At 71.4% G+C, this 226,447-nt stretch carries 191 protein-coding genes, 3 tRNA genes, 10 pseudogenes and 1 riboswitch (2 of these 205 only partly in view); of the genes and pseudogenes, 102 read left to right on the forward strand and 102 right to left on the reverse strand.

Going from position 1 to position 226,447, the window contains the following annotated elements; genetic code table 11:
* Together ACWCO8_RS22295 and ACWCO8_RS22300 are read right to left on the reverse strand one after the other, a co-directional pair.
* A protein-coding gene (locus ACWCO8_RS22295) for a carbohydrate ABC transporter permease (RefSeq protein ID WP_451033961.1) crosses the window boundary here: on the reverse strand, nt 1–122 show its beginning. 811 nt of this gene lie to the left of the window's left edge; the window shows 122 of its 933 coding nt (coding positions 1–122); it begins with the start codon at nt 120–122; its stop codon lies beyond the left edge, outside the window.
* Nucleotides 123–124: 2 nt separating this feature from the next.
* Nucleotides 125–991 (reverse strand): ABC transporter permease, encoded by an 867-nt coding sequence (locus tag ACWCO8_RS22300; RefSeq protein WP_451033962.1) that lies wholly within the window; start codon nt 989–991, stop codon nt 125–127.
* 839 nt (nt 992–1,830) lie between these two features.
* On the opposite strand from ACWCO8_RS22300, the gene ACWCO8_RS22305 reads away from it, so the two are divergent.
* A complete protein-coding gene (locus ACWCO8_RS22305) occupies nt 1,831–2,979 on the forward strand; it encodes an ROK family protein (RefSeq protein WP_451033690.1) in 1,149 nt (382 codons plus the stop codon).
* A gap of 314 nt (nt 2,980–3,293) precedes the next feature.
* On the opposite strand, the gene ACWCO8_RS22310 is transcribed toward ACWCO8_RS22305, so the two are convergent.
* Both ACWCO8_RS22310 and ACWCO8_RS22315 read right to left on the reverse strand, forming a co-directional pair.
* Nucleotides 3,294–4,244, reverse strand: a complete 951-nt coding sequence (locus ACWCO8_RS22310; protein WP_451033691.1) for an RNA-binding protein — start codon at nt 4,242–4,244, stop codon at nt 3,294–3,296.
* A gap of 489 nt (nt 4,245–4,733) precedes the next feature.
* The gene (locus tag ACWCO8_RS22315; RefSeq protein ID WP_451033692.1) at nt 4,734–5,831 is read right to left on the reverse strand and encodes a barstar family protein; all 1,098 of its coding nucleotides are present in this window, start codon (nt 5,829–5,831) and stop codon (nt 4,734–4,736) included.
* A gap of 298 nt (nt 5,832–6,129) precedes the next feature.
* Here ACWCO8_RS22315 and ACWCO8_RS22320 point away from each other — a divergent pair, with 298 nt between their 5' ends.
* Nucleotides 6,130–6,540 carry a ribosomal protein L7/L12 gene (locus ACWCO8_RS22320; RefSeq protein ID WP_451033693.1) on the forward strand — a complete coding sequence of 137 codons (411 nt, stop codon included), beginning with the start codon at nt 6,130–6,132 and terminating at the stop codon, nt 6,538–6,540.
* Nucleotides 6,541–6,847: 307 nt separating this feature from the next.
* On the opposite strand, the gene ACWCO8_RS22325 is transcribed toward ACWCO8_RS22320, so the two are convergent.
* The 4 genes from ACWCO8_RS22325 to ACWCO8_RS22340 all read right to left on the reverse strand — a co-directional run bounded on the left by ACWCO8_RS22325 (nt 6,848) and on the right by ACWCO8_RS22340 (nt 10,236).
* A complete protein-coding gene (locus tag ACWCO8_RS22325) occupies nt 6,848–7,405 on the reverse strand; it encodes a DUF402 domain-containing protein (protein ID WP_451033694.1) in 558 nt (185 codons plus the stop codon).
* A 263-nt stretch (nt 7,406–7,668) separates the two neighbouring features.
* Nucleotides 7,669–8,250, reverse strand: a complete 582-nt coding sequence (locus ACWCO8_RS22330; RefSeq protein WP_451033695.1) for a restriction endonuclease — start codon at nt 8,248–8,250, stop codon at nt 7,669–7,671.
* Nucleotides 8,251–8,420: 170 nt separating this feature from the next.
* Nucleotides 8,421–8,780: a hypothetical protein gene (locus ACWCO8_RS22335; protein ID WP_451033696.1), complete on the reverse strand. Its 360-nt coding sequence runs from the start codon at nt 8,778–8,780 to the stop codon at nt 8,421–8,423.
* A gap of 793 nt (nt 8,781–9,573) precedes the next feature.
* The gene (locus tag ACWCO8_RS22340; protein WP_451033697.1) at nt 9,574–10,236 is read right to left on the reverse strand and encodes a class I SAM-dependent methyltransferase; all 663 of its coding nucleotides are present in this window, start codon (nt 10,234–10,236) and stop codon (nt 9,574–9,576) included.
* 153 nt (nt 10,237–10,389) lie between these two features.
* Here ACWCO8_RS22340 and ACWCO8_RS22345 point away from each other — a divergent pair, with 153 nt between their 5' ends.
* Nucleotides 10,390–11,298 (forward strand): squalene/phytoene synthase family protein, encoded by a 909-nt coding sequence (locus ACWCO8_RS22345; RefSeq protein WP_451033698.1) that lies wholly within the window; start codon nt 10,390–10,392, stop codon nt 11,296–11,298.
* Between the two features lie 622 nt (nt 11,299–11,920).
* Here the strand turns inward: ACWCO8_RS22345 and ACWCO8_RS22350 are convergent.
* Nucleotides 11,921–12,454 carry a kinase gene (locus ACWCO8_RS22350; protein ID WP_451033699.1) on the reverse strand — a complete coding sequence of 178 codons (534 nt, stop codon included), beginning with the start codon at nt 12,452–12,454 and terminating at the stop codon, nt 11,921–11,923.
* 196 nt (nt 12,455–12,650) lie between these two features.
* Nucleotides 12,651–13,085, reverse strand: coding sequence for a DUF6228 family protein (locus ACWCO8_RS22355; RefSeq protein WP_451033700.1), 435 nt, complete (start codon nt 13,083–13,085; stop codon nt 12,651–12,653).
* A gap of 343 nt (nt 13,086–13,428) precedes the next feature.
* Between ACWCO8_RS22355 and ACWCO8_RS22360 the strand changes: the two genes are divergently transcribed.
* From ACWCO8_RS22360 to ACWCO8_RS22370, 3 genes are all read left to right on the forward strand, one after another.
* A complete protein-coding gene (locus tag ACWCO8_RS22360) occupies nt 13,429–14,214 on the forward strand; it encodes an alpha/beta fold hydrolase (RefSeq protein WP_451033701.1) in 786 nt (261 codons plus the stop codon).
* 412 nt (nt 14,215–14,626) lie between these two features.
* A complete protein-coding gene (locus tag ACWCO8_RS22365; RefSeq protein ID WP_451033702.1) occupies nt 14,627–15,385 on the forward strand; it encodes a hypothetical protein in 759 nt (252 codons plus the stop codon).
* A complete protein-coding gene (locus tag ACWCO8_RS22370) occupies nt 15,382–15,771 on the forward strand; it encodes a GntR family transcriptional regulator (RefSeq protein WP_451033703.1) in 390 nt (129 codons plus the stop codon). The genes ACWCO8_RS22365 and ACWCO8_RS22370 overlap by 4 nt, the downstream gene beginning before the upstream one ends.
* A 74-nt stretch (nt 15,772–15,845) precedes the next feature.
* Here the strand turns inward: ACWCO8_RS22370 and ACWCO8_RS22375 are convergent, their stop codons facing one another.
* The 3 genes from ACWCO8_RS22375 to ACWCO8_RS22385 form a co-directional block, all read right to left on the reverse strand.
* Nucleotides 15,846–16,043 carry a hypothetical protein gene (locus tag ACWCO8_RS22375; RefSeq protein WP_451033704.1) on the reverse strand — a complete coding sequence of 66 codons (198 nt, stop codon included), beginning with the start codon at nt 16,041–16,043 and terminating at the stop codon, nt 15,846–15,848.
* A 466-nt stretch (nt 16,044–16,509) separates the two neighbouring features.
* Nucleotides 16,510–17,181, reverse strand: coding sequence for an NAD(P)H-binding protein (locus tag ACWCO8_RS22380; RefSeq protein ID WP_451033705.1), 672 nt, complete (start codon nt 17,179–17,181; stop codon nt 16,510–16,512).
* A 74-nt stretch (nt 17,182–17,255) separates the two neighbouring features.
* A complete protein-coding gene (locus ACWCO8_RS22385) occupies nt 17,256–18,188 on the reverse strand; it encodes an SDR family oxidoreductase (protein ID WP_451033706.1) in 933 nt (310 codons plus the stop codon).
* Between the two features lie 106 nt (nt 18,189–18,294).
* Here ACWCO8_RS22385 and ACWCO8_RS22390 point away from each other — a divergent pair, with 106 nt between their 5' ends.
* Nucleotides 18,295–18,972, forward strand: coding sequence for a TetR family transcriptional regulator (locus tag ACWCO8_RS22390; RefSeq protein ID WP_451033707.1), 678 nt, complete (start codon nt 18,295–18,297; stop codon nt 18,970–18,972).
* Between the two features lie 136 nt (nt 18,973–19,108).
* On the opposite strand, the pseudogene ACWCO8_RS22395 reads toward ACWCO8_RS22390, so the two are convergent.
* Nucleotides 19,109–19,701, reverse strand: a pseudogene (locus ACWCO8_RS22395) (DUF1349 domain-containing protein).
* A gap of 879 nt (nt 19,702–20,580) precedes the next feature.
* Here ACWCO8_RS22395 and ACWCO8_RS22400 point away from each other — a divergent pair.
* The 4 genes from ACWCO8_RS22400 (at nt 20,581) to ACWCO8_RS22415 (ending at nt 23,387) form a co-directional block, all read left to right on the forward strand.
* Nucleotides 20,581–21,027, forward strand: a complete 447-nt coding sequence (locus ACWCO8_RS22400; protein ID WP_451033708.1) for a hypothetical protein — start codon at nt 20,581–20,583, stop codon at nt 21,025–21,027.
* A 23-nt stretch (nt 21,028–21,050) separates the two neighbouring features.
* Entirely contained in the window at nt 21,051–21,614 is a 564-nt protein-coding gene (locus tag ACWCO8_RS22405; RefSeq protein WP_451033709.1) for a hypothetical protein, read from the forward strand.
* Between the two features lie 279 nt (nt 21,615–21,893).
* A complete protein-coding gene (locus tag ACWCO8_RS22410; RefSeq protein WP_451033710.1) occupies nt 21,894–22,541 on the forward strand; it encodes a hypothetical protein in 648 nt (215 codons plus the stop codon).
* Nucleotides 22,542–22,784: 243 nt separating this feature from the next.
* The gene (locus ACWCO8_RS22415; RefSeq protein ID WP_451033711.1) at nt 22,785–23,387 is read left to right on the forward strand and encodes a hypothetical protein; all 603 of its coding nucleotides are present in this window, start codon (nt 22,785–22,787) and stop codon (nt 23,385–23,387) included.
* Here ACWCO8_RS22415 and ACWCO8_RS22420 read toward each other — a convergent pair.
* On the reverse strand, nt 23,373–24,971 hold the full coding sequence (locus tag ACWCO8_RS22420; RefSeq protein ID WP_451033712.1) for an ISL3 family transposase: 1,599 nt from the start codon (nt 24,969–24,971) through the stop codon (nt 23,373–23,375). The two genes, ACWCO8_RS22415 and ACWCO8_RS22420, sit on opposite strands and share 15 nt — an antisense overlap.
* Nucleotides 24,972–25,361: 390 nt before the next feature.
* Here ACWCO8_RS22420 and ACWCO8_RS22425 point away from each other — a divergent pair, with 390 nt between their 5' ends.
* Entirely contained in the window at nt 25,362–25,826 is a 465-nt protein-coding gene (locus tag ACWCO8_RS22425; RefSeq protein ID WP_383522438.1) for a suppressor of fused domain protein, read from the forward strand.
* 25 nt (nt 25,827–25,851) lie between these two features.
* Here ACWCO8_RS22425 and ACWCO8_RS22430 read toward each other — a convergent pair.
* Nucleotides 25,852–27,439: pseudogene (locus ACWCO8_RS22430) on the reverse strand (ISL3 family transposase).
* Nucleotides 27,440–27,941: 502 nt separating this feature from the next.
* Here ACWCO8_RS22430 and ACWCO8_RS22435 point away from each other — a divergent pair.
* A pseudogene (locus tag ACWCO8_RS22435) lies at nt 27,942–28,370 on the forward strand (transposase); the annotation flags it as partial.
* On the opposite strand, the gene ACWCO8_RS22440 reads toward ACWCO8_RS22435, so the two are convergent.
* On the reverse strand, nt 28,340–28,501 hold the full coding sequence (locus ACWCO8_RS22440; RefSeq protein WP_451033985.1) for a hypothetical protein: 162 nt from the start codon (nt 28,499–28,501) through the stop codon (nt 28,340–28,342). The pseudogene ACWCO8_RS22435 and the gene ACWCO8_RS22440 sit on opposite strands and share 31 nt — an antisense overlap.
* 820 nt (nt 28,502–29,321) lie before the next feature.
* Here ACWCO8_RS22440 and ACWCO8_RS22445 point away from each other — a divergent pair.
* Nucleotides 29,322–29,807: a hypothetical protein gene (locus ACWCO8_RS22445; RefSeq protein WP_451033713.1), complete on the forward strand. Its 486-nt coding sequence runs from the start codon at nt 29,322–29,324 to the stop codon at nt 29,805–29,807.
* Here ACWCO8_RS22445 and ACWCO8_RS22450 read toward each other — a convergent pair.
* Nucleotides 29,799–30,004, reverse strand: a pseudogene (locus tag ACWCO8_RS22450) (hypothetical protein); the annotation flags it as partial. The gene ACWCO8_RS22445 and the pseudogene ACWCO8_RS22450 sit on opposite strands and share 9 nt — an antisense overlap.
* A gap of 290 nt (nt 30,005–30,294) precedes the next feature.
* Between ACWCO8_RS22450 and ACWCO8_RS22455 the strand changes: the two are divergent.
* Nucleotides 30,295–31,002, forward strand: coding sequence for an AAA family ATPase (locus ACWCO8_RS22455; RefSeq protein WP_451033714.1), 708 nt, complete (start codon nt 30,295–30,297; stop codon nt 31,000–31,002).
* A gap of 714 nt (nt 31,003–31,716) precedes the next feature.
* Here the strand turns inward: ACWCO8_RS22455 and ACWCO8_RS22460 are convergent.
* Together ACWCO8_RS22460 and ACWCO8_RS22465 are read right to left on the reverse strand one after the other, a co-directional pair.
* On the reverse strand, nt 31,717–32,220 hold the full coding sequence (locus ACWCO8_RS22460) for a hypothetical protein (protein ID WP_451033715.1): 504 nt from the start codon (nt 32,218–32,220) through the stop codon (nt 31,717–31,719).
* A gap of 265 nt (nt 32,221–32,485) precedes the next feature.
* Entirely contained in the window at nt 32,486–32,770 is a 285-nt protein-coding gene (locus tag ACWCO8_RS22465; protein WP_451033716.1) for a hypothetical protein, read from the reverse strand.
* 294 nt (nt 32,771–33,064) lie between these two features.
* Here ACWCO8_RS22465 and ACWCO8_RS22470 point away from each other — a divergent pair, with 294 nt between their 5' ends.
* From ACWCO8_RS22470 to ACWCO8_RS22490, 5 genes are all read left to right on the forward strand, one after another.
* Nucleotides 33,065–34,015: a hypothetical protein gene (locus ACWCO8_RS22470; protein ID WP_451033717.1), complete on the forward strand. Its 951-nt coding sequence runs from the start codon at nt 33,065–33,067 to the stop codon at nt 34,013–34,015.
* Between the two features lie 966 nt (nt 34,016–34,981).
* On the forward strand, nt 34,982–35,263 hold the full coding sequence (locus ACWCO8_RS22475; RefSeq protein WP_451033718.1) for a hypothetical protein: 282 nt from the start codon (nt 34,982–34,984) through the stop codon (nt 35,261–35,263).
* Between the two features lie 81 nt (nt 35,264–35,344).
* The gene (locus ACWCO8_RS22480; protein WP_451033719.1) at nt 35,345–36,496 is read left to right on the forward strand and encodes a PLP-dependent cysteine synthase family protein; all 1,152 of its coding nucleotides are present in this window, start codon (nt 35,345–35,347) and stop codon (nt 36,494–36,496) included.
* Complete coding sequence (locus ACWCO8_RS22485; RefSeq protein WP_451033720.1) at nt 36,496–37,791, forward strand: MDR family MFS transporter; 1,296 nt, start codon at nt 36,496–36,498, stop codon at nt 37,789–37,791. The genes ACWCO8_RS22480 and ACWCO8_RS22485 overlap by 1 nt, the downstream gene beginning before the upstream one ends.
* Before the next feature lie 196 nt (nt 37,792–37,987).
* A tRNA-OTHER gene (locus ACWCO8_RS22490) sits at nt 37,988–38,106 on the forward strand.
* 257 nt (nt 38,107–38,363) lie between these two features.
* Here the strand turns inward: ACWCO8_RS22490 and ACWCO8_RS22495 are convergent.
* From ACWCO8_RS22495 to ACWCO8_RS22510, 4 genes are all read right to left on the reverse strand, one after another.
* On the reverse strand, nt 38,364–39,332 hold the full coding sequence (locus ACWCO8_RS22495; RefSeq protein ID WP_451033721.1) for a competence protein CoiA family protein: 969 nt from the start codon (nt 39,330–39,332) through the stop codon (nt 38,364–38,366).
* A 602-nt stretch (nt 39,333–39,934) separates the two neighbouring features.
* Nucleotides 39,935–40,186, reverse strand: coding sequence for a hypothetical protein (locus ACWCO8_RS22500; RefSeq protein ID WP_451033722.1), 252 nt, complete (start codon nt 40,184–40,186; stop codon nt 39,935–39,937).
* A 14-nt stretch (nt 40,187–40,200) separates the two neighbouring features.
* On the reverse strand, nt 40,201–41,181 hold the full coding sequence (locus tag ACWCO8_RS22505; protein WP_451033723.1) for a hypothetical protein: 981 nt from the start codon (nt 41,179–41,181) through the stop codon (nt 40,201–40,203).
* A 364-nt stretch (nt 41,182–41,545) separates the two neighbouring features.
* Nucleotides 41,546–42,361, reverse strand: coding sequence for a hypothetical protein (locus tag ACWCO8_RS22510; protein WP_451033724.1), 816 nt, complete (start codon nt 42,359–42,361; stop codon nt 41,546–41,548).
* A 472-nt stretch (nt 42,362–42,833) separates the two neighbouring features.
* Here ACWCO8_RS22510 and ACWCO8_RS22515 point away from each other — a divergent pair, with 472 nt between their 5' ends.
* From ACWCO8_RS22515 to ACWCO8_RS22545, 7 genes and pseudogenes are all read left to right on the forward strand, one after another.
* Nucleotides 42,834–43,859: a hypothetical protein gene (locus ACWCO8_RS22515; RefSeq protein WP_451033725.1), complete on the forward strand. Its 1,026-nt coding sequence runs from the start codon at nt 42,834–42,836 to the stop codon at nt 43,857–43,859.
* 333 nt (nt 43,860–44,192) lie between these two features.
* Nucleotides 44,193–44,993, forward strand: coding sequence for a maleylpyruvate isomerase family mycothiol-dependent enzyme (locus tag ACWCO8_RS22520; protein WP_451033726.1), 801 nt, complete (start codon nt 44,193–44,195; stop codon nt 44,991–44,993).
* 149 nt (nt 44,994–45,142) lie between these two features.
* Complete coding sequence (locus tag ACWCO8_RS22525) at nt 45,143–45,295, forward strand: hypothetical protein (protein WP_451033727.1); 153 nt, start codon at nt 45,143–45,145, stop codon at nt 45,293–45,295.
* 7 nt (nt 45,296–45,302) lie between these two features.
* A pseudogene (locus ACWCO8_RS22530) lies at nt 45,303–45,420 on the forward strand (transposase); the annotation flags it as partial.
* A 43-nt stretch (nt 45,421–45,463) separates the two neighbouring features.
* The gene (locus tag ACWCO8_RS22535) at nt 45,464–45,745 is read left to right on the forward strand and encodes a transposase (protein ID WP_451033963.1); all 282 of its coding nucleotides are present in this window, start codon (nt 45,464–45,466) and stop codon (nt 45,743–45,745) included.
* Nucleotides 45,746–45,890: 145 nt separating this feature from the next.
* The gene (locus ACWCO8_RS22540; protein WP_451033964.1) at nt 45,891–46,265 is read left to right on the forward strand and encodes a transposase; all 375 of its coding nucleotides are present in this window, start codon (nt 45,891–45,893) and stop codon (nt 46,263–46,265) included.
* 363 nt (nt 46,266–46,628) lie between these two features.
* Nucleotides 46,629–47,156, forward strand: coding sequence for a transglycosylase SLT domain-containing protein (locus ACWCO8_RS22545; protein ID WP_451033728.1), 528 nt, complete (start codon nt 46,629–46,631; stop codon nt 47,154–47,156).
* Nucleotides 47,157–47,242: 86 nt separating this feature from the next.
* Here ACWCO8_RS22545 and ACWCO8_RS22550 read toward each other — a convergent pair.
* The 4 genes from ACWCO8_RS22550 to ACWCO8_RS22565 form a co-directional block, all read right to left on the reverse strand.
* A tRNA-Met gene (locus ACWCO8_RS22550) sits at nt 47,243–47,316 on the reverse strand.
* A gap of 61 nt (nt 47,317–47,377) precedes the next feature.
* Complete coding sequence (locus ACWCO8_RS22555) at nt 47,378–47,578, reverse strand: cold-shock protein (protein WP_362016238.1); 201 nt, start codon at nt 47,576–47,578, stop codon at nt 47,378–47,380.
* Nucleotides 47,579–47,942: 364 nt separating this feature from the next.
* Complete coding sequence (locus ACWCO8_RS22560) at nt 47,943–48,263, reverse strand: hypothetical protein (RefSeq protein ID WP_451033729.1); 321 nt, start codon at nt 48,261–48,263, stop codon at nt 47,943–47,945.
* A gap of 140 nt (nt 48,264–48,403) precedes the next feature.
* On the reverse strand, nt 48,404–49,087 hold the full coding sequence (locus tag ACWCO8_RS22565; protein ID WP_451033730.1) for a DUF4232 domain-containing protein: 684 nt from the start codon (nt 49,085–49,087) through the stop codon (nt 48,404–48,406).
* A gap of 624 nt (nt 49,088–49,711) precedes the next feature.
* Here ACWCO8_RS22565 and ACWCO8_RS22570 point away from each other — a divergent pair.
* Nucleotides 49,712–49,876: a hypothetical protein gene (locus ACWCO8_RS22570; RefSeq protein ID WP_451033731.1), complete on the forward strand. Its 165-nt coding sequence runs from the start codon at nt 49,712–49,714 to the stop codon at nt 49,874–49,876.
* A gap of 361 nt (nt 49,877–50,237) precedes the next feature.
* On the opposite strand, the pseudogene ACWCO8_RS22575 reads toward ACWCO8_RS22570, so the two are convergent.
* Nucleotides 50,238–50,351 (reverse strand): annotated as a pseudogene (locus ACWCO8_RS22575) (helix-turn-helix domain-containing protein); the annotation flags it as partial.
* A 332-nt stretch (nt 50,352–50,683) separates the two neighbouring features.
* Here ACWCO8_RS22575 and ACWCO8_RS22580 point away from each other — a divergent pair.
* Entirely contained in the window at nt 50,684–51,361 is a 678-nt protein-coding gene (locus ACWCO8_RS22580) for a hypothetical protein (protein ID WP_451033732.1), read from the forward strand.
* Between the two features lie 87 nt (nt 51,362–51,448).
* On the opposite strand, the pseudogene ACWCO8_RS22585 reads toward ACWCO8_RS22580, so the two are convergent.
* Nucleotides 51,449–51,892 (reverse strand): annotated as a pseudogene (locus tag ACWCO8_RS22585) (GNAT family N-acetyltransferase).
* Between the two features lie 135 nt (nt 51,893–52,027).
* Here ACWCO8_RS22585 and ACWCO8_RS22590 point away from each other — a divergent pair.
* Entirely contained in the window at nt 52,028–52,879 is an 852-nt protein-coding gene (locus tag ACWCO8_RS22590; RefSeq protein ID WP_451033733.1) for a PhzF family phenazine biosynthesis protein, read from the forward strand.
* A 282-nt stretch (nt 52,880–53,161) separates the two neighbouring features.
* Here the strand turns inward: ACWCO8_RS22590 and ACWCO8_RS22595 are convergent, their stop codons facing one another.
* Entirely contained in the window at nt 53,162–54,733 is a 1,572-nt protein-coding gene (locus tag ACWCO8_RS22595) for a carboxylesterase/lipase family protein (protein WP_451033734.1), read from the reverse strand.
* Nucleotides 54,734–55,407: 674 nt separating this feature from the next.
* Here ACWCO8_RS22595 and ACWCO8_RS22600 point away from each other — a divergent pair.
* From ACWCO8_RS22600 to ACWCO8_RS22615, 4 genes are all read left to right on the forward strand, one after another.
* Entirely contained in the window at nt 55,408–55,890 is a 483-nt protein-coding gene (locus ACWCO8_RS22600) for a DedA family protein (protein WP_451033735.1), read from the forward strand.
* A gap of 352 nt (nt 55,891–56,242) precedes the next feature.
* On the forward strand, nt 56,243–56,965 hold the full coding sequence (locus ACWCO8_RS22605; RefSeq protein ID WP_451033736.1) for a hypothetical protein: 723 nt from the start codon (nt 56,243–56,245) through the stop codon (nt 56,963–56,965).
* The gene (locus tag ACWCO8_RS22610; protein ID WP_451033737.1) at nt 56,955–57,590 is read left to right on the forward strand and encodes a Fic family protein; all 636 of its coding nucleotides are present in this window, start codon (nt 56,955–56,957) and stop codon (nt 57,588–57,590) included. The genes ACWCO8_RS22605 and ACWCO8_RS22610 overlap by 11 nt, the downstream gene beginning before the upstream one ends.
* 606 nt (nt 57,591–58,196) lie before the next feature.
* Entirely contained in the window at nt 58,197–59,111 is a 915-nt protein-coding gene (locus tag ACWCO8_RS22615) for a hypothetical protein (protein WP_451033738.1), read from the forward strand.
* A gap of 48 nt (nt 59,112–59,159) precedes the next feature.
* Here the strand turns inward: ACWCO8_RS22615 and ACWCO8_RS22620 are convergent, their stop codons facing one another.
* The 9 genes from ACWCO8_RS22620 to ACWCO8_RS22660 all read right to left on the reverse strand — a co-directional run bounded on the left by ACWCO8_RS22620 (nt 59,160) and on the right by ACWCO8_RS22660 (nt 67,230).
* Nucleotides 59,160–60,005, reverse strand: coding sequence for an amidohydrolase family protein (locus ACWCO8_RS22620; protein WP_451033965.1), 846 nt, complete (start codon nt 60,003–60,005; stop codon nt 59,160–59,162).
* A 5-nt stretch (nt 60,006–60,010) separates the two neighbouring features.
* The gene (locus tag ACWCO8_RS22625) at nt 60,011–60,322 is read right to left on the reverse strand and encodes an L-rhamnose mutarotase (protein ID WP_451033739.1); all 312 of its coding nucleotides are present in this window, start codon (nt 60,320–60,322) and stop codon (nt 60,011–60,013) included.
* Nucleotides 60,319–60,972, reverse strand: coding sequence for a LutC/YkgG family protein (locus ACWCO8_RS22630; protein WP_451033740.1), 654 nt, complete (start codon nt 60,970–60,972; stop codon nt 60,319–60,321). Before ACWCO8_RS22630 ends, ACWCO8_RS22625 begins: the two co-directional genes overlap by 4 nt.
* Nucleotides 60,969–62,435 (reverse strand): LutB/LldF family L-lactate oxidation iron-sulfur protein, encoded by a 1,467-nt coding sequence (locus ACWCO8_RS22635; protein WP_451033741.1) that lies wholly within the window; start codon nt 62,433–62,435, stop codon nt 60,969–60,971. Before ACWCO8_RS22635 ends, ACWCO8_RS22630 begins: the two co-directional genes overlap by 4 nt.
* Nucleotides 62,432–63,172 carry a (Fe-S)-binding protein gene (locus tag ACWCO8_RS22640; protein WP_451033742.1) on the reverse strand — a complete coding sequence of 247 codons (741 nt, stop codon included), beginning with the start codon at nt 63,170–63,172 and terminating at the stop codon, nt 62,432–62,434. Before ACWCO8_RS22640 ends, ACWCO8_RS22635 begins: the two co-directional genes overlap by 4 nt.
* A gap of 2 nt (nt 63,173–63,174) precedes the next feature.
* Nucleotides 63,175–64,161: an aldo/keto reductase gene (locus ACWCO8_RS22645; protein WP_451033743.1), complete on the reverse strand. Its 987-nt coding sequence runs from the start codon at nt 64,159–64,161 to the stop codon at nt 63,175–63,177.
* 14 nt (nt 64,162–64,175) lie between these two features.
* Nucleotides 64,176–64,931, reverse strand: coding sequence for an SDR family NAD(P)-dependent oxidoreductase (locus tag ACWCO8_RS22650; RefSeq protein ID WP_451033744.1), 756 nt, complete (start codon nt 64,929–64,931; stop codon nt 64,176–64,178).
* Nucleotides 64,928–66,283 (reverse strand): enolase C-terminal domain-like protein, encoded by a 1,356-nt coding sequence (locus ACWCO8_RS22655; protein WP_451033745.1) that lies wholly within the window; start codon nt 66,281–66,283, stop codon nt 64,928–64,930. Before ACWCO8_RS22655 ends, ACWCO8_RS22650 begins: the two co-directional genes overlap by 4 nt.
* Before the next feature lie 95 nt (nt 66,284–66,378).
* Nucleotides 66,379–67,230: a fumarylacetoacetate hydrolase family protein gene (locus tag ACWCO8_RS22660; RefSeq protein ID WP_451033746.1), complete on the reverse strand. Its 852-nt coding sequence runs from the start codon at nt 67,228–67,230 to the stop codon at nt 66,379–66,381.
* A gap of 307 nt (nt 67,231–67,537) precedes the next feature.
* On the opposite strand from ACWCO8_RS22660, the gene ACWCO8_RS22665 reads away from it, so the two are divergent.
* Entirely contained in the window at nt 67,538–68,239 is a 702-nt protein-coding gene (locus ACWCO8_RS22665; RefSeq protein ID WP_451033747.1) for a FadR/GntR family transcriptional regulator, read from the forward strand.
* 50 nt (nt 68,240–68,289) lie between these two features.
* Here ACWCO8_RS22665 and ACWCO8_RS22670 read toward each other — a convergent pair whose 3' ends face one another.
* The 5 genes from ACWCO8_RS22670 to ACWCO8_RS22690 form a co-directional block, all read right to left on the reverse strand.
* Nucleotides 68,290–69,003 carry a helix-turn-helix domain-containing protein gene (locus ACWCO8_RS22670; protein ID WP_451033748.1) on the reverse strand — a complete coding sequence of 238 codons (714 nt, stop codon included), beginning with the start codon at nt 69,001–69,003 and terminating at the stop codon, nt 68,290–68,292.
* 143 nt (nt 69,004–69,146) lie between these two features.
* Nucleotides 69,147–71,483, reverse strand: a complete 2,337-nt coding sequence (locus ACWCO8_RS22675) for a polysaccharide lyase 8 family protein (protein ID WP_451033749.1) — start codon at nt 71,481–71,483, stop codon at nt 69,147–69,149.
* Between the two features lie 121 nt (nt 71,484–71,604).
* Nucleotides 71,605–73,266, reverse strand: coding sequence for an extracellular solute-binding protein (locus tag ACWCO8_RS22680; RefSeq protein WP_451033750.1), 1,662 nt, complete (start codon nt 73,264–73,266; stop codon nt 71,605–71,607).
* A gap of 77 nt (nt 73,267–73,343) precedes the next feature.
* Entirely contained in the window at nt 73,344–74,228 is an 885-nt protein-coding gene (locus ACWCO8_RS22685) for a carbohydrate ABC transporter permease (protein ID WP_451033751.1), read from the reverse strand.
* Nucleotides 74,225–75,211, reverse strand: coding sequence for an ABC transporter permease (locus ACWCO8_RS22690; RefSeq protein ID WP_451033752.1), 987 nt, complete (start codon nt 75,209–75,211; stop codon nt 74,225–74,227). Before ACWCO8_RS22690 ends, ACWCO8_RS22685 begins: the two co-directional genes overlap by 4 nt.
* Before the next feature lie 390 nt (nt 75,212–75,601).
* Between ACWCO8_RS22690 and ACWCO8_RS22695 the strand changes: the two genes are divergently transcribed.
* Both ACWCO8_RS22695 and ACWCO8_RS22700 read left to right on the forward strand, forming a co-directional pair.
* Complete coding sequence (locus ACWCO8_RS22695) at nt 75,602–76,582, forward strand: hydroxyacid dehydrogenase (protein ID WP_451033966.1); 981 nt, start codon at nt 75,602–75,604, stop codon at nt 76,580–76,582.
* Nucleotides 76,579–77,850: an alpha-L-fucosidase gene (locus tag ACWCO8_RS22700; protein ID WP_451033753.1), complete on the forward strand. Its 1,272-nt coding sequence runs from the start codon at nt 76,579–76,581 to the stop codon at nt 77,848–77,850. The genes ACWCO8_RS22695 and ACWCO8_RS22700 overlap by 4 nt, the downstream gene beginning before the upstream one ends.
* 71 nt (nt 77,851–77,921) lie before the next feature.
* Here ACWCO8_RS22700 and ACWCO8_RS22705 read toward each other — a convergent pair whose 3' ends face one another.
* The 3 genes from ACWCO8_RS22705 to ACWCO8_RS22715 form a co-directional block, all read right to left on the reverse strand.
* Nucleotides 77,922–80,321 carry a polysaccharide lyase 8 family protein gene (locus tag ACWCO8_RS22705; RefSeq protein WP_451033754.1) on the reverse strand — a complete coding sequence of 800 codons (2,400 nt, stop codon included), beginning with the start codon at nt 80,319–80,321 and terminating at the stop codon, nt 77,922–77,924.
* Between the two features lie 48 nt (nt 80,322–80,369).
* Nucleotides 80,370–82,004, reverse strand: coding sequence for a glycoside hydrolase family 13 protein (locus ACWCO8_RS22710; protein ID WP_451033755.1), 1,635 nt, complete (start codon nt 82,002–82,004; stop codon nt 80,370–80,372).
* A gap of 65 nt (nt 82,005–82,069) precedes the next feature.
* Nucleotides 82,070–82,957, reverse strand: coding sequence for a glycoside hydrolase family 16 protein (locus ACWCO8_RS22715; protein ID WP_451033756.1), 888 nt, complete (start codon nt 82,955–82,957; stop codon nt 82,070–82,072).
* Nucleotides 82,958–83,261: 304 nt separating this feature from the next.
* Between ACWCO8_RS22715 and ACWCO8_RS22720 the strand changes: the two genes are divergently transcribed.
* Nucleotides 83,262–86,126: a hypothetical protein gene (locus ACWCO8_RS22720; RefSeq protein ID WP_451033757.1), complete on the forward strand. Its 2,865-nt coding sequence runs from the start codon at nt 83,262–83,264 to the stop codon at nt 86,124–86,126.
* A 48-nt stretch (nt 86,127–86,174) separates the two neighbouring features.
* Here the strand turns inward: ACWCO8_RS22720 and ACWCO8_RS22725 are convergent, their stop codons facing one another.
* Nucleotides 86,175–87,257, reverse strand: coding sequence for a LacI family DNA-binding transcriptional regulator (locus ACWCO8_RS22725; RefSeq protein ID WP_451033758.1), 1,083 nt, complete (start codon nt 87,255–87,257; stop codon nt 86,175–86,177).
* A 222-nt stretch (nt 87,258–87,479) separates the two neighbouring features.
* On the opposite strand from ACWCO8_RS22725, the gene ACWCO8_RS22730 reads away from it, so the two are divergent.
* A complete protein-coding gene (locus ACWCO8_RS22730; protein WP_451033759.1) occupies nt 87,480–88,772 on the forward strand; it encodes a Gfo/Idh/MocA family protein in 1,293 nt (430 codons plus the stop codon).
* Nucleotides 88,773–88,902: 130 nt separating this feature from the next.
* Here ACWCO8_RS22730 and ACWCO8_RS22735 read toward each other — a convergent pair whose 3' ends face one another.
* A complete protein-coding gene (locus ACWCO8_RS22735) occupies nt 88,903–89,718 on the reverse strand; it encodes a hypothetical protein (RefSeq protein ID WP_451033760.1) in 816 nt (271 codons plus the stop codon).
* 223 nt (nt 89,719–89,941) lie between these two features.
* On the opposite strand from ACWCO8_RS22735, the gene ACWCO8_RS22740 reads away from it, so the two are divergent.
* The gene (locus tag ACWCO8_RS22740; RefSeq protein ID WP_451033761.1) at nt 89,942–90,586 is read left to right on the forward strand and encodes a GNAT family N-acetyltransferase; all 645 of its coding nucleotides are present in this window, start codon (nt 89,942–89,944) and stop codon (nt 90,584–90,586) included.
* A 96-nt stretch (nt 90,587–90,682) separates the two neighbouring features.
* Here ACWCO8_RS22740 and ACWCO8_RS22745 read toward each other — a convergent pair whose 3' ends face one another.
* Nucleotides 90,683–91,264, reverse strand: a complete 582-nt coding sequence (locus tag ACWCO8_RS22745) for a TetR/AcrR family transcriptional regulator (RefSeq protein ID WP_451033967.1) — start codon at nt 91,262–91,264, stop codon at nt 90,683–90,685.
* A gap of 97 nt (nt 91,265–91,361) precedes the next feature.
* Between ACWCO8_RS22745 and ACWCO8_RS22750 the strand changes: the two genes are divergently transcribed.
* Nucleotides 91,362–91,847 (forward strand): VOC family protein, encoded by a 486-nt coding sequence (locus ACWCO8_RS22750; protein WP_451033762.1) that lies wholly within the window; start codon nt 91,362–91,364, stop codon nt 91,845–91,847.
* A 27-nt stretch (nt 91,848–91,874) separates the two neighbouring features.
* On the opposite strand, the gene ACWCO8_RS22755 is transcribed toward ACWCO8_RS22750, so the two are convergent.
* The 7 genes from ACWCO8_RS22755 to ACWCO8_RS22785 form a co-directional block, all read right to left on the reverse strand.
* On the reverse strand, nt 91,875–92,798 hold the full coding sequence (locus ACWCO8_RS22755) for an aminoglycoside phosphotransferase family protein (protein ID WP_451033763.1): 924 nt from the start codon (nt 92,796–92,798) through the stop codon (nt 91,875–91,877).
* Nucleotides 92,799–92,939: 141 nt separating this feature from the next.
* Entirely contained in the window at nt 92,940–94,292 is a 1,353-nt protein-coding gene (locus ACWCO8_RS22760; RefSeq protein ID WP_451033764.1) for a hypothetical protein, read from the reverse strand.
* Between the two features lie 125 nt (nt 94,293–94,417).
* Nucleotides 94,418–94,660 (reverse strand): methyltransferase domain-containing protein, encoded by a 243-nt coding sequence (locus tag ACWCO8_RS22765; protein WP_451033968.1) that lies wholly within the window; start codon nt 94,658–94,660, stop codon nt 94,418–94,420.
* Nucleotides 94,661–94,669: 9 nt separating this feature from the next.
* Nucleotides 94,670–95,611, reverse strand: coding sequence for a terpene synthase family protein (locus ACWCO8_RS22770; RefSeq protein ID WP_451033765.1), 942 nt, complete (start codon nt 95,609–95,611; stop codon nt 94,670–94,672).
* A complete protein-coding gene (locus ACWCO8_RS22775; protein ID WP_451033766.1) occupies nt 95,608–96,552 on the reverse strand; it encodes a hypothetical protein in 945 nt (314 codons plus the stop codon). Before ACWCO8_RS22775 ends, ACWCO8_RS22770 begins: the two co-directional genes overlap by 4 nt.
* A gap of 509 nt (nt 96,553–97,061) precedes the next feature.
* Nucleotides 97,062–99,032, reverse strand: a complete 1,971-nt coding sequence (locus ACWCO8_RS22780; RefSeq protein WP_451033767.1) for an FG-GAP-like repeat-containing protein — start codon at nt 99,030–99,032, stop codon at nt 97,062–97,064.
* A 412-nt stretch (nt 99,033–99,444) separates the two neighbouring features.
* Nucleotides 99,445–100,260 carry a GntR family transcriptional regulator gene (locus ACWCO8_RS22785; protein WP_451033768.1) on the reverse strand — a complete coding sequence of 272 codons (816 nt, stop codon included), beginning with the start codon at nt 100,258–100,260 and terminating at the stop codon, nt 99,445–99,447.
* Nucleotides 100,261–100,600: 340 nt separating this feature from the next.
* Between ACWCO8_RS22785 and ACWCO8_RS22790 the strand changes: the two genes are divergently transcribed.
* The 4 genes and pseudogenes from ACWCO8_RS22790 to ACWCO8_RS22805 form a co-directional block, all read left to right on the forward strand.
* Nucleotides 100,601–102,748 carry an alpha-galactosidase gene (locus tag ACWCO8_RS22790; protein WP_451033769.1) on the forward strand — a complete coding sequence of 716 codons (2,148 nt, stop codon included), beginning with the start codon at nt 100,601–100,603 and terminating at the stop codon, nt 102,746–102,748.
* Nucleotides 102,745–103,620 (forward strand): polysaccharide deacetylase family protein, encoded by an 876-nt coding sequence (locus ACWCO8_RS22795; RefSeq protein ID WP_451033770.1) that lies wholly within the window; start codon nt 102,745–102,747, stop codon nt 103,618–103,620. Before ACWCO8_RS22790 ends, ACWCO8_RS22795 begins: the two co-directional genes overlap by 4 nt.
* Before the next feature lie 119 nt (nt 103,621–103,739).
* Entirely contained in the window at nt 103,740–104,048 is a 309-nt protein-coding gene (locus tag ACWCO8_RS22800; RefSeq protein WP_451033771.1) for a hypothetical protein, read from the forward strand.
* 54 nt (nt 104,049–104,102) lie between these two features.
* Nucleotides 104,103–104,827, forward strand: a pseudogene (locus ACWCO8_RS22805) (IS5 family transposase); the annotation flags it as partial.
* Between the two features lie 124 nt (nt 104,828–104,951).
* Here the strand turns inward: ACWCO8_RS22805 and ACWCO8_RS22810 are convergent.
* Nucleotides 104,952–105,623, reverse strand: a pseudogene (locus ACWCO8_RS22810) (aminoglycoside phosphotransferase family protein); the annotation flags it as partial.
* Here ACWCO8_RS22810 and ACWCO8_RS22815 point away from each other — a divergent pair.
* From ACWCO8_RS22815 to ACWCO8_RS22845, 7 genes are all read left to right on the forward strand, one after another.
* Nucleotides 105,622–106,719: a substrate-binding domain-containing protein gene (locus ACWCO8_RS22815; protein WP_362016127.1), complete on the forward strand. Its 1,098-nt coding sequence runs from the start codon at nt 105,622–105,624 to the stop codon at nt 106,717–106,719. The pseudogene ACWCO8_RS22810 and the gene ACWCO8_RS22815 sit on opposite strands and share 2 nt — an antisense overlap.
* Nucleotides 106,720–106,847: 128 nt before the next feature.
* On the forward strand, nt 106,848–108,158 hold the full coding sequence (locus ACWCO8_RS22820) for an ABC transporter substrate-binding protein (RefSeq protein WP_451033772.1): 1,311 nt from the start codon (nt 106,848–106,850) through the stop codon (nt 108,156–108,158).
* Nucleotides 108,159–108,248: 90 nt separating this feature from the next.
* Nucleotides 108,249–109,235, forward strand: coding sequence for a carbohydrate ABC transporter permease (locus tag ACWCO8_RS22825; protein ID WP_362016121.1), 987 nt, complete (start codon nt 108,249–108,251; stop codon nt 109,233–109,235).
* Nucleotides 109,232–110,170 carry a carbohydrate ABC transporter permease gene (locus tag ACWCO8_RS22830; protein WP_451033773.1) on the forward strand — a complete coding sequence of 313 codons (939 nt, stop codon included), beginning with the start codon at nt 109,232–109,234 and terminating at the stop codon, nt 110,168–110,170. The genes ACWCO8_RS22825 and ACWCO8_RS22830 overlap by 4 nt, the downstream gene beginning before the upstream one ends.
* Before the next feature lie 86 nt (nt 110,171–110,256).
* A complete protein-coding gene (locus tag ACWCO8_RS22835; RefSeq protein ID WP_362016252.1) occupies nt 110,257–111,234 on the forward strand; it encodes a hydroxyacid dehydrogenase in 978 nt (325 codons plus the stop codon).
* Between the two features lie 81 nt (nt 111,235–111,315).
* Entirely contained in the window at nt 111,316–114,201 is a 2,886-nt protein-coding gene (locus tag ACWCO8_RS22840; protein ID WP_451033774.1) for a glycoside hydrolase family 2 TIM barrel-domain containing protein, read from the forward strand.
* A gap of 76 nt (nt 114,202–114,277) precedes the next feature.
* On the forward strand, nt 114,278–115,825 hold the full coding sequence (locus ACWCO8_RS22845; protein ID WP_451033775.1) for an HAD-IA family hydrolase: 1,548 nt from the start codon (nt 114,278–114,280) through the stop codon (nt 115,823–115,825).
* Here the strand turns inward: ACWCO8_RS22845 and ACWCO8_RS22850 are convergent.
* Both ACWCO8_RS22850 and ACWCO8_RS22855 read right to left on the reverse strand, forming a co-directional pair.
* The gene (locus tag ACWCO8_RS22850; RefSeq protein WP_451033776.1) at nt 115,788–116,594 is read right to left on the reverse strand and encodes a DUF3472 domain-containing protein; all 807 of its coding nucleotides are present in this window, start codon (nt 116,592–116,594) and stop codon (nt 115,788–115,790) included. The two genes, ACWCO8_RS22845 and ACWCO8_RS22850, sit on opposite strands and share 38 nt — an antisense overlap.
* A 21-nt stretch (nt 116,595–116,615) precedes the next feature.
* A complete protein-coding gene (locus tag ACWCO8_RS22855) occupies nt 116,616–119,045 on the reverse strand; it encodes a polysaccharide lyase 8 family protein (protein WP_451033777.1) in 2,430 nt (809 codons plus the stop codon).
* A 297-nt stretch (nt 119,046–119,342) separates the two neighbouring features.
* Between ACWCO8_RS22855 and ACWCO8_RS22860 the strand changes: the two genes are divergently transcribed.
* The 4 genes from ACWCO8_RS22860 (at nt 119,343) to ACWCO8_RS22875 (ending at nt 124,973) form a co-directional block, all read left to right on the forward strand.
* Nucleotides 119,343–121,403 (forward strand): phosphocholine-specific phospholipase C, encoded by a 2,061-nt coding sequence (locus tag ACWCO8_RS22860; RefSeq protein ID WP_451033778.1) that lies wholly within the window; start codon nt 119,343–119,345, stop codon nt 121,401–121,403.
* A 104-nt stretch (nt 121,404–121,507) separates the two neighbouring features.
* Nucleotides 121,508–122,374, forward strand: a complete 867-nt coding sequence (locus tag ACWCO8_RS22865) for a DUF817 domain-containing protein (RefSeq protein ID WP_451033779.1) — start codon at nt 121,508–121,510, stop codon at nt 122,372–122,374.
* 11 nt (nt 122,375–122,385) lie between these two features.
* Nucleotides 122,386–124,299, forward strand: a complete 1,914-nt coding sequence (locus tag ACWCO8_RS22870; RefSeq protein ID WP_451033780.1) for an APC family permease — start codon at nt 122,386–122,388, stop codon at nt 124,297–124,299.
* An 80-nt stretch (nt 124,300–124,379) separates the two neighbouring features.
* A complete protein-coding gene (locus tag ACWCO8_RS22875) occupies nt 124,380–124,973 on the forward strand; it encodes a DinB family protein (protein WP_451033781.1) in 594 nt (197 codons plus the stop codon).
* A 58-nt stretch (nt 124,974–125,031) separates the two neighbouring features.
* Here ACWCO8_RS22875 and ACWCO8_RS22880 read toward each other — a convergent pair whose 3' ends face one another.
* The gene (locus ACWCO8_RS22880) at nt 125,032–126,582 is read right to left on the reverse strand and encodes a right-handed parallel beta-helix repeat-containing protein (protein ID WP_451033782.1); all 1,551 of its coding nucleotides are present in this window, start codon (nt 126,580–126,582) and stop codon (nt 125,032–125,034) included.
* 203 nt (nt 126,583–126,785) lie between these two features.
* On the opposite strand from ACWCO8_RS22880, the gene ACWCO8_RS22885 reads away from it, so the two are divergent.
* A complete protein-coding gene (locus tag ACWCO8_RS22885; RefSeq protein WP_362016093.1) occupies nt 126,786–127,151 on the forward strand; it encodes a hypothetical protein in 366 nt (121 codons plus the stop codon).
* A gap of 22 nt (nt 127,152–127,173) precedes the next feature.
* On the opposite strand, the gene thpR is transcribed toward ACWCO8_RS22885, so the two are convergent.
* From thpR to ACWCO8_RS22900, 3 genes are read right to left on the reverse strand one after another with little or no spacing between them, the layout of a single operon-like run.
* Entirely contained in the window at nt 127,174–127,818 is a 645-nt protein-coding gene (gene thpR / locus ACWCO8_RS22890) for an RNA 2',3'-cyclic phosphodiesterase (protein ID WP_451033783.1), read from the reverse strand.
* A complete protein-coding gene (locus ACWCO8_RS22895; protein WP_451033784.1) occupies nt 127,815–130,298 on the reverse strand; it encodes a SpoIIE family protein phosphatase in 2,484 nt (827 codons plus the stop codon). Before ACWCO8_RS22895 ends, thpR begins: the two co-directional genes overlap by 4 nt.
* Nucleotides 130,295–132,403, reverse strand: a complete 2,109-nt coding sequence (locus ACWCO8_RS22900; RefSeq protein ID WP_451033785.1) for a SpoIIE family protein phosphatase — start codon at nt 132,401–132,403, stop codon at nt 130,295–130,297. Before ACWCO8_RS22900 ends, ACWCO8_RS22895 begins: the two co-directional genes overlap by 4 nt.
* Before the next feature lie 377 nt (nt 132,404–132,780).
* Here ACWCO8_RS22900 and ACWCO8_RS22905 point away from each other — a divergent pair, with 377 nt between their 5' ends.
* From ACWCO8_RS22905 to ACWCO8_RS22920, 4 genes are all read left to right on the forward strand, one after another.
* On the forward strand, nt 132,781–133,557 hold the full coding sequence (locus ACWCO8_RS22905; RefSeq protein ID WP_451033786.1) for a cysteine/serine endopeptidase inhibitor: 777 nt from the start codon (nt 132,781–132,783) through the stop codon (nt 133,555–133,557).
* Nucleotides 133,558–133,704: 147 nt separating this feature from the next.
* A complete protein-coding gene (locus ACWCO8_RS22910; RefSeq protein WP_451033787.1) occupies nt 133,705–135,411 on the forward strand; it encodes a beta-1,3-glucanase family protein in 1,707 nt (568 codons plus the stop codon).
* A 397-nt stretch (nt 135,412–135,808) separates the two neighbouring features.
* Nucleotides 135,809–135,882, forward strand: a tRNA-Ala gene (locus ACWCO8_RS22915).
* An 81-nt stretch (nt 135,883–135,963) separates the two neighbouring features.
* The gene (locus ACWCO8_RS22920) at nt 135,964–137,013 is read left to right on the forward strand and encodes a hypothetical protein (RefSeq protein ID WP_451033788.1); all 1,050 of its coding nucleotides are present in this window, start codon (nt 135,964–135,966) and stop codon (nt 137,011–137,013) included.
* A gap of 33 nt (nt 137,014–137,046) precedes the next feature.
* On the opposite strand, the gene ACWCO8_RS22925 is transcribed toward ACWCO8_RS22920, so the two are convergent.
* From ACWCO8_RS22925 to ACWCO8_RS22935, 3 genes are all read right to left on the reverse strand, one after another.
* A complete protein-coding gene (locus tag ACWCO8_RS22925) occupies nt 137,047–138,078 on the reverse strand; it encodes a hypothetical protein (RefSeq protein ID WP_451033789.1) in 1,032 nt (343 codons plus the stop codon).
* Nucleotides 138,079–138,189: 111 nt separating this feature from the next.
* Nucleotides 138,190–138,939 (reverse strand): hypothetical protein, encoded by a 750-nt coding sequence (locus ACWCO8_RS22930; protein WP_451033790.1) that lies wholly within the window; start codon nt 138,937–138,939, stop codon nt 138,190–138,192.
* Nucleotides 138,940–139,003: 64 nt separating this feature from the next.
* The gene (locus ACWCO8_RS22935; RefSeq protein ID WP_451033791.1) at nt 139,004–141,730 is read right to left on the reverse strand and encodes a hypothetical protein; all 2,727 of its coding nucleotides are present in this window, start codon (nt 141,728–141,730) and stop codon (nt 139,004–139,006) included.
* Between the two features lie 190 nt (nt 141,731–141,920).
* Here ACWCO8_RS22935 and bla point away from each other — a divergent pair, with 190 nt between their 5' ends.
* Entirely contained in the window at nt 141,921–142,838 is a 918-nt protein-coding gene (bla, locus tag ACWCO8_RS22940; protein ID WP_451033792.1) for a class A beta-lactamase, read from the forward strand.
* Here bla and ACWCO8_RS22945 read toward each other — a convergent pair whose 3' ends face one another.
* Nucleotides 142,839–144,521 carry an amidohydrolase gene (locus ACWCO8_RS22945; RefSeq protein WP_451033793.1) on the reverse strand — a complete coding sequence of 561 codons (1,683 nt, stop codon included), beginning with the start codon at nt 144,519–144,521 and terminating at the stop codon, nt 142,839–142,841.
* Nucleotides 144,522–144,613: 92 nt separating this feature from the next.
* Entirely contained in the window at nt 144,614–145,252 is a 639-nt protein-coding gene (locus ACWCO8_RS22950; protein WP_451033794.1) for a TetR/AcrR family transcriptional regulator, read from the reverse strand.
* A 69-nt stretch (nt 145,253–145,321) separates the two neighbouring features.
* On the opposite strand from ACWCO8_RS22950, the gene ACWCO8_RS22955 reads away from it, so the two are divergent.
* The 3 genes from ACWCO8_RS22955 to ACWCO8_RS22965 all read left to right on the forward strand — a co-directional run bounded on the left by ACWCO8_RS22955 (nt 145,322) and on the right by ACWCO8_RS22965 (nt 148,481).
* Nucleotides 145,322–146,764, forward strand: coding sequence for a purine-cytosine permease family protein (locus ACWCO8_RS22955; RefSeq protein ID WP_451033795.1), 1,443 nt, complete (start codon nt 145,322–145,324; stop codon nt 146,762–146,764).
* A 21-nt stretch (nt 146,765–146,785) separates the two neighbouring features.
* Nucleotides 146,786–147,904: a hypothetical protein gene (locus tag ACWCO8_RS22960; RefSeq protein ID WP_451033796.1), complete on the forward strand. Its 1,119-nt coding sequence runs from the start codon at nt 146,786–146,788 to the stop codon at nt 147,902–147,904.
* Between the two features lie 61 nt (nt 147,905–147,965).
* Nucleotides 147,966–148,481, forward strand: coding sequence for a putative immunity protein (locus tag ACWCO8_RS22965; protein ID WP_451033797.1), 516 nt, complete (start codon nt 147,966–147,968; stop codon nt 148,479–148,481).
* Nucleotides 148,482–148,581: 100 nt separating this feature from the next.
* Here ACWCO8_RS22965 and ACWCO8_RS22970 read toward each other — a convergent pair whose 3' ends face one another.
* Together ACWCO8_RS22970 and ACWCO8_RS22975 are read right to left on the reverse strand one after the other, a co-directional pair.
* Nucleotides 148,582–149,766, reverse strand: coding sequence for an amidohydrolase (locus ACWCO8_RS22970; protein WP_451033798.1), 1,185 nt, complete (start codon nt 149,764–149,766; stop codon nt 148,582–148,584).
* Nucleotides 149,763–151,235: an MFS transporter gene (locus ACWCO8_RS22975; protein WP_451033799.1), complete on the reverse strand. Its 1,473-nt coding sequence runs from the start codon at nt 151,233–151,235 to the stop codon at nt 149,763–149,765. The genes ACWCO8_RS22970 and ACWCO8_RS22975 overlap by 4 nt, the downstream gene beginning before the upstream one ends.
* A gap of 335 nt (nt 151,236–151,570) precedes the next feature.
* On the opposite strand from ACWCO8_RS22975, the gene ACWCO8_RS22980 reads away from it, so the two are divergent.
* Nucleotides 151,571–152,611, forward strand: coding sequence for an Lrp/AsnC family transcriptional regulator (locus ACWCO8_RS22980; RefSeq protein WP_451033800.1), 1,041 nt, complete (start codon nt 151,571–151,573; stop codon nt 152,609–152,611).
* 3 nt (nt 152,612–152,614) lie between these two features.
* Here ACWCO8_RS22980 and ACWCO8_RS22985 read toward each other — a convergent pair whose 3' ends face one another.
* The 4 genes and pseudogenes from ACWCO8_RS22985 to kdpF form a co-directional block, all read right to left on the reverse strand.
* Nucleotides 152,615–153,787 carry a potassium channel family protein gene (locus tag ACWCO8_RS22985; protein ID WP_451033801.1) on the reverse strand — a complete coding sequence of 391 codons (1,173 nt, stop codon included), beginning with the start codon at nt 153,785–153,787 and terminating at the stop codon, nt 152,615–152,617.
* A 418-nt stretch (nt 153,788–154,205) separates the two neighbouring features.
* Nucleotides 154,206–154,523: pseudogene (locus ACWCO8_RS22990) on the reverse strand (NAD-binding protein); the annotation flags it as partial.
* 194 nt (nt 154,524–154,717) lie between these two features.
* Entirely contained in the window at nt 154,718–157,264 is a 2,547-nt protein-coding gene (locus tag ACWCO8_RS22995) for an ATP-binding protein (protein WP_451033802.1), read from the reverse strand.
* Between the two features lie 293 nt (nt 157,265–157,557).
* A complete protein-coding gene (gene kdpF / locus ACWCO8_RS23000) occupies nt 157,558–157,647 on the reverse strand; it encodes a K(+)-transporting ATPase subunit F (protein WP_362014401.1) in 90 nt (29 codons plus the stop codon).
* A 199-nt stretch (nt 157,648–157,846) separates the two neighbouring features.
* Between kdpF and ACWCO8_RS23005 the strand changes: the two genes are divergently transcribed.
* On the forward strand, nt 157,847–158,329 hold the full coding sequence (locus tag ACWCO8_RS23005; protein WP_451033803.1) for an SRPBCC family protein: 483 nt from the start codon (nt 157,847–157,849) through the stop codon (nt 158,327–158,329).
* A 61-nt stretch (nt 158,330–158,390) separates the two neighbouring features.
* Here ACWCO8_RS23005 and ACWCO8_RS23010 read toward each other — a convergent pair whose 3' ends face one another.
* Together ACWCO8_RS23010 and ACWCO8_RS23015 are read right to left on the reverse strand one after the other, a co-directional pair.
* The gene (locus ACWCO8_RS23010; RefSeq protein WP_451033969.1) at nt 158,391–158,897 is read right to left on the reverse strand and encodes a DM13 domain-containing protein; all 507 of its coding nucleotides are present in this window, start codon (nt 158,895–158,897) and stop codon (nt 158,391–158,393) included.
* 51 nt (nt 158,898–158,948) lie between these two features.
* Nucleotides 158,949–160,382 carry a glycosyltransferase family 87 protein gene (locus tag ACWCO8_RS23015; protein WP_451033804.1) on the reverse strand — a complete coding sequence of 478 codons (1,434 nt, stop codon included), beginning with the start codon at nt 160,380–160,382 and terminating at the stop codon, nt 158,949–158,951.
* A 113-nt stretch (nt 160,383–160,495) separates the two neighbouring features.
* Here ACWCO8_RS23015 and ACWCO8_RS23020 point away from each other — a divergent pair, with 113 nt between their 5' ends.
* Together ACWCO8_RS23020 and ACWCO8_RS23025 are read left to right on the forward strand one after the other, a co-directional pair.
* Nucleotides 160,496–161,638 (forward strand): molybdopterin-dependent oxidoreductase, encoded by a 1,143-nt coding sequence (locus tag ACWCO8_RS23020; RefSeq protein WP_451033805.1) that lies wholly within the window; start codon nt 160,496–160,498, stop codon nt 161,636–161,638.
* Nucleotides 161,635–162,045: a hypothetical protein gene (locus tag ACWCO8_RS23025; protein WP_451033806.1), complete on the forward strand. Its 411-nt coding sequence runs from the start codon at nt 161,635–161,637 to the stop codon at nt 162,043–162,045. Before ACWCO8_RS23020 ends, ACWCO8_RS23025 begins: the two co-directional genes overlap by 4 nt.
* Here ACWCO8_RS23025 and ACWCO8_RS23030 read toward each other — a convergent pair.
* Genes ACWCO8_RS23030 through ACWCO8_RS23040 form a run of 3 tightly spaced genes read right to left on the reverse strand, consistent with a single transcriptional unit; the run spans nt 162,027 to nt 164,100 of the window.
* Nucleotides 162,027–162,710: a methyltransferase domain-containing protein gene (locus ACWCO8_RS23030; RefSeq protein ID WP_451033807.1), complete on the reverse strand. Its 684-nt coding sequence runs from the start codon at nt 162,708–162,710 to the stop codon at nt 162,027–162,029. The genes ACWCO8_RS23025 and ACWCO8_RS23030 overlap by 19 nt on opposite strands.
* A complete protein-coding gene (locus tag ACWCO8_RS23035; RefSeq protein WP_451033808.1) occupies nt 162,707–163,363 on the reverse strand; it encodes a TIGR04282 family arsenosugar biosynthesis glycosyltransferase in 657 nt (218 codons plus the stop codon). Before ACWCO8_RS23035 ends, ACWCO8_RS23030 begins: the two co-directional genes overlap by 4 nt.
* A complete protein-coding gene (locus ACWCO8_RS23040; RefSeq protein ID WP_451033809.1) occupies nt 163,360–164,100 on the reverse strand; it encodes a glycosyltransferase family 2 protein in 741 nt (246 codons plus the stop codon). Before ACWCO8_RS23040 ends, ACWCO8_RS23035 begins: the two co-directional genes overlap by 4 nt.
* 116 nt (nt 164,101–164,216) lie before the next feature.
* Here ACWCO8_RS23040 and ACWCO8_RS23045 point away from each other — a divergent pair, with 116 nt between their 5' ends.
* Nucleotides 164,217–164,993 (forward strand): response regulator transcription factor, encoded by a 777-nt coding sequence (locus ACWCO8_RS23045; RefSeq protein WP_451033810.1) that lies wholly within the window; start codon nt 164,217–164,219, stop codon nt 164,991–164,993.
* Nucleotides 164,994–164,996: 3 nt separating this feature from the next.
* The gene (locus ACWCO8_RS23050) at nt 164,997–166,109 is read left to right on the forward strand and encodes a sensor histidine kinase (RefSeq protein ID WP_362014368.1); all 1,113 of its coding nucleotides are present in this window, start codon (nt 164,997–164,999) and stop codon (nt 166,107–166,109) included.
* Here ACWCO8_RS23050 and ACWCO8_RS23055 read toward each other — a convergent pair.
* From ACWCO8_RS23055 to ACWCO8_RS23070, 4 genes are all read right to left on the reverse strand, one after another.
* Nucleotides 166,084–167,139, reverse strand: a complete 1,056-nt coding sequence (locus ACWCO8_RS23055) for an NAD-dependent epimerase/dehydratase family protein (protein WP_451033811.1) — start codon at nt 167,137–167,139, stop codon at nt 166,084–166,086. The genes ACWCO8_RS23050 and ACWCO8_RS23055 overlap by 26 nt on opposite strands.
* A 92-nt stretch (nt 167,140–167,231) precedes the next feature.
* Nucleotides 167,232–167,954, reverse strand: a complete 723-nt coding sequence (locus tag ACWCO8_RS23060; protein WP_451033812.1) for a VOC family protein — start codon at nt 167,952–167,954, stop codon at nt 167,232–167,234.
* Nucleotides 167,955–168,108: 154 nt separating this feature from the next.
* Nucleotides 168,109–168,726: a TOPRIM nucleotidyl transferase/hydrolase domain-containing protein gene (locus ACWCO8_RS23065; protein ID WP_451033813.1), complete on the reverse strand. Its 618-nt coding sequence runs from the start codon at nt 168,724–168,726 to the stop codon at nt 168,109–168,111.
* A gap of 53 nt (nt 168,727–168,779) precedes the next feature.
* Nucleotides 168,780–170,003 (reverse strand): cytochrome P450 family protein, encoded by a 1,224-nt coding sequence (locus ACWCO8_RS23070; RefSeq protein ID WP_451033970.1) that lies wholly within the window; start codon nt 170,001–170,003, stop codon nt 168,780–168,782.
* Between the two features lie 337 nt (nt 170,004–170,340).
* On the opposite strand from ACWCO8_RS23070, the gene ACWCO8_RS23075 reads away from it, so the two are divergent.
* The 3 genes from ACWCO8_RS23075 to ACWCO8_RS23085 all read left to right on the forward strand — a co-directional run bounded on the left by ACWCO8_RS23075 (nt 170,341) and on the right by ACWCO8_RS23085 (nt 173,311).
* Entirely contained in the window at nt 170,341–172,332 is a 1,992-nt protein-coding gene (locus ACWCO8_RS23075) for a galactose-binding domain-containing protein (RefSeq protein WP_451033971.1), read from the forward strand.
* 112 nt (nt 172,333–172,444) lie between these two features.
* Entirely contained in the window at nt 172,445–173,056 is a 612-nt protein-coding gene (locus tag ACWCO8_RS23080; protein ID WP_362014359.1) for a TetR/AcrR family transcriptional regulator, read from the forward strand.
* A 36-nt stretch (nt 173,057–173,092) separates the two neighbouring features.
* Nucleotides 173,093–173,311: a DUF6296 family protein gene (locus tag ACWCO8_RS23085; protein ID WP_451033814.1), complete on the forward strand. Its 219-nt coding sequence runs from the start codon at nt 173,093–173,095 to the stop codon at nt 173,309–173,311.
* Nucleotides 173,312–173,367: 56 nt separating this feature from the next.
* Here the strand turns inward: ACWCO8_RS23085 and ACWCO8_RS23090 are convergent, their stop codons facing one another.
* Both ACWCO8_RS23090 and ACWCO8_RS23095 read right to left on the reverse strand, forming a co-directional pair.
* On the reverse strand, nt 173,368–174,135 hold the full coding sequence (locus ACWCO8_RS23090; RefSeq protein ID WP_451033815.1) for an NPP1 family protein: 768 nt from the start codon (nt 174,133–174,135) through the stop codon (nt 173,368–173,370).
* Between the two features lie 164 nt (nt 174,136–174,299).
* Nucleotides 174,300–175,757 carry an MFS transporter gene (locus tag ACWCO8_RS23095; protein WP_451033816.1) on the reverse strand — a complete coding sequence of 486 codons (1,458 nt, stop codon included), beginning with the start codon at nt 175,755–175,757 and terminating at the stop codon, nt 174,300–174,302.
* 163 nt (nt 175,758–175,920) lie between these two features.
* Here ACWCO8_RS23095 and ACWCO8_RS23100 point away from each other — a divergent pair, with 163 nt between their 5' ends.
* The 3 genes from ACWCO8_RS23100 (at nt 175,921) to ACWCO8_RS23110 (ending at nt 177,425) form a co-directional block, all read left to right on the forward strand.
* Nucleotides 175,921–176,403 (forward strand): MarR family winged helix-turn-helix transcriptional regulator, encoded by a 483-nt coding sequence (locus tag ACWCO8_RS23100; protein WP_451033817.1) that lies wholly within the window; start codon nt 175,921–175,923, stop codon nt 176,401–176,403.
* A gap of 10 nt (nt 176,404–176,413) precedes the next feature.
* Nucleotides 176,414–177,136, forward strand: coding sequence for a transporter substrate-binding domain-containing protein (locus tag ACWCO8_RS23105; protein WP_451033818.1), 723 nt, complete (start codon nt 176,414–176,416; stop codon nt 177,134–177,136).
* A gap of 103 nt (nt 177,137–177,239) precedes the next feature.
* On the forward strand, nt 177,240–177,425 hold the full coding sequence (locus ACWCO8_RS23110; RefSeq protein WP_451033819.1) for a DUF1272 domain-containing protein: 186 nt from the start codon (nt 177,240–177,242) through the stop codon (nt 177,423–177,425).
* Between the two features lie 4 nt (nt 177,426–177,429).
* Here the strand turns inward: ACWCO8_RS23110 and yidD are convergent, their stop codons facing one another.
* The 3 genes from yidD to ACWCO8_RS23125 form a co-directional block, all read right to left on the reverse strand.
* Nucleotides 177,430–177,858, reverse strand: coding sequence for a membrane protein insertion efficiency factor YidD (gene yidD, locus ACWCO8_RS23115; protein ID WP_451033820.1), 429 nt, complete (start codon nt 177,856–177,858; stop codon nt 177,430–177,432).
* A gap of 81 nt (nt 177,859–177,939) precedes the next feature.
* Nucleotides 177,940–180,024 carry an elongation factor G gene (gene fusA / locus ACWCO8_RS23120; RefSeq protein WP_451033821.1) on the reverse strand — a complete coding sequence of 695 codons (2,085 nt, stop codon included), beginning with the start codon at nt 180,022–180,024 and terminating at the stop codon, nt 177,940–177,942.
* 361 nt (nt 180,025–180,385) lie between these two features.
* The gene (locus tag ACWCO8_RS23125; RefSeq protein ID WP_451033822.1) at nt 180,386–181,438 is read right to left on the reverse strand and encodes an enoyl-CoA hydratase/isomerase family protein; all 1,053 of its coding nucleotides are present in this window, start codon (nt 181,436–181,438) and stop codon (nt 180,386–180,388) included.
* 203 nt (nt 181,439–181,641) lie between these two features.
* Between ACWCO8_RS23125 and ACWCO8_RS23130 the strand changes: the two genes are divergently transcribed.
* The 7 genes from ACWCO8_RS23130 to ACWCO8_RS23160 all read left to right on the forward strand — a co-directional run bounded on the left by ACWCO8_RS23130 (nt 181,642) and on the right by ACWCO8_RS23160 (nt 189,712).
* Complete coding sequence (locus ACWCO8_RS23130; RefSeq protein ID WP_451033823.1) at nt 181,642–182,670, forward strand: 3-oxoacyl-ACP synthase III family protein; 1,029 nt, start codon at nt 181,642–181,644, stop codon at nt 182,668–182,670.
* Entirely contained in the window at nt 182,667–183,410 is a 744-nt protein-coding gene (locus ACWCO8_RS23135; RefSeq protein WP_451033824.1) for a glycosyltransferase family A protein, read from the forward strand. Before ACWCO8_RS23130 ends, ACWCO8_RS23135 begins: the two co-directional genes overlap by 4 nt.
* Nucleotides 183,410–184,891, forward strand: coding sequence for a class I adenylate-forming enzyme family protein (locus tag ACWCO8_RS23140; protein ID WP_451033825.1), 1,482 nt, complete (start codon nt 183,410–183,412; stop codon nt 184,889–184,891). The genes ACWCO8_RS23135 and ACWCO8_RS23140 overlap by 1 nt, the downstream gene beginning before the upstream one ends.
* A gap of 44 nt (nt 184,892–184,935) precedes the next feature.
* Complete coding sequence (locus ACWCO8_RS23145) at nt 184,936–186,066, forward strand: cytochrome P450 (protein ID WP_451033826.1); 1,131 nt, start codon at nt 184,936–184,938, stop codon at nt 186,064–186,066.
* Nucleotides 186,063–187,043, forward strand: a complete 981-nt coding sequence (locus tag ACWCO8_RS23150) for an NAD-dependent epimerase/dehydratase family protein (RefSeq protein ID WP_451033827.1) — start codon at nt 186,063–186,065, stop codon at nt 187,041–187,043. The genes ACWCO8_RS23145 and ACWCO8_RS23150 overlap by 4 nt, the downstream gene beginning before the upstream one ends.
* Nucleotides 187,044–187,057: 14 nt before the next feature.
* Nucleotides 187,058–188,200, forward strand: coding sequence for a PP2C family protein-serine/threonine phosphatase (locus ACWCO8_RS23155; RefSeq protein ID WP_451033828.1), 1,143 nt, complete (start codon nt 187,058–187,060; stop codon nt 188,198–188,200).
* 99 nt (nt 188,201–188,299) lie between these two features.
* Nucleotides 188,300–189,712: an FAD-dependent oxidoreductase gene (locus tag ACWCO8_RS23160; RefSeq protein ID WP_451033829.1), complete on the forward strand. Its 1,413-nt coding sequence runs from the start codon at nt 188,300–188,302 to the stop codon at nt 189,710–189,712.
* 6 nt (nt 189,713–189,718) lie between these two features.
* Here ACWCO8_RS23160 and ACWCO8_RS23165 read toward each other — a convergent pair whose 3' ends face one another.
* Nucleotides 189,719–192,088 (reverse strand): collagenase, encoded by a 2,370-nt coding sequence (locus ACWCO8_RS23165; RefSeq protein ID WP_451033830.1) that lies wholly within the window; start codon nt 192,086–192,088, stop codon nt 189,719–189,721.
* 251 nt (nt 192,089–192,339) lie between these two features.
* Between ACWCO8_RS23165 and ACWCO8_RS23170 the strand changes: the two genes are divergently transcribed.
* The 6 genes from ACWCO8_RS23170 (at nt 192,340) to ACWCO8_RS23195 (ending at nt 198,414) form a co-directional block, all read left to right on the forward strand.
* On the forward strand, nt 192,340–193,515 hold the full coding sequence (locus tag ACWCO8_RS23170; protein ID WP_451033831.1) for an NAD(P)/FAD-dependent oxidoreductase: 1,176 nt from the start codon (nt 192,340–192,342) through the stop codon (nt 193,513–193,515).
* A gap of 170 nt (nt 193,516–193,685) precedes the next feature.
* Nucleotides 193,686–194,036 (forward strand): (2Fe-2S)-binding protein, encoded by a 351-nt coding sequence (locus ACWCO8_RS23175; protein WP_451033972.1) that lies wholly within the window; start codon nt 193,686–193,688, stop codon nt 194,034–194,036.
* Nucleotides 194,014–195,573 carry an FAD/NAD(P)-dependent oxidoreductase gene (locus tag ACWCO8_RS23180; protein ID WP_451033832.1) on the forward strand — a complete coding sequence of 520 codons (1,560 nt, stop codon included), beginning with the start codon at nt 194,014–194,016 and terminating at the stop codon, nt 195,571–195,573. The genes ACWCO8_RS23175 and ACWCO8_RS23180 overlap by 23 nt, the downstream gene beginning before the upstream one ends.
* A gap of 164 nt (nt 195,574–195,737) precedes the next feature.
* A complete protein-coding gene (locus ACWCO8_RS23185; protein ID WP_451033973.1) occupies nt 195,738–196,604 on the forward strand; it encodes a dihydrodipicolinate synthase family protein in 867 nt (288 codons plus the stop codon).
* 11 nt (nt 196,605–196,615) lie between these two features.
* Nucleotides 196,616–197,617, forward strand: a complete 1,002-nt coding sequence (locus ACWCO8_RS23190) for a proline racemase family protein (RefSeq protein ID WP_451033833.1) — start codon at nt 196,616–196,618, stop codon at nt 197,615–197,617.
* 71 nt (nt 197,618–197,688) lie between these two features.
* On the forward strand, nt 197,689–198,414 hold the full coding sequence (locus ACWCO8_RS23195; protein ID WP_451033834.1) for a GntR family transcriptional regulator: 726 nt from the start codon (nt 197,689–197,691) through the stop codon (nt 198,412–198,414).
* Nucleotides 198,415–198,472: 58 nt separating this feature from the next.
* Here ACWCO8_RS23195 and ACWCO8_RS23200 read toward each other — a convergent pair whose 3' ends face one another.
* Complete coding sequence (locus ACWCO8_RS23200; protein ID WP_451033835.1) at nt 198,473–200,695, reverse strand: PAS domain-containing protein; 2,223 nt, start codon at nt 200,693–200,695, stop codon at nt 198,473–198,475.
* A gap of 136 nt (nt 200,696–200,831) precedes the next feature.
* Here ACWCO8_RS23200 and ACWCO8_RS23205 point away from each other — a divergent pair, with 136 nt between their 5' ends.
* From ACWCO8_RS23205 to ACWCO8_RS23220, 4 genes are all read left to right on the forward strand, one after another.
* The gene (locus ACWCO8_RS23205) at nt 200,832–201,086 is read left to right on the forward strand and encodes a LapA family protein (RefSeq protein WP_362014319.1); all 255 of its coding nucleotides are present in this window, start codon (nt 200,832–200,834) and stop codon (nt 201,084–201,086) included.
* A gap of 11 nt (nt 201,087–201,097) precedes the next feature.
* Entirely contained in the window at nt 201,098–202,768 is a 1,671-nt protein-coding gene (locus ACWCO8_RS23210) for a SpoIIE family protein phosphatase (RefSeq protein ID WP_451033836.1), read from the forward strand.
* 163 nt (nt 202,769–202,931) lie between these two features.
* On the forward strand, nt 202,932–204,956 hold the full coding sequence (locus ACWCO8_RS23215) for a phosphocholine-specific phospholipase C (RefSeq protein WP_451033837.1): 2,025 nt from the start codon (nt 202,932–202,934) through the stop codon (nt 204,954–204,956).
* A gap of 305 nt (nt 204,957–205,261) precedes the next feature.
* A riboswitch (cyclic di-AMP (ydaO/yuaA leader) is annotated at nt 205,262–205,420 on the forward strand.
* A gap of 2 nt (nt 205,421–205,422) precedes the next feature.
* Nucleotides 205,423–206,286, forward strand: a complete 864-nt coding sequence (locus tag ACWCO8_RS23220) for a transglycosylase SLT domain-containing protein (RefSeq protein WP_451033838.1) — start codon at nt 205,423–205,425, stop codon at nt 206,284–206,286.
* 62 nt (nt 206,287–206,348) lie between these two features.
* Here the strand turns inward: ACWCO8_RS23220 and ACWCO8_RS23225 are convergent, their stop codons facing one another.
* The 5 genes from ACWCO8_RS23225 to ACWCO8_RS23245 all read right to left on the reverse strand — a co-directional run bounded on the left by ACWCO8_RS23225 (nt 206,349) and on the right by ACWCO8_RS23245 (nt 212,389).
* The gene (locus ACWCO8_RS23225; RefSeq protein WP_451033839.1) at nt 206,349–207,626 is read right to left on the reverse strand and encodes a phosphoribosyltransferase family protein; all 1,278 of its coding nucleotides are present in this window, start codon (nt 207,624–207,626) and stop codon (nt 206,349–206,351) included.
* A gap of 59 nt (nt 207,627–207,685) precedes the next feature.
* Nucleotides 207,686–208,798 carry a CapA family protein gene (locus tag ACWCO8_RS23230; protein ID WP_451033840.1) on the reverse strand — a complete coding sequence of 371 codons (1,113 nt, stop codon included), beginning with the start codon at nt 208,796–208,798 and terminating at the stop codon, nt 207,686–207,688.
* 42 nt (nt 208,799–208,840) lie between these two features.
* Complete coding sequence (locus ACWCO8_RS23235) at nt 208,841–210,046, reverse strand: serine hydrolase domain-containing protein (RefSeq protein WP_451033974.1); 1,206 nt, start codon at nt 210,044–210,046, stop codon at nt 208,841–208,843.
* 201 nt (nt 210,047–210,247) lie between these two features.
* A complete protein-coding gene (locus ACWCO8_RS23240; protein WP_451033841.1) occupies nt 210,248–211,165 on the reverse strand; it encodes a phosphatase domain-containing protein in 918 nt (305 codons plus the stop codon).
* A gap of 3 nt (nt 211,166–211,168) precedes the next feature.
* Nucleotides 211,169–212,389, reverse strand: coding sequence for an RNA ligase (locus ACWCO8_RS23245; protein ID WP_451033842.1), 1,221 nt, complete (start codon nt 212,387–212,389; stop codon nt 211,169–211,171).
* 304 nt (nt 212,390–212,693) lie between these two features.
* Here ACWCO8_RS23245 and ACWCO8_RS23250 point away from each other — a divergent pair, with 304 nt between their 5' ends.
* The 7 genes from ACWCO8_RS23250 (at nt 212,694) to ACWCO8_RS23280 (ending at nt 219,899) form a co-directional block, all read left to right on the forward strand.
* Complete coding sequence (locus tag ACWCO8_RS23250) at nt 212,694–213,317, forward strand: ankyrin repeat domain-containing protein (protein WP_451033843.1); 624 nt, start codon at nt 212,694–212,696, stop codon at nt 213,315–213,317.
* Nucleotides 213,314–214,480: a hypothetical protein gene (locus ACWCO8_RS23255; protein WP_451033844.1), complete on the forward strand. Its 1,167-nt coding sequence runs from the start codon at nt 213,314–213,316 to the stop codon at nt 214,478–214,480. Before ACWCO8_RS23250 ends, ACWCO8_RS23255 begins: the two co-directional genes overlap by 4 nt.
* Before the next feature lie 116 nt (nt 214,481–214,596).
* Nucleotides 214,597–215,811, forward strand: coding sequence for an amidohydrolase (locus tag ACWCO8_RS23260; protein WP_451033845.1), 1,215 nt, complete (start codon nt 214,597–214,599; stop codon nt 215,809–215,811).
* A 63-nt stretch (nt 215,812–215,874) separates the two neighbouring features.
* Nucleotides 215,875–216,813 carry an endonuclease/exonuclease/phosphatase family protein gene (locus ACWCO8_RS23265; protein WP_451033846.1) on the forward strand — a complete coding sequence of 313 codons (939 nt, stop codon included), beginning with the start codon at nt 215,875–215,877 and terminating at the stop codon, nt 216,811–216,813.
* A gap of 183 nt (nt 216,814–216,996) precedes the next feature.
* Nucleotides 216,997–217,713 (forward strand): flavodoxin family protein, encoded by a 717-nt coding sequence (locus tag ACWCO8_RS23270; protein ID WP_451033847.1) that lies wholly within the window; start codon nt 216,997–216,999, stop codon nt 217,711–217,713.
* An 84-nt stretch (nt 217,714–217,797) separates the two neighbouring features.
* The gene (locus tag ACWCO8_RS23275) at nt 217,798–219,072 is read left to right on the forward strand and encodes a VWA domain-containing protein (RefSeq protein WP_362014296.1); all 1,275 of its coding nucleotides are present in this window, start codon (nt 217,798–217,800) and stop codon (nt 219,070–219,072) included.
* Entirely contained in the window at nt 219,072–219,899 is an 828-nt protein-coding gene (locus ACWCO8_RS23280; RefSeq protein WP_451033848.1) for a hypothetical protein, read from the forward strand. Before ACWCO8_RS23275 ends, ACWCO8_RS23280 begins: the two co-directional genes overlap by 1 nt.
* Before the next feature lie 118 nt (nt 219,900–220,017).
* On the opposite strand, the gene lanKC is transcribed toward ACWCO8_RS23280, so the two are convergent.
* Nucleotides 220,018–222,528 (reverse strand): class III lanthionine synthetase LanKC, encoded by a 2,511-nt coding sequence (gene lanKC, locus ACWCO8_RS23285; protein WP_451033849.1) that lies wholly within the window; start codon nt 222,526–222,528, stop codon nt 220,018–220,020.
* A 110-nt stretch (nt 222,529–222,638) separates the two neighbouring features.
* Complete coding sequence (locus ACWCO8_RS23290; RefSeq protein ID WP_362014290.1) at nt 222,639–222,833, reverse strand: hypothetical protein; 195 nt, start codon at nt 222,831–222,833, stop codon at nt 222,639–222,641.
* 229 nt (nt 222,834–223,062) lie between these two features.
* Here ACWCO8_RS23290 and ACWCO8_RS23295 point away from each other — a divergent pair, with 229 nt between their 5' ends.
* Nucleotides 223,063–224,202, forward strand: coding sequence for a DUF6183 family protein (locus tag ACWCO8_RS23295; RefSeq protein WP_451033850.1), 1,140 nt, complete (start codon nt 223,063–223,065; stop codon nt 224,200–224,202).
* 18 nt (nt 224,203–224,220) lie between these two features.
* Here ACWCO8_RS23295 and ACWCO8_RS23300 read toward each other — a convergent pair whose 3' ends face one another.
* The 3 genes from ACWCO8_RS23300 to ACWCO8_RS23310 form a co-directional block, all read right to left on the reverse strand.
* Nucleotides 224,221–224,898 (reverse strand): response regulator, encoded by a 678-nt coding sequence (locus ACWCO8_RS23300; RefSeq protein ID WP_451033851.1) that lies wholly within the window; start codon nt 224,896–224,898, stop codon nt 224,221–224,223.
* Nucleotides 224,895–226,190 carry a sensor histidine kinase gene (locus ACWCO8_RS23305; protein ID WP_451033975.1) on the reverse strand — a complete coding sequence of 432 codons (1,296 nt, stop codon included), beginning with the start codon at nt 226,188–226,190 and terminating at the stop codon, nt 224,895–224,897. The genes ACWCO8_RS23300 and ACWCO8_RS23305 overlap by 4 nt, the downstream gene beginning before the upstream one ends.
* Nucleotides 226,191–226,251: 61 nt before the next feature.
* Nucleotides 226,252–226,447: the 3' end of an acyltransferase family protein gene (locus ACWCO8_RS23310; RefSeq protein ID WP_451033852.1), read on the reverse strand. It continues 977 nt past the right edge of the window; the window shows 196 of its 1,173 coding nt (coding positions 978–1,173); its start codon lies beyond the right edge, outside the window; the stop codon is at nt 226,252–226,254.

Raw genomic sequence — 226,447 nt, forward strand, 5'->3', positions numbered from 1 at the left:
GCGACGATGACCAGCAGCTTGAGCCCCTGGCCCCATGTGGTGGGCCGTTCCATCCACACGGGGCGCTCGGCGGGGCGGCGGCCGCGTCGCCTCCTGTCGAGGATCGTCGAGATCGACAGCATGCTCATCGGTAGACCCCCTGTTCGCCGAGGCGGTGGGCGAGCTTGTTCGCGAGGACGATCAGGATGAATCCGATGACGCCCTTCATCAGGCCGGCGGCGGTGGACATGCCCCAGTCACCGTCCACGACGCCGTGGAAGTAGACGTAGGTGTCGAGCACCTCCGCCGCCTCGGCGCCGACCGCGTCACGCTGGAGGAGCATCTGCTCGAAGCCGACGGAGAGGATGTCGCCGAGCCGCAGGATCAGCAGCATGATCATCACAGGGCGAATGCCTGGCAGGGTGATGTGCCACATGCGGCGCAGTCGGCCGGCGCCGTCCATGGCGGCCGACTCGTAGAGCGAGTTGTCGATGGAGGCCATCGCCGCGAGGAAGATGATGGCGCCCCACCCGGCGTCCTTCCAGACGGCCTGGGAGGTGAGCAGCAGGATGAACGTATCGGGGTTGTTCATGATGTTGCCGACGGGGATGCCGTTGTCGTTGAGCAGGCTGGTCACCGTGCCCGCGCCGCCGAAGACCTGCTGGAACATTCCCACGACCACGACCCAGGACAGGAAGTGCGGCAGGTAGACCACGGTCTGCATGAGCCGGCGGGTCCTGGTGCTGATCAGGGAATTGAGGAAGAGCGCGAGGGCGATCGGCGCCGGGAAGTAGAGGAACAGCTGGACGAAGCTGATCTCCAGGGTGTTCCACACGGCGGACCAGAACTCGGGCTGTTCCAGGAGCGCGATGAAGTTGGCCCAGCCGACGAAGGGGCTCTGCCGGTAGCCCAGGTAGGTCTGATAGTCCTGGAAGGCGATGACGTTGCCCGCCAGCGGCAGGTAGAAGAACACCGCGAAGTAGAGGATGCCGGGCACGCACAGAAGCAGCAGCATACGGTCGCGCCTGAGGCGGTCGCGGAGGCGCCGTCGGGCTACGGGCCGACGGTCGGCCTCTCGGGCCTCGTCGCGTGAACGTGCCTGGCGGTCTGGTGGTGGAGCGGGGTGCGGCGTGGCCGGACGGGGCGAAGCCGATGGGGCGGCCGACACATTCACCTCCTGCGGCGAGTGGGAGCGGGGAGAACTCCGGTGGGTGGCCGGAGTGTCGTGGCGTGGGCGAGGAGAGAGACGCCCGGGGCCGGCGGCGCTTGCGTCGGCCCTCGGGATCCCGGCGGGACGCACGGGCCGACCGGGTTGCGCGGACCGACCGGGTCGCGCGGGCTGAACGGGTCGCGCGGGCTGAACGGCCCGCCCGTCGCCGCCGCCCGGCCTGTGGCGGGCCGACACTCCGGCGGCTCCGTCGGCTCCGGCGGGAGGAGCCTTGTCGTGCCTGGGCCGTGCCGGGTCGCGGACGCGTTCGTCGTTCTCATCACAGGTATCGCCGCCTCAGCCAATCCGGGAGCGGGTTGCCGCCGATCGCCTCGCCGGTGACCAGCGGGCCGCCGCCTGGAACACGGCGTCGGCTCGACACGTTCGGGCTCCGTGCCGATGCGGCAGGAGTCAACAGGGCGGGCCGCGCCATGGTCAAGACCTATACGCAAACACTTTGGCTAAGTCGCCTCGAACTTCGCCGGGCGAACCTCCTCCATGGTCACGGCTCTGCCCTTTACGGCGTCCAACACCCGTGCGCGTCCTGCCCTCTGGGGGCTCGCAGGCTTCGACTCGGGTAGGCGATCACGAATTTCACAGCGTAAGCCGTTTCCCTGCGAACTTTCGTAAGTAGGATGCCTGGCATGAACCAGCACGGCGGTGACGCCTCCCTGTTGCGACGGTTGAACTCCGCCGCCGTCCTCCGCGTTCTGCGGCACGGCATGAAGGCCGCGACCCTGACCGAGCTGGCCCAGCAGGTACAGGTCTCGAGGCCGACGGTCGAGACGATCATGGACGAGCTGCTGGAGCAGGGGTGGGCCGAGGAGTGCGGCCAGGAGCGCGGTCAACGCGGCCGGCCCGCGAAGCTCTACCGGTTCCGCGCGTCTGCCGGAAGCGTGCTCGGAGTGAGCGTGGGCGCCTACCGGCTGCAGGCCGTCGGGGTTGACCTGGGCGGGCAAGTCAACCAGTCCCGCAAGGCGGCGATCTTCCCCGACATGACCGTGGACGAGCGCCTGGACGCGATCGAGCGCTTCATCGCCGAGTGCTCGCAGGAGCTGGGGCGCCGCCCCATGGCTGTCGGGGTGGGCACCACCGGTGTGGTCGACGGCACCGGGCGCGTGGTGAAGAGCTCCGTCCTGCCGGGATGGTCGGGCCTCCCCCTGCAGGACGAGCTGTCGGGCAGGATCTCGGCGCCCGTCGTCGTCGAGAACGACGTCCGGCTCGCCGTCCTGGCCGAGCAGTGGCGCGGTGCGGCCGTCGACCGCATGGATGTGCTGTACCTCTTCGCGGGCAACCGGATGTCGCTGGGCATGCTGATCGGCGGCAAGCCGTACCGCGGGGCCCACTCGGCTTCCGGCGAGATCGGGGAGCACGCCACCGGTCTGTGGCAGGTCTTCGGTTCCGTCATGGACTTCGCCACGGCGGTCGAGCCGGGAGAGCTGCGCTCGCCGGCACAGGCCGCGGAGTTCGCCTTCGGACAGGCCACCGCGGGCGACGCACGGGCCGCGGAGGCCGTGACCGCGCTCGCCGTCGGCCTGGCGGAGGGCCTGGCAACGGTCGTGGGCCCGTTCGACCCGGAGATGGTCATCATCGGAGGCTCGCTGGCGAGCGGCGGAGCCCTGCTGGTCGACCCGATCCAGGAACACCTGAACCGCGCCTGCCTCTACCCGCCCCAGGTCGTGGCGTCCGGCCTGGGCAACGACTCGGTGGCTATCGGAGCGGCAAGACTGGCGCTCGAACACTCCGAATCCGACATCGCCTTGGCCAACAGACCGGACGTCACGACCGCATAGCGGCGCCACCGCGGCATTAACTCTGACGGATTTCATAAAGTGCGGCCCGCACCTATCGGGGCGAGTACCGGCGGACTGCAGGGTCGATAGGCCCGGACGGGTGGACGGAGCTGCCCTTACGACCGCAGCACCTCGGCGCGGACTCCGCATTCCCGGGGCCAGGGGGACCCGGTGGTTGGGGGGCGGGCCAGCTTGGCCGCGTAGGTCGCGACCGTCATGCGCCCCGCCGCTGTCGCCTGTTAGACCGAGCGCCGGCCCACAGGCCGCGCGCGGCGGCATCCGGCACGGACTGTGGCTACCCGGCGTGAACGGGGTCACCACCGGGTGCGCAGCACGCCGTCGCTGTCGGGCAGGGCGGCGCAGAAAAGTGGGTGGCGTTCGTCGAGGTATATGGGCAGGGCGCAGGCCGCCCGGGCGCCGGCCACCAGGGTGGCGAGCTCTTGGTACTCGGTGTCGTCGACGACCGCATGTCTGATCGTCCCGTCCCGCGTCTCCCAGACGAACTCCGCGGATCCGTCCTCTGGCAGGGTGGCGAGGACCGCGTCGACATCGGGGTTCAGGTCCGGCCAGACGGTCAGCAGGGCGCGCGGGCTGAGACCGGTACGCACCGCGTCGAGGTTCTCCGGCGTCAGACGGTGGAAGCGTGCAGCGTTGCGGACGTAGCCCTCCTCCAGGAGCACTGCCTTCCGTGAGGCCAGCGCCGTGCGCACGCGCGCCCAGAACCCCTCGTCGGCCACCTCCATCACATCCGGCTCCTCCAGCTCCGCGGCGTAGGGGGAGGTCGCCGTCGGTTCCGGGAAGAGGCCGAGTTCGCGTGTGCGGGCCACGGCGTCCGCGTGGGGCCGGTCGCTGCCCACATACACGTACTGGTCCCACCCGACATGCACGGTGAACACGTCCCCCGCCTCCAGCCGGCACCAGGCACCTTGGTCTCGGAGCATGACCCGGACCAGTTCCAGAGCGACCGGAAGGGAGACCTCGGCCCCGTCGTGGTAGCCGGAGAGGTCGGGCGGGAAGAGCCCGTCGAGGCCATGTCTCCCATCCGACGGCTCCACGCCGATGGGGACGAACCCGGTGACTGCAGGCTCGCGGATCTCCAGCCGATCGGTGCCTGAGGCTTCCGCGAAGGCGGCGATCGCCGCGAGGTACGCGGCTTCGACCTGCCCATGGTCACTGACCGGCTCCTCGGCGCCGGTGTAGTGGCCGCGTTCGTCACGGTCGGCGGGGTCGTACTTGGTGATCCGGTGGACGAAGGACGGCGGCACGTTGCTCCCTGCGCGGCCAGGCGGGGTGCCAGCGCAATTCCCCGGCATGAACGGATGGTCGACGATCGGGTGGAAGGGGCTTTCCAGTGCTGGGTATCAGCTGCTGAGGTCGAACACACCCCAGGTGGTGAACGGCTCGGCCTGCACGTAGATCCTGCTTCCTCGGCCGACAAGGCGCCGACAGCCGGGGCAGAGCCATCGGGCAGGCTGAGCAGCGGCCGGCACTCGATCACTCCGCTGGCATCGGTTGGCATGCCCGCGATCCTGCCCCGGGCCCCACAGTCGCCGCATGCGCATTTCGCTTCGGCATGCCGCGCGACTACGCCTGATCCGTAGTTCCAGGCAGTCGGAGATGAGCTCCGTGCCAACTGAGCTGCCATCTGGGCTCAGGTGGGATCACGGAGCCTGTGAGCCGGCAGCTTGCGCGGAACAAGCGCCAGAGGGAGGAGAGGGACGGGCAGGGGCCGGAGGCACCGATCGGACAGCGGCTCATGCCAACGTGACGTCCATGCCACCCTCGGCCAGAGATTCAAGGACTGCCGTGAAGAGGTCGTAGGGCTGGCCGTCCGGTGTGAGGGCGTGGGACAGGTGCTCGCGCGCGGTCGCGGCATCTCGCCAGAGCAAGGCGGCGGGGGCGGTGTAGCCGAAGGTGCCGCGCAGGCAATCGTCGAGGGCGGCGAGGCAGCCACCGAAGTAGCCGCCGGGGCCGTTGACCGCCTCGCCGAGCGCCAGATAGAGAGCTGGTTCGTCGGTGATGTACCGGCCGTCGAGTTCGTAGGCGTGGCCGGCCGGCCGGTCACGGTGGGATCGTCGACAGGCCCGCTCGCGCACAAGGTCATGCCAGGCCCCGCGGCGGCGGGTGTCGAGGCCGGCCCAGGCGTTCATGGCGGCCGGAGGTCCAGCGAGCCACCGCTCCCAGATCGGCCGAGCGTATTCGGGGACCGGTGTGAAGCGGCGTCCGTCGAGCTCGAGGTCGATCAGGTCCGGTCCGCAGGAGGATGGCCGCCAGGCGCTGATCGTGGCCCACAGCAGCCGATCGGTGAGCAGCTCGCCTCGGCCGTCCCGTATTTCCAGCGCAGTCTCCTCCAGATCCAGCGCCGGCCGGGTGCCCTTCGTCAATGCCGCCCTGAGCTGATCACTCTGGGCGAGCCCTCGCAGGACGATTGGTGCAGGCATCTGGTCGGGCGACAGGATGCGGGTGAATTCCCGGCAGGAGCCCAGCCAGCGATGCCCGTCGTGCACGCGAACGCGGCCCCTGTACCCCTCGGGCGGACCTTCGTAGTCGTCCAGGCCGGTGAGCACCAGACTGTCCGCTCCGGGGGCCGGCTCCAGGCTCTCCGCGTCCTCCAGCAGCCAGGCATCGAATGCCTCGTCCTCCGGCACCAGCCACACCCGGCTGCCGGCCCAAGCGGGCATGCCGGATGCCTCCGGAACCCAGCCGAACAGCTCGTACGTCTCGCGCTGGGATTCTCCGAACAGCCCCTCCACCTCGGCGCAGACGCCCCAGACATGGCCGTGCTCCGTATCGGTCAGCGCGTAGCGCGCGCTTCCACGCGCCTTCTCGTCTTCATGCACGGCGGAAATCATGCCGCGACCACGTTCGGACGACGAGGCCAGGGCCGCAGGTGCCTTTCCTGACTGACGGCGCACGTGTCGGTGCCAGTCGGAACGACTTGAGCTGTGTCAGTCCCACCAGAGGGAGCTCCTGCTGTCGTACCGGTCCAGTCCCTCCCAGAGTGGTCTCGTACCCCGTTTCACACTGACCAGGACCGCCTCGACGTGGACGCCGATGGGCTCGGGTGCGCTCTCCAGATGTGCACGGTGCGCTATATCGCTTGCGGCAGCTGGTCGGCGTCGCCCCGGAGCCGCTACCCGGACGCTTCCGGTGCTGGCGGGGAGCCTGCGGCTGGCGGACGCGGTGGTCACGTTCCTCGATACGATCGCGGTGACGAACACCCGCCTGCGGCCTGCGGTCCCGCTGGACCGGATGGTGCGCGGTTTCGGCGCGGACGCCATCGGCAGACTGTTGGGGGGACCGGACACGGTGAGCGAATCGTTCTTGCTCGTCTGCGACGACCTGCCGCACACAGTAGTTCTGACAGACTCTGGCCCCCGGGCCATTGAGGTCGTGAAGCTCCTTCACAGGCGGACCGGGCTGAGTCTGTGGCACTGCAAGTCCTTCGTCAGCCAGCTGCCCGCAGCCATCCTCGAGAACGTGCCAGAGGACGTCGCCACCGCCATGGTGGACGAACTCCGCGGAGCCGGTGCCGACGCTCACGCCCAAGTGAGTGAGTAGGCGCTCGGCACCCCCAGGCCGTTCATTCGGCTCAACCAGAGTCATGGTCTTTCAGCGCGTCGTCGCATGCTGATCGATGCGGTCGTCGTGGTCGCAGCGCCTGCCCCGGATCAAAGTGGCTTGGCTGGACACATACGACGTGCCGCCGGGTGAGATCGCCGTGGGCTTTGATGACGCCTTCTCCGCCTCTCGGCGCCTGGTCAATAGGGTCGGCTCAGTCGTGATGTGTGGCCCTCGCCGCAGCTGATCGACGACGTTTGAGGGGGAAGTCCCTGGACACCGTTCGCGCAAGAGCGCCAGCAACGGTTCAACCTCCCTCCGGCGCAGCCCTCTCGGCAGCCGTCGTGGGCCGGGGAAGACGCGGCGCGGGCCAGGCCGGCTCCCACGCCCAGGCCGCCCACCGCTGCGCCTGCGCGAACAGGCCGGTGCGGTCGGCGATCATCGCCAACACCTGGGCGCGGGCGGCGTCCACGGCCCGGTGCTCGGTGTCGGAGACGATGCCGAGCCGGCGCACATGGGCGTACTCGTCTTCGTCCTTCCACTCCCAGCGGGTGAGGTCGGGCGTGACCACCAGGTCCACGGTGAGGTCGAAGGTGTCGAACTCGGCCTCGGTGCGGCGGGCGGGGTGCTCGAAGTTGGCGTACCAGTTCCGCAGTCGGCGCCCGTCGCCTTCGGGGACGAAGGACGCGTTGACGCTGAACCTGGCAGCCGGAGGCTTCCACCGCAGCAGGTCGGTCTCCTGCCACACCGCTGCCGCGAGCTCCCACTCCCTCGCCGCCATCGCTTCGAACGCGTCGGTACGCACCGAACGGTCCCCGTCGTCGCGGGCCTTCGCGTACAGGGCGAGCCTCCGCGCCGGGCGCACAGGCGGTCACCAGCGCCTCGCTCGTGTCGGCGACGACCTGCAACGCCTGTTCGCTCCACACCCTTCCGGAACGATGCACGTCGCGCCGTACGACCGTCTGGCCCGTCTCGAAACCGCGCACCGCGTCCTCCTGCACCGGCCACGGCCGGGATGTCCGGACGGACTTGCCCACCTCAGCGCGCCCCGGCCGGGTGGGAAGGCCACCGTCCGGCACCCACTCCTGCTTCACCGCCCCTGGGGCGCGAGGCGGGGCGTCGAACGGTTCAGCCGTCCGGGCTCAGCCTCCGGTTGGTTCCGGACCGGCCGATGTCCAGGTCGAGGAGCGCGGCCAGTGGCGTGCCGCTGTTCCAGAAGCCGAGAAGGTCCACGTCTACGAGGACCAGGTCGTGGCGGGCGGCGAAGGCCCTGGCCTGCTTGGTGTACTTGCACGAGGCGACGAAGAGCGGGATGTCCGCTCCGTGTTCGCTGCGGGCGGTGCCGTTGAACTTCTGGAGGTCCGGGCTGCCGACGGTACGGTGCTTCGCGTAGCGCTTGCACTGCACCACGATTTTCCGGCCGTCCGGAAGCCGTCCCATCACGTCCGCTCCCAGGTCGTTCGCGCCGCCGACCCGGCGGACCTCTGTGCAGCCGTCTCGGCGGCACAGGTCCGCGACGTACTCCTCGAACTCGCGGTCGCCCATCCCCCAGACCGCTTCCATCGACCGTACGGCCTGGACCCGTGCCTGCTCCGCCAGCCGGACCTTCTCAGCCTCGGCCTCACGCCGCCCGGCACGCACCAGGACCCCGACCACGCCCCCTGCCCCCAGGACGGCTAACACCACCAGCACCACAGTGCCCGTTCCCATGCTCCGGCCCTCCCCCACGTCGCTGTCAGCCAGCAAACTCCCCAGCCACGCAGCGCTCTATCCCCGGGTCGGGGTATCGGGCAGTCAGATCGGCGGAACGGCGCCGTGATCGCACAAGCCACGCCGGGAGAATCGCTCCGTAGCGTGCCCCGTCAGCGAGCTTCCCCGCCTCAGCGGAACTCGTGGACCACCTGGATTTCGCCGACCATGTGGGCGTTGAACCCGTCCAGCTCCTCAGCCGGAACCCAGAGCTCGAGGATCGTCCGGCCACCCGCCTGCTGGATGGGATACCGGCTCAGGAACTCCGACTCGACCTCGAATCGGGTGACGAAGCCGACGCCATCGTGCTTCACGTTCCAGTCCCGCGCGATTCTGATCGCGTAGTCCTCGTTGAGGACCGGGTAGAAGATCGGCTGCTCGGGCAGCCGAGGCGGCCACGCACGCCAGTTCAGCTCCCGAACCAGATCCAGCTCCTTGGGGCCGGTGGGGCGCCACAGGGTCGTCGTCGCTTGCTGGCTGGTCATGTGCATCGCTCTCTGAACGTACGCCGCCGGCAGGGCGGGTCGGGTCGGGTCGGGTCGGGTCGGGTCGGGAGACCGGACGATACCGGCAGCACGAACTCAGCAGCTACGGAGATTCCCCACCTGGCCACCTCCTTGACCAGCAGTTACGGGACACCCTCACCGTGTCCCGAGTCAGCAGGCGGGTGCCGAGGTCCCGCCTCGCGGCTTCGGTGGCCGAATGGGCGTCGTCGAAGCCCGTCCAGTCGGTCTCGTGGACGGGGCTTCTCGAACACGGCGAGGTTCAGCGGCTCGTTCGGGTGGCCCGGCCACTCGTACGCTTATCGGACCACCGTCTCCAGGAGGGCGAGCGGCAGGGTGCAGTTCTCGGCGGGGAGGACTGCGTCGTACAAGTCCTTGGCCTGCAGGTACATGGCGCGCTCAGCCGCATGAGCTTCCAGGCCAAGGACAGCCCGATCGGGTGGGAATCGCGTAGTGGAGTACCTCTCCTGCATCTGGCTGCGGGAACCTCCAAACGCCTGAGGCGACTGCAGGAAATCGCGCTCGCCTTCGACGAGCGCCAGCGGAGCGAACTACGGGACGAGGACGCTCGAACCAGGATCGTGAAGCAGCAGCCCAAGTGGGCAGTGTGTCCCCGCCTGATGGCCCCGTCCGGGGCAGGTGCGATTCGCTGACGGTTCCGTTTCCGGGGCGTGCTGCTGGAAGTCGTGGCACTCCTGCTCGGGCTCGCGGCACTCCCCCCTGTGACCGGTCGGCGCGGTGCCGGCAGGACGGAGCGGCTGAGATGTCCGGTCGGCAGCAGTCAGGGTCGGCGGCGAGCGCGGAGGACCACGTCGTCGGCGTGGTGTGCGCCGGCGCCGCCGTCGGGGATGACTCGGGGGCGCACATCGTCGGTCTCGATCTCCCAGTCGTCGCCGAGGAGCGCGGCGACCATCGAGGGCCAGACGTAGTCGGCCGGGTCGAAGCCGCTGTCGTCCGGCTGCTGGCTGTCCATGCCGGCGTGGTGGACCAGGAGAAGTACGCCGCCGGGCGCGACAGCCTCGATGAGGGCTCGTTCGGCTGTCGCTTCGGGGGTGCGGAGCAGCGCCGGGTACTGGGCGGAGACCAGGTCGAAGGAGTTCGGGGGGAGGGCCGCCTGCGTCAATTCCGCGTGGATCCAGTGGACGTCGACGCCGGCGTCACGGGCGTGGCCGGCCGCCCGTTGCAGTGCCACGCCCGAGACCTCGAGCGCGGTCACCTCCCAGCCTGCCCGTGCGAGCCAGACGGCGTCCGCCCCCTCGCCGCAGCCGACGTCGAGGACCCGGCCGGGTGTGAGTCCGGCGGTCTCGGTCACCAGCGCGCCGTTGGGCCGACCGCTCCAGAGCTGTTGGCGTTCGGCGTAGCGGCTGTCCCACTCGGCACGTACGGCCGGGTCTCCCGCATAGGCGTCGTCGGTGGGCGATCCTGTCGCGCTGCTGTTCGTCATGCGCCCACCCTCGTCGAAGGCGAGTAGGCAGGGCCAGCATCTTTGCCGGTTCGGCAAGTGGGTGGTCTCCCCCGGCGTGAACGCGACCGCCGGCTCCAGGCTTCCGGGCCGGGTGCCCGTAGGCTCGCAACCGGCGACGACGGGAGAAACAGCATGTGGACATGGGCCCTGGACCGGGCCGGGGTCAGGGAGCCCCGCTTGCGGCGGGACTACACGGAACAGCGGCGGGCGGTGCGGAGGTTCGCGACGGCCGAGTACGCGGCCGCGCGACTCCTGCTCCCCGCCGCCCTGTTGCCGCACGTCGTGGCCGCCGTCGCGTTCATGCACGACACCGACGACCGGATCGACCGCGGGGCGGTCGATGAGCGGGCGGCCGCGCTCGTGGAGTGGGACGGCCTCGTACGGAAGGCTTTCGCCGAGGGTGACTCCGCCTTGCCCGTGCTGCGGTGTCTGGTGCGCACCGCCGAGCGCCACCCGGACGTGCGGGTCTACGTGGAGGGGTTCCTGCAGGGCTGCGAGCGTGAGGTCGCGTGGCGGGCCATCGCGGACGAGGAGGAGTTGGAGGAGTACGTACGGGAGTACTCGCTGCCCGCGCTGATGCTCACGGCCTGTCTCCTCGCGCCCGCAGACGCGTCGGCGCGGGCGGTGTTCACGGACGGCTGCCACCGGCTCATCCGCGCCATGCAGCGCATCGACTTCCTGGAAGACCTCGCCGAGGACGTGGCCGCGGGCAGGCCGGGCGTGCCCGCCGATGCGGTGGCACGCCACGGCGCGGACCTGAGCCGGCCCGGCGTGGCGCTGGACCGGCTTGTCAGCGAGCAGGCGGACCGGGCGGCCGCCGATCTGGCGGCGGCCGGCCCCCTCATGGGCGTGGTGGACGCTACGTACCGGCCCTTCGTGCGGGCCCTCGTGGGCGTTCAACGCCTCCGGCTCGACGCGGTACGGCGCGCAGGCGCGTCGCTGGCGGCGCGGGGCTCCGGTCCGTCGGCTCGGGCGGCCGTCGTCTTGCTGTTGCGGGAGGCGGTGGCGCGGGCGCGGCGGGTTCCGCGGGTTGGGTCCTGAGGGGGTGTCTCGTCGATCAGGGTGAGGGCGGAGGGCGGTGGTGTCTGGTGTCGTGGGGCGCGGGGCGGAGGGGGTGATCGCCTCTGGTGGGATTCCCTGTGCTTGCAGTCGGGAGAGGAGTTCTGTCTCCTGTTTCCGCGTGTGGGCCATGAATAGTGAGGTCCCCGAGTCCCCGGCGCTGAAGGCCAGTTGGTTTTCTCGTCAGGCTTCAGCGTGGGTTGTGTGAGGAGCCACATCCAGTAGCAGCTCGGACTGTGCGTCGTCGCGGACGGTCGGCGCGCCGGGAACGAGTGCCCTCTGCCACCGCCTCATGGGCCAGGGACAGTCGGTGTTCGTACCCACTGAGCACGGTGGGTGGCCAGGGATCGTCACCGTAGGCGTAGAGGTGGGCCGTGTCGATGCCGGGACGCAGTACGCGAATTGCCTCGCGGTGAAGGTGCGTGACGTGCGTGGGGGCTCAATCCACCTGTGAGTGTGAGTTCGCGGCTCAGGCCGCGATGGTAATTGATCAGATGGTTGGCCTGCCCACTTGCGGTTCTGCCGCTTCCGCGGTGGGTGGCTGGCGCCGCGAGCGGGAACCGCGGGCGGCGCACCCCGCCACCCGCCGCGACGGCCTGTCCGGTCAGCGGTCGAGTGCGGGCAGGTGGGCCAGGCCGGTTTCGAGCATGATGTGGCCGACTGTCTCCTCCAGGGAGCTGTCGGCGCCGATGACGGTCTCGAACCCGCCGGCCAGGAGATCGCGTGGCCGGTACCAGTCACGCAGTTGCGTCTCGTCCACGTCGTCGGCGATCGGCTTGGTCGCGTGCCGGCTCAGGGTTTCGTCGAACGGCACGTCCAAGTAGTACCCGTGGGTCACGCCCCTGTGGTCGGCACGGAGCCGGGCGAGCATCTCTCCGTAGTGGTCGGCGTAGAGAATGCCTTCCACCACGACATGGAACCCGGCACCCAAGGCGTACCGGGCCGTCAGATCGATCAGGCCGATGTTCGCCGCGCCGGGCCGGTCCCACTCGCGGAGCACGACACGGCGAAGGTTGTCCTGCCCCGCCAGCGCCAGACCACGCCCGAAGCTCCCCCGCAGACCGGCCGCGACTGACGACTTCCCCGACGCGCTGTTGCCACGCAACACCACCAGCCGCGACTCCTCGCTGCCCGCCATCACGGCTGCACCCTACCCACGACCCACGGCACGAACCGGAGCGCTCCCCGCCTCTGGACGGCCGTCCGCCCTACATTCGGCGGCAACATCATCACGACGGACATAGCCTCATACCGGCTGACCACCAGTCGAGCCCGCGCAGGACAGCAAACTGTCGGTCGAGAATCCCGATCGCGACGGGCCGACAGCCGATGGCCTACTCTTCGCGCAGGAATTCCCGCAGGTCAGCCGCTACAGCGGCCATTCCTTCACCGGCCTCGATCACGGTCGTCACGGTGCAGTTCCAGTCGCCGGGGAAGAAGCCGGATCGCAGAGTCCAGCCCAGATACACATGACCACCCGAGCCGAACGTCGCCGTCACGACCAGGCGGTTGTTGCCCCACACCCGCTCGCCCTCCCAACCACGAAAGTCGCGCGCGAGGCCATCGAAGAACTCGCTCATGTTGTCCCAGACCGTCACGGTCACGGTCTCAAGCCGTGCACGCACACCGTCGTCGATGGCCTCCACCGCGAAGGCGAACTCGTACTCATCCGCCCGCGACCTTTCAAACAACCGGACCGAGGGCGCCTGCGCCCCCGACCCACGAACGACGAGCTCGACCTGCCCTGAATCCACCTCGATCAGACTCACCCAGCGCAGCATACGGACGCTGCCAAGTCGACGTCACCACCGTCCCCGGGCGCCCGAGCCGCTGCTACCTCTCATCAACATTTCGAGGCTCCCATGGCCGCCTGGTGCGGCCGGCTCTCACCAACAAGCGCTCTTCGTTGCCACCTACGCAGCCATGCAGGAACAGCGCAATGCGGCCTCGACGACGCCTGACCCCCATCGCAGGCGATCCCGACATCCGGTCGTTGCCCCCTCGACGCCCCCTGACCAGTCGTCAGCAGGATGGGCCCGCCTCGGGTGTTTGACGCCGACATGGCCGGGCTCGGGCTGGCACGGGACCCGGCCGCCCGCCCAGACTGACCCCATGGAAACCACGGTGCCGGTAGACGGCGGCGAACTCTGGGCGGACGACACCGGAGGGGACGGGCTGCCGATGGTCCTGGTCCACCCCGGCGTCGGCGACTCCACGATCTGGGACCCGGTCCTGCCCGCGCTCGACCCACGGCGCCGGATCATCCGCTACGACGCCCGCGGCTACGGACGTTCACCCGCCCCCGACGTCGAATACTCGCCGACCGCAGACCTCAGGGCGGTGCTCGACCACTTCGGGCTCGCGCGGGCGGTCCTCGTCGCGTCCAGCATGGGCGGAGCCGCCTCCATCGCGCTGGCCCTGAACACCCCCGAGCGGGTGGCGGGCCTCGCGCTCCTCGTCCCCAGTGTCACCGGCTACGACAGTCCCGCCGACAGGCAGCTCTACCAGGACATCGGGGAGCTCGCGAAGACCGGCGACATGGAGGGCATCGTCCGGCTCGGTCTCAGCCGGTGGGGCCAGGCCGCAGGCGGCAGCCCCGAGACCGACCCTGTCGCGGCCGCCCACTTCAGAGCTGTGCTGCCCGCCTGGTTCGCCAACGTCGCCCACCAACAGACCGATCCCCCCGCCTTCGACCGCCTCGGCGAGATCACCACGCCCACAGTGCTCGCGCTGGGCGAACTGGACCGGCCCGAGGTCGTCCACTACAACGAGGAGATGGCCGAGCGGATCCCCCACTGCCGCCTGGTCCGCCTCGCCGACTCCGACCATTACCCCACACTGCGGGAGCCGGAGAACTGCGCCCGGCTGATCGAGGAGCTGTACACCGAAACACACTGACAGGCGTTGCGGGACCGCGAAGAAGGTGACGGGGACCGTACCCCGACGGGCGCGAGTACTCGCCAGCGGTACGGGGTACGGCGCGGGGTGTAGTGGGCGATGGGGGTCCCGCACGTCTGCGTGTACACACATACACACGGACGCGTCGGGCTCCGCCTTGTCCATGCTCACGCCCCAGCGGAGACTGATGGCGGTCCGCTCACCGACGTACAGGCAGCACACGTCAGCCAGCGGCGACCTCTCGCTCATCACCCTGACGGCCCGGCGCCTGACCCGAACCCCCAACATCCCAGAAAGGCTGCCGGACGGCGGTGACCTGCCGGCCAACTGTGTCAACCACTTGACACAGTTCAAACCTTTGGGCAATTGTGTCAGGTAGTTAATACACCTTGTGGGAGGGAAGGGGATCGGCATGCCTGCTGCCGCACAAATGGAAGGCACTTGGCGGGCGGGGCTGGATACCCCCGTTCGATGGGCCGGCGCGGCGACCGGACTGGCTGTCAACGCGGTGGTCACCTTCAGTCCTGAGCCTGATGTGGACCTGCTCTACGGATTTCCCGTGTTCGGTCTGTGTGTCATGGCCGGCGTTTTCGCGGCAGACGTCATCGCACGACCCAGACCTCGCTGGCAACGAGCGGCCGACGTGACTCCGCGTCGGATCCGGGACTACGCGCCCCGAGCCCTGACGGCCGCACTGGCCGCGCAGGCCGTCACCTTGCTCGTCCTGCTGATCGTCGCAGCCACGACGGCCTCGGCGGACTCCGACGGTCGTCCGGGGCGTGCTCTGTCCGTCACTTGTCCGGCGGGCACCTACCTGCTCTCACCCTGGCCCGGCCCCTACTACACCTGGCCGGTTCTCGGCGGTCTCGCCCTCGGAACCATCGCCTGCGCACTGCTCCTGCGCCGTGTCACCGTACGCTCCGGGGACGACGATCAACGCCGCGTCAACGCCCGGGCGGCTGTCGGTGGATGGGGAGTGCTGGTGAGCGCCCCTCTCTTCGCCGTTTCCCTGACGATGGGTGTCGGGATGCTGGGCGCGCCCTGCGGGGTCGCGGCGAACGGCGCGGTCCTCTTGGGACTGGCTGTCGCGGCGCTCGTCTCCGCGATGACCGCGGGTCACTGTCTTTGCGTCCTGTTGCTGCCGCAGGTCTACGTCCAGGCTCGGCCATGACGACCAAGGGCATCAACATCAGCGTCAACCACGCCTCCCCTGTCCCTCCGTACGAGCAACTCCGCGCACAGCTGGCTGATCTCATCTCGGTCGGCCGGCTGGGTCAGGGGGCCAGACTGCCGTCCGTACGCCAACTGGCCTCCGACCTCGGGCTGGCCAACAACACCGTGGTACGGGCCTACCGCGAACTCGAGGCCGCAGGCCTTGTCAGGAGCCGCCGAGGCTCCGGTACCCAGGTCATCGCTCCGTCGGCCACCACCGACATCAAGGCGAAGCTGGCGGAACACGCGAGCACCTACGCGGCTGCCGCCAGACAGCTCAACGCCACCCACGAGGAAGCCCTCGCCGCGATCCGGCACGCCCTCGCCAGTCTCGAGGGGCCGTGACGCGACAGCGACCGCCTTGTCCAACGTCCGCCGGTGAACGACGTCTGTCTCGGCTGCCAAGCGCCGCCATACCCTCAGCCGACGGAGTCAGGGAGATTGGCGTCGCCGGTGTCCGCCACCAGCTCCGCGAGCTGGAACAGGCACTCGAACTGCGAGAGCCGTCCGTGGACGCGAACGACGTAGGTCCGCTCTGAGCACTTGAAGATCTCCCGTCGCTTGACCTTCCACGCGTCACCCTCGTAGGTGTCCAGGATTCTCAGGAACGCAGCCATCGCGTCCTCCGGACTACCCGTCAGCTCTTCACGAATGGCAACGCGGTGCGACTCCGCAGGCGACCTGCCGACCGGGCTGACCAGGACTATCCACCGGGACGTAGGGCTCTCAAATCGCTATGGAGTGATCAGGACCTCGCTGGACTGATCGTTTCAGCCAGCAGTGGCGGCGATCAAACACATGGCGGGCGTTCGACGGCGGACGACAAACGACAAGCTCAGTCGTAGGAGAACACCTCAAGGTCCTCGATGGGCATGGTCCCGTGAGCCCCCGGTGCCGGTCGCACGCTGACGAGAGCTCGATGTCGATCCGCTCCACGTCGGTGCATTCCGCATCGAGGCCATGCGTCCGGGTGTTGTCGGCGCGGAAGGACATACGGCGAGGCCTTCCGCAGCGATGCTGGAGCAGCTCTGGGCTTGTCTGTATGGGGCTCGGGCGACGGAATCCGGTCGGACAAGGTCGGGGTCAACTCCCCCGCATTGCCGTTTGGTTGATGTCGGGGCTGTGCAGGATGTGGGGGCCCGCGCCGGCCTGGGTGGTGACGGTGAGCATGGCGAGGCCGATGTTCTCGGTCGTCGTGACGTACCGCGGCGCGACGCGCCTCAGGAGCGGGTAGAGGAGGGACAGCAGGGGGTAGAGCCGGCGGTAGCCGGGGGTCCGGGACTGTTCGCCGTGGGAGGCGAGGATGAAGCCGGGCCGGAACATGTAGGCGTGGAACGGCATCGCGAGAAGTTCGTTCTCGGTGCGGCCCTTGACCCGGGCCCACATACTGCGGCCGCGCTCGGTGCTGTCGGTGCCCTCGCCGGAGACGTAGACGAAGGTCAGCCCGGGATCGGCGGGCAGTGCCCGGGCGGCGGCGAGGGTGTAGTCGTGGGTGATCGTGCGGTATTCGTCCTCGCGTTTGCCGGCGGAGGTGACGCCCAGGCAGAAGAAGCACGCGTCGATGTCCGCGAACTGGTCGGCCACGTCGGTGAAATCGGTGAAGTCCTTGTGGACGAGCGTACGCAGCTTGGGATGTTCGGTCTCGAGCGGTCCTCGGACCACGGCGGTCACGCTGGTCACCCGGTCGTCGAGCAGGCACGCGCGCAGGACGCCCTGACCGACCATGCCGGTCGCACCGAAAAGGAGCACGTTCATCGGGGGTCTCTCCATCGTGGGGGGCTGGGGTGGTGTTGCGGCGGGGGGATTCAGGTGGAACCGGGAGGTTGGTGTCAGGCCGCGAGGAGGGGGAGGCGGGCGCCGGTGAGGTGTTCGGCCTGGGTCCAGAGGCGGGTGTTGGTGGCGGTGTCGCGGGCGCGCTTGGTGGTCCTGGCCGGGCCGGTCGGTCCGACGAGGCCGAAGCGCTTGCTGGGGCCGTAGTAGCCGGCGGGTTCGGCGTCGGGGCTGGTCGCGGCGTAGAGGAGCGGCTCGGCTCCCTGTTCGACACCCTGGGAGGGCAGGAGGTACGCGGCCTCGAACAGTGATCGCCTCGGCTTGTCGCGGCCCAGGCTCGGACCGGAACTCTGGAGGTTGGTGCGGGTGAACCCGGGGTGCGCGGCGGTGCTGAGCAGATTCCAGCCCTGCTCGGCGGCGATCACGGCGAGCTGCCGGGTCAGGATGAGGTCGGCGAGCTTGGACTGCGCGTAGGACAGGTTCGGGCGGTAGCGGCGGCGCTCCCACTGCAGGTCGTCGAAGTCGATGCGCCCGTAGTTTGCGGTGCCGCTGCTCATGGTCGCGACCCGGGGCGCGTCGGCGGCGAGCAAAACGGGCAGCAGGCGGACGGTGAGCGCGAACGGGCCGAGGAAGTTGCTGCCGAACTGCAGCTCGAAGCCGTCGGCGGTGGTCATACGGGTGGGCGGCGCCATCACTCCCGCGTTGTTGACCAGCACGTCGAGCGGGGTGCCGTCGGCGATCATCCGGTCGGCGAAGTCCTGGACCGAGGACAGATCGGCCAGGTCGACCCGGCGGACCTCGAGGTTCGCGGCGGGGTGCCGGGCCAGGATCTCGGCGCGCGCCGCCTCGCCCTTGGCGGGGGTGCGGACGGCCATCACGACGCGGGCACCGGCGGCGGCGAGGCGCCGGGTCGCCTCCTTGCCGGTGCCGCTGTTGGCGCCGGTGACGACGACGAGCTTGCCCGTCTGGTCGGGAACGTCGTAGTCGTACATGAGGACTCCTCGGATCGAATTTAAGAGACTGTCGGTCTCTTGCAATTCCAAGCTAGCAGACCCCCGGTCTGTTAACAAGAGACCGGGGGTCTGTAGGATGTGTCGTATGACGAACTTCCAGCGCGCGCGCAGCGACGAGCAGCGGGAGATGCGCCGCCGGGCCATCCTGGACACCGCCGCGGCGATGCTGACCGAGATGCCGGTGAACCAGCTCAGCCTCAACGAGCTCAGCCGGCGCGTGGGCCTGGCCAAGTCGAACGTCCTGCGCTACTTCGAGTCACGCGAGGCGATCCTGCTCGTACTCCTCGACGTCGCCCTGCGCGCCTGGCTGGAGAAACTCGACACCGAACTCGACGCCGCGATCGACACCGGCGCGCCCGCGGACGCACGCGCCACCCAGGTGGCCGACACGATCGCCGGCTCGCTCGCGGAGCAGCCGGTACTGTGCGACCTCGTCAGCGCCCAGGCCGCCGTCCTGGAACGCAACGTCTCCCCACAGGTCGCCGCCCAGTACAAGCACGCCGCGCTCGCCGGCGTCGCCACCATGACCGCACTCGTACGCCGCCACCTCCCCGAACTCGACGAAACGGCCGCGTTCCGGTTCACGGCCGCCGCCGTCATGGTCACCGGCGCGGTCTGGACCCACGCCCGGCCCTCCGCCGCGATGCTCGCCGCCTACGCCGCCGACCCCCAACTCGCCGCCCTGCGCATGGACTTCGCCCCGACCCTGCGCGACCTGCTCGACGTACTCCTGGCCGGACTGCTCACCGGCGCCCCGCACTGACACGACAGGGCGCGGCCATCACTACTCGCGCTGTCGCCAGCCGCGCCGTCGCCACCGTCCGGCACGCGCCCCGCCGGGGCGGCTAAGGGGTCGCCGCTCAGCCTTGCCCTTACGGGACGTCGGGTGGCGGTCGGCGTCAGCGGCCGCCGAAGAGGTCGGGCAGCCGCGACGGCATCAGCGCCATTCGGTCGAAGCCGACGAAGCAGCCCTCCCCCACGGGCGACTGGACCCCGATCCCGACCCGGAAGCGGACGCCTGGCTCACCAGGGAAGGCGAACTGGCGCGCCAGACGCCAGGAATGACCGTCGAGCGACACGTGGAAGGCGAAGGCGCCGTCGACGCGGCTGACGCGCAGCCATACCGAACCGCGGTCAAGGGGCCACCCCACCGCGTCGTCCGCGTGACGACGGAGTACAGGGTGGGCTGGCCGTCGGGCGACAGTTCGAAGTTGAGTTTGGCCCACAGGTCAGGCCCCGCCCAGACGATCAGGGCGCCCGCGTCCCACGGCGCCCGGAAGTCCACCCGGACCCGGGCGGAGAACTGCCAGTCGCCCGGAGGCGGATCCAGCAGTGCACGAGCCGCGTCGTCACGGACCTCGCCGGTCAGGGGGTTGGTGAAGATGTCGGTGCCCGCACCCGCCTCCACGGTCAGGGCCTCGCCGTCGAGTGCGAGGGCGGCGGGGCGGACCGCCCAGGTCGACGTGTTCGCCAGGGTGGATTCCAAGGTCATGGCGTTCACCCTGCCGACGCCGGTCCGCCCGCTCAACACACTTCGACGAAGATCCAAGAGGCGGCTGCGGAAGTCCACGTACCGCCGACCGGGCACGGGCGCGCTGCACCGGGCCCGCCGGCCATCCACCGGGGCCCGAACCCGTCAGGGGGCATGGGGCCGGGGTCGTGGGGGCTGGTCGAGCGCAGCGCCCGAGGAGACACCCGTTGCCGAAGAGGGCCGGTCGGGGTGCCGTGCGTGTGACTGGCGGCGCGGGCGGATGCCCTGTTCGACTCCGCGTAACGCGGCCGCCGCACGGCGTCGGGCCGGTACGCGCCTCCTTGCGGGCCTTGGCTCGGGACGCCAGGCACACCGGCGTGGGTACGCGGCCTGGCGCTCCAGGACCACCCGGGGCCGGACCGGCATCGCCGGTCTTCGTCGCGCGCCGGCAGGCTTCCCTTTCCACCCGCGCGGCCGACGGCCGCCCGGCGCCCGGCCTGTCCCACCCGGGGCGCCCGCTGGGCGACCGCCGCTCCGGGTGAGTACCGCGTTCGGCGGGGCGGCAACCGGAAGCCCGCGGCGGCGCCAGGGGCAGGACCTGCGACTTCTGCCGCGACGACGACATCGCCTGCGCCGCCGCACCGCCAGGACGGCGACGCCGCTTGAAACGGGATGGCCCGAACCGGGGAGGTCCCTGTGCGGGCCCTCCGTGTGCGAGAGGACCGGGCGGGCGCCTCGCCCCCGCAGGCTCGGGTGAGAGTGCGCGGCGGCGGGGGTGGAATCGGGTCCGCCCCGGGGGTTGCACATATGAGGGAATCGTTCAACAATCCTTCACAGTATGCGAGTTACCGAGTGATGGTTCCACGTCTGCGGCAGTCGACCGGAGAAGAGGGGAATGTCATGGGGGATCTGCGAGAGGGCGCGCGCTTCGGTGTGTGGGCCGTTGGCGGGATCGTCGGTCTGGCGGTCGTCTACGTGATCGGTGTGTTCGTCTTCGGGGGTGCGGGCTGGATCACCGCGCCGTTCCGGGGCGAGGTGGAAGAGCGGGAGAACACCGTCGGGTCGGGCACGTTCCGGCTGACCACCTACGAGGAGTTCTTCGGCCTGTGCGAGGCCGTACAGAACGCCGAGGGAACGATCCGGGTGCTCCAGCAGGAACGCGGGGCGGCTACGCCCACGCGCAAGAGCCAGATCGACCAGTCGATCACCGCGCTGCGGGCCAGCCGGATCGAGTCGGTCAACGAGTACAACTCCAAGGCCGCCCAGGAACACCGAACGCCGTTCCTCGACAAGGGCCTGCCGCACCGGCTCGACGCCGACGCCGAGAAGACGACCTGCACCAACTGACACCGGGAAGGAGACAACCGACCATGCACACGATCACACGCGTCGTCGTAGCCGCCCTCTCGGCGCTCGCCCTCGGCACCGGACTCACTGCCTGCACCGCGTCCAGCCAGGACAAGGAGACCAAGGCCAAACAGGACAACTACGACCAGCTCGTGGCGCAGCAGCCGGCAGGCCGCATGGAGTACTCCCCCACCCGCGAGGCCATCAACCAGTGGCTCGAGACCTGGGGCAAGCGCGGCAAGCTCAGTTACGTGTACATCCAGAACGCCAAGGGCGAGTACGGGTACTTCGTCATGAAGGGCCTCCCGGTCCCCCGCTGCAAGATGCTCACACCGACCGAGAGACTCGAGGACACCTCCGACGGCAAGGCGGTCCTGCCGCAGCCCGGAATGGACGGCACGTACTCGACCGGCTCCACCTGCAACGCCTACTACGGATTCGACGCCACCACCGGCGCCTACATGGAGTTCACCGTGGGCACCAACCAATCCTTCTTCCTCTTCGACCAGCCCATGACGATGCCGGAGTACGCGAGCGCCACACAGCTGGGCCCGACCTCGGTGAAGGACGTCCCGAAGCAGCCCTGAGCCCGTGTGCCGCTCCGTATGTCCACGATCACGCCCCCACCCCACGTGGGACGGTGTCGGTCACGGACATGGTGTTCGCGTCGCCGCGTGCGGATGGCGACGCGAACGCTTCGTGGGGAGCCTGCCGGGGAGGAGACCGCCGCCTACGGCCACTGTCAGAACGCGGTCCGCATCATCAGCAGCCAGGCGCAAGCCCGTGGAGCAACTCCCCCGCTGTCCTGGGCACCAACCACGCAGGTGAATCGACCGTCGTCAGAGGCTGCGGTCAGGATGTAGGTCATGACAGACGGAACGACCTGGCTTGCCGCTCCCCAATCCATCGCCTTCGGGGGCTACCACGTGGTGCTCGCCCGCGGACTCTCCCCACAGGAACTCGCCGAACGCCTCGCAGCGACCCTGTTGTACGACACGGAGCACACCGTCGTCCCGGTCGGGGAGCACACCGGCCCCTCTCTGCTGGAACTCATGGACGACAACTACGGCGACGCCCTCGACGGCATCGGCCTACGCCTGGGCCACGCGGGGCACTGGACATACGCGGTCGCGTACGGCGGCTGGCAGGGCGAGTTCGGCCCACTGGCACCGGCCTCGCACGGCGACGCGCACCTCTGCCTCCTGGAGTACGAGGAGGAGAACGGCAAGCCGGTCCCTCCCCGGTTCGAGTATTTCCACGACGGCCGGCTGCTGAGCGGCTGCAACCTGCACCTGGACACCTCGTGGGGCTACCAGGGGATCGAAGGCGACCCCACAACAGCAGCCCGACTGCAGGAGCGGCTGCCCGCCGCCGGCCTCCCGGCCCCGGAGCGGGACCAACGAGAGGTCCACCGCGCCACGCTGGGCGTGGTCGAGGAGTTCTTCGGGCTCGCGTTGCCACAAGGTCCGATCGTGAGCGGGACGCTCCCGGCCGTCCTGCTGGAACCGGCCTGATCTACGCCCGTACCGACGCGAGGAGACCATGGCGTGTACGCCTTCTCGCAGCATCGACCGGGCGGCCGCCCTTCGCACGTGCCGGAACTCGCCGACAGCCGTTCCTGGATTTCAGGCTCTGGTCCACTTGTTGTGGTCCATAACAGAGCGTCACAGCCTTCGGTGAGTGGACGGCATGGAGCGTGACGTGAACGGGTGCCATGATCGTGCCTTGGCGAATGAAGTGGTAACGGGGGAGGGTGAGTGGAGCGCTACACAGCCGATCAGCTTCGGGTGATTGCGTTCGAGGAGCATGTGCGGGCCCGTCCGGCCATGTACTTCCGTGTCGAGCGGGACAGCGCGGAGCTGCCGACGGAGGTGCTTCAGCGCGTGGTGTGGGACGCGGTGCACCACCGTGACGGCACGCATGGGAAGATCAGCGTCGAGATCACGTCCGACCTCAGCTTCACGGTGGAGGACGAGCGACCGCACAGCGCCGACGAGCAGGGAAGGCCCCTGCCTGGGTTCTATGGATCGCTGCTCGACAAGGACCGGTGGGCTCCTGCAGCAGCCGCCGCACTCAGCGTCCGCACGGTCATCGAGGTCTGGCTAGACGGCCAGGGATACCGTCAGGAGTTGGCCGGGGCGGTTCCCGCCGGTCCCTGGGAGGAGTGCCCCGCGCCCAGGCGGCACGGAACGAGGACCACGTTCCACCTCGACCCCTCGTACATCGGTCCGGGCGAGGCCATCGCCTGGGTACTGCGGCCAGAGGAACTGCAGGAAGAGGGATGCGAGGCACACCCCTCACCTGCGACGTTCCCGATTCACGATCTGCGCCCAGGAGCCAACGGCTCAGCGGGCGAGTAGGACCCGTTTCCGTAGCAGGTCGAAGCCGGCGCGACCGTACATCTGCCGCTTCAGCATCTTGATCCGGTTGACGTGTCCTTCGACGACGCCTGAGCTCCATGGCAGGGTCAGGCCGGCGATGACCGCGTCGAGGTCGCGTTCGAGGTGCTGGGCGAATCGGCTGAGGCTTGGCAGGTTGGTGGTCGTTCGGGCTGATGCGATCCACTCCGGCAGTCGGTCGCCTTGCAGCTCGGGGACCATGTGGGCGAAAGAGCGCACGTGGTCGACAAGTGCGGTCAGTTCGCGGCAGTTGGCCAGGACGGCCTTGAGCTGGATCCGGTCGCCTTCGGGCAGGGCGTCGGGGTGGGTGAGGATCCAGCGGGTGACGGCGCGGGCCGAAGGCAGGCGACGGCCGATTGGTTGGGGTTTGCCACGAAGGTTCCTGCTGACGTAGTCGCGGACACCAGCGTAACCGCGGGGATAGCCCTGTTCCTTGATCTCCTCCCATAGTTTCCAGGCGTTGGTGCAGCCTTCCTGCCAGCGCTGATCGAGGTACGGCTTGTAGTCATCGAGTCTGGTCGCGCGGTTTTGCCACTGGCCGGTGAACATCTCCTCCGGGGTGGTGGCGCGGGAGAACCGCATGATCGTGTTGAGGGTCATCCCGAGCTGCCGAGCCACGGACCGCTTGCTGTGACCGGCGGCGAGGAGGGCGTGAATGGTGGAATGCTTGGCGCGGGTGCGCTCGGCGAACCGGTGCCCTGTCGGCCAGGGCGACGACGCAGCCGGCTCCGCCTCCTCCCGGGGCTCCTCCGGCTCTTCCGGCATGGGGCGCAAGCAGCCGCGGTGCCGGTAGACGCACCTCTCGGCGGCTTCGCCCAGGTTGTGCCAGAGATGCCACCGGTCGCCGACTTGCAGCGCCTGCGGGGCGCCGCGGGTGGCACCGTCGGCGAAGAAGGGTGCGCGATCACGGCAGACAATCTCGATGCCGGGCCGCTCGGCGAGCCAGGCCGCGAGCGTGTCCGCCTCCCGGTCGGGCAGGAGGTCGATCGGACGACGTGTTTCGACGTCGACGAGCACAGTTCCGTAGATCCGTTCCTTGCGCTGGGAGTATTCGTCCACACCGACCACACGGGGCGTGGCAGCGGGCGGATCCGGGAGCGAGGCGATCAGCCTCAGCAGGGTATTCCGGCTGACCGGCGCCCCGAGGACGTCCGTCATGCGAGCCCCGGCCCGGCCCGCGAGTGCGAGGCCTACCGAGATGAGCGTCGATCGCAGCCGTTCCGTCCGCCGGCCGAACCGGCGGGTGAGCCCCGGCACCTGCTCGGCGAAAGTCTTGCGCAAACAGGTGCCCTCCGCGCAGACGAACCGGCGCACCCTCAATTCCACCACGACGGACTTGCCCGCCGTCGGTAGATCGTGAGGAAACCGTAGATAGGAGCCGTGTATTCGCCCCGACAAATACCCGCAGCCAGGGCAGGTCGCCTGCCGAACAGTGCTCAGGGCCTCGATCCGGACGACCGTGTCAGTTGCCTCGACCGACTCCACCAACACGTCCTCCAGCGAGGAGAACAGCAACTCATCCAGTTCCGGCCGCACTTCGTTCACGGCGCAGCACTGTCGGCCACACCGCACATCGACCGGGCGATTTTCGGGCTATCTCAGCCAGCCTCACGAGGAGATCGACAGTCACGATGCGTACGCGACCACACGAAGTGGACCAGAGCCGCGGTAGCGACGTCGCTTGTCGATGGGTTTGGGAGGCGCCCTGTTCCACGGATGGGTGATGTCGACGAGTTTGGACTCTGACTCAACTTCTGTGGACCCGTTGCAGAGCGTTACTGGTGACGCCCCGGTGGCGTGCGCCCGTGGGTGATCGTGCAGGCTGGCTACATGGTCAGTCGCGTTGAGAAGTACCTCGCCCACCTTGATCGGCTCTCCGGGGGGTGTGAGCCGCGGTTCTTCCCTGTCGAGTCGACCAAACAGGGGCTGCGTGGTGTGACCGAGATCGTGTACGAGGGCCTGCCGGACGGGCTTCTCACGACGCTCACCTACGGCTTGTCGCTGGCAGAACATCCGGACTGGCAGCATGGCTCGCCGGAACTCTGCCTCAGCGTGAACTCGACCAACGTGATCTGGGCCCACGCGGTGGGCTACCTCGCCGAGCAGCTCCGTGGCACCTGCCCCTTCAGTTACGGCAGCACCATCAACTTCGGCGAGCGAATCGTGCCCGAGTCGGAGATGACGGCATTCTGCGTGTTCGCGCCGCTGGTCCTCGACAGAGACGACTACCTGGGCATCGACGTCGGCGTCCCGGGACATGAGGGCCACGACGTGATCAACATCCAAGGGATGTACCCCATCCACGAGGTCGAGCGGCAGTTCATCAACGAGCACGGCCTTGAAGCCTTCTGGAAGAGCGACTGGGAGCCCACTGACGTGCTGCGTCGCCCCGCAGTCTGACCGGGGAAGGCGGCAATTGACGACATCAGGCGAGCAGGACTCGCTTTCGCAGGAGTGCGAAGCCGGCTCGGCCGTACATCTGGCGCTTGATCATCTTGATGCGGTTGATGTGGCCCTCCACGACACCTGAGCTCCAGGGCAGGGTCAGGCCCGGGGCGACTGCCGCGAGGTCTCGTTCGAGGCCGCTGACAAAGGCGTGCAGGCTGGGTAGGTCGTCGGCTCGGACCGCCGCGATCCACTCGGGGAGCCGCTAGCCCTGGCGTTGGGTGAGCATCTGGCCGAAGGAGCGGACGTGTCGCGTGAGGGCGTCCAGTTCGGGGCAGCCGGCGAGGGCGGACTTGAGCTTCAGACCCTCGGTCTCCTGAAGGGCGTCGGGGTGCGTCAGGATCCACCCGGCAACGGTCCGGGGCGTCGGGGGCCGACCACCCGGCACGGCGTTGCGGAAGGGACAGAGGTAGGCGCGGACGGCCCCGTGTCCGCCTGCGTATCCATGGGTCTGGATTTCCTTCCAAAGGGTCCAGGCGTTCGTGCAGCCCTCGGCCCACCGCTCGTGCAAGTACGGCTTGAAGTCGTCGAGCTTCGTCCTGCGGTTCTGCCACTGCCCCTGAAAGAGGTCTTCCGGGGCGGCGGCGTCGGCCAGGCGCTGCACGGTTCGGTAGGTCCATCCGGAGTTCACGGGCGACCGCGCGACGACTCAGTCCTTCTCCGAGCATCGCGTGGACGATGGCGTGCTTCTCTCGGGTTCGGTCGGCAAACCGGTGCCCCTTCGGCCAGGGCGACACACCAGCTTCGGGAGGCGGCGGGGTGTTCCCGGAATCAGGCAGGGCGAATGGCACCCGCAGACAGGACCGATGGCGAGAAACGCATCGCTCTGCAGCCTCACCGAGGTTGCGCCAGAGATGGAAGCGGTCCGCGACCTGCACCGCGGTGGGCGCTCCGGTGCTGGTCCCTTCTGCGAAGAACGGAGCACGGTCGCGACAGACCACCTCGACCCCGGGGCGTTTGGCCAACCATGCGGCGACGGAGGCCGCCTCCCGGTCGGGCAGCAGATCCACGGGTCTGCGGGTTTCGACGTCGACCAGCACAGTCCCGTAGATGCGGCCTCTCCGCATGGCGTATTCGTCGATGCCCACCACCCGAGGGGCCTTCGGTTGAGGGTCGGGCATCGCATCGACCAGTCGCAGCACCGTGCTCCGGCTGACGGAGATGCCGAGGATGTCCGCAAGGCGGGCGCCGGCGCGGCCAGCCAAAGCGAGGCCCACCTCGGCCAAGGCTGAACGCAGGCGCTCGGTCAGCCTGCCATGGCGGCGGGTCAGTCCCGGGATCTGCTCAACGAAAGTCCGCCGTCGGCACGCGGGGTCAGCGCAGGTGAACCGGCGGACCTGCAAGCGCAGCACCACACGCCTCCCTGCGCTGGGTAGATCCGCCGGAAACCGCAGGTAGGACCCGTGAATCCGCTTCGACCATCTCCCACAGCCTGGGCACTCGGCACCGGCAGACCTACGCGTGACGCCGATCCAGATCGCCTCGCCGTCGTCCTCCGCAGACATCACCGCGACCTCGGGATCGGACAAGAACAGAAGCTCTTCCAACCGGAGCAGCACTTCGTTCACGGCCCCGAACTCTCGGGCACAACACAACAGCCCCCGGTCGTTTCAAGACGATCTAGCGAGAGGTGCGACGAAGATCAACAGTCACGCAGCTTGGATGGACCACAGAAGTTGAGCCAGAACCGGATTTCACCTACGCAGCCAGCCGTGCTGCCCCGGGGGTACCACTCCCTTGGGGCGCCGGGTCCGCGACGCACTCAGCTGCCGCGAGCCCCCCCCCCCCCCGTTACATTCTTCGTGGCTTCGCAATGGCGCCTCCGGCCTTCGGGTCCGGCATGACTTCCCCCCTTGTTGCGGTTGATGATCCGGGGGTGGTGTCACCGGGCCCGGCGGCATCGACGGACCGCTGGTGAGGGGCTTGAGCGCTGGCTTCACCCAGGCCGGAAGAGCTCTCCGTAACGTGGATGTGGCAGCTCGGTGCCGTGGCAAGGCCGGACAAAAGCGTGATGGAGGGGCCTGCACGTGATCGACACCGGCAACATCGACGTCTTCCTCGGCCTGGACGCTGGCCGGACGGATCGAGGAACTCCTGGAGACCCACCCTCTTTCCAAGGTCCTGACGTCCATGCCGGGAATCGGCCTCAGGACCGGAGCCAGGATCCTGATCGAGGTCGGCGACGGCAGCACCTTCCCGACCGCCAGCCACCTCGCCGCCTACGCCGGACTCGCCCCGGCCACCCGCAGTTCCGGGTCCTCGATCCGAGGCTAACAACCCTCCCGGAGAGGAAACAAGCAGCTCAAACGGGCCTTCTTCCTCCCCGCGTTCGCAGCCCTGGCCGACCCTGCATCGCGGACCTACTGCGACAAGAAGATCGCCCAGGGGAAGCATCACACCCAGGCGCTGCTCTGCCTCGCCAGACGACGAGCCGACGTCCTCTTCGCCATGCTCCGCGACGGAACCTTCTACGAATCCCGGCCCGCCACCTCAGGCTGATCCTCCTCGGGCACGCCGCACACCGGGCAGTCCCATTCGTCGAGACAGTCGATCACGACAGGGTGATTACAGAAGACGCACGGACGCATGCCCTCATCGGCCGATTCCTGCACACGCGCTTCATCACTCATGCCAGGCAGAGTGCCAGACGGCCTCCCGCCCGGCACCCACCACCTTGACCAAACACATAGGGGCACCCCCTGTATAGGGCATCCACCGCCACCGCGTCCCGGGTACGACGCCCGCCGGTGCGAACCTCTCCACGGACAATGCGGATGACGGTGGGAAGCATCATCTGGACGACCACGCGACCGGCCAGAGCAGCCGATCGGTCACAACCGGCGGCACGCCGATCGAAGAACCCACCTCTGGCAGTGGGGCGCAGAACGTCGTACACGGCACGCCCCCCTTTCGGATCTCGTGCCGCACACACTCCTCACACCGCCATGACCGAAGGCTTGCCCAACGCCCTAAAAGCACAGATAGGAAGCTTGCCCTGACCAGGGCAAGCCCTCATGCCCGAACGGACAAGCCTGGCAACGGGGTGGGCAAGCCCCCTCCCGACCAACCTCGCACAACCACGGGCAAGCCCCCCGGCAAGGGGCACACCCGTCGGGATCCGGCTACACAGGCTTGCCCACGCAAGAGGGGAAGAAGACCCGGCGAACCTGTGACCGACAGCCGCAGGCCGGCCGGGGGTGCGACAACTCTCGCACCCGGCCCGACCGCCTCGGTCGCGGCAAGACGTACTCGCCACGGGGCACCGTCGCCGCCTACGACGACGTCAGATCACGCCAGCCCCGCACGGAAGAACCAGCAGGCCAGCAGGCAGCTCGTAGCAGTATCGGCGGCCGACCCGTCGGCTTCAGCAAGACGATCAACAAGCGCAGGGACTGAGACGTCGATTCTCATGGCGGCTCCTGGGGCCACGCGCTATGCCGGGATACTGCTGTGGTGCTGTTGACGTGGATCGCCGAGGTGGCGGACGAGCCCCTGGTGATGGAGCCGGCTGACCGTCGGGTGGAGAGGGAGACCAACACCTGGTGGCTGAGTGCGGAGGACGAGGACACAAGGTCGTTGTCCGTTTCCGCCGTTGTGGCCGCCTTCGAGCGGATTCCCGCAGCCATCCAGGTCCGTTTCCGCGAGCTGGGCTTTCCCGGGGTGGCAACGTTCTACGTGTGGCATGACGAGCATGCCGGTCAGCTCCGGTGCTCGACGGGATCGGTGCCCCCGGAGGCATTGCCGTTCGGTGGCGCCTACGAACTTCTCGACTACCTCGAGCCAGTCATCGAGGAGTTCCTGGCCGACAGTGCGCCGGGAGTCACGGGCTGGTCGGACCTTGAATGCATGCAGAACAACAAGGAGCCGACCGCGGCCGAGCCAGAGGTGGCGCCCATCCGGGTCTGGGCTCGTCGCGTCGGAACAGCCTCAACCTGATCGGTTCTGCGCGTCCGCCCGTGCGAGGCGGCGATGGCAGATGCGAGTCGCGGATGTATCTGCCAAGCCGAGGAAGTGCTCGGCCTTGCGCTGGTATCGCCTTTGCAGGCGACGGCAGCCCCAAGCCAGGACATCGTGCGTTCGACGACCCAGCGACGGCTGCCCAAGCATTGGGAGCACTCGAAGCCGCGGCGCGCAGCCGGGCCGACACCGACCGGACCCGTCTGCCGCCGGAACGCGGCTGCACGACACGCTCATGCGCCGGGCCGGTGTGCAGCGGGATGGAGCACTTGGCCCCGCGAGCACCACCTCACCGTGACGGCCGGAATGAGCACCGTCGCATGGCGGTGGCTCGGCGGCAGACCCCTGATCGGTCCGGACGGCACCCCGGCTACGCCTTTGCCGACCTTGTCCGGGCGAGTGCGCGGGGAGGCGTTCCCGGTTGCTTGCGGGGATGGTCTAGATACCCCGTGAAAGACTCGCCGACATGATTGTCGAACGTGCATACGCGCATGTGGGCTCGCGCGACGACGACGCGTGGCCGTGGTCCGTCCCGTGTGTGCGCGATCTCATGGCCGACGGAGTGCGCTTCACCGCTCCGGTGACATTCCTCGTCGGGGAGAACGGCTCGGGTAAGTCGACTCTGGTCGAGGCCCTTGCCGAGGGCTTCGGCCTGGACTCCTGGGGAGGCTCGCACGACTGGCGCTATGCCAGCCACCGTCCCAAATCGTCGCTGGGTGAGAGGATCCGCTTCGACGCGGCGCCGCGCGGCCGGGCCATGCTGGGCAGCTGGGCCGCCCGGAAGGGGTTCTTCCTACGCGCCGAGACCGCCCTGGACGCGCTGGACCGAGAAGGGTTCTCCCCGGACTCGGTCAGCCATGGAGAAGGCTTCCTCGCCGCTTTCCGGGGCAAGTTCCTCCAGGCCGGGCTCTACGTGATGGACGAGCCCGAGGCGGCCCTGTCGTTCACGTCCTGCCTGGAGCTGCTCGGACACATCGACCAGCTGGTGAAGAACGGAGGGCAAGTGATCTGCGCTACCCACTCACCCCTGCTGACCGCGCTGCCCGGAGCGGACATCATCGAGGTCGGCGACCACGGGCTCCGCCGGACCACCTGGGACGAACTCGCGCTGGTCGACCACTGGCGGCGCTACCTCGCCGACCCGAGGTCCTACCTCCGGCACGTCCTCGACTGAGCATGCCGACACGCTGGGACCGCCAGCAGCCGAGCGCTAGGACGGGGCCGACGGCGAGGACAAGCGCGGGGCGGCGAAGGGGGCGGGGTGATCCGTCCCGATTCCGCACCGACGAGGGCCGCTGCGGTCAGGATGCCGAGCAGGCCGGGAAGCATCGCGGAGCCCAGGCCGACGGCGGTGGTCCGGAGTCCGGCGGCCAGGTCTGCCCGGACCCATGGAAGATCTCGCGGGCGAGCGCGTGACGGGCCTCCCGCAGGTTGGCCTGGGCCTGTCCTGCCGCCGGCAGGACGGCTCGTCGGCCAACCGCAAAATGTGCGGGGTCTTGGCGATCGCAGAACATGCACGTCCTGCTCTGGGCTGAACGACGCCTCCCCGGGCCCATCAGAGATCCTCAACCTCTCATTGCTTACGAATGAGAGGTGTCGCTTTCCGGAGGAGGCTTGCCCACGGACTCTGACCTGGGAAAATGAAAGATCACCAAAGCCGGGGGTTCACACTCCCGGGTGCACCTCCGGTCCCCCGCCGGAAGCAACCCTACAGACAACGGTTCAGCCCCCACCTGGAACAACCCCTCGAACCCTCCACCTCAGCGACCCCGGAGGCTGTCCCGCTCGGCGGACAGGTTCCCTTGCGATCTCCCCGGGTTGGGGACCACCCCGACCCACTTCGCCGGCCGCCCTCGCAGCACACCGAGCGCCCGGCCAGACATGCGACCTACTGCCAAAGGTCCGCGCCGTCGCGTCCACTGGGGTCCATCGTCAGCAGGTCCTCGTGAAGGCCCGAGAGGAGGCGACCGGTGGGAGAGCCGTCCTCACCGGACTCCACGACCGCCCAGCCGACATCAGTACCGGACACGTTCACGTCCCCGCCGCAATCGAGCTCGTCGACCACAGCGAAGACGGCTTCGTACGCAACGGCCCGAGCCAGGAGGACCAGGTCGTCCTTGTCCGCACCTGCATCCAGCAGGCGTCGAGCCGCCGCCACTTGTTCCAGAGCTCCGGGGTCTGCCCAGCCGTCGATCGCCCCACGCCAAAGGGAACGGAGCAGCACGAAGCGTGCCAGCTGCGGCTGGTTCTCATCGATCTCCGACCTGGCCCAATCCGGAGCATCAGCCGCACCGAGAGTCTCGAATCGCGTCCGAAGCGACTCCGCCGCGGCCCGCTTCGACGGGGCAAGTCCGGACAGCCACGACTGCCATGTCGCCTCGACATCATCCATCGCACCAGGATGCCCCACCAGCCACGCACGACCGACCAGGTCAACAACTCACGCAAGCGCGGTCAGAGCCATTCTCGCGGAGCGTCCTCCGCGTTCGGGCAGAACCTGAGACTGGAAGAGGAGTTCGGCCGCCCCGGCGGTCAAGTCCATGCAGCCGTGTTCGTCGATGCGGAGCAGCAGATCGACGCGCGGATGCGGACAACCAGCCGCCGCGGTCCGCCGAGGAGCGCCCCTACTTCAGCTGCCGGGGCGGCCGGAGCAGCCCCTACGCCCCTTCGAGTCGTGCCAGGACGAGGGCCAACGGAAGTGTGACCACGGCGAGCGCGACCCCCGCCGCGGCCAGCCCGCCGCGGATCTCGCGCTTACCACGAATCCCCAGGTAGGCCGCGATCAACGGAAGCACACCGCACAGAAGCAGGCTGAAGTGCCAGCCTTCCTCACCGAGGAAGAAGACCATCGCGCCCACACAGACCGGTACCGACGCAACCGTCAACACACGGCTGCGCGTAAGGAAGAGTTCGAGGTCCTCGACTCCACTGAAGAAACTCATGCCCCGACCCCTGCCACCGTCACGCCCGTCACCAGGTCATCGTAGCGACCGACCCGTCCTGACGAACTCTTGCGGCCCACCGGGTCGCCGTCCAGGTGGACGTCCCCGGCGTCAATCAAGAGTCAACAGGCCACGCTCACGCGGGCACGGAGGTCGCTGGGGTGGTACCAGGTGAACGGACGACGGTGACTAGTGCTGTGGCCGGTGGGGCGTGGGTGAACAGTCGCCCGACTGTCCGTCACTGCGTCGAACCGGCATTCAGGATACGGACGTTCCCGAATCCTGGAGGGGTCCATGCCACGCTGGAGAACCGTTCTCACGACTGTGTCCGCCGCCGCCCTCGCCGCTCTGTTCCTCGCGCCGACACCCGCCCAGGCCGCGCCTGGCGATCACGAACTCGCCTACCGCTGGGCCCCCATCCACTACCAGGACAGCTCGTCGTCCAACTACCGGGCGGACCATCTCGCCCCCGTCGACTTCGACGGCAACTGGAACACGCTCGACAACTGGGACAACCTCGGGGCCCATGCCGCCGGGTTGAAGGGAACGGTCTACTACTCGGTCGCCGAGACCAGCACCCACTGGTATCTGACGTACGCCTTCTTCCACCCCCGGGACTGGAAGGACTCCCCACTCAACTTGTTCTCGCACGAGAATGACATGGAGGGGCAGGTGGAGGTCGTACGCAAGGATGGCAGCGCGTACGGCAGGCTGGAGGCCGTCGTCACGCTCGCCCACGACAACTTCTACTCGTACACGCCGCCCGGCAGCCCCTTCACCGACGGGCAGGAGAACATCGACGCCGCCGTGGTCATGCAGGGCTTCGACGGCGCCGACCACCCGACGAGCTTCCAGGAGGCTCGCGGCCACGGCGCCTACGCCTGGGACGGGGCGGAGTTCCCCGGCGGGGACGGCATCGTCTACCGTCCGAGCCGCGGAGAGGGCTCCGTACCGGCCGGCGGCAACGACCGCGCCGCGACCTACGGGCTCGTCGACCTGACCGGCGCCGGAAGCCTGTGGGAACGGCGCGGCAACGCCGAGACCTATGCATCCTGGGGCACGTTCCGCGGCGACAACGGCAAGGACAACGCGGCACACGCGCCGTGGGCCTGGGACGACGGAAACGACGGCAGCGCGCTCCAGGCGGGGGCGATCGTCACCGATCCCGCACTGCTGGTCTCCACGTACTTCGACAACACCGGCGCGCTGGACCTGACCTACCTGCGCAACCCCTTCCGTTCCTGACGCCGCACCGAACCGAACCGAACCGAACCGAACGCCCGGCACCCGCCAGTGTCGAGCGGGGTTGCGTACAGCTCGCTCTACAGAGCGTCGAGTCCAGCCGCGGAGGGCGCGATGAAGGCGCCGGAGGAGCTCGCCACGGGGGCATTGTTGAAGCGCAGATCTTATTCCTAGGTACTTAGTGGAGAGCTTGTCCGACCCCTCCACATCAGACAATCGAACGGGCGTCTACACGAATTGTTCACGCCATGTTTCGGATGGGATCCCGAACCGCCCCGAGGAGATGGTTAAGATCACGGCGTGATTACAGCCCGGTCGCGCTCGCGTGCGCCGCACCACCGCTCGTCAGCGGGGTTGCGACGTCTACTCGGCCTGGCCGCGCTCCTGTTCGGCCTGATGGTCGGGCACGGAGTGGACGTGGACGGAGCCGCGGTTGTCGCGTCGCCCGCGACGACCAGCGCTTCCCACAGCGTTGAGGGAAATTCCGGTCACCATTGTCCGGCGCAGCCGGCACACGAATGCACGCCAAGGCCGCCGGCGGGAACACTGGCACCCCATACGCCGTGCTCCCCGCGACAGTCCGATGCGCCTTGCCTTGCCGCGCCCGCCATCCGGATCAACACCCATGCGGTCGAGGCGCGCACAGCGCCGTCGACCGCCCCGAGAGCCTCGACCATCCTTCAGGTGTAGAACGCCCCGCCGCCACTCCCCGCTGCCCCCGCGCGAACGCGCCCCCGGGCGGCGAGCCGAGCGGCGCGTTCGGCCCCATGCCCTGACTCTCGCGGGTACCGCTCCCTCCACCGTCATGGAGACCGAGACGGTACGGCCCCACCCGGAGGAACTGTGCCTCGCCATCCCCACACGCAGTTGCTCGCCACTGTGATCGGCGCTCTACTGCTGTCGGCATTCCTCTGCTTCACGCCGCTCGGGGAAGCCGGGCACCACCACTCCGTAGCCAGTGGTGGTGCCGTGGCCACCATGGCCCTCAGCCACGATGCCGAGCAGGCGGAAGACCGGCCCCGGCAGCAGCACCGGCACCACAACCACGGCGCCGATTGTTCTTCGCCGGGTGTCTCGTCCCTGACCCACCTCGGGACGCGGCACGTGCCCGACGTCATCACGCTCCCCGCGCCCTTCGGCGACACCCCGATCGCGCCGGCCACCCAGGGCCGGAACCCGCCCAACGACCGAGCGGCGGCGACCCAACCAGGCCGCTCGACGCAGATCCGCGTCTGCGTGTGGCGCATCTAGACCGTTCGGCTCCCGGCCGCGCACAACGCGGCCGTCTCCCGAACGAGTACTCGACGCGCACCACTGACATGAGAGCGGAACATGCACTCCTCGACCACCGACATCACACCGTCCACCCGCTCCGCCCTGTCCGGGCTGTCCGGGCTGGTCGGCAACACTCCCCTCCTTCACGTCTCGGAGCCGCTCGCCCCGGCGGGCCGCGGCTTCTGGGCCAAGCTGGAGGGCTTCAACCCCGGCGGCATCAAGGACCGCCCCGGTCTCCACATGGTCGAACGGGCCCGCGCCCGGGGCGACCTGCGCCCCGGCGCACGGATCATCGAGTCCACCAGCGGTACGCTCGGACTCGGCCTCGCCCTCGCCGGCATGGTCTACGGACACCCCGTCACCCTGGTCACCGACCCGGGCCTGGAGATGTCCATGACGCGACTGCTGACCGCGTACGGAGCCCAGGTCAACGTGGTCTCCGAGCCGCACCCCACCGGTGGCTGGCAGCAGGCCCGCCGGGACCGGGTCACCCAGCTCCTCGCGCAGCACCCCGACTCCTGGTGCCCGGACCAGTACAACAACCCGGACAACACCACCGCGTACACCCCGCTCGCCCTCGAACTCGCCACCGAGCTCGGCCACATCGATGTCCTGGTGTGCAGTGTGGGGACCGGCGGGCACTCGGCCGGAGTCTCCCGCGTCCTGCGTCAGCTCTACCCGGACCTGACCCTGGTCGGCGTCGACACCATCGGCTCCACGATCTTCGGCCAGCCGGCCCGCGCCCGGCTGATGCGCGGCCTCGGTTCGAGCATCTACCCGCGCAACGTCGCGTACGACCAGTTCAGCGAGGTGCACTGGGTGGCCCCGAGTGAGGCGGTGTGGAGCTGCCGGCAGCTCGCCACCTCCCACTACGCGACCGGCGGTTGGAGCGTCGGCGCGGTCGCCCTGGTCGCGGGCTGGCTCTCCCGCGCTCTGCCCAAGGAGACCCGGATCGCCGCGATCTTCCCCGACGGACCGCAGCGCTACCTCAGCACCGTGTACGACGACGACTACTGCGCCGCCCACGGCCTCCTCGACGGCCCGCCCGCGCCCGAGCCCGATGTCATCGGCAGCCTGGACGAGAAGGAGGTCACCCGTTGGACCCGGTGCACCACTGTCGTCGATCCCCTCACCCTCACCGCTGAGGACTCGGCCGCCGACGACGTGGCCGGCTCCGAGCCCACGGACGCCGCGGAGGAGCGGGCCTGATGAAGGGCACTCTCTCCGATTTCCGTTCGTACGAACGCAGTGTGCGTCTGCTGATGGTGAATCAGTTCACCATCAACCTCGGCTTCTACATGCTGATGCCGTATCTCGCTGCCCACCTCGCGGGCCCCCTCGGGCTGGCCGGCTGGCTGGTGGGACTCATCCTCGGTGTACGCAACTTCAGCCAGCAGGGCATGTTCCTGGTCGGTGGCACGCTCGCGGACCGGCTCGGCTACAAGCCGATGATCATCGCCGGTCTCGCCCTGCGCACCGCCGGCTTCGCGACCCTGGGACTGGTGGACTCCGTGCCCGCGCTGATCGCCGCCTCCGCGGCGACCGGCTTGGCCGGCGCGCTGTTCAACCCGGCCACCCGCGCCTACCTCGCCGCGGATTCGGGTGAGCGCAGAGTGGAGGCGTTCGCCCTGTTCAACGTCTTCTACCAGGCCGGCATCCTGCTCGGGCCCCTGGTGGGCATGGTGCTGACCGGGGTCGACTTCCGCGTCACGTGCCTGGTCGCGGCGGGCACTTTCGCCGTCCTGAGCGTGGTGCAGATCCGCGCCCTCCCGGCGCGCAGGGCCAAGGAGACGAAGGGGAGGGAGGGACCGAGCGTGCTGGCCGAGTGGCGCGGCATTCTCGCCAACCGCCCGTTCCTCCTCTTCTCCACGGCCATGATCGGCTCGTACGTCATGTCCTTCCAGGTCTACCTGGCGCTTCCCCTGGAGGTCCGACGTCTCGGCGGCGAGGGTACGTTCGGCACGGTGGCGGTGGCCGTCCTCTTCGCCGTGTCCGGGCTGAGCACGATCCTCCTCCAGACGAGGGTGACCGCCTGGTGCAAGGCCCGCATGGAACCGGGGCGGGCTCTCACCTGGGGTCTGCTCACGATGAGCGTCGGGTTCGTGCCCCTGCTCGTCGCCTCCGCGGTTCCCGTACCGGGCGAAGGCATCGCCCTGTGGCTGTTGGCCTCCGTACCGCCGACGCTCGCGGCGCTGCTCCTGGCCATGGGCACGATGATCGCGTACCCCTTCGAGATGGACACGATCGTCCGACTCTCGGGCGACCGCCTCGTGGCCACGCACTACGGCCTCTACAACACCATCTGCGGAGTCGGCATCACCGTGGGCAACCTGCTGACCGGAGCGGCTCTCGACGCCGCCCGGAAGGCCGGCCTGTCCGCGCTCCCCTGGCTGGCGCTCACCGCGCTCGGCCTTGTGTGCACCGCCGCCCTGTACGGGCTGCACCGCACCGGCCGACTGGCCGCGCCTCCGTCAGGGGCTCGCCCGGCGCCTCTGACCGTCTGACCTGACACCCGCGGCAGGGGGCGGGCGCCCACGAAGCGCCCGCCCCCGTATCGCCGGACACACATTCGGGCGTGAACCGCGACGACCGCCCCGGCGCGGAAGGCGCGCACCACCGTGCGACTCCTTAGCGCTCGTCCTGCCGGACAGGCTGTCTCTATTCTGAGCGGAGCGGGACTGCGCAGTACCCGCAGGTTGCGGAGCCGTGGCAGAGCGGCCCAATGCGATCGGCGTGAGCGATGCCCCACTCACGTCGACTGATGGGGTTCGGGCGGGCATGCCCCTCCTCGTCCGCGGGTTCGAATCCCGCCGGCGCCGCAGCCGAACGCACCTTGCGGTCCGCACGTCTCGGGCTGTGCATCGCGCCTGTTCCACGGCCGTTCCACATACCTGCGAAGAATCGCGGACCGGCCCGCACGGCACTCCATCCGCCAGGGTGCGGGTGACCGCCAGACGCCATGGCCAACGGCGAACGGGATGCTGAGCGCCTCGGGTGGCGGCACGAGTGGACCGAGACGTACGCGCACCCGTCCTCCGCGGCGACCAGGTACTCGGCCTGCTCGCCCAATGGTGTGTCAGCACAGGATGTGGCGGCGGGCCTTCGCCAGGAGCGGGTCGAGCGGCCGGCGGCACGCCTCGCACACGAGGGTGTCCGCAGAGACCCGGGGCGGGGGCACGGGGGCAGGCGCCCGGGACGCCCGCTCATGGGCCGCGCGGACGGCCTGAGCGTGCCGGACCACTGCGTCCCGGCGCTCCTGTGCCTGCCTTTGCACCTCATTCTGAGAGTCGAGAATCCGCTTGTGCACGTCCTCCGGCAGCACCGCACCGTGCGGCGCCAGGCCGAGAGAGTCGAGCGGCATCGTCACCTTTTCCAGCTCGTCCAGCGCGCACGGCGGATGGTGGAGCCCATACATCGACAGGTCAGGCGCCTTCCACCACTCACCCACCTGCCGGTGCGGGCGGCCCAGCGATGTCGCCGCCTGGCTCTGGGAGACGGAGTAGAACCACACCGGTAGGCCCTCGTCGAGCACGATGTGTGGAAAGTGCACCCGAGGCCGCCAGAACCAGACGTCGACCACGCCCTGGCGGACGTAGTCGCGGTGACGATGCCTCCAGCCGTCATCGGTCATCAGCTTGCGCTGCGCCTCCAGCGCGATCTTTGTACCGTCCTCCAGCAACACCTCGACGTCGGCCCGCCGGTCACGGTCCGGCGTCCACTGCTCCAGCCGTACCCGGGCAACCCCAGGCCTCGACCGTGCCCAAGCCGCCAGTGTGTGCTTGGTCGTGATGTGCCAGACGGTCTCCGGGCCGTGGCCACCCTCGGGAGCCTGGCCGGGCGGGTGCGCGAAGTGCCGGCGGACCTTCCCGCCCAGCCGCCCGCGCGTCACCAGCGGCACTCTGGTGCCTACCGGGACCTCGAACCCGTGGAAGCAGTAGAAGCACACCAACTGGCCCGTGCCGCCGTACCCGAGCCGCTTCCACAGCTCAGGCGGCCCCTCGGCGATGTGCACCTCTCGCCGGGTCTCCAGGTCGAAGCCGACCACAAGTAAGTCGTCCTGCACCGTGCCCTCCCCTGCATGGCGAGGCCGCCCCGACGGCCGCAGCCGGGGCGGCCCTGGTCCCCCGTATCGAGCCGCTACTTCATGAGTGCCACGACCAGGCTGTCGTCGATGCCGCCGAGACAAGACCGCGCTGATGGCCGCGGGTGTGCGCCTCCAGGGCCATGTGCGCGGAGTGCCGAGCGCCGAATGTTCGGCGCTCGAACATGATCGGCAAGTCCATGTCTTGGACGATACGGCAGCATGGCCGGCGAGCGGAAGGGATCTTCAGGCCGCTCGGCTCGGCCTGAGGGCAGCGTGTGATGACAAGCTGCCGCCACCGCCGAACGCCGGTGACCTGCCCCTATCCAACGGCGGCCGCTCGCTGCCATGTCACGAGTCCGGCGGGGTGAGATCGGTCTGCGCGCAGACTGGACCTGACTGATCATCACAGCGCACACCCAGCTCCGTCTCGCCCGCCCGCTCGCCGAGGGCTTCAGCCATCCCGGAATCGACCCACCGAACCCAAGTCCGCCTATGGCCCATCACGGGTCGCACGCCCCAGACCCCGAACTCGGGCCGGTGGGCTCAGCACACCCAAGAGCCGCTCACTCGGCTTCGATCATGTCGCCGACGACGCAGACGAATCCCTTCACGAGGGCATGCGCACGTCGGCCAGCTCGGACCGCGCCGGCCACGCTGCCATCGCGCGGGAAGATGACGACCTCGGCGACCTCGGCCCCATCGCGGAGGATCTTCACACGGTCCCCGGCCCTGAAGTCCCCCTCGATGGGGTCGATGTAAACGGCACTGTCCCCCTTCGTGAAGACAAAGACATCCGTGACCTCGGCCCGGTTCATCCGCCGACCTTCCATCAGTAGTACCCACGTTCCTTCATGGTGGCGATCTCAGCCTTCAGCTCACCGATCTCCTCCTCGGTGAGCGCATACTTATCAGGGTTTGCGAGCAGCCCTTCCCTCGCCTCTATCTCACATTCGAAGACATCCCCCCTGCCCTCCGTCTGCTGCTTCGAATGGATCATCTCTTCACCGATCGTCCGCGTATCGAATTTGTGAGAATCGCGAACCAGGATCGTATCTCCGAGGGTGACCGCATAATATGACTCAGGATCATCTTCCTCTTCCCGGCTGGCGACCCACTCGAAATACGAATCCGCCTCCTCGCCGGAAATGATGGCGATATCACTCTCTTCCGCCTCCGCGTAGAGGCCTTCGATCGCCACCCGCTTCTCAGGGGTCAGAGCTTCCGGCACATCTTGACCGTCGAAGACGCTTTTCCGGAACATGGCGACAGGCTCGGCATGTTCACCCGGATCCCCTTCGCGGTCCAGCACGGACGTCTCCGGGCCATCGGACTCTTCGGGTGCGTCAGGTTCCTCAGGCGTGCCCCGGTCCTGCCAGACTGGCTCATCCCGATCATCCGGCTCATCCGTCTCCTCCGCGCCATCGGGCTCATCGGCCTCCTCCGGCTCATCCGGCTCATCCCTGCCCTCCGGCCCGTCAGGCCCCTCCGCATAATCAGGCCCCTCCGCACCATCAGGCCCGTCGGGTTCCTCTGGACCGTCCGGCTCATCCGGCTCCTCCGCACCATCCGGCTCGTCCGGTCCCTCTGGACCCTCCGGCTCCTCCGGGCCATCCGAGTCATCCACCCCATCGGGCTCATCAGTCTCACCGGACCTTTTGGAGTCACCGCTGGCGCGACGCGGGCTCGCGTCGTCCACCGGCTCCGCCGGCTCGCCGAAGTCGTCTCCGTTCGCGAACTCCGACCCCCTGCCGGATTCCGGCGCCTCGCCCTTCGGGGTGTCCGTGCCCTCGCCGCCGTACAGCTCGCCCACCCTGCCGTTCCCCTCCACCAGTCGTCGCCCATGCCCTGCGTCTGGGGCGCGGCGCCTTTGCGAACCGCCCGAGCTGCTGGATCATCATATAAACGCAAGTGGCGGGCTGTTCAGGTGTGCAACCACTGCCCCAGCCGCCGAGGCTGCCCGGGTGGGGCGGCCCGGACGGTCAGGACGTGCTGCCGTGGTCTTCCGGGAGGCCCGTGCCGCCCAGGCGGGCGAGCAGGGTGGTCACCTGCTCGATGCCGCCGGCCCATTCCGGGGCGGCGAAGACGTCGGCCGCCACCTGCTCAGCGGCCTTGAGGACGTGACCGGGCCTGACCCTGACGAGGGGCGTGGGAGATTCCGCTTGCGACTCCGATGGTCAGGTCGCGGTGGGGAGGTGACGTGCTGCTGCAAGTTGGGCCATCGTCCGAAGTCTCGCGAAGTAGGAGGCGCAGTACTGCGAGTTGATCAGGGACGCAATCTTGTCCAGGTCGGCGATGCACGCCCAGAGGATGGCAATGCCGCTGTCGTCGAGCCCGCCGTTCAGCTCTCTCAGGACGAGGCCGGCGACGTCGGCGTCCAGGAGGATCAGCTCCACGCCCTCGATGTCGACGCCGCGGAAGCTGTCGGGGTACAGCGCGCGCCGGTGTTCCTCCCAGAGACGGGCGAGTAGCTCTTCAGGTTGTCCTCCCCTCCCCTCGACCGCTGCCGCTTCTACCTCACGTGCTGGGCGAAGGAGCAGGCAAACGGCGTCGAAGACGGCACGCACCCTGTCGATGGCCCCGGCCGGGCCGAGCGAGGCACTTGTGACGGTGCCCTGCGTGAGTTTGTCGCGCAGTAGCCGGCTGCGGTCGAGTTCGGCGGCGAGTTCGACCGATATGAGCCCAGAGTCGGTGGCCCGCTCGATGAGTTTCTGGAGTGGTTCGTTGATGGCCAGACGCTCGACAAGGACGTGCTCCAGGGCGAACAGGGAATGCGTGACGGCGACGGTGGCGAACTCGTACCGGTAGTAGGAGTGCCGGATGAGTTCGCGGGCCGTTTCCAGCGCGCTCATGACGTACATCGACGCGTCGGTGGGCAGAACCAGGTCGGCAACCAAGGTGTGCATGCCCGCATAGTCGAGAACGACGCCGCGGGCACGCGGGTCCTGGACTGGCAGAGGGGGCGGGCCGGGCAACGGCGGCGGGGTGTTCACCGGTGCAGTCTTGTCATCAGAAGGCTGCCGGTGCCAACGGATTTGCTCGGGGCGGTTGGCGACCCGGTGCCGCACGTCGCAAGCTGCCAGGTCGGACCTTGAAGAACGAGCACACCGGTTACGCCTTTGGGTCGAGCGTACGGTTCATGGGCCGCCGGGCGGCTCAAGGACAGACCCGGCCAGGTACCACGCGGGGCGAGCTTCAGCACATTGCGGGCTCTCGCCGACATTCAGTGGGAACTCACACCAGGAAGCGTGCACCGCCGGGTCGGTGCGGCCTGGTGGACTCTGTAGCTCGGGCCGCAGACCATACTGGTCGAGCCCCGATCACCCACTGGACGGTTCCATGGCCAAGAGCAGCTCTTCATCGACCACTGTCCCTGTTACCACGTGGCTCGGACGTGGGCGTCACCTCGGTCCCGAGGCCGAGCGTGACGTCCGACGCAACCTGCTCGCTCTCAAGGCGGCCAGGGTGATCGACGACTTCCTCGACCTCGACCCCGTCGAGGCCGCCCGCTCGACCGACATGTTCCCCCGGGACGAGTCCGCCGACCCTGGCCCCTCGGCCCGCCGCGTGTTCGAAGCACGCTGGCGCGTCTCCGGCGACGTCACGGTGCGCGCACAACTGACGACCTACGAGTCTGATTCCCGCCGCAGCGGCAACGAGAGCGAGGTCGCCTGGGTGCTGGCCGCCGAGGCGGAGCGGGCGTGGGAAGCGAGCTGGCCTTCACCCGCCACCGTGTTCTGGCCCGACAGCGACCAGGTCGCCTGGGATCACGACATCGTGCCCGGCGGGCGTCTGCGAACGACCAACTACCTCCCCAAGGACGATGGCGAGTTGCGGCGCCTGCTGCGGGACTGCGCCCGGCAGAGCTGGTTCATCCATGTCGTGGTGCACGAGGCGATGACGCCGGACGCGCTGGGGCGGCGGCCGGTCACTGCATGGTTGCCACCGAGCCTCAAGCACCAAGTGATCGAGCACCGGGCCACGCCGGAGCAGGCGCTGATCGCCGACTTCGCGATGAAGCGTGAGCTGGGGGTGGGGCTACCGCGCGGCGGGGCCGTCGTCCTGCCCCCCGTACCGCAGACCGGCGGCTACGAAGCGGAACGCTTCACGGTGGGCAACGTCTTCCTCGACGGTACCGAGCCGACCGGACTCCTGGAAAAGATCGTGGAGTTCGCCTCGCTGCCACGACCGCTGCCGGCCGACGCCGAACAAGCTCTCACACGACTGCACCAAGGCTGGCACCTGCTCACCCCCGACGAGGAACTCGTCCACGCACGGGCCATGGTCACCTGGTACGCCGAAGCGCTCAAGGCCATGACGGCATCCTGCGACCTGTACCGAGAGGCAGCCGAATCGGCACACGCCGCGCTCTCCGAAGCCACCAGCGGCAACAACGCACCCAGGACACCCTCACCGGGGGCCGAGCCGGGCGCCTCACCTCTGAAATCCCTCACGAAGTCGCTCGCCCTCTTCCGCAGGCCTGACCGATAGGCCGTGTATGGAAGGTGTCCCTTGAGCGATGGATGCTCTGGCCATCGGGCAGGGACATCTCAGTGGCTGTTGTTGTTCCGAACTTGAGGAGTGCTGATCGAACGGGAGTCACCTGAACTCCCGACCCGACCGGTCCTCCCCCGTGCCCGGCCGCACGGCGAGGCCAGAGCACCCACAGGCACGACGCCTGGCGTACCGCCACCACCGGCGTCCTCGCAGCAGTGCACACCTTGTCACCCGAGCGGTGGGAGGCGAGGACATCTGCAAGGGCCAACCGGCGGCGACTGTGAAAATCGCTGTCCGATCACCGGAGCATGGTGATAGACACCCGGCGTGGAAAAGAATCTTGAGTTCCCCGACCTGTTGCGACTGATAGATGAACGGTCGACCGCCTTCCGCGCCGTGGTCGCCGCCGCGCCCGGGCTCGACGCGCAGGTGCCGACCTGCCCCGGGTGGACGCTGTTCGATCTGGTGAAGCACCTGGGTGGGGGCGACCGTTTCTGGGCCGCCATCGTTGGCGCGGGGCCTGCCGGCGCTCCCCCGGCCGAGGCCGTCGCCGCGCGCGCCGCGCTGGAAGTGCCGCAGGAACGTGAGGCCCTGCTGGCCTGGCTGGACGCGTCGACGCAGCTTCTGCTGGGCGCCCTGCGAGCGGCGGGACCGGAGAGCGGTTGCTGGACGTGGTGGCCCGCGTCGCAGTCACCGCAGACCGCCGGCGGCACCGCCCGACACCGGGTCCAGGAGACCGCGGTGCACACCTACGACGCCCAGCTCGCCGGGGGCTCCCCGCAGCCGCTGCCGGTCGAGCTGGCACTCGACGGTGTGGAGGAGTTCCTGTTCACCGTCTGCGCAACGCCGAGTGCCTGGCCGCACAAGCCCACGGCCTTCGACTTCCACGCCACCGAGGGCCGCTCCTGGCGCCTCACCGTCGACGGCGACGGCGCAGGCATCACCCGCATCCCCTCTCCCACCGCCGCGACCGGCGAAGACACGGACGCAGCCGGCGCCTCCGTCCACGGAACGGCCAGTGAGCTGGTCCTCTACCTGTACGACCGGATCCAGGCCGACTCCTTGCACGTTGACGGAGACGCAGGGCTGCTCGACCTGCTCCGTGCCTGGGAGCCGGAGGAGAAGTAGGACGTAGCGGGGGCGGTTGGCCGCGCCTCGAGCCGGTAGGACACGACTCTTCGCCAGGTTCGTCGGCCGCTGGACCGGGCTCAACCCGCGAGGCGGCCTCTGGGCGTCACCAGACCACGGGGCGCGCGAGCGTGGTATCCGATATCGACATGTCGGACGCCGCGTGGGCCGTGGTCCGGCCACGGCTGCCGGTGTCGGGCTGGCTGCGGGGCCGGGGCGGGCAGCTGGAGGCTTATTGCCACCGCGCGATGCTGGACGCGATCCGCTACCTGGTCGATAGCGGACGCGGTCGTCGGCTCTGACGGCCGCGGCTTCGACGGCGGCAAGCCGATCAACGGGCGCAAGCGGCACGTCGTGGTCGACACCCTTGGCCTGCCGCTCGCGGTGATGGTCACCGCAGCAGATGTGGACGACTGCACCGCGGCCCAGTCCTGCTCACCCAGGTCACTGCCGCACACCGACTGCTGGCCCTGGTCTGGGCCGACGGCGGATACACCGGCAGCCTCGTCGAGTACTGCCTCGCGGCCCTCGCCCTGGTCCTCGCCATCGTCAAACGCAGCGACAACATGCGCGGCTTCGTCGTGCTGCCCAAGCGTTGGATCGTCGAGCGGTTCTTCGCCCACCTGATGCGAAGTCGCCGCCTCGCGCGCGACTTCGAGCGTTCCATCGCCGGCGCGGAGGCGACGGTCTACTGGTCGATGACGATGCTCATGACCCGCCGCGTCGCCCGGCCACGTCCTTCGCGAGCGTGAATCGGCCGGTTGCCGGCTCGATCAGCCAGCCGCACGCCGCCACCCGCTTGGCCTTCGATCGCAGTGCCTCCACCTTTCCCGTACGGGGTCCAGGCCGAAGCAGGCAGCCATCTCCTGGCACGTCAAAGCTCTTTGCGGGCGGGCGGTGCTGGAGCCGTTGTTTGCCGCAAGGCACGAAAGGCAGGGCGGGCCGCCGGCCTGGCCTCGGCGGCAGCTGATCGACGGCCTACGGTTGCGAGCCCGGACCGGTGTGCCGTGGCGGGACGCACCCGGCGGGGGTACGGGCCGTGGGGCCGGGTCTGCGACATGTTCCGCCGATGGCAGCGGGACGGCAACTGGCACCGGATCCTCACCCAGCTCCATGCCCTGGTCGATCACGTGCGCGCAGACCTGGATCAACCGCGTCAAATCAGCGAAACAGGGGTGTGCGGGCTCCCAGGCACGGGCGGCGACGAGGAACATCGAGCGGTCCCCCAAGGCGCAGGGCAAGGGCGACGCCCTAGTCGCGTACGGAGCGTGAGACGTTTCGACCGGTGAGTGACGAGATCGCCCGGGCAGCGGCCCTGGCTGTGATGCCCCGCACAGGACCCACGTCACGTCCTAAGGGAGGTAGTACGCGGGGGTCCCGCGATCCCGCGCCCAGGCGGATCACGACAGGCCATTTCCGGCAATTGCTATGCAGTGGGGTAGTACGTCACATCCTTGCGCTTCGCTCGGAGCGCCCCTAACCATGGCTGTCGTTCCGGGGATCCCGGTGCGGGGCCCGACAGCAGAGCACGTTCGCTCGACCGCCCCAGCCACCTCGCGGAGTGCAGCTCCGCTTCGCCGCCACCGCATTCGGTCGGCATCCCCACGTCGTCGTCAGATGGAGAGTTACTCGCGTATGACCGCCCCCACGCAGAACACCACCAGCCGCATCGCCCGTTTCCGCAAGCTGTCCGTCGCGGGCATGGCCACCGCGGGTGCCGCAGCAGCGGCGCTCACGCTGATCCCGTCGCCCGCTCAGGCAGCCCCGGTGTCGGCGAATGTCTCGGCGGCCCAGGTGTCAGCGGCGGAAGCTCCGGCGGCCAAGAAGGCGAAGAAGCAGTACGCCGACAACCTCGACGGCTGGATCAAGGAAGCCCTCGACATCATGAAGTCCGAGAAGATCCCCGGCAGCTACGAGGGCCTGCACCGCAACATCATGCGTGAGTCCTCCGGCAACCCGAACGCCCAGAACAACTGGGACGTGAACGCGCAGAACGGCACGCCGTCGAAGGGCCTGCTCCAGGTCATCCAGCCGACCTTCGACGCCTACCACGTCGACGGCACCCCGCACGACCTGACCGACCCGGTCGCGAACATCACGGCGGCCGCCAACTACGCGGCCGACAAGTACGGCTCCATCGACAACGTCGACTCCGCCTACTGATCGTCGTATCCAGGCAGCGCCTGCCTCTGGCAGCCGCGCCAGGGAACGCGACAAGGGGCCCGGCTGTGCCGGGCCCCTTGCTTTCGTAGCGGGGACAGGATTTGAACCTGCGACCTCTGGGTTATGAGCCCAGCGAGCTACCGAGCTGCTCCACCCCGCGTCGGTGAGTCCACTCTACACAGTGGCTCACGCGGGGTCGCACGCATTTCCCCGTCAGTCAGTCAGCCGCGGACGATGTTCTCGGCCTGGGGACCCTTCTGACCCTGCGTCACGTCGAAGGTGACCGTCTCACCCTCGACCAGCTCCCGGTACCCGTTGCCCGTGATGTTGGAGTAGTGGGCGAACACGTCCGGGCCGCCGTCCTGGGCGATGAACCCGAAGCCCTTCTCAGCGTTGAACCACTTCACGATGCCACTGGCCATGCTGCGTGTCCTTCGAACGTGCCGGGGGCGCCGGCCGGAGTAAGAGGGGGACCTCCCCCTGTGGGAAGCCACCCGGCGTCCGTTCTACCCCACTCACGTCCCACTCATTCGATCATCGTCCCGATGCGCGTGATGTTCCGCGCCCGGGAGTGTCCACGGTGCCGTGTCGACATCGCCACGGTGCACACGCGAGGACGCGTCCTTGCCCGTCGAGCGCATCTGCCCGGGGTACGGGTTGGGGTCCGACGACCTCGTACTTTGACGTCATCAGGTCCTCAGAACGGTCCAGAGCGGGGAAAGGCGAGCAGGTGTGGGCATTGCCTGAGCGCGCTGTCCGGCACCGGCAGCGCGCGCTTTCGACCGGTCACAGACCGGCGATGTCCCTGGCCCTCTTCAGCACGGAGTCGAGCGTGTCCACCCCCGTGTTGCGCCGGCTCTCGCGCGCCGCCCGGTCCGCCGGCACCAGCCGCGCGGCGACCTGCACGGCGTGGGCGTCCGGGTCGCCGAAGGCCGTCCGGGGGTGTTCTCCCGTCTCCGCACAGTGCGCAGTGACCTCCTTGACCGCCTGTAGCACGACTGCCCGGTCCACGCCCGGCTGCATGGCCAGCCGTACCTGGAAACGCGCCATCCACTTCTCGCGGTCCTTCTCGCTCGCCGCGTCCGTCGTCTCGGCCTTCTTCGCCATGCGCTCTCCCGGGTGATCGGCAGCCGTCCGTCATGGAGTGGGACGCCGCGGCACCGACGTAGGTTGCCGCAAGTCCACGGCCGACGAAACCGCGGCGCGGGAGCGAGAAGCAGTCCGTTCAGGCCGCCACCGTGCCCTGACTACAGGCTGAGTGCGTCCTCGGCGTTGTCCATCCACGCGGTGACCGAGTTGTCGTCGGACACGTTCAGCCCGGGCGTGGAGGCCTTGAGCGGCAGCTGCTCCAGGTCGGACTCGGTGTTCATGGTCATCGCGATCGAGGAGACCGTCTCGCTCTTGGCGTCCTTCAGTCCGCCCATGAGGCCGGCGTAGGCGGACTGGCCCGGTGCGAGCCGGATGGCGTCCTCGATACCGGGCGCCGTGCCACGCTCCGTCGCCTGCCCGTCCAGGTCACCGAAGGTCACGACGGGGTGGCCGAGGACCCGGCACGGCTTGCTGGACTTGTTGGTGATCTTCAACAGGTAGCTGCTGGTCGTGGGCTCTGCCTGGCTCGCGGTGAACGTCACGTCGTAGGTGCTGCAGGGAAAGACGTCGTAGTCCGGATCGGCTGTCGGCGGGGCCGGCTTGGTGGGTGCCGTCGGCTTGGCGGGTTTGGTCGGCTTGGCGGGTGCGGACGGGTTTGCCGGGCCGGACGGCTTGGCGGGCGCAGACGGTTCGGCGGGTTGCGACGGCGAGGTGGGAGTCGCGGTCGTCGGCACGTCGGTCCCGCCCGCGGCGCCGTCCTCGGAAGGGCCGCAGGCGGTCAGGGTCAGTGCGGACACGGCGAGGAGGGCGGCGGCGACGGCGGCTCTGCGAACGGTACTCATTGCGGTACTCCCCCGATGATGGCGCTCGAATTGCGCTGTGGTGGAACCCAGGTTCGCGCGAGAGCTTCACGGTTCGGTGACAGCGCCTTGCCGAATCCACCACGGTTCGTCCCATGGGTTCCGGGCGCCTCCTGCTTGGGCAGCCAAGGCAGAAACGACGCTGCCGGAGCGCTCCCCGGGGGGGGTACGGGGACGGCGCAGGCTGTGGTCGAGGCGCTGGGCGGCGCGGGCGGGCTAGGACCCCGGGGGACACTGGTCGGTCGGCGCGGCCGCCGTCGGCTTCGTGGTGGTCGGTCTATGGATGGCGGGGAGCGCGGTGATGCGGAAGTGCCAGATCCACCTAACGCGGGGCAGATGTACCGCAGAGCTCGGCGCTTCATGGACGTCACCGGCACGGACTGCGGTGTCAGGCGAGTTGCGTCTTCGCGGCGGTGGGCGGGTCCGAGGCGAAGGCGGCGGCGGTCGAGTTCGACGCGGCCGTGGCCCAGGGCATGGCCGGCGCCGGACCGGCTCCGGCAGCACGGGGCGGAGCAGAAGACCAGCGGCACCGGGCGGAGCGGGCGAGTCGAATGCGGCCCCGTACACTCGCTAGCTGATTCCGCCGCAGGTAAGGACACCACCGCAGTGAACCAGTACGACCCCATGAGCCGGGCAGCAAGCGACGCGCCGATCTACGCGACTCTCGTCCGGGAGCGCGGGGACGTACCGGCGGAGGCGAGGCAGGTGGCCGCACGGGTGCTGGAGGAAGCGGACCGGGCTGTCGACTTCAGCTCGGTGCGCGCCGTCTGAACGCACGGCGGACGAACGGCTTCGGCCGCAAGCCAGGAACAGGGCACCGCCGACACGGGCGTGCCTTTTCGACGGCGTAGCGGACGAAGCCACACGCGAGCACAGTGTTCCGCGTCCAGCAGGCGTGTGTCTCCATGTTCCACCGGAGCCGCTCGTCCCCGTTCCCCGGACTCGCGCCCTCCGGTGCACCTCAGCCACGGACGCTCTGCTACCCGCAAGGCCCGAAGCCATCCACCCCCTGCCCCGGCTGCTCGACGGTAGAGGTGCTGCTCCTTCCCGTCGGCGGCCGACGAACCTGCGGCCCCTGTGCGGGTCCACCCAGACGAACCGTGGGCCCGCGACCGCTTCCACCGCTCGAGCGACCCGCCCCATCCCGAATGCGGTCGGCCGCCGACTTGGACACACCGAACCGTGGCGCAATCTGCCGCAGCGTCAGGTTCGTCCGCCAGTAGGCCGCGACCAGAAGGCCCCAGTCCCCCCCCCCACTCCGAACTGTCGGCCAGGCAGCGGTACCACCAGAGCTGTGTGCGCCACTGGCCCCGGTGCGCGAACGGCACTTTCTTCTTCGCATGCACCAACAGCAGCGCGGCCTCCGGCGAGCGCGCCGCCAGGAACATCCTGTACCGCCGTTGACGACTTCTCCGCCCTCGTGGCCGGCTGGACTTCGAGCTCGTCGACGACGACAGTCGTGACGAGGATGATGAGCCGGCAATCAGCCGGAACTGACGCCGCGGGTGAAGGGGAACCTCCGGCGCGCGCAGCCCGCCGCAGGGAACCAACGAACCGGACGTACAGGGAGGGAAACGCGTGGTGCGGGAGTGCTGGTTCTGTGGGAATGCCACACCGGCTTCATGGCACGACCGCGTCCTGGGGCTGCACCAGAGCGCCGACACCACGATGACCGCGTGGATCGTCGTTCTACGCACGACGTGGCGCCAAGAGGTCGTGCATGTGCCACGCTGTGCACGCTGCCACTACGGACATCAGATCGAGCAGACCGCGGCGGTGCTCTCCATAGCCGCGTTGATCGCCTATTCCGCCAGCGGCCAGCTGGACCGACTCCTCGGCATTCTGCCGACTTCGGGCCCAGAGCGGGCGGTCGCAGCGATCTGGGCGGCCGTCGCCTGCCTGCCCGGTCTCACCTGGATCGCCATCAGGCATGGTTGGCTGCCATGGCGGCGTCTGGCACCCCACCGCCTGGGCTATGCCCGCCATCACCCGGAGTTCATCCGGCTCCTGGACGAGGACTGGAAACCCAGGCCGGGTCCCTTCCCCTACTGGGGAAACCCACGGAACCCCCATCGCCCTCCGCCGCCGAGCAGATTCCGACGACTGACCGGACGCGTCTTCGACCTGGCCGGAGCAGCCTGCGTCATCGGCATCCCCATCGCCTACGTGCAGGGCTACGAGGAACTGGCCGGAGGTCTCATCGCGGCGGCGGCAGGACTTTTCTGGCTGTCCTCGAAGATCAAACCCGACAACTGAACGCCGACTCCGAAACGATTCCCAGCCGGCGCCCGACAAGCTCCTCAGTGACAACTGGGTCTCGCAGTTCGATGAGGAGTCAGGTCGTCACCCGACGCCAACAGCCTCCTGTTCACGGTCATCGGCCCAAGGGATGCGGCGCAGCCCGGGGCTCTGTCCGGCGGAGGTGGTGGGAGTGAAGCCGTTGCGCTCGTAGTACGCGACCAATTCGCCTCCGCCGCCGGCCCACCAGCCGACTCTCAGCAGCGCCACGCCGGCCCGCCTGGCTTCCCGGAGTCCAACACCAGGGCTCCGACAGGCATCCCGTTCAACTCTGCGATATGGGGGCGTTCTCCGTCAGACATCACTCCACTCGCTCCACCCCGCCGGGCTGCTGCGAGTACGGCGTCGTGCCCCACTGCTCGGTGTTCCCGCGATCGTTCATCCAGACCACAGCAGAGTCGAGCATGTCCAGAATGGCCGGTGTGTGCCGGTGCGTCGTCGAGGCCGCCTGGCTGGTCTGATCCGTATGCCATGTGTGCTGTCGTTCACGGCAGAAGCTCAGGCACCATGCCTGTCCGGCGGCGCACCTTGCTGAATCCCAGCGACCCGTGTTTGCCCCGAGCCAGTCCACCCATCCCGGATTGGCCTTGGTGGGACTCGCCTTGGCGTCTCTAGGTTCCTGACATGCGCATCCATATTGTTGACGCCTTCACCGATCGCCCCTTCGCCGGGAACCCGGCGGCCGTATGTCTCCTGCCGGCTGGAGAATGGCCCGATGATGCATGGATGCATCGGATTGCGGCCGAGATGAATCAATCAGAGACGGCGTTCGCTCTCCCGCTGCCCGCGTCGTCCGAGGTCGACTGGGCGATACGTTGGTTCACTCCACTCGTCGAGTCGAGACTGTGCGGCCATGCCACGCTGGCCACCGCGCACGTGCTGCGCGCCGAGCGGGGCATCGTCGGCACCGTGCGGTTCATGAGCCGCCAACACGGCGTCCTCGTCACGCACGCCGGCGAGGAAGGCGGCATAGTTCTGGACTTTCCGGCTGCGGTCAGCACCAACGTGCCTGTGCCAAAAGGACTTTCCGAGGCGCTGGGCGCCTCACCGGAGGCCACGTTCCGTTCGAAGGGACTCGGTGACCTACTGACAGTCCTGCCCGATGAGGCCACTGTCCGGGCCGCCGCTCCGGACCTGGACGCGGTGGCCGCACTAACGCAGCGAGAGGGCCTGCGAGGAGTCATCGTCACGGCTCCAGCCGCCAACTCCGGACTGGGACACGACTTCGTCTCCCGCTTCTTCGCGCCGGCCAGAGGCATCCCCGAGGACCCAGTCACGGGTAGCACCCACACCGCGCTCGCCCCATTCTGGTCCGCGCGACTTGGCCGCAACGAACTCACCGGCCTTCAGGCATCCGCGCGCACCGGGCTGGTCCACACGGCCGTACGTGGCAATCGCGTACACCTCACCGGAGACGCCGTTACGGTGCTGGAGGGTACCTTGCGCACCTCCCCGAGCCTGGGCGGCGGATCATGAGCGGAGCCAGAGCCCGATCACAGCGACGGTGACTGTGCCGTGGAAGACATAGGCCCGCTTGTCATACCTCGTGGCCACGGCCCGGAATTCCCCTACGCCGCCCAGACCATGCGCATCCTGCGCCACCGCACCGACCTGAAGAACAGCCAGGTCACCACGAGACCGTCCACTCGATTTCGGACCTGCCCTCTCAATAGGCATCGCCGCAGCGGCTCGGACGGCTCGCCCGCTCGCAGTGGTCTCGCCAGAACGACTTCGACGAGTACGCCGACGTTCAGAGGACTAGCGGTCGAGCAGTGGCAGCGCAGGGAAGGTGTGGTCCTGCCAGATCACGCGCGAGGCTTCTTCAGGGTAGGCGGCGAGGCTTGCCCGGTTCTCGGCGTCGAAGAGTCGTACGCGGCGCTCTCGGGTGTCGTACGCCGGCCAGCCTGGATCGCCGTGGGTGGCGAAGGAGGTCCACGCGGCGCGCATGCGCGCGGACAGCTCCTCCGCCTCTGGGGACGGGCTCTCGCCGATCAGCGCCGCGGGCTGGCCGCGGTCCAGGTTGCCGAAGACCAGGGGCACGTCGACGCCGTGGCAGGCGCCGAGGGCACCGCCCATCCCCGGGGCGGACCAGGTCAGTTCGTAGAGGTGGACGCTGCCGCCGGCAGCGGCTTGAGCCTCGGCGAGGTGGAGGGAGGGCATGCGGAACAACCAGTCGGAGTTGACCAGCTCGTAGAGCTCCTCCGGTCCCGCGGCCGGGAAGGCCTCGCGGTAACGGTGTGCGGCGTCCCGGCCGGGGCCGAAGACGTGCAGGGCGGTCTCGGCCTGCGCCGCTGTGACCTGGCCGAGCACGCCGTCGAGTGCGGCCAGCAGCCGCGTTTCGTGGCGGGTGTGGCCGACGAGGAGGTCGATGTCCCGGCCGGCGCCCTTCGCCAGGGCCTGCCACGGGGTGACCCGCAGGGTGTCGCCGTCGATGACCGGCGAGAAGGGGATCGCCCTGTGTGCGACCGGCCCCCAGCGATCCGCCCAGGTGTTCGTCTTGGCACTGACCGCGTCACCGGCGGCGGCCAGACGGGTGGGGTCCACCTCGGACAGGTCGGCCACCGTGGGCCGTAGTCCCAGCTCGGCGGCGCACGCGGTGGAGATGTCGGCGGCCAGTTCCGGCGAGAAGTACGTACCCTGCACGCTCTGTGCCACGGCCCGGCCGAACAGCCCTGCCGCGCGCTCCGTCGCCAGCAGGGCGGCGACCGATCCGGCCCCCGCCGACTGGCCGAAGACCGTGACGCGGCCCGGGTCGCCGCCGAAGGCCCGGATGTTGTCGCGTACCCACTCCAGGGCGGCGATCTGGTCCAACAAGCCTCGATTGGCGGGCGCGCCCTCGATCTGCCCGTACCCCTCCAGGCCCACCCGGTAGTTGAACGTCACCACGACGACGCCGTCACGTGCCAGGCGGCCACCGTCGTACTCGGGAAGACCGGACATGCCGATCGAGTAGGCGCCGCCCTGGATCCATACCATCACCGGCAGACCCGCGACCGGGCTCGGGTCGGGCGACCAGACGTTGACCGTCAGCCAGTCGTCGCCTGCGGTGTCCCGCGCCAGCGCGTCCATGCCAAAGTGGCCGCCCTGCGGTGGCGGCGGGCCGTACGACACCGCCGGCCGCACCCCGTCCCATCCCCGTACTGGCTGCGGCGCGGCGAAGCGCAGCGGGCCGATCGGCGGCTCGGCGAACGGGATCCCACGGAAGACCGCCACGCCCGCCTCGCGGCTGCCGCTCAGCATCCCGCCCGCCGCGCGGACCTCGGGTCCGGACGCAGCCCCGGCCCCGGAAAGGTCGGAAGGCTCGGACGGGTCCGACGCGCCAACGGTCATCACAGCTCCCTCAATGGGCGGCCTGAACGTTCCGGGATCATGCCCTGCCACCTCTACGCGCGCCAGGCAATTTCGTCGGTGTCGCGGGGCCGTACAGATCGCTCGGCACGAAGTTGAACGAAGCCGCGGGCCACCCGGCGCCGATCGGGACCGCCAGGCCGACCCGCGCTCTCCGCGCCGGGTGCGGCAGACGTGGTGCTATCGCTGGATCGGGCGTCGACTGCCGGAGCTCGTGCGCCCTCGACGGACCACCACGGCTCGCCTTCGGCGGTCAGACAGGGCGGCCGTGGACCGACGGTGCCGCCGTCCTCGTGGACGGATACCGGGCTCACGCTGTTGCGGGCACATGCTTGCAGGTCTGAGGCTCGGCGACCTCCTGGTGGTGGGTCTGACACAGTGCGAGGCCCCTGCCGCGCGGGCAGAGGCCTGCGCTGGCGTCCCTTGGGTAGCCCGCGCCCTGCCCGCCGTGTGCACGTTCGGTTAGGCTGGCCTTGCCTGGCGTACGGACCCGGGCGTGGTTTGGGTTCCAGTGCCGCAGGTGGGAACAGACGGAGGCAGGGCGCAGGTGAGAAACGGTGACCGAGCCTGTGGGCGGCGTGCGCCCGCTGGGGGCGGGACTCTCATGCGGGTGACGGGGGACGCGGGTTCCCGCCCGGCGCCCGGAACGAGGCGTCGTGGATAAGATCGCGCTCACGGCCGGAGCCTTGTACGTCATCGTCCTGCTCCGAGCAGGAGGGACGTTCGCCGTCGGGTGGCTCGCCGGCGCCGGTGCACGGCGCAGCAGGTTCGCCGGACGGATCTCCTCCGCGAAGTTCCAACGCGCCGAGCAGGCGATCCAGCGGTGGGGCGCGCCGGTGGTGGCCGTCTCCTTCCTGACTGTCGGTTTCCAGACCGCCGCCAACTTCCTCGCGGGCAGCATGCGCATGCCGTTGCCGCGCTACCTCCCCGCCCTGTTCGTGGGCGGAGCGGCCTGGGCGCTGATCTACGCGACTGCGGGGCTCGGCGTGCTCGAAGTGCTGGGAAGGCTCTTCGCCGAGCGGACGGCCCTCGGGGTGTCCGCCGTTGCCGTCCTTCTCCTCGCGGTGTGCGGGGTGGTGCTGTACCGGAGGAGGAGGGCGCTCCCGTCCTCCGGCGACACCGTGACGGACGAAGCGTGAGCCCGTCCCGATGCGTGTGCTGCTCTACAGCCGCCACGGCACCGCACGCACGAGCGCTCCGCCACCGCGGGAGTGGACACCAGGGGCGGAGGCGTGCGCGAGGGTCGTCGGTCTGATGAGCGCGTCGGTACTCCAGGCAATGAGGGCGCCGTCAGCGCAGCCCTAAGCGCGTTGCGTTTGGATCCCCGCACAGCCCAGAGCAGGATGCCCGCGATGTGGCATTCGTCCAGGTAGATGGTCGCGGTCACGCCCGCACGTTCCTGGCGGCGTCACCAACCCCGGCGGCAGCGGACCGCCTCTCCCGCAGCCACCTCTGTGACAAAATCCGCGAGTCTTCGGCACGATCGCTCAGTTGTCCTGCCCTGTCCTGTTCTGGAGGAATACCACGGCCATCAATTACGAGCTTGCTCCGGCCTGGTTGCCGTGGTCTGCCGTTGATCCCAGGCTCATCGGCTTTGCATGGGACGAGGAGGAGGCAGGTCAGCTCGCCGCGGTGATCGCCTCCATGGTGCCGCCTGACGATGCCGGGTGGGAAGGGAGGCATCGCTTCACCGCCGAGGTCACGGCGCTTCTGGCTGCCCGATATGGCCGGTGGGCCTGTGGGTGGGATTGGGCGGTCGGGGAGGGCGGGGGTGGTGGCGTTGTCAGCAGTTGGTGCTGCGCATCCCATTCCGTGGGTGCGCCAGCAGCTACGGCTGCCAACGTGGTCGCTTCGCTGTTGGAGTGGCGCGAGTGGCTGGAGGAGTTGGCCGAGCGGTTCGAGCAGTTGGCTCCGCCGGCGGGAGCGAATGCCGGGGATCGCAGTTGGCACCTGGAACGGGCGGCTACCCGACTGGTGACGGTGGTCGTGGACCGGACGGGTGCCGAATGCGGCTGGTACGGACTCTGCCGCACGGTGCTGACGTGGTTCCTCTCCTCCACCGGCATGGGACCTGAAGCCGCGCGGGACGCGGTCGACACCGCGGTGGGGGGACGATTCGAGAGTTGGACGGTGCCGTCGCGGACCCTGGTCGACTCCGTGGGAGAGGATCTCGCCGTGGATCTGACCGGAGAGCAGCCCTACCGTGACCGCTGACGCCTTGGCTGCCTGGTGCCGGGTCAGGAACCAGGTCGACTGGACTCGGGTGGGCCGTGAGACAGCGGCCCCTGTCGAGGCGGCCGTGGACGGCCTCATCGTCTGGTGCGGTGCGGGGCGGCGTTCCTCGGACCTCGATCGAGGCGACCGCTTGCTCTCGGCGCTGGTTCAGTCGCGTGCGGACGCTGCCCGCAAGCGCCCCCTCACCTGCTTGCTGCTCGCCGAATGGCAGCGGGTTGTTCTTGGCGTGCCTGAGGTTCCGTTCCGGCAAGGCGATGCCTTCGCCAAGGGCGGCCGGGAGCGCTACGCACTCACGGCGCACACCCAGCGGGACTTCGAGCGCTGCCTTCGCGACAGCGCCGATCCGCTGGTCCCCCTGGCCTCCCGTGCGGCCAGGGCCTACCTGGACGTGGCCTTCTTTCACCCCTTCCCGGACGGCAACGCCCGCCTCGCCATGCTCGTGCTCGGCTACGTCTTGGAGCTGGAGGGGGTTCGGCTGGATGAGGTCGGCCCCTTGCAGACCACGCGTTACGCGGACGACGCCCTCGGCGCGGCGGATCTGGCTGCCATGGTGTCCGTCCTCATCCACTCGACCCACCGCCGGGCAATCAGAGCCCGTCACTGAGACCGGGCCGCCGCATCCGTGCAAGGTGGCCTCGGCCTCCCTTCGGCCGTCAGCGGCTGGATGCGGAGAGGGGCACCAAGGTCGGTGCCGTCGCTGCGATCACAGATTCGATCAGCACGATCGAAAGTGCTTCCTAAACCCTTGACTTCGATCGATCCGATCGTATCGTTTCAGTCGTCGCGTGATGCCGCGTCACCATCCTTGTCACCGGCCCCAGTCCGACCTCGCTGAAGTGCGCGCGCCCCCCATCAACCCCGCCCGCTCCTCAGGTTTCTCGCTCATCACCGGCAAGCGGGTGGAATCTCTCCTCAGGAGGACACATTGCAACGTCGCAAGGTCCTGACCTCACTTCGCGCCCATGGCGCGCGAGTTCTGACGGCCGTTGCCGCCGCGCTCGCCCTCGCTGCCCTTCCCGTCGCGGCTCCGGGCGCCGTGGCGAAAAGCTTCGAAGTGGCTAGCGCGGCAGCGGGGTTCACCGTGTATACCAATGAGCGGGGCGCCCATCCGCCGGGGCAGACTCAGTACGGCGCCACCAAGGCCACCGTTGTCTACGACGTCTTCGCCTACCGGTGCGACGCCGCCGGATGTACCTCCAACGGTGGGGCCTTGCCCTCTCAAGCCACGTACGAGGCCAAGGTCAAGGAGTACATGGGCGCCGGGCAGTTCGGCGGTGAAGCCACCGCTCCGGTCGTGCTCGACTTCGAGGACATCGAGCTCACCCAGGTGCCCACGGGGCAGGCGGCCACCAACGCCTACAACCTGTGGCGGCAACTGCTCACCTGGACCCGCAACGCCGCCCCGCAGGCGCCGATCTGCCACTACGGCTACGACTGGCAGACCCGCAACCAGAACCTCATCAAGCAGCTGCACGACGACAACCTGCTCAACTGCTTCGCCCCGCGGGCGTACTTCGACGACGGGCAGTCGCTAGCCTCCTGGACCAGCAGGTTCGACGCGTCGATCGCCCGGGACCGCGCGATGGCGCCCAGCCACCCCATCTACCCCTACGTCAACCCGGTCTCGTTCCCGTCGGAGACGTACCAGCCGGGCAACAGCTGGGCCCACGTCATACAGGCGGTGAAGGCCAAGGCGGACGGTGTCGTGCTCTGGGAGACCAGCGCCAAGAACGCCAACGCCTGCCCCTGGGTGTCGCAGCACTCGTACGAGATGGGTGTCATCACCGGAACCAGCAGCAGTGGCCCCCTCAGGGCCAGCGCCACCACGCCGAGCGGCAACTGCACCGTGTCCCGCGGCGCCCAGATCCCGATTCCGGTCACGATCACCAACACCTCCAGCGCCACCACGCCCGCCACCCAGATGCTGTCCATCGGAGGCCAGTCACCGGGGGTCGGCACGTACAGCACCGGCTGGCAGTACTGGAACATCCCCGCCCTCGCCCCGGGTGCTACGGCCCAGACAACGCTGTACCTCAACATCGACGCGTCCCAGGTCACGAGCACCGTGCTGCTCCACCTCAAGACCGGTATCAGCGACACTCGTCTGGCGTTGATCGTGCTGTGAGGCGGGCCCTCAGCGGGCTACATCCAGTCGCCCGCTGGGCCGGCTCACTCACTTCAGGGCGTACACCCTCCTCGCCGTGCCGGCGAAGAGCGCGGACCGTTCCGCCTCGCTCAGGTCCGACGTCAACTGGCGTGCGGTGTCCACCACTTCGGCGTACGTCGTGGCCAGGAGACAGACCGGCCAGTCCGAGCCGAACATCAGGCGGTCCGCGCCGAAGGCTTCCAGGGCCGTTTCGGTGTAGGGGCGTAGGTCGTCCAGGGTCCAGTCGTCCCAGCGGGCCTCGGTGGGTAGGCCCGAGAGTTTGGCCGCCGTGTTGGGCAGGGTGGCCAGGGTGTGGAGGTGCCCTGCCCAGGTGTTCCATTCGCCGGTGGCGATGGGTGGCTTTCCCAAGTGGTCCAGGACGAAGGTGAGTTGAGGGAGGAGGAAGGCCGCCGAGGTCGCGGCGGGGAGCTGGTGCGGGAGGGCCACCAGGTCGTAGACCAGCCCCGCCGCGGCCACCGCTTCGAGGCCGCGGAGTACGTCCCGTCGCAGGATCCAGAGCGGGTCCGGTTCGCCTTGGATCTGGTGGCGGATGCCCACCAGCTTCTCCCCGCCCGGTAGTTCACGGAGCCGGGCCAGTTCGTCGGCCACGTCGGGGGCCGTGAGGTCCGTCCAGCCGACCACTCCCCCGACCAGGTCGTGCTCCGCGGCCAGCGCCAGGAGTTCCGGTGTCTCGTCTGCTGTCGTCACCGTCTGTACGAGGACCGTGGAGGTCACGCCTGCCTCTCTCGCCTCCACTGCCAGGTCCGGAAGCCCGAAGTTCCGTCGTATGGGACTCATTTCGTCGCCCTTGATCCACGGCTGGTCCCTGACGGAGAGGTCCCAGACGTGGTGGTGCGCGTCGACCATGCCCATGGCGCTCACAGTTCCCAGACGACGGGCAGGCCGGCGTCCGTGCCCTCGGTGCTGTAGTCGTGGACGACGTCGAGCAGGTCGGCCATGCGGGCCTGCCAGGCGACGTTGACCGGGAGTTTCTCCAGGGCGGCGAGGAGTTCGGCGTAGTCCTCGCACTCCAGGACGTGGAAGAGGTCGGTGCCGCTGCGCCAGATCGTCCAGGACGTGGCCCCGGCCGCGCGGATGGCCCGGGTCAGTTCCTCGGGGACCGCGCGATGGGCGTCCTCGTACGCGGCGATGCGGTCGGTACGGACCCTGGTGTGCAGCGCGATTCTCATGACGGCTCCTCTGCGGGACGGGCGGCGACGACGATGACGTCCAGGGTGCGCGGGCCGTGGACGCCCTCGATCCGGTCCAGTTCGATGTCGCTGGTGGCGGACGGTCCGGAGATGAAGGTGAGTGGGGCGGTGGGGTCGAGGCGTGAGAGGGCCTCGGGTACGTCTACGACGATCTGGTCCTCGCGGATCACACAGAGGTGGTAGTCCGGGAGGAGCGAAAGGGCTCGGCGGCCCTGTCCCGGTCCCGCGTCCAGGACCACCGTGCCCGTGACCGCGATCCCGAGCGCCGCGGTCGTCAGCACCGCAGCCGCCGCGTCCAGGGACTCCAGGGAGAGGGGCGGTTCGTCCGCCAGGAGTTTCACACTCCCCTCCTCCAGCAAGGTCTCCGGAAATCCCGGCGGCAGTACGACGCTCTCCGCGCCCCGCTCCGCCAAGGTCGCCGCGATCGTGCGTGCCGCCTTTTCCTCCGTCGTGTGGATCACGGACGCCCCGTGATCCGCCACGCGCTCCACGAACAGGGACACCAGGTCAGAAGACGCGTGACTGGTTCGGTAGTCGCGAGGAACCAGGACGCTGTCCGGCGTCTCGCTCGACGGGACGTCCGCCAGGGCCGCCGATATGCGGGCCAGGACAGTCGCTCTCGTACTCATCCGTTCCGTCCCTCGTCTCTCGTGCGGCGCCACCACGACCGGAACGACTCGGCCGGCGGCACGGGCGTGTCCCGGGTGTCGGACCAGCGGGAGAGCGGGCCCGGTAGGCGTTGGATCCGGCCGCCGCGGCCGTACAGCCGGGCGGCCCACGCGGCCGCCCGCTGGAGCAGGCCGAGGCCGGCGGGTGAGCGCAGTACCGCCGCTGCCGCTCCCATCGCCAGGGACTCTGCCGACGGCACGAGACGGCCGTCCGCCTTGGCCTCGACGGCCTTGGCGCGCAGGTGGACCAGGATCTCGGGGATGTCGATGCGTACGGGGCAGGCGTCGTAGCAGGCGCCGCAGAGCGTCGAGGCGAAGGGCAGAGTGTCCGCGTGCTCGACGCCGACCAGCTGCGGGGTGAGCACCGCGCCGATCGGGCCCGCGTACACGGAGCCGTACGCGTGGCCGCCGGTCCGTTCGTACACCGGGCAGACGTTGAGGCAGGCCGAGCAGCGGATGCAGGCCAGGGCCTGGCGTCCGACGGTGTCCTTCAGGGTGGCTGTGCGGCCGTTGTCGAGCAGGACGAGGTGGAAGGTCTGCGGCCCGTCCCCGGGTGTCACGCCGGTCCACATCGAGGTGTACGGGTTCATCCTCTCGCCGGTCGAGGAGCGGGGCAGCAGTTGGAGGAAGACTTCGAGGTCGGCGAAGGAGGGCAGGACCTTCTCGATGCCCATGACGGTGATCAGGGTGTCGGGCAGGGTCAGACACATCCGGCCGTTGCCCTCGGACTCCACGACACACACCGTGCCCGTGTCGGCGGTGGCGAAGTTGGCGCCGGAGACGGCGACCTTGGCGCGGAGGAACTTCTCCCGCAGGTGCAGCCGGGCCGCCTCGGCGAGATCGCGCGGATCGTCGGTGAGGTCGGCGGGGGCGGCTCGGCCCCAGTTCCCCATCTCCCGGCGGAAGATCTCGCGGATCTCGGATCGGCCGCGGTGGATGGCGGGGACGAGGATGTGCGAGGGCCTGTCGTCGCCGAGTTGCACGATGAGTTCGGCGAGGTCGGTCTCGTACGCGCGGATTCCGGCGGCGTCCAGGGCCTCGTTGAGGCCGATCTCCTGCGTGGCCATCGACTTGATCTTGAGGACCTCGGTCTCGCCGGTGGCCCGCACCAGGTCGGTGACGATGCGGTTGGCCTCGGCGGCGTCGGCCGCCCAGTGCACGTGGCCGCCCGCCCGGGTGACGGCTTCCTCGAGGTGGGTGAGGTGGTGGTCGAGGTGGCGGAGTGTGGTGCGTTTGATGGCTTCGCCGGCCTCGCGCAGCCGCTCCCAGTCGTCGAGTTCGGCGGTGACGGCGAGGCGTCGGTCGCGGATCGTGGTCGTCGCGCGGCGCAGGTTCGTACGCAGTGTGGTGTCGGCGAGGGCGGTGCGGGCGGCTTCGGGGAAGCCTGGGGCGCCGAGCCATACGATGTTGTCGCCGGTGCTCATCGGGGGTCTCCGTCCGTCGAGGCGAGGATCTCCGCGAGGTGGCGGGTGCCGATGCCGGTCCGCAGTCGGGAGAGTCCGCCCCCGATGTGCAGCAGGCACGAGTTGTCCCCCGCCGCGAGCACCTCTGCGCCTGTCTCCTGCACGTGTCGCATCTTGTCCGCGAGCATGGCGTGGGAGGTGTCCGCGTTCTTGAGGGCGAAGGTGCCCCCGAAGCCGCAGCAGGACTCCGCCGAGGGGAGTTCGACGAGGTCGATGCCCTTGACGGCCCGCAGGAGGCTCAAGGGGCGGTCTCCGACCCTCAGCATCCGGAGCGAGTGGCAGGTGGGGTGGTACGTGACGCGGTGCGGGAAGTACGCGCCGACGTCGGTGACGCCCAGGACGTCGACGAGGAGCTCGGACAGCTCGTACACGCGCGGGGTGATCCGCTCGACCGCGCTCGCCAGAACCGTGTCGCCGTGCTCCCGCGCGACGGTCCGGTGGTGGTGGCGGATCGTTCCGGCGCAGGACGCGGAGGGCGTGACGATCGTGTCGTAGCCGCGGAACACCTCGGTGAAGCGGCGCACCATGGGAAGGGTCTGGGGCCGGTATCCGGTGTTGAGGTGCATCTGGCCGCAGCATGCCTGGGCCCGCGGGAAGTCGACGGTGTGGCCGAGCCGTTCCAGGAGGGCGACCACCGCCATTCCCGTACGCGGGTACATCGTGTCGTTGAAGCAGGTGATGAAGAGGGCGATGCGCACGGCTACCTCTCCCCCGGCACGGGGACGTCGTCCGGCAGCAGGCCCTCGGCGCGCAGCTCCGCCCATACGTCGGCGGGGAGCGGGCGCGCCAGTTGCTCGGCCGCGTCGCGGACCTCGTGGCCGGAGCGGGTGCCGACGAGCACGCTCGCGACGGCCGGATGTCCGAAGGGGAAGCGCAGGGCGAGGGCGCGCAGCGGGACGCCATGGCGTTCGGCGACGGCCTGGAGACGCAGGGCGCGGGCCAGGACGTCCGGGGGCGCGGCGGTGTAGTCGTAGGTCGCCCCGGGCCGGGGGTCCGCGAGCAGGCCGGAGTTGAACACGCCGCCGATCACGACGCTCTTGCCCCGGGCGGCGGCCTCCGGCAGGAGGTCGGTGAGGGCGCTCTGGTCAAGGAGGGTGTAGCGCCCTGCGCACAGCACTACGTCGACGTCGGTGTCCCGGACGAACCGGGTCAGCATCGCGGTCTGGTTCATGCCGGCGCCGATCGCCCCGATCACGCCTTCCGCGCGCAGCCGTTCCAGCTCCGGATAGGCGTGCTCGAAGGCCTCCCGGGCGTGGTCGTCGGGGTCATGGAGGTAGACGACGTCGATGCGGTCGTGGCCGAGCCGCAGCAGGCTCTCGTGGATGCTGCGGCGGACGGCGTCGGCGGAGAAGTCCCAGACGCGGCGGTGGGTGGCCGGGACGGCGAAGCCGTTGGCGAGGTCGTCGCCGTCTCCCGTGGCCGGCCGGAGCAGCCGGCCGACTTTCGTCGACAGGACGTACGCGTCCCGTGGGCGGGTGCGCAGGGCGGCGCCGAGGCGTTCTTCGGACAGGCCGAGGCCGTAGTGCGGGGCCGTGTCGAAGTAGCGGATGCCCGCGTCCCAGGCCGCGTCGACGGCGCCGGCGGCCTGGGCCACATTGACGGGCGCGTACAGGTTGCCGATGCCGGCCGCGCCGAAGGAGAGCGCGGTGACGGCGACCTTGGAGGCGCCGAGGGGGTGGTGTCGCACGGGGTCGGGGCCTTTCACTTCTCGGCCGGGCGCAGGCGGAGTCCCTGCATGCCGCCGTCGACGGCGAGCGCCGTGCCGGTGACGGACGCGGCGGCCGGGCTCGCCAGATACACGATGGCGGCGGCGACTTCGGCTGCGGGCACGAGACGTCCGGTGGGCTGGCGCGCCTCCAGCGCCTGCCGCTCGCCGGCCGGGTCGTCCGCCGCGTCGAGGAGCCTGCCGACCCAGGGCGTGTCGACGGTTCCCGGGTTCACGCAGTTGACGCGTATCCCCTCGCGAACGTGGTCGGCGGCCATGGCGCGGGTCAGCGAGAGGACCGCGCCCTTGCTGGCGCTGTACAGCGCCCGCTGCGGCAGGCCGGCGGTGGCGGCGATCGAGCAGGTGTTGACGACGGCGGCCGCATCGGAGGCGCGCAGGTACGGAAGGGCGGCACGGGTCGTACGGACGATGCCGAGCACGTTCACGTCCAGGACCCGGTGCCACTGCGTGTCGTCGTTGTCCTCCACGGTCCCGATGGCGCCGATGCCGGCGTTGTTCACCAGGATGTCGATGCCGCCTAGGGCTTCGGCGACGACGACGACCGCCGACCGTACGGCGGTGTCGTCGGTGACGTCGGCGCGGTGGCCGAGGAGGGGTGCGGGCAGGCCGTCGGGGGCGAGATCGAGTACGGCGACGGCGGCGCCGCGCGCGGCGAGGAGTTCGGCGGTGGCGAGGCCGATGCCGGAGGCGCCGCCGGTGACGACGGCGCGCAGGCCGGTGAGCTCGCTCATGCGGGGGTCCCTTCGTGGGTGGGGCGTACAGCAGCCGCTGTGTCTGTGGTCCAGAAGGTGCCGTCGGGGTAGGCGTACTCCTCGATGGACCGCGGGTGCATCTCGGCCGAGAAGCCGGGGGTGAGCGGGGCCCGGTAGTGGCCGTCGCGGATCTCCACGGGGGTACGGAAGTGTTCGTGGAGGTGGTCGACGTACTCGACGACCCGGTTGTCTGTGGTCCCGGACAGGGCGACGTAGTCGAACATCGACAGGTGCTGCACCAGCTCGCACAGGCCGACGCCGCCGGCGTGCGGGCAGACCGGGACGTCATAGCGGGCGGCGAGGAGCAGGATCGCCAGGTTCTCGTTGACCCCGCCGACGCGAGCGGCGTCGAGCTGCAGGATGTCGATCGCGCCGGCCTGGAGCAGCTGCTTGAAGACGATCCGGTTCTGTACGTGTTCCCCGGTGGCGACCTTGACCGGTGCCACCGCCCCTCGTACGGCGGCGTGGCCGAGGATGTCGTCGGGGCTGGTGGGCTCCTCGATCCAGTACGGGTCGAACTCGGTCAGCGCCTTGGTCCACTCGATCGCTTCGGGGACGTTCCAGCGCTGGTTGGCGTCGATGGCGATGCGGATGTCCGGGCCGACGGCGGCGCGCGCGGCGCGCATGCGGCGGATGTCGTCCGCGAGGTCGGCGCCGACCTTCAGCTTGATCTGGGTGAAGCCCTCGGCGACGGCGGCCCGGGCGAGGCGGCTCAGCTTCTCGTCCGGGTAGCCGAGCCAGCCGGGTGAGGTGGTGTAGGCGGGGTAGCCGCGCTCGCGGAGCGCGGCCGCGCGTGCGTCGGCGCCGGTCCTGCCGCGGCGGAGCAGGCCGAGCGCGTCCTCGGGGGTGAGGGCGTCGGCGATGTAGCGGAAGTCGACCTGGGAGACGAGCCATTCTGGCTCGGCGTCCGCGAGGAACTGCCACAGCGGCTTCTCGGCGCGCTTGGCGGCAAGGTCCCAGACGGCGTTGAGGACGGCGCCGATGGCCATGTGCATCACGCCCTTCTCCGGGCCGAGCCAGCGCAGTTGGCTGTCTCCGATCAGGTCGCGGCTCAGCGAGCCGGGGTCGGCGCACAGCTCGGCGACCGGGCGCCCGACGACGTGCGGGCGCAGCGCGTCGAGGGCGGCGACCTGGACCTCGTTGCCGCGGCCGATGGTGAAGGTGAAGCCGTGGCCTTCGTGGCCGTCGCCCGCGTCGGTCCGCAGGACGACGTAGGCGGCGGAGTAGTCGGGGTCGGGGTTCATGGCGTCCGAACCGTCGAGCTCGCGGGAGGTGGGAAAGCGGATGTCGTACGTGTCGACCGCGGTGACGCGGGCGGCGGATGCGGTCATGTGGGGCCTCTCGGGGGCCTTCTTGGGCTGGCGGGAGCTCGGTTTGTCGGACTGGGGCGGGGCGGGCGCCCGGGCTGTGGGGGTGGGGCGGCCTGTCAGGCTTGGGCGAAGGTCTGCCGTTGGCTGCCGAGACCGTCGATGGACAGCTCGACGGTGTCGCCGGGGCGGAGGTACGGGGTGCCGGGCAGGCCGAGGGCCACGCCGGCCGGCGTACCGGTGTTGATGACGTCGCCGGGCTCCAGGACCATGTAGTTGCTCAAGTACGCGACGAGGTGGCCCACCTGGAAGATCATGTCGCGGGTGGTGCCGCGCTGGCGCCGGACTCCGTTGACGGCCAGGTTCAGGCCGAGGTCCTGCGGGTCGTCCACCTCGTCGGGCGTCACGAGCCAGGGGCCGAGCGGGTTGAAGGTCTCGCAGGACTTCCCGAGGTCCCACTGCGGCGAGTAGTCGAGCTGGAACTCCCGCTCGGAGACGTCGTTGCTGATGGCGTATCCGGCGATGTGCCGCAGGCCCTCCTCGGCGTTCTCCAGGTAGCGGGCCCGGCTGCCGACGACGACCGCGAGTTCCACCTCCCAGTCCGTCCTGGCCGAGCCGCGCGGGATCAGCACGTCGTCGTACGGGCCGACGACCGTGCCGGGGTCCTTCATGAAGACGACCGGGCGGGGCGGGACGGGCGCTCCCGTCTCCTTGGCGTGGTCGCGGTAGTTGAGGCCGATGCAGACGACCTTCCCCGGCCGGGCAACGGGAGCACCCACGCGCAGACCTCGCGGGTCCAACTCCGCGAGCCCGCCCTCCTCGACGGCCGCTCGGGCGCGGGCGAGGCCGCCCGAGGCGAGGAACGCTCCGTCGATCTCGTCGGCGACGGGGGTCAGGTCCCACACCCGGCCGTCTTCGGTCCGTACGGCGGGCCGTTCGGCGCCGGGGGCGCCCAGGCGCATCAGCTTCACTGGTCGGTCTCCTTGCAGACGGGGGAAGGAGTGGGGCCGCTCCCGCCCTCGGGACGGGTCGGGCGCTGAGGAACGGCCCCACGCACGCGCGGGACCCGTGGTCGCGGCCGCGAGCGACGCGGAGCGACGGCTGCCGTACGGGCCGGATCCCGGACCGGGGCTCTTGTGCTGTGCCCTCGGACTCCTAGATTTATCAGACCACTTGGCGTCGGCGACACCCCTGAGATCGAGAAATGCTCCTACGGAATCGAAGTGGTCGGACCACTTGGCTGGTTAGACTGCCCGAATCGGACAAGGGAGAAAATCGGTGGAGGAGCGCACCCCGGCCAGGGGAACCGTGACCCAGCGCGCGATCGACCAGATCAAGGCGATGATCAGCGGGGGTGAGCTGCACCCCGGGGACCGGCTGCCCACGGAGCGGGACCTCGCCGCGCAGTTGGGCCTCTCCCGGAGCTCGATGCGGGAAGCCATCAGTGCGCTGACGGTCATCGGCGTCCTGGAGGCGCGGCACGGCTCCGGGATCTACGTGAGCCGACTGGGGGCCGACGACCTGCTGGAGACCTTCGGCGTCGTCGCCGACCTCTCGCGCGGGGAGCAGCTCGTCGAACTGCTCCAGGTCCGGCGCGTCCTGGAGTCCACGGCCACCGCCCTGGCGGCCGCCCGGATCGACCAGGACCAACTGGCCGTGGTGACCGGGCACTTGCGGGCGATGGAGGAGGCCGACGACCCGGAGGAGATCCTCGCCCACGACCTGGCCTTCCACCGGGCCGTCAACGCGGCTTCCGGCAACGAGACCATGGCCGCCATCCTCGAAGGTCTTTCGACCCGGACATTCCGGGCCCGCGTCTGGCGTGGCTATGCGGAGGAAGGCGCGTTCGAGCGCACCCGACGGGAGCACGCCGCGATCCATCGGGCCCTGGTCGCCCGCGACCCTGAGGCGGCCCGCGCGGCCGCCGCGGCACACGTCGGCGAGGTCGAGGAGTGGATGCGGGCCCACGTGGAAGGGTGAGCCCAGGCGTGCAGCGGCACTCGGCGTGGTGAAATCAGACCAGTAGGCCTCTACCCGGCGCGCACCACGCGCGGAGAAGCGCCCAGTTCGCGTCGGCACGCCTTGTTGAAGGCCTGCAGATCGTCGATCCCGACGGCCGCCGCCACCGCGGGGATCGACAGGGTCGACTCGCGCAGCAGGTGCCGCGCGCGTTCCATGCGCCGCTGTCGGATGTACGCCACGACGGTGGTACCGGTCTCCGCGCGGAAGAGCCGCAGCAGATGGTTGTGCGACACCCCCGCGGCCCGCGCCACCTCGGGGACGAGGAGCCGCTCCGCGAGATGCGACTCGATGTACGCGACGGCTGCGGCGAGCGAGGCGTGCGGACCCTTCTCGCGCCCCGCCGGCTCGGTCAGTTCGGCCAGTTCCCACAGCACCGACCAGACCTCGGCGTCCGCCCGGCGCGGGCTGCGCGGAGCCGCCGCGATGGCCCGCAGGAACAGCTCCGAGAGGCCGGGGGTCCGCGCGCCGGCGTCCTGTACGACGGGCAGGTCGACCGTCTCTCCCGTACCGGGAAGGGGAAGGCGCAGGTGCGCGTACAGATGCTCGGACCGGCCTCGGTAGCGGTACCGCACCTCCGTCCCCGGCGGAACCAGACTCACATGGCCCGGCCGGACGACATGAAGAACGCCGTCGACGACGAGTTCGGCGGTGTACCGGTAGAGGTGCAGCTGCCACAGGTCCGGGAGCCGGAACACGTCGACCGGACTCGTCGTTCCGTGCACCCCGACTCCGAGGCTCAGTACTCGTGGCGGCTCTTCCAGTGGTACCGCCACCGTCCGCCCGGGCCGGACCCAGAATCTCGCAGGCACGCGGAAAATCTACCAGTGGACGACAAGGACACATTCCGGCCCCGGCAGACAGACCCTCAGCCGAGGGTCACCTCGACGCGGTGCGTCGCGCCGTCCTTCGCGCCGGTGTCGACAGCGAAGGTCATGCTCTCCCCCGTCGCCAGGACGGTCACCGTCGCGTCGTGCGAGCGGACGCGCGCCACCGGTCGGCGCCAGGTGACGACCGGTCGGCCCGCCGTCCTGGTCGGGTCCGCGACATGGATGGTCGCGGTGCCCGCACCGTCTTCCCGTACCAGGACCGAGGCCGGCGCGTCGGAGCCGATGGGACCGGCGGTGCCCGCGCTCCAGAGGTTCACGGCCGTGAGCCCGAGCGAGGGGACGCGCACTCCTTGCGCGCCCCGCTCGTTGACGAGGATCGTCAGCCACGCGCGGTCCCGGGCCCGTTCCTCGGTGACCCGGGCGTCGGCGCCCGGCAGCAGGACGTACGCGTAGGACTCGGCGCGGGGGTCGGTGCCGTGGTCGAGCCAGAGGGTCACGTAGCGTCGGCGGATCTCCTCGTCCGAACCGACGAGGCGATTGATGTCGCTCCAGCGTCCGGTCCGCTCCTCGCGCAGCGCACGCAGGGTCGCCCCGCCCGGGAACACGTACCCGCCGTGGCCGTCGAGCGCAGCCCAGCGGGCGGCGGGGAACGTCTCGTGCCACGGCGGGCCGACCGGCTGCTGCGCGCCGTCGACCGTCAGCGTCCCGACCTCACCGGACCTGAGCCGGCGGTTGTCGACCACGGTCTCCACCGGGACACCGTCCCTGGCCTCGATCCCGGCGCCCAGGCAGATCACCGCGTCGTCGGTGAAGAACCACGACTTCCTGGCCCGCAGGCTGCTCGACAGACCACGCGTGTCCTGTCCCACCGCCGCGAACCGGCCGTCGGTGGCGCCGCCGGCCCACACCGCGTCCGGTAGCCGGGTTCCCCACTCACCGCCCTCGTTGTCGGTGAGGGCGCGGGTCGACACGGTCGTGCCGGGCAGTCGGTAGGGGTCGACGGTGGGCCAGTAGGCATCGGCGTACTGGCCGTTGTCCCCGGCGTACCAGGTGAGCATGCCCGAACCGGTGTGCCAGCCACGGGTGTTCTCCCGGTTCCCGCACTCGTAGAAGGTGATGGTCGACGAGGACATGCTGAGGAACGCGGCCCAGCCCGGCCCCCGGTGGGCGGCGCGGGCCATCATCGGGAAGAGCCGGTGGCCGGCCGGTTCGGGCAGCGGATCGACGGCCGGGTCGTCGAGGAGCGAGGTGAAGCGCGTGAAGTCGGCCATCCCAAGGCGGGGGTTGGCGGCGACCGGGAGGAATGTGTCGCGCCGCAGCCGGCCCTTGACGACGGCCCGCCACCGCGCCCGCTCCGCCGGGCTCGCGCACTCCCCCAGCACCAGGACGGCCGCCATCAGCGACTGGGCCGGGGCATGGTCCCGTACGGGCATCAGGTGGACGTCGCGACCGGTGAGGCCCCGGCTGATGCCGCGGCCGCAGACGCTCGCGTCGAGCACGCCGTCGTGGACGAACGGGGCGAAGGCGTGCTCGACGCTGTCCAGGGCGAGCTGCCGCCCGGGGCCTGTCACCTCCCAGGGGGTGCCGTCGAGCAGGGTGAAGAGCGTGGCCAGGCCTTCGAGGAACACGGCGCCGTACGCGCCCGTGTAGGCGACCGTCCGGTGCTGGACGAAGGAGCCGTCGGCGTAGAACCCGTCTCCTTCCGTGACGTACGGGAAGACCGGGTCGAGGCCGTCCCGGGCGAGCGTGAGCGCGGCCGGGCTGTCGCCGAGGACGCCCCGCTGGGCCAGCGTGCGGCAGAAGTCGACCCGGTTCGCGCCGGTGCTCTGGTCCTCGTACCTGTCCAGGCGCGTGGGCGGCAGAGCCCGGTCGACGGCCGCGCAGAGGCGGGCGATCCGCTCGTCCCCGAGCCGGTCGTACAGCAGGACGCAGGTGTCGAGCATGGCCTGCGGGGCACCGACCTGGGCCCACCACCACCAGCTCGCGGGTTTCTCGTGGACGCTGCCGTAGACGTGCTCGTGGAGGTGGTCGAGGCCGCGGAGGATACCGGCGGCCAGCTTCTCGTCCCCTGTCACTCCGGTGCCGGGGTGGGCGTGGGCGAGGGCCATGCTCCTCAGGCGGACGTAGCCGGCGCCGAGGTGGATGCCGTGGCCCTCGTGGTACGGCAGCCCTGGCCACAGGTGGCCCTCGGCCGGGTCCATCGTCGCGAGGTACTCGGCCGCGTCCGAACCCAGTTCGGCCAGTCGGCGGGCGAAGCGGGGCTCCGTCGGATCGAGGCCGGGTCCGGATCCGGATCCGGATCCGGATCCGAGCAGCAGGTCCCGCCAACGGGCGCGCTGCTCGGAGAAGGGCGGGACCGCCCTGGGGGAGGTCAAGGATGCTCCGTCGGTACGGGGGTGGGGGTGGCAGTGGGAGGAGCCGTACGGAAGAGCTCTGACCGAGCACCGTCACGGCCGTGACGATCGGGGCGGTGCTCGGGCGAAGCCCCGGGCGGGATCAGCTGCCGGCGGCCGCGTACTCCTCGGCGAGGGACTCCGCGGCCTTCGCGCCGCCCTTCGCCTTGAACTCCTTCACCACGGCGTCCCACTCGGAGAGGCTGCGCTTGCCCGTGACGACGGCGTTGATCGCGTCCTCGCGCTGCTTGACCAGGCCGCGCTCGCTGTTGGCCCAGGCGTTGGAGCGCAGCCCGTAGTGGGCGCTGGGCACGCCGAGCGGAATCATCTCCTGCTGGTAGGTGTGATAGCGCTTGGTCGCCTCGGGCTGGTCGGCCAGGTAGAGCGCCTGGGGCGGCCCCGCGATGAAGGTCAGCGGGAGGTTGAACGGGCCGTCGCCGCCGTCCGCGGCCAGCTTGGTGACCACGGGACCGCCGTCCTTGCCCCGGGTGAAGTGGGTGCCCTCCACTCCGTGGTTGATGAGCTCGTACTCCTTGGAGCCGAACGGCGCGGCCAGGTAGTTCATCACCCGCAGCAGCAGCTCGATGCGCTCCTTGGGCGCCTTCTTGAGCACGGTGTAGCCGTAGATCCCGGAGCCCAGCCAGTGCTTGGGGGACGCCCCGTTGGCCGGCTTGAAGGGGCGGGCCATGTCGACGGTGAACCCGTCCTTGACGGCGAGCACGGCACCCTTGAAGCCACCGAAGGCGTTGGACTGCGAGTACGTGGTGCCGTTGTAGAACTCCAGGCTATAGGCACCGCCGTCCACGCTCAGGGCGTCGCGCCGGAAGACGCCCTCCTTCTGCCACGTGACCATCTGCTCGAGACCGGCCTTGAACTCCTCGGTCTCCATGTAGTTGACGAAGGCGCCGTCCTTGACCGACCAGATGTTGGGCGAACCGTGGTTGGCGATGTAGGAGTTGAAGCCGAAGGCGCCGATCTGGGAGGCGCCCAGACCGTACTTGCCCTTGACGCTGAGCTGCTTCAGGCCCTTGGTGAAGGTGTCGACGTCGAGGGCGCCGGCCTCGGGGACCCAGATGCCCGCCGACTTGAACTTCTCCTGGTTGGCGATCAGTCCGTGCCCGATCAGGGGGCGCTCCACCGGGACGCCGTAGAGCCTGCCGCCGAAGCGGCCGGCGGCCTTCCAGGCGTACGGCGGGATGTTGGCGAGGTTCGGGTACTCCTTGACGGCGTCGCCCGCGAGGTGCTCGGTGAGGTCGGCGCACTTGTTGAGGACGAACTGAGCCTCGTTGGGTGCGGCGACGACCTGGAGGATGTCCGGCATCTCGCCGCTGGCCATGAGGGTGGCGAGCTTGGTCTCGTACTCCATCGCGGGGACGACCGTGAGGTCCAGCTCGACGCCGAGCGCCGCCTCGACCGCCAGCCAGAACTTGTTCTTCTCCCGGGGCACGGGGGTCGAGTTCCAGGACAGGAACCACGCCGTGATCTTCTTGCCGCCGCCGGGCTTCTCCTGGACCGACTGCGTCAGCTCCTTGGGGTAGCTGAGGTAGGCGGCCTGGACGCCCTGCTCGGTGCCGGGGAGATCGGGCTTCGGGCCGGCGAACGGTACGTACGTCGGGAAGGGCGCCAGGTCCTTGCCGGTGTTGCCGGCGTCGTTGCCGCCGCCACCGGACGTCGAACAGGCCGACAGGGACACGCCGGTGGCGGCGAGCGCGGTGCCGATGCCGATGGTCTGCAGAACTCTTCTGCGGGATACGCCAGTGCTCATGGGAACGTCCCTTGCTGAAGGCCCCGGGAGACGGGGAGAGAGGTTTCTGGTGGTGCGGAGCCGGAGCCGCGGGAAGGTCAGCTCTTGATGGCGCCGGTGAGGACGCCCTTCGCGAAGTAGCGCTGGATGAAGGGGTAGACGCAGAGGATCGGCACGGTGGCCACCATCACGATGGCCATCTTGATCGTCTGGGGCGCCTGGACGAGCGTCTCGTCCACCGCCTGGGAGTCGGCCAGTCCGTATCCCTGGGTGACGTATCCGCGCATCACCGTCTGCAGCGGCCACATCGAGCTGTCGTCGAGATAGATCACGCCTCGGAAGAAGTCGTTCCAGTACCCGACGGCGTAGAAGAGACCGACGACCGCGATGACCGCTTTGGAGAGCGGCAGAACGATCTGGAAGAGCGTGCGGATCTCGCCGGCCCCGTCGAGCCGGGCGGCCTCGTACAGCTCCTCGGGGATGCCCTGGAAGAAGCCGCGGACGACCACGAGGTTGAAGGCGTTGATGAGGACGGGCAGGAAGAGCGCCCAGTAGGTGTTGCGCAGCCCGAGCGTATGGACGACCAGGAAGCTCGGAATGATGCCGGGCGGGAAGAGGAACGTGAAGAGGACGAGCAGCATGATCGGCTTGCCGCCGACGACACCGGGCCGGGCGAGCGCGTAGGCGAGGAAGACGGTGCAGGCCAGGCTGAGCGCGGTGCCGACGACCGCGACGCCCGCCGAGACGAGCATGGCGTGGGTGGTGTTCTCGTTGGCGAAGACCTTGCCGTACGCCTTCAGGGTCCACTCGTCGGGCCAGAACGCCCAGCCGCCGTTCGCGACGATCTGCCGGTCCGGGGCGAAGCTGGTGGCCAGGACCGTCCAGAAGGGGAGCACGACCATGGCCACGGTCAGCACCAGGGCCAGGCCCTTGGCGACCTGGGTGACGGGCCGGGGCTTCTCCATCCATGCCGGGCGGCTCATCGGTACACCCCCTGCTCGCCCATGCGGTGGGCGACCTTGTTCGCGGCGAAGACCAGGACGGCGGCGATCACGCCCTTGAAGAGGGCCGCCGCCGCGGCGACACCCCACATGCCGTCGGTGACCGCGTGGTAGTAGACGAACGTGTCGATGACCTCGGCCGTCTCGGGGCCGAAGACGTCGCGCTGCAGGAGGAACTGCTCGAAGCCGACGTTCAGGATCTCGCCGAGGCGCAGAATGAGGAGCAGGATGACGATCGGTCGGATGGCCGGAAGGGTCACGTGCCAGAAGCGGCGCCAGGGTCCGGCTCCGTCGATGGCCGCGGCCTCGTAGAGCGACTCGTCCACGTTGTGCAGCGCGGCGAGGAAGATGATCGTGCCCCAGCCGCAGTCCTTCCAGATCAACTCGACGACCATGAGCGGCTGGAAGGCCGTGGGGTTGCCGAAGACGTCGATCAGATGGTCGCCGTCGTCCTCGCCGAGCAGCCCGTTGAGGAGCCCGTCGCCGCCGAGGACCTGGGTGAAGAGCGCGACCACGATGACCCAGGAGATGAAGTGGGGCAGGTAGACGACGCTCTGGACGAACTTGCGGACGCCGCCGCGGCTGACGCTGTGCAGCAGCATGGCGAGGGCGAGCGGCAGCGGGAAGAAGAAGACGATCTGGAAGAAGGACAGCGAGAGGGTGTTGAAGGCGGCGGCCCAGAAGGCCCCGTCGCTGAACAGGGTCTCGAAGTTCGCGAAGCCGACCCACGGGCTGCCGTTGACGCCGAGGAACGGGACGTAGTCCTTGAACGCGATGACGTTGCCGAACATCGCCCCGTAGTGGAAGACCAGGAAGTACAGCACGCCCGGAACCATGAGCATCAGCAGGGCGCGGTCCCTGCGCAACCGGTCCCACAGACCCCGGTGCCGGGGCACCGTTTCCTTGGGAGGTCCGGGGGCGCGCGCCTGCCGGCGCGCCTCCCGGTCCTTGACTGTCACGGACATGCAGCTCCCCTCTCCATGCCTCCCGGCCGCCGTGCGCCGGGCCGATGCGCACACCTCTCCCCTACGGGAGGAGTGGCCAGGGGTACGGACGCGGTCGAGCGGCGCTCGCGGCGCGCTCGTGTTCGGCTCCGGTGGGACGCGTAACCCGCCTGTCCCGGGCGGCTTGTGACGACGACGCCCGGGGACCTCATCAGTGGCCCGGTGCGATGAACCGAATTTTGGCCACCGATGCGATCGCAGTCAAGAGGGATCGATCTATCGATCACTTTGATCGATCTTGACGATCGCAGAATCGCTCAATATGGTCGCGCCATGACCGCCATGCTCCCGCACAGCCGTCCGGCGCACGAGCGGGCGGCGACTCCTCGCCGTCCCCGGCTTCTCATCGCCATGGCCCCCGAACTGGCTCCCTCGTTGCTCGACGCACCCACCTTGAGCCGGCTCGCGGAGGTCGCCGAGGTCGACACCGGGCTGGTCACCGACGACTTCAGCCGCGCCGACGTCCTCAGCGCGCTGCGCGACACCGAGGTGCTCCTCACCTCCTGGGGCTGCCCCGAGCTCGACACGTGGGTCCTCGCCTCCGCCCCACGGCTCAAGGCCGTGGTCCACGCGGCCGGTTCGGTCCGTTGGCACGTGAGCGAGGCCTGCTGGGACCGCGGCATCGCGGTGTCCTCGGCCGCCGCGGCCAACGCCCTGCCGGTGGCCGAGTACACGGTGGCCGCGATCCTCTTCTCCAACAAGCGCGTCCTGGAGGTCAGGGACGAGTACCGCCGGGTCCGCGGGGAGCAGGACTGGCGCGCCCGCTACCCCGACGTGGGCAACTACCGGCGCACGGTCGGGATCGTCGGGGCCTCGCGGATCGGGCGGCGGGTCGCCGAGCTGCTCGCCCCGTACTCCTTCGACCTCCTCGTCCACGACCCGTACCTGACCCCCGAGGAGGCGGAGCGGCTCGGGGTGCGCCCGGTCCCGCTCGACGAACTCTGCGCCGTCTCCGACGTCGTCACCCTCCACGCGCCGGAGAGCCCCGAGACCCGGCACATGATCGACCGGCGCCGGCTCGCTCTGATGCGCGACGGCGCCACGTTCGTCAACACCTCACGCGGCTCGCTCGTCGACCAGGAGGCCCTCACCGAGGAGTTGGCCACCGGCCGCATCAGGGCCGTGCTCGACACCACCGAGCCCGAGCACCTGCCCGCCGACTCCCCTCTCTACGACCTGTCGAACGTCCTGCTCACCCCGCACTTCGCGGGCTCGTTCGGGACGGAGCTGAGCAGGATGGCCGATCTGGCCCTGGAGGAGGTGGCGCGGTACGCGGCCGGCCTCCCGTTCGCCCATCCCGTACGACGCGAGGACTTGGAGCGTTCAGCGTGACCATGCAGCCCTGGTTCCCCGAGGCCAAGCTCGGCATCTTCGTCCACTGGGGGATCTACGCCGTCGACGGCGTCCCCGAGTCCTGGTCCTTCTTCGGCGGGGACCTCTCCCGCGACACGTACATGAAGCAGCTCAAGGGCTTCACCGCCTCCCGGTACCGCCCCGAGGACTGGGCGCGCCTCTTCGTGCGCGCCGGGGCGAAGTACGCGGTGCTCACCACCAAGCACCACGACGGCGTCGCGCTCTGGGACACCTCGCGGACGGACCTCTCCGTCGCCACCCGCAGCCCCGCGGCGCGCGATCTCGTCGGCCCGTTCACCGAGGCGCTCCGCCATCACGGCCTGCGGGTCGGCCTGTACTTCTCCCACTCCGACTGGAGCGACCCGGACTACCCGACCGTCCGGCCGTCCGTCCTCCAGCGCCCCTGGGTGGACAACCGCTTCGCCATGCCCGCGCCCGGGCAGGAGGAGCCCGAGCGCTGGGAGCGCTTCCTCGAACAGGTCCACCGGGGGCAGATCCGAGAACTCCTCTCCCGCTACCGGCCCGATCTGCTCTGGTTCGACGGCGCCTGGGAACGCGACGAACGCCAGTGGCGGATGAAGGAGCTGCGCGAGGAGATCCTCAAGCTCCGGCCGCGCACCGTGCTCAACGGCCGGATGCTCGGCCACGGCGACTACGCGACCCCGGAGCTCGGCGTGCCGATCCTCCCGCCCGAAGGGCCGTGGGAGCTCTGCTACACGATCGGCGACGCCTGGGGCCACCAGCCCGGGGACACGGCGCACAAGTCCGTCCCCGAACTCGTCCGGGTGTTCGCCGAGACCATCGGCCACGGCGGCAATCTGCTCCTCAACACCGGGCCCCGGGAGGACGGCACGATCCAGCCCGACCACGCCGAACGACTCGAGGGCCTGGGCCAGTGGATCCGCCGCAACCAGGAGGCGGTCTACTCGACGGACCGCGGTATGCCGTACGGCCACCACTACGGCCCCTCGATGCTCGCCCGCGACCGCCGCACCCTCTTCCTCGTCTGCTTCGACCCGCCGCGCGGCTTCGTCGAGGTGCGCGGCCTGCGGAACACCGTCCGGAAGATCTCCGTGCTCGGTACGGGGGAAGAGCTGAGCCACCGCGTCGTGGGCGGATTCCCCTCCCACCGCATCCCGGGCGTCGTCCGGATCGACGCCCCGACCCTCTGCGACCCCCAGGCCACCGTCCTCGCCCTCGAACTGGACGGCGAGATCGAGCTCTACCGCGGCCAGGGAGCAGGCTGACCCGGCTGCCCGGCTGACCCGGCGGGCGCGGGCAGCCGGTCAGCCGGTCAGCCGGTCAGCCGGTCAGCCGGTCAGCCGAGGGTGACCGTGATCCGTTGGCTGGCGCCCGCCTTCGCCGTGGTGTCCACACGCAGCCTCAGTGAGGGGCCGGTGGAGAGGACGGTGACAGAGGGGTCCTGGGAGACCACTCCGGACACCGCGCGGTTCCAGGTGATGTCGAGGCTGCTGAGCGTCTGCGTCGGATTGGCGACGCAGACCGTGGCGGTCGTACCACTCACACGGACCATGACGGAGGCGGCCCCGGTGGAGGTCAGGGTGCCGACGGTGCCGCTGCCGTAGAAGTTGACGCCCGTGAAGCCGAGCGAGGGGACGTGGACGCCCTGCTGGTTGGCGGTGTTGGCGAGCACGCTCATCCAGCCGGAGTCGGCGGCCCGGGCTGCCGTGGCGGCGCTGTCGGCGCCCGGCATCAGGAGGTAGGAGTAGCCGGCGCCCGTCGGGTTGGTGCCGTGGTCGAACCAGAGCGTCAGATAGCGGCGGGTGAACGGCGTCGTCGAGCCGGAGAGCCCGTTGATGTCGCTCCACGCTCCGGTGCGTTCCTGGCGGAGCGCCTTGACCGTGGCGCCGCCGGGGAAGACGTACCCGCCCATGCCCGCGAGAGAGGCCCAGCGGGCGCCCGTGAGGGTGGCCGACCAGCCCTGCGTGGCGGGCATGGCGACTCCGTCGACCGTGAGGGTGTGCGTGCCGCCGGCGCCGAGGTTCCGGTTCTCCACGATCGATTCGACGCCCGTTCCGTCCGTACAGCCGATGCCGGCGCCCAGGCAGACGACGGCGTCGTCGAGGAAGAACCAGGACTTGCGGCCGCCCAGGGTGGACTGCAGCCCGCGGATGTCCATGCCGAGTGCGGCGTACGTTCCGTCGCTCGCGCCGCCCGCCCAGGTGGAGGTCGGCCGCGGTGCGCCGAAGTCCCCGCCGGCCCCGTCGGTCAGGGTCTTCTTGGAGACGGTGGTGCCGGGGAGCCGGTAGGGGTCGACGGTGGGCCAGAAGGTGTCGGTGAACTGGCCGAGGGTCGTGTCCTTCCACCAGGAGAGCATGCCGGAGCCGGTGTGCCAGCCGCGCTTGTTCTCCAGGTTCCCGAAGGCGTAGAACGCGACGCGGCTGGAGGACATGGACAACGCGGCGGCCCAGTTCGGGCGGCGGTGGGTGGCGCGGTCCATGGAGCCGAAGACGCGGTGCCCGACCGGCTCGGCGACGGCGGCCAGTGCGGCATCGTCCCTGGCCGCCTTCAGGCGGGAGAGCGAGGCGACGTCGAGCGACGGGTTGTTCTCCAGGGTCAGGAAGTAGTCGCGCTGGAGCCAGCCCTTCACCATGCCTCGCCAGCGGGTCCGCTCGGTGGCGCTCGCCCCCATGGCGAGCATCAGGACGGCGGCCATGACGCCCTGCGCGCGGCCGTGGTCCCCTCCGACGAAGCCGTTCGTGCTGCCCGCCGAGAGCCCCCGGCTGACGGCCCGACCGCTGACCGCGTCCATGAGGAGGCCGTTGTAGACGAACGGGGCGAAGGAGCGCTCGACGGAGTCGAGCATCAGCTGCTTGCCGGGGTCGGTGATGTCCCAGGAGGAACCGCCGAGCAGGGCGAACAGCCAGGCGAGACCGCTGAGGAGGACGGCGCCGTACGAACCGGTGTAGGGCGTGTAGCTGTGCTGGATGAACGACCCGTCACGGTAGAAGCCGTCGCCCGAGGTGACGTACGGGAAGACCGGCGAGAGCCCGTCGCGGGCGCGGGCGATCTTCGCGGAACTCTTGCCGACCACTCCGCGCAGGGCGACGACCTTGCAGAAGTCGACCCGGTTCGCGCTCTCGCCGTGCGGGGCGCCCACGTCGAGCTGGCTGTCGGGTACGAAGTGGTCGACAGCCGCGCAGTAGGACGCCGTCTGCGCCGCGGAGAGGCTGTCGTACATCAGGACGCAGGTGTCGAGGAGCGCGGTCGGGGCGCCTATCTGGGCGTTCCACCACCAGTTGGAGCTGGGCAGGGTGAACGAGGCGTTGTAGACGCCGTCGTGGACGTGTTGCAGGCCGGCGGCGATGTCGGCGGCGAGTGAGGCGTCGCCGGTGAGTCCGGTGCCGGGCTGGGCGTGGGCGAGCGCCATCGTCTTCAGCCGGTTGTAGGTGGAGCTGACCGGGTCGCCGGAGAAGGAGGCGTAGGGCAGGTCCGGCCAGAGGGAGGAGCCCGAGGGCGCCATCGAGGAACGGTACGAGACGGCCTTGGCGCCCAGCTCGGTCAGCCGGCCGGCGTAGAGCGGGTCGCTCGCGGTGAAGCCGGTACCGAGCAGGAGTTCCCGCCACTTCAGGCGGAGCGCGTCGTAGGCGTCCGCCGCGAGGGCGGGGCGCGCGTCGGCGACACCGACGGTGAGGGCTGCGAGGGCGGCGCCCGCGGCGGACAGGACGGAACGGCGGGACCACGACGCCGTTGTCATGAGGTCTCCAGGGGTGTGCGGCGGACAGGAGGTTTCGGCGCTTCGAGCTCAGACCGCACGCAGCCAGACGGTGGTGTCCGGCGGCAGCAGGCCGTCGGTGAGAGGGCCGCTGGCGAGAAGCTGCTCGGTGTGTGCGGGCAGCTCGACGGGGGCGGTGGTGAGGTTGACCAGGCAGGTGAAGCCGGGCCCTCGGGTGAAGGCGAGGACTCCGTCGGCGGACGGGAGCCAGGCGAACGGGCCGTCGCCGAGGGCGGGTTCGGCGCGGCGGATGCGCAGGGCGTTGCGGTGGAGTTCCAGCGTGGATCCGGGGTCGCCGGTCTCCGCGGCGACGGTGTGGTCCTTCCAGGCCGGCGGCTGCGGCAGCCAGGGCTCCGTGCCGGCGTCGGGCGGGCTGAAGCCGAAGGGGGCCTCGTCGCCCTCCCAGGGCAGGGGTACGCGGCAGCCGTCGCGGCCGGGGTCCCTGCCGCCGGACTGCTGGACGGCCGGGTCCTGACGCAGGGCGAGGGGGATGTCCTCGACCTCCCACAGTCCCAGCTCGTCGCCCTGATAGACGTAGACGCTGCCGGGCAGGGCGAAGCTGAGGAGGGCGGCGGCGCGGGCCCGTCGCGTACCGAGGTCCAGGTCGACCGGGACGGGCTGGTGCCGCTCGGTGAAGGAGGTGTCCGCGCGGCCGTAGCGCGTGACGACGCGGGTCGCGTCGTGGCTGCCGAGGACCCAGGTGGCCGGGGCGCCGACAGGGGCGTGCAGGGTGAGCGTCTCGTCGATGACCTTCCGTAGCGCTCCGTGCTCCCAAGCAGCCTGCAGGAACGGGAAGTTGAACGCCGTGTGCAGTTCGTCCTCCCGCAGGTAGCGCGGCAGGGCCTCGGGTGACACCCACAGCTCGCCGACGAAGGCGCGCTCGCCCGGGTAGGAGTCGGCGAGCCGCCGCCACGAGCGGTAGATGTCGTGGACCTCGGGCCGGTCGCTGTGGGGTGCGGGCGCCCCGGGCGGCAGGGTTCCCTCGTCGGGAAGTCCGTCCTGCTTGACCAGGAGCGAGGCGACGTCGATACGGAAGCCGTCGACACCCCGGTCGAGCCAGAACCGCAGGATGGACTCGAACTCCGCGCGTACCCGCGGTTGGTCCCAGTTCCAGTCGGGCTGCTGTGGAGCGAACATGTGCAGATACCACTCGCCCGGCGTGCCGTCGGGTGCGCTCGTACGGGTCCAGGCGGGGCCGCCGAAGGCCGACTGCCAGTCGTTGGGCGGCAGTTCGCCGCCCTCCCCCGCGCCGGGGCGGAAGTGGAAGAGCTGACGGGCCGGCGACCCGGGGCCGTCGGCCAGCGCCGTGCGGAACCAGGGGTGCTGGTCGGAGCAGTGGTTGGGCACCATGTCGACGATGATCCGCAGCCCGAGTTCATGGGCCTCGGTGATCAGGGCCTCGGCGTCCGCCAGGGTGCCGAAGAGCGGGTCGATGTCGCGGTAGTCGGCCACGTCGTAGCCCGCGTCGGCCATCGGGGAGACGTACCAGGGCGAGATCCACACCGCGTCGACGCCGAGGTCGCGCAGGTGAGGGAGCCGCGCCCGGATGCCGGTGATGTCACCGACGCCGTCGCCGTTCCCGTCGGCGTAACTGCGCGGATAGATCTGGTAGATGGCGGCGCTGCGCCACCAGGGGCGGTCGGACTGCTGGTCGTCGTCGGACATGCGGGTCCTCCTACGGGGGTCGGTACAGGGACGCGGTGCGGGCCGGGGGGCGGTACGGGGGGGTGCTACTGCCAGACGCGGATGTAGTCGACGTACATGTTGGAGCGGTAGTCCAGCGGGGCGTCGTAGATCGAGCCGGCGGCCCACTCGGCGGATTCGCTGGAGATCACCGGGAACATGGACACCTGGCTGATGAGCTTCGGGTCGGTGATGTCGCGTACGACGGCGCCGTCGTAGCGGAAGATCATGCGGTCGGGCCGCCATTCGAGGGTGTACGTGTGGTACCCGCTGTGCAGCCCTGGGGCGGCGACGGAGACGGAGGACACCTTGTGGTCGGCGCCGTAGCCGTCGTAGTGGATGGTGTTGCTGTAGCTGTCCGACGCGGACACGCTCTCGATCACGTCGTACTCGCCGCCGTCGCGGGCCGTGCCGTCCACGCCGTTGACACCGCCGGGCGGCATCAGCCAGAGCGCGCCGAAGAGGTCGTGGTTGGGCGGCATCTGCGCACGCCACTCGACCGTGCCGTAGGTGAAGTCGAACTTGCCCCGGCTCTCGATCTCGCCCGTGGCGTACTCGGTCTCGGCGAGCTGGGAGAGCGAGATCCACAGGTTGCCGCCGTTGACGGAGTCGGGGTTGGGGTTGACCTTGACGTTCGACGGCTTCCACCAGCTGTCGAAGTACTGGCCGTCGCGTCGCTCGGCGTCCACCGACGACCACTTGGTGGTGTCGAGCGCGGTGCCGTAGAACTCGTCGCTGAGGACCAGGGTGGCGTGTGAGCTGCCGCCGACGGGGCGGACGCCGGCGGGGGTGTTGGGGTCGACCGGAGCCGCCCGGACGTCCGCCCGCGCCGGGGCGGAGAGCAGCAGGGAGAGGGCGACGAGGCCCGCCGTGGCCATGGCGCCGAGGGTGCGGGGGCGGAGTACGGACAGGGCGGGGCGGTGTTCGGGGTTCATGGTGTGTCTCCTGACTCCTTGTGCGGAGAAGGCGAGTTGGGCGAGGCGGCCTGCCCAGGGCCACGCAAGGGGTCGCGCAAGGGCGCCTCGCCGCCCCGGAACGTAAATCGATTGCACACATCGGTCAAGGGATTGGTCTGGCCTCTTCAAGGGGAACGCCGCACGAACTCGCGCTGAACCAGGGAGAAGTGAGCTCACCCCTCGCAAATCATCAGACCTCTTACCGTCGGGCATCTTGACCTGGTTCAAGCCACACCCCTAGCCTCGCCGCCACGTAATCGATTGCACGCGATTCGGAGCAGCGATGTCCAGAGCCCTACCGTCCCGTCTCGGCCGAGCCACCGTCGCGGGGGCGGCCGTCGCAGGGGCGCTCGCGGTGTCGGTCCCCGCGCCCGCCCACGCGGAGGCCACTACCAACCTGGTCGTCAACGGCGACTTCGAGCAGGTCGCCGCCGACGGCACGATCGTCGGCTGGCCGCAGAGCGAGAACCGGGCCAGCGGCCGCGCCCAGATCCTCGACGGCGCGGGCCCGGACGGCAGCCGGGCGCTCGCCCTCGACCTCGGGAACGCGGACGACAAGGCGGCGATCGGGCAGGACGTCCCCATCCCGGACACCGGTACCTTCCGCGCGTACCGCATCACCTTCGACGAGCGCGCGGTGGGCCTCACCGGCTACGGCGGTGACCTGTGGGCGCGCAACTTCGGCCACGACGCCCTGGTGGGACGGATCACCGGTGACACCCCATGGCGCAAGGCCAGTGCCGTCGTCCTCGCGCGGCCGAGCGCCCCGACCGTCAATCTGCTGCTCGCCCTGGAGCGGAGCACGGGCCGCCTGCTCGTCGACAACGTCCGTGTGGAGCGGGTCGAGGGCGATGTGGTGGGCGCCAACGTCCAGCCGACCGGTGCCGTCCAGCTCACCTGGAACTTCGGCACCCTCGCGCAGCCCGCGGCCTCGTACGAGGTGCACCGCTCGGCCGACCGGGACTTCACACCGGGGCGGAAGACGCTGATCCGCTCGGTGCCGGCGGCCTGGACCGCCGAGGACGGCTCGGCCCGTCCCGGAAAGCGCTACACGTACAAGGTCGTCGCCCTGGCCGCCGACGGCACGCGGCTGGCGACGACCGGGGCGGAGACCGTGACCACGCCCTCCCGCTTCCTCGACGAGCAGCAGACGGACGTGCTGACGGCGACCGCGACCGGCCAAGGAGCCCGTCTGGCATGGCGGTTGAAGGCCGGCAGCAGGACTCCGGTGACCCTCCTCGCGGGCGGCCCTGAGGTCGCTCAGGGCCAGTTGGGCAAGGCCCGCAAGGTCCGCACGTGCGGCGCCGACGACACGACCGGCGCGGTCACCCTGTCCGCCAAGGACCTGAAGGGCGCGACCGGGTTCGCGCTCACCGGGCGGAACGGCGAGGTTCTCGCGACCGCGTCCCTCGGCAGCCTCACCCACCCCAGGATGGGCGTCACCGACGAGCGGCTCACCGCGATCCGCGCCGCGATCCAGCAGAGCGGTACGCCCAAGTCGACGTACGACAGCCTGGTGAACCGGGTCGCCAAGGGCCTCCCGGCCTACAACTACCGTCCGGGCGAGGCGCAGGCGTCCCTGGCCCATGACGCCGCACTCCTCTACCAGGTCACCCAGGACCCGGCGTACGCGAGGATCGCCTATGAGGCGGTCGTCGAGTCCGGCCGCACCATGCCGTTCGTCAACGGCACCGCGCACGCCGGGGCCGCCGCCCTGGAGACCGCCAACGCCGCCACTCCCCTGGCCACCGCCTACGACTGGGCGTACCAGGCGTGGACGGAGGAGCAGCGGGCCGAGGCGCAGAAGGTTCTCCAGCGCGTCGCCGCCTACCTGGAGGTCGCGTACCAGCCGAACTTCGCCCTGCCCACCAAGCAGAGCAACTGGACCGCGGTCGTGCGCGGTGCCGAGCTGACCCTCCGTCTCGCCGTGCGTGGTGACGGGCCGTTCGACCTGCAGGAGGGGCGGATCCCCCAGCTGATCGACGACCTCGGCCGGCACCTGGACACCGCGTACTCGGACACCGGCTGGGACCAGGAGGGGCTCGACTACTTCGGCTACGGGCTCGGGGTCGGGGCGCCGGGAATCACCGGCTCCCTCGACGCCGGTATCGGCGCGCTGAAGGAGAAGTGGGAGCGCCCGCGGTTCGCGAACCTGCTGCTGCACACGGTGTCCGCGCAGGCGGACAAGGCGCGTCTCCAGTGGGGTGTCGCCACGAGCACCGGCGGGGTTCCGATCCCCGGCCTGATCTTCACCCAGGTGCCGGCCGATCAGCGCGCCGCCTGGCTCTGGCAGTACGAGCGGACGGTCGGCGGCGGGGGCGGCACCTACGGGCTGCTGCACTACCCGTACGGGGTCGCCCCGCAGGACCCCGACGAGGCGCCGGAGAGCGTGCGCGCGGCGCTGCTCGACGACCACGTCGGCTCGTACCTGTTCCGGAGCCGGTACCAGGACAAGGACGACGTCCTGGTCGGCGTCCAGAACCGCAACGAACAGCACATCGGCTGGGGTGGTTCGGACACCTTCGCGCTGTCGCTGGTCGGCCAGGACGTGACCTGGGCGCAGCAGCCCGCGAAGAACACCTCGAAGCCGGAATTGTTCTCCAAGCCGCTCGTCGACGGGAAGCCCGAGCCGCTGGCGGGCCGGGGCCGGACGCTGGAATCGCGGGCGTACGCGGGTCAGGGCGGCGGATTCGTCTCCCTGGACGGCAGCGGGAACTACCAACTCGGCACGGCACGGCGGGACATCGCGGTGGATCTGCGCCCGACGGGCGGGGCCGACTCGGTCGTCGCGGTCCACGACACCTTCGCCGACGCGGCCGCGCACACGTACGCCTGGCAGCTGTCCCCGGAGGCGGGTACTGCGATCACCTTCGGCGAGAGCGAGTCCGGAGCCACGACCTTCCTCTTCAGGAAGGGCGACGGCTGGCTCAAGGGGTGGATCCTGAACGCCGAGGGGGCGCAACTCTCCGTCGAGAAGGGCGCGTTCAGGGTCGTTCGCAGCGGTACGGAGGCGGACTTCCGTATCGTCCTCGCGGTCGGCAAGGGCGGCACGGCGCCTACGGCCGTCACCGAGGGCAGCACGCTGGTGCTCGGCGACACGTCCTTCGACCTGGACGACCTGAAGGGACACGTTCCTGCTGCTGGGTGAGCGGCTGGTGGGGCCCGTCGGTCAGGCGCGGCGGACCGGCGCCGAGACTCAGGCGCGGCGGACCCGGGGTCGTACCGAATCACGGACCACGACATGCGTGCCGAGCACGACCTGCTGGTCGTGGCGGTGCTCCGGGTCGTCGCGCAGCACGGCCAACCTCACGGCCGTGCGGCCGAGTTCCAGGAATGGGATCTGGACGGTGGTGAGGGCGGGGAACAGGTGCTCGGCGTGGGGCAGTGAGTTGTTGAACCCCACGACCGAGATCTCCTCCGGCACGGACACTCCGCCCGCGCGCAGTTGGGCCATCGCGCAGCCGGCCACGTCGTCGTCCCACGCGAACACGGCGGTCACATCGGCCGGCATCCCGCGCAGGATCTCGCGGATGCCGGCCGGGCCCATGTCGTTGTGGTTGCCGTGGTTGGCGATCAGCGCGGGGTCGGGGCGCAGACCGTGGCTCTCCAGGGCGCGGACATGGCCGGCGACGCGCCCTGCGGTGGTGGAGTTGTCGGGGCCGCCGAGGAAGAGGATCCGTTCGTGGCCGGCGGAGAGCAGATGGCTCGTGATCGCGAAGGCCCCGCCCTCGTTGTCGTAGTCGACGACGGTGAGGGGCAGTTCCGCTCCCGGTGAGGGTCGTCCGACCAGGACGAGGCGGGAGCCGGCCGCGTCGAGTTCGCGCGCGAGCGCGGCCACGCGGGTCCGATAGCGCGGGGTGTCCCGGACTCCCCCGATGAGGATCACTATGTCGGCGTTCTGCTCGGCCATCGTGGCCGCGAGGGAGAGTTCGCGGTCGTGGTCGGCCTGGGAGGAGGCGACCGTGCACCGCATGCCCTCGACGGCCGCCTGCAGCTCGATCCCCCGGGCGATCTCGTTGTACGGTCCGCCGCTGAGGGTGACGAGCACGATGCCGACGGTGTTGCTGCGCCCGCTCTTCAGCGCCCTCGCATGGGTGTTGACGACATAGTGCAGCTCCTTCGCCGCGAGGAGTACCTTGGCGCGGGTGGAGTCCGTGAGCGGCTTGCCGGCCAGTACGCGCGAGACGGTCGCCGTCGACACCCCGGCCCGGCGCGCCACATCGCGCATCGTGGCCTGGCGCCGCGAGGGCTGCGGCGCGGCATGCGCTTCGGTGGCCACCGAACCTCCCCAGGACTCCTGTAATCGTTTGCATCCTGGCAGGAGGGCTGGTGAGGGTCAACGCGGCTGCTCTCGGCCGGAGCGCCAAGCCGCTCTCGCGCCGCCTCTTGTCCCAGGGGTCCGAGGATCACTACCGTGGACGACAGCAAGCGCTTTCTATCATCAATCGCCAATCGCCAATGAAGTGTCGTGTGTCGAGCTATCGCCTTGGGAGAGACCCGGATGCCCCCTGTCACCCTTGCCGTCGTCGGTGCCGGAGACCGTGGGACCGGCCACGCGGCCTGGGCCCTGGCACACCCCGAGCGGGCGAAGGTCGTCGCGGTGGCCGAGCCGCGCCGCACGCGCCGGGAGCGGTTCGCGGCCGCCCACGGCCTGGAGCCCGAGGCGGCGGTGGACGACTGGCGGGTCCTGGCCGCACGCGGGCGGGTCGCGGACGCGGTGCTGATCTGCACCCTCGACCGTGACCACCTGGAGCCGGTCCTGGCCTTCGCCGCGCTCGGCCACCACATCATGCTGGAGAAGCCGATGGCGCTGACCGAGGACGAGTGCCGCAGGATCGTCGACGCGGTGGAGAGCGCCGGGGTCACCCTGTCGGTCGGCCATGTGCTGCGGTACACGCCGTACACGCGGGCCCTGAAGGACCTTGTCGACTCCGGCAGGATCGGAGACCTCGTCAGCGTCCAGCATCTGGAGCCCGTCGGGTTCTGGCACCAGGCGCACTCGTTCGTCCGGGGCAACTGGCGTCGCGAGGACGAGGCGACCTCCATGCTGATGGCCAAGTCCTGCCACGATCTGGACTGGCTCCAGTACGTGCTCGGCGAACCGCCGGTGCGCGTCTCCAGTTTCGGACGGCTCTCGCACTTCCGCTCCGAGAACAGGCCCGCGGGCGCCGCCGACCGCTGTACGGACTGCGCGGTGGAGGTGGAGGCCGGCTGCCCGTACTCGGCCAAGCGCGACTACGGCGACCGCCTCGCCCGGGGCGACCACGGCTGGCCGTTGAGCGTGGTGGTCGACGACTTCACCCCCGAGGCTCTGGACTCGGCCCTGCGGGATGGCCCGTACGGGCGGTGCGTGTACGCCTGCGACAACGACGTGGTCGACCACCAGGTCGTGGCCATGGAGTTCACCTCCGGTGCGACAGCCACGTTCACCATGACGGCCTTCACCGAACAGGCCGACCGGCAGACCCGGATCTTCGGCACACACGGCGAACTCCACGGCGACGGCAGGACGTTGCGGGTGTACGACTTCCTGACCCGCACCGAAGAGACCATCGACGTGTTCGGTGAGGGGTCGATGGACGCCGGAGGCGGTCACGGTGGCGGTGACGCGGGTCTGATGGACGCCTTCGTCGCGGCTGTCGCCACCGGTGACCCGGGTCTGGTGAAGTCCGGCCCGCAGGAGTCCCTCACCAGCCATCTCACCGTGCTCGCCGCCGAGCGGGCGCGCCTCGGCAGCACCGTCGAGACCGTGCACCGCCCCGCGCCCGCTGCCGCGGGTCCAACCGCACCGTGAGCCGATACCGGGGCCTGTCGCGGTTCCCGCGACGGGCCCCGGTTGCGACGGGCCCCGTTTGCGGCGCTCTTCGGCCGCGCCCCTTCCGCCGGCGTCGCTCCCCGTCCGCGTCGCGCGCCGCCGCCGCGGGTCAGGGCTGGGTGCAGTTGACGCGGGCGAACACGGTCAGCGGCTGGGTGCCCCTGTTCGTGGCCCGTACGGTCCATCCGGTGGGCGTGGGGTACGACTCGTTGAAGAACACGGCCGGGTTGCCGAGTCCGCCGCCCCCGGTCGGCACCTCGCCGGCGGGGCACTCGGCGTGGGAGGTTCCGGTGGCGCCCAGGCCCAGCAGCGTGCCCTCGCTGGAGCGCGAGCTGTGGGGCGTGTTGGAGCACACGACCTGGGTGGCGATCCGCTGCTGGAACGGGGAGGCGTTGAAGGCCCGTACGACCCACTCGTCAGCGATGTCGGACGACTGGCTCACGTACATCCGGTCGTTGCCCTGGGCCCCGCCGATGTTGCCGCCGCCCGTGGCCTCCGTGCCGGCGGGGCAGGCCGCGCGGGCGATGCCCGACTCCCCCATCGGCACTTGCGTGGTGGGGATGCTCGATCGGCGGGTGTGCCACTGCGGGGTGCAGATGCTCACGGCCCAGACGGTCTGCGGGGTGTCGGTCTCGTTGTAGACGTCGGCGGCCCAGCCCGCGGAGGACCACGAGGCGGTGATGAAGACTCCGTTCCCGGTGGTCCGTACGCCTCCCCCTGAGCTCTGCTCCGGTGACTGGCAGGGAACGTTGACGTGGACCCCGGAATGGGGTGCCACGGTCGAGGTGAGTCCTTCCGTGATGGTGTGCGGGGCCAGCGCCGGTGCGCCGCGCGGATCGGGGACGGCAGTGGCGGCCCCGGTGCACAGGGCGGCCGCGCAGAGCGTCCCGGCCATACCGAGCGCGGCCAGACTGAGCCGGTTCATGGTTACTCCAGGTGATCGAGCGAGGGAGAACGTCCACGTCAGGATCCCCGGAATGCAGCAAATGAATACAAAGAGTCACCAGAACAGACGATCGTGACGCATGGCCCGTCCAGCGGCCCGCCCCTTCGGGACTCGGGCGACACTCAGGGCGACACTCAGGCACGACCCCGGGTCGCCGGAATATGGCTGGCCCGGCGATCGCGGTGGCTCGTACCATCCGCGCATGATCGAGGACGCGGTAGAAGCCGTACCGGAGCGCATGGCTGGGGAGAACCCCGAGCAAGAGGACACGGGGACGCCCCATCAGGTGTGCTGGCGCGGTCAGGGCGTCGCCTTCGCGCCGCTCGACCTCGACGACGCGGAGCTGATCCACGCCTGGCGCGCCGACCCCGTCGCCGCCCACGAGATCGGCATGTGGCCGCGCACCCTCTCCGCCGTGCGCGAGCGCATCGAGCGCGACCGCGACGACAACGACCGCGACGACTTCCTCGTCCTCCTCCCGGACGGCACGCCGATCGGCCACATCGCCCTGTTCGACCAGGACTTGGTCGACGGCACCGCCGAGATCCTGCTGATGCTGGACCCCGACCACCGGGGCCGGGGCCACGGCGTGGACGCCGTGGACGCGCTGGTCGACCTCGCCTTCGGCGAGCTGCCCATGCACCGCGTGCAGGCCGTCACCCACACCACCAACACCGCGGCGCTCGACGTCCTGGCGAAGGCCGGGTTCGTACAGGAGGGGGTACGCCGCTCTGCCTGTCTGCACCGGGGCCGGCGCTACGACGTGGCGGTCCTGGCCCTACTGCGGGACGAGTGGCAGGCGCTCACGCGACCCCGGTCCTGGGACGTACCGACCGGCGGCCACTGACCTCGCGGCCCCGGCGTCCGAGGCGGCCGTACGGCCGACCGACGCCCGGCCCGCAGATGACGGATCAGGTCGCTGTCCGTACTTCCGCGCGATCGATCAGCCCTCGGTGCGCAGCCCCGCCAGCAGCCGGTCGAGCGCCTGCTCCGCCGCCTGCGCGTCCCCGCCGCGCGCGATCCAGAGCGCGGCCTCGTTCATCGCCCCCGAGAGGAGCCGGGCAAGGGGCTCCACCGGCTGATCGGCGATGATCCCGGCTGCGGCGAGCGCCTCCAGGGCCTCGGTGAGGTGCCGGGCGGAGGACTCCTCGTCGAGGGCCCTCCACTCGTCCCAGCCGAGTACGGTCGGCGCGTCGACCAGCAGGATCTGGCGTACGGCCGGGTCGGTCCCCGCAGCCAGGAAGGCCCGGCAGCCGGCGCGGAGTTGCTCCCAGAGGTCCTCATGCCGCTCGGCGGCGGTCGCGACCCGCTCCCCCAGTTCGTGCTGGACCTCGGCGACGACGGCCCGGAAGAGCCCCGCCTTGCTGTCGAAGTGGTGGTAGGCGGCCCCCTTGGTGACCCCGGCGGCCCGCGCAACCTCAGCAAGGACCACGTGGTGGTACCCGTCGGCCGCAAACCGCTGTCGGCCTTCGGCCAATAGCGCCTGCCGCGTCGCCGCCCGCTGCTCAGCCCGGTTGACCGCCATGGTGCGCACCGCCCTTTCCATTTCGCATACCGGGGGTATGCTAACGCTATGGTTCACATACCCCGGGTATGTGAAATGGATCTGAAGGGGCTCTGCCATGACGAACGACCTCACGACCACCCCCAGTCCCACCACCACGACCACTCCCACGACCAAGCTCGGTGGCTTCTACCCGGTGCTCGCCACCGGGGACGTGGGAGCGTCCCGCGACTTCTACACCCGTCACCTCGGGTTCGAGGTGACCTTCGAGGCGGACTGGTACGTCAGTCTGCGCCGCCCCGACGCGCCGCAGTACGAACTGGCGCTGCTGGACCACACCCACCCGACCGTCCCCGAGGGCCACCGGGGCGCGCTCCAAGGCGGGCTGCTCCTGAACTTCGAGGTGGACGACGTGGACTCCGAGCACCAGAGGCTCGTGGCGGAGGCCGGCCTTCCCGAGGTCCTGCCGCTGCGGACGGAGGACTTCGGCCAGCGACACTTCATCGTCGCGGCCCCTGACGGTGTGCTCATCGATGTCATCACCGTCGTACCGCCCAGCGAGGAGTACGCGGCCCTGTACAGCGACAGCGACACCGACGCCTGACTTCGCACGTCGCATGCCCTGCGGGCGTCAGCTGCCGGCCGTGGAGACGAGGCGCCGCAGGGTGGCCTGCGCGGGTGGGCCCCAGGTGGGCTTGCCGCCGGGGCGGCCGTGGACGCCGGCGTCACCGATGAGGAGGCAGGCGAGGGCGCGCAGCACCGCCCAACCGCGGGCGCGACGCAGGGTCGCGGCGTCCGCGGTCGGCCGGTAGGCCTCGTAGAAGCGGTCGACGGCGCCGTCCGGGAGAAGTACCCAAGGGGCGGCGAGGTCGCAGGCCGGATCGCCCGCGAAGAGGTCGCCGAAGTCGATCACGCCGCAGAAGGTGCCGTCCTCGGTGAGAACGTTGGCCGGATGCAGGTCGCCGTGGAGCCACAGCGCCGGACCGTCCCAGTCGGGCGCGGCGGCGGCATCCTCCCAGACCGCGCGGACGGCGTCCGGGTCGGGGATCAGGCCCAGCTGAGTGGCCGCGGCGAGCTGCCCGGCGAACCCTCCGGCATGGTGCGCCAGCGGTCCCCCGCGGCCACGACCGGTGGGCGCCCCGGTGGGAGCGGGTCGGTGAAGAGCCGTCAGGAACGCGGCCAGGGTGTCGGCCGCCTCCGCGCCACGCGTGGCGGGGGCGCGGTCGGCGGGCTCGCCCGGCACCCACGTGGTGACGATCCAGGGCCGGGGGAACCGCTCGGAGGGCTCGCCGAGGCGCTGCGGAACGGGGATCGGCAGCGGGAGGTGCGGGGCGAGGGCGGGCAGCCAGGCGTACTCCTTGCGCAGCAACGCGTCCGCGGACCGCGTCGCCCAGGGCAACCGTACGGCGAGGTCGTCACCGAGCCGCCACAACTGGTTGTCCCAACCACGCGCGCCGAGCTTCACGGGGTGATCCGCCAGGTCGGGGTGCTGGTCGCGCAGCAGGTCCCGGACCAGCTCCGCCGTGATGTCGATCTCGCTCTCGGTGTGGGTCATGCGGAGCAAAGGTAGTACGGCGAAACGTCTCTTCGGGTGGATCTCCCCCGGACCGTCGGTTCGGGGGAGGCGGAGTCGTCTCGTGCCCCGTAGACAGGTGCCGTGGATGATCCCTTCGCTCTCGCCCCGTCCCCTTCGCCGTCACCGTCGTATGTGCTCTCGTGCCTGGTCCAGGACTGCGGCGGCGTGCCGTTGTCGCTGATGGGGCCGCAGTCGCCGTACGAGTTCGGACAAGGCTCGGTCCACCTGCCGGGAGTGGAGGTGCGGATAGTGGTCGAGGAACCTGCTCCAGTGACCACAGGCCTCCTCCAAGTGACCGACTCTCAGCAGGGATTCGGCCAGCCTGGCATGGGTGAGGGCGACCGGCCGGTGGTCGCCGGGGGGCCGGTGAGCGAGGGCTGACCGCAAGGCGGCCCTGCCTTCGGCGTCGTCGCCGAGGGCGAGGAAGACCTCGGCCCGCTGGTAGTGGAGGCCCGAAGGCGGATACGCCACGAACGGAGCGCCTTCATGGACCGCGCGCTCGTGCCGGCGCTCCGCGGCGGCAAGATCGGCGAGGGCTACGAGGCGCTCGCCACGATGGGCCGAGGTGAGCGCCCGCTGGGCCAGCAGGAAGCTGAGCGCCGTCGGATCGCCGCGCTCTCCGTGGACGGTGAGCGCAGCGTGCGCCAACTCGTCCGCACGACGGTGGTGCAACAGCCTCAGCGCCTGCGAGCTCATGGCCCGCAGGGCGATGGCGTACTGCCGGCGATCGCCCGCCTGATGGGCCAGCGTCAGGGCATGCGCGAAGTAGCGCTGCGCCAGTCCCTCGCGTCCCGCGTCCGCGGTCATGACAGCGAGCACATGCACCAACTGAGCTGCCGCGACCCGCGCGTCGTCGTGCAGCCGCCCGGCCCCCGGGGCGCCCAGGAGGCGGCTGACGTCGTCACCGATGTAGGCGGCAAGTGCGCTGCGCGCGTGGGCGCCACCGTGACTGCGGCTCAACGCCGCGTACACGCGCGCCATCTCCTGCAGCAACTGCACGTCTTCGGGGACCAGGCGCTGGAACCCTCTCGCTGTGGACGTCACCGACTGCGCCGCCGGTGGCGAGGGCCAGGCGGGGAGCGCGAGAGCGGTCAGCGCGTACCCGGAGCGGGCCAGAAGGGCGCGCTGCTCGGGCCGAGCCTCCGCACGGCACAGAGCGATGAGTCCACCCACAACAGAGGCGGCGCCGGGGGCGAGCAGCGATTCCCAGGAGCGTTCCGGCGCGGCCAACCCGGTCTCCGCGGCGAGCACGAGGCGACCGACTCGCCGGCTGAAGGCGGCCGCGACCAGATCGGGAATCGGCGGGCGGGGGCGGGACCCGGTGAGCCAGTGGGCCACGGACGTCCGGTCGTAGCGGAGGCGTAGGCCCTGGGCCGTTCCCAGGCTGTTGACCGCACGGGCCAGCTCGCCCCCGGTCCAGTCGGCCTCGCCGAGCAGTGCGGCGAGCAGTCCGTTGGCCTCACGACGTGCCACGGACCCTCCCAGCGCCCCTTCCTCCCACCGCGTTCACAGGACGATCGAGGTTGGGTACTCAAGAGGGCTATGCCCGCATCAGCGCCCACTGCCACCTCATGCGGGATCTGCGATGCGTGGCCCGGTCACTGGACCTCATCCCCCTTCCGGGGAGCCGTCCAGGACATGGCCAAGGCGAAGTCGAGGTCGTCGAAGCGTGCTCCGGGGAAGGCGCTCCCGTACAGCTCGCGGCACACGTTGTCGACCAGCGCGACGGTGCCGCCCGGCCGCGCGAGGCTCTTCAGGTGCTCCAAACCCGCGCGGTAGTCCTGCAGATGGTGGAGCATCGTGTGGCTGTAGACCAGGTCGAAGCCGCGCGCGTCCTCCAGAGCTCGGACCTACATCATGTCGGGTATCGCCCGCAGGTCGCGCAGCCGCAGGCGGCTGCCCGGGTAGCGGTCCGTGAGGTGGCGGACGCTGGCGACGTTGCCGTTGGTCTGGTGTCGGATCAGTTCGATCCGGTCGCGTAGTCGCGGTTCCGCGTGACCGTGCTCGGCCAGGAGACGGGTGGCGCGGGCGGTGAACTGCTCGACCTCGTAGTTGTGTTGCTCCACGAGGTGGCGGACTGCTGCCTCGCGTGACCCGAGGGTGGGTTCGAGCAGGAGGACGGAGTTGATGTCGACGACGTGGCCGTCGTCCACGCGGCGGGCGGCGTCCCGGTCCAGGGAGCCCAGGTCGTTGACCAGTACGACCAGGTGCGCGGCCAGTTCCGGCAGTCCGCTGGCGTCCAGGGCTTCTTCGACGTCGGTGGTGAGGTGGAGGCCGAGTTCGGTGGTCCAGCACTCGAGGAAGAGGGGTACGAGGATGGTGTGTTGCCGGTACGGCCAGTAGGTCTCGACCGTGAGGTCCTCCACGGACAGCGCCTGCTCGGCGCGTGCGCGCGACGCCCAGGCGCGGAACGTCTCCTCCAGCCGATCCGTCGCGATGCCCTTCCGGTGCAGCGTCTCCAGGATGGCCCTGAGGCACGCCACTCCCTCGTTCCGGTCGTCGACGGCGCCCGTCCTGATGAACCGTACGAGTGCCTCGTTCTCGGCGACCGTCACGTCCTCCACCAGGAACACGAGCAGGACGAAGAGCGTACCCGCGTCCACCTCGGGGCCGGTCGGGCGGCGCGGGGCGCAGTACGCGTCGTACGTGGCGGCGAGGTAGGCCCCGCGTTCGTGGTACTCCCTGCCCCGGGCGCAGGTGCAGTGGCGCAGCGACCAGGCGAGCAGCTTCTCCGCGGTGCGGCGGTGCGGCTCGTCGAGATACACGGACCGAGCGGCGGGTACGGAGGTCACGGCGTCGCCCCTTGCAGGGCGCGGACGGCGAAAATGGTCGTGAGGTGCGGGGAGCCGAACCAGAGCGGTACCCGGCCCATCCGGAAGCACCCGGAGGCGGGCCACCCACCGTCCTGCCGCTGTTGCGCGACGAGTTGCTCGCGCCAGGCGGTCGGGGAGACGAGCCCGAGGTGGTCCGCGGCGATGGCCAGGAGCGCGAGATCGAGCGCGCCTTCCGGTTCCGTACGTCTCAGGGCGGTGGCCAGTGGGTCCGCGAGTCGGTCCGCGCACTGTTCACATCGGCTGCACACACGGGCGGCCGCGTAGAGGAAGGCCGCGGGAGACGGGTAGTAGCGGGTGCCCGATCGGTAGGCGCCGGATGTGAGGTGGTGGCGGAGGTACGCGAGGGTGGCGAGGGACGCGTCTGTGTGGCCCGTCGCGAGGTGAAGGGTCACGAGCACGTTGGCGCAGGCGACCGCGTCGTGTTTGCGGCCGCGCGGCGGGGCGTCGGGTTCCGTCGTGTCGTCCCAGTACACGAGGAAGACGCCCTCGTGGAGCGGGCCGTTCGGCGCACCGCTTCCGGGCGGGGCCGCGGACCGGATGAGGTCCTGGGCCGTCGCGAGCAGCCTGCTTGCCGACATCAGACCGTGCTCGAAGAGTGCGCCCGCCGCGACGGCCGTGCAGTCCGTGTCGGCGGCGAATCCGGGGACACCGGGAAAGAACCCGAACCGGTTCCCCCGGCGCGCTCCCTCCACCTGGCGGGCCGCATCCGCCAGGAAGCGTCGCTCGGCCGGTCCGGGGGCCGGCGGGAGCACCGCCAGGGCGAGCATCGCGGAGAACGCCTCGTCGCCGAGAGCGAAGCCGAGGTCCGTGCCGTGCCGCTCGCGCAACAGCCGAGGCGCTGCTGCGGGTGGTACGACCTCGGTGAAGGACGGGTGGAAGGAGCACATCGATGGGGGCATGCCGTTCGGGGAAGCGGAGAGAAAGGCCCATCCCAAGGCGGCGGAGGAGAGTGCGTAAGGGTGTGGGTCTTGCAGCATGGCGAGCCCCGGGGTCGCGGCGGGGGCGGATGGTGCTCGTTATATGCCGGGCGCTGTCCCTGTGGAAGGTGCCCGGGGTGGGCAGGTCGTTGAACGTGTTGAACGCTCGGTGCCGCCGCTTTCCCGTGGGGGCCGACGAAGACAGAACGCCGCCATGCCGATGATCACGACCGCCGCCGCACAGGTGGCCGCCGCCATCGACGCCCGAAGCCGCGACGGAGTCGCGCTGGTCGCGGTCGACGGGATGGGCGGATCAGGCAAGTCGGCCTTGGCGGCAGCCCTGGTGGAGTTGTGCGGCGCCGTGGTGGTCCACGGCGACGACTTGGGCGTCGTCGTCGTGGAGGGCGTGTACACCGCTCGGCCGAACTCGGAAAGCAGCGGGCCGCGGGAGAGGCGAACTTCATCGCCTCCCCCGCGGCCCGGGGCGAACGTCAGACGCAGCGTCCGTCCATCCAGTCGGTGAGGCCCGGCGTCCACGAGGTGGCCAGACGGGTCACATCGGCGTCCAGCGCCCGCTGCCAGGAGGCGTAGTTGCCGGAGGCCGGCGGGGGCGGCTCCTGCCAGTCGACGACGTCGTACCAGTCGGGGAACCCGGTGAGGGCCGCGGAGAGGCCTGCGGCGCTGACCCGGCTCCGGAGCACCGGATCCAGCTCCGTGTCATGCGTGTAGATCATGATCTCCTGGGACGCGATGCGCTCCGCGATCGGTGCGAGCACCTCGTTCCAGGCCGTCTCCCGGATCGACGAGTCACTGCTGAGGAGAGACTCCTTCGTCTCCGTCTTCACCTCCACCATCACGACCATGCCGAGAGCCTTGGCGCTGTCGAGCCACTCGCGGAACGTGTACACGGTCTCACCCGTGTAAGGGCCGCGCGTGATGGTGCGTCCACTGAGCGGGTTCGGCCCGCTCGCCCACGTCAACTCCGAGATGGGATCAGACGATCCGGTCAGCCCGAAGGTGGTTCTGTTGTGCCACATCACGGCCTTGGTGCCGTTCTTGGTCAGCCGCAGATCGGCCTCCACCCCGGCCGCGCCCCAGCTCTTCTCCTGGGCGAGGCCCCTGGGGTGGTTCGCTGCACGGATCTGGTCTTCTTGCCAGCCTTCCGCCTCCGAGGGCCACCCGCCGTGCCCGAACACCGCGGGACAGTAGGGCAGCAGGGTGGGGCTGGTGTACCCCTCCATCATGTGGACCTGGCTGAAGGTCCAGTTGCCGGGCTCGGACTCCCAGCTGTGCAGGGGACTGTTGAGGTCACCGTCGGGCTTGGCGGTGAAGGTGATCGTCTTCACCCGTCCGTCGGCGTAGCCGTAGAGAGTGGCCAGGTCGTCGCGGCCGTCCCCGTTGAAGTCACCGGTGACGATCTTCATACGCGAACGATCGTACGAGCCCGCCGGGAGGGTCAGCATGTCCCGCCGGGCGCCGAACTTTCCGTCCGTGCCGAGACGGAAGCCGATCACCGCGTCGTGTCCGTCCGCGTAGTCGTACCAGGCAGCCAGTTCGTCGCGGCCGTCACCGTCGAAGTCACCCGCGTGCAGACTCGCCTGCCGGAACGTCCAGCCCGTGGACTCCCAGCCGTGCACGGGCTCGGCGAACCCGCCATTGGTCCGCCCGGCCCAGTACATCAGCTTCACACTGCCGTCCCGGTACCCGTACAGCGCCGCGAGGTCGTCACGACCATCCCCGTTGAAGTCACCGGTGGCGAACTTCATGCGGTTGACGTACCAGCCATCCCCAGGGGCCCGCTCGAAGGAGGAGAAGTGCGCGCCGAAACCGCCGTCCGGGCGGGCGAGCATCGTGAAGAGTTTGTCGCCGCCGTCTCCGTAGGCGTACCAGACGGCGACGTCGTCACGGCCGTCCCCGTTGAAGTCGCCGGCCTGGGCGGTCATGGCGTCGAAATTCCAGTTGCCCGGCGCCGCGGTCCAGGAGTGGAGAGGACTCTCGAATCTGCCGTCTCCACGGCCGAGCCAGGTCAGCAGGGTGACCCGACCGTCCTCGTAACCGTAGAAGGCCGCGAGGTCGCCCACACCGTCCCCGTTGAAGTCGCCGGTGAGGCGCTTCATGTTCTCGACCCAGTAGTTGCCCGCGGGGGTCTCCCAGCCCACCCCGGGCGCGGCGAAAGCGCCGTTCGAGCCCGCGAGGAAGGTGCGTACGGCGTCGTGCCCGTCTGCGTAGTCGTACCAGGCGGCCAGATCGCTGCGGCCGTCACCGTTGTAGTCGTGACGGGCACCGGTGCCGGTCAACCGGGCACCGGCGCCCGGTGCGGCCGCCTCAACGGTCGGCGCAACCGCCGTACTGCCGAATGCCGTGGCCGTCCCTGCCGGTTGCCCGGGCGCGGCGGTCGCACCACCGGCGCCCGTGGACAGGCCGAGCAGAGCGAAGCACAGCGCGGCCGCGCCCATTGCCATGGAAGGTCTTCTCATCCAGCTCTTCACATCCCTTGCCGTCGAACGAGAAAATGCACCCCTCGGTGGGGGTGCATGCGGAGCGAGCCTCGCCCGGCCGGATCGTCCATCTCGCCACAGCCACGGCAAACACGACGACCGACGCCTGCGAGGCCGTCGATCATTAGATCATTCAAGATCCTTCTGAGGTAGGTAAGCAGCAGACCGGGCGTCCCCGAGGGGCTGGGTACGGCCCACCGTGTCACTGAGCTCTTTCAGAGTGGCCACTGATCGAGTGGCGAACAGCGGGTCGTGGACAGCGTTCACGAGGTGTTGGAAGTCGCCAGGGATCTTGATGGCGCCCTGGCGTCGGTCGAGGAGTACTACGTGGCCACGACCCGTCCCCGGGAGCGAGCCCATCTGGTGGTTCCCGGCGTCAGTCCGACCGGGTCGGCCGTGCCGGGCGCATGTCGTGGGTGAGTGGGAGTGCGCCCGCGTGGGTGAGGGCGATCTCCTGCCACGCGCCCGGGAAGGTGACGTCCGTGATGGCGAGGAGGCGGCTGTGGTGGTCGTACAGGTGGCGGCGGATGGTGAGTTCGGGTGGGGCGGGGGTGCCGCGTCGTGGATCGGGTCGGGTGACGGTGACCGTTTCCTTGATGGTCGGTCGGATCCCGGAGCGGGTCAGCCAGTGGTGCAGCAGCCGCAGATCGGGGTCGATCACCGGTAACCGCGTGACGTACCGGGAGAGTTCGGGGATCTCCAGGGTGGCCGCGGGGGCGAAGTGGGTGACGGCCTCGTGCGTCAGCTCGCCGGATGCGGTGACGAAGCGCTGGTGGTGCGTCAGCGCCGGGCGGGTGCGCAGGATGCCCAGGGCGTCGGCCATGGCCGGTGAGACCGGGGCGCTGAAGAGGCGTCCCTCGTGCGCACTGTCGGCGGCACCCGCCGGGAACAGGTGCGCGGTTCCCTCCGGTTCGGTGGCTGCGGGGCGGTCGATGGACGGTCCGGGCTGCCGGGCGGCGCCGTTCACGTAGGTGCCCCGGCGGTCGGTCACGACGAGTCCCCGCTGGCGAAGCCACTGGAGTGCGGCCCGGACGGTCTGCCTGTTGACGGCGAACGTCTCGGCGAGAGCACGTTCGGCGGGGAGTTTGGTGTGTACGGGCATGTGGCCCTGGGCTATCTCCCGCTCCAGGTGAGTGGCGATGCGCAGATAGGCGGGGGCGGGGGCGGGCCGGTGGTGCAGGGGGCGAGACACGACAACGTCACCTCACGGAATGTGATGGTCCGGGCGCGGTGCGGCATCAAGCTAGCATTGGTCTACACCTTTGCGTCAAACCACGCGCGCACTCGCTTCCACAGCGCCAAGTGCCGTTCGCCGACAGGGTGTTTCATCACCGGGCAGCGAAACCCCGCCCTCACTTGTCTGGATTACTTTAGCGGGCATCACTGTCGGAGCTTGCGCGAACCTGATAGAAACTGCGCGTTCCTGAGTGTTCGTGAGGTCAACCGGTTCCCTACGCGTCCCCTCGCCCGGAGGCATGGATGAAGCTCAACCGCCGCGACCCGCTCCAGGCGGCCACCCCGAGAGGTACGGCATGAGGGCCGCACCGCGACCGCTCGTGCTCGCCGCGGGCGGCATCGGCGTGGTCCTGGACATCGCCGGGCCGTCGCTTCCACGGGTGCTGCACTGGGGCGCCGCCCTGGACCCGGCCGCCGACGGCGACGCGGCCTTCGCCGCGAGCGGCGCGGGTACCGCGGACGACGCCCGGACCGCGGGCAGCGGCGTGACGTACGGGGTTCCGCTCGTCCCCCTGCAGTCCGAGGGGTGGTCGGGGCGGCCCGGCATCCGCGGTGACCGGGCCGGGCGCTGGCCGCACCTGCGGCCACTCCTGACCGAGCCCGTCAGGCACGCGGCCGACGACAGCGGCGGCTCCGTCGTGACCGCGCACGCCGCCGACGCCGAGGCCGGTGTCGCCCTCACCTGCGAGCTGCGGCTCACCGCCCAGGGCGTGGTCGGCCTCCGGCACACCGTGGTCAACACCGGCGACGACCACTGGACGGTGGCCGCGGCCCGGCCGTCGCTCCCGCTCCCCGAAGAGGCCGCCGAGCTGCTCGACTTCACCGGCCGCTGGGGCTTCGAGCGCGCGCCCCAGCGTTCCCCGTTCGTCCACGGCCTGCATCTGCGCGAGACACGGGAGGGCCGGCCCGGCCACGACTCCGCCACCCTGCTCGTCGCGGGAACACCCGGGTTCGGCTTCCGCCACGGCCAGGTCTGGGCCGTGCACGTGGCCTGGAGCGGTGAGAGCGAGTACGGCGCCGAGCGGTCCGCCGGCCATAGCAGCGTCCTCTCCGGCGGCGAACTGCTCGCCTCCGGCGAGGTGCGGCTGGCGCCCGGCGAGTCCTACGCCTCCCCGTGGGTGTACTTCGTCCACTCCGGCGACGGTCTGGACGGCATCGGCGACCGACTGCACCGCATGCTGCGCGCCCGCCCCCACCACCCACGAACGCCACGGCCGGTCGTCCTGAATACCTGGGAGGCGGTCTATTTCGATCACGATCTCGACCGGCTCAAGGCACTCGCCGACCGGGCCCATCAGGTCGGTGTCGAGCGGTTCGTGCTCGACGACGGCTGGTTCCGGGGCCGTCGCGGCGACAGCGCCGGGCTGGGCGACTGGTACGTCGACGAGAAGATCTGGCCGAACGGACTCCATCCGCTGACCGACCACGTCCGCTCGCTCGGCATGGACTTCGGGCTGTGGTTCGAGCCCGAGATGGTCAACCCCGACTCCGACCTGGCCCGCGAGCATCCCGACTGGCTGCTCGCCGCGCCCGGCCGGCTGCCCGAGCCCCACCGCAACCAGCACGTCCTGGACCTCGCCCGCCCCGACGTGTTCGCCCACCTCGCCGCGCGGATCGACGCGCTGCTCACCGAGTACCCCATCGCGTACGTCAAGTGGGACCACAACCGCCCCCTCGTCGAGGCGGTCCACGACGGCGCGGCCGGCGTGCACCGCCACACCCGGGCCGTGTACGCGCTCATCGACCGCGTCCGGCGACTCCACCCCGGGGTGGAGATCGAGTCCTGCGCGTCTGGCGGCGGCCGCGTCGACCTCGGCATCATCGAGCGCACCGACCGGGTCTGGGCCTCGGACACCAACGACCCCGTCGACCGCCAGCACATCCAGCGCTGGACCGGGCTGCTGCTCCCGCCCGAACTCGTCGGCAGCCACGTCGGCCCGGCCACCGCGCACGTCACCGGCCGCACCACCCGGCTGGGCTTCCGCTGCGCCACGGCCCTGTTCGGCCATGCCGGGATCGAGTGGGACCTCACCGGGTGTACGGAGGAGGAGCTGGTCGCACTCGCGTCCTGGGTCGCCCTCTACAAGCGCCGGCGCGAACTGATCCACACCGGTACGACCGTACGGGCCGACCACCCCGACCCCGCCGCCCTCCTCCACGGCGTCGTCGCCGCCGACCGTGGCCGCGCCCTGTACTGCTACGCCCAGACCGGCACGTCCGTCGCGGACGCTCCCGTACGACTGCGTCTGCCGGGCCTCGCGGACGACGCCTCGTACCGCGTCACGCTCACCCCGGAGGTGACCCCGCACGCCCGGGTACCCGGCCCCCTCGCGACGACCGGCGTGACGGCCACCGGACGAGTCCTGGCCGTACTCGGACTCTCCGTACCGCGGCTCGCCCCCGGCGACGCGCTACTCCTGGAAGTGGAGCGACTGAACGCATGAGTGACGTGAGTGCATCGTCGGGTGAGCTGCTGGGGTATCCGCGCGATGCCCGGCTGCTGATCGTCAACTGCGACGACTTCGGGATGTATCCGGCGATCAACGCGGCGGTGATCGAGTCGATCGAGGAGGGCATCGCGGCGTCGTGCAGCCTGATGATCCCGTGCCCGGCGGCGGCGCAGGCCATGGACCTGCTCGTCCGAAGTCCGCAGGTCCCCTTCGGGATCCACCTCACCCTGGTGTGCGAGATGCCCGGCATCCGGTGGGGGCCGACGAGCGCCAGGGAACGGGTGCCTTCACTGCTGGACCCGGCGGGTGAGCTGTTCGCACCGACACCGGCCGGGCGGGCGGCGCTCTTCTCCCAGGCCCGGATCGAGGACGTCGAACGTGAGTTCCGCGCCCAGATCGACACCGTCGCCGACGCCGGGCTCGCGCCGACCCACCTGGACTTCCACTGCCTGGCCGACGGCGGCCGCGACGACATCCTGGACCTGACCGTGGCCCTGGCGGCCGAGTACGGCGTCGCGGTCCGGGTGTGGCTCGACCCCGCGCGTCGGGTGCTGCGCGAACGCGGGCTGCCGGTCACCGACAACGACTTCCTGGACAGCTACTCGCTCCCCATCGAGGCGAAGGCGGCCCGTTACGTCCAGCTGCTGCGCGACCTGCCCGCCGGCCTCAACGAGTGGGCGGTCCACCCCAGTCTCGGCACCCCGGAATCGCGGACCGTCGACGACGGCTGGACCGTCCGCCGCACGGACTACGAGTTCCTGACCTCGCCGCAGGCCCGCGACGTGCTCCACGAGGAGGGCATCACGGTGATCGACTACCGGTCCCTCCAGCACATCTGGGGACACACGCAGTCGTCTGCCCCCTAGGGCGTTCCTTTCGGATCAGCGATGGGAGTGCAGGCGGCTTGCGAGCCGATGCCCAGTTGTTCCGGGGGTGGGGATGGCTGGTGACCGCACGTGTTCGAGGAAGCCGTACGATGCCTGCCGTGGATGCCTCACAAAGCAACTTGCGCTGCGGTCTCTGTGGACAGGCTATGGATGCCCGGCACGAGCAGAAGCACAAGGAATCGGGTGTCAGCGCCGACAGGCGCGTGGAGTACGTAGTGATCGAACTGCGGGGCGCCACTGCCCACTGTCAAGCTGCCGATGCCCCCTCTCGGACATCCAAGACCGGTGCCGCCGGGCTGGCGGAGCAACTGGGGATTGACCTGCCCGATCTTCTTGGCCGCCACTACACGTGCTGGGAGACGCCTGGGGAATACGGTGTCATCCGGAGGGGCTTCGAGCTGGTCTGACATGCAACAGCGCTGAACCGTTTCCGGCGGGATCGTCTGATCGTTGGTTGATGTGTGTCGCCGACTGACGCGCAGTGGGCGCGGATCGAGCCGTTGCTGCCGGACCGGACGCCGAGACGTGGCGGTCGGTGGCGGGATCACCGGCAGGTGATCGACGCGGACGCGTTCAACTACCGGACCGGAACGCCGTGGATGGACCGGCCCGAGGTGTTCTGGTCGTGGAAGGGCGTTCACAACCGACTTCGGAAATGGGCGGCCGACGGGACCTGGGAACGCCTCTGGCAGCCCTGCTCGCCCAGGCCGACGCCGAAGGCGACCTCGACTGGGTCGTCTCGGTCGACTCCACCGTCGTCCGATCCCACCAACACGCCGCCGGAGCCCACCAAATGGGGCCCCGGCCGACGAGCCGGACGACCATGCCCTCGCACGCTCCCGCGGCGGACTGACCACCAAGATCCACCTCGCCGCGGACAGCCGCTGCCGGCCTCTGGCCTTCGTCATCACGCCAGGCCGGCGACGCGTCGGCGTTCGAGCAAGTCACGGCCCGGATCCGGGTTCCCCGACCGGTCGGCCGACCACGAACGACGCCAGACGTGGTCCTCGCGGACAAGGCCTACTCGTCCCGCGCGATCCGCACTCACCTGCGGCGCCGAGGGATCCGGGCCGTGATCCCGCAGCCCTCCGACCAAGCCACGAACCGCAAGCGGCTGGGCAGCCGCGGCGGCAGACCAGGTCGAGGTGTCCTTCGGCGATGTGCCGGGCGAAGTTCTCGTCCCCGGCGGCCGCGGCTTCCCGCATGAACGCGACCAGCGACTCCAGGCGCGGGACGAGGGTGTCGACCACCCCGGCGCGCTCCCCGCGATCGCTGCCGTAGGCATCGAGGAACAGCCTGGCACGGCGTGCCTGCTCGTCCGCGGTGCCGAACCCGTCGCTGTTGGCGGGATCGGTGAGGGGTGCGAAGCGGTACACGGCGTAGGCCAGGTCCCACGCTCGGGGGCCGAGTCGGGCCCCGTCGAAGTCGATCATTCCGACGGCCGTCCCGGTGCCGTCGAACACGCAGTTGTACGGCGCGAAGTCCCCGTGGCAGACGACCTCGACCGGCTGGAGAGAGCCGAACTGCCAGCCCTCGGCGCCCTCCGCGGCGAGGGTGACGGTTGCGTCGTGGTAGCGGCGGAGCAGCCGTGCCGCCGACGTGAGCGCGCGGTAGCCGCGCACCGAGGGCGGCAGTGGGTAGTGGCCGACCTCTCCATCCAGGTGGTCGAGGATCTCCCGGCCCCGCTCGTCCGTTCCGAGGTACCTCGGCGCCCCTGTGAACCCGTTCCGCCGGACGGTGGCCAGGAGACGGTGGACGCTCGGGCTCCAGGCACGGAGGGGGCGCCGTACCGTGTCGCCGACGCGCACCACCGTGGTGGTGCCCCCGCCCTCCAGCGTGACCTCGTCCTTCATCCCCGCGGCCCCCTCGGCGTTCTTCACATTTCCCGCACTCCGCATTCTGATCGATTCGATCGCAATCGATCGATACGCTGGGAGCAGAGGCGTACGGTAGCGCCTCCAGAGGGATTCAGGGGGAGCCATGCGGCATCACGTCGATCATCGTCACGACCGGGTACTCGAACTCGTCCGGGCGCGCGGAAGTATCCGGGTCACCGAGCTCGCGTCCGAGCTGGGGGTGTCGCCGGTGACGCTGCGGCGGGACGTGGAGGCGTTGGCCGCGCTGGGCAAGGTGCAGCGGATGCACGGGGCGGTCGTCTGGCCCGGTGAGGGGGGCGCTCGGGCGGAGGAGCCGGAGGCCGGGGGTGTGGTGGTCGGGATGATCGTGCCGACGACGACGTACATCTTCGGGGACGTCGTCCTCGGGGCCCGCAAGGCCGTCGAGGCGCAGGGCGGCCGGCTGGTGCTCGGCGTGTCCGGGTACGTCGACAGCGAGGACCCCGTGCAGGCGGAGCATCTGCTGGCCAGCGGGGCCGAGGGGTTGCTCGTGGCGCCGAGTTGGTTCGGCGGGGTGCCCACCGATGGGCAGGAGGAGTGGCTGCTCGCCTGCGGGGCCCCGACGGTGCTCGTGGAGCGTACGGCGCCGGCCGTCAACCCGGCGGCCACGCTCGACCGGGTGCGTACCGACCGCGCGCACGGCGCCGCGCTCGCGGTGAACCATCTCGCGTCCCTCGGCCACCGTTCGGTCGCCGCCGTGCTGCAGGAGGGCCCGCACGCGACGGGCATCACCGCCGGGTACGTCAACTCGGTGCGGGCGCTGGGCCTCGAGACCGTGCCGGGCTCGCCGTTCACCCGCGGGTCGGGTGCGGAGTACGACGAGGTGGCGGAGTACCTCGTCGAGGCCGTCGAGCGGCACGGGGTCACGGCTGCCCTGGTGCACAGCGACGAGGACGCCATCGTCCTTGTCCCCCGGCTTCAGGCCCGCGGCATCAGCGTTCCGGAGGACCTCGCGCTGGTCGCGTACGAGGACGAGGTGGCCGCCCTTGCCGACGTACCACTGACGGCGATCGCTCCGCCCAAGCAGGCGGTCGGCGAGCTTGCGGCGAAGCTGCTGCTCGAGCGGCTGGCCGAGCGGAGCTCGGGGAGCGAGCCGGGGCCGCGTCAACACCTGGATCTGCTGCCGAAGTTGAGGGTTCGCGCCTCCTGCGGGGGACGCCAGGGGGCCTCGGAGACCGGATGAACATCGTGATCGTTGCTCGATCGTTTTGATTGTCTTGTGCGTTTGCTCTTGACGGTGATCGAGTTGGCGAAAAAGATGTGCCTCGTTCGCCTCTTTCTCCCCGTCGAGGTTTCCGTAGGAGCCGTGCCATGTCGCGCAGTTCACGCTCGTTCCGTATAGCCGCCACCGCCACCGTCGCCGCTCTCGGTCTGCTCGCCACCGCCTGCGGTGGCAGCGACGGCGGCTCGTCCGACGCCGCCTCCGACGGCAAGCCGGTCACCATCACGTACTGGACCTGGACGGGTGGCGCGAAGGCCACCGTCGACGAGTTCAACCGGACCCACAAGAACATCCAGGTCAAGTTCACCGAGATCACCGGTGGCGCCGAGGGCTACGGCAAGCTGTCCAACGGTGTGAAGGCGGGCAACGCGCCCGACGTGGCGACCATCGAGTACCAGATGGTCCCCGAGTTCGCGAGCCAGGGGCACCTGGTCGACCTCACCGAACACGCCGGTGCCACCGTCAAGGAGAAGTTCCCCCAGCCCATCCAGGACCTGGTGACCTTCGGCGGCAAGACCTGGACCGTTCCGTTCGACGCCGCGCCGCAGGTCTTCTACTACCGCACGGACCTGTTCAAGAAGTACGGCATCGAGGTCCCCAAGACCTGGGACGAGTTCAAGGTCGCCGCCGAGAAGGTCAAGAAGGCCGACAAGAACGTCCGACTGGCCAACATGACCAAGTCCGACCCGGCCCTGCTCGCGGCGCTCTCCTGGCAGGCCGGCGGCAAGTGGTTCAGCACCCAGGGCGACGCGTGGAAGCCCGGCGTCGACGACGCCGCGTCCAAGAAGGTCGCCGCCTACTGGGACGACCTGGTCAAGAACGACCTCGTGCAGAGCTACACCGGCTACAGCCCGGAGGAGACGAAGGCCCGGGTCGAGGGCAAGACTCTCTCCATCATCGGCGCCTCCTGGTCCGCGGCCGGCATGAAGACCAACCTGCCGGACCAGAAGGGCAAGTGGGCCGCCGCGCCCCTGCCGAACTGGGGCACCCCGGCCAGCGGCAACTACGGCGGGACGTCCTACGGCGTGCTGAAGGGCAGCAAGAACGTCGCGGCCGCCGCCGAGTTCATCAAGTGGATCACCACCAACGGTGACGCGGTCAAGGCCCGGCTGAGCGACCCGAAGAAGCCCAGCAGCGCCCTGCCGGCCAACCCCGAGATGCGTGCGGTGGCCGCCGCGCAGTTCGACACCGCGTACTACAACGGTCAGGACCTCTACAAGCTGGCCTCCGAGCAGGTCGACACGATCGTTCCCGGCTGGACCTGGGGTCCGAACCAGATGGACGTCTACACCGCCATCCAGGACGAGACCGCCAAGACCGGCTTCACCGGCGGTGTCACCGCCGGCCAGGCGAAGGCCAAGTCGGGCATCCAGGAGCGCGGGCTGAAGCTCGCCGAGTGACCCGGTGGGGCCCGGCCGTCCCCAGACCCCGGCCGGGCCCCGCCGTTCCACACCCCCGGACCCGCAGCGCCCACCCGCCAAGGAGCACCCGTGGCAGCACCACTCGCGAAGGCCGCGCCGCCGCCCGCGGCCGGCGGTACCCGTGCCGGCAGCCCGCGCACCGGCCGTACCCGTAACGGCAGTTCACAGCTCAAGCGCAACCAGCGCGCCACAGCCGCCCTGTTCATCGTCCCGTTCTTCGTCCTCTTCGCGGCCATGACCGCGGCGCCCATCGTCTACGCCGTGTGGATGAGCCTGTTCAGCGAGAAGTCGTCGGGACTCGGCTTCGGCGGCACCGAGCGCTCCTTCTCCGGATTCGAGAACTTCGTCTCGGCGTTCTCGGACGCGGGCTTCCGCGAGTCGTTCCTGCACATCGCCGTGTACTGCACGCTGTACATCCCGGTCATGATCGGCGGGGCGCTCGCCCTCGCGCTGCTGATCGACTCGGCCGTGGCCCGCGCCCGGCGGTTCTTCCAGCTCGCCCTCTTCCTGCCGCACGCCATCCCCGGGCTCATCGCCTCGATCCTGTGGATCTACCTCTACACCCCGGGGCTCAGCCCGGTGCTCGACTGGATCGAGGCCGCGGGCGGCTCGTGGGACTTCTTCAGCTCCGACCATGTGTTCTCGTCCATCGTGAACCTCACCGCCTGGCAGTGGATGGGGTACAACATGATCATCTTCTATGCCGCCCTGCAGGCCATCCCCCGCGAGCTCATCGAGGCCGCGGACATCGACGGGGCCGGGCCGATCCGCACCGCGCTGCAGATCAAGGTGCCCATGATCGCCTCGGCGGTCGTGATGGCCGTCCTGTTCACCTGTGTCGGCGCCATCCAGCTGTTCACCGAGCCCAAGCTCCTCGGCCAGCGCGGCACCGCCGCCGTCGACACCGAGTGGTCGCCCACCATGTACATCTGGAAGGCGGCGTTCCTCCAGCACGACTACGGACTCGCCGCCGCCGCGTCCCTGATGCTCGCCGCGCTCGGCGTCGTGCTCTCGTACATCGTCACCAAGATCGGAAACCGGTGGAAGGCGGCATGAGTACTCACACGGTCACCACCCAGGAACCCGCGGCCGCCGAAGCCCGCGCCGGCGGTGCATCCGCCGCGCCGAAGCGCCGCGACCCTCGCCGCAAGCGCCCGGGCAGCCTGCTCTCCAAGGGCGTCGTCAACGGCGTGCTCATCCTCGCCTCCTTCTACATGCTGATGCCCGTCAGCTGGCTGCTCTTCGCCGCCACCAAGAACCACGGCGACCTCTTCTCCACCGGCGGCTTCTCCTTCGCGGACTTCAACCTCTTCTCCAACCTCGCCGACGTCTTCACCTTCAACGACGGCATCTACCTGCGCTGGCTCGGCAACAGCGTGCTCTACTCCGTGGTCGGTTCGGCCGCCTCGACGCTGCTGTGCGTCGCCACCGGCTACGCCTTCGACAAGTACGAGTTCCGCGGCAAGGAGAAGCTGTTCGGCGTCGTCCTCGGCGGGCTCCTCGTCCCCGCCACGGTGATCCAGCTGCCGCTGTACCTGCTGGCCTCCGAGGTCGGCCTGGTCAACACGTACTGGGCGCTGCTGCTGCCCGCGCTTGTCAACCCGTTCGGCGTCTACCTGGCCCGGGTCTTCTCCGAGGGGTACGTGCCCAACGAGGTCCTGGAGGCCGCCCGCGTGGACGGTGCCGGTGAGGTGAGCATGTTCGCGCGGATCGCGCTGCCGATGCTCTCGCCCGGCTTCATGACCATCTTCCTCTTCTCCTTCACCGGCAGCTGGAACAACTTCTTCGGCGCGCTGGTCATGCTCAACGACGACAAGCTGTACCCGGTCAACCTCGGCCTGTTCATGTGGAGCAGCACCACTCAACTGCAACCCGAGTACTACACGCTGGTGATCACCGGTTCGCTCGTCGCCGTCGTCCCGCTCATCATCGCCTTCATCTGCCTGCAGCGCTTCTGGCGCTCGGGCCTCACCGCAGGCGCGGTGAAGTGACCGTGCCCGTACCGGAAGGCTCCGTTCTGAACGACGACCACACCGCCGGGGCGGAAGCCGCGCAGCGCCCCCGCACGCTGCTGGCCATGAACGCCGGCATTCACGCCCAGCTCCTCGCCGAGGGCGCCCTCGACCGGCTTGCCCGCGTCGCGGCGGTGGACACCGACCGGTTCGTCGGGGACTTCGCCGACGTCGAACCGGCCGCGCTGGCCGAGACCGAAGTGCTCTTCACGCACTGGGGCGCCCCGCTGCTCACCGCGGACGCGCTGCGCGCCATGCCCCGGTTGCGGGCCGTCATCCATGCCGCCGGGTCCGTCAAGCACCATGTCACCGACGCGGTGTGGGAGCGCGGCATCGCCGTCTCCACCGCCGCCGGGGCCAACGCGCTGCCGGTCGCCGAGTTCACCCTCGCCACGATCCTCTTCACGGGCAAGCGGATGCTCGACAGCGCCCGGGCCTACCGGGAGGCTCAGGACCGAGTGCCCTTGCTCGAGTACTTCGCCGGTCACGGCAACCATCGCCGTACCGTGGGAATCGTCGGCGCGTCGCGGATCGGGCGCCGCGTGCTCGAGCTGCTGCGCCCGTTCGACTTCGAGGTCCTGCTCTACGACCCGTACGTGGAAGAGGCGGAGGCCGAGCGGCTCGGCGCGCGGTCGGTGGACCTCGACGAACTCGTACGGCGCAGCAGTGTGGTCTCCATCCACGCGCCCCAACTCCCGGAGACCCGGCACATGTTCGACCGGCGGCGACTGGCGCTGCTGCGGGACGGGGCCACGCTGATCAACACCGCGCGCGGCTCCCTCGTCGACACCGAGGCGCTCACCGAGGAGCTGTCGACCGGCCGGATCCAGGCCGTGCTCGACGTCACCGAGCCCGAGGTGCTGCCTCCCGGTTCGCCGCTCTACACGCTGCCCAACGTCCTGCTCACCCCGCACATCGCCGGTTCGCTCGGCAACGAGCTCGTCCGCATGACCCATTGGGCGACCGACGAGGTGGAGCGCCTCGCCCGGGGCCTGCCGCTGGCCCATGGCGTCGGCCCGGACGAGCTCGCCCACTCCGCCTGACCGCCGTTCCCGCCGCCCTGCCCGCTGTCTCTCCCGCTGTCCCTCCCGCCGTCCGGCCCGAAGACCCCCCAGGACACAGCCATGCACCAGTCACCGGAGACCCGTTACGTCGAGGACCGCAGCCCGGGCAGCGGCCGGCTGACACCGCGGGCCGCATTCCGCTCGGACGCCCCGGCCGTCGATCTGGACGGCGAGTGGCGCTTCCGGGCCGCCGCCGGGCTCGGGGACCTCACCGCCGGCTTCGAGGAGCCCGCCTTCGACGACAGCGGCTGGGACCGGCTGCCGGTGCCGTCCTGCTGGCAGCTCCAGGGCGTCGGCTCCCCCGCGTACACCAACGTCACCTACCCCTTCCCCGTCGACCCGCCGCGCGTGCCCGACGAGAACCCGACGGGCGAGTACCGCCGTGAGTTCACGCTCCCCGACGACTGGCCGGCGGGCCGCAGCGTGCTGCGTTTCGACGGCGTCGACTCCTGCTTCGCGGTCTGGCTCAACGGCGTCCGGCTCGGCGACGGCAAGGGCAGCCGGATCCCCACCGAGTTCGACGCGACGGACGCCCTGCGGCCCGGCCGCAACGTCGTCGCCGTACGGGTCCACCAGTGGTCGGCCGGCAGCTATCTGGAGGACCAGGACATGTGGTGGCTGTCCGGGATCTTCCGTCCGGTCCGGCTGCTGTCCCGCCCCGCAGGCTGCGTCGAGGACTTCTTCGTCCACGCCGACTACGACCGCGCCACCGGCACCGGCACCCTGTCCGTCGAGACCTCGGGTCCGGCCCGGCTCTCCGTCCCCGAGCTGGGCCTCGTCGACGCCGACCCCGCGGGCCCGCACACCTTCGCGGACGTCGAGCCGTGGAACGCCGAGCAGCCGCGCCTGTACGAGGGCGAGCTGACCGCGGCCGGCGAGCGGATCCCGCTGCGGATCGGCTTCCGGCGGGTCGCCGTCGAGGACGGCCTGCTGAAGGCCAACGGCCGTGCCCTGCTGCTGCGCGGCGTCAACCGGCACGAGTGGGACCCGGAGACCGGCCGCACCCTGTCGTACGAGACGATGCTGCGCGACGTGCTGCTGATGAAGCAGCACAACATCAACGCGGTGCGCACCAGCCACTACCCGCCGAGCAGCGAGTTCCTCGACCTGTGCGACGCGTACGGGCTGTGGGTGGTCGACGAGTGCGACCTGGAGACCCACGGCTTCGAGCAGGTCGGCTGGCGTGGCAACCCGAGCGGCGACGAGCGGTGGCGGGGCGCCCTGCTCGACCGGATGCAGCGGGTCGTCGAGCGCGACAAGAACCACCCGAGCATCCTCATGTGGTCGCTCGGCAACGAGAGCGGCACGGGCGAGAACCTGGCCGCGATGGCCGAGTGGGCCCGTACCCGCGACCCGTCGCGACCCGTTCACTACGAGGGCGACTGGGACAGCGGGTACGTCGACGTCTACAGCCGGATGTACGCCGACCACGCGGAGACCGAGCTGATCGGCCGGGGCGAGGAGCCGCCGACGGACGACCCGGCGCTCGACGCGCACCGGCGCGGGCTGCCGTTCATCCTGTGCGAGTACGCGCACGCCATGGGCAACGGGCCGGGCGGACTGAGCGAGTACCAGCGCCTGTTCGAGAGGTATCCGCGGCTCCAGGGCGGCTTCGTCTGGGAGTGGATCGACCACGGCATCGCGCGCCGCACCTCGGACGGGCGGGTGTTCCACGCGTACGGAGGCGACTTCGGCGAACCCGTGCACGACGGGAACTTCGTCGCCGACGGCCTCGTCTTCCCCGACCGGACGCCGTCGCCGGGGCTCTTGGAGTACAAGAAGGTGATCGAGCCGGTCACGATCGGCTTCGGCGCCGACGGGCGGAGCGTCACCGTCCGCAATGGTCACGACTTCCGGGACACGGCCCATCTGCGCTTCCGCTGGCGGGCCGAGGACGACGGCGAACCCGTCGCGGACGGCGTGCTCGACGTCCCCGTCCTCGCGCCCGGCGACGACGTGAGCCTTCCCGCGCCGGTCCTGCCGCCGGCCAAGGACGCCGAGCGCGCCCTGACGGTCGTCGCCGAACTCGCCGCCCCCGAGCCCTGGGCGCCTGCGGGCCATGAGATCGCCTGGGGCCAGACGGTTCTCGCCCCCGCGGCGCCGGCCGCGGACCCGGACCGCCTCCTGCCGGTGGCCGCGGGGCGGGGAGGCCGGCTCACCCTCGGGCCCGCCGCCTTCGACGCGTTCAGCGGGCGGCTGCTCGCCGTCGGAGGGCTCGATGTCGGTGCGCTCCGGCTCGACCTGTGGCGGGCGCCGACCGACAACGACCTGCTCGGTGACCGGATCGCCGACCGCTGGCGCGCCGCCGGCCTGCACCGGCTCACGACCAGGACGCTCGGTGTCGAGCCGACGGCCGAAGGGCTCACCGTCCGCACGCGGACGGCGCCCGCCGGGGGCGACCACGCGGTGCGGGCCACATACCGCTGGCGTTCGGACGGCCGGTCGCTGTGGCTGGACGTCGAGGCCGTGCCCGAGGGCGAGTGGCCCTGCCCGCTGCCCCGGATCGGTCTCGGGTTCTCCCTGCCCGGCTGGATCGACACGGTCGACTGGTACGGCCTCGGCCCCGGTGAGGCGTACCGCGACACCACCGCGGCGGCCCGGCTCGGCCGCTACCGGCACACGGTCGACGCGCTCCAGACCCCGTACGTCCGCCCGCAGGAGAACGGCAACCGGCGGGCCGTCCGCAGGGCCCTGCTCACGGGCGCCCGGGGTGGACTGCTGATCGGGGGCCTGCCCTCGTACGACCTCACGGTCCGCCGCTGGACGAGCGCGGACCTGGACGCCGCGCGGCACACCACCGACCTCGTGCCCGGCGACCGGGTGCACGTCAACCTCGACGTGGCGCACCACGGCATCGGCACCGCGTCGTGCGGTCCCGGCCCGCTGCCGCGGCACGCGCTCGACGCGGGCCCGGCCGTGCTGCGTCTGCTCCTGCGCGCGCTCTGAACCACGCCCAGCGGGCGGCCCGGCAGCTCTCCGGGCCGCCCCACCTGGCATCACGCTGTCCGAACCGGAGGAACCCATGCCCGTCGCCACCCGCCGCCGCGTCCTCGTGGTCGGCATCGACGGGGTACGCCTCGACACGCTGAGGCGCCTCGACACCCCCCATCTGGAGGCCCTGGCGGCCTCCGGGTTCCTCGCTCCGGTCGTCGTCGAGCCCGGTACGCCGACCATGTCGGGGCCCTGCTGGGCGACGATCGCGACCGGGGTGACGGTGGAGAAGCACGCCGTCTGGAGCAACGACTTCAGCGGCCACCGCCTCGCGGTCTTCCCGGACTTCGCCACCCGGCTGTGGGCCGCCGGCCGGCGCACCTACGTGGCGGCAGGCTGGGAACCGCTGGTGACCTTGGCGAACGGTGGCCCGCTGTTCCGCGGCCCCGGTCGGTTGAGCCACGTCGCCCCGGCCTCCGACGACTGCGCGGGCTGGGAGGAGGCCGACGAGCTGATCACCGCCGACGCCGTGCGGGTGCTCGCCGAGCACGACCCCGAGGCGTCCTTCGTCTACCTGGGCGCGGTCGACGAGACGGCCCACATCCTCGGCTGCGGTACGGAGTACGACCGCGCGATCGTCCGCGCCGACGAGCGACTCGGCCGCCTCCTCGCCGCGGTACGCGGACGGGCGAGCTTCGCCGAGGAGGCCTGGACGTTCCTCGTCGTCACGGACCACGGCCACCGCGACGAGGGCGGCCACGGCGGCCGTTCGGAGCTCGAGCGCACCGCCTGGATCGCGTGCGCGGGTCCCGACGTCCCGGCGGGCGCACGGGTCGGGGAGCTCCGCCATCAGGACGTCGCCGCCCAGGTGTTCGCGTCGCTGGACTCTCCCCCGGACTCGCACTGGACCCTGGACGGGCGGCCGTTCGCCGTCGAACCGCAGGCCGTCCTGCTGGACATGGACGGCACGCTCGTCGACACCGAGGCCCTCTGGTGGCGCACGGCGCGGGAGGTGGCGGACGGGCTCGGGCGCCCGCTGACCGACGCGGACACCTCCGAGGTCGTGGGCCGCTGCGTGGAGGACACGGCGGTCCATCTGTGGCGGTCCTCGGGCACCGAGCGGCCGCTGGGCGCGATCGTGGCGGACCTCGACGCCCGGTTCCTCGCGGCGGTCCAGACGGAGGCGGCCGCCCTCCCGGGCGCGCTGGAACTCCTGGACGTGCTGCGGGACATGGGCATTCCGACGGCGCTCGTCACCGCCTCGCCCCGGCCCGTCGTCGAGTCCGTGCTCAAGCTGCTCGGCACCGAGTCGTTCCAAGTGACGGTGACGGCGGACGACGCGGACCGTACGAAGCCGCACCCCGAGCCGTATCTGGTCGCGGCCCGGGCCCTGGGCGTCGACCCGGCGAGCTGCCTCGCGGTGGAGGACAGCCCGGCGGGGATCGCCGCGGCGGAGGCCGCGGGCTGCCGGGTCGTCGCCGTCCCCTCACTCGTACCGGTCGAGGCCGCCCCCGGTCGGCGGGTCCTGACCGGCCTGCAGGAGCTGGTGGAGCTGTTGCAGGCCGGGCGGGAGCCCCGCGACCAGTGCCCTTCCGGGGCCACTACCCGCCGGTGGTCATCGTCACCTGGCCGCCGCTGATGCTGTAGGTCGCGTCAGCCGCGCAGGGACCATAGGTGCGGGCGCTGGTGTTGGTGCCCGTGCCCGGCTCCGGGGTGACGAACGGGTTGCCCCAGACCGCCTGGCCGTACGGGATCGAGGCGCAGTCGGCGACGGACTTGTAGTACTCGACGAAACCGACGCCGCTCGGCTTCAGGTAGCCGGCCGAGGCGGAGACGTTCCAGTTGCCGATCGTGGTCCACACGCCGGTGGCGGTGTCGACGACGTACCCGGTCCAGTTGTTCGTGCCGGTCCTGATGATCTCCAGCTGGTACCAGCGGCCCTTGACGTACGGATAGGTGACGCTGCAGCTCGTACCGGAGCCGCCGTCGGCCCCCGTACGGCAGTTGGGGTGCGTGGTGGAGGTGCCGGAGCCGAAGACGCTGAAGACCGCCATGCCGCTGTTGACGCGCGGCTGGAGCCCGATGTAACCGACCTGGCCGGACTTGAAGTAGTACTGCTGTGCCCAGTAGTAGCCGGCGTCGTTGGGCTGGCTGATCACCTTCAGCGGGAAGGCGAGCTTCTCCAGGCCCTCCGAGGGCGCGCCGGTGACGGTGTACGAGTTGGAGATCATGCCGCCGGGTGTGACGGCGGCGGCCGCCGGGCCCGTGGAGTACAGCAGCGAGGCGAGGGCGCCGGCGACGATGCCGGTGAGGACTCCGAGCCGTCGGCGCGGGCTCCTGTGGGGGGACGTGTGGGTGGTCGTGAGGGAAGTCGTGCCTATCGTCGTGCGCGGAAGTGCGGGGGTCATGTGGGGATGTCCCTTCCGTTCTCAGCCGAGCCTGACAGTGACTTTCTGGGTGGCACCGAAGGTGCCGCTGAGGTCGCCGAACGTGAGGTTCAGCGAGGAGCCGGTGGCCGTGCCCGTGACGGTGGGGGGCTTGGAGATCACGGAGGCCACGGCCCGGTTCCAGGTGAGGGTGAGGGCGGTCTGCATGCGCATCGGGTCGCTGACGCAGATCACCGCCGTACCGTCGCTCTTCTCGGTGATCATCACGGAGCAGGGCGCGCTCGCGGTGAGCGCCCCGACGGTGCCGCCGAACCAGAAGTTGACGCCGGTGAAGCCCAGCGAGGGCACGCGGACGCCCTGCTGGTTGTCGGTGTTGGCGAGGATCTGTACCCAGCCGGTGTCGGCGGCGCGGGCGGCGGTCTGCGTGGTGCTCGCGCCGGGCATGAGGACGTAGGCGTACGTGCCGTTGGTCGGGTTGGTGCCGTGGTCGGCCCAGAGGGTCAGGTAGCGGCGGGTGATCGGGGTGGTGGCCATACCTCGGTTGATGTCGCTCCACCGGCCGGTGCGCTCCTCGCGCAGGGCCTTGACCGTCGCGCCGCCGGGGAAGACGTAGCCCGCGAAGCCGCCGATGTGCGCCCAGCCGGCGCCGGTCAGGGTCTCCGACCAGGGGTGGCCGACCGGCTTCGCCGTGCCGTCGACGGTGAGGGCGTGGGTTCCGCCCGGGCCGAGGTTGCGGTTCTCGATGACGGACTCGACGGTGGTGCCGTCGGTGCATTTGATGCCCGCGCCGAGGCAGACGATGGAGTCGTCCAGGCAGAACCAGGACTTCTTCGCCAGCAGGGTGCTCTGGAGGCCCTTGAGGTACTGGCCGATCGCGGCGCGCGTCCCGTCGGTGGCGCCGCCCACCCAGTTCACGTCCGGCTTGGACGCGCCCCAGTCGCCGCCCGCCGCGTCCGCGAGAACCTTGCGCGAGGTGGTGGTCCCGGGCAGGCGGTAGGGGTCGACGGTGGGCCAGAAGGCGTCGCTGTACTGCCCGTTGCCGTAGGTGTCGCCCCACCAGGAGAGCATTCCGGAGCCGGTGTGCCAGCCACGCAGGTTCTCGCCGTTGCCGGTCTCGTAGTACGTGATGCGCTTGTCGGCCATGCTGATCGAGGCGGCCCAGCCGGGGCGGCGGTGGGTGGCCCTGGCCATGGAGGGGAAGAGCCGGTGCCCGGTGGGTTCGGCGAGGGCCGTGACGGAGGTGTCGTCGGCCACGGACTTCAGCCGCGCGAGGCTCACCAGGCTCAGTGAGGGGTTGCTCATCGGCGGGCTGTAGTAGTCGCGCTGGATCCAGCCCTTCACGAGGCCCCGCCAGCGGGCGTTCTCGGCGGCGCTCGCGCCCTGTCCGAGCAGCACGATGGAGGAGAGGATGCCGTGGCCGCGCAGATGGTCGTCGGCCTGGATCTGCTTGGGGTCGGTGGCGGAGATGCCGCGGCTGATGCCGCGCCCGGAGACGTTGTCCATGACGAGCCCGTTGTAGAGGAACGGGGCCCAGGCGTTCTCGACGGCGTCGAGGACGATCTGCCGGTTGGGGTCGGTGACCGCCCAGGCGGAGCCCGCGAGGAGGGCGAAGAGCATGCCGAGTCCGCCCAGCATCACGGCTCCGTACGAGCCGGTGTAGGGGACGGAGGTGTGCTGGACGAAGGAGCCGTCGGCGTAGAGCCCGTCGCCGGAGGTGACGTACGGGAAGACGGGCGAGAGCGCGTTCCGGGCGAGGGTGATCTTGGCGGAGTTGTCGCCGACGACGCCGCGCAGCGCGACGACCCGGCAGAGGTCGACCCGGTTGGCGCCGGTGCTGGTGCCGGTGTAGCTGCCGATGGCCGAGTCGGGGACGAAGTGGTCGACGGCGCGGCAGTAGGCGGCCAGCTGCGTGGCCGTCAGCCGGTCGTACAGGAGCACGCAGATGTCGAGGAGCGCCTGAGGGGCGCCTATCTGCCAGTTGTACCAGTTGCCGTAGCGGGTCTGGCTCTCGTTGTAGATCCGGGCGTACATGTGGTCGAGGCCGGTGACGATGTCGGCCGCGAGGGTGGCGTCGCCGGTGAGGCCGGTGCCCGGCTGGGAGTAGGCCTGGGCCATGGTGAGGAGCCGGGTGTAGTTCTCGTTCATCTTGGCCGAGTAGCCGTACGACTCCTGGTCGGTGTCGGGCTCGGGGTCGGTCCACACCAGGTCGGGCCAGAGGGATCCGGTGGCCGGGGCCATCGTCGCCCGGAGTTCGGCGGCGCGGGTGCCGAGTTCGGTGAGTTTGGTCCTGAAGGGTTCGGCGGTGGGGCTGAAGCCCTCACCGAGGAGCAGGGTGCGCCACTTGGCGCGCAGGGCGGTGAACTCGTCGGCGGCCAGGGCCACTCCCGTGAGCGGCGGGCTCGCGGTGAGGCCGAGGGCGAGGGCGGCACCGGTGGCGGTGAGGAATCCGCGGCGGGACCAGACATGCGTCATGGGGAGCTCCAGGGGGCACTGGAAACGAGTCACGGCTGGCCGGTTTTAGCATGCGCGCGCTCAATCGATCCATAGCGACGACAAAGATGAGCGTTTCGATCGCTTTTTTCGTCGCGTCGCGCCTCTTGAAGATCCACCCACTCCCCTGTTTTCTCTAGTTGTACAGCCAAGTTTCAGGCAAGGATCTCCGTGCGGTCCCCGGGGGCCGCTGTCCTTGGGGCGCTCTTCCCCTCTCCCCCGCACCCGCTTCGCCCCCGCACCCACATCACCCACCTCACCCGCAGAGGTCATCACTCCATGACTGAACTCAACCGCCGCAGGTTCCTGCAGATCGCCGGCGGCACCGCCGCCGCGACCATGCTGAACGAGAGCATCGCGCGCGCCGCCGCCATCAAGGCACAGGTCACCACGGGCACGATCCAGGACATCGAGCACGTCGTCGTCCTCATGCAGGAGAACCGGTCCTTCGACCAGTACTTCGGCGCGATGAAGGGCGTACGCGGCTTCGGTGACCCGCGTCCTGTCCTCCAGGACAACGGCAAGTCGGTCTTCTTCCAGTCCAACGGGTCGAAGGACATCCTCCCCTTCAACCCGCAGGTCGCCGACCTGGGCATGCAGTTCGTCACGGGCCTCAACCACGACTGGGCCGGTGGCCAGGCGGCGTACAACAAGGGCAAGTACGACAAGTGGGTGCCGGCGAAGACCGCCACCAGCATGGCGTACATGACCCGGAACAACATCCCGTTCCACTACGCCCTCGCCGACGCGTTCACCGTGTGCGACGCGTACCACTGCTCGTTCATTGGCGCGACGGACCCGAACCGGTACTACCTGTGGTCCGGCCACACCGGCAACGACGGCACGGGCGGCGGACCGGTCCTGGACAACGCGGAGGCCGGGTACGGGTGGAAGACCTACCCCGAGCGCCTGGAGGCCGCCGGGGTGTCGTGGAAGGTCTACCAGGACATCGGTGACGGCCTGAACGCCGCGGGCCACTGGGGCTGGATCAACGACGCCTTCCGCGGCAACTACGGCGACAACTCGCTGCTGTACTTCAACAACTACCGCAACGCGCAGCCCGGCAGCGCTCTCTACGAGAAGGCGCGCACCGGCACCGACGTCAAGGCGGGTGGCGGGTACTTCGACCGCCTGCGCGCCGACGTGGCGAACGGCACGCTGCCGCAGGTGTCGTGGATCGCGGCCCCGGAGGCCTTCAGCGAGCACCCGAACTGGCCGGTGAACTTCGGCGCCTGGTACATCTCCCAGGTGCTCGACGCCCTGACGTCCAACCCGGCGGTGTGGGCGAAGACCGCGCTGTTCATCACGTACGACGAGAACGACGGCTTCTTCGACCACGTGGTCCCGCCGTACCCGCCCGCCTCCTCCGCGTGGGGCCTGTCGACGGCGGACGTCTCGAAGGACCTCTACCCCGGCGGCAGCGGCTTCACGGCGGGTCCGTACGGCCTCGGCCCTCGGGTCCCGATGATCGTCGTCTCCCCCTGGAGCAAGGGCGGCTACGTCTGCTCCGAGACCTTCGACCACACCTCGGTGATCCGCTTCATGGAGAAGCGTTTCGGCGTGCTCGAGCCGAACATCTCCGCGTGGCGCCGCGCGGTCTGCGGCGACCTCACCTCGGCCTTCGACTTCACCCGGGCGGACGCGTCTCCGGCCGCGCTCCCGTCGACGGCCGGCTACGTCCCGCCGGACAAGAACCGCCACCCTTCCTACAATCCGGTGGTTCCGGCCACGGGCACCCTGCCGAAGCAGGAGGCCGGCGCCAAGCCGACCCGCCCGCTCGGCTACAGCCCGTACGTGGACGGTCTGCGCACCGTCTCCACGGGCAAGTTCACGCTGACCTTCTCCAGCGGTCCGACGCTCGGTGCCCACTTCCACAGCACCTCGGGCAACCGCACGGACGGCCCCTGGCCCTACACGGTCGAGGCGGGCAAGACCCTCGCCGACACGTGGAGCACCAGCGCCTCGACCGGCAACCAGATCAACCTGACCGTGTGGGGCCCGAACGGCTTCCTGCGCACCTGGAAGGGCCCCACGAAGCAGGCGGGCCCCGAGGTCACGGCCCGCCACGTCACCTCGACCGGCAACCTGGCCCTCACCCTGACCAACTCGGGCACGGCGGCGGTCAGCCTCACGATCAAGAACGCCTACGGGAACACCACCCAGACCGTCACGGTCAACGCCGGCGCGACCGTCGCGCGCACCATCGACCTGAGCACCACGGGCCGCTGGTACGACGTCACGGTCACCTCCTCCGCGGACGCGACCTTCCTGCGCCGCTTCGCGGGTCACGTCGAAACGGGAGCGGTGGGCGTCTCCGACCCGGCGATCAAGACCGTCTGACGGTCCTCAGAGAGCGGGGGGAGGCCCATCGGGCGGGCCTCCCCCCGCGTCACGGCGGCTGCTCCGCGGGAACCAACGGTCGTCGGTCGGCAGTCTGCTCGGGCATGACGTTCCAAACGATCAGCCATGGCTTCGCCCAGTTCTGGCGCTTCGGGATCAGCCAGGTGCGGGCTGTCGCCTTCGCCGTCGCCCTGGTCGGCGGCATCGGCGCCTCACGGCTGCTGCCCGGCGACCTGCCGGTGGCCCGCTACGACCTGCTCCTGGTGTACGGCGTGGCCCTGACGATCCTGGCCCGCAAGGTCGGCTGGGACGGACCGCGGGACACCGCCGTGATCCTGGGGTGCCACCTCGTGGGACTGCTCTTCGAGCTCGTCAAGGTGCGCATGGGCTCGTGGAGCTACCCGGAGGACGCCTTCTTCAAGGTCGCGGGCGTCCCTCTCTACGGCGGATTCCTCTACAGCGCCGTGGGCAGCTACTGCTGTCGGTCGTGGAGGATCATGGAGCTGTCGCTGTCCGGATATCGCCCCCGATTGATGGCCGTCCTCGCGGCGGTCGTGTACGTGAACTTCTTCACCCATCACTGGCTGCCGGACGCGCGGCTGCCGCTGGCCCTGCTGCTCCTCGGCGCGATGTTCGGCACCTGGGTCCACTTCACGGTGGGCGACTCCCGCTACCGGATGCCCTTGGCGCTGGCCTTCGCGCTGATCGGGTTCTTCCTCTGGGTCGCGGAGAACGCGGCCACCTACGTCGGCGCATGGGCGTATCCCCATCAGCTCGACGGCTGGCAGCCCGTGCCCCTCAGCAAGTTCGGCGCCTGGGCACTCCTCATCAGTGTCACCTTCGTCCTGGTCGCGCGTACCCGAGGTCCGAAGGATCGGAGCGACCGGCCGGCGTATCGAGGGAGTAAATCCGGCCACCCTTCCTGTATGGACGGCATATGGGATGCCGGAAAGGTGCACCCGGAAGCCTAGATTCCCGTGCGGTGAACACCACTGTCCCCAAGAACCTTCTTCTCGGCCGCCCGCTGCGCACCGCCCAGATGGCCGAGACCGAACTCCCCAAGCGGCTCGCCCTGCCGGTCTTCTGCAGCGACCCGCTCTCCTCCGTCGCGTACGCGACCCAGGAGATCCTGCTGGTCCTGGCTCTCGGCGGCGTCGCCCTGCTCCACACCACCTGGTACATCGGTCTCGCGATCGTCGTGCTGCTCGTGGTGGTCGTGGCCTCCTACCGGCAGACCTGCCACGCCTACCCCAACGGCGGCGGCGCGTACGTCGTCAGCGCCCACAACCTGGGCCGGGGCGCCGCGCTCACCGCGGCCGCCGCGCTCCTGGTCGACTACGTGCTGACCGTGGCCGTGTCCGTCGTCGCGGGCGTGGCCGCCATCACCTCGGCCGTCCCGTCCCTCTCGGCGTACGCCGTCGAGCTCTGCCTCGGCTTCGTCGCGCTGCTGACCCTGGTCAATCTGCGCGGAGTCAAGGAGTCCGGGCGGGCGTTCGCCATCCCCACGTACGCCTTCATCGTCTCCATCTACGTGATGTTCGCGGTCGCCGGGGTGCGGATGGCGAGCGGCGAGACGATCCGCGCCGAGTCCGCCGAGCTGTCCTTCCAGTCCCCCGAGACCTTCACCGGTCTCGCCCTGGTGCTGCTGGCGATGCGGGCGTTCGCGTCCGGCTGCACGGCGCTCACGGGCGTGGAGGCGATCAGCAACGGCGTACCGTCCTTCCGCTCCCCCAAGCCCAAGAACGCGGCCGCCTCGCTCGCCGTGATGGCCTTCTTCTCGATCACCATGTTCGTCGGCATCACGGTCCTCGCGCTGGTCTACCGGGTCCATGTCGCCCACAGCCCGACCGACCTCGGCCTGCCGGCCGACGCCTCGCAGGCCACCGCGCTCGCCCAGATAGCGAAGGCCACCTTCGGCGACTGGGACTTCCTGTTCTACTTCGTCCAGGCGGCGACCGCGGGCATCCTCATCCTGGCCGCGAACACCGCGTACAACGGCTTCCCGACGCTCTCCTCGATCCTGTCGAAGGACCGCTTCCTGCCGCGCCAGCTCCACAACCGCGGCGGCCGGCTGGTCTTCTCCAACGGCATCGCCGTGCTCGCGGCCGCCTCGGCCGGACTCATCGTCGTCTTCGACGCCGACCTGTCCGCGATCATCCAGCTCTACATCATCGGCGTCTTCGCCTCCTTCACCCTCTCCCAGGCGGGCATGGTCCGACACTGGAACCGTGAACTCGCGGGGGCGACCACGGCGGCGGAGCGCGGCCGGATGCGCCGCTCCCAACTGCTCAACGGCACCGGCGCGCTGGTCACCGGCCTGGTCCTGGTGATCGTCCTGGTCACCAAGTTCACGCACGGCGCGTGGATCGTCTGCGTCGCCATGCCGCTGCTCATCCTCGGCATGCGGGCGGTGCGCCGGCACTACGACCTGGCCTCCGAGCAGCTCGCGGTGGCCGCCGACGCCCGCCCGGTGATCCCGGCCAAGCACCACGCGATGGTGCTGGTCTCACGCGTGCACGCACCCACCCTCCAGGCGGTCGGTTACGCGCAGGCGATCAAGGCCGACGGCATCGAGGCGGTCAGCGTCGCGATCGACGAGGAGGAGACCGAGGCGCTGCGCACGGCCTGGGCCGCGCACACCATGGGCGTCGAACTGACCGTGCTCGACTCGCCGTACCGCGAGCTGACCCGACCGGTGCTCGACCATGTCCGCGCGCACCGGCAGGCCCATCCCGACGACGTACTGACCGTCTTCATCCCGGAGTTCCTGCCCGGCCGCTGGTGGCAGCAGATGCTGCACAACCAGCGGGCGCTCCGGCTCAAGGCGCGGCTGCTCTTCACCCCGGGGGTGATGGTCACCAACGTGCCGTACGTGCTCCCGCGCGACCGGGACTGACCGTCACCCGCATCGCGGACCGGCTGCATCCTGCCCTCGGGCGGGGGTGCGTTGTCGGTCCGCGATGCGAGACTCGGGCCATGAAGCCCAATGATCCGAAAGACGACCTGCACCGGTACCTCAAGGCGGCCCGCGAGGCCGTCGTCTGGAAGCTGGACGGACTGTCCGAGTACGACATCCGCCGCCCTCTGACACGGACCGGGACCAACCTGCTCGGCCTCGTCAAGCACCTCGCCAGTGTCGAGTTCGGCTACTTCGGCCCGACGTTCGACCGCCCGCACAAGGAATCCCTGCCCTGGCACGAGGAGGGCTCCGAGCCCAACGCGGACATGTGGGCACCCGCCGACGAGTCACGCGAGGACATCCTCGGCCTCTACCACCGTGCCTGGGCGCACGCGGACGCGACGATCGAGGCACTGCCGCTCGACGCGATGGGCCATGTCGCGTGGTGGGGCGACAACGGCCAGGTGACGCTGCAGCGGATCATGCTGCACATGACGGCCGAGACGAACCGTCACGCCGGCCACGCCGACATCGTGCGCGAGCTGATCGACGGGAGCACCGGCATGCGGGAGTCCCACAGCAACATGGACGGCGGCGACGAGGCCTGGTACGAGGAGTACTGGAACAGGCTTGAGGCGTCCGCCAAGGAGGCCCAGGGGCCTGCTGTTTAGTCGGGCGTCGCCGACGGGGCGGGGCGGGCTTTGCCGCCCCGCCCCGGCCGTCAATGGGCTACTTCAGGCCCGGGCGCTGGTGGGCGCCGATGTCGGTCGTGCCGTACAGGCGGTTGCCGAAGTAGTCGTGCGGGCCGGCGTTCTCGATCGGCGTGCCCGCGCCGAGTGCCGGGGAGCCGGAGCGCAGGCGCAGGTCGCCCGGGGTGTCCGGGGTGGCGTCGAGGAACCTCGGCTCCGCCGTGACGGCGTTGGCGTCGCCCGCCGGGACGGCGCCCACGCCCACGTAAAGGTTGTGGTCGTACGTGTTCAGCGCGTCGACGATCGGCGAACCGCCCTCCGCCGTGCTGACGAAGATGTTGTTGCGGAAGGTGACCCCGCCCTTGCCGTTGTCGCTCACCATCGCCGTGCCCTGCTGGTTGGTCACGACAGTGTTGTTGTAGACCTGGGTGTTGGTGGTGGGGGCCGGGCAGACCACGGAGATCACGCCGTACGGCGGGCTCCAAGTGTTGCGGTCGTTGATGCTCACGTTGTAGCGGAAGACGTTGTCGGAGGTCTTCATGCCGGTGGCGTTGCAGACGAGGAGGAAGCCGCCCTCGTTGTCGTGGCTGTAGTTGTACTGGTAGACGTTCCGGTTGTTCCCGCCGTCGAAGTCGAAGGCCTGCGAGTCGAGCGTCCCGTGACCGCCGGTGACCTCGTTGTACTGGTACACGGCGTCGTCGAAGTTCCACGCCCAGATGCCGACGTTGTAGCCGGCCGAGCGCATGTTGAACCCGTCGACGTAGTTGCGCTCGACGAGCGCGTGGTGGCCGTGCTGGAGCACGATGCCGTCGCCGCCGACATCGATCACCTTGTTGCCCCGGATCGTGAGGTTGGTGTTCGGTGCCCAGCCGGGTGCGCCGCTGTTCGGGTGTTCGGGCCGCTTGCCCCAGCTGGACGCCGTGGCGATGCCCGTGCGGTCCACGTGCTTGACGGTCGAGTCCGTGACCGTGATGCCGTCGAAGCGGGTCGGGGTCGCCGTGCCACGGACGACGAAGAGGATGCCGCCCGAGGGGTCCGGGTCCTTGTGGTCGGAGCCGTTGACGTCGTGCACGTCCACGTCGTCGACGACGTAGTGCTCACCCGTACCGAAGTCCGTGAGACGGAACAGGATTCCCGCCCGGCGCTCCTCCGGGCCGGGCGCGGCGCCCTTGTTGGAGACGTCCAGGTTGCGCAGCTCCCACTGCTCGACGTTCTCCAGCAGGACGGCCGCGCGGGCGCCGCCACCCTCGATGCGCGGCTTCTCGCCCTGCCCGTACGCGTCGACCCTGACGGGCGCGCCCTTCGCACCCGAACCACTGGGCGCGAACACACCCGCACAGGTGCTCCCGCGCTTGAACAGGATCCGGTCGCCCGGTCCGTAGGTGACGGAACTCGCCTTCTCCAGCGAGCCCCACGCCGAGCCCAGGGACCTGCCGGAGGCGGTGTCGGAACCCGAGCCGCAGTCGATGAAGTACGTCGTGCCGACGTGGCGCCCGCCGTCGCCCGGCTGCGTGCCCGCATGGGCGGGCACAGCGCCCGCCGTGGCCGCGACCGCCACGGCGAGCAGCGCCCTCGTTCCCCAACCAGTCATCCGCATAAGGCTGTTCTCCCGAGTCTGGTACAGGGCCGTCGACAGAGCCATCGACAGGACCGTCGACAGAGCCGTCGCCGGCAGGAGGGAGACTTCCACGCCCTCCTCGGTCGAGCCCATGCACGGAACGAGCGGGCACTTGTGTTTCTGTTCCGTCCGAGGAGGTGGGACCGGCGGGGCGCCGGTGAGGCTAGGCTCCGGGGATGCAGCGAGCTGAGGTCCTGAAGCGTGTGATCGGCATCCTGACAGAGGCCGAGGAGATCCGTCGTGCCGCGCAGGCGGGCGAGGACGAGGACAACTCCGAGCTCGGATCCACCGTGGTGACGCAGATGTTGAACGAAATGCTGCCCTCCATTCGCGTGCCCGCCGATGCCACCCCTCAGGAGGTGGCTCGGGTCGTCGCCCGTGCGCTCGGGCCCGCTCTGCAGACCATGATCGCCGGCTTCACTCTGGCCTATTCGAGCCTCGCCATGGCACACGACAGCGGGCAGACCGACATCACCTCCGCCGAGGTGTTGCAGACGCTGGCCTTCCAGGTGGAGGCCGGGCTGTTCGACGAGGGCCACTGATCAGCGCACCGCGCGCGGCGGTTCAGTGGCCTCCGTGGCCTTCGCTTCCGCCGCCTCCGCCGAAGGGCCAGGAGTCGACGTCCCGGTAGTGGATCGGGCCCGGGCCTCGGGCCGTGTTGCTGGCGACCAGGTGGAGGCGTGGAGTCGGCCAGGGCCGGCCGGTGAAGGAGTCGAGTCCGGCGGCCGCGTCCACCACGGACGTGGGGTCGTTGCGGCGGGCACGGGCCAGCGTGAGGTGCGGGTTCAACGGGCGGTCTGCGAGCGGGATCCCGCATCCCTTGACCACGGCGCGTACCTCGGAGGCCAGCAGGTGCAGGCCTTCGAGGTCGCCGTCGGTCCCGGTCCACAGCACCCGTCCGTCGAAGTGCCCGCCGCCGCGCAGCGCCAGCTCCAGGGGGCCGTGTGCCGCCGCCAACTCCGCGAGCGGCCGCTGGAGGAGCCGTACGGTCGCGACCGGGAGCTCTCCGAGGAACGCCAGGGTGATGTGCCAGTCCTCGATGCGGTTCCAGCGCATGTCCGGGTACGCCTCGTAGGCGGGCCGCAGCGCCCGGGCCAGCTCCGCCTTGGCGTCGTCGGGCGGCGCGAGCGCTATGAAGGCCCGGACGGTCGAGGTCTGGTTCTGATCGTTCACGGGAGTCTTCGTATCGCACCGCGCCGGTCGGGTCATTCGGGGGGTCCGAACTCCTGCTCCGCCCAGATGGTCTTGCCGCTCCGGCTGTACCGGCTGCCCCAGCGGGTGGTGAGCTGGGCCACCAGGTAGAGGCCGCGGCCGCCTTCGTCGGTCAGTCGGGCCCGGCGCATGCGGGGGTGGGTGGCGCTGGGGTCGGACACCTCGCAGATCAGCCGGCCCGCGCGGATCAGCCGTACCTTGACCGGCCCGCCGGCGTACCGGATGGCGTTGGTGACCAGTTCGCTCAGGACGAGTTCGGTGGTGAAGGCCATCTCCTCCAGTCCCCACACGCGCAGTTGCTCCTCGGCGGCCGCCCGGATCGTGCCCACCGACGCCGGCTCGGCCTCGACCTCCCAGACGGCCACGTCCTCGGCCGGTACGGCTCGGGTACGGGCGAGCAGCACGGTGACGTCGTCCCCGAGGCCGACGGCGGGCCGGCCCGCGACGATCTCCCTGCCGAGGTCGCGCAGCGGCCCGCCGAGGGAGTCGGGGCGGGCCAGGTGACCGGCCAGCTCGGCCATCCCCGACTCCAGGTCGCCGTCCCGGTTCTCGATCAGGCCGTTGGTGTAGAGGGCGATGACGCTGCCGGGGGCCACGTCGGCCTCCGTCGTCTCGAACGGCAGCCCGCCGACGCCGAGCGGTGGGCCCGGGTCGACCGGCAGGTAGGTGACGTTGCCCTGCGGATCCGCCACCGCCGGCGGTGGATGCCCGGCCGATGCCACGACGCAGGTCCGGGACACCGGGTCGTAGATCGCGTACGCGCAGGTCGCGCCTGTGGAGGAGGAAGGGTGCCGGTCGTGCCACCCGTCGCCGTCGTCGGCGTCGGCGTCCCCGCCGTCGTACTCCGAGTCCTCGGAGTCCTCTTCCTCCGGGTCCTCGGGTTCGGCGACCAGTTGGGCGACCAGGTCGTCCAGGTGGGTGAGGAGTTCGTCGGGTTCGAGGTCGAGATCGGCGAGGGTGCGGACGGCCGTGCGCAGTCGGCCCATGGTGGCGGTGGCCGCGAGTCCGTGTCCGACGACGTCCCCCACGACCAGCGCGACACGCGCGGAGGACAACGGGATGACGTCGAACCAGTCTCCCCCGACGCCGGTCGCGGTGCTGGCGGGGAGGTACGTGCCCGAGGTGGTCGCCGCGACGGTCTCGGTCTGCGTGGGCGGCAGCATGCTGCGCTGCAGGCCGACGGCCGCCCGGTGCTCGCGCGCGAAACGGCGGGCGTTGTCCAGGGCGAGGGCCGCACGGTCGGCGATCTCGCGCAGGAGGTCGTGGTCGGCCTTCGCGTACGGGCCACGGGCGGCTTGCCGGCCCACCGCCACCCTGCCGAGGATCATTCCTCGCGCGCGCAGGAGAGCGGTCATGGTCATCGAGTAGCCCCCGACGTCCACCCCCGTGACGGTGAGGCTGGTGGCGCCGGAGTCCGCGATCGGGGCGGCGACGCGGACGACGGTCGAGGCCGGCGGCGTGCTGCCTGCCGCGGGCCGTCCCGCGACGGCCGTACGGCGCAGCAGCAGCCGGCCTTCCTCGTCGGGTACCGGTTCCTCGCCCAGCGGCACGGTGTCCGCGATCTCCACGACGGCCACGTCGCCGAGACCGGGTACGAGCGCCGCGGCCAGTTCCGTACAGGTGTCCTTGACCGAGAGCGAGCCGCCGACCGAGGCCGTGGCGTGGTGCAGCAGGGCCAGGCGCTCGTCCGAGCGGCGCAGCTCGGTGACGTCGGTGAAGAGGGCGGTGAGCCCCAGGACCCGGCCGTCGGGAGCCTGCAGCCGGAACGCCGAGATCGTGATGAACACGCCGCCGGCGGGATCCTCGACGGTCCGCAGGATCTGGTCGACCCCGACCAGCGGCCGGCCGGTGCTCAGGACCCCTCGTAGCTGCTCCTCCACGGCCTCCGCGTCCCCGGGCCACAGGAAGTCCGACAGGCGGCGTCCTCGCAGGTCGGGCGGTACGCCGGTGTAGGGCAGGAGGTGGGTGTTGGTCCGCAGGAGCCGCAGCCCCGGGTCGAAGACGGCGAGCCCGACCCGGTCCTGGAGGAAGAGCTCATTGACGAACGCCCGGTCCTGGTTCCAGCGGGTGGCCATCGCCACCGGGGCCGCCAGGACGAGGCACCAGGCCTCGTCTCCGGCCCGGTTCTCCTTCGTAGCGCCGTCTCGTTCGCCGTCGGTGAGGCCGAACGTCTTGAAGACGACGGGCAGGTCCTCACCCCCGCCGGTACGGAGCACGGCCTCGCCGCGCCGTGCCCCGCGGGCGTACGCCGCCGCGAGCGCCGGCCAGGAGAGGGGGTCCGCGAGGAGGGCGCGCGCGGGCCGGCCGACGACGTCCGCGGCGGACCTGCCGAGCAGCGCCCGGGCCTCCGGCGTCCAGCCGCTCACCCGTCCTCGGCTGTCGAGCAGGGCGGCGGCGGTCTCCTCCGAGAAGGGCGGGAGGCCGTCGTCGGGGACACGGGGGAGGCCGGGGACACCGGGGCCCGAGGAGCCGTTCACGGTGCCGCCTCCTTCCCGCCGTACCCGGACGGGGGCTGGGCGCGGGCGATCAGCAGGGCGACGTCGTCGTGGTCGTCAGGGCGCCTCAGCGCGCCGAGGAGGAAGTCGCAGGTCTCCTCCAGAGGAAGCGAGGACGCCTGCGCGAGCAGGTCGGTGAGGACGGCCAGCCGGACGTCGATGTCCTGGTCCCGGGTCTCGACCAGGCCGTCCGTGTAAAGGACCAGGAGGTCACCGGTCGTGAACGGGATCTCCACGGTCTCGAAGGGGACGCCGCCCACCCCGAGGGGCGCGCCCGTGGGCAGGTCGAGCAGGCGCGGGGCGAGGCCGGCCTGCACGTGCACGGGTGGCGGATGCCCGGCGCAGGCCAGGCAGCAGGTACCCCGGTGGGGGTCGTACACGGCGTACACGCAGGTGGCCATCGCGTCGTCGAGGTCGGCGGCGGTACGGTCCAGCTGGTTCAGGATCACGGCCGGGGAGAGGCCGAGTCCGGCGAGCGTGTGCGCGGCGGTGCGCAGCTGCCCCATCGTCGCGGCGGCGTTGATTCCGCTGCCCATCACGTCGCCCACGACCAGGGCCGTCTTGTCGTCGGGCAGCGGGATGGCGTCGAACCAGTCCCCTCCGACCTCGACGGCCGCCGAGGCGGGCTGGTAGCGGGCGGCGACATCGAGCCGCTTCAGGCCCGGTGGGCCGTGCGGCAGGAGGTGGCGCTGGAGGACGAGGGCGGCCTCGCTCTGGTGCCGGAACCAGCGGGCGTTGTCGATGGCGACCGCCGCGCGGGCCGCCAGCTCCCCCGCCAGCAGGACGTCGTCCTGGTCGAACGCGGCCGAGTTGCGGGCGCGCTTCAGGTCGAGGACGCCGAGGACGACACCGCGGGCGCGCAGGGGGACGGCGAGGTAGGAGTGGATGCCCGCCTGCCGCAGGAGTTCCGCGGCGGGGCCGTCGCGGGCGATCCGGGCCAGGTCGTCCTCCGTGACGTGTTCGACGAGGACGGGCCTGCCGGTCCGAGCGCACTGGGTGACGAGACGCTCCGTGTCGTAGCGGGCCGGTTCGCCGACCGGGTCGGCGGCCGCCTCGGCAGGGCTGGCGTACGCGGCCTTCACCGCCAGCGCGCGGAACACCGCCGTCCCCGGGGTCGCCCGGGTGCCCGGGAGGTGCGGCCCGGCCAGGATGGACTCCAGGACGTCGACGGCCGCGATGTCGGCGAATTCCGGCACGACCAGGTCGGCGAGTTCGTGAGCGGTGAGGTCCAGGTCGAGTGTGGTGCCGACGCGCTCGGAGGCGTCCGCGACGACCGCGAGGCGGCGCCGCGCCTGCGCGGCGGCCTTGGCCGCGTGGTGCTGGTCGGTGATGTCCACGACCGACGCGGCCACTCCGATGACGAGCCGCCCCGGGGTCTGCAGGCGGTAGAGGGACATCGACCACACCCGCTCCCTCCCGTCGGGTCCGGCGGGTCCCCGCAAGGTGCGGGCCAGGACGGGAGTCCCGGTCCGCAGCACCTCTCGGAGCGTCGATTCCAGCGCGGCGACGTCGGGCGACGCCACCGTCTCGCGGAACGAACGGCCCAGGTGGGTGGCGGCCGGCCGGCCGTCGATGCGCTCCAGTGCCGGGTTGACCAGCACGAACCGGAGCTCGGGGTCCAGGACGGCCAGGCCGATCGGCGAGTGGGCGACCAGCCGGGAGGAGAGGGAACGGTCCTGTTCCACGCGCCGTACGGTGCTCCCGTCGGAGGCCAGACCGAGGGCGTGAACCCCTCCCTGATCGTCCTGGAGCCGGGTACAGCGGATCTCGACCGGGATCGTGCGGCCGTCCTTGTGCCGTGCCGGGAAGACGCCGACCGACGGCCCGCCGCCCGCGATCACGCTCTCGAACAGGGAAAGCGCCACCGCCCGGTGCCGGTCCTCGACCAGGAGCTGGGCGGCGGGTCGGCCCAGGGCCTCGTCCGCCGGGTATCCGAAGACCGCCTCCGCCTGCGGGCTCCACAGCTCGATGCGCCCGCTCGCGTTCAGTACGACCGCGGCCACTCCGAGTACGTCGAGGAGCCCGCCCGCTTCCCAGGCAAGGTCGGTGCCCGCCGCGTCCGGGCCTGCAGGAAAGGCCGCGCTCATCCAGACCGCATCCTCCTCAACGCCCCGCGTCCACGTGCGGAGCGGACGCACGGGGTCCCCTCCATCATCCCGCCGCGGGGACGGACCGCCAGCGGGGCCTGCGGCGGGGACCCCTTCTGGCCCTGCCGGGGCGCGAAGAACCTGGCCGCCCCGCGGCCCCGGGGAATCCGCTCACCCTTGATCCCCACCCATCGAACGGTTGGCTCCGTGCCGTCGTAGACCCCCATGGGGCAGGCACACACCCATCCGAACGCCCGCCCTGTCACGGCTTGTTGGCTGCGCGGGTCGACCTGGTGAGGGGTGCGTGAGTGATGCCGACACCACCCGCCTGCCCGCGGCCGCGACACACCACGGAATCCAACACAGGGGAGAACGATGTGAACGCACGCAGGCACAGGGGAACGTGGGCTGCCGGTCTGCTCGGCACGGTGTCACTGGCGCTCCTGGGGACCGGGCCCGCGACCGCGGCCGAGCCCGCCGACGGACCGCGCCCGTCCAAGATGACCTGGTACGACCTCGTCGGCAACGGCGCGTGCGGTACGCCGGTCGACGCGACCGCCGAGGACCTCGTGGCCGTCTCGTACGCCTGGTGGACGGCGGCCAACCCGAACAACGACGACCTGTGCAAGGGCGTCTCCGTCGAAGTCACGTACAACGGCCGGACGCTCACGCTTCCGGTCCGGGACAAGTGCCCGGAATGCCCTCCCGGGCACATCGACCTCAGCAAGACCGCGTTCGAGAAGCTAGCGCCGCTCGACATGGGCGTCACCGAGAGCATCTCGTGGAAGTTCGTCTACGGCGAGAGCGGCGCGGGGGCGGCCAACGCGGCCGAAACCACGACCGTCGACGGCGGCGCCGACACCCCTGCCCCTGAAGCCCCCGACACCCTTGAGGCCGTCGAGACGTTCGAGGCTCCCGTGGCGCCCGATCCGGCCCCCGCCACCGTGCCCGAGCAGGCGTCCTCGTCGTGGATCGTCGAGCGGGTCGACACCGGCTGCGCCGTCGGGCCGGGCTGGGACGCGGGCCGGTCGTACGAACCCGGCGAGACGGTCGCGCACGCGGGCAACCAGTACACCGCCCTCTTCTACTCCACCGGCGCCACCCCCGGCGACCCCATCTCCTGGGCCGTCTGGCAGCTCGACGGCCCCTGCTGAACCGGACGTGACCCGGCCTGAACCGACCCGGCCTGACTCGAACTGACCTGACCTGACCCGAGCCCATCCGCTCCGCCCGCGGCCCGATGTCCGTCGGCATCCGGCCGCGGGTGGCCGCGCCTCCTCCCTGCCGCAAGGAGTCACAGCGTGCTCTCCCGTAGAAAGTTGCTCGGCGCGTCGGCCCTGACGCTGGCCGCCGCCGCGCTCACCGCCCGCCCGGCCTACGTCGCCGCGGCGGCCACCGGCCTGACACTCGACATCGACTTGGTCAACAACACCGGCTCCGACACCGTCTACGCGTACGTCAGCGGCCTGGCCCTGGACCGCGGCAACGCGTGGATGCTGCTGAGCTCGGACGGCCGTACTCCCTACTACCCCGAATCCCCAGGCTCCCCCGGGGCGCAACTCGGCGCGGACTGCGCCATCCCGCTCGGCCCGTCGGGCTCGGGCCCCCGGCGGATCACCGTGCCCCGGCTGGCGGGCGCCCGGATCTGGTTCTCCGTCGACGCGCCGCTCGACTTCTGGCTGAACCCCGGGCCCACGCTCGTCGAGCCCTCGGTGGGCAACCCCTCGGATCCGAACATCGCCACCCAGTGGTCGTTCGCCGAGTTCACGTTCAACGACTCGGTGGTGTACGCGAACGTCTCCGCCGTGGACTTCGTGTCCCTCCCCGTGGAGCTTCACCTGACCACCGCCTCCGGGGCCGTCCAGCACGTGCCCGGGCTTCGTCCCGGCTCCGTGGACTCGATCGCGCAGGGCCTGCGCGTGCAGAGCGCCGCCGACGGCCTGCCCTGGGACCGGCTCGTGGTGTCCTCCGGCGGCCGGAACCTGCGCGTCCTGCACCCGAGCCAGCGCATCGCGGCCGACCCGGGCTTCCTGACCGGCTACTACGACGGTTACGTGGACCAGGTCTGGACGAAGTACGCGCAGACCGATCTGATCGTCAACACCCAGGCCCAGTGGGGCGAGTTGCGCGGCCGAGTGGCGGGCGACCGGCTCGACTTCCCGGGCCACGGCTCCTTCGGGCGCCCGTCGACCGCCGACATCTTCAGCTGCTCCACGGGCCCGTTCGCCGTGACCACGCCCGCGATGGGCGCGCTGGCCGCCAGGATCAGCGCGGCGTTCAACCGCAGCACCCTGCTCGCCACCGACCACCTGCCGGAGGGCGAGAACCCGGCAGGCTACTACTCCACGTCCCCCACCAACCACTACGCGCGCCTGGTCCACGCGCACACCCACGAGGGCCGCGGCTACGCCTTCCCGTACGACGATGTCACCCCCACGAACGGCGCCGACCAGTCCGGCTTCGTCACCGCGGGCGACCCGACGCTGCTCACGGTCTCCCTGGGCCCGGTCGGAGGGGGCGGCGGCGCGGACACCGCGACCGGCCTGCCGACGGGCCAATGGCAGTCCCTGCGGGTGACCAACCCCGGACTCACCGACCGGTACGTCCGCCACTCGGGCGGCCTGGCCTTCACCGAGGTCGTCGACGCCGGCAGCGAGGCCCTCCTCCGGGAGGACGCGACCTGGCGGATCGTCCCCGGGCTCGCGGGCACGGGCGGCTACTCCTTCGAGTCCCGCAACCGCCCCGGCGAGTTCCTGCGGCACTGGAACTCCCGGGTCCACCGCCACCCGAACGACGGCAGCGACCTCTTCCAGCTCGATGCCACCTGGTTCGCCACCGAGGCCCCCGGCGGCTTCCGGCTGACCTCCGCGAACTACCCCGACCGCTACCTCCGCCACTGCAACGCCGAACTCTGGCTCGCGGACCCCGGCGGCCCGAACGAGTGGGACGGCGGCGACACCTTCGAGGCCGACACCACGTGGGCGGTCGCCCCGCCCTGGGCAGACTGACGCACGTCCACGAGCGGCGGGCTTGGGGGCCCATCGCACCTGAACCCCGCCGCGCTCGCTCTCGTAGAAAGGGATGGGACAGCGAGACCGTGTTCGTGGGGGACGCGTCTCGCCACTGCGGCACCGTTCCAGCCGTGGCCCCGGTCCGCAGCACGGATTCCCCGCCGTCCTGCGGACCGCCCCGCCACGGGCGCCAGATCCCCTGGCCCGGACCCCTCACTCCGCCGCGGACAGCGCCAGTCGCACATCCCCTCCGGCGGCACATGCCACCGCGCCCCCAGAACACCGGCCCGCCCCCCGAGGCCCGATCGCCCCGGCGAGCTGCGCGGCGGCGCCCCGTCCTCCGCAAAGTCGAGTGCGCGGCAAGGCGGCCAACTCGTATGATCACCACCGGGATGGGGCTCGTAGCGCAGTGGTCGTCGCGCCTTCACCGCATGTGGGAGGACGCCGGTTCGAATCCGGCCGGCCCCATCCTGGAACCGTTGCGGACGCCGCCCTCCCACTTGACCCACTCTCCTTCGGGAACCCCTTCCGTTCCGAGAAGATGTGTCCATGTCACCCACGGACTTGGCGGGTGCCGTCGTCAGCGCCCTCGCCTCGGGCGCGGCGTCCGGCGCCGGCACCGCGACCGGCACCACCACGGGCACCGCCGCCTTCACCCGCCTCTCGGAGCTCGTACGCAGCCAAGTCGGTCGCTCGGACGAGGGGCGCGGGGCGCTGGATCTGTGGGACGGGGAACCCGGATCGGAGCAGGCCGCGGAGGCCGTGCGGGCACGCCTGACCGTGGAGTTGGAGGGGGACCCTGGCCTCGCCGACCAGCTGCGGGCCGCGCTGCGCGCCGTGCCCCCACCGGTTCCGTCGCACCCGCCGACGATCACCCAGCAGGTCCACATCGGCGGCAACGCCAACCACGCCACCATCAACGTCGGGCCGCTGCACCTGAAGAAGACGACGGGGACGGTGGTCACCCTCGCCGTCATCGGTGTGGTGCTGGCCCTGCTGGTCACACTGGGCTTCCGCAGTGTGGTGCAGATGCTGGGCGACGGCGAGGGCGAGCGCAAGGTGGTTCCCCTCACCGAGTTGGCCACCGTCAAGAGCGTCCTTCCCGACAGCAACAGCCTGCCGGCCGAGTTCAAGAGCGACGGCGATCCGGAGGTGACCACGGGGGAACAGGGCTGCCAGCCCGCATGCGAGGGCCATCTGTTCACCGCCACGACGACCATGGGGCGCGAGGGGCCGCAGAAGACGGCCGTGCTCTACGTCGGGGCCTTCGACAGCGCCGCGCACGCCGCCGAGGCGTTCGAAGAGCTGCGCAAGGATTTGGCGGACTCCTCGGAGAAGACCCTCATGTCGTTCCCATCCATGGGTGACACCAGTACGGCCTTCCGGTTGACCCCCGGCAAGAACATGATCAACGAGGACGACGAATCCATCGAGGAGGCCGAGGCAGGGGCCCTCGTGGGAACGGTCGTCGTCTTCGTCCGCTACACCACGGCGGCAGGCGACCTGGAACCGTCGCTGACCGCGCTCGGACGGATGATGGCGGACCGGGCACAGGAGGCACAGAACGGGAGCACCCCCTCTGCCTCCGCGTCCCTCTGATCCCTGCGACGGTGTCGGTGCTCCCCGGGTGGGTCAGCCGTCCAGGGGGGCGCCGGGCCGGACCGTCCCTGTCCTGCTGGACGCGTCCTCAAGCCCGTCTGACGGGGGCAAGGTCAACACCCACCACTGTCGCCACGTGCGGAGGGTGCGCAGGAAGACGTTCGGGCCCCGGCAGACGGGGCGGGCGTAGCGTCTGACGGGGTCACCGTTCGGGAAGACGAGGCCCTCGCGGCCGACGACGACAGCTCCGTCGCCCGTCAACCGGAGGTGGTGGACGGCCTCCCTCCGGACAGCAGCGCCTACGCCTCGCTCGGCGCCTCCGACCAGGAGCAGCCGGTCACCGCGGATCGCGAGGCCGGACGGGTCGGAGACCGGCAGGGCGGCGCGGATGCGGAGCACCCCGCTGGGCCCCATTTCGACGAGCGGGGCGCCTGGCCGGTACACGGCGTGGGCGGTGGAAGGGGAGACGTTGATGGTGCTGACTTCCGCCAGGAGGTCGTAGGGCGCCGGGGGTCGCAGGGTGCCTGCGCGGTTGCCCCTGCCGTCCCAGCGGACCAGCCCGCCCGCGCTGACGCGGTCATCGCTGTACACCCCTTCGTCGGCATACCCGGTCCAGAAGCCGGCCCGGCCGTCCGCAACCAGGTCCCTGAGGTGGGTCCCCAAGGGGAGCCGGCGCAGAGACCGGCCGTCGGCACCGAAAATCTGGCCGGACAGCGCGTTTGGTCCCTCGTTGCCGGAGAGGATGAACCCGCCGCCCGGCAAGGCGTCGACGGCCGCCGGGTCCACGGCCACGCCGTGCAGAGTCTGTTCCATGACCCTGCCCCCATCATTGATCACGACGAGAGCGTCGAAGGGCAGGTTCACGGGTACTGGAACGTCCCGACGGGCCCACTTGTAGGGGAATCGGACGTCGGGGCAGATCAGCCAGAGAGCCCGGCCCCACGCATCGACCGTGGTGGCCAGCACCTTCCGTTCGTCGTACTGCCGAGGCAACAGTGCGTAGGGACGCAGCGCCACCTTCGTCAAGAAGATCACCTCACGGGCGAAGGAATGCGACGCGTTCATGATCACACGTTCGCCGCCGGGCTCAACCGCCCAGCGCGCTCGGCTCCCGCAGCGGCCGACCGCTGTACTTCGACCCGGCCGACTACCGGGGCCCGAACGCCGTGAACGGCATCACTCGGCGATCTCCGTGTGTGCCGGTCCTGAGTCGTAACGGTCGAGAAACTCGTTCGACGGGAGGTCGAGCGCATGGAGTTGGGAGAACACCTCCGTGCCCGCGCCCACCTCCTCGTCGACGTCGGAGATCCGGTAGGCCTGCATCAGGTCGAGGACTTCGAAGTCGCTCTCCCGCGCATACTCGGCCGACTCGCGCTCGGCCAGTTCGAGGGCATCGTCGAGGGACCGCGCCCGGAACAGGACGACGCGCTCCTCGTAAGGGCGGTCCTCCCAGGTCAGCCATCGGTAGAAGGTTCTGACGCTGTACCACGCCTTCGGTTCTTGTTTCATCGCCGGTCTGCCATATCCGCCATGCCCCCTCGCTACGGCTTTGATCAGGCGGTATTCCGGGTCTTCCTCGTCCGGTAGCAGCACCTCGAGCTGTCGTCCGGCTACGTCGCACACCATCATCGACCGCTCCACCACGATCTCGACACTGGTGGCGGGAACGCCGAGCTGCAGGTCCGAGACGGTGCCGTCAGCAGTGGTCAGGAAGGTGCCTTCAGGCCTCACCGTCAGGGTCGCGCGGTGCCGACGTCCACCTGTGTTGCGGAACCGTGCGTCGCACCTGATGCGGACGGTCTCTCCTCGGCTCAGAGCGGTGATCGTCCGGGAACGGCGCATTCGGCGCCAGAGCCGAGCTATCCGGCAAAAGATCCAATGGGCCAGGATCGCGTAGAACATGATGAGGAGGAAGGTGTCCCACATACGCGTCTCCTGTGGCTCGACAATCCAAGAGGCCACAGGGCCCACAACTCACCCTGGGATCATCTCACGGCCCCACCTTGGTCCCCGGCTCGGCTGAGGTGATGCGGCGGTGGAGGGTGCGGCGGCGGGAGTCCGCGATGGCCGCGCGTTCCGCCACTGCTGTCACCGCCCTCCTCAGGACCGGGTCCGTGAGGGTGGGGAACTCCGTGGCCATGGCCGCGTTCAGGGATTCTTCGGATTCCAGGGCTGCCGACAGAAGGGTGTCGGCGGTTTGGTGGGGTGTCGCTCGTAGGGCTTGGGAGGCCGTCCTGTCTCGAGGTTGGAGGACGTACCAGAAGGCTGGCGGGAGGGCCACTCCGCCGGAGACCGTGAGGTGTCGGGTGGGGGGTACTCGGGGGTGGCGGGGTGAGTGGTGGCCGTCCTGTTCCCAGAGGAGGGTGCCGTCGGAGGTGTAGGCGCGTACTCCGGTTTTGGTTTGGGCCTCCGCCAGGACTACGGCCTCCCCCTCAGGGGCTTCCGGTGGTGCCCACAGGGCCCACGGCTCCTGGCCCTTGCGGTCGATCGTGAAGCGGGCCGTGCGGCCGTCCACGCTCTCGAGGAGGTAGTGGTCGGGGGCGTGCTCGGGGTGGTCCGTGCGGAAGGAGACCCTGGTTCCGAGCAAGCCGTCGCGGGTCCCCAGAGGGGAGGCCGGTAGGCCCTTCGGGAGTGGGGCCAGTTGGAGGGCTTCCGTCGCCAGGGTCATGTCCGAGTCGGTCGGGGCGCTCAGGAAAGCCGGGAGGGGAGCCACCGCCTCGCGTTCACCCGTGAGCGGGTCGACCGTCTGCCACGGCTGTTTGGCGAAGACCGCGTTGGTCCAGATCGTGGAGCCGTCGCCGAGTTGGAGTTCGTCCCTGTCGATGCCCTGCTTGCCCCCGGGGCGCAGGACCCCCGTGCCGCCGTGCCGGCCGCCGCCGTCGGCGGTTTCGAACTGGAAGCCGTACGCGCCGTCCAGGCTGCCGCCGTACGGGACCAGGCCGCCGACCTCGTCGGGGGCGAAGGGGTCGTCCGGGTGGTCGGACCAGATCGCGGTGTCGCAGTAGTACGGGTTCGGCTTCGCCGTCCAGCTCACCAGGAACGAACCGCCCACGTAGTGCACCGCGAACATCGTCGCGTCGTCCGGGATCGTGTAGCGGCAGGAGGCCCGTACGCCGTCCGGGGCCACGGCCACGGCGCGGTGGCGGCCGAAGACCGTCAGGACCGGCCATGTGGACGTCACGCCCGACACCCCCGGCAGGGGGCCGCCCTCCCCTTCAGCGGCCTCTGTCGCTTCCGTCGCGAAGTCCTCGTAGATCCTTTCCAGCGCGGGCCACGCCAGTTCCTCCGGCAGGCCGGCCATGAGGGAGCGGCGCAGTGTGCCGGCCGTGCTCGCTCCGGCGAGGGCGTCGGCCATGCCGTCTAGAGCCTCCACCGTCGGCCCGTCCAGGAGGAGTTCGAGTTCCGTCAGGGCTTCCTCCGCGCCCGCCATCCCGCCGGCCGCGACGGTGGCGAGGAGCTTGTCGACTCTGGCGGCCACGTGGCGGGCGATGCCTTTGTTGCCCGGCAGCAGCGTCACCGCCGTGCCCGGCCTTCGCCGGCGGTCCATGAACCCCTCGGGGAGCAGAGTCGCGTGGACCGTCTCCTCCAGCCGTGGGCCGAACACCGGGTCGGCCGCGAGCGCTTGGAGGTCGCGTCGGGAACGGTCACCCCAGAAGCGCATCCTGACCTGCGGCCCGGGATCGACCACCTCCACCCCGGCCGCCAGGCACGCGTCCAGCACGTCCGCGTCGAAGCCCTGGTAGTGGTGGCGGGTGGTGTGGACGGTCAGCGGGTCGCCGCCCTCCGCCCGCAGCCGGGGGCCCAGTCGCTCCACCAGGTCGCAGAGTTCGGCCGGCAGCTGCTGCCGCGCCACGCCCCCGCCGCTCTGGGCCGCGTACTGGTACATGCGCACGAAGTTCCCGACCCAGTGGCGCAGGCCGCCCTGCGGCACCACCCGTCCGGACTCCATCCCCTCCGTCGCGCCCGAGGCGATCAGCATCCGCAGCCACGCCCCGCCGTCCGTGGCGCCGTCGGGGAAGATGCCGAGGAGGCCGGTCGCCACGGTGTCCGTCGGCCGGTTGGTACGGAGGAGGGTGGCGGCGGCGTTCAGTAGCGCGTCCGGGACGGACTTGTTCCGGGTGACGGCGAGGAGTTCGCCGACGAGCCTCGCGGCCTCCGCTTCTCCGTGTCCGGCAGCCTTCGCCGAGGCCTTCACGCGGCGCACCAGGTCGGCCGGAAGGTCGGCCGGTGAAGCCGTCCAGGCGGTCAGGAAGGTGGCCAGGGCCGCGTGCGCGGCTACGGGCTCGGACGTCTCGGCGAGGAAACGCTGGTGGGCCGCGAACTCCTTGGCGGGCATGGCGCCGCCCCGGGCGAACAGCAGGGCGTTGGCCCTGCGGTAGCCGGCGTCCACCGCCAGCTCGTGCTCGGCCTCGGCCGCCCGCGCCGCCGTGTACGCCCGTCCGCCCGGCTTGCCGCCATGGCCGATGAGCCGGTGGCCCACGGTGTCCCAGAACCACGGCAGGTGCGCAGGCGGCAGACGGCGGGCACGCACCGCCATCGTGTCCACGAACCGGCCCGGCTTGCTCCAGAAGCGGTTGAGTTCCGCGCCCATCTCCGCGACCACGTCTCGCGCCGCACCGGCCATGTCGGGGTCGTGGGCGTCGGCCCAGTCGGCGTACGTGGTCGACACGTGCGCCCCTGTGGCGGTGGGCAGCAGGGCATCCAGCGAGACGGTCATGATCCCGATCGTCCCACGCCCCACGGACATCGAGAGGGGAGGGAGCGCATACCCCTGCGAACACGCCGAGCCCCCGGCGCGCAGCGCCGCCCGTGCGGGGCGGTGGCAGAGTGAGTGGTGTTGCCAACAGGGTTCCGTCCGTGTGTGGTTCGGCCCCGCTTCCCCTAGTCCGAGGAGAGTCTCTTCCGTCATGCGGCTCCACCGTCCCCGGCTCCGCCTCCTCGCCGCCCTGGGTGCGCTTCTGCTCCTGCCGCTCGCCGGATGCGCCGACAAGGACCCCGCCTCTCCCCCGCCCCCGGCCAGTGCCCCGACCGCGGCACCGCCCGACGTACGGGAACGGCTGCGGGAGTTGGAGGGCTCCTACGACGCGCGGCTGGGGGTGTACGCCCTCGACACCGGCAGCGGCCGGGAGGTCGCGTACAACGACGCCGTCCGCTTCCCGTACGCCTCCACCTTCAAGGCGCTGGCCGCCGGGGCGGTCCTGCGCGGCCGTAGCGACGCGGACATGAACCGGGTCGTGACGTACTCCCGGAGCGATCTGGTCCCGCCCTCCCCCGTCACCGAACGCCACGTCGGGACCGGGATGACCCTGAAGGCGCTGTGCGACGCCGCGGTCCGGTACGGGGACAACACCGCCGCCAATCTCCTCCTCGACGCGCTCGGCGGGCCCGCCGCACTCGACGCCGTACTGGAGGAACTCGGCGACACCGTCACCCAGGTGGAGCGGCGCGAGCCGGAGCTCAACCGGTGGGCTCCCGGTGCCACGCAGGACACCAGCACGCCGCGGGCCCTCGCCGCCGACCTGCGGGCCTTCGTGCTCGGCGACGCGCTCCCGCCGCCGCAGCGTGAGCAGTTGGCAGTGTGGCTGCGCACCAGCACCACCGGCGCGGAACTCGTCCGCGCCGGGGCGCCGTCCGGCTGGGTCGTGGGCAACAAGTCGGGAGCGGGCAGTACGTACGGAGCCCGTAACGACATCGCCGTCCTGTGGCCGCCGGGACGGGCGCCGATAGTGCTGGCCGTGCTGTCGCACCGGCATCGTCCCGACGCCGCGTACGACAACAAGCTGATCGCGGACGCCGCCAGGGCCGTCACGCAGGCCCTGTCCTGATCAGAGTGCCTGTGCCCGGTGGGTGATGCGGCCGTCGAGGACCGTGAGCAGGACGGGCAGGTCCGCCAGGGCCGTGGCTTCGGTCGTGAGCGGGTTGTCGGCCAGGACCGTCAGATCGGCCCGGTGGCCGACGGCGAGCCGGCCCTCCTCGTGTTCCTGGCCCGCCGCGAACGCCGGGCCCGTGGTCATGCCCTGGAGTGCGTCCAGGGCGTCGAGGGCCTGTTCCGGGCCGTGCGGGGGCTGGGTCAGGTCGCGGGTCGGGCGACGGTGACGGGCGCCCGCCATCACGCCGAGGGGCGGGAAGGAGGCGATGGGCCAGTCAGAGCCGAGGACGACCGTGGCGCCCGACTCGCGCAGGTCCCGGCAGCGCCACGCGCGCGAGGCGCGTTCCTCGCCCAGACGACGGGACCAGTTGTCGGTGTGGTCGGCGCGGGTGAAGTCGCAGCAGTGGGTGGGCTGCATCGAGGCCACCACACCCAGTCCCGCGAAGCGGCGCAGGGTGTCGTCCGGAACGCTCTCGATGTGCTCGACGCGGTGCCGAACCGCGTGCCGTGCCGCGAGCCCGAGCGCGTCCCGGGTCGCGCGCCCGACCGCGTCCCCTGCCATGTTCCCGCCCGAGGCCTGGGCCTTCTCCACCGCGTCCAGGGCATGGCGTACCGCCGCGTCCCCGATCGCGTGCGTCGCCGTCGGCACCCCCGCGGCGTGCAACTGGGCCACCGCGCGCGTGTAGGCGTCGGGGTCGGGCCAGAACGCCTGGACGGACTCGCCCAGCCGGTCCGGGTGTTCGAGCCAGGCCGTGCCGTTGTCGATCGTGCCGTCCATGAACAGTTTCACGCCCTGTACGCGCCACAGGTCCCCGCCCATGCCCTGCTGCTCGATGAGGGCGGCCACCCCGGCCTCGTCCGTGCCGGGCTGGCACCACGGCGCCACGCGCAGCCGCAGGGGCAGGTCGCCGGCCGCTTCGAGTTCCGCGTACAGCGCGAGGCTGTCGCCGTTGGCGTCCATGGCGTGGCCGCCCGTCAGGCCGGCGGCCGCCATGTCCCGCAGTACCGCGGCCAGCCGGTCACGGCGTTCCGCGCGCGAGGGCTGCGGGGCCACGCGTTCGACCAACTCGCAGGCCGCGTCCTCCAGGAGCAGGCCCGTCGGCCTGCCCCTCTCGTCGCACACGATCTCGGCGGACTGCTCGAAGACCCGCGGGCCGTCGATCCCGGCGAGTTCCAGCGCACGGGCGCTGGCGAGCGACGAGTGCGCGTCGAAGAGCTGGAGCAGAGCCGGTACGCCGTCAAGGACCGGGGCGAGCGCCGCGGCCTCGACGGGACGGTCACCGAACACGTTCGGGTCCAGGCCCCAGCCGAAGAGCCATTCGCCCCGGTCCAGTTTCCCGACCGCCCGCGCCAGTACCTCGCGCAGGGACTCCAGGTCCGTACAGACCGAGAGGTCCAGGCCCTGCGTCAGCTCGGCACCCGATACGGGGTGGAGGTGGCCGTCGACCAGGCCCGGGATCACCACCCCGCCCCTGACGTCCACGACCGTGGTGGAACGGTCGGCCAGGGCACGGATCTCGCGGTCGTCGCCCAGCGCGACGATCCGGCCGGCGGACACCGCCACGGCGGTCTCCGGCAGGACCGCACCCGTACCCGGGTCCAGCAGCCGCGCCGACACGATGATCAGGGAACAACCCACAACAACAACTCCAAGGTGATGAGGTAAGGCCAGGGACCAGCAATCCCTGCGTCATTCGGCGCACGTCGGCCGCTCGCGTCATACAGCCCGCGTCAGTCCGCTCGCGTCGACGTCAAAGCGCCGTCAGCCAGGCCCAGTTCGCGTTCCGCCGTCGTCAGCGCCATGCGCGTCACCGCCTCCGGGCGGTTGCTCCGGTCGGTGTTCGCGTGGGCGCCGAGGCCGTCGAGGACGACCAGGATCTGGATGGCCGCCGTCCGCGGGGCGTCCGTACGGAACTCCCCCGCCGCCACGCCGTCGCGGATGAGGCCCTCCAGTCGGTCGTCGGAGGCCCGTTCCATCTCCGCGACCCGCTCGCGCAGCAGCGGGCGGTAGCGGCTCAGGTGGCGCGCGTTGATCCAGAGGCGGCTGATGTCGTCGTACGCGTCACCCGTCGACAGGGCGAAGTAGCGCGCGAGGTGCTCCGTGGGCGTGCCGTCGGGGCGGTCGGCGGGCAGCAGCGCGTCCAGTTCGCCCGTGGCGGCGGTCGCGAAGGCCTCGGCGACGAGTTCCTCGGCCGAGGGGAAGTAGTGGCTGATCAGACCGGGGCGGACGTCGAGCTCCTCGGCGATCCGCCGGAGGGTCACACACTCCAGCCCTTCGAGCAGGGCAACCCGGGCCGCGGCCTCGACGATCTCCGCGCGGCGGGCCTCGGGAGTCTTGCGAATTCGTTTGCGCTGGACGCTTGACGGCATACGAGCGATGCTATTGAGTGTGCGACCAATAAGCAAGCAGGTCGGCACGACACGCATCCGGAGGGCCTCATGGCATCCACCATCCCCGACCCCCGCCCAGGCGCCCACGGCGCGCACGCCGCGCCGCCGGACACCGAGCGGGCGGGCCGGGTCGAGGTCCACGGCATCGACCACATCCCCGACACGGAACGGCACGGACGGCCCCGCGAGCTGTTCTCCGTCTGGGCCGCGGCCAACGTCAACTACCTGAGCCTGGTCATCGGCGGCGCCCTCGTCCTGATGGGGCTCAGCCTCTGGCAGGCCCTCGCGGTGATCGTCGTGGGCAACCTGTTCTGGCTGCTCACGGGCGTGCTCGCGATGTCGGGACCGGCGGCGGGCGCGCCGAGCGAGGTGATCACCCGGGCCATGTACGGGGTCCGGGGCAACCGGGTGAACAACGCGATCACCGGCTGGTCCATCTCGGTCTGCTACTTCGCCCTCAACCTGGCCGCCGCCGCGTCCGCCGCCTTCGCGCTCGTCGCCAGGACCGGCCTGCCGACGAACACGGTCGTCAAGACCGCCGTCGTCCTGGTCATCGCGGCCGTCACCCTGACCATCAGCGTCTACGGGCACGCCCTGATCGTGAAGCTGTACCTGCCGATCACCCTCGCCCTCGCCGCCGCCTTCGGCGTGGTGGCGTACGCGGTGCTGCTGCACGCCGACTTCGGCTACGCCCCGCAGGACCGGCTCTCCGGGACGGACCTCTGGGCGACGCTCCTGGCCGGCGTCACGCTCATCGCCGCGGGCCCCCTGTCGTACACGACCAGTGCCGACTTCTCCCGCTATCTGCCGCGTACGGCGTCGTCGCGGGCGGTCATGGGGTGGACCGCGCTGGGCGGGTTCCTGCCGAGCGTGGTCGTCTGTTCCCTGGGGGCGCTCGCAGCCACCGCCGTCGACATGACCGATCCGCAGACCGCGCTCGAGGAGATCCTGCCCGGCTGGTTCACCCCGGTGTTCCTGCTCGCTCTCGTCCTCGGCACGATCGCGATCAACGCCCTGACCGCGTACAGCGCCGGTCTCGCCCTCCAGGCCGTCGGCATTCGCATCCGCAGGTCCCTCAGCGTCCTGGTCGACGGGGCCGTCGCCTCAGGCCTCACCCTGTACGCGCTGCTCGTGTCCAACTTCCTCGACACCGTCAGCAACGTCCTTCAGCTGACCGTCGTACTCCTCGGTCCCGCCACCGCCCTCTACGCCACCGACATCGCGCTCCGCCGCAACCGCTACGACGGGCCCGCACTGATGGACGAGAGCCGGACCAGCCCCTTCTGGTACACCGCCGGGGTCGGACTGCCGGGCGCGCTCGCGCTCGGAGCGGGCGTCGCTTCGGCCGCGCTGTGCGTCAACACGCTGTACACCGGCCCCATCGCCGCGGCCCTCGGCGGCATCGACCTCGCCCTGCCCGTCGGCATCGTCGTCACCTCCGCCTGCTACGCGCTCCTCCGGTCCAGGACTCCGGTCCCCGATCTACGCTGATGACTCGAGTCCGATGTGGAGATGGGGGACATCGTGTCCGGCGAGTGGATCTACACCGACTGGGTGGAGAGCGCGTCCGAGGACGGCGTGCACAGGGCGGAAACGCGCCTCGGGGTGAAAGTCCCCACCTATGAGGGCCACAAGTTCGTCCAGTGCGCGCTGTACCGGAAGACATACATCGTGGACGAGGGCGTTCGCCGCCTCGACCGCAGCCAACGTGAGCACGTCCCCATGGACAACAGGTTCGCGAAGCCCAAGGTCCGCAAGCCCAGTTGGTACGAGATAGTTCCCGCGGCGGGAGGACCTGCCATCAAGGGCTCCTTCCGGCCGGACGGCGGTCCGGCCTCTGACGGCCTCTTCTTCGACAGCGCGGAAGGGCTCGACAATGGTGAGTACACGTTCCGGACCGCCGAAGGAACGACGACCACCTGGACGAGCGAGACCGGACAGGACATCACCCTGACCGTCCCCCAGCACCAACTCACCATCACCGTCGAGGGATCCGCACCTCCGAAACTCACGGCCGCCGGCTGGTTGAACCGCGCACCGCGGTCGGATCAGGCAGCCGCGGATTCCGGCAGCACCGACGATCTGGCCGCAGGACTCCGGGACTGGGAGCTGAGCGGGGAGCCGATGTCCGACGCGAGCGCGTCGTACGCCTTCCGCGGACCGGGACGTGGCGGCATCTACGGAGACTGGGGCCATCTCAGAGCGTGGGCCGAGCAGGAGCAGATGGGGCGGTTCGACGGCGAGCGGCTGTCCGGTGGGGAGGTGCGGTACTACTGGGAGCCGGCCACTCGGATCGTGCGCCTGAATGTTTCCACCCTCTACCGGGGTGACCTGCTGGAGACGCTCCGGGCCAACCCCTGGGCACGGATCGTCCGCGAGGGCCCGTACGGCGGTGCCTGGGCGGCGGCCGAGGGCAAGGTCGAGATCTCCGCGCCTTCGCGGGAACCGGGCGATGAGGTCGGGCGGGAGCTTCTCATCACGGCCCGGCTGAACGGCTATTCGGAGGAGCGGGTCTACCAGGAGGCCGTCGCTGGTCAGGCGGTGGTGGTCCGCATGCGTGTCACGCGTCTCTACGGCGCGCATCGGCCGAAGGCCGAGCACGACGAGTGGGAGGAACCGATGTACTGGTGATGTCCACCGACGTCTCGACTGTGCGGGCGGCGTGCCCATCCCGTAGGAAGGAGTGCCCATCATGATCCTCCCGAAGGTGAGGGACCCTCGCTTCGTGACGATCCGCCGCGGAGGGACCCTCACGGATCAGGATCATCATCTCCTCGCCCTTTGGGCGGCAGCCTGCGCCGAACACGTGCTTCACCACTTCGAGTCGGTCCAGCCGGAGGACCCACGGCCGCGCCAGGCGATCGAGCATGCCCGCGCCTGGGCGCGTGGCGAGGTCAAGATGATGCGGGCCCGCGCGGCGGGCGGGCATGCCATGGGCGCGGCTCGAGACCTGCGTGGCGCGGCGCGGCACGCCGCGTACGCCGCCGGCCAGGCCGGAGTCGTCGCACACGTTGCCGCGCACGAGCTCGGTGCGGCCGCCTATGCGATCAAGGCCGCACGCGCCGCCGCGCCGGAAGGCGAGGGAGAGGCCGCGGGGCGCCTCGAATGCCAGTGGCAGCGCGACCGGCTCCCGGAGGGGATTCGCGAGCTCGTACTGGACGACCAGCGCTTGCGCAACGACATCTGCTGGTCGGTGTTCGACTCCTGAGCGCCCGGACGCGGCCCCGGCAGGCCCCAGGTCTCCCGTGCGGTGAGGGCCGGGTGGGAGCGCCGTCCTCGCTTCCACCCGGCCCGGTTCATGGGGCCGTTCAGGCGGACCCGAGTGGGGCGCGGGCTGCCAGGCGAGACAGGAGGGCCTCGCGGTGGGCGGGGTCGGTGGCGAGGTCGATGGCCGTCCAAGCCATGGCGAGTCCGCCGTCCAGGACCGCGCGGTCGGCCTGTGGGGTCGTGCCGTAGCGGGTGAACTCCGGGTTGTGCATGATCGTGTCGCCGCAGTCGTACCCGATCATCGGGTGGATGGTGGGGACAACGTGCGAGACGTTGCCCATGTCCGTCGAGCCGGCCCGCAAGTTCGGGTCGACGTCGGGGACGGTGCGGCCGAGGGCGCGGGCGGCGGCGAGGTAGCTGCGGCCCATCGCGAGGTCCTGGCGGAGGTCGGCGTAGTCGTTCCCGACGGTCTCCAGGGCGAGTTCGGCGCCGGTGGCGAGCGCGCCGGCCTCGAAGCAGGCGCGGATCCGGGCCTGGAGCTCGGTCAGCTCCTCGGCTGTCTCGGCCCGGCAGTCGTAGTCGGCGGTGGTGTGGGCCGGGATGACGTTCGCCGCCTCGCCACCGGAGGTGACGACGCCCGAGACGACCGAGCCGGGCCGCATCTGCTGCCGGTACGCGGCGATGGCGACCTGGGCGATCATCATCGCGTCGGCCGCGTTGACGCCCCGTTCCGGCATGGCGGCGGCATGGGCGGCGCGGCCGGTGTAGCCGACCTTCCAACTGCTGATCGCGAGCGAGGTCAGGCCGACGGAGTCCTGCGGGGCGGCGTGCACCATCATCGCGGCGGCGACGTCGTCGAAGGCGCCGCCGCGCAGCATGTCGACCTTGCCGCCGCCGAACTCCTCGGCGGGGGTGCCGAGAAGCTTCACCGTGATGCCCAGGTCGTCGGCGAGCGGGGCGAGCGCCAGGGCGGCGGCGACCGAGGCGGCTCCGTTGACGTTGTGGCCGCAGGCGTGGCCGATGCCGGGCAGGGCGTCGTACTCGGCGCAGATGCCGATGACGAGCCCGCCCGTGCCGGCGGTGGCGGTGAACGCGGTCGGCAGGTCGCACACGCCACGGGTCACCTCGAAACCGGCGGCCTCCACGAGGTCGGTGATCCGGCGGGCCGAGCGGTGCTCCTCGTAGGCGAGTTCCGGGTCCGCGTGCAGCTGGTGGCTGAGGGCGAGGACCTCGTCCTGGCGCCGTGTCAGGACCGCCCGGGCGTGGTCCGTCGGGGTCGTCGTCACTTGGGGTCCTCCGCGTTCTTGGGGGTGCGGTACAGCAGGGCGATCGCGGCGCCCGCGAGAGAGACGCCGACGCAGATCGTCCAGGACGTCGTGTACGCGCCGAGTTCGGGCAGGACCGCGCCGGCCGGGGTACGGGCCGCGAAGACGGTGAGGACCGCCGCCGCGCCGAGGGATCCGCCGACGTTGATGAGGAGTTCGTTGATGCCGGAGCCGACCGAGGTGCGGTCGTGCGGCACGCTCTCGACGGCGAGCGTACGGGTGGAGTGCTGGAGGAAGCCTGTACCGATGCCCGCCACAGCCGTACCGGCAAGGAACGGCAGCATCGAGGTGTGCCAGGTGAGGGAGACCAGGTAGCCGACGGCCATCAGGACCGAGCCCGCGACGAGGGTCAGTCGGTCGGAGATCGCGGCGGCGACGGCGGGCGCGGCGAGCGCGCCGAGGGCGAGCGCCAGCAGGTTGGGGAGCATGGCGAGGGCGATCGCGAAGGGGTCGAGCCCAAGGCCGTAGCCGTGCTGGACCGGGGTGGTGCCGAGGAAGACGGGGTTGGCGACCTGGAGCCCGAGCATGCAGAAGGTGAAGGTGAGGGTCGTCAGGGAGACGGTGACGACGTTGCGGTGCCGGAACATCCGTACGTCGATCATCGGCTCGGCGGTCCGCAGTTCCACCAGGACCCACAGCGCCGTGACGAGGGCGCCGCCGACGAGGCAGCCGAGGGTGCGGGCCGAGTTCCACTCCCAGCCGGGCAGGCCGCCCATGCCGAGGCCGAGCATGATCGCGACGAGGCCGAGGCAGAGCAGGATCCCGCCCGCCCAGTCGATGCGGCCGCCGGGGCGGTGGGCGGATTCGGGCAGCAGACGCCAGGTCGCGGCGAGGGCGAGGCCCACGGCGGCGGTGGGGACCCAGAGGGCGGCGGTGGGGCTGTCGACCGTACGAGCGACGAAGCCGCTGGCCACCAGGCCGAGGGCGAGGCCGCCGACGAGCGCGGCGACCATGAAGCTGATGCCCCGGCGGCTCTCGCCGCCTCCCGCTCCCCCACCGTCCGCCGAGGCGGTGGCGCGGTTGCGGAGGATGCCGACGAGCAGCGGGAAGAAGCCGGCGAAGGCGCCCTGGAGGATCTGGCCGGTCAGGAGCACGCCGAAGGAGCGGCTCAGGCCGACGAGCACGGAGCCGAGCAGCACGATGGCGAGGTTCCAGCGCAGGACCCGCCGGTGGCCGTAGAGGTCGCCCATCCGGGAGAGGACGGGCGTGAACGCCACGCTGGAGAGCAGGTTGGCGATGCTGATCCAGTTCAGGTCGGCCGCGGTCACCCGGAGGGTCTCGGTGAGCCCCTTGAGCAGCGGGGACAGGAAGCCCTGGGTGATGCCGCTGGACAGCTCGACCAGCACGACGGAGGCGATCACGGCGGCGGCGGGCGTCGCACGGACGGCGTGCGCCGCCGGTGGTCTGCGCAGGGTGCCGGTGTCCGTCATACGTATCACCTGTTCGGGGAGGGGCCCTGGGGCCGGGGCGGGAGAGAGCGGGGGCGGAGGGCGCTCGGGGGGCCGGTCGTCGTCGGCCTGCCACGTGGCGGAATCCGCACCACAATGTGGCGAGTGGGCCGGTACTCGGGCAAGAGTGGGCCCGAGAGTCGGGTGAAGGCGGCATGCGGGTGGGGGCCCGCGGCGGATTCGGGCAGGGGGCGGGCGCCGAGGGCGCTTCTCGGTCATGCCGGAGACGGCGTCATGGCGATGTCGTACGGTCCGGTGGCGCCGCCCGGTCAGGGGGCGGGTCCGCCGGCGCACGGAAGCGGAAGGAGGTGTCCTCGGTGGCCACGGATTCTGTGCCCCCGTCGGAGGGGCTGGGCCTCGACGCCCTGGACCATGCCGTCCTGCGGGCGCTGCACCGCGATCCGCGTGCGCCGTTCGCCGCCGTCGCGGCGGCGGCCGGGGTCCATGAGCGGACGGTCGCGCGCCGGCTCGACCGGATGACGGCCGGCGGGAACGTGGGGTTCACGGCGGTGTTGATCCCCGAGTACCTGGGTGAGGGCGTCACGGCGGAGCTGGCGGTGCGCTGCGCGCCCGGCCGGGTGCACGAGACGGCGCTGGCGCTCGCGCGGCGGCCGGAGACGCGGTCCGTGGAGGTCGCGACCGGGGCCCTGGAGGTGTTCGTCGAGCTGAACGTGCCCGACCACGACGCGCTGCTGACCGTCGTCGACTCGGTGGTGGGGCGGATGGACGGGGTCGTCGACATCCACTCGTCCGTGGTGCTGCGGCTGCTGCTCACCGCCAGCGACTGGGCGCCGTACGACGACGAGCCGACCGACGTACGGCGCCACGCCATGGAGGGGCGGGCGCTGCCGGAGCCGCTGGCCGTGGACGAACTGGACCGCCGCCTTGTGGCGCTGCTGCACCGTGACGCCCGGATGTCGACGACCCGGCTCGCACGCGAGCTGCGGGTCGGCGAGACGACGGCGCGGCGCCGGCTCGCGCGCCTGATGACCTCGCACATCCTGCATCTGCGGCTGCACGCGGATCCGGCGGTCCTCGGCTATCCCGTCGAGGCACGCTTCCGGCTGGCCGTGGGGCACGACCGGCTCGACGGCGCGATCCGCGCGCTGGCGCGCGAGGCGGCCGTCCGGCACCTGGTGGTGACGACGGGGACGACGACGCTGCTCGGCTACTCCAGCCACCGCTCCGCCCGCGATCTGCACGCTTTCACGTCGCGGGTGTTCGGGCGGCTCGACGGAGTGACGTCGACGGAGGTGGCGCTGCTGATGCGGACGTACAAGCGGGCGGGGTTCGCGGAACGGGCCCCGGCGCCGACTCACGCCTCATCGTCCCCGGCCTCGTCGCCGGTCGGACGCTGACCCTCAGCTTCTGCGGCTCGGCGGGTGGGGCTGGACGCCGGTCATCAGGACGTCGAGGCCCCGGCGGGTCGTGGCGAGGACGACGCGGTCGCCCGCCCGGAGGATCCGGCCGTGCGGCGGGCGCCAGTCGAGACCCTGGACGGTCGGGCGGAAGCCCCCGAGGGTGTCCGTGGAGCGGCCGGTGAGGCGGGCGCCCGACTCACCGACGGCGAGGACGCGCCATTCGTTCTCCCGGAACGCCTGGTGGACGGAGCGGCCCTCCAGTTCGGGATGGCCGGCGACCTCGACGACGGTGAAGAGGAGCGAGCCGCGCTCGACGGGCATCACACCGAGGACGTGGCGGCCCATCATCGCGGCCGCGAAGGCGGGGGCGGCGAGCGCGGAGACGCTGCGACTGCGGGTGAGGGCGTCGGGGTACGAGGCGCGCATGGTGGCGGAGACGGTGGCGGCGAAGTCGTCGTCGTAGAGCCGCATGACGACCCGGATACCGGGGTTGATCTCCCGGGCGGCCATGACGATGTCGAGGTTCTCGCTGTCGTCGCGGGTGAGGACGAGCAGGGACTTGCTCTCCCGGATCCGGGCCTGTTCGAGCACGCCGGGGGCGGTGGCGTCCTCCAGCAGGAGCGGGATGCCGAGCTCGCGCGCGAGGGCGACGCCACGGGCGTGCGGGTCGCGTTCGACGGCGACGACCTTGTGGTCGGTGGTGCGCAGCTGGGCGAGGACCCGGGTGCCGATCTTGCCGAGGCCGGTCAGCACGATGTGGTCGCCGAGGTCCTCGGCCGGCGGGTGGTTGGCGGAGGCGGTACGGAAGGCCTCGCTGGCGTTCATCGTGGCGGCGACGACGAGCGGCAGGACGGCGAGTCCGACGAAGCCGGCGACGAGCTGGAGGATGCGGCGAGCGGCGGACTCCTCCTCGCCGATGGCCGGGTCGCCCATGGTGAAGATGTCCAGGAGCGGCAGGTACACGGCGCGCCAGAGCGGCCCGTCCTCCACGAGGGCGGTCGCGACGGAGAGCAGAAGCACGATCGCGGCCAGCACGCCGAAGACGGCGGTGACCTCGCGGGAGAGGAAGACCCGCCAGGGCAGGTGGCGGAGGTGGCCCCGGAGCCGTTCGCCGTAGCCGCGCGAGGTCGTGGGCGCCGCGGGGGCGTGGTGGTGGGTGACCTCTTCGAGCATGAGGCGGCCGTGGGTGAACTGGCGGTGGTACGCGGTGTGGGTGTCGGGCAGCAGTTGCGTACCGCCCTCCCCCCGGGGTCTCGGCGCTGTCCTCCCCCGCTGGGTCGTCCTGGTCGGTTCCGGAGAGCACGGCGAGGGTCGCCAGGTCGGTCGACTGGATGGGGGCGCCCGCGCGCCGTACGACGCCGCGGAAGACCTTGCCGTCGATCTGCAGGGTGTGGCCGTGGCCGAGGGCGGCCGCGGAGACGAGCTCCGGGACGGCGGTGTCGGTGTCCGAGAGGACGGTCGTGGAGGCGTCCGCGGTCGCGTCGGTCGTCGCTTCGTCGCCGGGTGTACGGACCTCGGCGGCGCGGTCCAGGAGGCGTTCCAGGTGCCGGCCGCGTTCGCGGTGGTACATGCGGATGACCAGGCGTATGGAGGGGTTGAGGCCGCGCGCGATCAGCGCGGCCGTCATGTTGGTCTGGTCGTCGCGGTAGGTGAGGGCGAGGGCCGCGGCCCGTTCGATTCCGGCGGCCCTGAGGGTCTGTTCGTCGGGGCGGGCGGCGACGAGGAGTTCGACCGGAGAGCGCGGGTCACGGTGGAGAGCGGCGATCTCGGCGCCGTGTTCGTCGCGGCGGGAGGGCAGGACGACGGTGATCGCTTCGCCGCACACCGCGTCGAGTTCGACGGCGAGGCGGCGGGCGAGACCGTCGTCGCCGCAGATCACCATGTGCTGGGAGCGCTGCCCGACGGGCATGCGGAGGTGGATGGTTGACGTCACGTCATTCAAGATTGCCGATCGGGGCGCCCCCGGTTGCCTTTCGCACGGGAGTTCGGCGTCAGGGTTTCGTATGGGCCGGGGTCAGGGTTCGTCCGGGCCAGGGTCAGGGCTTCGCGCGGGCCTCGGTCAGGGCTCGTACAGGCCCGGGTCGGGGCTTCGTGCGGGCCCCGTCAGGGAGTGTCCGCGCAGGGCAGGGACACCACCATGGTCAGGCCTCCCCCGGGGGTGTCCTCCGAGGTGAGGGTGCCGTCCATGGCCTCGGTGAGGCCGCGGGAGAGGGCGAGGCCGAGACCGACGCCGGTGGTGTTGTCGGTGTCGCCGAGCCGCTGGAACGGTTCGAAGATCCGTTCCCGGTCGGCCGGTGGCAGGCCCGGGCCCCGGTCGACGACGCGTACCTCGATCCGCCCGCCGAGGGCGCTCGCGGTGACGAGCACCGGCTTGCCGGGCGGCGCGTGGCGTACGGCGTTGGCGAGCAGGTTGGCGAGGACGCGTTCGAGCAGGGGCGGGTCGGCCAGGACGGGCGGGAGGTCCTCCGGGGTGTGGATGACGGGCGCCGGGCCGTCCGGGGGCAGGGAGTCCAGGGCGGCGGGCAGCACCTCCTCCAGGGTGGTGGCGCGCAGATGGAGCGTGAGCGCGCCGGCCTGGAGTCGGCTCATGTCGAGCAGGTTGTCGACCAGGCGGCTGAGGCGGGCCATGGACTCGTCGGCGGTGGCGAGGAGTTCGTCCTGTTCCTCGGGGGTGAACTCCACGTCCGGGCTGCGCAAGGAGCCCACGGCGGCCCAGCCGGCGGCGAGCGGGGTCCGCAGGTCGTGGCTGACGGCGGCGAGCAGGGCGGTACGCATCCGGTCGGCGGCCTTGACCGGCTCTATCTCGGCGGCCGCTTCGGCGAGGCGGGAGCGTTCGACGGCGACGGCCACATGGGCGGCGAAGGCGGAGAGAACCCGGCGTTCGGAGGACGGCAGGGTACGGCCCCGCAGGAGCAGGAAGAGGTCGGGCCCGACGGGCACATGGACGGCGTCGGGGTCGTCCACCGGCTGCTCGACGAGTTCGGCCGAGTCCATCGCGAAGGTCTCGCGGGTGCGGGCGAGGAGGGCCGGGATCGCCTGGTCGCCGCGGACGATGTCGCCGGCGAGCGAGGACAGGGTCTCGGCCTCGGCCGTGGCCCGGGCCGCACGTCTGGACAGCCTCAGCGACCGGTCCGCGGCGGCGGCCACCGTACCGGCGACGACGGCGAAGACGCCGAGGGCGAGGACGTTGTCGCCGCCGAGACTGAACGCGCCGATGGGTGGCACGAACCAGTAGTTGAGCAGCAGGGACGCGGTCAGCGCGGCGATCAGCGCGGAGGCGACCCCGCCGATGCAGGCCACGCCGACGACGGTCAGCAGGAAGAGAAGGGCCTCGCTGGTCAGGTCGAGGTGGCCGCGCACACTGTCCAGAAGGCAGGTCAGCAGGACGGGCAGGAGCAGTCCGGCCACCGGTCCGGCGACGCGCCGCGAGGTCGGCAGCGTACGGCGCCGGTAGGGCAGCAGGCGGCCGTGTCCGGCGCGCTCGTGCGTGACCATGTGGACGTCGATGTCGGAGGAGAGCGCGACGGTCGTCTCGCCGATGCCCCGGCCGGTCAGGAAGCGTTCGAGGCGGCGGCGACGGCTGGTGCCGAGGACGAGCTGGGTGGCGTTCTCGGCCCTGGCGAACTCGACCAGGGCGGTGGGCACGTCGTCGCCGACGACCGAGTGGTAGCTGCCGCCGACGCTCTCGACGAGACGCCGCTGCCGGGCGAGCGCGGCGTGCGAGGCGCCCGCCGCGAGGCCGTCGCTGCGGACGACGTGGACGGCGAGCAGGGCGCCGCCGCGGGCGGAGCGGGCGGCGATCCGGGCGGCGCGCCGGATCAGGGTCTCCCCCTCCGGGCCGCCGGTCAGCGCGACGACGACCCGCTCGCGGGTCTCCCACACGCCACCTATGCCCTTTTCGTGGCGGTACCTGCGGAGGGCTTCGTCGACCCGATCGGCGGTCCAGAAGAGGGCGAGCTCGCGGAGCGCGGTGAGGTTGCCGGGGCGGAAGTAGTTGGCGAGGGCCGCGTCGATCTTCTCGGGCGGGTAGATGTTGCCGTGGGCCATGCGCCGGCGGAGCGACTCCGGCGGTACGTCCACGAGCTCGATCTGCCCGGCGCGGCGGACGACGTCGTCGGGCACCGTGTCGTGCTGCGGCACGCCGGTGATCTTCACGACGACGTCGGTGAGGGACTCCAGGTGCTGGATGTTCAGGGTGGCGACGACGTCGATGCCCGCGGCCAGCAGCTCCTGGACATCCTGCCAGCGCTGGGCGTTGCGGGAGCCGGGCGGGTTGGCGTGGGCGAGCTCGTCGACGAGGACGACCTCGGGGCGGCGGCGGAGGACGGCGTCGAGGTCGAGCCCGGCGTCCAGGGCGTGGCCGGGACGGGGTCCGACGGCGGGAGCGGGGCCGAAACCGGTGGCGGAGGCGGGACCGTGTCCGGCCTCGGAGCCGGGACGGAGACCGGCATCAGCCACGGGGGCGGCGCCGAAACCGGCATCCGTGACGGAGCCGGGGCCGAAGCCGGTGTCGGGCCGCGTGCGGTCCGGGGTCCTCAGGGTCTCCAGGCCGTCCAGCATCGCCTCGGTGTGCGGGCGGCCGTGGCACTCCACGGCGCCGACGACGACATCGGTGCCGCGCGCGGCCCGGCGCCGGCCCTCGTCGAGCATCCGGTACGTCTTGCCGACGCCGGGAGCGGCGCCCAGGAAGACCTTGAGGGTTCCGGGGCGGGGGTCCGTCGGGCCCGGGGCCGGACTCTGGCTCGGGGCCCGACCCGGAGCGGAGGCGGGGTTGGACCCCTGGCGCGGTTCCGGGTCGGGACGCTGGGCCGGATCCGGGCCAGGGGGCGTGGCGACGGCGGCGGGGCCGTGACGAGGGGCGGCGGCGGCCGGGCCGGGGGCCGCGGCCGCGTGCGGGGCGTATGCCGCGCGCGGAGCGGAAGCCGCGTGCGGGGTGTCGTGCTTCAGAACTTCTCCGGCTTGATCAGGGCGGCCACCAAGTAGCCGACCAGGCTGACGGCCACCAGCAGGCCGACGATGTTCTCCACACCCATGCGTGACCGACTCCCTTGGTCCGGAAGATCTTTGACGTTTCGCACATCCAGACATACGGAACCGCGCCGGCGTCGGAGCGCACAGGCGGCTTGACGCCTCTCTGCCGCGTGCACCTTGGATCCTGACGTGATCCTGACGCAACGGGGTCGGCTACCCTACCGGCCGGTAGGGAGCTCGTGACGACGACAGGGAGGGCCCATGGGGCGCCAGTGGAGTCTTGAGGAGTCCGTCGTGGTGGACGCCGCGCCGGAGGTGGTCTACCGGCTGGTGGCGAACCTGCCCGACATGGGCCGGTGGAGCCCCGAGTGCCGACGGGTCTGGGTGCCGCGGCCGCCCGTGCGGACCGGGAGCCGCTTCGTCGGCTTCAACCGGCGTGGGCCGTTCGTCTGGTTCACCACGGGGCGCGTGTCGGCGGCGCGCGAGGGCGAGGAGTTCACCTTCGACGTCGGTGTGTTCGGGCTGCCGATCGCCCGCTGGGGGTACCGCTTCGCCGCCGAGGGCACGGGTACGCGTGTGACGGAGAGCTGGCAGGACCTGCGCACCGGCCGGGGCGCGCGTCTCGCCGAACTCCTCGGCACCGTCTTCGCGGGGACGAGCCCGGAGCGCCGTATCGCCGTGAACCGCCAGGGCATGCGCACGACCCTCGCCCGGATCGCGATGGCGGTGACCTCGTCGATGTGACCGCCGCCGGGGACGTCGCAAAAGGGGCCCCGCGCGGGGCCCCTCAGCGACAACGAGGACGTCAGGCCTTCAGGCCGGCCGCTCCGAAGGAGACGTCGAAGCGGTCGCACCAGATGGTGACGCTCGTGAAGTCGGACGGGTCGGTCCCGGCCGGCAGGGGGTAGTTCTGGTCGCCCTTGTTGCCCTTCAGCTTCCCCAGGCTCAGGTACTTGCCGTCGTCGAAGACGCGCCACCCGTCGATGCCCTCCTTGACGGGGGCGTCGGTCAGCCAGACGCGCAGGTCGGGGCCGTTGCTGGTGTCGAGGTCCTCCAGGCGCAGCGTCAGGCTGCCGTCGGCGAGCTTGATGAGCTTCACCGTGCCGGTGGTGGCGTGCTCGTGGCTGATGAGCGTGCCCTGCGCGACGGTCTGCGGCCCGGCGGCCGGGTCCGCGCCCTGGCCCCCCGCGCCGGCGGAGGCCGAGGCTGCGGGTGCCGTCGGGAGCGCCTCGTCGATCGTCTCGTTCTGCCACAGCTTCCAGGGCTGGAACCAGTAGAGCCCCACGGCCCCCAGCGCCACCGCGACCACCATCGCGCCCCACAGCAGCGACTTCCTGCCCCCACGTGCCACGATCTCGCCTTCCTACGTGCCTTTGATCTTCCTTCCCCGGCATTCCACCCCGGGCGGGGCCGTGGGCGCCACATCCGGGCCGATGACGAAAGTCTTACGCCGCATGACGGCGCCCACCAGGACGGCTACGGCGGCGACCGCGTACGCGATCGTGCCCACCGCGTTCGCGTCGGAGAACGCCAGGCCGGTCACGTACTTCGCCGCCCCCGCCACGGCGACGAGCAGCCACTCCCAGCGCCCGTCCAGGGCGACAAGGGCGACCAGGAGCAGGGCGTACCAGGAGTACCCCGGGGTCAGCAGCAGGAAGGCCGTCCCGGTCACCAACAACGCGCCGCTCCAGGGGCGTTCGGGATCTCCGCGCCGGACGACCCAGGCGCAGACGGCGAGCAGGACCACCGCCAGGGCGGGCAGGACCACGGAGGGCGGCAGGACGAGCCGCAGCAGGGCGTAGCGGTTGCGGGAGTCGGCGTCGTCGTAGCCCTCCTCCTCGACGTACCCGCCCAGGTAGCCGAGGACCGAGCCGCCGGAGAGGAGCATGTACGGCACGTAGGACAGGACGGTCACGGCCGCCGCCGGTAGCAGCACCGCCGCCGCGTCCCTCGCGCGCCGTACGCCGGCCAGCGCTCCGGGCAGCACGATCGCCGGCATCAGCTTCACGGCGACGGCGGCGCCCAGGAGCGTTCCTCCCGCCCCGCGCCGGCCGCGTGCCACGAGGCCGAGTCCGGCGAGGGCCAACAGAACGCCGAGGACGTCGACATGGGCGTTGTTCACGGCTTCGACGGGGACGGCGGGGCACCAGGCCCAGTAGGCGGCGGTACGGGGATCGCCGCGGCGGCGCAGGATCATCAGCAGGGCCCCGGTGACCGCGACGGAGAGGAGCGCGCCGCCGATCTGGAGCGGCTTCAGTCGGCTGTCGTCGGGGGCGAGGAGGTGGACGCCGAGGAAGTACGACTCGGCGAGCGGCGGGTAGATGGTGTGCACGGTGGGGCGGTTGAGGCGTGTGCAGCCCGCGTCGGCCGTGGCCGGTGGCGGCGCGAGCGGGGACACGGCCGGGTCCTGGCAGGCGGTTCCCTCCGGGAAGAGCCAGTCGTCCCGTAGGGGCACGAGCGCGGGATCGTCGGGGGCGTGGTCGTACGGCGAGAGGCCCGCCGCCTGGACCCGGCCGTCCCACACGTAGCGGTACGCGTCGGTGCTCGTGCGCGCCGGGGCGACCAGGCCGGTGGCGGCGACCAGCGCCGAGCCCGCAAGGACAAGGACGACGGCCCGACGGGGCGGCACCTTTCGCAGGGCGAGGAGGCAGGCGGCGAAGAGCGCCCAGGAGGCGGCGTACCACCAGGAGAGCCCGCCGGGGTCGGTGTAGTAGCCGTCGTGCCGGACGGTGGCCACCAGGACCGTGGTGAGCGCGGTGACGAGCCCGCCGGCCAGGGCGGTACGGAAGTCGATCACACCCGGCAGCGTGGCAGCCGGTGGTGCGGCGAGGGGGCCGCCGCCCCGGCCGTCCGCGTTTCGTAAGGAGTCGATCCCCCTCTCGCCGCCCGGGGGACGGTGAGATGGAACGCATGACACCGCGCATCGCGCCTCCTCCGCTGCCGACGTTCCGCGCCCGCCTCCATGACGCGAGGACGGCCACCGCGATCGGTCGCTGGCTCGGGCTCGCCCTCCTGGTCTGCTTCGTCACGGGCGTCACGAGCCACTATCTTCAGCGGCCGCCGGACTGGCTCGCCGACGTCCTGCCGAGCCGGCCGACGTGGGGCTACCGCTTCAGCCAGGGACTGCACGTGGCGAGCGGGATCGCCGCGATCCCGCTCCTGATGGCGAAGTTGTGGGCCGTGTATCCGAGGCTCTTCGTCTGGCCGCCCGTGCGCTCCGTGCGGCACGCGCTGGAGCGTCTCTCGGTGGCCGTCCTCGTCGCGGCGGGGGTGTTCCAGCTGTTCACCGGCTTGCTGAACATCGTCGAGTGGTACCCGTGGCCGTTCTCCTTCGTTCCCGTGCACTTCGCCGTGGCCTGGCTCCTCGCCGGCGCCCTGCTGCTGCACGTCGCCGTCAAATGGCCCGACATCCGAGCCCATTGGGGGCGCCGTTCGGAGGGGACGCTCGAGCTCCCCGCCGAGGACGAGGTCGACCGGCGGTCGCTCCTGACGGGCGTCGCGGCGGGTGTCGCGGCGGTGACGCTGACGACGGTGGGCCAGTCGTTCACCCCGCTGAAGCGCCTCGATCTGCTGGCGCCTCGTCACCCGGACCACGGGACGCAGGGGCTGCCCATCAACCGCACGGCCCTCGCGGCCGGGGTGAGCGCGGCGACGGCGCGCGACTGGCGGCTCACGGTGACCGGGCCCCGGTCCTACGCGCTGACCCTGGCCGAGCTGCGCGCCCTGCCGCAGACCGTGGTGCGGCTGCCGATCGCCTGCGTGGAGGGGTGGAGCGTGGAGGCGGGGTGGACCGGTGTACGGATCCGGGACCTGCTGGAGCGGGCGGGGGCACCGCCGAGTTCCCGGGTACGGGTGGTGTCCCTGGAACCCCGGGGCGCGTACCGGGTGATGGAGATGGGCGCGACGTACGCGGAAGATCCGCTGACCCTGCTGGCGCTGCGGCTCAACGGGCAAGTGCTCTCCCTCGACCACGGCTTTCCGGCGCGGATCATCGCGCCGAACCGGCCGGGTGTGCTGCAGACCAAGTGGGTCGCCGGACTGGAGGTGCTGTGAGGGGAGTCCGGTACGCGCTGGGTGCGCTGGGGGTCGCGATGATGGGGCTCGGCGCCGTCCTGGTGGTGCGCACGGGGACCGTCGGCGAGGTGCTGCTCTGGCTGGCGGGGGCGATCGTGCTCCACGACGGGCTGATCGCGCCGCTCGTGCTCGGTGTCGGGCTGCTGCTCGCCGCCCTGCCCGCGCGCGGCACGGTGCGCGGCGGTCTGATCGTCGCGGGGGCGCTGACGCTGGTCGCGCTGCCCCTGATGCTGCGGCCGGGCAGCGCGCCCAACCCGACGGCCCTTCCCCTGGACTACGTCCGCAACTGGCTCGTCCTGATGGGGGTGGTGGCCGTCGGCACGGGCGCGCTGCTCGGCGTACGGTGGCTGGCTCGCCGTCGGCCGACTCAGCGGCGCCGCAGCTGAAGGAAGCCGCGTCCCTCGGCCCGCCAGCGGCGCTCGACCCGCCACCCGGCGGCGTCGGCGTACGCGGGCAGGGCCCGGGCGCCGACGCGCGCCCACGGGAAGTCGGCGCCGCGCGCGCCCCGTCCGTCGACGACCCGGACCTCGACCCGCTCGTCGACCTCAGGCTCCGCGGCCTCCACGAGGGCCTGTCCCCCGGGCGCCACCAGGGCGGCGGCCCGGGCGAGGAGGGCGCCCGGGTCGCCGCCGATGCCGATGTTGCCGTCCATCAGCAGGACGGTGCCCCAGCGGCCCTCGCCCGGCAACGGGTCGAAGACGGACCGGCACAGGGCGGTGCCGCCGCCGGAGACCGTACGGTCCACGGCCGCCTGGCACACGTCGATGCCGAGCACGGGCCGGCCGGCAGCGGCCAGCGCGTGCACCAGGCGCCCCGGTCCGCAGCCGACGTCGAGGACGGCACCCTCGCAGCGGGCGAGCACGGTGGCGTCGGCCGTGTCGGCCTCCGCGCACCAGCGTTCGACGTCCAGCGGCAGGAGCCAGCCGTCCGCCCGCCGCAGGTAGAGCGGACCCCGGCCGGCGCGGAGGGCGTCGCCCCAGGGATCGGCGCGCCAGGCGCGGCGGGGGGCCGGGGGGTGTACGGGTGTTGTCTCCGACTCCAGCGCGCTCATACGATCCCGGCCCACGCGTCGTCCCGAGCGGTGGTGGCGGTCGTCCCGGTCAACTCCGCGTGGCAGGCCGCGAACCGGCTGCGCGGGGCCTGTGCGGCGACCGTTCGGGCGTCTGCGACCGTGTCGACATCCCTTAGGCGCGGAAGGTCTCGTACTCGCAGGCCCGCGGCGGTGAGACGGGCACGCTGGACCGCTCCGGTCTCCGGTACGGACATGGGCACCCCAAGCAGCAGTGCCGGGTCGGGGACGGCGAGGCCCAGCGCCCAGAAGCCACCGTCCTCGGCGGGCCCGAACCACGCGTCGCAGGCGCCGAAGTCGAGCCCGGCGCCGAGGAGTTCGGGGCTGACCTGGGGGGTGTCCATGCCGATCAGCAGGGTGGGACCCGTACAGCGGGCGAAGGCGGCGGCGAGGCGTTCGTCCAGGCCGCCCGGGCTCTGGGCGACGACCTCGAAGCCGTACGGGAGCCAGTCGCCGGGTGCTCCGTCGAGGGCGAGGACGCGGCGGTCGGCGGGCGTGTCGCGCACGGTCGCCAGGGTGTCGGCGAGGGCGGCCTCGGCGAGCCGGGCCGCCTGGTGGGGCGTGAAGGGCGGGGTGAGCCGGGTCTTGACCCGGCCGGGCACGGGTTCCTTGGCGATGACGAGGAGGGTGCTCACCGGTGCGCCTCCGAGGGTGCTTCAAGAGCGGCCGCCTTCGCGGTCAGTGGCGCCTCACGAAGCACCCCGCGCATGTCGCGGACGGCCTGCCAGGTGCCCCGCCAGGTGCCGGTGACCTTGGACTTTCCCGTACGGGACAGGTACGGGACGTCCCGCTCGCGCACCCGCCACCCGGCGTCGGCGGCGCGCACGACCATCTGGAGCGGGTAGCCGCTGCGGCGGTCGGTGAGGTCGAGGGCGAGCAGCGCCTCGCGTCGAGCGGCCCGCATCGGGCCGAGGTCGTGGAGGCGGAGTCCGGTGCGGCGGCGCAGCATGCGGGCGAGGGCGAGGTTGCCGGCCCGGGCGTGGAGGGGCCAGGCGTCGCGCGTCCGGGGCCGTCGGCGGCCCAGGACCAGGTCGGCCTCCCCCGCGGCCACCTGGGCGGCGAACGGCACGAGGAGCGCGGGGTCGAGGGAGCCGTCGCAGTCGCAGAAGCAGACGATGTCCGCGTCGGCGGCCAGCAGGCCCGCGTGGCAGGCCGCTCCGAAGCCGCGGCGGGGTTCCGTGACGACGGTCGCGCCGAGGGCGCGGGCGAGGGCGGGGGAACCGTCGGTCGAGCCGTTGTCGACGACGATCGCCCGCCAGCCTGGTGGCACCCTCTCCAGGACCCAGGGCAGCGCCCCGGCCTCGTCGAGGCAGGGCAGGACAATGTTCACCGCGTACGTGGTCGCGGAAGGCGAGTCGGTCACGAGCCTCACCGTACGAATCCCGCACGGACAAAAGGGATGTGCGAACCTTACGAAACACGGACATCGACCCCGTTGCCGCGACCCGGGCGTGCCCCGTCTCCCTCTCCGGTGCGAGGCTGACCCCCATGCAGCAGCGTGAACAGCCCTCGCGGACAGCACCGCGTGTCCTGGTCGTGGACGACGATCCGACCGTCGCCGAAGTGGTCACCGGTTATCTGGAGCGGGGCGGCTTCGCCGTCGACCGCGCCGCCGACGGGCCGTCCGCGCTGACGGCCGCCGGGGCACGGTGGCCGGACCTGGTGGTCCTCGACCTGATGCTGCCGGGCATGGACGGCCTGGAGGTCTGCCGGGAGTTGCGCCGGCGCGGTCCGGTTCCGGTGATCATGCTGACGGCGCGCACCGAGGAGGAGGACCGGATCCTCGGCCTGGAGATCGGCGCGGACGACTACGTCACCAAGCCCTTCAGTCCGCGTGAGCTGGTACTGCGGGTGGAGGCGGTGCTGCGCCGCCACACCGAGGTCCGGCGGCCGGGCGCGCTGCTGCGCGCGGGTGACCTGGAGGTCGACCCGGCGGCGCGCCGAGCGGTGAGGGGCGGGCGCCAACTGGCCCTGACTCTGCGGGAGTTCGACCTGCTGACCTACTTCATGCGGCATCCGGGTGAGGTGTGCGACCGCGAGCGGCTGATGCGGGAGGTGTGGGGCTGGGACTTCGGTGATCTGTCGACGGTCACGGTCCACATCCGGCGGCTGCGCGGGAAGGTCGAGGAGGACGCGGCCAACCCGCTGCTGATCCGGACGGTGTGGGGCGTCGGATACCGCTTCGACGCGACGGGACGACCCGACACCCCGCCGGACCGGGCCCCGGGTCTCGGTGCCGACTCCACCACCACACCCGAGGGCTGAACCGTGCGCGACATACTCCTCATCGCCGTCTACGCCTTCGTGGGCGCGGCGGCCGCCGGTCTGATCGGGGCCGGCCTGCTGCGCCTGTGCCGGCGCCGTTCGGTGGCCGTCTCGCTCGCCGTCGTGGCGTCCGTCGCCGTGACGGCGATGCTCTCCGGGACGCTCGCGGTCGCCTGGGCGATGTTCCTGTCCCCGCACGACCTGTGGGTGGTGACCACGGTCGTCGCGATGGCCGCCGTCGTCTCGCTCGGCACCTCGCTCCTCCTCGCCCGTCGTGTGGTCGTCAGCGCCAGGGAACTCGCCGTGGCCGCACGCGACTTCGGGGAGGGCGGGGTGTTCACCGCTCCCGGTGTGCCCGCTCCGGCCGAGTTCGCCACGCTCAGCCGGGAGTTGTCGGCGACCAGCGAGCGGCTCACCGCGTCCCGGGAGCGCGAGCGCAACCTGGAGGCGTCCCGCCGGGAGCTGGTCGCCTGGATCTCGCACGATCTGCGCACCCCGCTGGCCGGTCTGCGGGCCATGTCCGAGGCGCTGGAGGACGGCGTGGTCGCCGATCCGGTGCGCTACCACCGGCAGATCAGGACCGAGGTGGACCGGCTCAACAGCATGGTGGGCGATCTGTTCGAGCTCTCCCGCATCCACGCGGGCGCGTTGACGCTGAGCCCGGCGCGGATGTCGGTGCACGACCTGGTGGGTGACGCGCTGGCGGGCGCGGTGCCGCTCGCGAAGGAGCAGGGGGTACGGCTCGTGGGCGACGGGGTCGCCGAGGTGCCGGTGGAGGTCGACGGCCGGGAGATGACCCGGGTGCTCGCGAACCTGCTGGTGAACGCCATCCGTCACACGCCGGCCGACGGCACGGTCGCCGTCGCGGCCGAGCGCCGGGCCGAGTCCGTGGTCCTGTCGGTCACGGACGGCTGCGGCGGCATCCCCGAGGACGCGCTGCCCCGGGTCTTCGACACGGGATGGCGGGGTACGGAGGCCCGTACCCCTCCGGGCGGAGCGGGGCTCGGTCTCGCGATCGTCCAGGGCATCGTGGAGGCGCACATGGGCCGTGCCGATGTGCGGAACGTGGACGGCGGTTGCCGGTTCGAGGTCACGCTCCCCGCAGCCCGCTCGTAGCGAACTCGGCCATGCCGTCGGCGAAGCCGACCTCGGGGCTCCACCCGAGGTCGGCGCGCAGGCGCGCGGAGTCGGCGGTGATGTGGCGTACGTCGCCCAGCCGGTACTCCCCCGTGACCAGCGGCGGCGGCCCGCCGTGCGCGGCGGCGAGCGCGGCCGCCATCTCGCCGACGGTACGGGGGTCGCCGCTGCCGGTGTTGTACGAGCCGAGGCCCGCGGGCGCCCGGTCGTCGAGGGCCTCCAGGGCGAGGACGTTCGCGGCGGCCACGTCCCGTACGTGGACGAAGTCCCGGCGCTGGCCGCCGTCCTCGAAGACGCGGGGCGCCTCGCCGCGGGCGAGGGCGGAGCGGAAGAGGGAGGCGACGCCGGCGTACGGGGTGTCGCGGGGCATGCGGGGGCCGTAGACGTTGTGGTAGCGCAGGGAGACCGCGCGGCCGCCGGTGGCGCGGGCCCAGGCGGCGGCGAGGTGCTCCTGGGCGAGCTTGGTGGTGGCGTACACGTTGCGCGGGTCGGCGGGGGCGTCCTCGGCGACCAGGCCGGGCGCGAGGTCGGCGCCGCAGGTGGGGCAGCGGGGTTCGAAGCGGCCCGCCGCGAGGTCGCGTTCGGCGCGCGGTCCTGGGCGGACGGGGCCGTGGGCGGGGCAGTCGTAGCGGCCCTCGCCGTAGACGACCATCGAGCCGGCGAGGACGAGCCGGTCGACGCCGGCCTCGGCCATGGCGGCGAGCAGGACGGCGGTGCCGAGGTCGTTGCAGGAGACGTAGTCGGGGGCGTCGGCGAAGTCCTTGCCGAGGCCGACCATGGCGGCCTGATGGCACACCGCCCGCACGCCCCTGAGGGCGCGCGCGACGGTCTCCCGGTCCCGCACGTCGCCGTACACCCACTCGCCGACGGCGGGCGGGGACGGGGCGGGTCCTTGGTGGGCGGTCGGGAGGAGGGCGTCGAGGACGACGGGCTGATGGCCACGGGCCGCGAGGGCCTCGACGACATGGGAGCCGATGAAGCCCGCGCCGCCGGTCACGAGTACACGCATACGGATCACGGTACGGAGGCGGCGGGCGTCTTCCGGGGGCATGCGCGCCGACGTCCCGGTTCCGTAAGGAGATGTGGCCGCCCGCCGGCTAGTCAGCGGGGTGACAGCACGCGGAACTCCTGGCCGTCCGGGTCGGCGAGGACGACCCACCCGTGGTCGTCGGGGGCGGTCTCCACGCGGGTGGCGCCGAGGCCGAGCAGGCGGTCGACCTCCGCCCCCTGGTCTCCGCCGGCGGGGAGGGCGAGGTCGAAGCGCAGCCGGTCCCTGGCCGCCCGCTCCATCAGGGGCGGGCCTCCCCAAGTGACCTTCGGGCCGCCGCGGGGCGAGCGGACGGCGGTCTCCTGATCCTGGTCCCAGACCAGCGGCCAGCCGAGGGCCCGGCTCCAGAAGTACCCGACCTCCTGCGAGCCGTCGCACGCGAGCGCCCCGATGAAGCCGCATTCGGCGAGGAACGCGTTGCCCGGCTCGATCACGCAGAACTCGTTGCCCTCGGGATCGGCGAGCACGAAGTGGCCGTCGTCGGGCGTCTGGCCGATGTCGATGTGTCGGGCCCCGAGATCGAGCGCCCTGGCGACGACGGCCTGCTGGTCGTCCAGGGAGGTGCTCGTCAGGTCGAAGTGCATCGGGTTCTGGACCGACTTGGGCACGTCGGTCGGGAGGAAACGGAGCCGGAAGCCGGTGTCGTCGCCCGGCAGCAGGACGATGCCGTCGTCGGGGTCGTCGACCGTCTCCCAGCCGAGGAACCCCGCCCAGAAGCGGGAGAGGCCGACCGGGTCGTGCGCGTCGATGCAGAGGGCGTGGAGGTGGGACGTCATCCCTCGGTGTCCGTTCCGCCGGTGCGTCGCCCCGGCAAGCAGATGGTCGTACGGTTCCTGGTGCGGGCCGAGCCTCGCCGTTCGGCGCCCGCACGGTCAACCGATATACGGGCGCCGGGATAGGCCCCCCTATGGGGTCGCTATGACAAGCCCCTCAGAGGCTCGCGAACAGGTCGTCCAGCGGGGCCGGTACCTGCTCGGGGGCGAGGGCTTCAACGAGGAGGCGGCCGTAGCGGATCTTGCGGCCCTTCTTCGTGCCGAGGAAGCGCCGCAACTGCCGGTGCCGGGGGCTGCCGTGGTGGGCGGGCTGGTGCAGGAAGGTCTGCCAGGGGCGGAGGTCGCCCTCGGCGGCGACGATCTCCTCGACCGTCGCCGTGCCGAGCGCGCGGATGAGCTCGTCCTCCAGGTCGGCCGCGCACACGAAGACGTCCCGGCGTGGCGTCCCGGCGCGCTCCAGGGCGCGGTCGAAGAAGGGCCGTTCGCGCTCGTCGCACAGTCCGGTCAGGCGCAGGCCGAGGCCGGCGGGCCCGAGGAGGTCGGCGTAGCGGCCCACGCTCATCGCCCCGCCCATCGCCACCACGCAGACGCCCTCGGCGGCCAGGTCCCGGCCCCGGCGTTCGGCCAGGGCCTCGACGGCCGCGAGGTCGCTCAGTCCTTCGAGCAGCACCGCCGTACGCACGCCAAGGCGGCCCGCCAGTTCCTCCGCCGCCCCGCCGGGACCGCCGCTCGCCCACGCGCCGACCGCGTCCTGGAACGCCCGCATCTCCACCATGGGGCCGAGTCTGCCCGCCGACGGACTGCACGGCACCGGAATATTCGTGCCGGCTACGCCGTCGCGTGCAGGTGGACCGGGAGGGTCTGGTGGCCGTTGCTGATCAGGGACGGCAGGGGCCGGAGGTCCGCCGGGTCGACCGCCAGGGCGAGGTGGGGGAAGCGGGTGAAGAGGTGTTCGAGGGCGGTGGCCACCTCCAGGCGGGCGAGCGGGGCGCCCAGACAGAAGTGGATGCCGTGGCCGAAGGCCAGGTGGTCCTTGGTGGCGCGGGTGACGTCGAAGGTGTCGGCCGTCGGGCCGTGCCAGTCGGGGTGGCGGTTGGCGGCCGCGTAGGAGGCGAGGATCGCGTCGCCGCGGGCGATGGTCCGGCCGTCGGGGAGCGGGATGTCGGTGATCGCGTAGCGGAGCGGGAGGTGCTTGACGGCCGGTTCGAGGCGGAGGGTCTCCTCCACGACGTCGCCCCAGCCGGAGCGGCCGGCGCGCAGGTGGGCGAGCTGGTCGGGGTGGGTGAGGAGGGAGGTGACCGCCTGGTCGATGACGTTCACGGTCGTCTCGTACCCGGCGCTGATGACCAGCAGGAGGGTGTCGCGCAGTTCGGGCTCGGTCAGGGTGGAGCCGTCCTCGTCGCGGGTGGCGATGAGGAGCGAGGTCATGTCGTCGCCCGGCTCGGCGCGTTTGGCGGCGATGAGCTCGTCGAGGAGGCCGTAGAGCCGCCCGGTGTTGGCCATGGCCTCCTCGGTGGTGAGGGTGGTGTCGAAGACACCGTCCACGAGCGCGCGGAAGCCCTCGCGGCGGGCCGTCGGGACGCCCATCATGTGCCCGATGAGGGCGATCGGCAGCGGGTACGCGAGCCGCTCGCGCAGGTCGACGACCGCGCCGCGCGGCTCGGCCGCGAGGTCGTCGAGGAGCCCGGTGACCAGGGCTTCGACGACGGGGCGCAGGGTCGCGACGCGGCGGGCGGTGAACGCGGGGGCGACCAGGCGGCGGAGCCGGGCGTGGTCGGAGCCGTAGGCGGTGAACATGTTGGAGACCGCGACCCACAGCGCGAGCGGCCACTCGGGGACGGCCTTGTCGAACTCGGGCCAGTGGAGACGCCCGTCCTTGGACACGTCCGGGCCCGTCAGGAGCTTCCTGAGCAGCAGCGGATCGCTGACCGACCACGCCCGCACACCGAGGACGTCCACGAGGGCGGCGGCGCCCTGGGCGCGCAGCAGCCGGTGTTCGGCGTGGTGGTCGGCGCCGGTGGGGTCGAGCACGATCGGGGGGTTCGGCCTGATCACAGCGGGTCCTTTCGCGGGCGTACGGGACGGGAGCCCTCTTCAAGACTGGCGGGCCAGGCGTTCTGACGGAAGATCAGAATGTGGCCGGGGTGGCCTGATCGCGTAGCCGCCCCGGCCATCAGGTCATCTGTCCCGGACTCTTGACTCCGCTCGCGGCAGTCGGGATCCTCGACCCACCTTTCGCTCGGAACATGACAATCCTGCGCTCCGCCGCCCGCACACCGTCCCTCGACCGAAGACGTGAGTGATGCCCATGAGACCCCCCACGCGCAGCCGTACGTCCGGCAGGCGCGGGCCGCTGGCCGTGCTGGCGCTGCTGCTCGCCACCGTGACCATGCTGCTCGCCCCCGCCTCCGGTTCCGCCGCCGACCCCTCCTGGTGGAACCCCTCCGCACGCCCCGCACCCGACTCCCAGATCAACGTCACCGGCGAGCCGTTCAAGGGCACGAACGACAAGGGCGAGGTGCGCGGGTTCGTCGACGCGCACAACCACCTGATGTCCAACGAGGCCTTCGGCGGGCGCCTCATCTGCGGTCAGACCTTCTCCGTGAAGGGCGTGGCCGACGCGCTCAAGGACTGCCCCGAGCACTACCCCGACGGTTCGCTCGCGATCTTCGACTTCATCACCAAGGGCGGCGACGGCAAGCACGACCCGGACGGCTGGCCGACGTTCAAGGACTGGCCGGCCCACGACTCGCTCACCCACCAGCAGAACTACTACGCCTGGGTGGAGCGGGCCTGGCGCGGCGGCCAGCGGGTCCTCGTCAACGACCTCGTCACCAACGGGGTCATCTGCTCGGTCTACTTCTTCAAGGACCGCAGCTGCGACGAGATGACATCGATCCGGCTGCAGGCCCGCAAGACGTACGAGATGCAGGACTACATCGACAACATGTTCGGCGGCCCGGGCAAGGGCTGGTTCCGGATCGTCACCGACTCGGCGCAGGCCCGTCAGGTCATCGAACAGGGCAAGCTGGCGGTCGTCCTCGGCGTCGAGACCTCCGAGCCCTTCGGCTGCAAGCAGATCCTGGACGTCTCGCAGTGCAGCAAGGCGGACATCGACCGAGGCCTGGACGAGCTGCACGGGCTCGGCGTGCGCAGCATGTTCCTGTGCCACAAGTTCGACAACGCGCTCTGCGGGGTCCGCTTCGACTCCGGGGCGCTCGGCACGGCGATCAACGTGGGCCAGTTCCTGTCCACCGGGACCTTCTGGAAGACCGAGCAGTGCGCGGGCCCGCAGCAGGACAACCCGATCGGGCTCGCCGCGGCGCCGAACGCGCAGAAGGAGCTGCCGGCCGGCGTGAGCGTGCCCACGTACAACCAGGACGCCCGGTGCAACACCCGCGGGCTCACCGATCTCGGCGAGTACGCGCTGCGCGGGATGATGAAACGCAAGATGATGCTGGAGCTGGACCACATGAGCGTGAAGGCCGCCGGCCGGGCCTTCGACATCATGGAGTCGGCGTCCTACCCCGGCGCGATCTCCTCGCACAGCTGGATGGACAGCAGTTGGACCGAACGGCTGTACAAGCTCGGCGGGTTCGCCGCCCAGTACATGAACGGGTCCGAGGCGTTCAGCGCGGAGGCCAAGGCCAAGGACGCCCTGCGCGACAAGTACGACGTGGGCTACGGCTACGGCACCGACATGAACGGCGTCGGCGGCTGGCCCGGCCCGCGCGGCGCCGACGCGCCGAACAAGGTCACGTACCCGTTCCGCTCCACGGACGGCGGCTCGGTCATCGACCGGCAGACCACCGGGCAGCGGACCTGGGACCTCAACACCGACGGCGCCTCGCACAACGGCCTGGTGCCGGACTGGATCGAGGACATCCGGCAGGTCGGCGGCCAGGACGTGGTGAACGACCTGTTCCGGGGCGCCGAGTCCTACCTCGACACCTGGGGCGCCTCCGAGCGGCACCGGGCCGGGGTGAACCTGGCCGCGCGCGCACCCGCCTCGGCGTCCACCACGGAGTGGTGGAACCCGTTCACCACCTTCGTGGCCGACCGGGCCGTCGACGGTGACCCGGGGACGCGGTGGGCGAGCGAGTGGAAGGACGACCAGTGGCTCCGCATCGACCTCGGGGAGCCGCAGCTGGTCAAGCGCGTCACGCTCGACTGGGAGCGGGCGTACGGGAAGGCGTACCGCGTCGAGCTCTCCGACGACGGCACGAACTGGCGTACCGCCTGGTCCACCACGACCGGTGACGGCGGCCTGGACACCGTCCAGTTCGCGGGCACGACCGCCCGGTACCTGCGGGTGTACGGGGTGGCGCGCGGCACCCAGTGGGGGTACTCGCTCAAGGAGGTCGGGGTCTTCAGCGGCTGACGGAGAGCCGGGGATCCATGGCGGGACGGGGTGGGGTGACCGGACGGTCGCCCCACCCCGTCCCGTACAACGAGTACAAGCACAAGCACGGGCACGGGAAGGGAACCAGCGCATGTCGCGTATGCCGCTCGCCGAACGGCGCCGCCAGTTGACGGAGGCCGCGATCCGGGCGATGACGCGGGACGGCGTACCGAGGACGACGACCCGCTCCATCGCCGCCGAGGCGGGCGTGTCGCTGAGCGTCTTCCACTACTGCTTCGACTCCAAGCAGGCCCTGCTCGAATCCGTGATCACGGCGATCACCGACCACTACGTGGGGACGGTGAAGAAGGCGCTGCGGCCGCGCGAGACGTTCCGCGAGACGATCCGGGCCGGGTTCGAGGCGTACTGGGAGCATGTACGGGTCCGTCCTGGCGAGCACATGCTGACGTACGAGCTCACCCAGTACGCGCTGCGCACCCCCGGGTTCGAGCCGCTGGCCCGCCGTCAGCACGAGCGGTACGCCGAGATCTACCGCGAGCTCATCGAGGAGCTCGCCGCGAGCATGATGCTCGAGCTGCGGGTGCCCGTGCCGGTCCTCGCCCGCTATCTGGCGGCGGTCACGGACGGCCTGACCCTGAACCTCCTCGTCGTGGGCCACGACGAGGAGTCCACGGCCGCGCTCCTCGACCTGGTCACCGATCAGGTCGCCGTGCTCGTCGTGGACGCGCGCGCGGCCGAATGACCGGGTTCGGCGTCAGCTGTCGGTTATAAACAGGGGATGCACCGTGCCGAACGTTATGAGCTGACCTTTCCGGTGTCGGGTGACTCCATCGTGGTCACCCGGACCGACCGCAAGGGGGCCGGTGGGCACCCCGTGTACTCCGACGAGACGGGCATCGTGCAGGCCGAGATCGACGAGCACGGGAACGTACGCATGGTCGCGAGCGGCGGGCACCAGAGACACGACGTACCCGCACGCGCCGAGCCGGTGGACTGACCCGGCGGTCCGGGCGACCCGGCTCACGGCGCGGCGGGCGGCGTGACCCGGTGGGGTCAGGCGTACGGGTCGAACGGAATGCCGGCCGGCTTCGCCTTGGCGAGGTGCGGGGCGAAGCTGCCGTCCTTCAGGCCGAAGTGAGCACTGCCGAAGTTCGCCTGAACGAGCTTGTCGCGCACCCCGGCGGGGTAGCCGTTCCAGCCGACCAGGGCGGGGAACTGCCACTGCCCCTTGTGGTTCTCCGGCGGCTCGTCGTTCGCATTGGCGGGGCGGAAGCAGTGCGTGCTCACGCCGTCCTTGTGGTAGACGACCTTGGGGTGCGTCCCGTCCCAGCGGATCTGGTCACGGCCGTACGTGTTGAAGTTGCCGTGCGCCGAGGTGGAGACGTACTTGGCCTGGTTGTCCTGGATCCAGACCACGACGTGCTCCCAGTCGTGGCGGTGGCCGCCGAGGCTGATCCCGGGTATCGCCTGGTCCTTCTCGAAGTACAGGCCGTAGAGCACGGCGCACCAGCCGTTGTTGCACTTGGCGCGGGAGTACCCGTTGGTGTTGTCGAGGTCCCAGGCGTCACGGCACGAGCCGTTGAGGGCGCCGGTGGGATTGAGGCCGGGGTTGATGGTGCCGTCGGGGCCGATGGCCGCCGTGGAGTAACAGCCGTCCGTGTCGTAGTCGTAGGCGGGCTGGAACGTCTGCTCGAGCCCGTCGGCGTTGGCGGGGAGCGGCGGGGGCGGCGCCGCGAACGCGCTGCCCGAGACGGCGACGACCAGCGCGATGCTGCTGCCTAGGGTGACGGAGACCCGGCGGAACCACGAACTCGTCTTCAACTGCGTCCTCCTGAGGGACCGCGACGCGGGGTGCGAGGCGGGTGTGATGCGGGATGCCGTGCGCGTGCGCGATTGACATGCCCGGATCAGTTGTCCCGAACCCCGCTGTCGCGTGGAGAACCGGTTGATGACGGTGCGATGAAGGGAGGCGGTCGCCGGTCCCGTCAGACCTTCGCCCCGGAGGGCACGTTCGGTGCCGCGGCACCCTCACCGGTCCGGCCGCTCTCGGCCTCCGGTCCGACCGGGATGAGGAAGGCGACGACGGCCGCCGCAAGGCCCACGCCGCTGCCGATGAGCAGGGCGACCCTGAAGGCGCCCTCGGAGGGCAGGAGATGACCGGCGAAGTCCGTGGTCATCTGGGCGAGGACCACGCCCATCACGGCGGCGGAGACGGAGCTGCCGATCGAGCGCATCAGGGTGTTGAAGCTGTTGGCCGACGCGGTCTCGGAGCGGGGCACGGCGCCCATGATGAGGGCGGGCATCGCGCCGTACGCGAGACCCACGCCGGTGTTGCAGATGAGGGTGACGACGAGCAGGCCGACGGTCGTCCCCATGAGCGGCAGGGCGCACGCGTAGCCGACGGCGATGACCAGGCTGCCGACGCCGAGGGTGATCTTGGGGCCGCGCGCGGCGGTGAGCTTGGCGCCGAGCGGGGCGAGGATCATCATCATGAGCCCGGCCGGGGCCATCCAGAGCCCCATCGCGAGCATCGACTGCCCGAGGCCGTACCCGGTGGCTTCCGGCAGTTGGAGCAGCTGGGGGACGACCAGCGACTGGGCGTACATCGCGAATCCGACCAGGACCGAGGCCAGGTTGGTCATCAGGACCAGCGGGCGGGCGGTGACGCGGAGGTCCACCAGCGGCTCGGCGGTACGGAGTTCCCACCAGCCCCAGGCGAGCAGCGCGACGACGGACGCGGCGAGGAGACCGAGCGTCGTCCCGCTGGTCCAGCCCCAGTCGGAGCCCTTGGAGACGCCGAGCAGCAGACAGATCAGCGCGGCGCCGAGACCGATCGCGCCGGGCACGTCGAAGCGGCCGGCGTCGGTCGCGGTACGGCCCGCGGGCACGAGGAGCGGTACGAGCACACCCACCACCGTCGCCAGGGCGGCGACGGCCCAGAACAGCACGCGCCAGCTGGCGTTCTCGGCGACGGCGGCGGAGAAGGGGAGGCCGAGCGCGCCGCCCACACCCATGGAGGCGCTGATCAGGGCGATGGACGCGCCCAGGCGCTCCGGCGGCAGGACGTCGCGCAGCAGGCTGATGCCGAGCGGCACCACGCCCATGCCCAGGCCCTGGAGGCCCCGGCCGACGATCATCGGGACGACGGACGAGGAGAGCGCGCAGACGACCGAGCCCACGACGAGGGGTGAGACGGAGACGAGCAGCATGCGCCGCTTGCCATACATGTCGCCAAGGCGTCCGGCGACGGGCGTGGCCACCGCCGCCGACAGCAGGGTGGCGGTGACCACCCAGGAGGCGTTGGACGCGGTGGTGTCGAAGAGCCTGGGCAGGTCGCCGAGGAGGGGCACCACCAAGGTCTGGGTGAGCGCGGCCACGATGCCCGCGAAGGCGAGGACGCCGACGACGCCACGGGGGCGGTCGTCGGTCTTGGAGCTGGTCACGGGGTTCTCCCTAGGGGCAACGCGCGTACGACACGGCAGGACGCGGGGTGGGGCTGGTGGGGCGGAGCGAGGCGACATGCATGATGCACATCGAGTGCAGGATACACATCGCCTGTACTATGCACAGGACCGGTGAAGCCGCACGGGCGGGGAGGATGGGGCCATGGAAGAGAAGCCCACGCACCTGATCGAGTTCGAGACCATGCTCGTCGGGCGGCACTCGCATCTGTTTGACCCCCGTGCGCGCGGCGCGCGAGGGCGGCTCGACCGGAGCGCCTATGTGCTGCTCAGCCGCATCGAGATCGACGGGCCGCTCTCCATCGGACAGCTGAGTGACGCCTTCGGCCTGGACGCGTCCACGCTCAACCGGCAGACCGCGGCGATGCTGAAGGCCGGGGTGGTCGAACGGATCCCTGACCCCGACGGTGGGATCGCCCGGAAGTTCAGCATCACGGCGGAGGGTCGGCGCAGGCTGGACGCGGACCGGGGCGCCAACGTCCACGGTCTGGAGCGGGTCCTGGAGAAGTGGACGCCCGAGGAGGTGGCCGACTTCGCCGCGTACCTGCGGCGCTTCAACAGCGACATCGAGCGCCTGGAGGGCCGCCCCTGGCCCCGCCCCGACCATGCTCCGAACGAGAGGTCCTAGACTCCGGCGCATGACGACCGCCATCGCCGACCTCGCCCGGGATCTCGCGCCGACCGGCGTCCTGCGGGCATCGATCAACCTGGGCAACCCGGTTCTCGCGCAGGGCACCCCCGACTCCCCCGGCGGGGTCACGGTCGACCTCGCCCGGGAGATCGGCGCGCGGCTCGGCGTGCCGGTCGCGTTCGTCTGCTTCGACGCGGCACGCAAGTCCTACGAGGCGATGGCCACGGGCCGCGCGGACCTCTGCTTCCTCGCCGTGGAGCCGGCGCGCGAGGACGAGGTCGCGTTCACGGCGCCGTACGTCGTGATCGAAGGGGTCTACGCGGTGCCCACCGCCTCGGAGTTCACCGCTCCCGTCGAGGTGGACCGGGACGGCGTACGCATCGGCGTCAAGCGCGGGTCCGCGTACGACCTCTACCTCACGCGCACGCTGCGGCACGCCACCCTCGTACGCGGCGAGGAGGGCGCCGATGTGTTCCTCGCCGAGGGCCTGGAGGTCGCGGCGGGCATCAGGCAGCCGATGACCGCGTTCGTCGGGGCGCACCCGGGGCTCCGGCTGATCGAGGACCGGTTCATGGAGATCCGGCAGGCCGTCGGCACGACGAAGGACAAGCGGCCGGAGACCGTACGCTTCCTGACCGACCTCGTCGAGGAGCTGAAGGCGAGCGGCTTCGTGGCCGAGTCGCTGCGGCGCTCGCACCAGTCCCCCGGCCTGGTGGCACCGCCCCGGTAGGACACGACCCGATCGTGTTGATCTTTGGCCCTCCCCGCGCTTTCGGGCACCCGGCTCCGGCCGGGACAGTGGAGTGAACCCCGAATGACGGTGAGGAAGAACGATGGCTCTGGAGATGCGTGAGACCTGCGAGCGCTGCGAGACGGCGACGCTGCCGCAGGACGCGCCCGCTTTCATCTGTTCGTACGAGTGCACCTTCTGCGTGCCGTGCGGCGACGCCATGGCCGGCGTCTGCCCCAACTGCGGCGGCGAGCTGGTCCCCCGCCCGCGCCGGGCGGTCGCGGCCTGACCTGTCAGTGCGGGACCGGGTCGGTGTAGCCCCGGCGGCGGGCGGCTCCCGGGCGGCAGCGCAGGAGCCGGGCCACCGTCAGGAGGCCGCCGCGCAGGGCGCCGTGGCGGCTCAACGCCTTGACGGCGTACGTCGAACAGCTGGGCGTGTACGGGCAGCACGGCGGCCGGGTCGGGCTGATCGTGTCGCGGTAGAACCCCACGGCCCCGTGCAGCGCCCCGGCCACCCGCCCCGACGGGCGACCGGCGGACGGGCGGGCGCCGGACGAGGGGCGCGCCTTGCCGAGGAGCAGGGACGCGAGGGCCACCAAGGCCATCTGAGGGCAGTACATACCGCAGGCCGAGCACTGGTCGGCCGCTCCGGCGCAGCAGCCTTCCTCGCCGTCCTCGCGCCGCTTCCGCCGCCGCGCACGCGCGGACTCCCTCGATGACATGACTTCGCCCCCTCAACGACTCGCTCGATCATACGTTTGGGACGGGCCCGCCCTCGTGGCGGGCGGGCCCGTCCCGTGCCGTCAGCGGGCCGTGGCGCCGACGGCGGCGGCGGTCGGCGCCGGGGCGTAGCCCGTCGGCCGGGCGGTGAACGTGCCCCGGCCCTGCGTGCGGCCGCGCAGCCGGGACGCGTAGCCGAACAGCTCCGCCAGCGGAACGGTCGCGGTCAGGACCGCCGTTCCGGCGCGCGCGGTCGAGCCGGTGACCCGGCCGCGTCGGGCCGCCAGGTCACCGAGCACACCGCCCACGGCGCTGTCCGGCACTGTGACGGTGACCTCGACGACCGGCTCCAGGAGCGTCATCGCGCAGGCCCGCAGCGCCTCGCGGAGCGCGAAGCGGCCCGCCGTGCGGAACGCCATCTCCGAGGAGTCCTTGGAGTGGGTCGCCCCGTCGGTCAGCGTCACCCGCACGCCCGTGACCGGGTGGCCGCCGAGCGGGCCCTCCACGAGCGCGTCGCGGCAGCCGGCCTCGACCGCGCGGACGTACTCCTGCGGTACGCGGCCGCCCGTGACGGTGGAGGAGAAGACGAACTCCCCTTCCTGCGCCTCGCCGACCGGCTCGACGTCGAGGACGACGTGCGCGAACTGGCCCGCCCCACCGTCCTGTTTGACGTGCCGGTACACCAGGCCGGACACCCCGCGCGCCACCGTCTCCCGGTAGGCCACCTGCGGCCTGCCGACGGCGATCTCCAGGCCCTGGGCCCGGCGGATCTTCTCCACGGCCACCTCCAGGTGCAGCTCACCCAGGCCCGAGAGCACGGTCTGACCGGTCTCGGGGTCGGTCCTGACCGTCAACGAGGGGTCCTCCTCGACGAGTCGGGCGAGGGCGGACGCCAGCCGGTCGGTGTCCAGGCTCCGGCGCGCCTCGACCGCCACGGAGACGACCGGGTCGGCCGGCGTGGGTGGTTCGAGGAGCAGCGGGGCGGAGGGCGCGCAGAGCGTCGCACCGGCGCGGGCCTCCTTCACGCCGACGACCGCGACGATGTCGCCGGCCCGGGCGGAGTCCACCTCGGTGTTCCGGTCGGCCTGCACGCGCAGGATCCGGCCGACGCGCTCGGTGCGCCGGGCGGCGACGTCGAGCACCGTGTCCCCCTTTCCGATGGTCCCCGCGTACACGCGGAGGTAGGTGAGCCGCCCGGTTGCGGTCGAGTTGACCTTGAAGACGAGCGCGGCGAAAGGCTCCGCCGGGTCCGCGGCCCGCTGCTGTTCCGCACCGTCCAGGGTGCCGCGCACGGGCGGCACGTCCAGGGGCGAGGGCAGGTAGGAGACGACGGCGTCGAGCAGCGGTTCCGTACCCCGGTTGCGGTAGGCGGAGCCGCAGAGCACGACGACGCCCTCGCCGGTCCGGGTCAGGTCGCGCAGCGCCGCGGTGAGGGTGTCCGCGCCGAGGGTCTCTTCGGCGCAGAACTCCTCCAGGGCGTCCGGGTGGAGCTCGGCGACCGCCTCTTCCAGGGCGCGGCGCCTGAGCCGTGCCTCCGCCACGAGCTCCTCGGGGACGGGCCCCTCGGTGTACGTGTCGGCGCCCGTCTCCCAGACCAGGGCGCGCAGGCGCACCAGGTCCACGACGCCGGTGAAGGCGTCCTCACGGCCGATGGGCAGCTGGACGACGAGCGGCACGGTGTGCAGGCGGTCCCGGATCGAGGCGACGGCCGTGTCCAGATCGGCGCCCGCGCGGTCCAGCTTGTTGACGAACGCGATCCGGGGGACGCCGTGCCGGTCGGCCTGGCGCCACACGGTCTCGCTCTGCGGCTCGACCCCGGCGACGGCGTCGAACACGGCGATCGCGCCGTCGAGGACGCGCAGCGAGCGCTCCACCTCGTCGGAGAAGTCGACGTGCCCGGGCGTGTCGATGAGGTTGATCCGGTGGTCGTCCCAGACGCAGGAGACGGCCGCCGCGAAGATGGTGATGCCCCGGTCGCGTTCCTGGGTGTCGAAGTCGGTGACGGTGGTGCCCTCGTGAACCTCGCCGCGTTTGTGGACGGCGCCGGTGAGGTAGAGCATCCGCTCGGTCACGGTGGTCTTGCCGGCATCGACGTGGGCGAGGATGCCCAGGTTGCGGACGCGGTTCAGGGGGCTGGTGGGGAGCTGACGGGAAAGCGGGGTACGCACGGCCCGGACCTTTCGGTGGGTACGAGAAAGGGTCGGCGCGATTCCCGGACGAAGCGGCCCGGAGGCGGGCGGAGAGGGACACCCTCGGGCCTCGCGGCGGACGGCGCGCACGGCTCTCGCGGCACGCGCCGGGCGGGGCAGGGGGCGTCAGATGTTCGTCACGGGGTCCGGTGGCGGCCGCGCAGCCGGCACCGGAGAGACCGGGACGTCAGGATCACGTCGTACCGGGACCGGGGAACGACGACGGTGGTCTGGCAACACACGGTCGGGCTCCCCTCGTTCGGTCGTCGGCGCGCTCGCCGTGATCTCGGCGGTGCGTGCTGCGAGTGTAGGGAGAAGAGCCCGGCCGGGTCACCGGGTTTTAGGGAAGGTCACGTTCGGCGAAGTACGCCGCCACGTCCGCCTCCGTGACCTCGGCGAGCGTGGCCGGGGTCCAACGCGGGGCGCGGTCCTTGTCGATCACCTGGGCACGGATGCCCTCGACGAGGTCGGCTGAGGTGAGGGCGGCGTGGGAGAGCCGGAACTCCATGGCCAGGACGGCCTCCAGGGAATCCAGGCTCCGGGCCCGGCGGAGGGCCGCGAGCGTGACCTTGAGGGCGGTGGGCGACCTGCTCAGAAGGGTGGTGGCGGTCTCCTTGGCCTCGGTGATCCCGGAGTCGAGGAGCCGGTCGATGACCTCCTCCACCGTGGGCGCGGTGTAGGCCGCGTCGATCCAGTCGCGTGCGGCCGCCAGGCGTCCGGGCGGGGCGGTCCTGGCGAACCGCGGCAGCACCTCGTGCGCAGGGGCTCGGGTGAGCTCCTCGGCCAGGCCGGGAAGGTCCTCTGACGGTACGAAGTGGTCGGCGAGCCCGGTCAGGAGGGCGTCGGCGGCGTCCGCCTGAGCGCCGGTCAGGGCGAGGTGGGTGCCCAGTTCGCCGGGCGTCCGGCTCAGCAAATACGTACCGCCGACGTCGGGCACGAACCCGATGCCCGTCTCGGGCATGGCCACGCGCGAGCGTTCGGTGACGACGCGGACGGAGCCGTGGGCCGAGACGCCGACGCCGCCGCCCATCACGATCCCGTCCATGAGGGCCACGTAGGGCTTGAGGTAGCGGGCGATGCGGGCGTTCAGCCGGTACTCGTCCCGCCAGAAGCCGAGGGTCTCCGTGCCGCCCGCGCGGGCGTCCTCGTAGATGGCCCGGATGTCGCCCCCGGCGCACAGTCCGCGTGCGCCCGCGCCCTGGACGACGACGGTCTCGACCGCCGGGTCGTCCTCCCAGGCGGTCAGCGCCTCGTCGATGCCGAGCACCATGGCGTGGGTGAGCGCGTTGAGGGCGCGGGGCCGGTTCAGGGTGAGGAAGCCGGCTCGCCCTTCGGTGCGGACGAGGACGTGCGGAGCGTCCGCGTCCTGCGGGGTGTCCTGGTTGAGTCGCATGGTCGCGTCACCTTCCTCCGAACGATCTTCCGGCCACCGTATCGGCACGGTCCGCGGCCGTCCGGCACGGGGGATTCCCTCAGGACCGGGGGCTTCCCGTCAGGACCAGGGGTTTTCCCCAGGACCCCGGGGGCTTTCCCCCAGGCCGGGATGAGTACGGGCACTCAGGCGGCAGCCCCCGTGGCGTTCGTAGCCTCCGTCGTATGAACAGTCATCAGGCCGTCGCTGACGGCCCCCTCCGTGTCGGGATCACCGGGGTCGGCGCCTGCCTGCCCGAGCAGGTCGTGGATTCGGAGGAGCTGCGCCGGCGGGTCGTCGCCGGCAGCGGGATGACGCTGCCCGCCGGGGTGTTCGAGCGGGCGACCGGGATCATGACGCGCAGGGCCGTGCGGCCGGGCGAGTACGCCTCCACCCTGGCGGTGGGGGCCGCCCGGCAGGCGCTCGGGCGGGCCGGGGTCGAACCGGCGGACGTCGACCTCCTGGTGTTCGCCTCCGCCACCCGCGACATGGTGGAGCCGGCCACCGCCCACATCGTGCAGGCCGAACTGGGCTCACGGGCCCACGCGTTGGACGTCACCAACGCCTGCAACAGCTTCGTCAACGGCATCGACCTCGCCCGTACGATGATCCTGGCCGGGCGCGCCCGGCGGGCCCTCGTCGTCACCGGGGAGACCCCGAGCAGGGCCGTCCGGCACGACCCCGCCGACCTGGCCCAGTTCCGGGACGGGTTCGCCGGCTACACCTTCGGCGACGCGGGCGCCGCGGTGGTCCTGGAGACGGTGGACCGGGGCGGGATCCTCGACGTCGACAGCGAGACGCACTCCGAACACTGGCCGGTCGGCGGGATATTCGGCGGCGGTTCACGCCATCCGCGCGGCGACGAGCACACGTACTTCCAGGGTGACGGCAGCGAACTGCGCGAGGTGTTCGAGAAGGTGGGAACCTCCGTGATCGACCGGATGCGCCACCGAACGGGCCTCGACTGGCGCCACTTCCGGCACGTCCTGGTCCATCAGGTCACCGTGCCGTATCTGCGGCGGTTCGTGGAGATCACCGGCGTCCCCGAGGACCGTCTGGTCGTCACCGTCCCCGAGCTCGGCAACATCGCGAGCGCGACACTCGGAGTCCAACTGGAGCGGGTCCAGGGCGACTTGCGGTCCGGTGACCGGGTGCTGCTGGTGGGGCTCGGCGGTGGCGTGAGCATCATGACGATGGTGTGGGAGAAGGCATGAGCGACGCACTGTGGGTGGTGGTGCCGGCGCATCAGGAGGCCGCGCGCATCGGCGACACGCTGGAGGCGCTGGCCGCGCAGGCTGACCGGGACTTCGAGCTGGTCGTCGTCGACAACGCCTCCGAGGACGACACCGCCGCCATCGCCCGGGACTTCGCCCGGCGGGCGCCGTTCCCCGTCCATGTGCTCGACGAGCGCGACAAGGGCGTGGGGTGCGCCGTGGACACCGGCTTCCGGTACGCGATCGGGCGCGGGGCCGGGCTCCTGGCCCGGACGGACGCCGACTGTCTGCCGCACCCGGGCTGGACAGCCGCCGCGCGGACCGCGCTGGACGAAGGCGCGGGCCTGGTGTGCGGCCGGATCGACGCCCGCCGCGACGAGCACGGGCCGGTCGGGCGGGCCCTGTTCCGTTCGCTCGTCCGCGTCGCCGCGTTCTTCGGGCGGGTGCGCCCGGCGCACCGGAGGCGGCACGGCTATCTCGCGCCGTACCGGATGCACGCGGGCAACAACATGGCCATCACCGCGCACCTGTACGAGGCCGTCGGCGGGATGCCCCGCCGCCCCTCCCCCACCGACCGGCTCTTCCTCAACCGGGTGCGCCGCTCCACCACCGCGATCGTGCACGCCCGCGACATGGTCGTGGAGAACTCCACCCGGCGGCTGCGCGCGTACGGGATCGTCGGCACCGCCCGCTGGTACCTGGACCGGGGACCGGGCCGGCACGGAGAGGACCCGCGCTGATGCTGGACGCTCTCGCCCACACCCTGCGGTCGCGCCCCGACCGCCCGGCCGTCCTCGGCACGACCCGCTCCGGCGCCGTACGGACGAAGGCCACGTGCGGGGAGCTGGCCGACCTCGCCGACGGGTACGCCGGCGCGCTCCACGCGCGCGGGCTGCGGCGCGGCGACACGGTCGGGGTCGCGGTGCGGCCCGGGCCGCGCGCGCTCGCCCTGCTGCTCGCCGTCCACCGGCTCGGCCTGCGGGCGGCCGTGCTCGACCCCGGTGCAGGACCGGACGTGCTCCGGGCGCGCCTGTCCCTCGCCCGCCCCGACCTCGTGCTCGCCGACGCGACCGCCCAGGCGGTGGCCGGCTGGGCGCGGCCGCTCGCCCGGCGGGCCCGGCTCGCGCTGCCGGACCTCGCGGAGCTCGGAGGGCCCGTGGCCACGGTCGGCCGGCGGCTGCCGGGGTGCGCCCCCGCGTTGTCGGTGGGTACGCGCGCTTCGGTGCTGCCGCGCGCGGTGGACGAGGACGGGGACGCGGTGATCGTCTTCACCTCGGGCACGACCTCGCGGCCCCGCGCGGTCGTCCACACCCGTTCCTCGCTGGCCGCGGGCATGGCCACGGTGACCGAACTCGTCCGCCCGGAGCCGGGGGCGCCCGTGCTCGGCGGCACGTTCTTCGTCCTCGTACCGTCACTCGCGAACGGCGCGCCGGTCGCCCTGCCGGCCCGCTCACCGCAGGTCCTCGCGCGACAGATGCGCCGACTGGCTCCCCAGGCAACCTATCTGACACCACCTCAGCTGCGGGCGGCGCTCGCGGTGGACGCGCGGTTCGGTGGGCGGGTGTGGACCGGTTCGGCCCCGGCGAGCGCGGAGCTGCTCACGCGGGTGAAGCGGGCGGGAGCGCGGGAGGCGTGGGGGGTGTACGCGCTGACCGAGCTGTTCCCGGCCGCGGCGGTCGAGCAGGCGGACAAGGCGGCGTTCACCGGCGACGGCGACCTCGTGGGCGCGCCGCTCCCGGGCGTCGCGGCACGGCCAGGACCGGGCGGCGAGCTGCTGCTCTCCGGCCCGGCGGCCCGGCACCGCTACCTCGGGGAGGAGCCCGAGCCGTGGGTACGCACGGGTGACCAGGGGCGGCTCGACGCGGCCGGCCGGATCGTGCTCGCGGGCCGCAGCAAGGACATGGTCCTGAGGCGGGCGGAGAACATCTACCCCGGTCTCTACGAGCCCGCGCTGCACGTGCCGGGTGTCGAACTGGCCCTCCTGGTGGGCGTCCCGGCCGGGGACGGCGACGAAGGCCTGGTCGCCGTCGTCCAGCCCCACCACGAGGCCGACCCCGCCCGGGTCCGGGCCGCCCTGGCCGGCCCCCTGAGCCGCATGGGCACGGCCCGCCCGGACGCCCTCCTCCTCGCCGACATCCCGCTGTCCGGCCGCTCCCTGAAGCCGGACCGCGCGGCGACGGCGAGACTCGCGGCGGCGCGGACGACGGGGGCGGGACGATGAGGGCGGCTACCGCGCTTCGGGGCGCCCGACGGCGGGACCGGCGGGTGTACACGCGGTCGCATCCGCTGCTGTTCGCGCTGCTCGCGGCCGTCCGGCGGCGGCCGGTAGCCCGACTCGGGCGGGCGGTCCTGGTGAACGGCACCGAGCCGTACCGCGAGGCGCTCACCCGTATCCCGCTGGACCGCGCGGCGGCCGGGACCACGGGCGGCGCGGCCCGTCAACTCTCCGGCGGGGGAACGCTGTTCGACCAGGAGGGCGCCGACCACCGCGGCACCCGGCGCGCCGTCGCCGAGGAGCTGGGCGCGGCCGGGGTGGAGCGGCTGCGGCCGGTCTGGCGGGCCGTGCTCGACCGCGAGCTCGCGCCGCTCGCGGCCGGCCACACCGTCGACCTCGTCCCGCTGGCCCGCGAACTCGCCGGCGCGACCGTCCGCGCCCTGCTCGACAGCCCGGCCGAGGCCTCGGCCCTCGCGGAGGCCGCCGCGGACGCCGCGTCGGCAGCCGTACGCGACCACCTCCCGGGCCCCCGCCCGCCGGGCACCGCCCGCGCGGCGGCCAGAGCGACGGCGCGCCTGGAGGCGCTGCTCGGGGGTGCGGGGCCCTCGCGCCCGCACGACGCCGGCGCCCCTCACCCGGACGTCGCGCTGCGCGCCATGATCGTCGTCGCCGCCGTCAACACCACCGTCGCCGCCCTCCCGCGTGCCGTCGCCTGGTGTGCCGACGGCGGGTTGTGGGAGGAGGCGGCCGACGACCGGCTGCGGGGTGCGCTCGTCGGGGAGCTGTTGCGGGTCACCGCGCCGTCCCCGTTGCTGCCGCGCGTGGCGGCGGCCGATGCCGTGCTCGGCGGGTGCCCGGTGAAGGCCGGGGACCGCCTTGTGCTCGTGGCGCGGCACGCCGTGGGCGCGGACGTCGACCCGCCGGACGCGCACCGGCCCGCCCCGCCCGCCGTCGCCCGGCTCGTCTTCGGGGCCGGTCCGCACGCCTGCCCGGGCGCGCGACTCGCCCTGGCGCAGCTGGACGACGTCCTGGCCGCGCTCGCCCCGTACCGCCCGGCCGTCGTCACCGCGCGCGTGGACCGGCGGGCCGCGCTGCCCGGCTGGCGCCGCCTCACCGTCCGCGCGACCACCGCCGTCCGCGCCTCCACCGCCCCGATCCCCCGTCCGGAGAACCCCTCATGATCACGATCGCCGTCACAGGAGCGAGCGGCTTCTGCGGCTCGCACGTCGCCGCCCTCGCCGCCGAGCGCGGCGCCGACGTGCTGTGCGTGGGGCGGCGGCCCGGGCCGGTCGGCCGACACGTCCCCTGGGACGCCGAGAGCGGGCCGCCCGACCTCGCGGGCGCCGACCTCGTCGTGCACTGCGCGGCGGCCGTCGGCGACCCCGTGCCCGGGTCGCCGGCCGAGGCGACCATGCGCGCCGTGAACGTCGACGGCACCGCCCGCCTCCTGGAGGCCGCCGGGGGCCGCCCGGTCGTCTGGGTCAGCAGCTCCAGCGTGTACGCCCCCGGCCCCGGGCGGGACCGGATCACCGAGGACCATCCCGTCGACGGGCAGCTCAACGCGTACGGACGTACGAAGGCGGCCGGCGAGGCCCTCGCGCTCGCGGCCGGAGCCGTGGTCCTGCGCCCGCGCGCGGTGTACGGCCCGGGCGATCCGCACCTGGTGCCCCGGCTCCTCGCGCGGGTCAGGGCGGGGCGGCTGCTGCTGCCGGGCCCCGACGTCGTCCTGAGCCTGACGGCCGTCGAGAACCTCGCCGACGCGTGCCTCACAGCAGCCGGCTGGGGCCCGGGGGCCTACAACATCGCCGACCCCGTCCCGTACCGCCGTGACGAAGCGGTACGGACCGTCCTGCGGGCCCACGGCGTGCGCGCCCGGATCCATCACCTCCCCGTGCGCCTGGCGTGGGGAGCGGCCACGGCGGCGGAGGCACTCGGGCGCCTGCGGCCCGGCGCCGAGCCGCCGCTGACGCGGTACGCCGTCGATCAGCTGGCCCACCGGGTCGTCCTGGACGTGTCCAAGGCGCGGGCCCGGGGCTGGCGCCCCGACCGCACGCTCGCCGACTACGTCGCCACTCCGGGCGCGCCGCACACGGAGCGTCGCCCGGCGGGGACGCGCCGCGCCGGGGAGCGCGGCAACAGGACACGCCCCATGAGCTGATGTATGCCTTTCACATGGATGCCCGTCGGCGCGACCCCGCATCCCGCCTCTCTCGGCGCGGCGGGCGACGGCTGCTGCTCGGCGCGTCGTTCGCGCTGATCGCCGCGGTCACCGTGGTGGACATCCTGGCCCCGCCCGAGGTCCACCTGGGGCCGTTCCTGATCGCCGCGCCCGCTGTGACGGCCTCCTTCGCGGGGCCGCGCATGACGGCTTTCGTGGGCGCGGTCGCGGTCCTCGCGCAGTCGGTGGTGGCGATCGCGCGGACGAGCCTGACCGATCTCAACCACACGTACCAGATCATCGCGCTGGTCCTCATCTCGGTCATCGTCACCTTCTTCGCCTACCTGCGCGAGCAGCACGAGAGCAAGGTGACGCAGCTCCGCTCGATCGCCCAGGCCGCCCAGAGCGTCGTCCTGCGCCCGCTCCCCCACCGGGCGGGCCCGCTGCACATCGCGTCGGTCTATCTGGCGGCCGAGGAGGAGGCGCAGATGGGCGGAGACCTGTACGCCGCGGCGCGTACGGCGTCGGGGACCCGGCTGCTGATCGGGGACGCCCGGGGCAAAGGGCTCGACGCGATCAGCGAGGCGTCGCTCGTCCTCGGCGCCTTCCGGGTCACGGCCCGCCGGGAGTCCGAGCTGCCCGCGCTCGTCGGGCACCTGGAGGCTGGGGTCGGCTCGGAGGAACCGGAGGACGTCTCGGCGCCCGGGCCCGGCACGGGCGAGGCGGCCGACGACGCCGCCGAGGCCTTCGTGACCGCGCTGGTCCTCGACATCCCGGACCGTGAGCCGGTGGTACGGCTCGTGAACTGCGGGCATCCGCCGCCGCTGCTGTTGCGCGAGGGGCGGATCGTGCCCCTGGACACCGCCGAGGCGAGCCCTCCGCTGGGCCTCGCGGACGTGCTCTCCCCCGACGTGACCGTGGAGACCTTCCCCTTCGACGTCGGGGACGTTCTGCTGCTGTACACGGACGGGGTCGTCGAGGCCCGGGACCGCGCGCGGGCCTTCTACCCGCTGACGGAGCGGCTCGCCGCGTGGGTCGGGGAGGACCCGCCGACCCTGCTCGGGCACCTCAGGGACGACCTGCGGGCGTACGCGGGCGGCCATCTCGGCGACGACGCGGCGCTCGTCGCCGTCGAACGCCTCGCGCCGAACCCGTAGACCGCTGGACGGCGCCGGGCGACATCGCGCATCTCCACGGCCTGATCTACGTTCGGAAGGAGGGACTCACCCGGCAGCCCCGGACCGAAGGAGCGCGCCATGGCGGCGGACGCGGGTTTCGGCACGTCGTACTGGTTGCGTGACACCCCCTCCCCCGAGCGGCCCGCGCTCGCCGAGGACCGCAGGGCGGACGTCGTCGTCATCGGCGGCGGCATCGCGGGGCTGTGCACCGCGTACGAGCTGGTGCGCGCGGGGCGCGAGGTGGTGCTCCTGGAGGCCGACCGCATCGGGCTCGGGGTCACCGGGCACACCACCGGGAAGCTGACCGCGCTGCACGGCCTCACCTACGCGCGGCTCCGCGACACCCACGGCGCCCTCGCCGCCTCCCGGTACGCCCTCGCCCAGCGGGACGCGATGGACCACGTGGTCCGGCTGTGCGAGGAGACGGGCATCGACGCCGAACTGGAGCGGGCCCCCGCCTACACGTACGTGACGGACCCGGGTCGGGCCGACGAGGTCCGCTCCGAGGCCGCGGCCGCCCTGGAGGCGGGGCTTGACGTCGCGTACCTGACGGAGACCGACCTGCCCTTCCCGGTCGCGGCGGCCGTACGCCTCGACGACCAGCTGCTCTTCCACCCCCGCAGGTTCCTCCTCGGCCTGGCGGAGGCCTTCGTCGCGCGCGGCGGCACGATCCACGAGCACACCCGGGTCACGGAGCTGCGGGAGCACGCGGACTGCCGGCTGACCACCGAGGCGGGTCACACGGTCCACGCACGGGACGTGGTCGTCGCCACGCACTTCCCGCTGACCGTGCACAGCTCGCTGCTCGCCCGGCTCTCGGTCCGGCGCGAGCTGGTGGTGGCGGCCCCCGTGCCGGCCGACCGGGCACCGCGGGGCATGTACGTCACCCCGGAGGACCGGACGCGCTCGGTGCGCACGGCCCCGTACGACGAGGGCCGCCGGCTGCTCCTCGTCACCGGCGAGGCCTGCGAGCCGGGCACCGATCACGCCGGGGAGCGGCTCGAGCGGCTCACCGGGTGGGCCCGGCGGATCTTCCCGGAGTTCGGGGAGGCCACGCCGGCGTACCGGTGGGCGGCGCAGGACGTGATGTCGGCGGATCACCTCCCGTACGTGGGCCATGAGCATCCGGACACGCAGCACGTCTTCGTGGCCACCGGCTTCGGCGGCTGGGGCATGAGCAACGGGGTGATGGCGGGGCGGCTCCTCGCGGCGCATGTCACGGGGTCGCCGCGCCCGGACTGGACCGAACTGTTCGACCCGCGCCGCACCCTGCCCCTGCGGGAGTACCCCGATGTGGCCAGGGCGCAGGCGTCGGTGGCCCGCCACTACCTGGTGGCCCGTCCGCCGCGCTGTACGCACATGGGGTGCGAGCTGGGTTTCAACGAGCTGGAGGACGCCTGGGAGTGTCCCTGCCACGGTTCGCGGTTCGCGGCGGCGGACGGGCGGGTGTTGCAGGGGCCGGCGACCCGGCCCCTGCAACGTCCCGACTGAGCGGGGTCAACGGCGCAGCGGGCCCTCGCAGGTGAAGTCGGAGGTGCCGGCCCTGCGGTCGGACCAGATGTCGACCGGCCCGAAGGAGCAGTTCATGTCGTTGAAGTTGTTGCCTCCGGTGAGGCTGCGGTCGAGGACGAAGTAGTCGACCGTCTCCGACATGTCCTTGAAGACCTGGTCCGGGTCGGAGGCCGCGTCGAGGTTGGCGGTGATCCGGCCGGTGCACACGAAGCGCGGCAGCGTCGGGTCGCCGCTCGCCGTGCAGGTCGGGGTGTTGCTCGTGGCGGCCGCGAACGCGGTGCGTATCTCGGCCGGGGTGGCGTGCCGGAGGCCTGCGGTGGGCTCGTGGCGGGTGTCGGGCACGAACAGGTCGTCGACGTCGGCGATCTGGCGGTCGAGGAAGGCGTCGTAGTCCCGCTGGGTGCCGGCGTCCTTGCCGATGCTGGTCCGCCAGGTGTCGTAGCCCTGGACGTCGCCCGCGCGGAGGTAGCCGTACATGGCGCGGAGCTGCGCGGGCCGTTCGGTCCACAGGTACTCGAAGAAGGTGCCGGCGTAGTTGTAGAACCGGAAGCCGTCGCCGTCGTAGGTGGCGTGCAGGATCTGGTCGACGGTCATGCGCGGGCCGCCGCCCGCGGTGTCCCGGATGATGCCCTGGACGAGGGACTTGCGGACGGCGACGCCGTTGTCGCGGGTGGCGCCGTCGAAGAACTCGGCCGTGCCCTCGTCCATGGCGGTGGTGCGGTCGTTCTCGTACCAGGGGCCCTCGCCGAAGAAGCCGGGGACGGCGTAGCGGCCGTTGAGGTAGTGGACGTACTCGTGGCGGAAGAGCTCTTCGAGGGTGAGGCTGGAGTCCTGCGGCACGCGGCGCTGGTACGTGTAGAAGGTCGCGCCGCGCTCGATGTAGATGCCGCCGTTCTCGGTGCCCATGCCGGTGAGGATCGGGTGGTACGTCTCGTAGTCCTGCCGGGAGGCGTAGAGCACCACGGTGAGGACGGTGTTGGGGTCGCCGGCGAGCGGCTGCTCGGTGCCGAGCACGCGGTGGAACTGGGACTTGACCTGCTTGCTCGCGTAGTAGAGCTGGTCGACGGTGGCCCGGTCGAGCCCGGTGCGGACCTTGATGGCGCCGTTGTCGTAGCTGTACGTGTACGGGAAGATCTTCGCCTCGATGTCGGCCTTGCAGACCTTGTACGGGGCGCAGGCCTCGTAGAAGTTGAGCCAGCCGACGAGGGAGGCCCACGGGGCGCTGCCGTAGCCGAAGTTGGTCTCGACGGGGCCGAGGAGTCCGCCGATGTCGGCGACGATCCGGGTCTTGAGGCTTTCGATCTGGCCGAAGCGTCCGTACTCGCCCAGGGCGTCGCGGACGACCCACGCGTTGGCGGTGTTCTTGAGGTGCGTGTAGGTGGAGAAGTCCTTGAACGCGGCGCGGTAGCCGGCGTTCTGCGCGGCGGCGGTACGGAAGGCGGTGTCCTGGTTGCCGGGGTAGACGCCGAGGTAGTTGACGGAGAGCGCGGCGAGGGCGGCGCCGCCCCAGGTCGGGTCGGTCGCGGTCTGCGGGTGTGCGGCGCCCATGCGGGCGAGGACCTGGGCGATCAGGCCGAGTTGGTGCTGTCGTAGGCCGGGGGCGCTGCCGGTGTAGAGGGCCTCGCGGAGCGTCTGGGCGTTCTCCGGGGTGACGTCGAAGGTGCGTGCGGCGTAGGCGTAGGCGGCGGTGGCCGCGCGCATGGTCTCGACGGTGGGGGCGTCGGTGATGTCGATCTCGGTCCGGCTGAAGTCGTGGTAGGCGACGGCGTGGAGGTAGGTGAACATCTCCAGGAGGTGGCTGGAGTTGGTGCCGTCGTGTCCTGCGGCGAGGCTCTTGATGCGCTGGGCGACGGCCTGGACGTGGGCGTCCGACATGATGGGGACGAGGCGAGCGTCCCAGGTCCAGATGAGGTCGCGCAGACAGCCGTCGGCCTGGACGGCGGGGTCGGCGAGGAAGTCGGCGAACTGGGTGGGGGTCAGCCCCTTGATGCCGTCGAGGGTGCAGGGGACGCCTGCGGCGGTGGTGGCGGCCCGAGTGGCGGCCGCCGTCCGTGCGGTGGTGCGCGGGGCGGTCTGCGGGCCGGGGACGCGGCCCTCGGTGACGCCCCGGGGTGCGGCGGCGGGCCCGGTCTTCATCGCGGGGGCCGTCGCGAGGCGCTCCACCTCGTCGTGCGGGTTCGGGGCGTACGTCACCGGTGCGGTCGGGCCGGTGGCGCGGGGCCCGAAGGTGCCGGGCTGCGCGGCGGGGGGCGTGGTGGGGGCCACGGCCTGGGCGGAGGCGGCGAGCGGTGCGGTGAGGCCGGCGGTGAGCACCACGGCGAGCAGGGTCGTGCGCACGGTTCTGTGCTGGGACACGAGGTCTCCTGTGAGGGGTGAACTTCGTTGGGGAGCAGGGCTGTTGGGATGGTTTGACATGGCCCTGCCCTTGGCATGCCGGGTAACATAGCAATGTGAAATTGCACTGAACAGCCTTGCGCCGCGCCAGTTTTCCGCACTCACACCGTCCGATACCTCGACATCGAAGCGGTTTCAGGCAACGAATCCCCGTTCAACCAGGGGCTGTTGGGTGTCTTGGCAAGCCGAGTGGCATGTGAAATATTACTGACGTGCCCACGAGACACCCTTCCACGGCTGCCGACGTCATCGTCGTCGGCGCCGGAATGATCGGCGCGGCCTGCGCGTACTACGCCGCACGCGCGGGCCTCTCCGTCACCGTCGTCGACCGCGGCCCCGTCGCGGGCGGCACGACGGGAGCGGGCGAGGGCAACCTGCTGGTCTCCGACAAGGAGCCCGGTCCCGAGCTCGACCTCGCCCTGCTCTCCCTCCGGCTGTGGCGCGAACTCGACCCCGCCCTGCGGACGGAGGCCGAGTTCGAGGCCAAGGGCGGCCTGGTGGTCGCCTCCGACCCGGCCGGTCTCGACGCGCTGCGCCGGTTCGCCACGGACCAGGGCGCGGCCGGTGTCGAGACGTACGAGATCCCCGGCGACCGGCTCCACGACCTGGAGCCGCACCTCGCCGACGGCCTCGCCGGGGCGTTCCACTACCCGCAGGACGCCCAGGTGCAACCGGCGCTCGCGGCGGCGCGGCTGCTGCGCGCATCGGGCGCCACGCTGCGCCTCGGTGAGGAGGTCATCAGCCTGCTCACCGGGGCCGACGGCACCGTGCGCGGGGTCCGTACGGCGACCGGGGCGGAGGTGCGCGCGCCATACGTCGTGAACGCCGCCGGGAGTTGGGGCGGCGAGCTGGCCCGGCTCGCGGGCGCCGACCTGCCGGTGCTGCCCAGGCGCGGCTTCGTCCTGGTGACCGAGCCGCTGCCGCGCCTCGTGCGCCACAAGGTGTACGCGGCGGACTACGTCGCCGACGTCGCGAGCGACTCGGCCGCGCTCCAGACCTCCCCCGTCGTCGAGGGAACGCCCGCCGGACCGGTCCTGATCGGCGCCAGCCGGGAGCGGGTCGGCTTCGACCGCACGCTGTCGCCACGGGCCGTGAGCCGGCTCGCGGCGGGCGCCGCACGGCTGTTCCCGGTCCTGGCCGGCGTACGGGTGATGCGGGCGTACGCGGGCTTCCGCCCCTACCTGCCCGACCACCTGCCGGCGATCGGCCCCGACCCGCGCGCCCCGGGGCTGCTGCACGCCTGCGGCCACGAGGGCGCGGGCATCGGACTCGCCCCGGCCACAGGGCTGTTGATCTCCCGGTTCCTGACGGGGGCGGCGCCCGACCTGGACGCGCGGCCCTTCCGCCCGGAGCGGTTCGCCGAGGAGACTCCGGGGGTACGCACGTGACCCGGATCGACCCGACGGACACGATCGACACGGCCGACCCGTCCGACCCCCTCGACACAGCAGACGGGACTGACCCGATCACGGCGATCCACGCGATCGGCCCGGCTGACCCGCCCGACGCGATCGGCCCTACCGACCCGACCTCCGTCCCCCTTCGGCTGGGAGTGAGCATGCTCCGTCGTTTCCGGCGCCGCGCCGACCGTGCGCGCGGTCCGCGCGAGCTCGTCGACGCGCGGCCGTCCGGTCCGCCCGTACCGTTCACGTTCGACGGGCGGCCGATGACCGCACTGCCGGGGCAGTCGCTCGCCGCCGCGCTGTGGGCGGCGGGGATCCTCAGCTGGCGCACCACCCGGGTCGGAGGCAAGCCGCGTGGGGTGTTCTGCGGGATCGGCCAGTGCTTCGACTGCCTGGTCACCGTCAACGGCCGCCCGGGCCGCCGCGCCTGTCTCGTCCCGGCCGCGCCCGGGGACGTCGTCACCACGCAGGAGGGACACGGCCGTGCCGACCTCGACACCCCGTAGCGACCCGCAGGCCCCCTACGACCTGGTGGTCGTCGGCGCCGGGCCCGCCGGGCTCGCGGGCGCCGTCACCGCCGCCGAGCGCGGGCTCTCCGTGGCGCTGCTCGACGGCGACGCCCGGCTCGGCGGCCAGTTCTACCGGCATCCCGCACCCGGTCTCGGGGCCGCGCGGCCGGAGGCGCTGCACCACGACTGGGCCGCGTTCGACGGACTGCGCCGGCGCTGGGAGGCGAGCGGGGGCGTCCATCTCCCCGAGCACCACGTGTGGACCGTGACGCCCGAGCGCGCCGAGGGCGTACGGGGCGCGGGGGCGGACGGCGCCTGCTGGGCGGTGCACGCCGTGACCGGGCCCGACGGGGACGGGGAGCGTCCCGCGCTCGTCCGGGGCCGGGCCGTCCTCCTGGCCACGGGGGCGGCCGAGCGCCATCTCCCCTTCCCCGGCTGGACCCTGCCCGGGGTGGTCGGGGCGGGCGGCGCGCAGGCGATGCTCAAGTCGGGGCTCGTCCTGCCCGGAGGAGGACACGAGCCGCGGGTCGTCGTCGCGGGCAGCGGACCCCTGCTGTTGGCCGTCGCCTCCTCGCTGGTCGCGGCCGGGGCGCGGGTTCCGGCGGTGGTGGAGGCCGCCGGGTTCCTCGACTACGCGCGCCGGCCCGGCGTCCTCGCGAAGGTCCCCGGCAAGTGGGCGGAGGCCGTGACGCACGGGGTGCCGCTTGCGGTGCACGGGGTGCGGCCGTACGCGCGGCACGCCGTGGTCCGGGCGCACGGCACGGAGCGGGTCGAGGCGGTGACCGTGGCCCGGCTCGACCGCGCGTGGCGGCCCGTCCCGGGCACGGAGCGGCGGATCGCCTGCGACGCCCTGGCCGTGGGCCACGGTCTTGTCCCCCGGATCGACCTGGGCACGTCGCTGGGCTGCTCGACGCGCACGACGGAGGACGGCGCGCCGGCCCTGGTCGTGGACGCGAGTCAGCGCACGTCGGTGCCCGGACTGTGGTCGGCGGGCGAGACGGCCGGCGTGGGCGGTGCCCGACTGGCCATGGTCGAGGGCGAGTTGGCGGGCGCGGCGGTCGCGGGACGGCTCCGGGGGTGCGCGGCGGAGGGCTCGCCCGCGCGGACCAGGTCCCTGCTGCGCACCCGGTCGCGACTGCGCGCCTTCGCCTCCCTGATGGCCGCCGCGCACGCGCCGGAGGACGGCTGGGTCGACTGGCTGGACGACGGTACGGAGGTGTGCCGGTGCGAGGAGGTCGACGCGGGGTGCGTCCGGGAGGCCGTCGAGGACCTGGGCGCCCGCGACGCCCGGACGGTGAAGCTACTGACGCGGGCGGGCATGGGCTGGTGCCAGGGCCGGGTCTGCGGCCCGGCGGTCGCCTGCCTGGCACGCGGCGGCGCGGCACCGACGAGCGGCGAACCGGGCCCGCTGCGCGGCTCCCCCGAACGGCGGCCGCTGGCCGTGCCGGTCACCCTGGGCGCGCTGGCAGCACTGGAGGAGGCCCTCGCCCTCGCGCCGGACGGTGACCGATCCCGTACGACCGATCCGGCATGAGAGTCCGGCCCGAGCCCCCACGGCCACCCGCCGGCAGCCACCCGGCACTCACCCCCTGACCATCCATCAGTGAAATGTCACATCTCACAACTACCGAAGGGGTCCCCGTGACCGTCACTCCCGCCCCCGCCGACTGGACCACCACCCGCCCCTGGCGCGGCATCATGGTCGCCACCGCGCTCCCCTTCCACCACGACGGCCGCTCCGTCGACCACGACGCCTACGCCGCCCATGTGCGGTGGCTGCTGGACAACGGCTGCGACGGCGTGGTGCCGAACGGTTCGCTGGGCGAGTACCAGACGCTGAGCGACGAGGAACGCGCCCAGGTCGTGCGTACCGCCGTCGAGGCGGCGGGCGACGGCGCCCGTGTCATGCCCGGGGTCGCGGCCTACGGGAGCGCGGAGTCGCGCCGCTGGACCGAGCAGGCGGCCGAGGCGGGCTGCGGATCGGTCCTGCTGCTCCCACCGAACACGTACCGCGCCGACGTCTCCACCGTCCGCGCGCACTACGCGGAGGTGGCCTCGGTCGGTGTGCCGGTCGTCGCGTACAACAACCCGCACGACACGAGAGTGGACCTCACCCCGGCCACGCTCGCGGGGCTGCACTCGGACGGGCACATCGTGGCGGTCAAGGAGTTCAGCGGTGATGTCCGCCGGGCGTACGAGATCGCCGAACTCACCCCGGACCTTGACCTGTTGATCGGCGCCGACGACGTCCTGCTCGAACTGGCTCTCGCGGGCGCGGTGGGCTGGGTGGCGGGCTACCCGAACGCCTTCCCGGCGTCCTGCGCCGAGCTGTACCGGGCGGCCGTCGCCGGAGATCTGGACCGGGCCCTGCCGCTGTACAAGGCGCTGCATCCGCTCCTGCGCTGGGACTCCAAGACGGAGTTCGTCCAGGCGATCAAGCTGTCCATGGACATCGTCGGCCGCCCCGGCGGCTCCTGCCGCGCGCCGCGCTCGCCTCTGACGGGTGCGGTGGAGGCCGAGGTCAGGGCCGCGACCGAGAAGGCCGTCGCCGACGGCCGGAACTGAGAGGAGCCGTCGTGCGCACCCGTCATGTCTTCCACGCCGTCGATTCGCACACCGAGGGCATGCCCACCCGCGTCGTCACGGGCGGCGTCGGGGTGATCCCGGGCTCCACGATGGCCGAACGCCGGCTGCACTTCATCGAGCACATGGACCATGTCCGGACGCTGCTCATGTACGAGCCCCGGGGGCACGCCGCGATGTCCGGGGCGATCCTGCAGCCGCCGACGCGCCCGGACGCCGACTTCGGGGTCCTGTTCATCGAGGTCTCCGGGCTGCTGCCGATGTGCGGCCACGGGACGATCGGGGTGGCGACCGTGCTTGTGGAGACCGGCATGGTGCCGGTCTCCGAGCCGGTGACCACCGTCCGGCTCGACACCCCCGCCGGTCTGGTGCGGGCGGAGGTCCGCGTCGAGGACGGGGTCGCGAAGGCGGTGAGCCTCACCAACGTCCCGGCCTACTGCGCCGCTCTCGACCGGGAGGTGAAGGTGCCGGGGTTCGGTGTCGTCCCGTACGACCTGGCCTTCGGCGGCAACTTCTACGCCTTCGTCGAACTGGACGCGCTGGGGCTTCCGTTCGACCGGGAGCGCAAGGACGACCTGCTCAAGGCGGGCCTGGCGATCATGGAGGCGATCAACTCCACGGACCGCCCCGCGCACCCCCTGCACCCGGAGATAGCCGGTGTGAAGCACGTCCATCTCACGGCCCCCGGCTCGGACGCCCGGCACTCCCGGCACGCGATGGCGATCCACCCCGGCTGGTTCGACCGCTCCCCCTGCGGCACGGGAACCTCGGCGCGCATGGCGCAATTGCACGCGCGGGGGCAGCTGCCGCTGCACCAGGACTTCGTCAACGAGTCGTTCATCGGTACCCGGTTCACCGGCCGGCTGATCGAGGAGACCGAGGTCGGCGACGTACCGGCCGTGGTTCCGGTGATCACCGGGCGGGCCTGGATCACCGGCACCGCGCAGTACTTCCTGGCCCCCGACGACCCGTTCCCGGGAGGGTTCCTGATGTGAAATTGTACGCTGGTGCGGCGCCACGCCCCGGCAGCCGGGCGGCGCGACAAGCGGAAGTCGGAGAGCGGCACATGGGCCATCTGAAGCAGAGCCAACTGATCACCACCCGGGAACGCCTGCGGGACCAGGTGGCCCACGCTCTGCGCGCCGCGCTGATCTCCGGCGAGCTCCAGCCCGGCGAGGTGTACTCGGCGCCGGGCCTGGCCGAGGACTTCGGCATCTCCGCGACGCCGGTACGCGAGGCCATGCTCGACCTCGCCCGCGAGGGCCTGGTCGAGCCGGTCCGCAACAAGGGCTTCCGGGTGACAGAGGTCAACGAGCGGGATCTCGACCAGTACACGGACATCCGGCTGCTGATCGAAGTGCCGACGGTCGGCCGGGTCACGCTGACGGCGGACCGCGAGGACCTGCGGGCGCTCCGCCCGATCGCCGAGGAGATCGTGGCGGCGGCCCGCGCCCACGACCTGATCGGCTACCTGGAGTCGGACCGCCGCTTCCACCTCACCCTGCTCGGCCTGTCCGGCAACGAACGCCTCGTCGAGACGGTCGGCGACCTGCGCAAGCGCTCACGGCTCTACGGCCTGACCGCCCTGGACGAGCGCGGTGAACTCCTCCCGTCCGCCGAGGAGCACCTGGAACTCCTCGACTTCATGCTGGCCGGCGACGCGATGGGCGCCGAGGCCTGCATGGTGCGCCATCTGAGCCACGTACGGTCCCTGTGGGCCCGCGACGGGACAGGCGCACGGCCGTCGGCCACGCCGGCACCGGCCGTCGGCAGGCCGCGCGCCGGAAGCTGACCGCCGGGCGGCCCGACGGCGGGAGTCCGGCGACCCCAGCGCCCGGCTGCCCGTCGGCTCACGTGGTGTACGAGATCTCCGACCACACCGTCTTGCCTTCGTCCTGCCACCGCACGCCCCAACGGTCCGACAGCTCGCCCGAGATGAAGAGGCCGCGTCCGCCCTCGTCGGCGGCTCGGGCGCGGCGGAGTTGCGGGGCGGCGGCTCCGTTGTCGGAGATCTCGCAGGTCACGGTGGAGTCCGCGGGGTTGCGGATGAGGCGGAGGCGGATCGGTGGGGTGCCGTGGCGGATCGCGTTGGTCACCAGCTCGCTGACGACGAGCTCCACGGAGAAGGCCGTCTCCTCCGTCAGTCCCCAGTCGTCCAGTTGGCGTAGCGCCCGGCGACGGGCCTCGGCCACGGAGGAGAGTTCGGGGCCGACGTCCCAGTCGGCGACGTCGGCCGGGTCGAGGGGCAGGGTACGGGCGACGAGGACAGCGGCCTGGTCGGCAGGCAGGGCGTCCAGTGCGGCGACGGTCAGGAGGCTGCGCACTCCGGTGAGGTGCGTGCGCAGGTCGGCCAGGGGCGGGGCGTCGGGTGTCGCGTGGCCCGAGAGGAGCACGAGGGTGCTGCCGGCCGGCAGAGGGATCTCCTCGGCGGCGAACGGCGGTCCCTCCTCGCCGAGCGCCGTGGTCTCCTCCAGGGGGTGGGTCCGCCAGGTTCCGTCCGGGTGGCCGACGAGGACGGTCTGGCGGCCGGCGCGGGCGATCGCGCAGGTCTCGGTGACCGGGTCGTGGACGGCGTACACGCACTGGGCGGTGAGGGGTTCCTCCGTACCGGCGGCGGAGCGTTCCTCGTCGAGGCGGCGGGTGACGTCGTCCAGTCGGGCGAGCAGATCGTGCGGGTCGAGGTCGAGCGCAGCCAACGCCTGGACTGCTGAACGGAGTTGGACCATCGCGGCGGTGGCGTCCGGGCCGAAGCCGGCGATGTGACCGACCGTCAGGGCGACACGGCTGCCGGAGAGCGGGATGACGTCGAACCAGGCGCCGGTGCCGAGTCCGGCGGGGAGGTAGCGGTGCGCGGTCTCCAGCGTGCTGCTGCCGGTACGGCCGGCTCGCAGCAGGTTGCCCTGGAGCGCGAGGGCCACGGCGTGGGAGTGCTCGTAGCGGCGGGCGTTGTCCACACAGACGGCCGTGTGCGAGACGAGGTCCGCCGCGAGCCGCAGGTCGTCGTCCTCGAAGGGGTCGGGCCGGTTCGGCCGCGAGAACCGGGCGACGCCGTGAAGGACGCCGCGCAGGACGATCGGGGCCACGAGGGTGGGCCCGCCGACGGCCTGCTCGTCGATGTACGGCACGGCCCGGCCCGAGTCCTCCGGGCAGACCTCGGCGCCCACCTCCGGTGCCTCGCCGGCGTCCGGGGGCCACACGGCCACGCAGCGCAGGGGTTCGTCGGGCGGCGGGGGCAGGTCGGCGTCCGGGCCGTGGAGCGGTGGGGCGGTGAGGGCGACCGTGGCGGTGTCGGCGAGGAGGGGCACCACGGCCCGGGCGAGCTCCCGGGCGCACCGCACGGGGTCCAGGAGGAGGCCCATCCGCTCGTGCGCGAGGTGCAGGACCGCGAGCCGGTCGCGGGCGCGTTCGCGGGCGGTGACGTCGACGGCGGAGGCGACGAGGCCGAGGGGGCGGCCCGCGTCGTCCTCCAGCCGGAAGATGGAGACGGAGAAGATGTGTTCGCGGGCGGGATCCGCGCGCGGATAGCCGGCGGCCCGCCGGTCGAAGACCGGGATGCCCGTGGCCAGGACCTGGTGCAGGGTTCCTTCGACCGGCTGCGGAGTGAAGCGTTCGTAGACCTCGAGGAAGGGCCGGCCGAGGATCTCCCGCTCGGGGACCCCGCGCATGCCGACGGCCGCCGAGTTGACCCGGAGCACCCGCAGGTCGGCGTCGACCACGTGCAGGCCGACCGGGGACTGGGTGAAGACGGCTTCCAGGACGCCGGAGCGGATGCCCCCGGGGAGCGGTCCCGCGGGCCACAGGCCCCAGCGCCCGGCCTTCACCTTGCCCCCGTCGTACACCGGCCCGACCGTCACGCCCTCGGACAGCGCCTCCGCGTCGATCAGGGTGAGCAGGTCGGTCACGGGGCGGCCCACGATCTGGGAGCGGTCCACGCCGAGCAGCCGCTCGGCCGCCCGGCTCCACTCCACGACGAGACCGCGCTCGTCGAGGACGGCGACGGCTCCCCGCCCCTCGCGGGCGTCCGGGCCTGCCGGGCCGTTCGAGGCGTCCGGGGGATCCTCACGCTCTGCCATCGTGCCTCGCACTCGGCTTCGGCGGACATCTGCCGTCGTCCAGGGAGCCTAGTTCCTGGCGGGCGGCGGGGCATCCGGGAGGATCGCCCCGCCCGGCGCTCAGCACACTCGCCGTAAACGTCTGATAATGGACACTATGGCCCGTAAGGAATCTGCCCCGCACGCTCCCCCGACCGTCACCGTCAAGGGTCGGGACATGCGGCTGCGCACGATCGGTTTCCTGGTCCTCGCCGCGCTGGCGATCTGGTTCATCGCCGCGAACACGGGGTCCGTGACGATCAGGCTGTGGATCCCCACGGTCACCCTGCCGCTCTGGAGCGTCCTCACGGTCACCCTGCTCGTCGGGATGGCCCTCGGCATGTACCTCGCCCGTCGGCGCGCCCGGCGCTGACCGGCACCCGGATGGGCGACAGGGAGCCCCGGCTGGAGCCGGGCGAAGCGCTCGCGGCGACCCGCGTCGGCTGTTTCGCCTGGGATCCGGCCACCGGGCGGCTGACCCTGGACCCCGTGGCCCGGACGGTCTTCGGGCTGCTCCCGGCCGAATTCACCGGTCTCTCGAGCGATCTGCGCCCCAAGATCCGGGCGGAGGACTGGGAGCTGCTGTCGGGGCTCTCGGCGGATCTCCTGTCCGGCCGCCGGAACGCGTACAGCGCCTATTTCCGGGTGCACCTCCACGACGGGCGCAGCCGCTGGACGCACGCCCGGGGCACCCTGGTGCGCGAGCGCCCCGGCGGGGCGGCGCGGGTGGTCGGGGTGGTCCGGGACGCCACGCTCGACCTGGCGCACACCGCGCTGCGGCTGCCGGCCGAGGAGGAGCAGGATCCGCTGCGCGCCCTGGGCGAGGGGGCGCTCGCGCTGGCCCGTGCGATGAGCGTCGACGAGGTCGCCGAGGTGCTCGGGAGCGAGACGAGCCTGCGCCCGCTCGGGGCGAAGGCGATCTCCCTGGGCGTGCTGGAACAGGGACGGCTGCAGATGGTCCGTACCGTGGTCTCCCCGGGCTCCAGCGACTTCCCCGCGAAGTCCCGGCTCGCGGACTCGCTGCCCCTGAACGACGTCGTCCGCACGCACAGCCCGCTCTTCTTCACCTCCGTCCACTCCTTCCTGGACCGCTACCCGGCTCTCGCGCGCTACCGGGTCGGCTTCAGCGCCACGGCCGCCGCGTTCCTGCCCCTGATGGACGAGGGGCAGCCGATCGGCGCGCTGGGCGTGTTCTACGACGACCGGTCGGTCTTCTCGTTCGCGGACCACACCCTCATGACCGGCTGGGCGAAGGCGGTCGCCCGGGCGGTGCACCGGGTGGTGCCGCTCGACCGGTCGCGGGAGATCGCCGCCGCCCTGCAGAACGCGATGCTGCCGCGCCGGATCCCCCGGACGCCCGGGGGCCTGGTCGCGGTGCGCTACCGGACGGCCCGGAAGGGGGTACGGGTCGGGGGTGACTGGTACGACGCGGTGACGCTGCCCGACGGCGGGCTCGGGCTCGCGATCGGTGATGTACAGGGGCACGACACCGAGGCGGCGGCGCTCATGGGGCAGTTGCGGGTGGCGATGGCGGCGTACGCGGCGGAGGGCCACGGCTGCGACACCGTCCTGGGCAAGGCGTCGGCGTTCCTGGCCCAGCTCGACTCCGACCGGTTCGCGACCTGCCAGTACCTGCGGGTGGCCCTCGACACGGGAGAGGTCCAGGTGGCGAACGCGGGCCATCCGCCGCCGCTGCTGCGCCACGCCGACGGTACGGTCGACGTCGTCCGGCTCGCGGGCGGGCCGCCGCTCGGCCTGCCCGCCGAGTGGGGCAGGACCGCGTACCCGTACACGACGGCCCGCCTCGCGCCGGGCGAGACGCTGCTGCTCTACTCCGACGGGCTCGTCGAGAAGCCGGGCGAGGACTTCGATGTCGGTCTGTCGCGGCTTGCCGCCGCCTTCTCGGGCGGGCCGCCCGATCTGGAGGAGCTGGCCGACCATCTCCTCGACACCCTCACCGGCGGACCGCACGCGGAGGACGACGCGGCGCTGCTGATGGTGCGCAGGGACGGTGCGGGGACGACCGCCCTCCAGCCCTTGGGCCGTAGGGACTGATATCCCGTATTGGTTCATGTCCGAACCAATCATGTCCCAACTACCTGCCGCCCTTCGGAAGTTCATCCAAGACTTACCGCACGGATGTATACCTTTAAGCTCGGCTCCCTCATCCTGTCCACCGTGTGCCAGTGGGGCATGCGGTGACACGAGAGGCGGGGCATTGACTCCCATCAGCCGCAGGGGATTCGTCGGCATCGGGGCAGGGCTCGCGGCGGGCGCGGCGCTGCCCACGGGCACGGCGTCGGCCGCCGCAGCGGGCGCGACCGGGACCATCACGGACGTCAAGCACGTCGTGGTGCTCATGCAGGAGAACCGCAGCTTCGACCACTACTTCGGCCGGCTGCGCGGCGTGCGCGGCTTCGGCGACCGGGCCGCGGGCAACATCCCGGGCGGCTGGGGCATGTTCAACCAGCCCAACTGGGGCGGCCGCCAGTACCCGTGGAAGCTGAGCTCCACCCCGCCGGCGGGCGGCGTGGACGGGGAGACCCTCGCCCAGTGCAACGGCGACCTTCCGCACAGCTGGACCTCGCAGCACGCGGCGTGGAACAAGGGCCGGATGGACAACTGGGTCACGGGCGTCGGCAACACCCGCACCCTCGGCTACCTCGACCGTAGCGACATACCGTTCCACTACGCGCTCGCCGACAACTACACGATCTGCGACGCCTACTTCTGCTCGGCGCTCAGCGCCACGGGGCCCAACCGCACCTTCCTCTGGAGCGGCAAGATCGACGCCTCCAGCAAGGACGGCGGCGACGAGTCCGGGCTGACCTGGGAGTCGTACGCGGAGGCGCTCCAGCGCGCCGGAGTGAGCTGGAAGGTCTACCAGAACGCCCAGGACAACTACGGCGACAACGGCCTGGCCTACTTCAAGAAGTTCACCGACGCCCGTCCCGGCGACCCGCTGTACGACCGCGGCATGGGGTCGGTGCCGAAGGTCACCGGTTCCACCCCGGACGACATCGCCGCGGCGATCCGCGCCGACGTGGTCGCCGGGACGCTTCCGCAGGTCTCCTGGGTGGTGGCGAACGAGGCGTTCTCCGAGCACCCGTACGCCCCGCCCGGCGACGGCGCGCACTTCGTCGACCTGGTCTACCGCGCGCTCGCCGCGAACCCCGAGGTCTTCGACTCGACCGTGCTGTTCCTCAACTACGACGAGAACGACGGCTTCTTCGACCACGTGCCGCCGCCGGTCGCCCCGCCCGGCACCCCCGGCGAGTACATCGACGGCGTGCCGATCGGCCTGGGCTTCCGGGTCCCGATGCTCGTCATGTCGCCCTGGACGCGCGGCGGCTGGGTCAGCTCCGAGGTCTTCGACCACACCTCCGTGCTGCGCTTCATGGAGACCTGGACGGCCGCCCTCGGCACCCCGGCATCGTGCCCGAACATCAGCGCCTGGCGGCGGAAGGTCACCGGCGACCTGACGGGCGTCTTCGACTTCGCGCGCCCGGTGTACGGCGTCCCCTCGGGCCTGCCCTCCACGGCCAAGGTCATCGGCCAGGACACCTGCGGCCCGCTGCCCAACCCGGTGCCGCAGGACAACGCCCTGCCGGCGCAGGAGTCCGGTACGCGTCCGGCGCGCGCCCTGCCGTACCAGGTCAACGGGAACCTCGACCGGTTCGAGTTCGGGGCGGCGGGCAAGATCCTCGCATGGTTCTCCATGACGAACCAGGGCGCCCAGGCGAAGCGGCCCGCGCACTTCACGATCCACCCGCACCAGCACCGGGACACGGCGGCCTGGCAGTACACGGTCGACCCGGGCGCGACGTCCACGGACTACTTCAACATCGGGCTCGGGTCGGGTTCGGGCAAGTACGACATCTCGATGATGGGGCCCAACCGCTTCCTGCGGCGGTTCATCGGCGACGCCTCCAAGGCGGGGAAGGCGATCGAGGTGGCGGCGCGGTTCGCGACCGAGCCGGGCACCGGGAAGACGGCGATCTACTTCAAGCTGACGAACACCTCGGCCGGTCCGGTGACCTTCACCATCCGCTCGAACGCCTACCGCACCGACGGCCCGTGGACGTACACGGTGGCGGCGAACTCCTCGCGCGAGGACTACTTCAACGCCGTGGCGTACAGCAACGGCTGGTACGACTTCACGATCCTGGCCGACATCGACGGCACCTGGTCGCGCCGCTACACCGGCCACATCGAGACGGGCGCTCCGAGCATCAGCGGCTGACCCACACATCCACAGTTCCGACCAAATGGGGCACAAGGGATTTCACATCCCCTTGTGCCCCATTTCTCAACTCGGTCGAATTTCCCCGCATGTCCGTTATGGCATGGCGCGTGAGCCGAATCACCTCAGGTTTTCGACGATCTTTGGAACCGCCCCGTCCCCTTGTCCGGCAAGGAAGTTCGGGGCGCCGGGCGGGTCGCGGAAGTCCTCGAAGAAATACCCGCGCATTCGGCGCCTTGTTTCGTCCGACATTTCTCGCTTACGGTCACCTCGACCCGGACGGAACGCCGAATCCTGCCACCGTCCGAATTAGACCGCTCATTCACCCGATGGCAGGAGCGGGGGACCCACTTTTCGCCGGTCCGGTTTTTCCGGCACGGCTCGGGGTGAAGTCGCGCACGCGCGGCCGGGCATCTCCAGCCCGAACCCGACAGCTCACCCCGCAGGCGCCGGAGAGGACTGCATCATGCCCGCACACGGTAAGCACCGGCGCCCCAAGAGAAGGCCCCTGACCCGCGGCCTCGCCCTCGCGAGCACGGGCGGCGCCGCCCTGGCCCTGCCCCTGGTCGGCACGGCCACCGCGCACGCCGCGCCCCAGTCGGCCCCCGAGATCGCCCTCACGGGGAAGACCGTTCTCAGCGCCCCGGCGAAGATCGCGGAATCCATTCCGGCCGCGCAGAATTCCGCGGCCAAGACCTATACCGTCACCCGCGGCGATTCCCTTTCGGTGATCGCCCACGAGCAGAGTGTGCAGGGCGGCTGGAAGGCCCTGTACCGCGCGAATCGCGCGGCCGTGGGTGACAACCCGTCACTCATCCACCCCGGCCTGGAACTGAAGCTGCACGGAAAGGCCGCCGCCGCTCCGAAGAAGCCGAAGTCGCAGGCCCGTACGACGAGTACGGACCGGGCCGACCGCTCCCAGCAGCGCGCCGCCGCCCCGGCCGCCGCCCCGTCGAAGGCGGCTCCCGCGAAGTCGACCCAGGCGACGCAGGCGGCCGCGAAGACCTACACCAACGACCTCGACGGCTGGATCCGCGAGTCGCTGGACATCATGCAGAAGTACGGCATCCCCGGTTCGTACGACGGGATCCAGCGCAACATCATGCGTGAGTCCTCCGGCAACCCGCTGGCGATCAACAACTGGGACTCCAACGCCGCCAAGGGCACCCCGTCCAAGGGCCTGCTCCAGGTGATCGAGCCGACGTTCCTCGCCTACCACGTGCCCGGCACCTCGATGGACCTCTACGACCCGGTCGCCAACATCACCGCCGCCTGCAACTACGCGGCGGACCGGTACGGCTCCATCGACAACGTCAACGGGCCCTACTGACAGGCCGGTTGAGCACGGGCTGCCTTGATTACGGGCGGCCTTGAGCACTGGCGGCGACCGCTCTAGAAGTGGTCGCCGAACCAGTTCGCGGCGAGTTCGCCGACCTGTTCCAGGGTGCCGGGTTCCTCGAAGAGGTGGCCGGCACCCGGGACGACGACCAGGTCGTTCTCGCACGTCAGGCGGGAGCGGGCCTCCTCGTTGAGGTCCTGGACCAGCCGGTCGTGGCCGCCCACGATCAGCAGGGTGGGGGCGCGGACCTGGGCGAGTCGTGGGCCCGCGAGGTCCGGGCGGCCGCCCCGGGAGACCACGGCGGACACCTCGGACAGCGGGTCGGCGGCGGACCAGAGGGCGGCCGCCGCGCCGGTGCTGGCGCCGAAGTAGCCGGTCCGCAGCCCGTCGAGGCCGGGGCGGCCGGCCAGCCAGTGGGTGGCCCTCGACAGCCGGCCGGCGAGGAGCTCGGTGTCGAAGACGTTGGCGCGGTCGGCGGCCTCCTCCTCGGTGAGCAGGTCGAAGAGGAGCGTGCCGAGCCCGGCCCGGTTCAGGCTCTCGGCGACGGCTCGGTTGCGGGGGCTGTGCCGGCTGCTGCCGCTGCCGTGGGCGAACACGACGATCCCCGGAGCGCCGTCGGGCACCACGAGGTGGCCCCCGACCTCCGCGTCCCCGGCCGGGATGAGCACCTCCGGGTCCCCGTCGTCCTGGTCACGGCCTGCGTGGTGGCGTTCCAGACAGGCGACGACCTCCTCGTCCGGGGTCTGGGAGAAGTCCTGGTAGAACTGGCCGATCGCGTAGAAGAAGGCCGGCTCGTGGACGCAGACGGTCTCGTCGGCCTCCCGGCCGATCCGCTCCCGCCAGTCGGCCGGCGCGACCGGCACGGCGAGGACGATCCGCGCGGCCCCCTGGGCCCGCACGACCCGGCAGGCGGCGACCGCCGTGGCGCCCGTCGCCAGGCCGTCGTCGACGACCACGACGGTCCGGCCGTCGAGCCGAGCCGCGGGCCGGGCGCCCCGGTAGCGCCGGGAGCGCTGCCCGAGCACGACCCGCTCGCGCGCCTCCACACCGGCGAGGTCCCCGGCGGAGACGCGGCTGTCGGCGAGGACGTGGTCGTTGAGGACCCGTACGTCTCCCTCGCCGATGGCGCCCATGGCCAGCTCCGGCTGGAAGGGCACCCCGAGCTTGCGGACGAGGCAGACGTCCAGTGGGGCCCCGAGGGCGTCGGCGACCTGTTCGGCGACCGGCACCCCGCCGCGCGGAAGCCCCAGGACCACGACGTCGCGGCCCTTGAGGTGCTCCAGGCGTGCGGCGAGCTGCCGTCCGGCGTCGGTGCGATCGGTGAAGTACATGACCCGCTCGTCTCCCTGGTCCTGAAGCCGGCGCGCGGGCGGGTGCGGGCCGCCGCCCGTCAGGCGGGGCGTGCGACGAGGGTTCCGTCCTCGTCGAGGTCGACCCGCGCGCCGTGGGGCCGGCTGGTCCGGCCCAGTACGTCGTGGAGCCAGCGCGCGTCGCGGCCGGGAGCGTGCTCCAGCCGCATGCGCCGGGCCCGAAGGGGGATGATCCGTACCTCCTGGAGTCGGCCGTCGTCGGGCCGCACCGAGACGAGGTACAGCAGCCGCAGGTCGTCGCGGTACTGCTCGTAGCCGGTGATGCCCTCGTAGTCGTTGATCAGGTCGCCGCAGCCGTGCAGCACGAGCTTGCCCCGGTGGACCTCCAGCGGCCGGGGGTGGTGCGAGGAGTGGCCGTGCACCACGTCGGCACCGGCGTCGATCAGCGCGTGCCCGTAGGCGACGTCGGTGCCGGAGAGCGCGTACCCCCAGTTGGAGCCCCAGTGGAGGGATACCAGGACGAGGTCGCCGGGGCGCTTGGCCTCCCGGATCCGGGCGAGGAGCCGGGCTGCGGCGGTGCCGGTGGGCCCGGCGGCGTAGTGGACCCCGCTGTGGGCCGCGGTGGCCGCCCAGTCGCGCGGGATGCCGCTGGAGGCCATGCCCAGGGCGTACGCGACGAGCCGGCCGCCGCCGGGCAGGTCGACGATCGCGGGCCGGGCGGCCGCCTCGGCGTCCTCGCCCGCGCCCACCGTGCGCACACCGTGCTTCGCCAGGGTGTCGAGGGTGTCGGCGAGGCCGCCGCGACCGTGGTCGAGGACGTGGTTGTTGGCCAGGACGCAGACGTCGGGGCGGACGGCGGTCAGACAGGGCACGTTCTCGGGGTGCATCCGGTAGTGGACGGCCTTGCCGGGGGCGTACTCGTCGCTCGTGGTGACGGCCGTCTCCAGATTCGTGACGCGCACGTCGGGCGCGGCCACGTCGAGGGCGTCGAGCGCGACGCCCCAGGGGTAGGTGAAGTCCGCGCGGTGCGGGATCGGGCCGTTCACGGCCTCGGCGAGCGCCACATAGGACCGTGCGTCGTGCACGTACCGCTCGCGCAGCGCCGGGTCGCCGGGGTGGGGAAGGATCTGGTCGACCCCGCGGCCGAGCATCACGTCGCCGCAGAGGAACAGTCCGACCCGGTCACCGTCCATGAACCCAGGGTAGACGCGGCGCGCCCGGCGGGCCTGAACGGATCATGTCTTGGGCGTCGGGGACACCGGCAGGTTGTACACGTTGTCCGGGCTGACGATCTGGGTGATCGCCTGGCCGAAGAGCGTGCTGGGCTCCACGCCGTCGTGCAGGATGTCGGTGTTCAGCATGACGATCATGGTGGCGCGGGCCTCCGGCAGGTACACCACCAGCGACTCGTAACCGGGCAGCGAGCCGTTGTGGCCGATCCAGCCGTCGACGTTGAAGATGCCGAGGCCGTACCCCGCCCCGGGGATGCCCGTCGGCCGCGTCTCGAGGCGTTGCGCCTGGGTCTCGGGGTTGAGCAGGGTTCCGGTGGCGAGGACGCGCGCCCATTTGTGCAGATCGTCGAGCTGGGAGATCAGCGCACCGGCCGCCCAGCCCCAGGACGGGTTCCAGTCGGTGGAGTCCTCGACCTTCCCGGACGCCGTCTGGTTGGTGTAGCCGTGGGCGTGCGGGCGGGGGAACTCGGTGCCGACCGGCAGGAGCGTGTGCCGCAGTCCGGCCGGTTCCATGACGTTCTGCTGAAGGTATTCGTCGAGCGGGAGTCCGCCTTCCTGCTCCACCACGAGCCCGAGCAGGATCAGGTTGGTGTTGCAGTACTCGAACTGGGCCCCCGGCTGGAAGTTCACCGGGTGCTTGAAGGAGTAGTCGAGCAACTCCTGTGGGGTGAAGGGACGTTCCGGGTCGGACGTCAGGGCCTTGTAGAAGCCTTCGTCCGCCGAGTAGTTGAACAACCCGCTGCGCATTCCGGCGAGTTGACGGAGGGTGATCTCGTCGCCGTTGGGGACGCCGTCGACGTACTTGTCGATCGTGTCGTCCAGGCCGACCCTGCCCTGGTCGACCAGTTCCAGCAGGGCGGTCACGGTGAAGGTCTTGGTGACGCTGCCGACCCTCAGGTAGAGGTCCGGGTTCATGGGCGCCCCGGTGGTCCTGTCGGCGATCCCGAAGGAGCGGACGTAGGTCCCCTTGCCGGGGGCGGACAGCGAGACCATCACCCCGGGTACGTCGGCCTCGCGCATGACCTGCTGGATCGCGGTGTCCAGGCGGGCCGCCACCTCGGGGGTGAGCTCGGCGAAGTCGCCGTTCGTGGCGGAGGGGGCGAGTGCGTTCGGGGCCAGTGCGTTCGGGGCGAGTTCCGCGGCGCTGTACGCGGCCACGGGGGCTTCCACGGAGAAGGCCGCGCCCGTCGAGACGGGAACGGCCAGCATGCCGGTCGCGGCGAGAACCACACCGACCCGACGCCACCTCGCCTGCGACGGCGAGCGCTGTTGCGCAGGCGAGCGCTGTTGCGGGTACCTCACGGCAGGCCTCCTGCCAGACGAGGACGACTCCCCTCCCTCAGGCTAGGCCGGTGCGGCGGGCGGTGCACGGCGAGCCGTTCGGCCCGCCGCGCACCGCCCCACCACGGCTCAGAAGTTGCCGTAGTTGACCTGCCAGGTCGGCAGGCCCATGTGGCGCCAGAGCGCGACGACCCGGTCGCGGTCGTCCAGCGAGACCCGTACCGCGTAGCGGTGCCGGATGTGCGCGTCGAACAGCTCGGCCTTGACGATGTCGTCGCCCCGGCCGTCGTCCGACGCCCGCATCCACAGCTCGTCGTAGGGCACTTCGTGGCGCGCGAGCCACGCCTCGGTGAGGGCGCGGTGGTCCTCGCTGCGCCCGGACAGCAGCACGATCGTGTCGTTGTCCGCGTTACGGAAGGCGCGCAGCGCGCGGGCCACGGAGACGTTCAGCAGGTCGAGGTCGCAGCGCGTGAAGTCGTACGGGCCCCGGTCGCCGCGCAGCGCGAGCGTGCCGTCGATGTCGCACAGGACCGCCGACGGGAGCGCGGGGTCGGGTACGTACGGCGCGGCCGACGGCCGTGCGTCCAGCCACTCGGCCGTCAGCCGCCAGCCGCCGCGGGTCGCCTTGGCGTGCTTGTCGGCGAGGATGCGGATGATCTCCTCGCCGACCGACCGCTCGCGCGCCGCGTCACGCCGTACGCACTCCTCGACCGGTACGTCGGTGAAGTCGTGCACCACGAAACGGGCGTCGAGGCCGACGACGGCCGCCTTCAGCCGCTTGGGGATGTGCGGCGTGAGGTGCGTGTTGTCGACGACGACGTCGAACCCGCCCTCGACGGCCGAGCGGACGGCCGCGTCCTGGATGTCGAGGACGGTCCGCTCGTGCGCGTGCGAACGGCCGCGCTCGGGGGCCGGGACGTCCAGCATGGTGCGCAGGTCGTCGAGGTTGACGCGGCGCATCCGGCCCTCGGCCTCCGCCTGCAGCCGCCGGGCGGCCGTGGTCTTCCCCGAGGCGGGGAGCCCCGTCATGACGTGTACTTCGGGCACGGCTCAGATCTCCAGGTCGGTGGTGTACGGGTCGGTCGCCTCGGGCCTGACGGCCCGCCAGACGAACAGGTCGGTCGGCCGCCCGTCGAGGCGCAGGAACATGGCCGACCGTACCTGCGGATCGACCGGCAGGGTCTTGACGGCCCGGGCGAACGCGCCCCGGTCCCCGGCGAGGTGGGCGATGCCCGCGTACGCCTCGTCGATGGCGCGTTCCCGCTCCACCGCCTCGTCCTCCAGACGGGCGACGACCCCGCGCACCCAGGCGTCGAACTCGTCGGGCACCTGCTCCAGGAGGGCGTCCAGCGGCCGGCCTCCGGCGGAGGTGACACCGCCGAGTTCGGCGACCGAGAGCCCCAGGCCCTGCGCGAGGCGCTTCACGGCGGTGCCGGCGAAGCGCTGGATGCCGTGACTGCGCCAGATGTCCCGCTCGGTGACGCCGGTCAGCACCTTGTGGAGGCGTACGTACTCGCTCAGCTTCGCCTTGGCGCGCACACCGGAGGCGTACCGCAGCACGAAGCCCTCGGCGTCGGTGCCGGTGGCGGGGCGGCCGCCGGGCAGGGTGTTCGACTCGGTGAGGGCGAGCAGTTCGTCGAGCGGCATCGCGGGCCAGGTCCGTACGACGGAGCCGACCTCCGTCCAGTCGGCGGCGGCCTCGGCGAGCGGGATCTCGGTGCCGTCCGGCCCGAAGGCGGCGAGCAGGACGAGGTCCCGACGGTCGCCGTAGTCGACGACGATACGATTCTGCGGGTACAGGATCTCGGCGAGGTACGTGACGCCGGGCGTCAGGGCCCCGGTGTCCCGGCCGTCGAGCCGGCGCTGCGCCCAGGTCGCCTGCGCGCTGATGAAGGACCCCTTGGACGCGACCTGCCAGCGGTCCGCGTAGTGGAAGATCACGGCGAGGCTGCCGTCGACCTTGTCGTAGACCTCGAACGGCTCGTCGGGCAGCGCGGGCGCGTAGGGCTGACCGGCCTCGTGCTCACCGATGTTGAAGAACTTGGGCAGCGGCAGCGCGACGATCTCGCCCGTCGCGTCGTCGGCGACGAGCCCGCGGCAGCGCGTGGTCACCTGGTTCCAGATCCGCTCGTACTGGCACGCCCGCGTGTACGTGTAGATGGACAGCGGCAGTTCGGGGTGTGCCTTGCGGGTGACGTGCCCCGCGTCGATGGCGTCGGCCAGCTCGCGCGCGGGCAGCAGCTCCTGGAGAGTCAGGTGTGCCTGGCTCATCATTCCTCCTGGTCAGTGGTGGCTCATTGTCACCTGCGCGGGCGGCGCGCCGACACTGCTTTATCGCTGGGACCGTCCGCAGAGCGGCGGGGGCGGTGCCGTGCGCGGGGGTCGTCCGATCGGTTGACCCCGGCGTCCACCGGTCGGTCCTTCACGGCGAACCACAGAGCCGACGGGGAGGGGGCCGCGGGCGCCCGACGATGGTGGGGAGAGCGGACCGACTGCCTCCGCCGCCCACCGTGCAGGCGCCCACCGTGAAGGGACGACGTCCGTGCCGCTGACCGTCGCCAGAAGGAGAACCGCCATGGATGCGAACGACCGGCTGCTGCTCGCGGCCGCCCACCGGGGCGACACCGCTGGTGTCCGGGCGGCGCTCGACGCCGGCGCGCACGTCGACTGCCGGGACACCGAGCTGCGCACGCCGTTGCTGCTCGCCGCCCGGGCGGACCGGGTGGAGGCCGCGGCGCTCCTGGTCGCGGCGGGCGCCGACCCGGACGCGCGGGACAGCCGGGCGGACACCCCGTGGCTGGTCACCGGGGTGACGGGCAGTGTGGCGATGATGCGGGTGCTGCTCCCGGCGGGCCCCGACCTGACACTGACCAACCGCTTCGGCGGCACCTCGCTGATCCCAGCGGCCGAGCGCGGCCATGTCGCCTACGTGCGGGCCGTGCTGCGCGAGACGGACATGGACGTCGACCACGTCAACCGGCTCGGCTGGACCGCCCTGTTGGAGGCGGTGATCCTCGGCAACGGCGGCCTGCCGCACGAGGAGATCGTCGAGCTGCTGATCACAGCGGGGGCGGATCCGCTGCTCGCTGACCACGACGGGACCACCCCGCTCGACCACGCGCGACGGCGCGGCTTCGCCGGCATCGCCGGCCTCCTCGCCGCCGCGACGGCCCGTACCGGACGGGAGACGTCCCGATGAGGCGTACACCGCACACGACCGCACGGCGCAGGGCACGCGGACGGGTGCTCGCATCGGTGGCCGCCCTCGGCGTCGTCCTCGTCGGCTGCGCGGCGGACGCGGACGCGAATGCCGGCGCGACGCCCGGCGGCACCCCGGCACCGACCTCCGCCGGCACCGCTCGGCCCACCGCATCGGCCCCGACGCCGACGCCGGACGGCACGCTCCTCGTCGCCGACTTCGGCTCCGACACCGTCACCTTCGTGGACCCGCGGCGCGGCGCGGTCGGGTCCGTCCAGGTGGGCACGGCTCCGTACGGCCTGGCGGTCGGCGCCGACGGGCGCGCCTGGGTGGCCACCGCCGAGGGCGTCGCGGTGGTCGACACCCGGACCCGCACGCGGCTCGCCCTCGTCCCGTACGAGACGGAGACCGGTCCCGTCGAGACCGGCGAGTACCGGGGCGGCGGCATGGGCATCGCGCTCTCCCCCGACGGCCGCCGGGTGTACGTCGGGGTCAACGTGCCGGGCGGGAACGGGACCCTGGAGGTGATCGACACGGCGAGCCGTGAGGTCACCGCGACCGTGCCCGTCGGACGGCGTCCGTTCGACGTCGACGTGGCGCGGGACGGCTCCGAGGTGTACGCGACGGACCACGACTCCTTCGACGTGACCGTCGTCCGCGCGGACACGCTCGCCCCGCGTCGTATCGAGGTCGCTCCGTACGGCACGGAAGGCGGGCTCGGTTCGTGGCTGAAGCCGCACTACGCGGTGGTACGGCCCTCGGACGGCCGGTTGTTGCTCCCCTTCGAGGGCGAGCGGCTCGTGGTGGTCGACCCGAGGACCGGACGCTCGGAGATCGAGCCGATGACCGCCGACACCCATCAGCACGGAGCCACGATCACGCCCGACGGCAGGCTGTTCGTCGTCGGTACGGGACCGATCGACCCGGACGAGGACGAGGGCCCCTCACTCACGGTCCGGGCGCCCGACGGCACCGAGCGGGTGTACCCGCTGGACGGCCCGCACGAGGACGTCGCCGTGTCCGAGGACGGCCGCACCGCGTACGTCACCGGCGGCTTCACGCGCGACGGCTACTGGGACGGCATCACGGTCATCGACCTGCCGAGCGGCGAGACCAAGCGCCTCGCGGCGGGTGAACGCCCGCTGGGCATCGCGGTCCTATAGGCGAGCGGGGCCTTGCCTGGCCTTCGGCCCCGTGTCCCATGCGGCCAGTGTGTCCCGTGTGTCCCGTGGTACATCACCTTGCACCAGCCCTCATCCCTTAGACGAGGAGAGTCACCGTGGTCCCGAACCCTTCGTCCGTCACCACCGTCTTCCGCGACGTCCGCCCCTGGGGCGGTCCGCGGACCGACCTGATCGCGGTGGACGGAGTGCTGGTCGCGGACGGCTCGGTCGCGGCGGGCACGGTCGTGGAGTACGTGGACGGGGCCGGCCGTCTCGCGCTGCCGACCCTGGTCGACGCGCATCTCCACCCCGACAAGACGACCTGGGGCGAGCCCTGGCACAGCCGGCGGCCGGCCCGTGGCATCGCCGCGTACGTCGAGGGGGACGTGGAGCTGTACCGCGCCCAGCGCACCCCGCTCGCGGAGCGGGCGCACCGGCTGATGGCGCACGCGGCGGCCCAGGGCACCCGGGCGATGCGCGCCCATGTGGACGTGGCGCCCGCGTACGGCCTGGAAGGCGTCGAGGGCGTCGCCGCCGCGCGGGAGCGGCTGCGCGGTGTCGTGGACGTCGAGGTGGTCGCCTTCCCGCAGCATGGCGTCGGGCGTACCCCGGGCGTGGCCGAGCTGCTGGAGGAGGCCGCGGCGGGCGGGCTCGTCTCGCACATCGGCGGGATCGACCCGGCGGGCTTCGACCTGGAGGGTGCGGGGCGCGACGGCGGCCAGCTCGACACGGTCTTCGGCATCGCGGAACGGCACGGCCTGGGGCTCGACATCCACCTCCACGACCGGGGTGAGGGCGGGCTCGCGCCGCTGCGCGACATCGCGGCCCGGACCAAGGCGCTCGGGCTGCGGGGCAAGGTCAACGTGGGGCACGCGTTCGCGGTGGCCGAGCTGTCCGGGGCCGAGCTGGACGAGATCGCGGAGGTGCTGCCGGACGCCGGGGTCTCGCTGACGACGGTCGCGCTGTCGGTGAACACCGTGCTCCCGTTCCGCCGCCTCGCCGAGCGCGGGGTCCGGGTGGGCCTGGGTTCGGACGGCGTTCGGGACAGCTGGAGCCCGTTCGGGAACGCGGACATGCTGCACCGGGCGTGGCTGGCGGGCTGGGCGCTCGACGTCCGGCTCGACGAGGAGCTGGAGGCCTGTTTCCGGCTGGCCTCGGACGGCGGCGCGGACCTGCTCGGCCTGCCGCACGCCGACCTCCGTCCGGGCTCCCCCGCCGACTTCATGCTGGTGGAGGGCGAGTGCGTGGCCCAGGTCGTGGTCGACCAGCCGCGTCGCGAGCTCGTGGTCCGGGCGGGCCGGGTGGTGGCGAGGGACGGCCGACTGGTCTGAGGCCCGGCGGCCTGCGGAACTGGATCAAGCGCCAGGGCGTCCCCTCCCCCGAAGGGGGATCAGGTGGAGGAGACAAAGAAGAGGCGCGGGCTGCTCACGGCGGTCCTCGTGGGCGTCGCCGGCGGCCTGCTGCTGGTCCATGAGTGGTTGCCCGGGCTGCCCGGCCATCCGATGAGCCTGGTGGAAACGTTCCTGCCGTGGCTCGGGCTCGCCGTGCCCGTCGGGCTCGTCGTGGCCGCCGTGCGCCGCTCGCTCGTCCCGGCCCTCGTCTGCCTGCTCGTCGGCGCCGTCTGGGTGGGCGTGTTCCGGGTTCCCCTGGGAACCTCCGAGGCCTCCCGGACGTACGACCTGACGGTCGTGCAGCACAACGTGAGCGACGAGAACACCAGCCCGTCCCGCGTCGCCCGGATCCTTCTCGGTCCTGACCCCGACGTCATCGCGCTCCAGGAGCTGACACCGGAGAGCCTGCCCGCCTACCGGCTCGTCCTCGACCCCACCCATCCCCACCGGGCGACCGTGGGGACCGTCGGCCTTTGGTCGAAGCACCCGCTGACGGACATCGCGCGCGTGGACCTCAAACCAGCGGCCGTGGGAGCCGGCTGGGACCGGGGCCTGCGCGCCGTCGTCCGCTCCCCGCACGGCGACGTGACGACCTACGTGGCGCATCTCCCGTCCGTCCGGCTGCGGGCGAGCCAGGGGTACGCGACGGGGTGGCGCGACGAGAGCGCGGCCCGGCTCGGGCGGGCCCTCGCGGCCGACCGGTCAGCGGCGGTCCTCGTCCTCGGCGACCTCAACGGCACCGTCGACGACCGGGGCCTCGCGCCCGTGCTGTCGGAGGTGCGCGGCAACCGCGACGACTTCGCCTTCTCCTGGCCCGCGGGCCTGCCACTGGCCCGCATCGACCACGTCCTGGGACGCGGCGCCGCCGAGGTCGGCGCAACCTGGACGCTCCCCGACACAGGCAGCGACCATCTCCCGGTGGCGGCCCGCATACGGCGCTGACGGCCCCGGCACGGGCCCACGAGGCCCGGCCCGTCATCCGGTCGGTCGCCCAGGGTTGGCCGCCGCGCCCCGAGGTGACGAGGCTGGTCGAGTGGCGTGGCATCCATACGGCTCCACCCCGCTCCGTACCCGTTCCCATCCCCCACCCCGCTCCGCCAGACCCCACCCCCGAGGAGACGGCCGATGCCCGACGCTCCGTACCGCTACGACGATCTCAGCGCCCTCTACATCAACTGCACGCTCAAGCGCTCCCCCGAGGTCAGCAACACCGAGGGGCTGATCGACCGCAGCCGGTCCGTGATGGAGCGGCAGGGCGTGACGACCTCGCTCATTCGGGCCGTCGACCACGACATCGCGACCGGGGTGTGGCCCGACATGACCGAGCACGGCTGGGAGACGGACGCCTGGCCCGGTCTTTACGAGCAGGTCATGCGGGCCGACATCCTCGTGCTGTGCGGCCCGATCTGGCTCGGCGACAACAGCTCCGTGATGAAGCGGGTCATCGAGCGGCTCTATGGCTGCTCCAGTCTGCTCAACAGCGAGGGCCAGTACGCTTACTACGGCCGGGTGGGTGGTTGTCTGATCACCGGCAACGAGGACGGCGTGAAGCACTGCGCGATGAACGTGCTCTACAGCCTCCAGCACCTGGGGTACGTGATCCCGCCGCAGGCGGACGCGGGCTGGATCGGCGAGGCCGGGCCGGGGCCGTCGTATCTGGACCCGGGCTCGGGCGGACCGGAGAACGACTTCACCAACCGGAACACCTCGTTCATGGCCTGGAACCTGATGCATCTGGCCGCCCTGCTCAAGCAAGCCGGCGGGATCCCGGCCCACGGCAACCAGCGCGCGGCCTGGGACGCGGGCTGCCACGAGGACTTCCCGAACCCCGAACACCGCTGACGGACCCATCCGCGGACGTCCACTCAGGAGTCCGCGCACGGGGCCGTTTTGGATTGTCGGACGATCATCCCTACGATCCGGCCCATGATCACGAGAAAACGGCTGTCGACCGGGGCCTGCGCGCTGCTCGCCGTCCTGGCCGTCGGGCTGTTCCCGAGCGGTGCCTCCGCCGACGAACCGGCGGCGAAGGAATCCCCCAAGGTCGAGCTGGTACTCGACGTCAGCGGCTCGATGCGGGCCACCGACATCGACGGCAAGTCCCGGATGGCCGCCGCCAAGCAGGCCTTCAACGAGGTGCTCGACGCGGTGCCCGAGGAGGTGGAGCTCGGCATACGCACCCTCGGCGCCGACTACGCCGGCGACGACCGCAAGAAGGGCTGCAAGGACACCCGGCAGCTCTACCCGGTCGGCCCGCTCGACCGCACCGAGGCCAAGACCGCCGTCGCCACCCTCGCCCCCACCGGCTGGACCCCGATCGGGCCCGCCCTGCTCGGCGCGGCGGAGGACCTCAAGGGCGATGCCAACGCCACCCGCCGGATCGTGCTCATCACGGACGGCGAGGACACCTGCGCGCCGCTGGACCCCTGCGAGGTGGCGCGTGACATCGCCGCCCGCGGCATCCACCTCACCATCGACACTCTGGGCCTGGTGCCGAACGCCAAGATCCGCCAGCAGCTCACCTGCATCGCGGAGGCGACCGGCGGCACGTACACCTCGATCCGGCACACCGAGGAACTTTCCAAGCGGGTCCGACAGTTGGTCGACCGGGCGGCCGACCCGGTCGTCACCCCAGTGGCCACCCAGGGCGCCGAGCGCTGCGCGGACGCCCCGGTGCTCAAGCCGGGTCTGTACACCGACCGCGAGACCTTCGGTCAGCACCGCTGGTACCGGGTGGACGTGCTGCCCGGTCAGGAGCTGCGCGCCGCGGTGAGCGTGTCCGCCGACCGCGCCGTCAACAACGACTACGGCGTGCTGCTGCGGGCCGTGACCCTGCGCGGCCGGGAGATCGTCCGCGGCTCGGAGGCGGGCGACGGACGGACCGACGTCATCTCGACCGGTCTGCGCTACCCGAAGCAGCCCGTGGACGGCATCGACGCGGACAAGCCCGCGGCGGAGACCGTCTGCCTCCAGATCAGCAACTCCTTCTCCGCTCCCCCGTCGGTGAAGACGACCCCCGGCATGCCGATCGAGCTGGCCCTCGACATCGTCGACGCGCCCGCCGAAGCCTCCGACGTGGCCGCGTTCGGCCTCGGCCGCGGCTGGTGGCTGCTCGGGGCGCTCGTCCTGGCCGGTTTCGTGGGCGGACTGCTGTGGGGCTGGGTGTCCCGCTGGCGCGTCGCCGTCTGGAGGACCAACTGATGCGTACCGTACGCGCGCTGACCACCGCCCTTCTCGCGGGCGCCGCACTCCTCGGCCCGGTCGCCGTGCCCGCCGTCGCGGACTCGGCCACCCCGACCCCGAGCGGCAGCGCGAGCGCCGACGCGAAGGCCGGCCCGACCGAGGCCGGCACCACCTTCCGTACCGCCGCCTTCTTCCGGCAGGGCCAGCAGGCCACCGCGGAGGCGTCCACGGGTGACTACCTGTACTGGGTGTTCCCCGCCGACACCGGGCAGCGGCCGACGGTGACGGCCTCGGTCACCCTGCCCGAGTCCATCGCCCGGCACGGCGCCTCCACCTGGCGGATCGACGTCTACGACGGGCTGCGGCGCCGCCAGCCGTGCATGTACGGGATGCAGTCCCGGGTCGCGGCGAAGGAGGCTCCGACCGTGGAGCTCGCCTGCACCCTGCGGCCGGTCCGCCCGTGGGCCGACACCTGGGACGAGGACCCGCTGCCCGGCAGCTACTACATCCGCCTCACCGTGACGGGGCTTCCCGAGGAGGACCTCGGGCAGCCGTTCACGGCCCGCGTCGGCGCCGTCTCGGCCGAGAAGGGCGGAGCGTACGCGGGCGGCGGCTCACTCGCCGCGCCGCTGGTGCCGGGTGCCACGACGGAGGACGCGGCCGTGGCCGGCGGTCCTTCGGCGGTCGAGGCCCGGGCGCCCGAGGACGGCTGGTCCTCGGGCTGGTGGTCCGACCGCTGGATCTGGACGGCGGTCGGCGGCGTCCTCGCCGCCCTTGCCGGCGTCGCGGGCTACTCCCTGACCCGCGGCTCCGGCCGCCCGTCCCGGGTACCGCCCACGGCCTGACGCCCACCGTCGCACGACACCGAGCGGTCACGGGTCCCCACCGGGGGCCCGTGGCCGCTCGTGCTGTGACGGGAGTGGTTCGCCGTACTGCTCCCCTTGTTGGCAGTGACTCAGGCGGTCAGTCCAGAGCGAGCAGGGACAGCGGGGAGATCGGGGTGTCGGTCAGCGCGGCGTGCAGGGCCAGCAGGACGCCGGCGGAGCCCGTGGCCAGGTCGGCGGAGAACCGCAGCATCTGGGCGCCGGGGATCAGGAGGCTGCCCGCGTCGTGGACAGCGTGCCAGGCCAGCCGGGCGGCCTGGGCGGTGACCTCGGTGCGTGGTGCGCCGAGCGCGGCGAGCCCGGCGGCCAGTCCGGCCCGCCCCTGCAGCAGACCTGGTTCACGGACGAACAGGCTCGTGCAGGCCAGGCGTGTTCCGGCGACGAAGGCGGTGATCTCGGGGTCGTCCTCGCCAGCCGCCGCGAGGTACGCCTGGGCGACCATCGCGATGCCGGCGCTGCCCATGCCCAAGTAGACGAGGTAGCGGTCACCCGACCGCCGCACCTGGACGGTTCCGTCCGGTCGGGTCACGCATCGCGCCATGTCGTGGGCGAGGGCGACGCGGGCGGCGCGGAGCCACTGCGTGTCGCCCGTGGCCCGGTGGAGCGCCAGATGCAGGAGCGCCGGCCCGCTCGCGCCGACGAGCAGACCGGCCTCGTCCGGCGGGTCCACCGGCTCGTCGGCCAGGCGCTCACCGATGCGAAGCGCCGCGGTGACATTGCCCAGCTTGAGCTGGACGATCCCGACCCCGGCCGCTCCGGTGGCCAGTCCCCGCGCCGAAGGCGGCGGTTCGGCAGCGCGGTCGGCCAGTTCGCGGGCTTCCTCGCGGCGACCGAGGTCCGCGAGCACGGAGGCGGTGCCGTGCAGTCCGTGGAACAGCCCTCCGCCGGCGCTCGCGTCGGCGCGCCGTGCCGCTGCGAGCAACCACTCGGTGTACGTCTCCGGGACCGGTTCGCCGACGCGGTGGAGGGCGCCGAGCACACCGGCCGCCCCGTGCGCCAGCGTGTGCCCGCCGTAGGCGAACACCTCGGGGGCGCCCGGGAACAGCCGGTCGGTGCGTTCGGGGCTCGCGGCGGAGTGCACGCCGGCCGTCAGGGCCCGACGCAGGGCCGGCCAGTCCGGGCGGGCGGCGCTGCCGTCCAGCCAGCCCGCGTCATGGTCGGGGATGCCGAACAAGGCTCGTACGACGTTCTCGTCGGCGTCGGGTACGGGCGCCGACTCCTCGGCGGGGGACGGGAACCGGTCGATGGCCAGTCGCGCCATGGTGGTGGCTTTGCCGGGGTGGCGGTCCCGCAGCTCGGTCATCGGCAGCAGCATCCAGAGCCGCAGCATGTCCAGTGCGTGCAGGTCGGCCTCGGCGCCGGTGAGGTGGGCGGGCGGGGTGAGCCCGGCCGCGCCGGGGCGTGGGGCGTCCGGTCGGTCGAGGGGCGCGGCATACTCGAAGTCGATCAGGGCGGCCGAGCCGTCCGGGCGGATGATGACGTTGCCCGGGTGCAGGTCCCCGAATGCCATGCCGTGGGCGTGTACGGCGGTGAGAGCCCCGCGGATGCTCCCCACCACACCGTCTACCCAGGCGACGTACTCGGCCAGATCCTGTCGGGTGTGTCCGACATGGACCAGCGGGGTGCGGGCGATGACCGCGTGCAACAGCGTCTCGCCCTCGACGTACTCTTCCGCCAGGTAGAGATGTCCCCAGGTCTCGTGCAGTCCGAACACCTGAGGGACGCACGGCAGTTCGGCGAGGCGGCGCAGTGTGGCGTACTCCCTGCGAAGCCGCTCCTGTGCGTCCGCGCCGTAGGGGTCCAGCCCGCTGTGCGGCCGGGCCTCGCGCAGAACGAGGCGGTCGCCGGTGCGCATGTCGTCGGCCAGGTAGACGCCACCCGCATTGGTGAAGTGCAGAGCGTCGCGCACCACATAGGGCGGGCCGGACTCCGTGTCGTTCTCGCGGGCGGCCATGTGCGGCACGAGCACGTCGGGAAGGGGCGCCCAGGTCGGGACGCGGAACACCGGCCGTCGCTCGTCGGGTTCGAATGCTCCGGACGGCCCCCGCAGCACGGGAGCCGGCACGCCGTCCGGCCCGGGACGGTACCGAGGACGGAAAGCGCCGTAGCGGACGTGCACCGGGCTGTCGCCGATACGCAGGTCGCTGAGGATGTACGGACCGCGCCTGCCCTTCAGCGCGGTGGACAACTCCTCGACCAGTTTGCCGAACTGTGCCTCGTCCGCAGGGTAGACGGTGAGGAACTTGCCGCTGCTGGGCCGCGGAGTGTGCGTCGCGGACATGATGCGTACCATGTCCGCGCTCCGCAGGAATTTGAACGGCGCCCCGGCGGCGAAACAGATGCCGGAGGCGACGGCCAACGTGCTGGGAGCCTCCGCCGGGAGGGCGGCGACATGAATCTTCCACCCCTGCTCGGGTGGTCGATGATCGACGGGGGTGAGCACGGTCCAGATGCCTTGAGCCGAGCGGACCCATCCGCCGGGAGCTTCGGGGAGCGTGAAGCGCGTGTCCTGATCGGCCAACCGGTCGGGAGCCTCGTAATAGCGTCGGTCCGCAAGACAGTAGAGCTGACTGGTCTGAAGGTCGGGCACGCGCTGCTCTTTCCCGGTGATGCGCCCCGCCTTCGAAGGGAAGGCGGGGCGATTCAAGACTTCCCGTAGGCCCCCGGCATGCGCGCCGCGGGCCTAGAGTCTGTGATCGGTCACTGCTCGGCGGCTGTGATGACGACGCTGAGCAGGCTGAAGCAACTGCCGGCCTCGAGGGGCTCCGCCCCGGATCGCCCCTGCCGCTCGAGAATCCGATCCAGGGACTGGTTGATGGATTCCTCCGCCAACTGCCTCACCTTCTCGTACTCGGGGCCTTCGAGGATCTTCGAAACGGTCGATGCGTTACCCATGGCGTTTTCTCCTGTGTGGGGGGAGAGACCTGCTGGATCCGGCCGCGTTCGTTGCGCCAGCCATCATTCAGGTCCACATGGGCAGCTATGCCCCGAAACGCTGGTGCGGTCTCAGATGGGCCGCCATTCGAGGGTGGACCGTAACTGTTCGGGGTAATGGCCGCGGAGGCATTTCCGCAGGGCGAAGGGCATCCCATGGGCCCCGTCCTGGGCCCGTAGCCTGGGCTCCATGCCCGAGCCGACCACCGCCGCCTCCGCCGCCACCACGACCGACACCAACACCGCCACCGTCCTGCCGAACGACGCCTCGCTGCGGGTCTATGCCGCCACCGACCCCGAGCGGCTCTACGACTTGGCCGTCGAGCCGGCGCGCGGGGCGCCCACCTGGTATGCCCCGGACGTCCTGAAGCTGGTCGAGTTCCTGACCGGCGGGCACTCCCAGGCCGCCACGGACTGCGCGGTACGGATCGGGGAGCACGCGGCGCGGCTCGGCGAGGCGGCCGGGGCCGCCGCCCTCATGGCGCATGTGGCGCACGAGTTGGTGCGGCGGCCGAGTTCTGCGGCGCTCCGCCCGCACTTCGAGCGGCCGCCGGTGGCGGGCGATCCCACCACGGAGTTCCGCGCCTGCCTGCTCCATGAGATGGCCCTGCGCTGGGGTCTGCGCGAGGAACCGTACGTGACGTTCCAGGCGGGGCTGCGCGAGCTCGGGCATCCGCTCTCCTGGCTGCCACTCGCCTCCTTCTACTTCGAGAACGCCATGCGGCAACGGTCCTGGACGAAGGGCACCATGCTCAGCTCCCTGCGTCCGGAGCAGCTGTACGCCGCCTACCCTGCGATACCCCCGACGGACGCCGGGGCCGAGGCCGGGCGGGCTGCCCGGCGGGAGACGGACGAGCGACGGGCCGAGACCGCCGTCGCGCCCTTGGCCGAACTGGGGCGCTGCGCGGCAGAGTTCTTCACGCTGCCGGAGCCGGTGGATCCCGTCGACTTCAACTCCGCGCTGCTGACCTCCCTCGGCTCGCCCTGCCTGACCGGGTTCACGCCGGACACCCTGGCGGTGGCCCACACCACGGCGGACGACGTGGCCGGCGATCTGTTCGTCCCGGCGTTCGACGGCGGCATGTGGGGCGACGGCAGGCCGCGGGCGTACTCCAGGCTGGTGACCTGGCGTGCCATGTACGCCCTGATGGACCTGGACCTGTCGGTGGAGCTCGGTGACGCGGTACGGGCCGCCGCCGATCACCGCTGGCTGCGCCTCGCACCGGGGCGGAGCGACTTCTTCTTCGGCGACCTGTCGGACCTGGCGTTCGCCGTCCTCGACCCGACGCGCACGCGGGTCGCGGTCGTCGCGGCCACCGACACGGACTGACGGGCTACGGCCGGTGGTTCAGTGGCCGGCCGGGCGCACCAGGCCGGTGTCGTAGGCGTAGACGGCGGCCTGGGTGCGGTCGCGCAGGCCCAGCTTGACCAGGATGCGGCTCACGTGGGTCTTCACGGTCTGCTCGGCGACGACGAGCCGGGCGGCTATCTCGGCGTTGGAAAGACCGTTCGCGATCAGGGCGAGCACCTCGGTCTCCCGCTCGGTCAGATCGCCGATCCGGTCCTTGAGCGGGACTCTGGGTGCGGCGGTGACCCGGGAGAACTCGGCGATGAGGCGCTTGGTGATGTGGGGCGCGAGCAGGGCGTCCCCGCTCGCCACCACCCGTACCGCGTGGGCGAGTTCCTCGGCGGAGGCGTCCTTCAGGAGGAAGCCGGAGGCTCCGGCGCGCAGCGCGTCGTAGACGTACTCGTCGAGGTCGAAGGTGGTCAGGACGAGCACTTTGACCGTGGAGTCGGCGGGTTCGGTGAGGAGGCGGGTGGCTTCGATGCCGCTGGTCCCAGGCATGCGGATGTCCATGAGGACCACGTCGGGGGCGAGTTGGGCGGCCCGGGCCACCGCGTCGGCGCCGTCGACGGCCTGGCCGACGACCTCGATGCCGGGTTCGGCGTTCAGCAGCACGGTGAAGCCCTGACGGACCATCATCTGGTCGTCGGCGATGAGCACCCGGATCGTTCCGCTCGTCATGTGCCGTCCTTCTGTGTGGTGTTACGGGAAGTGGGGAGCGCAGAGGCCGGGCTCGGGACGGGGAGGGTGGCGGTCACCTCGTAGCCGCCCTCGGGAGTGGGGCCCGTGGCCAGTTCGCCGCCGAGCATCGCGGTGCGTTCGCGCATGCCGAGCAGGCCGTGCCCGGGGCCGGCGGAGAGCGGGGCGGCGGCCTGATCGACGGGGCGGGCCGGCGGGGTGTTCGCGACGCGGAGGGTGAGGCCGCCGGGCTGGTGGCGGACCTCCACGCGCACACGGGCGCCGGGGGCGTGCCGCATCGCGTTGCTGAGCGCCTCCTGAACGATGCGGTACGCGGAGAGTTCGATGCCGGGCGCCATGGGCCGGGGCTCGCCGGTGGTCGTGGCGTCGACGGTGACCCCGGCGGCGCGGACGTTGTCGAGGAGTTCGCCGAGGCGGTCCAGGGTGGGCTGGGGCGCGTCCGCGCCGCGTTCGGCGGCGGGGTCCTCGGCGCGCAGGACGCCGAGGACGCGGCGGAGTTCGGTGAGCGCCTCGACCGCGTTCTGACGGATGCCGGCGAGGTGCTCGCGCAGCTCGTCGGAGGGGTTCTCGACGAGGTGCGGGGCGACCTGGGCCTGGATGGAGATGACGGACATGTGGTGGGCGACGACGTCGTGCAGTTCGCGGGCGATCCGTCCGCGCTCCTCCAGGAGGGTGCGCCGGGAGCGCTCCTCGGCGGTGAGGACCTGCTGGGCGCTGAGCCGGGTCCGGGCGACGCGGCTGCTGCGCAGCGCGACGCCGACGACCACGGCGGTCGTGAAGGCGATCGTCCCGCCCGTCAAGGAGCCCTCGGCCGACGCGAGGAGGAGGTTCAGCGCGCCGGACAGGACAGTGACCGCCAGCGCGAAACCGGCGGCCGGCGCCGAGACCCGCAGGGCCAGCAGGAACAGGAGCAGGGCATGAAGGGCGATCCCGAACCCGCTCCAGGGCCAGAGAGGCGCGTCGGCGACATGCTGGGTACTCAGCCCGATCAGGAAGAGCGCGGTCGTGGAGATCCACCAGGCTCCGGCCGGCCGGGACAGGGCGAGGACGAGCGCCAGCACCTGAACGGTGACGAGCGCACGGGCCTGCCCCGAGCCGGGACCCACCACCCGGGCGTAGACATTGATGTCACCGATGCCCACGAGCACCGCGAACAGGACGACGTGGGCATGGGGCAGCCATCCCAACCAGGTGTGGCGGGGCAGCGGGTCGCGCGCCCAGGTCCCCAGTTCGTCGCGGAACGTCCGCGGCGTCTCCCGCAGCCCGTGCCACATCCGCACGCCGTAGCTCTCCCCCACCCGCTCCCCCACGTACTCCGGCTTCTGCGTGTCAACCCTAGGCACGTCGTGCCTCCTTCGTCTCGGCGGGGCGCCGCTCGCGGCCTGCCCGGGCGGTCCCTCCGCCCTGTTCGTACGTACGGAACGCGGCGCAGCAGACCAGCAGCGCGGCGGCGAAGAGCGGGAGCCAGGCGACGCGGGCCAGGACCCAGCCGTATCCGTCGGGGACGGAGTGCAGGCCCAGGAGCGCCCCG

This window comes from Streptomyces sp. NPDC001927, from assembly GCF_053594455.1.

What these genes read in the sequence shown, in the direction of transcription:
- ACWCO8_RS22305 (WP_451033690.1), top strand. Translation starts at nt 1,831, where the DNA reads ATGAACCAGCACGGCGGTGACGCCTCCCTGTTGCGACGGTTGAACTCC.
- ACWCO8_RS22315 (WP_451033692.1), bottom strand. Translation starts at nt 5,831, where the DNA reads ATGATTTCCGCCGTGCATGAAGACGAGAAGGCGCGTGGAAGCGCGCGC.
- ACWCO8_RS22330 (WP_451033695.1), bottom strand. Translation starts at nt 8,250, where the DNA reads ATGGGAACGGGCACTGTGGTGCTGGTGGTGTTAGCCGTCCTGGGGGCA.
- ACWCO8_RS22335 (WP_451033696.1), bottom strand. Translation starts at nt 8,780, where the DNA reads ATGCACATGACCAGCCAGCAAGCGACGACGACCCTGTGGCGCCCCACC.
- ACWCO8_RS22340 (WP_451033697.1), bottom strand. Translation starts at nt 10,236, where the DNA reads ATGACGAACAGCAGCGCGACAGGATCGCCCACCGACGACGCCTATGCG.
- ACWCO8_RS22345 (WP_451033698.1), top strand. Translation starts at nt 10,390, where the DNA reads ATGTGGACATGGGCCCTGGACCGGGCCGGGGTCAGGGAGCCCCGCTTG.
- ACWCO8_RS22350 (WP_451033699.1), bottom strand. Translation starts at nt 12,454, where the DNA reads ATGGCGGGCAGCGAGGAGTCGCGGCTGGTGGTGTTGCGTGGCAACAGC.
- ACWCO8_RS22360 (WP_451033701.1), top strand. Translation starts at nt 13,429, where the DNA reads ATGGAAACCACGGTGCCGGTAGACGGCGGCGAACTCTGGGCGGACGAC.
- ACWCO8_RS22365 (WP_451033702.1), top strand. Translation starts at nt 14,627, where the DNA reads ATGCCTGCTGCCGCACAAATGGAAGGCACTTGGCGGGCGGGGCTGGAT.
- ACWCO8_RS22370 (WP_451033703.1), top strand. Translation starts at nt 15,382, where the DNA reads ATGACGACCAAGGGCATCAACATCAGCGTCAACCACGCCTCCCCTGTC.
- ACWCO8_RS22375 (WP_451033704.1), bottom strand. Translation starts at nt 16,043, where the DNA reads ATGGCTGCGTTCCTGAGAATCCTGGACACCTACGAGGGTGACGCGTGG.
- ACWCO8_RS22380 (WP_451033705.1), bottom strand. Translation starts at nt 17,181, where the DNA reads ATGAACGTGCTCCTTTTCGGTGCGACCGGCATGGTCGGTCAGGGCGTC.
- ACWCO8_RS22385 (WP_451033706.1), bottom strand. Translation starts at nt 18,188, where the DNA reads ATGTACGACTACGACGTTCCCGACCAGACGGGCAAGCTCGTCGTCGTC.
- ACWCO8_RS22390 (WP_451033707.1), top strand. Translation starts at nt 18,295, where the DNA reads ATGACGAACTTCCAGCGCGCGCGCAGCGACGAGCAGCGGGAGATGCGC.
- ACWCO8_RS22400 (WP_451033708.1), top strand. Translation starts at nt 20,581, where the DNA reads ATGGGGGATCTGCGAGAGGGCGCGCGCTTCGGTGTGTGGGCCGTTGGC.
- ACWCO8_RS22405 (WP_451033709.1), top strand. Translation starts at nt 21,051, where the DNA reads ATGCACACGATCACACGCGTCGTCGTAGCCGCCCTCTCGGCGCTCGCC.
- ACWCO8_RS22410 (WP_451033710.1), top strand. Translation starts at nt 21,894, where the DNA reads ATGACAGACGGAACGACCTGGCTTGCCGCTCCCCAATCCATCGCCTTC.
- ACWCO8_RS22440 (WP_451033985.1), bottom strand. Translation starts at nt 28,501, where the DNA reads ATGAGTGATGAAGCGCGTGTGCAGGAATCGGCCGATGAGGGCATGCGT.
- ACWCO8_RS22455 (WP_451033714.1), top strand. Translation starts at nt 30,295, where the DNA reads ATGATTGTCGAACGTGCATACGCGCATGTGGGCTCGCGCGACGACGAC.
- ACWCO8_RS22460 (WP_451033715.1), bottom strand. Translation starts at nt 32,220, where the DNA reads ATGGATGATGTCGAGGCGACATGGCAGTCGTGGCTGTCCGGACTTGCC.
- ACWCO8_RS22465 (WP_451033716.1), bottom strand. Translation starts at nt 32,770, where the DNA reads ATGAGTTTCTTCAGTGGAGTCGAGGACCTCGAACTCTTCCTTACGCGC.
- ACWCO8_RS22470 (WP_451033717.1), top strand. Translation starts at nt 33,065, where the DNA reads ATGCCACGCTGGAGAACCGTTCTCACGACTGTGTCCGCCGCCGCCCTC.
- ACWCO8_RS22480 (WP_451033719.1), top strand. Translation starts at nt 35,345, where the DNA reads ATGCACTCCTCGACCACCGACATCACACCGTCCACCCGCTCCGCCCTG.
- ACWCO8_RS22485 (WP_451033720.1), top strand. Translation starts at nt 36,496, where the DNA reads ATGAAGGGCACTCTCTCCGATTTCCGTTCGTACGAACGCAGTGTGCGT.
- ACWCO8_RS22500 (WP_451033722.1), bottom strand. Translation starts at nt 40,186, where the DNA reads ATGAACCGGGCCGAGGTCACGGATGTCTTTGTCTTCACGAAGGGGGAC.
- ACWCO8_RS22525 (WP_451033727.1), top strand. Translation starts at nt 45,143, where the DNA reads ATGTCGGACGCCGCGTGGGCCGTGGTCCGGCCACGGCTGCCGGTGTCG.
- ACWCO8_RS22545 (WP_451033728.1), top strand. Translation starts at nt 46,629, where the DNA reads ATGACCGCCCCCACGCAGAACACCACCAGCCGCATCGCCCGTTTCCGC.
- ACWCO8_RS22555 (WP_362016238.1), bottom strand. Translation starts at nt 47,578, where the DNA reads ATGGCCAGTGGCATCGTGAAGTGGTTCAACGCTGAGAAGGGCTTCGGG.
- ACWCO8_RS22560 (WP_451033729.1), bottom strand. Translation starts at nt 48,263, where the DNA reads ATGGCGAAGAAGGCCGAGACGACGGACGCGGCGAGCGAGAAGGACCGC.
- ACWCO8_RS22565 (WP_451033730.1), bottom strand. Translation starts at nt 49,087, where the DNA reads ATGAGTACCGTTCGCAGAGCCGCCGTCGCCGCCGCCCTCCTCGCCGTG.
- ACWCO8_RS22590 (WP_451033733.1), top strand. Translation starts at nt 52,028, where the DNA reads ATGCGCATCCATATTGTTGACGCCTTCACCGATCGCCCCTTCGCCGGG.
- ACWCO8_RS22595 (WP_451033734.1), bottom strand. Translation starts at nt 54,733, where the DNA reads ATGACCGTTGGCGCGTCGGACCCGTCCGAGCCTTCCGACCTTTCCGGG.
- ACWCO8_RS22620 (WP_451033965.1), bottom strand. Translation starts at nt 60,005, where the DNA reads ATGGGCATGGTCGACGCGCACCACCACGTCTGGGACCTCTCCGTCAGG.
- ACWCO8_RS22625 (WP_451033739.1), bottom strand. Translation starts at nt 60,322, where the DNA reads ATGAGAATCGCGCTGCACACCAGGGTCCGTACCGACCGCATCGCCGCG.
- ACWCO8_RS22630 (WP_451033740.1), bottom strand. Translation starts at nt 60,972, where the DNA reads ATGAGTACGAGAGCGACTGTCCTGGCCCGCATATCGGCGGCCCTGGCG.
- ACWCO8_RS22635 (WP_451033741.1), bottom strand. Translation starts at nt 62,435, where the DNA reads ATGAGCACCGGCGACAACATCGTATGGCTCGGCGCCCCAGGCTTCCCC.
- ACWCO8_RS22650 (WP_451033744.1), bottom strand. Translation starts at nt 64,931, where the DNA reads ATGAGCGAGCTCACCGGCCTGCGCGCCGTCGTCACCGGCGGCGCCTCC.
- ACWCO8_RS22655 (WP_451033745.1), bottom strand. Translation starts at nt 66,283, where the DNA reads ATGACCGCATCCGCCGCCCGCGTCACCGCGGTCGACACGTACGACATC.
- ACWCO8_RS22680 (WP_451033750.1), bottom strand. Translation starts at nt 73,266, where the DNA reads ATGAGCACTGGCGTATCCCGCAGAAGAGTTCTGCAGACCATCGGCATC.
- ACWCO8_RS22685 (WP_451033751.1), bottom strand. Translation starts at nt 74,228, where the DNA reads ATGAGCCGCCCGGCATGGATGGAGAAGCCCCGGCCCGTCACCCAGGTC.
- ACWCO8_RS22690 (WP_451033752.1), bottom strand. Translation starts at nt 75,211, where the DNA reads ATGTCCGTGACAGTCAAGGACCGGGAGGCGCGCCGGCAGGCGCGCGCC.
- ACWCO8_RS22695 (WP_451033966.1), top strand. Translation starts at nt 75,602, where the DNA reads ATGGCCCCCGAACTGGCTCCCTCGTTGCTCGACGCACCCACCTTGAGC.
- ACWCO8_RS22705 (WP_451033754.1), bottom strand. Translation starts at nt 80,321, where the DNA reads ATGACAACGGCGTCGTGGTCCCGCCGTTCCGTCCTGTCCGCCGCGGGC.
- ACWCO8_RS22710 (WP_451033755.1), bottom strand. Translation starts at nt 82,004, where the DNA reads ATGTCCGACGACGACCAGCAGTCCGACCGCCCCTGGTGGCGCAGCGCC.
- ACWCO8_RS22715 (WP_451033756.1), bottom strand. Translation starts at nt 82,957, where the DNA reads ATGAACCCCGAACACCGCCCCGCCCTGTCCGTACTCCGCCCCCGCACC.
- ACWCO8_RS22720 (WP_451033757.1), top strand. Translation starts at nt 83,262, where the DNA reads ATGTCCAGAGCCCTACCGTCCCGTCTCGGCCGAGCCACCGTCGCGGGG.
- ACWCO8_RS22730 (WP_451033759.1), top strand. Translation starts at nt 87,480, where the DNA reads ATGCCCCCTGTCACCCTTGCCGTCGTCGGTGCCGGAGACCGTGGGACC.
- ACWCO8_RS22735 (WP_451033760.1), bottom strand. Translation starts at nt 89,718, where the DNA reads ATGAACCGGCTCAGTCTGGCCGCGCTCGGTATGGCCGGGACGCTCTGC.
- ACWCO8_RS22740 (WP_451033761.1), top strand. Translation starts at nt 89,942, where the DNA reads ATGATCGAGGACGCGGTAGAAGCCGTACCGGAGCGCATGGCTGGGGAG.
- ACWCO8_RS22745 (WP_451033967.1), bottom strand. Translation starts at nt 91,264, where the DNA reads ATGGCGGTCAACCGGGCTGAGCAGCGGGCGGCGACGCGGCAGGCGCTA.
- ACWCO8_RS22750 (WP_451033762.1), top strand. Translation starts at nt 91,362, where the DNA reads ATGACGAACGACCTCACGACCACCCCCAGTCCCACCACCACGACCACT.
- ACWCO8_RS22755 (WP_451033763.1), bottom strand. Translation starts at nt 92,798, where the DNA reads ATGACCCACACCGAGAGCGAGATCGACATCACGGCGGAGCTGGTCCGG.
- ACWCO8_RS22775 (WP_451033766.1), bottom strand. Translation starts at nt 96,552, where the DNA reads ATGCCCCCATCGATGTGCTCCTTCCACCCGTCCTTCACCGAGGTCGTA.
- ACWCO8_RS22780 (WP_451033767.1), bottom strand. Translation starts at nt 99,032, where the DNA reads ATGGCAATGGGCGCGGCCGCGCTGTGCTTCGCTCTGCTCGGCCTGTCC.
- ACWCO8_RS22790 (WP_451033769.1), top strand. Translation starts at nt 100,601, where the DNA reads ATGAGGGCCGCACCGCGACCGCTCGTGCTCGCCGCGGGCGGCATCGGC.
- ACWCO8_RS22795 (WP_451033770.1), top strand. Translation starts at nt 102,745, where the DNA reads ATGAGTGACGTGAGTGCATCGTCGGGTGAGCTGCTGGGGTATCCGCGC.
- ACWCO8_RS22815 (WP_362016127.1), top strand. Translation starts at nt 105,622, where the DNA reads ATGCGGCATCACGTCGATCATCGTCACGACCGGGTACTCGAACTCGTC.
- ACWCO8_RS22820 (WP_451033772.1), top strand. Translation starts at nt 106,848, where the DNA reads ATGTCGCGCAGTTCACGCTCGTTCCGTATAGCCGCCACCGCCACCGTC.
- ACWCO8_RS22830 (WP_451033773.1), top strand. Translation starts at nt 109,232, where the DNA reads ATGAGTACTCACACGGTCACCACCCAGGAACCCGCGGCCGCCGAAGCC.
- ACWCO8_RS22835 (WP_362016252.1), top strand. Translation starts at nt 110,257, where the DNA reads ATGAACGCCGGCATTCACGCCCAGCTCCTCGCCGAGGGCGCCCTCGAC.
- ACWCO8_RS22840 (WP_451033774.1), top strand. Translation starts at nt 111,316, where the DNA reads ATGCACCAGTCACCGGAGACCCGTTACGTCGAGGACCGCAGCCCGGGC.
- ACWCO8_RS22845 (WP_451033775.1), top strand. Translation starts at nt 114,278, where the DNA reads ATGCCCGTCGCCACCCGCCGCCGCGTCCTCGTGGTCGGCATCGACGGG.
- ACWCO8_RS22850 (WP_451033776.1), bottom strand. Translation starts at nt 116,594, where the DNA reads ATGACCCCCGCACTTCCGCGCACGACGATAGGCACGACTTCCCTCACG.
- ACWCO8_RS22855 (WP_451033777.1), bottom strand. Translation starts at nt 119,045, where the DNA reads ATGACGCATGTCTGGTCCCGCCGCGGATTCCTCACCGCCACCGGTGCC.
- ACWCO8_RS22860 (WP_451033778.1), top strand. Translation starts at nt 119,343, where the DNA reads ATGACTGAACTCAACCGCCGCAGGTTCCTGCAGATCGCCGGCGGCACC.
- ACWCO8_RS22865 (WP_451033779.1), top strand. Translation starts at nt 121,508, where the DNA reads ATGACGTTCCAAACGATCAGCCATGGCTTCGCCCAGTTCTGGCGCTTC.
- ACWCO8_RS22875 (WP_451033781.1), top strand. Translation starts at nt 124,380, where the DNA reads ATGAAGCCCAATGATCCGAAAGACGACCTGCACCGGTACCTCAAGGCG.
- ACWCO8_RS22880 (WP_451033782.1), bottom strand. Translation starts at nt 126,582, where the DNA reads ATGACTGGTTGGGGAACGAGGGCGCTGCTCGCCGTGGCGGTCGCGGCC.
- ACWCO8_RS22885 (WP_362016093.1), top strand. Translation starts at nt 126,786, where the DNA reads ATGCAGCGAGCTGAGGTCCTGAAGCGTGTGATCGGCATCCTGACAGAG.
- thpR (WP_451033783.1), bottom strand. Translation starts at nt 127,818, where the DNA reads ATGACCCGACCGGCGCGGTGCGATACGAAGACTCCCGTGAACGATCAG.
- ACWCO8_RS22900 (WP_451033785.1), bottom strand. Translation starts at nt 132,403, where the DNA reads ATGAGCGCGGCCTTTCCTGCAGGCCCGGACGCGGCGGGCACCGACCTT.
- ACWCO8_RS22920 (WP_451033788.1), top strand. Translation starts at nt 135,964, where the DNA reads ATGTCACCCACGGACTTGGCGGGTGCCGTCGTCAGCGCCCTCGCCTCG.
- ACWCO8_RS22925 (WP_451033789.1), bottom strand. Translation starts at nt 138,078, where the DNA reads ATGAACGCGTCGCATTCCTTCGCCCGTGAGGTGATCTTCTTGACGAAG.
- ACWCO8_RS22930 (WP_451033790.1), bottom strand. Translation starts at nt 138,939, where the DNA reads ATGTGGGACACCTTCCTCCTCATCATGTTCTACGCGATCCTGGCCCAT.
- ACWCO8_RS22935 (WP_451033791.1), bottom strand. Translation starts at nt 141,730, where the DNA reads ATGACCGTCTCGCTGGATGCCCTGCTGCCCACCGCCACAGGGGCGCAC.
- bla (WP_451033792.1), top strand. Translation starts at nt 141,921, where the DNA reads ATGCGGCTCCACCGTCCCCGGCTCCGCCTCCTCGCCGCCCTGGGTGCG.
- ACWCO8_RS22950 (WP_451033794.1), bottom strand. Translation starts at nt 145,252, where the DNA reads ATGCCGTCAAGCGTCCAGCGCAAACGAATTCGCAAGACTCCCGAGGCC.
- ACWCO8_RS22955 (WP_451033795.1), top strand. Translation starts at nt 145,322, where the DNA reads ATGGCATCCACCATCCCCGACCCCCGCCCAGGCGCCCACGGCGCGCAC.
- ACWCO8_RS22960 (WP_451033796.1), top strand. Translation starts at nt 146,786, where the DNA reads ATGGGGGACATCGTGTCCGGCGAGTGGATCTACACCGACTGGGTGGAG.
- ACWCO8_RS22965 (WP_451033797.1), top strand. Translation starts at nt 147,966, where the DNA reads ATGATCCTCCCGAAGGTGAGGGACCCTCGCTTCGTGACGATCCGCCGC.
- ACWCO8_RS22975 (WP_451033799.1), bottom strand. Translation starts at nt 151,235, where the DNA reads ATGACGGACACCGGCACCCTGCGCAGACCACCGGCGGCGCACGCCGTC.
- ACWCO8_RS22985 (WP_451033801.1), bottom strand. Translation starts at nt 153,787, where the DNA reads ATGCTCGAAGAGGTCACCCACCACCACGCCCCCGCGGCGCCCACGACC.
- ACWCO8_RS22995 (WP_451033802.1), bottom strand. Translation starts at nt 157,264, where the DNA reads ATGCTCGACGAGGGCCGGCGCCGGGCCGCGCGCGGCACCGATGTCGTC.
- kdpF (WP_362014401.1), bottom strand. Translation starts at nt 157,647, where the DNA reads ATGGGTGTGGAGAACATCGTCGGCCTGCTGGTGGCCGTCAGCCTGGTC.
- ACWCO8_RS23005 (WP_451033803.1), top strand. Translation starts at nt 157,847, where the DNA reads ATGGGGCGCCAGTGGAGTCTTGAGGAGTCCGTCGTGGTGGACGCCGCG.
- ACWCO8_RS23010 (WP_451033969.1), bottom strand. Translation starts at nt 158,897, where the DNA reads ATGGTGGTCGCGGTGGCGCTGGGGGCCGTGGGGCTCTACTGGTTCCAG.
- ACWCO8_RS23020 (WP_451033805.1), top strand. Translation starts at nt 160,496, where the DNA reads ATGACACCGCGCATCGCGCCTCCTCCGCTGCCGACGTTCCGCGCCCGC.
- ACWCO8_RS23030 (WP_451033807.1), bottom strand. Translation starts at nt 162,710, where the DNA reads ATGAGCGCGCTGGAGTCGGAGACAACACCCGTACACCCCCCGGCCCCC.
- ACWCO8_RS23045 (WP_451033810.1), top strand. Translation starts at nt 164,217, where the DNA reads ATGCAGCAGCGTGAACAGCCCTCGCGGACAGCACCGCGTGTCCTGGTC.
- ACWCO8_RS23055 (WP_451033811.1), bottom strand. Translation starts at nt 167,139, where the DNA reads ATGCGTGTACTCGTGACCGGCGGCGCGGGCTTCATCGGCTCCCATGTC.
- ACWCO8_RS23060 (WP_451033812.1), bottom strand. Translation starts at nt 167,954, where the DNA reads ATGACGTCCCACCTCCACGCCCTCTGCATCGACGCGCACGACCCGGTC.
- ACWCO8_RS23065 (WP_451033813.1), bottom strand. Translation starts at nt 168,726, where the DNA reads ATGGTGGAGATGCGGGCGTTCCAGGACGCGGTCGGCGCGTGGGCGAGC.
- ACWCO8_RS23075 (WP_451033971.1), top strand. Translation starts at nt 170,341, where the DNA reads ATGCTGCTCGCCCCCGCCTCCGGTTCCGCCGCCGACCCCTCCTGGTGG.
- ACWCO8_RS23080 (WP_362014359.1), top strand. Translation starts at nt 172,445, where the DNA reads ATGTCGCGTATGCCGCTCGCCGAACGGCGCCGCCAGTTGACGGAGGCC.
- ACWCO8_RS23085 (WP_451033814.1), top strand. Translation starts at nt 173,093, where the DNA reads ATGCACCGTGCCGAACGTTATGAGCTGACCTTTCCGGTGTCGGGTGAC.
- ACWCO8_RS23100 (WP_451033817.1), top strand. Translation starts at nt 175,921, where the DNA reads ATGGAAGAGAAGCCCACGCACCTGATCGAGTTCGAGACCATGCTCGTC.
- ACWCO8_RS23105 (WP_451033818.1), top strand. Translation starts at nt 176,414, where the DNA reads ATGACGACCGCCATCGCCGACCTCGCCCGGGATCTCGCGCCGACCGGC.
- ACWCO8_RS23110 (WP_451033819.1), top strand. Translation starts at nt 177,240, where the DNA reads ATGGCTCTGGAGATGCGTGAGACCTGCGAGCGCTGCGAGACGGCGACG.
- yidD (WP_451033820.1), bottom strand. Translation starts at nt 177,858, where the DNA reads ATGTCATCGAGGGAGTCCGCGCGTGCGCGGCGGCGGAAGCGGCGCGAG.
- ACWCO8_RS23125 (WP_451033822.1), bottom strand. Translation starts at nt 181,438, where the DNA reads ATGCGACTCAACCAGGACACCCCGCAGGACGCGGACGCTCCGCACGTC.
- ACWCO8_RS23130 (WP_451033823.1), top strand. Translation starts at nt 181,642, where the DNA reads ATGAACAGTCATCAGGCCGTCGCTGACGGCCCCCTCCGTGTCGGGATC.
- ACWCO8_RS23135 (WP_451033824.1), top strand. Translation starts at nt 182,667, where the DNA reads ATGAGCGACGCACTGTGGGTGGTGGTGCCGGCGCATCAGGAGGCCGCG.
- ACWCO8_RS23140 (WP_451033825.1), top strand. Translation starts at nt 183,410, where the DNA reads ATGCTGGACGCTCTCGCCCACACCCTGCGGTCGCGCCCCGACCGCCCG.
- ACWCO8_RS23150 (WP_451033827.1), top strand. Translation starts at nt 186,063, where the DNA reads ATGATCACGATCGCCGTCACAGGAGCGAGCGGCTTCTGCGGCTCGCAC.
- ACWCO8_RS23155 (WP_451033828.1), top strand. Translation starts at nt 187,058, where the DNA reads ATGGATGCCCGTCGGCGCGACCCCGCATCCCGCCTCTCTCGGCGCGGC.
- ACWCO8_RS23160 (WP_451033829.1), top strand. Translation starts at nt 188,300, where the DNA reads ATGGCGGCGGACGCGGGTTTCGGCACGTCGTACTGGTTGCGTGACACC.
- ACWCO8_RS23175 (WP_451033972.1), top strand. Translation starts at nt 193,686, where the DNA reads ATGCTCCGTCGTTTCCGGCGCCGCGCCGACCGTGCGCGCGGTCCGCGC.
- ACWCO8_RS23185 (WP_451033973.1), top strand. Translation starts at nt 195,738, where the DNA reads ATGGTCGCCACCGCGCTCCCCTTCCACCACGACGGCCGCTCCGTCGAC.
- ACWCO8_RS23195 (WP_451033834.1), top strand. Translation starts at nt 197,689, where the DNA reads ATGGGCCATCTGAAGCAGAGCCAACTGATCACCACCCGGGAACGCCTG.
- ACWCO8_RS23200 (WP_451033835.1), bottom strand. Translation starts at nt 200,695, where the DNA reads ATGGCAGAGCGTGAGGATCCCCCGGACGCCTCGAACGGCCCGGCAGGC.
- ACWCO8_RS23205 (WP_362014319.1), top strand. Translation starts at nt 200,832, where the DNA reads ATGGCCCGTAAGGAATCTGCCCCGCACGCTCCCCCGACCGTCACCGTC.
- ACWCO8_RS23210 (WP_451033836.1), top strand. Translation starts at nt 201,098, where the DNA reads ATGGGCGACAGGGAGCCCCGGCTGGAGCCGGGCGAAGCGCTCGCGGCG.
- ACWCO8_RS23220 (WP_451033838.1), top strand. Translation starts at nt 205,423, where the DNA reads ATGCCCGCACACGGTAAGCACCGGCGCCCCAAGAGAAGGCCCCTGACC.
- ACWCO8_RS23225 (WP_451033839.1), bottom strand. Translation starts at nt 207,626, where the DNA reads ATGTACTTCACCGATCGCACCGACGCCGGACGGCAGCTCGCCGCACGC.
- ACWCO8_RS23230 (WP_451033840.1), bottom strand. Translation starts at nt 208,798, where the DNA reads ATGGACGGTGACCGGGTCGGACTGTTCCTCTGCGGCGACGTGATGCTC.
- ACWCO8_RS23235 (WP_451033974.1), bottom strand. Translation starts at nt 210,046, where the DNA reads ATGCTGGCCGTTCCCGTCTCGACGGGCGCGGCCTTCTCCGTGGAAGCC.
- ACWCO8_RS23245 (WP_451033842.1), bottom strand. Translation starts at nt 212,389, where the DNA reads ATGAGCCAGGCACACCTGACTCTCCAGGAGCTGCTGCCCGCGCGCGAG.
- ACWCO8_RS23250 (WP_451033843.1), top strand. Translation starts at nt 212,694, where the DNA reads ATGGATGCGAACGACCGGCTGCTGCTCGCGGCCGCCCACCGGGGCGAC.
- ACWCO8_RS23255 (WP_451033844.1), top strand. Translation starts at nt 213,314, where the DNA reads ATGAGGCGTACACCGCACACGACCGCACGGCGCAGGGCACGCGGACGG.
- ACWCO8_RS23270 (WP_451033847.1), top strand. Translation starts at nt 216,997, where the DNA reads ATGCCCGACGCTCCGTACCGCTACGACGATCTCAGCGCCCTCTACATC.
- ACWCO8_RS23275 (WP_362014296.1), top strand. Translation starts at nt 217,798, where the DNA reads ATGATCACGAGAAAACGGCTGTCGACCGGGGCCTGCGCGCTGCTCGCC.
- ACWCO8_RS23280 (WP_451033848.1), top strand. Translation starts at nt 219,072, where the DNA reads ATGCGTACCGTACGCGCGCTGACCACCGCCCTTCTCGCGGGCGCCGCA.
- ACWCO8_RS23290 (WP_362014290.1), bottom strand. Translation starts at nt 222,833, where the DNA reads ATGGGTAACGCATCGACCGTTTCGAAGATCCTCGAAGGCCCCGAGTAC.
- ACWCO8_RS23295 (WP_451033850.1), top strand. Translation starts at nt 223,063, where the DNA reads ATGCCCGAGCCGACCACCGCCGCCTCCGCCGCCACCACGACCGACACC.
- ACWCO8_RS23300 (WP_451033851.1), bottom strand. Translation starts at nt 224,898, where the DNA reads ATGACGAGCGGAACGATCCGGGTGCTCATCGCCGACGACCAGATGATG.
- ACWCO8_RS23305 (WP_451033975.1), bottom strand. Translation starts at nt 226,190, where the DNA reads ATGTGGCACGGGCTGCGGGAGACGCCGCGGACGTTCCGCGACGAACTG.